This is a genomic window from Enterobacter cloacae complex sp. SYL003 (genome assembly GCF_049236925.1).
Lineage (GTDB): Bacteria > Pseudomonadota > Gammaproteobacteria > Enterobacterales > Enterobacteriaceae > Enterobacter > Enterobacter intestinihominis.
The window spans coordinates 1-230,686 of record NZ_JBMKJK010000001.1; the positions used below are offsets into that span (position 1 = coordinate 1).

Below are 230,686 nucleotides of genomic sequence, written 5' to 3' on the forward strand. Positions count from 1 at the left end.
CGGCCTACAAGATGCTCGAACCGTAGGCCGGGTAAGGCGAAGCCGCCACCCGGCACAACCCCATTAGCTAAACACCACCTGCGCCCAGCGGGCCAGTCCTGCCGTAACGGAGCCAAAGTCATCGCCGCCGGCAATCGGGATCCCCGGCAGCTGTTCCGCCAGCGCTTTCTTGATCAGCGGGGAACGGGCGCTACCGCCGGTCAGGTAAATCACGTCCGGTTTCTCTTTGCCATTCTCAAGCGCCAGCTGCACCTGCTCCAGAATACGCTGTAGCGGCTGAGCCAGCGCCATTTCCAGCCCTTCCTGGGTGATAGCCGTAGCCAGATCGTCCCTGATAAACGGTAGCGTAACCGCATGCTCAGGACGATCGGAAAGGGCGATTTTGCTCTCTTCGGCGGTGCGCACCACCCGGTAGCTCAGACGCTGACGCCACACCTTATACAGCAGCGCGACCTTCTCTGCATCCTGCGCATCACGCACCAGATCGTTAAGGAAACGCCCATTCGCGGTGCTGTAAAAATCACTCTGGGCAGGGACGTCGTTGATGGCAATCGCATTCCACCATGGCAGGATCGGCAGGGCGATGCCTTTCTCGGTTTGACCGCCCATGCCGAGCAGCGGCATCAGGCTCTTGAATGCCAGGGCGATATCCAGATCGTTACCGCCCACGCGGCAGCCGCTGTGTCCCAGCAGGCTGTTTTCACGATCGCGACGATGATGCCACTGCGGACCCATCAGCAGTAATGAACAGTCCGTCGTACCACCGCCGATGTCCACCACCAGCACCCGTTTCTCTTCCGTCAGCGTTGCTTCAAAATCCAGTCCCGCCGCAACCGGCTCATACTGGAACACCACGTCACGGAAGCCAGCCCGGTGCGCTGCACGCTCAAGGATCCCCTGCGCCTGCTGGTTGGCTTCGTCGCCGCCCAGCCCCTGGAAGTTGATCGGACGGCCAATCACCGCCTGGGTGATGGCATCCGGCACCTGGGATTGCGCCTGATTGCGGATGTGCAGCATCATCGCGCAGACCAGATCTTCAAACATCGCCACCTGCTGTGGCTTCAGGCCGCTGGCGCCAAGGAAGGATTTCGGCGATTTAACGAAGTAGACCTCTTCCGGGTCTTCAATGTACTGCCCGAGGGAAGAGAGGCCGAACTGCACGCTGGAAGGGGTAACGTCGATATCTTCCTCGCGGTTAAAGCTGACCGCACGGCGCAGCAGCGCCTGGGTTTCCGCCGCCGTGGCCGGAACCTGATGATGGCGGAACAGCCACTCGCTCACCGCTTCACGCGTGGGCGCACTGAGCATTGACGGCAACAGCGTACTGCCGTTTTCCATTTTCAGGAGCTGCGGTTGTCCGTTTTGCATTATCGCAACCGAGCAGTTTGCGGTGCCGTAGTCGAATCCAATAAACACAATAAATCCCCATGCCGGTGAGAAGGGGCGAGACTTTAGCGAAATGTCTGCCAGGCGACAACAGGAATATGAAAGCAAGGCGCAACGCGATCTTTCGGTTTATGCTGAGGTAAATACAAAAGGAGAGACGATGTACACCCTGAACTGGCAACCGCCCTACGACTGGCAGTGGATGTTTGGCTTTCTTGCCGCGCGTGCGGTCACAGGGGTTGAGACCGTTACGGAGGATTACTACGAACGCAGTTTTGGCTATGCGGGGCACCAGGGCGTTTTACGGGTTACGCCAGACAGCGCAACCCATACGCTGGCGGTGTCGCTCAGCCCTGGCCTGATCCCGGTGGCGGATATTTGCCTGAACCGCATTGCCCGCCTGTTCGATCTTGATTGCGACCCGCTAAGAATTGCGCAGACCCTGGGCGATCTCGGCGCGGCGCGGCCGGGGTTACGTTTGCCGGGCGCGATGGATGCCTACGAGCAGGGCGTGCGCGCCATTCTCGGGCAACTGGTGAGCGTTGCGATGGCGGCAAAACTGGCGTCAAGAGTGGTGGCGCTGTGCGGTGAACCCATCCAGGACGCGCCGGGCTACCTCTGTTTTCCTCCGCCAGAGGTACTGGCCGCGGTGGATCCGCTGGCGTTGAAAGCCCTTGGGATGCCGCTCAAGCGTGCGGAGTCGTTGATTCATCTGGCGCAGTCGGTGGTGGACGGTGAATTCCCGCTGTTCCCGCCTGCGAACGTCGAGGCCGGGATGAAGGCGCTACAGCAGCGCCCCGGCATCGGGCGCTGGACCGCAAATTATCTGGCCTTGCGCGGCTGGCAGGCGAAGGATGTTTTCCTGCCGGATGATTATCTCATTAAACAGCGCTTTGCCGGTATGACGCCCGCGCAGATCCGTCGCTATGCCGAGCGCTGGCAGCCGTGGCGCTCGTATGCGCTGTTACATATCTGGTACACCGACGGCTGGTCGCCGTCAGTTGATGGCGAAATAGCTGGTATTCAGCAGTAGATCGAGCGGCTGCGCTTCTCCGATGGTGTCGCCGTAAATAAAGTCAATGCCGATGCCCGACAGCGTATTCATCATGATCGACTGATGGCATGGCCCGGCAATGGTTTTTATGCCCAGACGCTGGGCGTGGCCCTGAATGATGGTCACCATCATCTCATCCATCAGATTGCCGTGGACGTTGGTTACCACGTCTGCATCCAGCAGCAAATAATCAGCGGTGTTGGCGCTGAGCTGGCTGAAGACGTTCATATCGCGTCCAACCCGGGTCAGCACCACGCGACAGCCAGCCTGACGAAGCTTTTGCAGACCCTGCTGCACGTTTTCATCCGTATTGCTCAGCACATCAACGGCGATCGCCAGATGCAGCAGCCGCGCCGGCAGCGGACCTCTGGTGATCAGGTCGAGCAGCTCATCCACCAGCGTGACGCTGGCTAAACCCGCTTCTGAGAGCGGCAGCGCGACGCCCATCCCTTTGGCCTCCACCTGTGCGGCATAGGTACGGAAAAATTCGCTGAATATACGTCGGTCAAGGGCGTGCAGCAGCTCCGGCTCCGCCAGCCCGGCGCGGAAGGCATGCTCTTCCAGCACTTCCCCCTGGCTGGTCCACAACCGCAGGGAAATCAGCCAGAAGCTACTGCTCTCGGGAATGCGCGGTGAGGCGACGCTGCGGGCGATCATCAGCAGATGATTATCTTTGATCATGTGCCACTGCTCATCCAGCGACATCATGCTGCGCGTGCTGTGGATCCGCTCCTGCTGGGGTTCATAGACGGTGACCACACCGCGCCCGCTGTTTTTCGAGGCGTAACAGGCGATATCGGCCTGAGACATCACTTCCGCTGTCTGATGATTAGCGTCGTCAATCAATGTGATCCCCGCGCTGGCGCCGATGCGGTGCAGGCGTCCTTCCCAGGAAAAATGATAGTTGTTAATGGCGTCGATCAACCGGCCCGCAATATAGCGTGCGCTTTCGACGTTGCAGTCCGGCAGCAGCAGGCCAAACTCGTCGCCGCCCAGACGCGCCAGCACGTCGCTGGAGCGCAGCATGGTCAGCATCAGCGAAGAGAGTTCGCGCAGGAGCGCGTCGCCCGCCGCGTGGCCTGCGGTATCGTTCACCGCTTTAAAACGGTCAAGATCGATAAAGACCAGCGCGTGACGCTGATGGGTCTCCTGTACCGTCTGCAACAGGCGCTTAAGATGGTTTTCAAAACTGACGCGGTTCGCCAGGTGGGTAAGGGCGTCATGGGAAGCGCTGTAGCTCAGCTGGCGCAGCATTTTGCGCGACTCGGTGACATCCTGAATCACCAGCACCGAGCCGATAGCGTGCCCCTCCAGGGTGCTGAGCGGGGTAATGCTGTAATGAATGTCGAAACTGCCGCCATTCCGGCAGTTAAGCACCACATCCTGTTCGATATCGGTACGGGACATATCGCCGCTGTGGATGTTTTCCATTAACGGGCCGTTCTCGCCGAAGGTAATGTGCAGCACCTTCAGAACGGGCTGACCCAGCGCTTCGCTTTGCGACCAGCCGCTCATCTTCTCGGCGACCGGGTTCATAAAGGTGATGTTCATGTCGATATCGGTGCACAGCACCGCTTCGCCGATGGAGTCGAGGGTGATATGCAGGCGCTCTTTTTCCTGGAACAGCGCCTCGTTCAGCTGCTTCACCTCGGTCATATCCATGTTGATCCCTAACAGCCGCTCCACTTCGCCCTGTTTGTTCAGCACCCGGTTCGCCAGCGAACGAATGTGACGAATGCCATCCTTGACGCGAATGCGAAATTCCAGCTTGAAAGGCACCCTGGCCTGGAGTGACTCACGCAGTACCTGTTCGGCGTGCGCACGATCTTCAGGCACCATGGCCGCATGCCAGAGCTGCCAGGTGGGTTTAATGTGCGGGGGGATCTCGTACAGCTCAAACATCCGTTTATCCCAGCTGATCACGTCCGGCTCGAGATCCCACTCCCAGATCCCGATGCCGCCGGCTTCGTTCGCGAGGGTGATACGCTCCATCAGACGCTTATTCACCCACTCGGTCTGTTTCAGGTCGTTGATGTCTTCAATCTGGGCAATAAAGTAGAGCGGCGTACCGTCGGCATGGCGCACAACGGAAACGGCCAGCAGCGCCCACACCACCTCGCCGCTGCGGGTGTAGTAGCGTTTTTCGAGGCTGTAGCTGTTGATCTCCCCGTTAATCAGCTGTTGCAACTGCTCCAGGTCGGTATTTAAATCTTCCGGCCAGGTTAACTGCTGGAACGTGAGCGACTGAAGCTCAGACTGACTGTAACCGAGGAAATTGCACAGCGCCTTGTTGGCCTGAAGCCACTGGCCCTCAATGCCCACCAGCGCCATACCAATCGCGGAATATTCCATCGCATTACGAAAACGTTCTTCGCTTTCCGTAATATGTTTACGTTCGGCCCGGAAGGCATACATCACCATCGTCATAATGTTGGCGGGGAGCAGCATCATCAGGAAGGGAAGCCATGGCGCGTTGAAGGTCACCATCATGTTTGAAGGTGTCATGGAGGGCGGGTTTCGCGCCATCATCAAGGACACCATCATGATGGTGAATAAAAAAATCAGGAATGCTTCCATTCGCGGCAGGCGTACCGCGCTCCACATCAGCAAAACGATGATGCAGGTGAACGGCCACGGCAGCCAGGTGATAGCCGTCCAGCTCAGGACCAGGGTGATGACCAGGGTCACCAGCGTTTCCAGCAGCAGTCTCGGGTTGCGGTGGCGCAGCAGGTAATGCGGTTTAAACAGCAGACCTAACGGTACAAGCGCCAGCGCGCCAATGGCTTCTGAAAGTACCCAAAACAGAAAATTACGCAGCGGCTCCGCGCCTGGCACCAGAAAATGAACCAGAATGCCGCCCACCAGCGGCGGCACCAGGGCGCTGCCGAGGGCAAGGCGTATCCAGTCGTTGAGGTTTTGCAGCGGGTTATACCAGGGGAGCAGCTTACGCAGCAACACCGCACCAACACAGGCCTCAATAATATTGATTGCCGTGTAGGTTAAGTTGATTGATTCCCATGAAAAGAGCATCCACGAGGCAAAAATATTGCCAAAGGAGCAGGCGAGGGCGATGCCGGGCCACATTTTTCCCGCATGGCGGTAAAACGCCACCATCATAATGGAGGTCGGGAACCACAATGGCGCCAGCAGCGTACCGAAGCGAGTCAGCTCAAGGGAAAATAAGGTGAAGATGAACGTGACCAGACCCAGACAGACAAGCCGCAGTAAAGGATGTGGGGTAGTAACCAAAACCCGCTGGTATTGTTTATTCATTACCGCTCTATCCAGGGACGCCGTGTTGTCAGGAGCCAGCTCCGGACGCGTGAAATCATTAATTTGGTTTATGCTAGTACAAACATTTTACAATTCATATGCTGAGTGCTCAGATTTTGACTTCATAGACTTATAAAATAGTTACTCTGCGAAGAAGGGGGATGAAATGGTGAAAATCCGTGCGTAAAAATTTCGCTAAAGGCGTGAAACGGCGCTTTTCAGCCCGCCTCGCATAACCTGCGCATTCGACTGGTATCACGCCCCCGAAATCCCTATAATTGCCGCGTTTGACGCTCCGGCGTCGTCCTTCCTTACATCCAGGTTAATCAGGTCGCTAAATTTATGACTGATAAGTCTCATCAGTGCGTCATCATAGGCATCGCCGGCGCATCGGCTTCAGGTAAAAGTCTTATTGCCAGTACGCTTTATCGCGAACTGCGTGAACAAGTGGGTGATGAGCATATCGGTGTTATTCCCGAAGATAGCTATTACAAAGATCAATCCCATCTTTCGATGGAAGAGCGCGTAAAAACCAACTACGACCACCCCAGTGCGATGGATCACAGTCTGCTGTTCCAGCATCTGGAAGCGCTGAAGCGCGGCGAGGCGATTGAGCTGCCCGTCTACAGTTACGTGGAACATACCCGCACCCAGGAAACGATCCGCATTGAGCCCAAGAAGGTGATTATCCTTGAAGGGATTTTGCTGCTCACCGACGCCCGTCTGCGCGAATCAATGAACTTCTCGATTTTCGTCGATACCCCGCTGGATATCTGCCTGATGCGGCGTATTAAACGCGACGTTAACGAACGCGGTCGCTCCATGGACTCCGTGATGGCGCAGTATCAGAAAACCGTTCGCCCGATGTTCCTGCAATTTATTGAGCCTTCTAAACAATACGCCGATATTATTGTGCCTCGCGGCGGTAAAAACCGTATTGCCATTGATATCTTAAAAGCGAAAATCAGTCAGTTTTTTGAATAAGCCGTGTGAATTGTGTACCGTTCAGAGATAACCTGGTTTTGCCCTGACGCCGTAAGGATTCAGGGCGCGATGCACGAAAGGAGAAAGTGCCATGCGTCTTTGTGACCGCGATATAGAAGCCTGGCTGGATGAAGGCCGCCTGTCTATCACCCCGCGTCCGCCGGTTGAGCGTATTAACGGCGTGACCGTCGATGTACGTCTGGGGAATAAGTTCCGCACCTTCAGCGGCCACACGGCACCGTTTATCGACCTCAGCGGGCCGAAAGACGAAGTCAGTGCGGCGCTGGATCGCGTCATGAGTGACGAAATCGTCATCGAAGAAGGAGAGGCGTTTTATCTCCATCCTGGCGAACTGGCGCTGGCGGTGACCTTTGAATCGGTCACGCTGCCTGCGGATCTGGTCGGCTGGCTTGACGGACGCTCTTCTCTGGCGCGTCTGGGCCTGATGGTGCACGTCACCGCGCACCGTATCGATCCGGGCTGGTCTGGCCGTATCGTGCTGGAGTTCTTTAACGCCGGTAAACTGCCGCTGGCGCTTCGCCCGGGAATGATGATCGGTGCGTTGAGCTTCGAACCGCTGACCGGCCCGGCAGACCGTCCTTATAACCGCCGTCAGGACGCAAAATATCGCGACCAGCAGGGTGCGGTTGCCAGCCGTATCGATAAAGACTGATCTGTGAGTTCACTGAGGAAGCCATGAGAAGAGTTCTGACAACGCTGATGATTTTGCTGGTGGTGCTGGTGGCTGGCCTTTCAGCGTTGGTGCTGCTGGTTAACCCGAATGACTTCCGGGCCTATATGGTGCGGCAGGTTGAAGCGCGCAGCGGGTATGAACTCAAGCTGGACGGGCCGCTGCGCTGGCACGTCTGGCCGCAGCTCAGCATTCTCTCCGGACGTATGTCGCTCACCGCGCCGGGCGCCGCGCAGCCGCTTGTTACGGCGGATAACATGCGTCTTGATGTCGCGCTCATCCCGCTCTTATCCCATCAGCTCCAGGTTGAACAGGTGATGCTGAAAGGGGCGGTGATTCAGCTTACGCCACAAACCGAAGCCGTTCGTCAGGCGAATGCTCCGGTCGCACCGCGTGAAAATACTTTGCCTGACGTTCCGTCTGACACTGGCTGGTCTTTCGATATTGGTAATCTGAAAGTTGCTGACAGCGTGCTGGTTTTCCAGCATGAGGATGACGAACAGATCACCGTCCGCAATATCAACCTCAGGATGGAGCAGGACGCCAACCATCACGCGACCATGGAGTTCTCCGGGCGGATCAACCGTAATCAGCGCGATCTCAACCTGTCGATGAATGCGAACGTGAACGCCTCTGACTACCCGCACCAGCTGACGGCGGACGTTCAGCAGGTCAACTGGCAGCTGACCGGCGCGGATTTACCCGCGAAGGGGATCGCCGGCCAGGGCACGATGCAGGCGGTGTGGCACGAAGAGCGCAAACAGCTCGAACTGAACGCGCTCAACCTCCAGGCCAACGACAGTTCCCTGAAGGGGCAGGCGAGCGTCACGCTTGATGAGAAACCCAAGTGGGTGTTGGATCTGCAATTCGACAAGCTGAACCTTGAGAACCTGCTCGCGGCCCAAACGGTGAATGCGACCGATGAGGGTGTCGCGCAGGTAGGGCAAAGCCAGGTCACGCAGTCGCGTCCGGTGATCTCCTCCAGTCTCGATCTGCCTGACTACAATGGTCTGCGCGGATTTACCGCCGACATTCTGCTTAAAGCGAACAGCGTGCGCTGGCGTGGGATTGATTTTACTGACGTCAACAGCCAGATGTTCAACCACAACGGCCTGCTGGTCATCTCTGAGCTCAGCGGAAAAATGGGGGCAGGAAATCTCTCCCTGCCGGGCACGCTGGACGTACGTAAAGACGTTGCCAGCGCCGCGTTCCAGCCGCGTCTGGAAAACGTTGAGATTGGCACCATCCTGAAAGCCTTTAATTACCCGATTTCCCTCACGGGGCAGCTGTCGCTGGCCGGGGATTTCTCCGGCACGAAGATTGATGCGGACGCCTTCCGTCGTAGCTGGAAGGGGCAGGCGCACGTTGAGCTAAAAGATTCGCGCATGGAAGGGCTGAACTTCCAGCAACTGGTGCAGCAGGCGGTAGAGCGCAGCAGCAGCGTGAAGGCGAATGAAAACTACGATAGCGCAACCCGTCTCGACAGCTTTACCAGCGAGCTTGCCCTCGACAACGGTCAGCTCTCGCTCGACGAGATGCAGGGAATCTCGTCCCTGCTGGCGCTGACCGGAAACGGCGCGCTGGATCTGGTGAAAGAGACGGTTGACACCCGCTTCAACGTCCGCGTGAAGGCCGGCTGGGAAGGGGAAGGCCAGCTTGTCGAGTTCCTGAAACAGACGCCGATACCGCTGCGCGTGTACGGAAAATGGCAGGAACTCAATTACAGTTTGCAGGTCGATCAGATCCTGCGTAAGCACCTTCAGGATGAAGCGAAACGTCGGCTGAATGACTGGGCGGACCGCAATAAAGAGTCTCAGTCTGGTAAGGACGTGAAAAAGTTGCTCGATAAGCTCTGATGCCTGTTGTGCCGGGTGGCGGCTTCGCCTTACCCGGCCTACAAAAGCCAGACACCGTAGGCCGGGTAAGCGAAGCGCCACCCGGCTTTTTTACACCTCAAAATCCATCTCATCCTCACCGCGCAGCGGTATCAGCTGCACCTTCTGCACGCGATGGCTCTCTACCTGCAAGGTTTTGATCATGTAATTCCCCACCTGGACCTCTTCGCCCGGCTGCGGAATACGTTGCAGATATTCCATCAGCAAACCGGCGATGGTGTGGTATTCGCGCTTCTCGTCCAGCGGAAGCGGAACGAACTGCACCAGATCTTCGAGCGGCATATGGCCGTTGGCGGTCCAGCTGCCGTCTGCGTTTTTCTGAATATCGTGGCGTGCATCGATCTCATCCACCTCATTAGGCAGATTACCGGCGATGGTTTCCATCACGTCGCTGAGCGTCACCAGCCCTTCCACAGAACCAAACTCATCAACGACAAACGCGAAGTGGGTACGCGCGTTGCGGAACTGCTCCAGCGCGGAGAGCAGCGGCAGCGCTTCCGGGAAGACCAGCGGCTGGCGCACCAGCGCGCGCAGGTTGAGCGGCTCACCGTGAAGCTGCTGTTGCAGCAGGTCAATCACGTGTACCACGCCCAGCAGCTCTTCTTCCTCTTCTCCGCCGGTCACTACCACGCGGGTGTGCTGGTTTTTATCCAGCAGGGCACGGATCTGCTCTTCCGGTGCCGTCAGGTCAATATGCTCAATGTCGTGGCGGGAGGTCATGATACTGCTGACCGAGCGCTGGTTGAGGTTAAGCACGCGCTCTATCATCCGGCGTTCCTGCGGGTTGAAGATCTGCCCGTCGCTGTGGTCGGCTAGCATCGCAGCGGATTCAGCATCCAGCTCGGCATCCTCTTTTTTGCCGCTCAGCAGACGCATCACCGTATCTGCGGTGCGCTGTCGTAATGTCTGGTTCGCGGAAAGAAAACGGCGGCGGTTGAAAATGGCCAGCTGGTTAAGAAACTCAATAAGCACCGAGAAACCAATGGCAGCGTACAGATATCCTTTCGGGATATGGAAGCCAAAACCATCCGCCACCAGGCTAAAGCCAATCATCAGCAGGAAGCTCAGACAGAGAATGACGATAGTCGGGTGACTGTTCACGAAGCGCGTCAGGGCTTTACTGGCGAGCACCATCAGGGTGATGGCAATGATCACGGCGGCCATCATCACCGCCAGATGGTCAACCATCCCGACGGCAGTAATCACGGAGTCGAGAGAAAAGACGGCATCCAGCACCACTATCTGCGCGACCACCGGCCAGAATTTAGCGCCGCGCCGCTGGGTGGGGTTTTCACTGTCTTTTCCTTCCAGCCGCTCATTAAGCTCAACCGTGGCTTTGAACAGCAGGAACAATCCGCCGAAAAGCATGATCAGGTCACGGGCGCTAAAGCTCAGACCCTGCACGCTGAATAAGGGTTTGGTGAGCGTGACCAGCCATGATATTGAGGCCAGTAACAGCAGACGCATCACCATGGCGAGCAGAAGACCCGTCACGCGGGCGCGGTCGCGTTGTGAAGGGGGTAATTTATCGGCAAGGATGGCGATAAACACCAGGTTATCAATGCCGAGCACTAATTCGATGACGACCAGCGTCACCAGCCCGGCCCAGATTGATGGATCGGCAATCCATTCCATAGTAAATGCAATACCTTCTGTTATATGACTAATGTCACACTTCGATCATGGATAAAGCAGACGGAAATTGCAATGCCGGGGTGAGATTTCTCTTAATGCTACACTCAGGTAAAACCCATTTGCGGGGCTGTGTAAATAAGTTAAATGCGAAGATTTAATTACAAAAGACGATATTTAGGATATATCGCAATAAATGGTCTGGCGCTCTATTTTGTCAATATAAAGAAAATCCGAAAACCTCAAAACTTTGCTCTTAATATTAATCTTAAAAACGAATATTAGGACGGTTGTCTCCTTGCCTGCTATTAGGTTAGCTGCAACAATTCTTCCAGCATCAAATGTTAAATCTCCTTGTTGCTATTTTTGTTTCAGTCTTTGGTGAAGGTTATACATTATCAATCACCCGTTTAAGGTGGCGGATATATTTCTCAAAAGGCCTGATCCAAGAGGGTGTCTAACCATAACGCATTGTTTAGTCAGTGGATTGGTAACTGAAAGCCAAGGGCGGTAGCGTGCCTGAAAGCGTGTGAATCAGCCTCAATTATTCTGTCAATAGCCAATGGATGAATAAGCTTTTTTTAGGACTGATGCCAGTTATATTGCTAAATGATTAACTGCATTCTGATTGTCACCACGACCCGCGCTTATTTTAATTGCACAGGATAATTACTCTGCCAAAGTGATAAATAATCAATGATGAAATCCAAAATGAAATTGATGCCATTATTGGTGTCTGTGACCTTGATGAGTGGTTGCACGGTCTTTCCCGGCAGCAATATGTCAACAATGGGCAAGGATGTGATTAAACAGCAGGATGCTGATTTTGATCTCGACAAAATGGTGAATGTTTACCCATTAACCCCACGTCTGGTAGAACAATTACGCCCACGTCCGAATGTTGCTCAGCCAAATATGTCTCTGGACCAGGAAATTGCCTCTTACCAGTATCGCGTTGGTCCGGGTGACGTCATTAACGTGACCGTCTGGGATCACCCTGAACTGACCACACCTGCGGGCCAGTACCGCAGCTCAAGCGACACCGGTAACTGGGTACAGTCCGATGGCACCATGTTCTATCCCTACATTGGCAAAGTGCACGTCGCGGGCAAAACGCTTGCTGAGATCCGTAGTGATATTACCGGCCGCCTGGCGCAGTACATTGCTGACCCGCAGGTGGACGTTAATATCGCCGCGTTCCGATCCCAGAAAGCCTATATCTCAGGCCAGGTCAACAAATCCGGTCAGCAGGCTATCACCAACGTCCCGCTCACCGTGCTTGATGCGATCAATGCCGCAGGCGGCTTAACCGACGGTGCTGACTGGCGCAACGTGGTGCTGACCCACAACGGCAAAGAGCAGCGCATTTCGCTTCAGGCGCTGATGCAAAACGGTGACCTGACCCAGAACCGTCTCCTCTATCCGGGCGATATTCTTTACGTGCCGCGCAACGACGATCTGAAAGTGTTCGTGATGGGTGAAGTGAAGAAACAGAGCACCCTTAAGATGGACTTCAGCGGTATGACCCTGACCGAAGCCCTGGGCAACGCGGAAGGTATCGATCTGACCGCCTCCAACGCCAGCGGCATCTTTGTGATCCGTCCGATCAAAGGCGAAAACGCGAAAGGCAAGATTGCCAACATCTACCAGCTGGACATGTCCGACGCGACGTCGCTGGTCATGGCAACGTCGTTCCGTCTCCAGCCATACGATGTGGTCTATGTCACCACCGCGCCGGTTGCCCGCTGGAACCGTCTGATCAACCAGTTGCTGCCTACCATCAGTGGCGTTCGCTACATGACGGATACGGCGAGCGACATTCATACCTGGTAAGCCGCGATGTTTAACAAAATTCTGGTGGTGTGTGTGGGGAACATTTGCCGTTCCCCCACGGCTGAAAGGCTGTTGAAAAATTACCAGCCTGCGTTAACGGTCGACTCCGCAGGGCTGGGCGCGCTGGTCGGAAAAGGTGCCGACGAACGTGCCGCAAGCGTCGCCCTTGAGCATAACCTCTCACTCGACGGGCACGTTGCCCGTCAGGTCTCTGGCCGAATGTGCCGGGAATATGACCTGATCCTCGCGATGGAAAAACGCCACATTCACGCGCTGTGCGATATCGCACCGGAGATGCGCGGCAAGGTGATGCTGTTTGGTCACTGGGATGGTGAGCGCGAAATTCCCGATCCGTATCGCAAGAGCCGCGAGGCCTTTGAGGCGGTATACACCTTACTAGACCAGTCTGCCCGCCAGTGGGCGCAGGCACTGAAAGCTCAGCAGGGATAACAATGACAGAAAAAACAAGACCTTCTGCCGCCCCGACGTCGGGCAGTGATGAAATCGATATCGGTCGCCTGGTCGGGACCGTTATTGAAGCGAAATGGTGGGTGCTGGGTATAACCGCCATCTTTGCCGTGGCGGCGATCGTTTATACGCTGTTCGCGACGCCTATTTACAGCGCCGACGCGCTGGTGCAGATCGAACAAAATACCGGAAACTCGCTGGTTCAGGATATCGGCTCTGCGCTGGCCAACAAGCCGCCGGCATCGGAGGCTGAAATTCAGCTGATCCAGTCGCGCCTGGTATTGGGCAAAACGGTTCACGATCTGGGGCTGGATATCGCGGTCACCAAAAACACCTTCCCGGTGTTTGGCGCAGGCTGGGATCGCCTGATGGGGCGCAGTAACGATACGGTAAAAGTGACCGACTTCGTGATTCCAAAAGGGGCAGGGGACCAAACCTTTACCCTGACCGTGCTGGGACCAAAACAGTATCAGCTGACCAGCGACGCAGGCTTCAGCGCGCGCGGCGAAGTGGGGCAGATGCTGACCAAAGAGGGCGTGAGCATCAGGGTTGGTGCCATCCACGCGCAAGAGGGCGGTGAGTTTACGGTCACCAAATTCTCGACGCTCGGAATGATCAACAATCTGCAAAACAACCTGACCGTCACCGAAAACGGCAAGGACACCGGCGTCCTGAGCATGACCTTCACAGGTGAAGACAAGGATCAAATCCGCGACATCCTGAACAGCATCACCCGTAACTACCTTGAGCAGAACGTTGAGCGCAAGTCAGCGGAAGCCGCTAAAAGCCTCGCGTTCCTCAGTAAACAGCTGCCGGAGGTGCGCGCCCGTCTGGATGACGCCGAGAACAAGCTGAACGCATACCGTCAGGATAAAGACTCCGTCGACCTGCCGCTGGAGGCGAAATCGGTTCTCGACTCCATGGTCAATATTGATGCGCAGCTAAACGAGCTGACCTTTAAAGAGGCGGAAATTTCCAAGCTCTATACCAAACGTCACCCGGCGTACCGCACGCTGCTCGAGAAACGTCGTACCCTGGAAGAAGAGAAGGCGAAGCTGAATGACCGCGTGACCGCGATGCCGAAGACGCAGCAGGAAATCGTACGCCTGACGCGTGATGTGGAATCCGGCCAGCAGGTTTACATGCAACTGCTGAACAAGCAGCAGGAGCTGAAAATCACCGAAGCCAGCACCGTGGGCGACGTGCGTATCGTTGACCCGGCGATTACCCAGCCGGGCGTGCTGAAGCCGAAGAAAGCGCTGATCATCCTCGGCAGCATTATTCTCGGCCTGATGCTCTCTATCGTCGGCGTGCTGCTGCGCTCGCTGTTCAACCGCGGTATCGAAAGCCCACAGGTGCTGGAAGAGAACGGGATCAGCGTGTACGCCAGCATCCCGCTTTCGGAGTGGCAGAAGTCCCGTGACAGCGTCAAAACTGTTAAGGGCGTCAAGCGTTACAAACAGAGCCAGCTGCTGGCCGTGGGTAACCCGACCGACCTGGCGATTGAAGCGGTGCGTAGCCTGCGTACCAGCCTCCACTTCGCCATGATGCAGGCCAAAAACAACGTCCTGATGATGACCGGTGTCAGCCCGTCAATTGGTAAGACCTTCGTCTGTGCCAACCTGGCGGCGGTGGTGAGCCAGACCAACAAGCGCGTGCTGCTGATCGACTGCGACATGCGTAAGGGCTACACCCATGAGCTGCTGGGTACCAACAACGTTAATGGCCTGTCGGAAATCCTGCTGGGTAAAGGGGAGATCAGCGAGAGCGCCAAGCCGACCTCGATTCCGAAATTTGACCTGATCCCGCGTGGCCAGGTACCGCCGAACCCGTCTGAACTGCTGATGAGCGAGCGCTTCACGCAGCTGATCGAGTGGGCAAGCAAAAACTATGACCTGGTGCTGATCGATACCCCACCAATTCTGGCGGTCACCGACGCCGCCGTGGTAGGGCGTCATGCGGGCACCACGCTGATGGTTGCACGCTATGCGGTGAACACCCTGAAGGAAGTGGAAACCAGCCTGAGCCGCTTTGAGCAGAACGGTATTGAGGTGAAAGGGGTCATTCTGAACTCCATCTTCCGCCGTGCGACGGGTTATCAGGATTACGGCTACTACGAGTACGAATACAAGTCTGACTCTAAATAACAAAACACACCCCACACCCCTCACCCTAACCCTCTCCCCTGAGGGGAGAGGGGACTGCCTGGTGCGGTCTTTCACCCTCTCCCCTCCGGGGAGAGGGCCGGGGTGAGGGGCAGGAGGAATACATGAGCACACAACGCCCTTTGATTTCTATCTATATGCCGACATGGAATCGTCAGCAGCTGGCGATCCGCGCGATTAAATCGGTCCTGCGTCAGGATTACGATAACTGGGAACTGATTATCGTGGATGACTGTTCCTCCTCTTACGAACAGCTGCAAAAGTTTGTCGAAGACCTGAACGACCCGCGCGTGGTGTACACGCATAACGCCATCAACTCCGGGGCGTGCGCGGTGCGCAATCAGGCGATTATGCAGGCGAAAGGGCAGTATCTGACCGGTATCGACGATGATGACGAATGGACGCCAAACCGTCTGTCGATCTTCCTGTCGCACAAAGCGCAGCTGGTGACCCACGCGTTTCTGTATGCCAACGACTATGTCTGTCAGGGCGAGGTCTATTCGCAGCCGGCCAGCCTGCCGCTGTATCCGAAATCACCGTATTCCCGCCGCCTGTTCTACAAGCGCAACATCATTGGCAATCAGGTATTTACCTGGGCCTGGCGCTTTAAGGAGTGTCTGTTCGATACCGAGCTGAAGGCCGCACAGGATTACGACATTTTCCTGCGGATGGTGGTGGAGTACGGCGAGCCGTGGAAGGTGGAAGAGGCCACGCAGATCCTGCACATCAACCACGGGGAGATGCAGATCACCTCGTCACCGAAAAAATTCTCGGGCTACTTCCATTTTTACCGCAAGCACAAGGACAAGTTTGACCGTGCCAGTCGGAAGTATCAGCTCTTTACCCTGTATCAGATCCGTAACAAGCGCATGAACTGGCGCACGCTGCTGACGCTGCTGTCGGTGCGTAACGGCAAGCGTCTGGCTGACGGGCTTCGGGGGAAATAATGTTTCTGGAAGATTGCCGCGCTAACAGCTGGAGCCTGCGCCCGTGCTGCATGGTTCTGGCCTACCGTATTGCGCACTTTTGCTCGGTGTGGCGCAAAAAAAATGTGCTGAACAATATCTGGGCCGCGCCGGTGCTGGTGCTGTACCGCATCATCACCGAATGCTTTTTTGGCTATGAAATTCAGGCCGCTGCCACCATTGGCCGCCGCTTTACCATTCATCACGGCTATGCGGTCGTCATCAACAAGTTCGTCGTCGCGGGTGATGATTTCACCATTCGCCACGGGGTGACAATCGGCAACCGTGGGCCAGACAGCCTGGCCTGCCCGGTGATTGGCAATAACGTCGAGCTGGGCGCCAACGTGGTGATGATCGGGGAGATTACCGTGGGCAATAACGTGACGGTTGGCGCAGGTAGCGTGGTGCTGGACAGCATTCCGGACAATGCGCTGGTGGTGGGCGAGAAAGCCCGCGTGAAGGTGATTAAATGAACATTCTGCAATTTAACGTACGCCTCGCAGAGGGCGGGGCGGCAGGCGTAGCGCTGGATCTGCACCAGCGCGCGCTGCAAAAAGGATTACAGTCGCGCTTTGTTTACGGTTACGGCAAGGGCGGCAAGAAAAGCGTCAGCCATGATAACTATCCGCAGGTGTTGAAGCAGACGCCACGTCTGACCTCCATCGCCAATATTGCGCTGTTCCGCCTGTTTAACCGCGACCTGTTCGGCAACCTGAATAATCTCTACCGCACCGTCACCCGCACCCGCGGGCCGGTTGTGCTGCACTTCCACGTGCTACACAGCTACTGGCTGAATCTGGAAGAGGTGGTAGCGTTTTGTGGCAAAGTGAAGGCGCACAAGCCGGACACCCGTTTCGTCTGGACGCTACACGACCACTGGAGCGTGACCGGACGCTGCGCCTTTACCGACGGCTGCGAAGGCTGGAAAGATAACTGCCAGAAATGCCCTACGCTCAGCAACTATCCGCCGGTGAAGGTCGATCGCGCGCATCAGCTGGTTGAGGGCAAGCGTCAGCTGTTCCGCGACATGCTCTCGCTCGGCTGCACCTTTATCTCTCCAAGCCAGCACGTGGCAGATGCTTTTAATAGCCTGTACGGAGCAGGGCGCTGCCAGATTATCAACAACGGTATTGATGTGGCGACGGAAGAGATCCTGGCCGAACTGACGCCCGTAGCCATTACCACCGGCAAGCCGAAAATTGCGGTCGTCGCCCATGACCTGCGCTACGACGGCAAAACCAACCAACAGCTGGTGCGCGACATGATGGCGCTCGGCGACAAAATTGAGCTGCATACCTTCGGCAAATTCTCGCCGTTCGAAGGCGCTAACGTGGTGAATCACGGGTTTGAAACCGACAAGCGCAAACTGATGAGCGCGCTCAACGGTATGGACGCGCTGGTGTTCAGCTCTCGCGTGGACAACTACCCGCTGATCCTGTGCGAAGCGCTCTCCATTGGCGTGCCGGTCATTGCCACCCACAGCGACGCGGCGCGCGAAGTGCTGGAGAAATCGGGCGGTAAAACCTTCAGTGAGAACGAGGTGCTGCCGCTGGTGCAGCTGTCGAAGGCCGATATCGCGCAGGCTGTTTTTGGCACGGACCTGGAATCGTTCCGCAACCGCAGCCGCAAAGCGTACAGTGGACAACAGATGCTGGAGGAGTATGTCTCGTTCTATCAGAATCTGTAGTTATCTGCTGCTGCCGCTGATCTACCTGCTGGTCAACGTTAAGATTGCCCAGCTCGGTGAAAGCTTCCCGATCACTATCGTCACCTTCCTGCCGGTTCTGCTGTTGCTTTACGTTGACAAGCTTAACCTCAAAAAGCTGATGATTGCGCTGGGGATCGGGTTTGGTCTGACGGCGTTTAACTACATCTTTGGTCAGTCGCTGGACGCCAGCAAATATGTCACCTCCACCATGCTGTTTGTTTATATCGTAATCATTATTGGCATGGTGTGGAGTATTCGTTTTAAAACTATCTCTCCGCACAATTATAGGAAAATCCTCAGGTTCTTTTATATTGTCGTCGGGCTGATTGTTATGCTTGCGGCATTGGAGATGGCGCAAATTATTCTCACAGGCGGCAGTAGCCTGATGGAAATAATTTCGAAATATCTTATATACAGTAACAGCTATGTACTGAACTTCATTAAGTTTGGTGGCAAGCGTACCACTGCGCTCTATTTTGAACCGGCGTTTTTTGCTCTGGCATTAATCTCAATTTGGCTCAGCATCAAACAGTTCGGTATCAAAACCCCCAAGACCGATGCTATGATCCTTGCAGGAATCGTTCTGTCAGGGTCGTTCTCAGGGGTAATGACGTTTATTCTGTTTTACCTGCTGGAGTGGGCGTTCCAGTACCTGAACAAAGAGGCGATTAAGAAAAAACTGCCGCTGGCGATTATTTCTCTGACGGTATTTTTAGTGGGCGTAATATTCGCATTCCCGTACATTTCTGAACGTCTGGGTGATTTGGGAACGGAAGGTTCGTCGTCCTATTATCGCATCATTGGTCCACTGGTGATGGTGGGTTATTCCTTAACCCATATTGATGGCGTAGTAAGATTCGGCTCACTTTACGAATATGTTGCATCATTCGGAATCTTTAACGGTGCGGATGTCGGTAAAACCATAGACAATGGTCTGTATCTGTTAATTATCTATTTTTCCTGGTTCGCCGTACTGTTGACACTGTGGTATCTGTTTAAAGTTTTCAAAATGATGATTAACGCGTTTGGTGATAACCAGAACTTTCGCGTGCAACTTTATCTGTTCACACCGGTGTCGTTGTTTTTTACCGGGTCAATATTTAGCCCGGAATATGCATTCTTAATTGTATGTCCGTTTATTTTGCGCAAAGCGTTGAATATTACGAGCGTATGACGAAATGAGGTGATTTATGTTTCTTAGCGTCATTACTGTCGCCTTTCGTAACCACGAAGGGGTGGTAAAAACCTGGCGCTCGCTGCGCAACCTGGCGCGCGATCCGAGCCTCACCTTTGAGTGGATCGTGGTCGATGGCGGCTCGAACGACGGCACGGCGGAGTTCCTGGAAAAACTTAACGGTGAGTTCAACTTACGTTACATCAGCGAGAAAGATAAAGGCATTTACGATGCCATGAATAAAGGCATCAACATGGCGCAGGGGCGCTACGCCATCTTCCTCAATTCCGGCGACGTGTTCCATGAAGATGTGGCGCTGTTTGCACGCCAGCTGGCGCGCCAGAAAGAAGATGCCATGTTTATCGGTGATGCGCTGCTTGATTTCGGCGAGGGGAAAAAAGTCCTGCGCGGCGCGAAACCAGGTTGGTATATCTACCACAGCTTGCCGGCAAGCCATCAGGCTATTTTCTTTCCGATGAGCGGCCTGAAAAAGCAGCCTTACGATTTGCGTTATAAAGTGTCATCAGATTATGCCCTGGCCGCCAGCCTGTACAAATCTGGCTACCCGTTCCGTCGAATTAAAGGACTGGTATCCGAATTTTCAATGGGCGGCGTGTCAACCTCGAATAATCTGGAATTGTGCCAGGATGCCAAAAACGTGCAGCGTAAAATATTACGCGTGCCGGGGTTCTGGGCGGAATTATCTTATTTCTTACGTCTGAAAACGACGGGTAAAGCGAAAGCCTTATATAACAAAGCCTGAGATATAAGGAAACGTAATGCAGGAATTAAATGGATTCTCCGTGCCGAAAGGTTTTCGGGGCGGGAGCGGTATTAAAGTTCAACTGTGGTGGGCTGTACAGGCAACGTTATTTGCCTGGTCGCCGCAAATACTGTACCGCTGGCGCGCATTTTTACTGCGTCTGTTTGGCGCAAAAATAGGAAAAAACGTAGTCATTCGTCCTTCGGTGAAAATTACTTATCCCTGGAAATTAACGCTTGGGGATTACGCCTGGGTAGGGGATGACGCGGTGTTATATACCCTTGGCGAGATTACGATTGGCGCAAATTCGGTGGTTTCACAGAAGTGTTATTTGTGCACCGGCAGCCACGATTTTATGAGCCCGCATTTTGATATTACCGCTTCGCCTGTTGTGATCGGTGAAAAATGCTGGCTGGCAACAGACGTCTTTGTTGCACCCGGTGTTTCTGTTGGCGATGGCACGGTAGTCGGTGCCCGCAGCAGCGTTTTTAAATCGCTACCGGCAAATAAAATTTGCCGTGGCAACCCCGCAGTGGTGATACGCGAACGCGTTGAAACTGATTAAATTCATAAGTAGAGGAATATAAACATGTCTAAAGTCGCTCTCATCACCGGCGTTACCGGGCAGGATGGTTCTTACCTGGCAGAGTTACTGCTGGAAAAAGGGTATGAAGTACACGGTATTAAACGTCGTGCCTCTTCATTTAACACCGAACGTGTCGATCATATTTATCAGGATCCTCACGCGGCGAACCCGAAATTCCACCTGCACTACGGCGACCTGACCGATACCTCCAACCTGACCCGCATCCTGCAGGAAGTACAGCCGGATGAAGTCTACAACCTGGGCGCGATGAGCCACGTTGCGGTTTCCTTCGAATCCCCGGAATACACCGCTGACGTGGACGCCATGGGTACGCTGCGTCTGCTGGAAGCGATTCGCTTCCTGGGTCTTGAGAAGAAAACCCGTTTCTATCAGGCATCTACCTCTGAGCTGTATGGTCTGGTGCAGGAAATTCCGCAGAAAGAGACTACGCCGTTCTACCCACGTTCTCCGTACGCGGTAGCGAAACTGTACGCTTACTGGATCACTGTGAACTACCGTGAATCCTACGGCATGTACGCCTGTAACGGCATTCTGTTCAACCACGAATCCCCACGTCGTGGCGAAACCTTCGTGACCCGTAAAATCACCCGCGCGATCGCTAACATCGCTCAGGGTCTGGAGTCTTGCCTGCACCTCGGCAACATGGACTCCCTGCGTGACTGGGGCCATGCGAAAGACTACGTGAAAATGCAGTGGATGATGCTGCAGCAGGAACAGCCAGAAGACTTCGTGATCGCGACCGGCGTGCAGTACTCCGTACGTCAGTTCGTTGAGATGGCTGCGGCACAGCTGGGCATCAAGCTGCGCTTCGAAGGCACCGGCGTGGAAGAGAAGGGTATCGTTGTTTCCGTGACCGGCCACGACGCACCGGGCGTGAAGCCAGGCGACGTGATTGTTCAGGTGGATCCGCGTTACTTCCGTCCTGCTGAAGTGGAAACCCTGCTGGGCGACCCAACCAAAGCGCACGAGAAGCTGGGCTGGAAACCAGAAACCACCCTGCAAGAAATGGTATCCGAGATGGTGGCCAAAGATCTTGAAGCAGCGAAAAAACACTCCCTGCTCAAGTCCCATGGCTACGAGGTTGCCATCGCGCTGGAGTCCTGAGAATGACAAAACAACGTATTTTTGTCGCCGGTCATCGCGGAATGGTGGGTTCCGCGATTGTCCGCCAGCTTGAACAGCGCGGCGACGTTGAGGTGATTGTTCGCACCCGCGACGAGCTGAACCTGCTTGACAGCAAAGCGGTGCAGGACTTCTTCGCCAGCGAACGTATCGACCAGGTGTATCTGGCGGCGGCGAAGGTGGGCGGCATTGTCGCTAACAACACCTACCCGGCGGATTTCATCTACGAGAACATGATGATTGAGAGCAACATCATTCACGCGGCGCATCTGCACAACGTGAACAAGCTGTTGTTCCTCGGTTCATCCTGTATCTACCCAAAAATGGCGAAGCAGCCGATCGCCGAGAGCGAACTGCTGCAGGGGACGCTGGAAGCCACCAACGAGCCGTATGCGATTGCCAAAATTGCCGGGATCAAGCTGTGTGAATCGTACAACCGTCAGTATAACCGCGACTATCGCTCGGTGATGCCGACCAACCTCTACGGACCGCACGACAACTTCCACCCGAGCAATTCGCACGTGATCCCGGCGCTGCTGCGTCGTTTCCACGAGGCGACTGCCGAAAACGCCCCGGACGTGGTGGTGTGGGGCAGCGGTACGCCAATGCGCGAGTTCCTGCACGTGGACGATATGGCGGCTGCCAGCATTCACGTCATGGAGCTGGATCGCGAGGTGTGGCAGGAAAACACCGAGCCGATGCTGTCGCACATTAACGTCGGGACCGGCGTGGACTGCACCATTCGCGAGCTGGCGCAGACCATCGCGCAGGTGGTGGGCTACAAAGGACGCGTGGTGTTTGATGCCACCAAACCGGACGGCACGCCGCGCAAGCTGCTGGACGTGACCCGTCTGCATCAGCTGGGCTGGTATCACGAGGTCTCACTGGAGCAGGGGCTGGCCAGCACCTACCAGTGGTTCCTGGAAAACCAGCACCGCTTCCGGGGGTAATGATGTTTTTAAGTCAGGAAGATTTTGCCACGGTGGTGCGTTCCACTCCGCTCATCTCAATTGATTTGATCGTGGAGAACGAACGCGGCGAGTTCTTGCTGGGGAAACGAACCAATCGTCCTGCACAGGGCTTCTGGTTCGTGCCCGGCGGGCGCGTGCAGAAGGATGAGACGCTAAGCGATGCGTTTGAGCGTCTCACTCTGGCGGAACTGGGCCTGCAACTGCCGATGGCAGCGGGCCAGTTTTACGGGGTCTGGCAGCACTTCTATGACGATAACTTTTCGGGCACCGGGTTCACCACGCACTATGTCGTGCTGGGGTTCCGCCTGAAGGTGAGTGAGGCAGACCTGCGTCTGCCTGATTCTCAGCATGACGATTACCGCTGGTTAACGCCAGAGGCGCTGCTGGCAAGCGACAACGTCCATGACAACAGTCGGGCGTACTTCCTTGCGGAACGTCAGGCCGAGGTGCCAGGCCTATGAAAATCCTCGTCTACGGAATTAACTACTCGCCGGAGCTTACCGGTATCGGGAAATACACCGGCGAGATGGTCGAGTGGATGGCGAGCCAGGGACATGACGTGCGGGTGATTACCGCCCCGCCGTATTACCCGGAGTGGAAGGTAGGCGAACGCTATTCCAGCTGGCGCTACCGCCGCGAAGAGGGGGCTGCGACCGTCTGGCGCTGCCCGCTCTACGTGCCGAAACAGCCCTCGACGCTGAAACGTTTAATTCATCTGGGCAGCTTTGCCCTGAGCAGTTTTTTCCCGCTGATGGCGCAACGTCGCTGGAAGCCGGATCGCATCATCGGCGTGGTGCCGACGCTGTTCTGCACGCCAGGCATGCGCCTGCTGGGCAAACTCTCCGGCGCGCGCACCCTGCTGCACATTCAGGATTATGAAGTGGACGCCATGCTCGGACTGGGGATGGCCGGGAAAGGCAAGGGCGGCAAGGTGGCGAAGCTCGCCAGCGCCTTTGAGCGCAGCGGCCTGCACAACGTGGATTACGTCTCGACCATCTCGCGCTCGATGATGAACAAGGCGCAGGAGAAGGGTGTCCCGGCGGAGAAGGTGATCTTCTTTCCGAACTGGTCCGAAGTGGCGCGTTTCCGCGATGTGACAGACCAGGATGCGCAGGCGTTACGCGCGCAGCTCGGTTTGCCTGAAGATCAAAAAATCATTCTTTACTCAGGCAACATCGGCGAAAAACAGGGGCTGGAGAGCGTGATTGACGCCGCGCTTCAGCTGAGCGAACACCCGTGGATGTTCGTGATAGTCGGGCAGGGCGGCGGTAAAGCGCGGCTGGAAAAAATGGCCAGCGAGCGCGGACTGACCAGCATCCGCTTCTTCCCGCTTCAGTCTTATGACGCGCTGCCCGCGCTGCTGAAAATGGCAGATTGCCATCTGGTGGTGCAAAAACGCGGCGCGGCGGATGCGGTGCTGCCGTCCAAGCTGACCAACATTCTGGCAGTGGGCGGAAATGCGGTGATTACGGCAGAAGCCGCAACAGAATTAGGCCAGCTGTGCAACAGCTACCCGGGCATTGCCGTTTGCGTAGAGCCAGAATCGGTTCCTGCGCTGGTGACCGGAATTGAGCAGGCACTCGCCATGCCAAAAGAGAACACGGTGGCACGTGAATATGCCGAACGCACGCTCGAGAAAGAGAACGTGCTGAGCCAATTTATTGCAGATATACGGGGATAAATCATGAGTCAAACCACTTTGTATCCGGTCGTAATGGCGGGTGGATCCGGGAGCCGGTTGTGGCCACTGTCCCGCGTGCTTTATCCAAAACAATTTCTGTGTCTGAAGGGCGACCTCACCATGCTGCAAACGACGGTTAACCGTCTGCACGGCGTGGAGTGTGAAAGCCCGGTGGTGATCTGTAACGAGCAGCACCGCTTTATCGTTGCCGAGCAACTGCGCCAGCTGAATAAACTGACCGAAAATATCATTCTGGAGCCTGCGGGACGTAACACCGCGCCTGCTATTGCTCTTGCGGCGCTGGCAGCAAAACGCAGCAGCCCGGACTGCGACCCGCTGATGCTGGTGCTGGCGGCTGACCACGTTATTCAGCAGGAAGACGCCTTCCGCGACGCGGTTCGCGCGGCGATTCCTTACGCTGAGAACGGCAAGCTGGTGACCTTCGGCATCGTGCCGGATCTTCCGGAAACCGGCTATGGCTACATTCGCCGCGGCAGCGTTACGCCTGGTGAAGGCGACAGCGTGGCCTTTGACGTGGCGCAGTTTGTCGAAAAACCGAATCTGGAAACCGCCCAGGCCTACGTGGCCAGCGGTGAATACTACTGGAACAGCGGTATGTTCCTGTTCCGCGCCGGTCGCTACCTGGAAGAGCTGGAAAAATATCGCCCGGATATCTTAAATGCCTGCGAAAAAGCGATGGCGGTGGTGGATCCGGATCTCGATTTTATCCGCGTGGACGAAGAAGCCTTCCTCGCCTGTCCGGAAGAGTCCATTGACTATGCGGTGATGGAACGTACGGCAGATGCGGTAGTGGTGCCGATGGATGCGGGCTGGAGCGACGTTGGCTCCTGGTCGTCACTGTGGGAGATTAGCGCGCATACCCCGGAGGGTAACGTCCATCACGGTGATGTGATCAGCCACAAAACGGAAAACAGCTACGTCTACGCCGAATCTGGCCTTGTCACCACGGTAGGGGTGAAAGATCTGGTGGTCGTGCAGACCAAAGACGCGGTGCTGATTGCCGACCGTAATGCCGTGCAGGACGTTAAAAAAGTGGTGGAGCAGATCAAGGCTGATGGCCGCCACGAACACCATATTCACCGTGAAGTCTACCGTCCGTGGGGCAAATATGACTCCATTGACGCCGGCGAGCGTTACCAGGTGAAACGCATCACCGTGAAGCCGGGTGAAGGGCTGTCGGTGCAGATGCACCATCACCGCGCCGAACACTGGGTAGTGGTGGCGGGGACAGCCAAAGTGACCATCAACGGTGAAGTGAAGCTGCTCGGTGAAAACGAGTCCATTTATATTCCGCTGGGTGCCACGCACTGCCTGGAAAACCCGGGGAAAATTCCACTCGACTTAATTGAGGTGCGTTCCGGTTCGTATCTGGAAGAGGACGATATCGTGCGCTTCCAGGACCGCTACGGGCGGGTGTAGCGCCGTCTTAACGCCGGATGGCGCTTCGCTTATCCGGCCTACGAATGAATAAAAAACAATTAAGCCTGTTAACGGGCGGGCCAACTGTTGCCTGAAAAAGGGGTCATCATGGAAAAATTAACCTGTTTTAAAGCCTACGATATTCGCGGCAAGCTGGGCGAAGAGCTGAACGAAGACATTGCGTGGCGCATCGGCCGCGCGTACGGCGAATACCTGAAACCACAAACTATCGTGCTGGGCGGCGACGTGCGTCTCACCAGCGAATCCCTGAAGCTGGCGCTGGCGAAAGGGCTACAGGACGCGGGCGTCGACGTGCTGGACATTGGCCTTTCCGGTACCGAAGAGATCTATTTTGCCACCTTCCATCTGGGCGTGGACGGCGGTATCGAAGTGACGGCCAGCCATAACCCGATGGACTACAACGGCATGAAGCTGGTGCGCAAGGGCGCGCGTCCTATCAGCGGCGACACCGGCCTGCGCGACGTGCAGCGTCTGGCCGAGGCCAACGACTTCCCGCCGGTGAACGAAGCGAAGCGCGGCAGCTATAAGCAGATCAACCTGCAAAAAGAGTACATCGACCACCTGCTGGGCTACATCAACGTGGCGAACCTCAAACCGCTGAAGCTGGTGATTAACTCCGGCAACGGCGCGGCAGGCCCGGTTGTCGATGCACTTGAAGCCCGCTTTAAGGCGCTGAACGTGCCGGTGACCTTCGTCAAAGTGCACAACACGCCAGACGGCAACTTCCCGAACGGTATTCCTAACCCGCTGCTGCCGGAGTGCCGCGACGACACCCGCAACGCGGTGATTGAGCACGGCGCCGATATGGGTATCGCCTTTGACGGCGATTTCGACCGCTGCTTCCTGTTCGACGAGAAAGGGCAGTTTATCGAAGGCTACTACATCGTTGGCCTGCTGGCGGAAGCGTTCCTTGAGAAAAACCCGGGGGCGAAGATCATTCATGATCCGCGCCTCTCCTGGAACACCGTCGACGTGGTGAAGGCCGCGGGCGGCGAGCCGGTGATGTCTAAAACCGGCCACGCGTTTATCAAAGAGCGTATGCGCGAGGAAGACGCCATCTACGGCGGCGAGATGAGCGCCCACCACTATTTCCGTGATTTTGCCTACTGCGACAGCGGGATGATCCCGTGGCTGCTGGTAACCGAGCTGCTGTGCCTGAAAGGACAGAGCCTGGGCGAACTGGTGCGCGACCGCATGGCGGCGTTCCCGGCGAGCGGGGAGATCAACAGCAAACTGGCACAGCCAGCCGAGGCCATCGCCCGCGTCGAACAGCACTTTGCCATTCATGCGCTGGAAATTGACCGTACGGATGGTATCAGCATGGCGTTCCCGCAGTGGCGCTTCAACCTGCGCTCTTCCAACACCGAGCCGGTGGTGCGCCTGAACGTGGAGTCCCGCGCCGATACCGCGCTGATGGAAGCCCGAACGAAGGACATTCTGGCGCTGTTGAATCAGTAAAAAGAAAACCTTACCCCTCACCCTAACCCTCTCCCCAAAGGGGAGAGGGAACTTGAACACCCTCTCCCCTTTGGTGAGAGGACCGGGGTGAGGGGCGAGGGGAAAGGTTTAGAACTAAAGGAACAACGATGACAAATCTAAAAAAGCGCGAGCGAGCGAGAACGAATGCATCGTTAATCTCTATGGTGCAGCGTTTTTCTGATATCACCATCATGGTCGGCGGACTGTGGGCGGTGTGTTGGGTCAGCGGGCAGTCGTTCTTATACATGCACTTGCTGATGGCGTTGATTGCGCTGGTGGTGTTTCAGATGATCGGCGGCATGACCGATTTCTATCGTTCATGGCGTGGCGTCAAAATGACCACCGAACTGATGCTGCTGCTCCAGAACTGGACCTTAAGCCTGATTTTCAGCGCAGGCCTGGTGGCGTTCAGCCATGATTTTGATAATCGGCTTGTGACCTATCTCTGCTGGTATCTGTTAACCAGCGTTGGCATGGTGGTCTGCCGCTCGCTGATCCGCTTTGGCGCGGGCTGGCTGCGCAACCGTGGGTATAACCGTCGCTTTGTTGCCGTGGCGGGCGACCTGCCGGTGGGACAGGTGTTGCTCGACAGCTTCCGCAAAGAGCCGTGGTTAGGTTTTGAAGTGGTGGGGGTTTATCACGACGCGAAGCCCGGCGGCGTACCATCTGACTGGGCGGGCAGCTACGAACAGCTGATAGAAGACGCGAAAGCCGGCAAAATTCACAACGTCTACATCGCCATGCAGATGAAAGATGAATCCCGCATCAAGACACTGATGCGCGAGCTGGCCGATACAACCTGCTCGGTGATCCTCATCCCTGACGTGTTTACCTTCAATATTCTCCACTCCCGTATCGAAGAGGTGAACGGGGTACCGGTTGTTCCACTGTACGACACGCCGCTGTCGGGGATTAACCGCGTGCTGAAGCGCGTGGAGGATATCGTACTTTCGTCCCTGATCCTGCTGCTGATCTCCCCGGTGCTGTGCTGCATTGCGCTGGCGGTGAAGCTCAGCTCTCCGGGGCCGATCATCTTCCGTCAGACCCGCTACGGCATGGACGGTAAGCCGATCATGGTGTGGAAATTCCGCTCCATGAAGGTGATGGAGAACGACAAGGTGGTGACCCAGGCGACGCAGAACGATCCGCGCGTCACCCGCGTGGGTAACTTCCTGCGCCGTACCTCGCTCGATGAGCTGCCGCAGTTCATCAACGTGTTCACCGGCGGGATGTCCATCGTCGGGCCTCGTCCTCACGCCGTGGCCCATAACGAGCAGTACCGTACCCTGATTGAAGGCTACATGCTGCGCCATAAGGTGAAGCCAGGCATCACCGGCTGGGCGCAGATCAACGGGTGGCGCGGCGAGACCGACACGCTGGAAAAAATGGAAAAACGCATCGAGTTCGATCTGGAGTACATCCGCGAGTGGAGCCTCTGGTTCGATATCAAGATTGTTTTTCTGACCATTTTCAAAGGCTTCGTGAACAAAGCGGCGTACTAAGATGAGCTTACGAGAAAAAACCATCAGCGGCGCAAAATGGTCAGCCATGGCCACCATCGTCATCATTGGCCTCGGCCTGGTGCAGATGACGGTGCTGGCGCGCATTATCGATAACCACCAGTTTGGTCTGCTGACCGTCTCGCTGGTGATTATCGCCCTGGCCGATACGCTGTCGGACTTTGGTATCGCCAACTCCATTATCCAGCGCAAAGAGATCAGCCATCTTGAGCTGACCACCCTCTACTGGCTGAACGTTGGGCTGGGTATCTTCGTCTTTGTGCTGGTGTTCCTGCTGAGCGATGTGATTGCCGGCGTGCTGCATAACCCGGACCTGGCGCCGCTGATGCGCACCCTGTCGTTTGCTTTCGTGGTGATCCCGCACGGGCAGCAGTTCCGCGCGCTGATGCAGAAAGAGCTGGAGTTCAACAAAATCGGCATGATTGAAACCAGCGCCGTGCTGGCGGGCTTTACCTTCACCGTGGTCAGCGCCCATTTCTGGCCGCTGGCGATGACCGCCATTCTCGGCTACCTCGTTAACTCTGCCGTGCGCACGCTGCTGTTTGGCTTCTTTGGCCGCAAGATTTATCGCCCGGGACTGCATTTTTCGCTGGCGTCTGTTTCATCCAACCTACGCTTCGGCGCGTGGCTGACGGCAGACAGCATTATCAACTATGTGAATACTAACCTCTCTACGCTGGTGCTGGCGCGCATTCTGGGCGCGAGCGTCGCGGGCGGCTACAACCTGGCGTATAACGTCGCGGTTGTCCCGCCGATGAAGCTCAACCCAATCATTACCCGCGTGCTGTTCCCGGCGTTCGCCAAAATTCAGGACGATACCGAGAAGCTGCGCGTGAACTTTTACAAGCTGCTCTCCGTGGTGGGGATCATCAACTTCCCGGTACTGCTGGGGCTGATGGTGGTCGCCAGCAATTTCGTACCGCTGGTGTTTGGCGAGAAGTGGAACAGCATCATCCCGATCCTGCAACTGCTGTGCGTTGTGGGGCTGCTGCGCTCGGTGGGGAATCCAATTGGTTCTCTGCTGATGGCGAAGGCGCGCGTGGATATCAGCTTCAAGTTCAACGTGTTTAAAACCTTCCTGTTTATTCCGGCAATTATTATGGGCGGGCACATGGCGGGCGCCATTGGCGTGACGCTCGGCTTCCTGCTGGTGCAGATCGTCAATACCGTGCTGAGCTACTTCGTGATGATCAAACCGGTGCTGGGCTCCAGCTACCATCAGTACATTCTCAGCCTGTGGCTGCCGTTTTATCTCTCCTTACCGACTCTGGCGGTGAGCTACGGCCTGGGCGTGGTGCTCAACGGGCATCTGCCGCTGGCGGCGCTGCTTGCGGTGCAGGTCGCGGCAGGCGCGCTGGCATTCGGCGTGATGATTGTACTGTCACGCAATGCGCTGGTGGTTGAGATAAAGCGCCAGTTTTGCCGTAACGAAAAAATGAAAACGCTGCTTCGCGCAGGCTAATTTTACGAGGCCATTATGAAATTACTTATTCTTGGCAACCATACCTGCGGCAACCGTGGCGACAGCGCCATCCTGCGCGGTTTATTGGATGCAATTAACACCCTTAAGCCTGAGACAGAAGTGGATGTGATGAGCCGTTATCCGGTCAGCTCATCCTGGTTACTGAACCGCCCGGTGATGGGCGACCCGCTCTACAGCCAGATGAAACAGCACAACAACGCTGCGGGCGTGATGGGGCGCGTGAAGAAAGTGCTGCGTCGCCGCTACCAGCATCAGGTGCTGCTTTCTCGCGTAACCGACACCGGCAAGTTGCGCAACATCGCCATCGCGCAGGGCTTTACCGATTTCGTGCGTCTGCTGTCCGGCTATGACGCCATTATTCAGGTGGGCGGTTCGTTCTTCGTCGACCTGTACGGCGTGCCGCAGTTTGAGCATGCGCTCTGCACCTTTATGGCGAAAAAACCGCTGTTTATGATTGGCCACAGCGTCGGGCCGTTCCAGGATCCGCAGTTCAACCAGCTGGCGAACTATGTCTTCGGCCACTGTGACGCGCTGATCCTGCGCGAATCGGTCAGCCTCGACATGATGAAGCGCAGCGAAATCGACACCACCAAAGTGGAGCACGGCGTAGACACCGCCTGGCTGGTGGATCATCAGGATGACAGCTTCCAGGCCAGCTACGCGGTACAGCACTGGCTGGACGTGGCGGCAAAACAGAAAACCGTCGCCATTACCCTGCGTGAACTTGCGCCGTTCGATAAACGCCTCGGCACGACTCAGGCGGCGTATGAAAAAGCTTTTGCCGAGGTGGTGAACCGCGTGCTGGACAGCGGTTACCAGGTGCTGGCGCTTTCCACCTGTACCGGTATCGACAGCTACAACAAAGATGACCGCATGGTGGCGCTCAACCTGCGTAACCTGGTCAACGACCCGTCCCGCTACCACGTGGTGATGGACGAACTGAACGACCTGGAGATGGGCAAGCTGCTCTCCGCCTGCGACCTGACCGTGGGCACGCGTCTGCACTCGGCTATTATCTCGATGAACTTCGGCACGCCAGCCATCGCCATTAACTACGAACACAAGTCCGCGGGCATTATGCAGCAGCTCGGTATGCCGGAAATGGCCGTCGACATTCGTCATCTGCTGGACGGATCTCTGGGTGCGATGGTGGGCGACACGCTCGGTCAGCTGCCTGCGATCAACGAACGTCTGGCGGTGGCGGTGAAAGCCGAACGCGAAAAAGGTATTGGCATGGTGAAATCCGTCCTCGACCGCGTCCGGGAGGGGAAATGAAGGTTGGTTTCTTCTTACTGAAATTTCCGCTGTCGTCTGAAACCTTTGTGCTGAACCAAATCACCGCGTTTATCGATATGGGGTATGACGTGGAGATTATCGCCCTGCAAAAGGGCGATACGCAAAACACCCATGCGGCGTATACCCAGTATGGGCTGGAGGCGAAAACCCGCTGGTTGCAGGACGAACCCGCCGGAAGGATGAACAAACTGCGCCATCGCGCTAGCCAGACGCTGCGCGGCCTGCATCGCGCCTCGACGTGGCGGGCGCTGAATATGTCGCGCTATGGCGCGGAGGCCCGCAACCTGATCTTATCCGCCATTTGCGGGCAAACGGCCCAGCCGTACCGGGCCGATGTCTTTATCGCTCACTTTGGCCCGGCTGGCGTCACGGCGGCAAAACTGCGTGAGCTGGGGGTGATTGACGGCAAAATCGCCACCATTTTCCACGGTATCGATATCTCCAGCCGTGAAGTGCTGAACCACTACACGCCGGAATATCAGCAGCTGTTTCGCCGTGGTGACATGATGCTGCCGATAAGCGACCTGTGGGCCGGGCGCCTGAAAACCATGGGGTGCCCGAGCGAGAAAATCACCGTTTCACGCATGGGCGTGGACATGGAACGCTTCACCCAGCGACCCGTCAAGGTGCCGGGCAAGCCGCTGCAAATTATCTCTGTTGCCCGCCTGACCGAAAAGAAAGGGCTGCACGTAGCCATCGAAGCCTGTCGCCAGCTGAAGGCGCGTGGTGTGGACTTCCACTATCGCATCCTGGGTATCGGGCCGTGGGAGCGTCGCCTGCGCACGCTGATCGAACAGTATCAGCTGGAAGACGTGGTGGAGATGCCGGGCTTCAAGCCGAGCCACGAAGTGAAAGCCATGCTCGATGAGGCGGATGTGTTCCTGCTGCCTTCCGTAACCGGCGCTGACGGCGATATGGAAGGCATTCCCGTGGCGCTGATGGAGGCGATGGCCGTCGGCATTCCGGTGGTCTCGACGTTACACAGCGGCATCCCGGAGCTGATCACCTCTGAGCATTCCGGCTGGCTGGTCCCTGAAAACAATGCGCTGGCGCTGGCGGACCGTCTGGCCGCGTTCAGCGATATCGATCAGCAGACGCTGATCCCTGTGCTGCAAAATGCGCGGCAAAAAGTTGAAGCAGAATTCAATCAGCAGGTGATTAATCGCCAGTTAGCGAGCCTGCTGCAAACGCTGTAACGCTGAGGTTGTATGCTGAAAAAGATTACCCGACGCCGATTTGTCTCTTCTTTATCCGTCCTGGCTGCTATGCCGCTGCTGTCGCCCCGCGCTGTGCGGGCGGCAACCGGGAAGACGGTTTCTGTCGATCGTTACAACAATAAGGACTGGATCGCCGCCTTTAAGCAGGCATTTGCCGAGGGCGATACCGTTGTTGTTCCCGCCGGGTTAACCTGTGAAAACATCAATACCGGCATTTTCATTCCTGATGGCAAAACCCTGCTGATCCGCGGTGCGCTGAAGGGCAACGGGCGCGGGCGGTTTGTGCTTCAGGAGGGCTGCAAGGTCATTGGGGAAGGAGAAGGGCGCACGCATAACATCACGCTGGACGTGCGTGGCTCCGACTGTGTCATTAAAGGGCTGGCGATGAGCGGCTTCGGCCCCGTCACCCAGATCTACATCGGCGGTAAAAAGCGGCGAGTGATGCGCAACCTGCTCATCGATAACATCACCGTGACGCAGGCCAACTACGCAATCCTGCGTCAGGGGTTCCACAATCAGGTGGACGGTGCGCGCATTACCAATAGTAAATTCAGCCACTTGCAGGGTGACGCGATTGAGTGGAACGTGGCGATTAACGACCGCAACATCCTGATCTCTGACCACGTGATCGATAACATCAACTGCACCAACGGCAAGATCAACTGGGGCATAGGCATTGGGCTGGCCGGCAGTACGTACGACAATGATTATCCGGAACAGCAGACCGTTAAAAACTTCGTGGTGGCAAATATCACCGGCAGCAACTGTCGGCAGCTGGTGCATGTTGAAAACGGTAAACACTTTGTGATCCGTAATATCAAGGCCAGCAATATTACCCCTGACTTCAGTAAAAAGGCTGGAATTGATAACGCGACAGTAGCTATTTATGGCTGTGATAATTTCGTTATTGATAATGTCGATATGGTCAACAGCGCCGGAATGCTAATTGGTTATGGCGTGATCAAGGGCGATTATCTGTCGATACCGCAGAACTTCAAACTTAACGATATTCGCCTGGATAACCGACAGCTTGCCTATAAGCTGCGCGGGATACAGATTTCCTCCGGCAATGCCACGTCGTTTGTTGCCATCACCAACGTGGAGATGCAGCGGGCAACGCTTGAGCTGCATAACAAACCCCAACACCTTTTCTTACGTAATATCAACGTGATGCAGGAGTCAACAACGGGACCGGCCCTGAAGATGAACTTCGATTTGCGCAAAGACGTGCGCGGGAAGTTTATGGCTAAAAACGAGACGTTGCTGTCGCTTGCGAACATAAAAGCGGTTAATGAAAAGGGGCAGAGCTCGGTGGATATTGATCGCGTTGATCAACACGTGGTGAATACGGAACGGTTGAATTTTGCGCTGCCGCACAGGTAATCATCCAGACTATTTTGCGACAATTCCTGGAACGAAATCGCGATCTATTCAGATTACAACTACTGTAATTTGTGGTGGGGTGACCTAGGATTACTTCATATTTACGGCAAAACATGCTGGCGAAAACAGGTTTAAAAGCTATAATTCGTCAACCATTTTAAGGTGGAAGAAATAATGATTAATTTGAAAGCAGTCATACCGGTAGCGGGTCTGGGCATGCATATGTTGCCAGCCACGAAGGCAATTCCTAAAGAGATGCTGCCGATCGTTGACAAGCCGATGATTCAGTACATCGTCGACGAGATTGTTGCTGCAGGGATCAAAGAAATCGTTCTGGTGACGCACTCTTCGAAGAATGCGGTAGAGAACCACTTCGACACCTCTTATGAACTCGAAGCGTTGCTTGAGCAGCGCGTTAAGCGTCAGCTTCTGGCGGAAGTTCAGTCTATCTGCCCTCCTGGCGTGACCATCATGAACGTGCGTCAGGCGCAGCCGCTGGGTCTGGGCCACTCGATCCTGTGCGCGCGTCCGGTCGTAGGCGATAACCCGTTTATCGTGGTACTGCCCGATATCATCATTGATACCGCCTCTGCCGATCCGCTGCGTTACAACCTGGCGGCAATGGTTGCACGCTTCAACGAAACGGGTCGCAGCCAGGTGCTGGCGAAACGTATGAAGGGTGATCTCTCTGAGTACTCAGTTATTCAGACTAAAGAGCCGCTGGAGTCGGAAGGGCAAGTGAGCCGTATCGTTGAGTTTATCGAAAAACCCGATCAGCCGCAGACCCTGGACTCCGACCTGATGGCGGTAGGCCGTTATGTGCTAAATGCGGATATCTGGGCTGAGCTGGAAAAAACCGAGCCGGGTGCCTGGGACCGTATCCAGCTGACCGATGCGATTGCTGAGCTGGCGAAGAAGCAGTCGGTTGATGCCATGCTAATGACCGGTGACAGCTATGACTGCGGTAAGAAAATGGGGTATATGCAGGCGTTTGTGAACTATGGCCTGCGTAACCTGAAGGAAGGGGCGAAGTTCAGAAGCCGGATTGAGAAGCTGCTGGCTAACGACTAATAGTCCTTCCGCAGTCTGAAAGACTTTATGCGCGGCAGCCATCTTTTTGTTATGTTGTTACATAAACAAAATGATGGCTGCCGCTTTTTGTTATTAATTCCTGTGATAACAGAGAGTTACCTGCTTCAAATCTGGGCTGATTTGTAGCGATTTGTGCTTGTTTCTGACGCCATTTAGGACGACAATTAACGCCAGTTTTTGTCTGTAATCAGACCAGAAAATTCTTCTCTAAACTTCTCTCAGTGCACTGGTAGCTGTTAAGCCAGGGGCGGTAGCATACCTCGCATAAGTTAATGAATAAAGAACGAATGGCTCTGGATAGTACAGTGATCGCGTTCCTGCACTCCTCGCGGGGTAAAAATAACAAATTAAGCAGATAGGGGATGGCAATGAAAGTATTGGTGACGGGCGGAACCGGATTTCTTGGTACTGCTTTAGTCCAGACGTTGAAATCATCGGGGCACGAGGTGATACTAACAACGCGCAGGCAAGAGAACATTGCAGAAGGTATTTTCAACTTGGGTGATATCTCAGCCGACACCAACTGGGCTCATCTTCTCCAGGGGTGCGACACCGTCATTCATACTGCGGGAAGGGCACATATTCTCAATGATGACGCACAGGATGCATTAGCGGAATTCCGACGGGTTAATCACGATGCGACGATAAAATTAGCTAAAGATGCCGCCAGTAGCGGTGTAAAGCACTTTATTTTCATAAGCTCTATCGGTGTCAACGGTAATTCCACTTCAGGAACTCCCTTTACAGAAACATCGGCACCTCGACCGACTTCTGATTATGCCATTTCCAAGCTTGAAGCTGAGCAGAGCCTATTAAAAAATTTTGGAGGGACTGATATGGCTATCACTATTGTCCGTCCGGCTTTAATTTGTGGCGAAAATGCACCGGGTAATATTCAGCGTCTTTTGAACCTGGTATCGAAAAACCTGCCGTTGCCGTTTAAAAACGTTAAGAATAAGCGTGCTCTTGTTTCGCTGGATAATGTCGTCAGTTTTATCAATGAATGTGTCGTAAACGAGAAAGCTAAGAATCAACTCTTTTTACTCGCTGATGCAGAACGACCTTCAACGGAAGAGATGATTGAAACTTTTGCTGCTGGTATGGATATCAAAGCGAAAATTATTTATTTCCCTAAAAGCATTATGAAGTTACTGCTTTCCGCTGCTGGAAAAGGTGGTATTTACGATCAGTTATTTGGCGATCTGGAAGTCGATGCCTCCAAATCGCGGGAACATTTGCACTGGACACCCCCGATAACACTTCATGAAACTATGAAAAAAACGGCGAAATATTATACTGAAGGTAATAAATAATGTTGAATTTTGGAATTGTGATATTCGCTTTTTTAGCATCGTGTGCGCTGACTTGGGGATTGCGGGGGTATGCAATAAAGCATAATGTTATTGACCGCCCAAACCAGCGAAGTTCTCATTCTGTGCCGACCCCGCGAGGTGGTGGAGTAGCGATCGTCCTGACGCTCCTGGTCGCTTTGGTAGGATTTTATTTTAACCATACGCTTACGTTCGACAGTTTCCTGGGTTTATTTATTCCAGGTGTAATTGTCGCTATCATTGGCTTCCTTGATGATCATGGTCATATTGCGGCACGCTGGCGTCTATTGATGCATTTCATGGCAGCAGCAATTGGCATCTATTTCCTGGGTTCCTTCCCTGTAATTACGCTGTTTGGTTACGATCTTTCCTTATCCTGGATTGGTATGATTCTCGGCTGTGTGTATCTGGTCTGGATGCTGAACTTATATAATTTTATGGATGGGATTAATGGTTTAGCCAGCGCTGAAGCAATAACATTTGCCGCATGTAGTGCTATATTAATTGTTGTAAACCAGTACACGGACGCGCCTGGAAGTATTTATCCGCTGACGCTTGCCCTTATCGGTGCCGCGGCCGGTTTTATTGTCTGGAATTTCCCGAGAGCAAAAATCTTCATGGGCGATGCCGGGAGTGGTTTCCTGGGGATAACTATCGGACTGATGATTCTCCATATTGCGAAAGCAGATACACATTTCTTTATTGCAGAATTATGTTTGCTGGGCGTATTTATCGTCGATGCCACGACAACTTTATTGAGGAGGCTCGTAGCAGGTAAAAAGGTCTATGAAGCACATGCCAGCCATGGCTACCAAATTCTTGCAAGAAAATATGGCAGCCACGTTCCGGTGACATCATTGGCGATTGCCGTCAATCTTCTGTGGCTCTTCCCCATCGCCTTTTTTATTGCCTCAGGCAAAATTGATGGTGTTGTGGGGCTACTCATCGCCTGGTTCCCGCTTCTCGTTGTTGCACTGAAATGTGGTGCAGGTGTCAAAGACAAAGAGAGCAATGTCAATGCATGACTTATTGATTTTGGGAGCGGGTGGTCATGGCCGTACGCTGTACGAGACAGCGAGACTGCTGGGATATGACGATATCGTTTTTCTCGACGATAATACATCCGCCTGCCAGGAAATTAACAAACTGATTATTGGAAAAATTTCAGAACTACGGTTCCATATCGGTAAGGTAAGTCATGTTGCTATTGGCATCGGAAACAATAAAGTCAGAGAGCAACTCTATCAGCAACTGATCGGCTTAGGTATTCATCCTGTATCGCTCATACATCCCTTTGCATTTGTCAGTCCATCGGCGACCATTGCTGATGGTTCTGTTGTGTTAGCGGGCGCTGTAGTGGGCGCCAACGCAAAATTAGGTTTGGCGACGATTGTGAATAGCCACTCGACAATAGATCACGATTCCATTGTTGGTGATTTCGCTCACTTAGGTGTTGGTGTCCATCTTGCGGGCAGCGCTGTGATTGGGAAATCAGCGTTTCTCCAGGCGGGGACAGTGGGTGGTTATAATACTAAAGTAGACGATTACTCAGTGTGTCCTGCTGGTACTATTTTATAAACTGAATGCAAGCTTTAGTGAGGCGACCAGTTTTTAGTATGCTAAATTATTTAATATCTTTACCACGACCAATAAAACGTATTATCACACTCTCTATAGATGTTGTGCTTCTGCTGTGCGCATTTTGGTTTGCATTTTGGGTGCGCATTGATTCAATGACTCCAGTATATAGTACAGAGCATTGGCTTTTTATTCTTTCAATAATTTTAGTTACTTTGGCAATCTTTGTTAAATTAGGGCTGTATCGGGCCGTAATTCGTTATATTACTGCCAAAATATTACTGGTAGTAACGATGGGGATGGTCATATCGTCCATTTTGCTTATTATCGCAGCGTTCTATACCAACCTCTATTTGCCGAGAACGATTCCTTTTATCTATTTCTCATTCGGTCTACTGCTTATTGCCGGATCACGGCTTGGGATGAGAATGTTGGTGAATCGTGGGTTGAATCTGGGCACTCGGGTAGTTATTTATGGTGCAGGTGCATCCGGTCGTCAATTACTGCCTGCGCTGAGCCAGATGGACGAATATTACCCCGTTGCTTTTGTCGATGATAACCGTGCCCTGCAAGGTCAGGTGATTCACGGGGTAAGCGTTTTTGCGCCAGAAAAACTGCCCTGGCTGGTTGAGAAATACGAAGCGAAGAAAATTCTGCTGGCCATGCCAAGCGCAAGCCGGGCAAGAAAGAACGAAGTCATTAAAACACTGGAAGGTCTGCCGTGCGAAGTGCTCTCCATCCCGGGAATGGTCGATTTGGTGGAGGGGAAGGCAAGTATTGATTCCTTGCGGAAAGTCGTTATTACAGACCTGCTGGGCCGCGATCCTGTCTCACCCATTCCGGAACTGATATCCCGTAATATTAACGGGAAAACAGTGATGGTTACCGGGGCAGGGGGGTCAATAGGGTCTGAACTATGCCGACAGATAATTAAAAATAAGCCAAACCAGCTTATTCTTTTCGAACTGTCCGAATTCTCCCTCTATTCCATTGATTCCGAACTGCGTAACCTGAATCTGGGTCAGGATTTTAAGGTTAAAATCTATCCGATCCTCGGAAACGTTCAGGATAAAGAGCATCTCGAAAGGTTAATCAGAGCATTCAACGTCGACACAATTTATCATGCTGCGGCGTACAAGCATGTACCGCTTGTCGAGTTCAACGTACTTGATGGCGTGCGCAATAATATCTTTGGTACGTTGAGCTGCGCTCAGGCTGCGGCAAGTTGCGGTGTTGAAAACTTTGTTCTGATTTCGACTGATAAAGCCGTTCGCCCTACCAACACCATGGGGGCGACCAAGCGCATGGCGGAGCTGGTGCTGCAAGCGCTGGCGAAGGAATCCAGTAAAACCTGCTTCAGTATGGTTCGTTTCGGCAACGTGTTAGGCTCATCAGGCTCAGTTGTGCCGTTATTTGAAAAACAGATTGCTGCAGGTGGGCCGGTGACGCTGACACACGAAGATATCACGCGTTACTTTATGACCATTCCTGAAGCGGCTCAACTGGTGATCCAGGCGGGAGCCATGGGCACGGGCGGCGATGTTTTTGTTCTGGATATGGGGGAACCCGTCAGGATTATCGATCTTGCACACCGCATGATTACGCTGCAAGGGCTAACCGTTCGTGATGATAAAAACCCTTATGGTGATATTGCGATAAAAACGACAGGTCTGCGTCCAGGTGAGAAACTGTATGAAGAGTTGCTTATCGGCGACAATGTATCCGTTACGCAGCACCCGCGTATCAGAACAGCTAACGAAGTAATGTTGCCATGGAGTGAAATGAGCCACATTCTTCAGGATCTCGACAACGCCTGCCGTGAGTTCGACTACGAACGTGTGCGTGAAATACTCTTGCAGGCACCTGCCGCGTTCAATCCAACGGATGGTATCTGCGATTTACTATGGAATAAAAATGTGAGTTAAAAGCCTATCGTCGCCCTTCTCCTCCCTGTTTACTTATAATGAGTAAACAGGGTGGTAGGCATACCATCTTTTGTTTCAGAAAACTTTAAGAGCGAAATAAACGTGAAAATACTGGTCACGGGTGGAGCTGGTTTTATTGGGTCTGCTGTTGTACGACACATTATTAATCACACGCAGGACACTGTGATTAATGTCGATAAATTGACCTACGCCGGTAATCTCGAATCGCTAGCCACCGTCGCACAGAGCGATCGTTATTATTTTGAACATGCTGATATTTGCGATAACGCTGCTATGGAACGTATTTTGTCTTATCACCAACCTGATGCAGTGATGCATCTGGCGGCTGAGAGCCATGTCGATCGTTCGATAAGTGGTCCTGCAGCCTTTATCGAAACTAATATTATCGGCACTTATGTGCTATTAGAAGCTAGCCGTAAATACTGGTCCGAACTTAGCGCAGAGAAAAAAACTAGATTCCGTTTCCATCATATTTCTACAGATGAAGTGTATGGCGATCTTCCGCATCCGGATGAAGTTGTAAAGGGCACTGAACTGCCGCTGTTTACTGAAAAAACCGCATATGCCCCAAGCAGCCCGTATTCTGCTTCAAAAGCCTCAAGTGATCATCTAGTCCGCGCATGGCTGCGAACCTATGGCTTCCCTACCATCGTAACCAATTGTTCAAACAACTACGGCCCGTATCACTTCCCAGAAAAATTAATCCCGTTAGTAATTCTCAATGCACTAGAAGGCAAACCTCTGCCAGTGTATGGCAACGGAGATCAAATACGTGACTGGCTGTATGTAGAAGATCACGCCCGTGCTTTATATATCGTAGTAACGCAAGGTAAAATCGGTGAGACCTATAATATAGGAGGCTATAATGAACAGAGAAACCTTAATGTTGTGCATACGATCTGTGATCTGTTAGATGAAATTGTACCAAAAAAAGTTTCCTACCGAGAACAAATAACTTTCATACCAGATCGGCCCGGTCATGATCGTCGTTATGCAATTGATGCTAAAAAGATTAGCAAGGAACTGGGATGGAAACCACTGGAGACTTTTGAAAGCGGAATTCGTAAAACGGTTGAGTGGTTTCTAGCGAATAGGGAGTGGATAGCAAATGTTAATAACGGAAGTTACCACTCCTGGATAAAGCAAAATTATGAGGGCGGTTAGTAATGAAGGGTATTATTTTAGCGGGGGGGTCAGGTACACGATTATATCCAATTACAATGGGCGTATCGAAACAGTTACTTCCTGTTTATGATAAACCCATGATCTATTACCCGCTTTCAGTATTAATGTTGGCTGGCATTAAAGATATTTTAATTATTACAACACCAGATGATCAGCCAGCTTTTATACGTTTACTCGGTGATGGCCGTCAGTTTGGCATAAACATAGAATATGCAATCCAACCCAGCCCTGATGGTTTAGCTCAAGCATTTATCATCGGTGACAACTTTATTGGTAATGATTCTGTTTGTTTGGTCCTTGGGGATAATATTTTCTTTGGTCAAGGATTTACACCAAAACTTAAAACGGCAGCAAATAGAAATAAAGGTGCTACTGTATTTGGTTATCAGGTTATGAATCCTGAGAGTTTTGGTGTCGTCGAATTTGATAAAAATTACACGGCATTGAGTATAGAAGAAAAACCTGTAGCACCCAGATCAAATTGGGCAGTAACAGGTCTTTATTTTTACGATAATGAAGTTGTTGATATTGCTAAACATATAAAGCCATCACCCCGAGGTGAACTCGAAATTACAACTGTTAACCAAGTATATCTAGAAAATAATATGTTGACAGTCGAGTTGTTAGGTCGAGGATTTGCTTGGCTTGATACAGGTACTCATGACAGTTTAATTGAGGCAGGAAGCTTTGTTGAGACGGTTCAAAAACGTCAGGGGATGATGATTGCGTGCCTTGAGGAAATAGCGTGGAGAAATGGCTGGTTAAGCGATCAGGATTTATATTCAAGAGCGGGGCTATTTGTGAAAACTAACTACGGCGCATATTTACTAAAATTAATTAATAGATAACAAAACTTTATAAACATAATGTCGCCTGCATGGTTTGTGTTTATGAGCCTTATATAATATAAGAAACAGATAGGTTAGATGATGAAGAAAATTTTATTTGTAACTGCACGTTTCCCTTGGCCAATTATTACTGGAGATGCTCTGCGTGCTTATAATCAAATAAAAGAGCTTTCGAAAGAAAATTTAGTGGATGTTTTTTCGGTAGAAAAAGCAAACACCACAAGTGGTAATGTCAATAATTTTATAAATTCGTGTTCTTCTGGTAATTTATCAAAGATCGGTAAAATAAAAAACATAATTAAAAATAGGGGGCAAACTGCATTGCAATGTGCGGTGTATAATGATAAGGCCTCGTGGCAAAAATTAAAAAAACTTTTACTTGCTAATAATTATGACATGATAATTTTCCAATTGGTTAGGTTGGAGTTCCTTATCTTTAAAACTATTTCTTTAAGAAAAGAACACAGTATCAAATCATTAATATATTGTGATTTTGTTGATGCTCTTTCATTAAATATGCAGAATAGAGCTGCAACAGAAAACTTTCTCATGAAGAAAATATGTGGCTTCGAAAGTAAAAAGCTGTCCGCGATTGAGAGGGAAATATACGAAGTAATCGATGCGGGATTTATAATTTCAGAAAGAGATGCTAAACATATAGGTAAAGAAGGTTTTAAGATTATACCTAATGGCGTGAACATTCCCGGAGTAAAAAAAACCTTAAAAAAAGACGACGGCGTTATAAATTTAGCTTTTTGGGGGAATATGAGTTATTACCCCAATGTTAAAGCTGCAATCTTTTTAACTGATTTGTTTAATAGTCTACCAAAAGAAAAATATAAACTTCATATCATCGGTGCTCAGCCATGTAAACAAGTTTTGGCTTTGAATAAACTAAATGAAGTTATCGTTCATGGTTATGTTGATGATTTGAAGAATCTTCTGGCAAATATGGATATAGCAGTATTCCCTATTTTCGACGGTTCTGGTCTTCAGAATAAAGTATTAGAAGCGTTTGCATTAGGCCTGCCAGTCATAACTACAAATATAGTTCTGGATTCAATGCCAAAACTTAGTGAATACGCTATCGTTGCCAATAGTAAAAATGATTTTATCCGTTCTATCGAGCTTTTTGAGTCTAGAGAAGAGATTGCTAATAAAAATTCTCTTTGTGCGATAGAAGTATTGAAGAAACATTACAACTGGAATCTTATCAACTGTGTGACAGGAATGAAATGAAAAAAGTATTGTTGTTCAATTTCTATAAGGGAATATTGTACAGAGGTATTCCGATCTATTCATCCAACTTAATTACAGCACTTGAAAAGAATGGATGTATAGTCAATGAGTGGAGTTGTCCAAAATTTGCACAAAAATTACCTAGGGCAATTATAGACTTACTCTTTGTTCTTTGTGAGCAAGTTATTATTCCTATGATAAGTATTATGGGAAGATATGAAAAAGTTATATATCCTTATAACTCATGTTCTGTAATATCGGCTTTTTCCAAAAAATCCATATTAATAATTCATGATTTCATCCCAAATAAAAGAATTAAGGAAAGGCTAAGTCTTTCTGCGTTATATATTGTACTAACACAGCGATTTCATGCTTTTTTGAAAAGAGATGTAGCATTTGTCTCAGCAACAACAAAAAGAATTGGAATGAATGTTAAATGGTTAAAAGATAGTAATGTTTATCTTTTCCCTAACTCATTCTATCAACTAGAAGCTAAATTATCACAAGGTAATATTCAAAAAAGTAATGCTGAATCCTATGCAGTATTAATTTCAGGTAATGGTTCTAATAAAGAATTTAATCACGCAATGCAGTTATGGAAAACATGTGCATACGCTGCTTCGCATAAGCTTAAGGTTATAGGATTAGGCTCTCACAGAGAATGGGCATTGAAAATACTTAGAGAGTTAAAGATTGAGAATGTCCAGGTGCTGCCGGTTCTTACAGATGACGAATTATTATCGGAACTAAAGAACGCTTCAATGGTCTGGGCTCATTCGACTCATGAAGGATTCGGAAGGCCAGTAATTGAAGGCAGAATATGTGGTAAAAGCGTTTTAGCGTCAAATATTTCTGCATTTAGAGAACATAGAGACGAAAGTGTTTATTTATATGACGATCATTCTTTTTGTGAGAAATATTTTTTGGCTCATGTGACTAGTGATTCATCAGGTTATAAGATTAAGTATCATATTATTTTAGAGGAAGAAATTGAAAAATGGCTACTAGCAAATTGATACCTGTTATAATGGCTGGCGGTACAGGTAGTCGTTTATGGCCACTATCCCGTGAACTTTATCCCAAACAGTTCATTCCAGTAAAGGGTGATTACACGATGTTGCAATCAACAATCAACCGTTTGGATGGACTTGATTGTAATAATCCTATAGTAATTTGTAATGAAAAACACCGTTTTATCGTGGCAGAGCAGTTACTACAATTAAACAAGCTAACTAAAAATATTGTCCTTGAACCTGCAGGGCGAAATACTGCTCCAGCCGTCGCTCTTGCTGCATTAGCCGCGAAAAAGAATAACGCCGAAAGCAATCCATTATTACTGGTACTTGCTGCCGACCATATTTTTGAGAAGGAAGAAGTTTTCAGAGATGCGATCAGACAAGCGATTCCTTGTGCAGAACAAGGCAAACTTGTAACTTTTGGGATTGTGCCTGATAGAGCTGAAACTGGTTATGGTTATATTCTCCGCGGCGATAGCATAAGTCAGAAAGGATGTAAGGAAGCATATAAAGTCTCAAGGTTTGTAGAAAAACCCGATCTGGATACTGCTAAATCTTATGTAGATAGCGGGAAATATTATTGGAATAGCGGTATGTTTCTTTTCCAGGTTGATAGCTATCTGGCCGAGTTGAGAAAGTTCAGGCCTGATATTCTTGAGGCATGCGAAAAAGCAATGAGTGCTATCAATCCTGACCTTGATTTCACCAGAGTTGATGAGAAGTCATTCTTGGCTTGTCCGGATGAGTCGATTGATTATGCTGTGATGGAGAAAACTGAGGACGCCGTTGTAGTGCCAATGGATGCCGGCTGGAGCGATGTTGGATCATGGTCATCATTGTGGGATATTAGCCCACATGACACCGATGGTAATGTCCATCGTGGTGATGTCATTAGTTTCCGAACAAAAAATAGTTACGTACATTCAGAATCAGGTCTCGTTGCCACTGTGGGCGTGAAAGACCTTATCATTGTGCAGACCAAAGATGCAGTTCTCATTGCTGATAGGCATGCCGTACAGGATGTTAAAAAGATAGTGGAGAAAATAAAGGCTGAGGGGCGTTTAGAGCATCATAAACACCGCGAAGTTTTTCGTCCCTGGGGTAAATATGATTCGATTGACGCTGGAGAACGCTACCAGGTTAAGCGTATAAGCGTAAAACCTGGGGAGGGGCTATCAGAACAAATGCATCATCACCGTTCTGAACACTGGGTTATTGTATCTGGGACTGCGAAAGTAACAATTAACGGAGAAGAAAAAATTTTGACAGAAAATCAATCCGTTTATATCCCACTTGGCGTTATTCATTCTCTTGAGAACCCAGGGAAAATCATGCTTGAACTGATTGAAGTGCGTTCTGGTTCCTATTTGGAAGAAGATGACATTATTCGCCTTTCAGATCGTTATGGGCGAATTTAGAAATTGTCACAGCAAATACGTTATATCAAGATTTAAGGTAATAATTGCCAGAGATATATGAGGAAAATAATGGATAAATTGACTTGTTTCAAGGCGTATGACATTCGCGGCCGCTTAGGTGACGAACTTAATAATAATATAGCAAAGCGAATTGGTCGAGCCTATGGTGAATATCTGAAACCTCGGACCGTTGTATTAGGTGGTGATGTGCGCCTTACAAGTGAATCTCTAAAAATGTCACTAGCCGAAGGTTTGCAGGACGCAGGTGTTGACGTACTGGATATTGGAATGTCAGGGACCGAAGAAATCTATTTCTCTACATTCCATCTCGGTGTTGACGGAGGAATTGAAGTTACAGCAAGTCATAATCCGATGGATTACAATGGGATGAAGTTGGTTCGCGAGGGAGCCCGGCCTATCAGCGGTGATACAGGGCTGCGAGATATACAACGTTTAGCTGAAGAAAATAATTTTTCTCATGTAGATATTGCGAAACGTGGAAGTTATGAAAAAATAGATACTAAAAAAGCATATATTGATCATATTCTCAGCTATATCAAACCTGAAAATATTAAACCACTTAAACTTGTTATTAACTCAGGTAACGGAGCCGCAGGCCCTGTTATTGATGAGATTGAAAAACGTTTCAAGGAAATTCAGATTCCAGTTGAATTTGTGAAAATTCACAATTTACCTGATGGAAATTTCCCTAATGGGATTCCAAACCCTCTTCTTCAAGAATGCCGTGCTGACACAAGCGAAGCCGTTATTAATCACAAGGCAGATATGGGCATTGCGTTCGATGGCGATTTTGACAGATGTTTCCTCTTCGATAATGAAGGTAATTTTATTGAAGGTTATTACATTGTCGGGTTGCTTGCAGAATCTTTCCTCGAAAAGCAACCAGGCGCGCGGATCATACATGATCCCCGCCTTTCATGGAATACTATAGATGTGGTTCAGCGAGCAAAGGGTATTCCTGTAATGTCCAAAACAGGCCATGCTTTCATCAAAGAACGCATGCGTTTGGAAGATGCTGTCTATGGTGGTGAAATGAGTGCTCATCATTATTTTCGTGACTTCGCCTACTGTGATAGCGGAATGATTCCGTGGCTACTTGTAGCCGAGTTAGTGAGTATTAAAAATAAAACGTTGGCAGAACTAGTCCATGATCGGATGAAATCTTTCCCAGCCAGCGGAGAGATTAATAGCATCGTTAATGATCAAGAAAAAGTGATTTCTGAAATACTTGAATACTATAAAAGTGATGCCTCGGTAGTAGACTATACCGATGGAATCAGTATTGAATTTTCTGACTGGCGTTTTAATCTCCGAAGCTCAAACACTGAGCCTGTTATCCGCTTGAATGTTGAGTCTCGTGGTAATACTGCGTTAATGGAAGCCAAAACAGCAGAGTTATTGAATAAAATTCGAGCATAGCTTGTCTTTTATATGGGTGCACATGTAGTAATTGTGCACCCATTAATATATGGATTAAATATTATTATTTATAATATCTGATTCCTTAATAATCTTGTATGTTGGGAAGTATACAATTCCTATGAATGAGAAGAGTTTAAAAAATAATCACTTCAAAATAAGTGCGCATTTAGCGTTTATATATTTCCTGCTTACTTCTTCTTTATTATTGATTTTTATAACGGAATCGGCAAGTGCTACACTTTATGGAACTGTAGAGGATATTTTTGCGGCTTTTTGTGCCATTATATTGTTTGGTGAGATGATTTACTTCTATATGCATAGAGTGAAGTTTATCTCGTTGCAATTAATGTTTGCTTTTGTATTTTCTTTAATTATAGGTATTCCTTCTTTTTATTTGTATTTCTTTAAAAAAGCTTCTGATGGCTTTGAATTGACTTGTATATGGGGTATGTTAATAAATATCATACTCTATCTTACAGCTATCAAAAATGTTCATAGGCAACAAGCAAAAAGTATAAATAATCTATTTAAAATTATATTTTCCATTGTTGGTGTTTGCCAGTTAATTAAAATTGTTTTTTATCTGAAATTTATTTTATCATCAGGCTTAGGGCATTTAGCTATTTATACTGATAGTGAAGAATTACTTTCAAGTATTCCTTTTGCTATCCGTGCTATTAGTGGCTTTTCTTCTATAATGGCTTTGGCAGTCTTTTATTATAAATCATCGAAAAAATATAAGATGCTAGCATTTATTTTGCTCGCATCTGACCTTGTTATTGGGATAAGAAATAAATTCTTTTTTGCTTTTATATGTATTATTATTCTCTCGTTATATTCAAATAGAAAGAAAATAATAGCAATATTCGCTAGAATATCCAAAGTACACTATTTATTAATTGGCTTCGTCGGTTTTTCAATGATTTCATATCTTCGTGAAGGATATGAAATCAATTTTATTAATTATCTTGGCGTTGTACTTGACTCTCTGTCGTCTACGCTTGCAGGTTTACAAGATTTATACTCTTTGCCCGATGAAAATGGTTGGGCGTTACTAAACCCCCTTACGATATTATCGCAAGTGTTGCCGCTCAGTGGTTTTGGCTTCATAAGCGATGCACAAATTGCTCATGAATATTCAACAATAGTGCTTGGCAGCGTGTCTAATGGGATAGCGTTGTCATCTTCTGGTCTTCTTGAAGCAAGTATAATAAGTTTGCATTTCAATTTATTTATTTATCTTGCCTATCTGTTAATTATGATCTCGATAATTCAAAAAGGTTTGAATAGTAATTATGTTATTTTTAACTTTTTTGCCCTAGCTATGATGACTGGTTTCTTCTATTCTGTTCGTGGAGAATTAATTTTGCCATTTGCTTATGTTTTAAAATCGTTTCCAATAATAATAATTGCAAATCTATTGACTCAACAAAAAAGTAGAAATTGAAATGCTAAAAGATATTCTTAGTGATGGTATCTATGCACTCTTTAATAAGGTAAGTTATTTTGGGGCAAAAACACTCGCTATTGTTTTAATTACTCGAGAACTTGGCATAGAATCAGGAGGCGTATTTATATTTTTAATTGGTACGCTAGAAATATTAAGAGTTGTATCTGATTTTGGTGTGGATATATTTGTAATCAAGAAGTACTCTGATGTTGAAAATCCCATTCGATTGTTGAAGAGGGTGTTCTATCAAAAAATATTCGTCGGGGTAGTAGTATCAATATTGTTTTTTGTAATTTGTTATGCATTAGGATATAACAGAGATATTTATATTCCGATTTCACTGTCATTATTTTTTGCACTTCTCTTTAATTTATCTAATAGCTTTTTTCAATCACAAAATTTGAATAAAGCTTTATCTCCTTCCATAGCGTTAGCCCTGTTTTTAACTTTTGTAATTTATGGTGTTCAGTTTATTTTAAGAATGCCTTTTACTGCCTGGAATTATTTGCTTGCAGAGAGTTTATTTGTTTCGGTAGTTACAATTAATTTATTTAGAAAAGTTGGTTGGAAAAAGATTCTTGCTGCAGGGAAGATTTCTCCTAAAGATGTATTCTTGTTGTATCAGCATACTGTCAGTATAGGCCTTAATGCTATGGTGGTAATTATTTACAGTAGACTGGATAATATATATATAAAAAATATAGTTCCTGAGGGTTTAGCTGCGTATGGACAAATTTTTCGTCTGGTTGATCCACTAGTAATGGTGTCATCATTATTTTCTACTGTGGCTTATGCAAAATTTAGTCGTTTGGATTTAAGAAGCCATAGGAACATAAATAAGGTTTATCCGTTTATCTACATGATCCTTGGGTATATAATCTTAAGTTCAGTGTGTTACTTTACTGTTCTATTTTTCTTTGGTCGGTACTTAATATTGGATAATGAAAGTAATAACATAATGATACTCGGGTTTCTATTAATTGCCGGAATCAAGTGTATGAATGGTGCACTAACATCAATCATTCAATCTCAGGGACTATATCGTTTTGGCTTATATATCGCAATAATCTGTATGTGCATAGCTATTCCACTAATGTATATACTAGTTCATCAATATGGTACGATTGGTGCTATTTTTACAATAGCTTCAGTAGAGTTAACAAGCATGATATTATTAGCTGTAAGTATTGGGCTGTTAACTAAGAGAAAAATTTGAATTGCTGAATGTTCACAATACTTTAAGTGAGTATATTTAACAAAACGAAATATAATCCATTGCTATATGCTCTATTCTATTTAATATATGGCTGTTTTTTTTGTGGTTCATTTCCCCCTCCTGGAGACCAAATTTTTTATTTCGTAATTTCCAATTTGTGCTTTATTATAAAAATAATATCTCAAATGCTTTCTCTTCTCACAAACATAAGATAGTATTTATAAATTGTGCTTGCTCAATAATAATGTTACCTGACAGGAGTATGTAATGTCCAAGCAACAGATCGGCGTTGTCGGTATGGCAGTGATGGGGCGCAACCTGGCGCTCAACATCGAAAGCCGTGGTTATACCGTCTCCGTTTTCAACCGCTCCCGTGATAAAACCGAAGAAGTCATTGCCGAGAACCCAGGCAAGAAGCTGGTTCCTTTCTATACGGTGAAAGAGTTCGTTGAGTCTCTGGAAACGCCTCGTCGTATCCTGTTAATGGTGAAAGCAGGGGCGGGTACCGATGCAGCTATCGACTCCCTGAAGCCTTACCTCGAAAAAGGCGACATCATCATTGATGGCGGTAACACCTTCTTCCAGGACACCATTCGTCGTAACCGTGAGCTGTCTGCTGAAGGCTTCAACTTCATCGGTACCGGTGTTTCCGGTGGTGAAGAGGGCGCGCTGAAAGGCCCATCCATCATGCCTGGCGGCCAGAAAGATGCATACGAACTGGTTGCGCCAATCCTGACCAAAATCGCAGCCGTGGCTGAAGATGGTGAGCCTTGCGTAACCTATATCGGTGCGGACGGTGCAGGTCACTACGTGAAAATGGTGCACAACGGCATCGAATACGGCGACATGCAGCTGATTGCTGAAGCTTATTCCCTGCTGAAAGGCGGCCTGAACCTCACCAATGAAGAGTTGGCTGAAGCCTTTACCGAGTGGAACAAAGGCGAGCTGAACAGCTACCTGATCGACATCACCAAAGATATCTTCACGAAAAAAGATGAAGAGGGTAAATACCTGGTTGATGTGATTCTGGATGAAGCAGCGAACAAAGGTACCGGTAAATGGACCAGCCAGAGCTCTCTGGATCTGGGCGAACCGCTGTCTCTGATCACCGAATCCGTCTTTGCGCGTTACATCTCTTCTCTGAAAGAGCAACGCGTCGCGGCATCTAAAGTGCTGTCTGGTCCACAGGCTAAACCAGCCGGCGACAAAGCTGAGTTCGTTGAGAAAGTGCGTCGTGCACTGTACCTGGGTAAAATCGTTTCTTACGCACAGGGCTTCTCTCAGCTGCGTGCGGCGTCAGACGAGAATAACTGGGATCTTAACTACGGTGAAATCGCGAAGATCTTCCGCGCGGGTTGCATCATTCGTGCACAGTTCCTGCAGAAAATCACCGATGCCTATGCTGAAAACGCCGGTATCGCCAACCTTCTGCTGGCACCGTACTTCAAAAAGATTGCGGACGAGTACCAGCAGGCGCTGCGTGACGTGGTTGCTTACGCAGTACAGAACGGTATTTCGGTTCCAACCTTCTCCGCTGCGGTGGCATACTACGACAGCTATCGTGCTGCCGTGCTGCCTGCCAACCTGATTCAGGCGCAGCGTGACTACTTCGGTGCGCATACCTACAAGCGTACGGATAAAGAGGGTGTCTTCCATACCGAATGGATGGAATGAGTTAACTCTCTGCAATAACATCAACCCGGAGCTCGTCTCCGGGTTTTTTTATGCAAAAAATGCCGCGCAATAATCGAAGTAGTCTGAATCTCGTCCCGCTCGTAATGATTACTCCTGGTTTGCCTTGACAGTGTTGTTTGCCAGGAGGTACAAAGCCCAACAGTTATGTTTATCGCGATGGTCTGGCGGCCATCAGTACAGTTAACTAAAAGAAGTCATTAGCGAATGAAAATAACAATTTCCGGAACAGGGTATGTCGGTCTTTCAAACGGCATTTTGATTGCTCAGAACCATGAAGTGGTTGCACTTGATATCGTGCAGGCCAAAGTGGATATGCTCAATGAGAAGAAATCGCCGATCGTCGACAAAGAAATCCAGGATTATCTCAGCAACAAAACGCTGAATTTCCGCGCCACGACGGATAAAGAAGATGCATACCGCGATGCGGATTACGTCATTATTGCCACGCCTACTGACTACGATCCAAAAACCAACTATTTCAACACCTCAACCGTCGAAGCGGTTATCAAAGATGTTATCGGCATTAACCCTGATGCAGTAATGGTTATCAAGTCGACGATCCCGGTTGGTTTTACCAAATCCATCAAAGAAAAATTTGGTATTGATAATATCTTCTTCTCGCCAGAGTTCCTGCGTGAAGGAAGGGCGCTTTACGATAACCTGCACCCATCCCGTATCGTGATTGGCGAGCGTTCCGAGCGTGCGGAGCGTTTTGCTGCACTGCTTCAGGAAGGCGCAATCAAAAAAGATATTCCGGTGCTGTTCACCGATTCCACCGAGGCAGAAGCGATTAAGCTTTTCGCTAACACCTATCTGGCCATGCGCGTGGCTTACTTCAACGAGCTGGACAGCTATGCCGAGAGTTTAGGTCTGAATACCCGTCAGATCATCGAGGGCGTATGTCTCGACCCGCGTATCGGTAACCATTACAACAACCCGTCATTCGGTTACGGCGGCTACTGTCTGCCAAAAGATACCAAGCAGCTGCTGGCAAACTATCAGGCAGTGCCGAACAACCTGATTTCCGCTATTGTGGATGCCAACCGCACGCGTAAAGACTTCATCTCAGATTCTATTCTCGCGCGTCAGCCGAAAGTGGTGGGCGTGTATCGCCTGATCATGAAGAGCGGTTCCGATAACTTCCGCGCTTCTTCCATTCAGGGGATCATGAAGCGTATTAAGGCGAAGGGCGTGCAGGTCATTATTTATGAACCGGCCATGCAGGAAGACGAGTTCTTCCATTCACGTGTGATCCGCGATCTGGATGCGTTTAAGAAAGAAGCGGACGTGATTATCTCCAACCGTATGGCGGAAGAGCTGGCGGACGTGAAAGATAAAGTTTATACCCGCGATTTGTTCGGCAGTGACTGATTAAACTCGTGATAAAAAACCCGGCACTATGCCGGGTTTTTTGTTTTTAAACGTTATAGAAGTTGCGGTACCAGTCGACGAAGTTTTTCACGCCTTCTTTGACTGAGGTTTGTGGTTTAAACCCAATAACGTCATACAGCGCTTTGGTGTCCGCACTGGTCTCCAGCACGTCCCCCGGCTGGATCGGCATCATATTTTTTACCGCTTCTTTGCCCAGCGCCTCTTCAAGCGCGGTGATGTAATCCATCAGTTCGACAGGTGAACTGTTACCGATGTTATACACGCGATACGGGGCAGAGCTGGTTGCTGGCGAACCGGTTTCGACCGTCCAGTCGGCATCGGCCTGAGGAATAACGTCCTGTAGGCGAATAATCGCCTCCGCAATATCATCGATATAGGTGAAGTCGCGCTTCATCTTGCCGTAGTTGTATACGTCGATGCTGTTGCCTTCAATCATGGCCTTGGTGAATTTGAACAGCGCCATGTCCGGTCGGCCCCACGGGCCATAGACGGTAAAAAAGCGCAGGCCAGTGGTCGGCAGGTTATACAGATGCGAATAGGTATGCGACATCAGCTCATTGGCTTTTTTGGTTGCCGCATACAGGGATACCGGGTGGTCCACGGAGTCGTCAGTAGAAAACGGCATCTTACGGTTGAGGCCGTAGACAGAGCTGGATGACGCATAAAGGAGATGCTGAACCTTGTTGTGGCGACAGCCTTCCAGCACGTTAAGGTGACCTACCAGGTTAGCATCTGCGTAGGCATGCGGCTTTTCCAGCGAGTAACGCACGCCCGCCTGTGCGGCAAGATGGATCACGCGGTCAAATTTTTCATTGGCGAAGAGCGCAGCCATGCTCTCGCGGTCCGCTAAGTCCAGCTTGTGGAAGGTGAAACTCCCGGATTTGAGCAGTTCGAGGCGAGCGAGCTTGAGGTTAGGGTCATAGTAATCATTCAGATTATCAATCCCAACAACTTCATGCCCTGCATCAAGCAGGCGCTTGCTGACATGAGAACCGATAAAGCCCGCCGCGCCCGTTACCAGAAATTTCATAGCTTCCCTCATTCACAGTGTTCTTGTTGATGTCCCAGGACATCAGATTCCGACTATGATAGCGCGTTGCTCTTCACATACATAACCCATCTTTCCGATATAACTCATCGTATTCTTATAGAATTTTCTACAACAAGAGATACACTATGGAAACAAGATTATTTTTGCCCTTTTTCATCTGTTAGGGATTGTATGACGCAGAACAACGATAGCCTGGTCAATCGCAGCAATGACCCGGAGCAAATTGATTTACTTGATGTAATGCTACAGCTGTGGCGTGGTAAGTGGGTAATAGGGGCTTTTATTGCTGCTTTTATCGTTCTTGCTGGCGTTTACATCACTGTAGCCAAAGAGAAATGGACGTCATCAGCCATCATAGCCCAGCCTGATGCGGCACAAATCGCCACCTATTCCAATGCATTGAATATCCTCTATGGCGGGGCAGCTCCCTCCATGTTAGACATTCAGAATCGTGCTATTGGACGTTTCAATTCCTCCTTCTCGGCATTAGCTCAGGCGCTGGAGAATCAGGAAGATCCGGAAAAACTGACTATTGAGCCTACGGTTAAAGGACAAAGTTTGCCTTTAACCGTAAGCTATCAGGGCGAATCCGCTGAAGCAGCTCAAAAGCAATTAGCTCAGTACATTCAGCAGGTTGACGAGCAGACGGCAAAAGAACTGACGCTTGATCTCAGAGATAACCTCAAGCAGCAGATCACAACCCTGAACGACTCCCTCCAGAATCAGGAGAAAGTTGCTCAGGAGCAGAAAGATCTACGCATCAAGCAGATTACTGAGGCGCTGAAGAACGCAGAAGCCGCTAAGATCACCACTCCGCAGCTTCAACAGACTCAGGATGTTACTCAGGAAACCATGTTCCTGTTGGGTACCGTAGCGCTCAAATCAATGGTTGATAACGAAGCGTCTCGCCCGCTGGTCTTCTCAGGCGCTTACTACCAAACCAAACAAAATTTACTGGATATTCAGAACCTCAACGTTAACCCAGACACTATTCACGTCTATCGTTACGTCATGAAGCCGAACCTGCCTATCCGACGCGACAGCCCGAAAAGTGCTATTACCCTTATCCTTGCCGTACTGCTCGGCGGAATTATCGGTTCTGGTGTCGTCCTCGGCCGTAACGCGCTGAGAAACTACAAGCCACGAGCCTGATTTACACACAAAAAAAGACCGGGTCTCCCCTAATGCCGATCGTTTAAGGATCGGTTGACCGATCCAGCGGCTGGTGTAAAAAGGGTTCTGTGTTCATCATGGAGCCCTTTTTAAATGGAACTGTCCCAGGCCCTCGGCATTATTAATCTTACCGCCCCCGAAGAGGTCCAGAGCCTTGCCGACCTTCTTCCCCACGACCTCATTCAGCAGGCTTTTTCCCTGACTGATACAGTGACTCTGCGTAAACGTAAACTCCCGCTCGAATCCATGGTCTGGCTGGTTATCGGCATGGCGATTTTCAACAACAAACCTCTCTCTCATATCGTCAACCTGATGGATATCGTTGACCGCACCGGAAGGTCATTTACTGCCCCCAGCTCCGTTATCGCCCGCCGTAAAACACTGGGCGAGGATGCTATCCGGGAGTTGTTTAACCTTACGCAACAGCACTGGCACAAGGAAGCCCGGCATCCGCTCTGGCATGGACTGACGCTGAATGCCGTTGATGGTGTGGTCTGGCGAACGCCGGACACACCGGAAAACGCTGCTGCCTTCGCAAAAGCGGAAAACCAGCATGGCGAAAAGGGCTTCCCGCAGGTTCGTATGGTGTGTCTGATGGAACTGAGCAGCCATCTGCTGCGTGCCAGTGTAATGGGCCGGTATGACGTTAATGAAATGCGCCTGGCAGCAGGGCTGACTGAACAGGTACCGGATAACAGCGTGACGCTGTTCGACCGGGGGTTCTGGTCAGCCGGTCTGCTGGATAACTGGCACCGGGCCGGAGAAAACCGTCACTGGCTGCTGCCGCTGAAAAAAGGCACGCAGTATGAAGTGGTTCGCAGGCTGGGTAAACAGGATGCGCTGATAACCCTGAAGACTTCCCCGCAGGCCAGAAAGCAGTGGGAAGGACTGCCGGATACGCTCACAGTCCGGCTGGTGAGCCGTAAGGTAAACGGCGTGGAGCGACAGGTTGTCACGTCAATGACAGATGCCATGCGTTACCCGGCGGCAGACATAGCGGAACTGTATAAACACCGGTGGGAAATAGAGCTGGGGTACCGTGAAGCAAAACAGTATCTGTGCGGCAACCGCTGGACACTGAGAAGTAAGTTACCGGAGATGGTAAGGCAGGAGTTGTGGGGAATACTGCTGACCTACAATCTGGTGCGGTATCAGATGGTAAAAATGGCGTTCAGCCTGAAAGGTGACTATCTGCCGTATCAGCTGAGCTTCAGCGGCTCACTGGCAGAGATAATGCGGTTGTTAATCGGGCTGCCATGGTCATCACCGGGCGCAGTACCGGGGCATCTGAAGCACTTCTACAGTAATGCGGCAATGCTGAAACTGCCACTGAGGAGGGAGCGGGAATATGAAAGGGAAATCAGGCAGAAAAATCAAAATATCCCTTTAAAAACAATGCTGGTCACCTTAAGTGACCAGCATTAGGGTTTCCCCGGTCTTTTTTTATTTATGCCGTTTCCGCAAATTCTCAATCACCGTCGTTAAATCCAGCTCCTGATCCTGAAGCAGAACCAGCAGGTGATACATCAAATCCGACGCTTCGTTCGTCAGCTCCTCCCGATCATGCACGGTGGCCGCCAGCGCCGTTTCAACGCCTTCCTCACCCACTTTCTGCGCAATACGTTTGGTGCCGCTGGCGTACAGCTTCGCCGTGTATGAGCTCTCGGGATCCGCTGATTTACGCTCTGCCAGCAGCTGTTCCAGCTGATAGAGGAACAGCCACTGGTGGCTCGCCTCGCCGAAGCAGCTGCTGGTGCCTTTGTGGCAGGTCGGCCCAATCGGGTTGACCAGCACCAGCAGGGTGTCGTTGTCGCAATCTGGCGTAATGCTGACCACATTCAGGAAGTGACCCGAGGTTTCCCCTTTCGTCCACAGGCGCTGCTTGGTGCGCGAGAAAAACGTCACCTTGCCGCTGTCGAGTGTTTTTGCCAGTGCCTCCTGGTTCATGTATCCCAGCATAAGCACTTCGCCTGAAACGGCATGCTGTACAACCACCGGCAGTAATCCGTCAGTTTTTTCCCAGTCCAGCTGCGCCTGTTGTTGCTCTGTTAACATACCCTGATCTCCACGCCCTGGTCGGCCAGGTACGTTTTTAACTCACCAATATTGATAATCTGTTTGTGGAACACGGAAGCGGCCAGCGCGCCGTCCACGTTCGCATCGCGGAAGGCTTCAAGAAAGTGTTCAATGGTGCCCGCGCCGCCGGAGGCAATCAGCGGAACCTGGCACACCGAGCGCACTTTTTTCAGCTGCTCGAGGTCGTAACCGTTACGAACGCCGTCCTGGTTCATCATGTTCAGAACGATTTCACCCGCACCGCGTTTTTGCACTTCCTGCACCCAGTCCAGCGTCTCCCATTGGGTGACGCGCGTGCGGCTTTCATCGCCGGTGTACTGGTTAACGTGATATTTGCCCGTTGCGGCATCAAACCAGGTATCGATCCCGACGACAATGCACTGCACGCCAAAGCGCTCCGCCAGACGCGTAATCAGCTCCGGCTCTGCCAGGGCAGGGGAGTTAATCGAAATTTTATCCGCTCCGAAAGAGAGAATCTTCGCCGCATCGTCAGCAGATTTAATCCCGCCCGCCACGCAGAAGGGTATATCAATCACCTCTGCCACGCGCGCCACCCAGCTTTTGTCCACCACACGGCCATCGCTGGAGGCGGTGATATCGTAAAATACCAGTTCGTCTGCGCCTTCTTCGGCATAGCGTTTTGCCAGCGGAACGATGTCGCCAATGATCTCGTGGTTGCGGAACTGCACGCCTTTTACAACCTGACCATCACGCACGTCCAGGCAGGGAATTATCCGTTTTGCCAGCATTGAATCGCCTCCTTCACCGTAAATTTGCCTTCCAGCAGCGCGCGACCCACGATCACGCCGCGTACACCGGTTCCGCGCAGAGCGGCGATATCCGCCAGGTCGCCGATACCGCCAGAGGACTGGAACGCCACCTGCGGATAACGCGCGCAAACCTCTTCATACAGCGAGACGTTAGAGCCTGCGAGCGTACCATCGCGTGAAATATCCGTGCACAGCACATGCTTTAGCCCCACGGGGAGATACATCTCAACCAGCTCTTCCAGCGTCACGCCGGAGTTTTCCTGCCAGCCGCTGACCGCGACCTGCTTGTTACCCTGTTCGTCAATGCGCACATCCAGCGCCAGCACCAGCGCATCCGCGCCGAAGCGGCGGAACCAGCCCTTGACCGTCTCAGGATCTTTCACAGCGGTCGAACCGACTACCACGCGCGTCACGCCCGCGTCCAGTAAGGCGGCAACATCGGCTTCCGTACGCACGCCGCCGCCCACCTGCACCGGGACGTCCATGCCAGCCACCAGTGTTTTAAGCAGTGGGATCTGGCGTTTGGCCGGATCTTTCGCGCCGGTCAGATCGACCAGGTGCAACACCTCAGCGCCCTCGTCGGCGTAAGCCTGTAATCGCGGCAGCGGATCGTTGCCGTAGTCGCGCTGCTGTCCGTAATCGCCCTGGTGGAGACGAACAACCGTGCCGTCAATTAAATCTAAAGCGGGAATTATCATCACATCTCCAGGAAATTTTTCAGCAGCTGCGCGCCGGCGGCGCCGGAGCGTTCCGGGTGAAACTGCACGCCGTAAAAGTTATCTTTCTGCACTGCAGCGGTGAACGCCTCGCCGTAATTGCACTGGGCGATGGTGTAGGTGTTCACGGGCATGGCGTAGCTGTGGACGAAGTAGAAGTACGCGCCGTCTTCGATTCCCTGGAACAGCCTGTTGCCCGCCTTCGGATAAACGCGGTTCCAGCCCATGTGCGGCAGCGGCAGGCCGTGGTCGGTCATTTTCGGCACGTCTTCTTCTATAATGCCCAGCAGATCGACGCCGTTGCTCTCTTCGCTGCGGCGGCCAAGCAGCTGCATGCCGAGGCAAATGCCCAGCACCGGTTGAGTACAGGCTTTGATGAGATCAACCAGCTCGCGCTCGTGGATCTGATCCATCGCCGCCTGGGCGGTGCCTACGCCCGGCAGAAAGAGTTTATCCGCGTGCAGCACCACGTCCGGATCGCGGCTCACCACCGGCTCGTAGCCGTGGCGCATAATCGCCGACTGTACGGAGTTCAGGTTGGCGCATCCGGTGTCCAGAATCACCACGTTCATTACAGCACTCCTTTCGACGAGGGAAGGGCGTCACCTTCCACGCGGATCGCCTGGCGCAGGGTACGGCCAAAGGCTTTGAACAGGCTCTCGACGCGGTGGTGATCGTTTTTGCCTTTGGTTTTCAGGTGCAGCGTCAGGCCCATGGTGTAAGAAAGCGAGCGGAAGAAGTGCTCCACCATCTCGGTGCTGAGATCGCCCACGCGCTGGTAGGTGAAGTCGGCTTTATATTCCAGGTGCGGACGCCCGGAGATATCCATCGCGCAGCGCGCCAGGCACTCGTCCATCGGCAGAACAAAGCCGAAGCGGTTGATGCCGCGCTTGTCGCCGAGCGCCAGCTTCAGGGCTTCGCCCAACGCCAGGCCGGTATCTTCCACGGTGTGGTGATCGTCGATATACAGGTCGCCCTTAACGGCGATCTCCATGCGGAAGCCGCCGTGAGTGGCGATTTGATCCAGCATGTGGTCGAAGAAACCGACGCCGGTGTGGATCTTGCTGCCGCCTTCGCGATCGAGCCAGACCTTCACGTCGATCTGCGTCTCTTTGGTGTTGCGTTCTACGTGAGAATAGCGGTCGCGTCTGGTGAGCTGCTCGCTAATCATCGCCCAGTTTAGCGTGTCGCGGTTATAGCGCAGGCCTGCAATGCCCATATTTTCGGCCAGCGTGATGTCCGTGACGCGATCGCCAATCACATAGCTGTTCGCTTTATCCAGCGCCTCTTCCGCCAGATAACGTTCAACAAGCTTCACTTTTGGCTTGCGGCAGTCGCACTCGTCGGCAGGCATGTGCGGGCAGATCAGCACCTCGTCGAAGGCGATGCCCTGCGAGGTCAGCACCTGCATCATCAGGTTGTGCGGGCCGTCAAAGTCCACCTGCGGGAAGCTGTCTGTGCCCAGACCGTCCTGGTTGGTGATCATCACCAGCTTATAGCCTGCTTTCTGAAGCTTCAGCAGCACCGGGATCACGTCGGGTTCAAACGCCAGCTTGTCGAAACGATCGACCTGAAAATCGCTGGGTGGCTCCGAGATGATGGTGCCGTCACGATCGATAAAGAGATACTTCTGACTCATACTTTCTCCGCTTTCAGGGCGTCAATCACGCGCTGGCTCTCCGCGCGGGTGCCGACGGTAATACGCAGGCAGCCGCTCAGGGTAGGTTGTTTATTCTGGTCTCGTAAGATAATGCCCTGATCCCACAACGATTTAAATATCGCGCTTGAGGCGGTGAAGCGCACCAGGATGTAGTTGGTCTCCGAGTCGAACACCTGCTCCACGCACGGAATCGTTTTCAGGGCATCGACTAGATACTGACGCTCCTCCAGGATCTGCGCCACACGCTCGCGCATCGCGCTGATGCCCTGCGGGGCCAGCGCCTGTGCCGCAATATCGGCAACCGGCGTTGAGAGCGGATACGGGGCGATCACTTTCAGCAGCAGGTCGATAACCGCTTTATTTGCCAGCGTAAAACCGCAGCGAAGACCGGCGAGAGCGAAGGCTTTCGACAGGGTACGCAGCACGACGAGATGCGGATACTCTTCAAGCCAGCCTGCCAGTGTCGCCTGCGGGCAGAACTCAATATAGGCTTCGTCGGCCACAACCAGCGCTTTGCCGCGCGTCATTTCCAGCAGGGAACGGATATCCTGCGGATTGATAATCTGCCCGGTCGGGTTGTTCGGGCTACAGACAAACACCACCTTCACCCCGTCGAGGTTATCGGCGATGCCCTGCAAATCCAGTTGCCAGTTGTCGAGCGCCTGCACGTTGCGGCAGACCACGCCAAAGGTTTCGGCGCTGACGCTGTACATCCCGTAGGTGGGCTGGCAGTACATCACCGCGTCTTTACCCGGCTCGCAGAAGGCGCGGATCAGCAGCTCAATCCCTTCATCCGCCCCACGGCTGACCAGTACCTGCTCAGGCTTCACGCCTGCATACTGCGCATAGTTCTCGATCACCGCTTTCGGCTGACACTCCGGGTAGCGGTTCAGCGTCTGCTGCGAGAGCTCAAAGGCCACCGCCGTGGGATATTCGTTGGCATTCAGCCAGACGTCGCCGTTTCCGCCCAGACGACGCGCAGACTGATAGGGCGTCAGACGACGGACATTTTCGCGGGCTAATTCTTCGATGTTCATGCTTGCTCCTTCAGGGCGGCAACGCGCAGCGTCACGGCATTTTTGTGGGCAGTCAGGCGCTCGGCGGCGGCCAGGGTTTCAATGGTCGACGCCAGCGAGGCAAATCCCTCGCGGGAGAGTTCCTGCACGGTCATGCGCTTCTGGAAATCCGCCAGCCCCAGGCTGGAGCAGGTTGAGGTATAGCCATACGTGGGCAGCACGTGGTTGGTGCCGGAGGCGTAATCCCCGGCGGATTCCGGTGACCAGTCCCCGAGGAACACCGAGCCTGCGCTGGTTATGCTGTCGACCAGATCGCGCGCGTTGCGGGTCTGAATGATCAGGTGCTCCGGCCCGTACTGATTGGAGATGGCGATGCACTGGTCGATATCGCGAGCCACAATCAGTCGGCTGGCCGATAGCGCCTGACGCGCCGTTTCCGCACGCGGCAGGTCGGCAAGCTGGCGCTCAACGGCCTCGCCCACGCGTTTTGCCATGTCGGCATCTGGCGTCAGTAAAATCACCTGCGAGTCAGGGCCGTGCTCGGCCTGCGAGAGCAGGTCAGAGGCCACGAAATCCGGTGTAGCGCCGCTGTCGGCAATCACCAGCACTTCAGACGGACCGGCAGGCATATCAATCGCCGCGCCGTCCAGACGCTGACTGACCTGGCGCTTCGCTTCGGTAACGTATGCGTTACCCGGGCCAAAGATTTTGTCGACTTTGGGAACAGACTCCGTCCCGAACGCCAGGGCGGAAATCGCCTGCGCGCCGCCCACTTTATAGATCGCCTGCACGCCGCACAGCTTCGCCGCATACAGGATCTCATCGGCGATCGGTGGCGGAGAGCAGAGCACCACCTTCTGACAACCGGCAATACGTGCCGGAGTGGCCAGCATCAGGACGGTCGAAAACAGCGGGGCAGAGCCGCCAGGAATATAGAGGCCAACGGACGCCACCGGGCGCGTCACCTGCTGGCAGCGCACGCCGGGCAGGGTTTCCACATCCACCGCCTGCAATTTCTGCGCGGTGTGGAAGGTATCAATATTTTTCACCGCGACGGCCATCGCCTGTTTGATCTCATCCCCAAGGCGGCTTTCCGCCCCGGCGATCTCCTGCGCGGTGACCTGTAACGCGTCGACCTCAGTTTTATCAAACTTCGCGCTGTACTCGCGCAGCGCGTCGTCTCCGCGGGCTTTGACGTTATCGAGGATCTCCGCCACGGTGCGGGTGATGCTCTCTGAGGCTGAAATTGCCGGGCGCATCAGCAGCTCGCGCTGTTGCGCGTCGCTACAGGTATTCCAGTCGATGATTGTGTTAAAGCTCATGGTCGTTACTCCATCATCTTCTCAATTGGCAGCACCAGAATAGAACTCGCGCCCAGCGCTTTCAGCTTTTCCATCGTTTCCCAGAACAGGGTTTCGCTGCTCACCATGTGCATCGCCACGCGCTGCTGGTCGCCCGCCAGCGGCAGAATGGTTGGGCGTTCAGCGCCCGGCAGCAGGGCTATCACTTCGTCCAGGCGCTCGGTAGGCGCGTGCATCATGATGTATTTGGATTCACGCGCCTGAATCACGCCCTGAATACGGGTCAGCAGCTTGTCGATGAGCTGCTGTTTAGCCTCCGCCATCTCGCCGTCGCGCTGGATAAGGCAAGCTTTTGAGCGGTAGATCACCTCCACTTCGCGCAGGCCGTTGGCTTCCAGCGTGGCGCCGGTGGAGACGAGGTCACAGATGGCATCGGCCAGGCCCGCACGCGGCGCCACTTCAACAGAGCCGTTCAGCAGACAAGATTTAAACTGCACGCCTTTTTGATCGAGGTAACGCTTCAGCAGGTGAGGGTAAGAGGTGGCGATACGTTTGCCGTTCAGCGCGGCCGGGCCATCCCAGGCTTCATCAACCGGCGTGGCCAGCGACAGGCGGCAGCCGCCGAAGTCCAGACGACGCAGGGTAAAGTAGCGCGGATCTTCGCCCTGCGCGCGGCGGGTTAATAACTCTTCTTCCAGTACGTTTTCGCCGATGATGCCGAGGTCAACGACGCCATCCATCACCAGGCCCGGAATATCGTCATCACGTACGCGCAGAATGTCGATCGGCATATTTTCAGCCAGGGCGATCAGGCGCTGGGTGTGCAGGTTGATTTTAATCCCGCAGCGGGCCAGCAGTTCGCGTGAATCATCGCTTAAACGGCCTGATTTTTGAATAGCTATGCGTAAACGTGAGTTATCTAACATTCTGTGTTCCTCGTTAACCTGTTTTAACCTGTCTGAATGCGGTCCAAAAAAAAGCCCCCGGAAGAAGATCTTCCGGGGGCTTTTTCATGCGTTCATGCACCACTGGAAGATCCAAACGTCTTCCAGCACACATCGCCTGAAAGACTAGTCAGGATGATGGTGATGATGGTGGTTTTTAAAAGGAACGCGTGTCATATAAATTCTCGTTGAATGCTTATGCATTTGATGTCTTTTAACCTAAACCAGTTGTACGCCATAAAGCAAGGGCTTTTTTTGATCATTAATTCATTTCATATTGATGGTATGAATTGTGCGTTCCATAAGGCTGGCGTAGCCTTATAACAGGCGTCGTTATGCGGAGAATGTCATGAAAAAGGTCGCGATTGTCGGATTAGGGTGGTTAGGAATGCCACTGGCGATGTCATTAGCCGCGAAAGGCTGGCAGGTGACAGGGAGTAAGACCACGCGGGACGGGGTTGAGGCGGCGCGCATGTGCGGCATTGATGGTGTCGAGCTGCGTCTCGAACCCGAGCTTATCTGCGATACCGACGAGCTGGATGAACTGATGAATGTGGACGCGCTGGTCATTACCTTACCGGCGCGGCGCAGCGGGCCGGGCGAGACGTTTTACCTGCAGGCGGTGCAGGAGATTGTCGACAGCGCCCTGGCGCACCATATTCCGCGTATCATTTTCACCAGCTCGACCTCCGTCTATGGCGATATCGACGGTACGGCGAAAGAAAACACCGAGCGCCGTCCGGTAACCGCCAGCGGACGGGTACTGAAAGAGCTGGAAGACTGGCTGCACAATCTGCCTGGCACGCAGGTGGATATTTTACGCCTCGCCGGGCTGGTGGGGCCGGGGCGTCATCCGGGACGCTTCTTTGCCGGTAAATCCGCGCCGGATGGTCAGCACGGCGTTAACCTTGTACACCTTGAAGATGTTATCGGTGCGATAGAGCTGCTTTTACAGGCTCCGAAAGGGGGGCACATCTATAATATATGTGCGCCTTCGCATCCGCCACGCAGCACCTTTTATCCGCTGATGGCGCGCCAGCTGGGTCTGGCGCCGCCGGTGTTCAGTGAGGCGCAGGGGGAGCGCAAAGGCAAAATTATTGATGGCAATCGTATTTGCCATGAACTGGGATTTGAATATCAGTATCCCGATCCGCTGGTTATGCCTATGGAATAATTGCGCCGGCGGAGGCCATCGCACACCGCAAGGGGGCGAAGATGAAACCGCTGCTGGATGTTCTTGTTATTCTGGATGCGCTGGAAAAAGAGGGGAGCTTTGCCGCCGCCTCGGCGAAGCTCTATAAAACCCCTTCGGCTCTGAGCTACACCGTGCAAAAGCTCGAGAGCGATCTTAATATTCAAATTCTTGACCGCACTGGCCATCGCGCGCGTTTCACCCGTACTGGGCAGATGCTGCTGGAAAAAGGGCGTGACGTGCTGCATACGGTTCGCGAGCTGGAAAAACAGGCCGTCAAACTTCATCAGGGCTGGGAAAATGAGCTGGTGATTGGGGTTGATGATACTTTCCCTTTTTCGCTGCTTACCCCGCTTATTGAGGCGTTCTATCAGCGCCATAGCGTCACGCGGCTGGTTTTTATCAACGGCGTGCTGGGCGGCTCGTGGGACGCCTTAACGCAGGGCAGGGCGGATATCATCGTTGGAGCGCTGCATGAGCCTCCTCAACTGAGTGAATTTGGTTTCGCCCGGCTGGGCGTTCTGGAGCAGATCTTTGCCGTTGCGCCTCACCACCCGCTGGCGAATGAACCGGAGCCTGTTTCAAGACGCGTCATTAAAAACCATCGCGCCATTGTGGTGGGAGACAGCTCCCGCCCCGAGTGCGGCATTTCATCGCAGCTTCTGGATGAGCAGGAGGCCATCACCGTTTTTGATTTTAAAACCAAGCTGGAACTGCAAATAAGCGGCCTGGGGTGCGGCTACCTTCCCCGTTATTTAGCACAGCGCTTTATTGAAAGCGGCGCGCTGGTGGAAAAACAGGTTTTAGCGCAGAGCAGTAACGAATCGGTATGGGTGGGCTGGAATGAACAGACCGCCGGGCTTGCCAGCGCCTGGTGGCGAGACGAAATTTTAGCAAATAGTGCTATCGCGACAGTTTACACTCAGGCAGATGATGGGAAATCAACCAGTTAGTAAAATTAATTTATGGGCAGGTTTCTCAATGTATTGCCTTTTGTATCTGGAATAGGGCAAAATGCCGCCGCTGCAAACAAATGAATAATCGACGATATAAAAGGCGTCGGTTATTTTTTTTTGCATGTACGAAACGAAACTAAAAACCAAGAGGCCGGGCTTCGTACCGGATAGATATTTACTAAAATCCGACAGTTGTTGTCGCTGAGGAAGAAAGAAATGGGGCAATTTTTCGCTTACGTGGCGGTTATCACCGTAAAGGAGAATAACTATGTCGCATAACGCAACTCCAAACACCTCTCGCGTGGAATTACGTAAAACGCTTACGTTGATTCCGGTTGTTATGATGGGCCTTGCCTATATGCAACCGATGACGCTGTTCGATACATTCGGTATCGTATCAGGCCTTACTGACGGTCACGTTGCAACGGCGTACGCCTTTGCGCTGGTCGCCATCCTCTTTACAGCGCTGAGCTACGGTAAACTGGTTCGCCGTTTCCCGTCCGCAGGCTCTGCGTACACCTATGCTCAGAAATCCATTAGCCCGGCGGTTGGCTTTATGGTGGGCTGGTCATCACTGCTGGACTACCTGTTCATGCCGATGATCAACATTCTGCTGGCAAAAATTTACTTCGAAGCGCTGGTGCCTTCCGTGCCGTCGTGGATCTTCGTTGTGGCGCTGGTGGCCTTTATGACCATCTCTAACCTGCGCAGCATCAAGACCGTGGCTAACTTCAACACCCTGATCGTGATCCTTCAGATGGGGATTGTTGCGGTTATCGTTGGGCTGATCATCTACGGCGTTTCCCACGGTGAAGGCGCAGGTACGCTGACCAGCACCCGTCCGTTCTGGTCTGAAGGTGCGCACGTTGTGCCGATGATCACCGGGGCGACTATCCTGTGCTTCTCGTTCCTGGGCTTCGACGGTATCTCTTCTCTGTCTGAAGAGACCAAAGATGCCGAGCGCGTGATCCCGAAAGCGATTTTCCTGACCGCGCTGATTGGCGGCCTGATCTTCATCGGTGCGTCTTATTTCTTACAGCTGTACTTCCCGGATATCTCTCGCTTTAAAGATCCGGATGCATCGCAGCCTGAAATCATGCTGTACGTGGCGGGTAAAACCTTCCAGTGGGGCGTGCTCATCTTCTCCAGCGTCACCGTACTGGCATCCGGTATGGCAGCGCACGCGGGCGTTTCTCGTCTGATGTACGTGATGGGCCGTGACGGTGTGTTCCCAACTCGCTTCTTTGGTTACGTGCATCCGAAATGGCGTACCCCGGCGTGGAACGTGCTGCTGGTGGGCGCGATTGCCCTGCTGGCGATCAAGTTCGACCTGGTAACGGCCACTGCGCTGATTAACTTTGGTGCGCTGGTGGCGTTCACCTTCGTTAACCTCTCCGTGATTTCGCAGTTCTGGATCCGTGAGAAGCGCAACAAGACGCTGAAGGACCACATCAACTATCTGGTGCTGCCAGTGTGTGGTGCCCTGACGGTGGGCGCCCTGTGGATCAACCTGGAAGAGAGCTCAATGGTTCTGGGTCTGATCTGGGGTGCAATCGGTCTGATTTACCTGGCTTGCGTAACGAAGAGCTTCCGCAACCCGGTTCCTCAGTACGAAGACGTCGCGTAAGACTGTGTCGGGTGGCGGCTTCGCCTTACCCGACCTACGGACTTCTACACCGTAGGCCCGCGTAAGCGAAGCGCCACCGGGCAAAAAAAAAGCCGGAGACATCGCCTCCGGCTTTTTTGTACCCGCTACTCAGACAATCTCTTGCGCGTACTGGAACAGCGCTTTCAGCAGCGCCTGTTTCTCAGCATTCCCTTCATACTGGCCGTAAAGCATCTCCAGCTCCTGGGCATAGCTATTAAGAAACTCCGGTGTAAACACGTTGCGCCGATGCTGTAACCAGCGCTCCTGCTCTGCTTCATCCAGCGAGCCGGGATAGTTACGCGCGCGATAATTGAACATCAGCTTCTCAATGCGCTTATCTGCGAAGGTGATATCCAGCGCGGGCAGGTTACGCGGGTCGGTTTGCAGCACGATGTTCATCGCCGCGCGATCGGCATCGCTGAAGAAGCCGTTATAAAGCTGCGCATCCACATTATCAGACGGCATGAACGGCTCTGCTTCGGCAAAAATGGCGACGACTTTCTCGCGCACCTGCGGGTTGTCGCGCAGCACTTTCAGGTTATCGAGGCAGTGCTGACGGTTAATCCCCAGCCGGTCGGCGTCTTCCGGGCGCAGCGTGTTGGCCTGCGCAAGCACCGGGCATTTATTGATGTGCACCAGTTTTACCGGTACGGCTGGCAGGTCACCCAGCGCCTCTTTCGGCGTATAGAGCCGTTCACGTAAGGTGTCGCTGTCGAGCTCAAGCAGCGGCGAGATATCCCCGGCAAGATCCACCATGATGACGGCGTTACGGTTGTCCGGATGCCAGGCAAGCGGCGCCACCCAGCTTGTGTTCCCGCGCCACGCACCGAACATCCCTGAAATATGCACCAGCGGTTTCATCTGCGGCACGTCAATCAGCGTCATCAGCTTTTGCTTGCTGCGATGGCTCAGCAGATACTCAAACAGGCGCGGCTGCGCGGTTTTTACGAGCTTCGCCATAGCGATGGTCGCGTAGACGTCTGCCATCGCGTCGTGGGCGTTGCTGTGCTCAATGCCGTTGGCCCGCGTCAGGTGCTCGAGCCTGAAGCTCGGCAAGCCGTCGTCGTTCTCCGGCCAGTTAATTCCCTCCGGGCGCAGCGCATAGCAGGCGCGCATAATATCCAGCAAATCCCAGCGCGAATTGCGGTTCTGCCAGCTCCAGGCATAGGGATCGTAGAAGTTGCGGTAGAAGATATTGCGCGTCACTTCATCGTCAAAACGGATGTTGTTGTAACCCACCACGCAGGTATTGGGCACCGTGAACAGGTCGTGGATGCGACGGGCAAATTCTGCTTCGCTAACGCCTTTATCCCGCGCTTCCTGAGGGGTGATGCCCGTCACCATCACCGCGCCCGGCTGCGGCAGGTAGTCATCGGCGGGTTTACAGTAAAACACCTCGGGTTCGCCGATAACGTTAAATTCGTCATCGGTTCGGATAGCCGCAAACTGCGCCGGTCGGTCCAGCGCCGGATGGGTACCAAAGGTTTCGTAATCGTGGAACAAAAAAGTCGGGCGCGCGGCAGAGTCAGACACCAGTAATCTCATCCTGTTAAAAATTGACGTCTCTATGGTAAACGATTGGGGTGAGCAGTCCGAATAAAAAGCACCTTCAGGCAAGAAATTTGCGAGATTTGTTCCGAAAAAATCTGCGTGCTGTCACATTTTTTTGCAATTAAGGCAGGTAACGACATCAGAACTCCCGTAAAAAGGTCATCGATTTTTACTGACCTGAGGATATACCGTTGAAACGCCGTCTGTTTATTGCTGTTTCTTTACTCGCTTCGAGTATTTCATCCGCGCTGGCTGCCGAGCCGCTGGATTTTTCACCTCAGCCGCCTGCCATCCAGGCAGGATCCTGGGTATTGATGGATTACACCACGGGTCAAATCTTAACGGCGGGCAACGAACATCAGCAGCGTAATCCGGCGAGCCTGACCAAACTGATGACGGGGTACGTTGTCGATCGTGCCATTGATAGCCACCGCATCAGCCCCGATGACATTGTGACGGTCGGACGTGACGCCTGGGCAAAAGGCAATCCGGTCTTTGACGGTTCGTCTCTGATGTTTCTGAAGCAGGGCGATCGGGTTTCTGTGCGCGATCTCAGCCGCGGCCTGATTGTTGATTCCGGCAATGACGCCTGCGTGGCGCTGGCGGATCACGTGGCGGGCGGTCAGCCGCAGTTCGTCAGGATGATGAATGACTACGTTGAAAAGCTGAACCTGCGCGATACCCACTTCGAAACCGTACACGGGCTGGATGCACCGGGTCAGCACAGCTCCGCTTACGATCTCGCCGTACTTTCCCGGGCCATCATCCACGGCGAGCCTGAGTTCTACCACATGTACAGCGAGAAGAGTCTGACCTGGAACGGCATCACTCAGCAGAACCGCAACGGCCTGCTGTGGGATAAGACCATGAACGTGGATGGTCTGAAAACGGGACACACCTCGGGCGCGGGCTTTAACCTGATCGCCTCCGCGGTGGATGGTCAGCGTCGACTGATTGCGGTGGTGATGGGGGCAGACAGCCCGAAAGGACGTGAAGATCAGGCGCGCAAGCTGCTCCACTGGGGACAGCAAAATTTCGATACGGTGCAGATCCTGCATAACGGCAAAAAAGTGGGAACCGAACGCATCTGGTATGGCGATAAAGAGCAGATCGCGCTGGGCACGGATCAGGATTTCTGGCTGGCATTACCCAAAACGGAAGTGCCGAACATCAAGGCGAAATATGTAATGGATAAAAAAGAGCTGGAAGCGCCGATCGCCGCGCATCAGCGGGTAGGGGAGATCCAGCTGTACGATCGTGACAAGGTGGTAGCGCACTGGCCATTGGTTACGCTGGAGCGCGTTGAAAAGGGCGGCCTTTTCTCCCGCCTCGGCGATTATCTGCATCATAAACTCTAACCTTTTCGGGCAGACTGGCAGTGTTGCGAGTCTGCTCACATAATAAACACTCCTGGTTTGCCGATAATCTCGATTCTGCTTTATAGTGTATATATATACAGTAATAAACGGAGGCAGCATGGACTACAGCATCAGGCAGCAACAGAAACGTACGATCGCTGGCTTTCATCTCGTGGGGCCGTGGGAAAAGACGGTCAAGCAGGGATTTGAACAGCTGGTTATGTGGGTAGATGGACGTCATATTCAGCCGCAGGAGTGGGTGGCCGTTTATTATGACAATCCGGATGACGTGCCGGCAGAAAAGCTTCGCTGCGTTACCGCCGTAACGGTAGCGGACGATTTCACTATCCCTGATAACAGCGAAGGGGTAATGCTGACCGAAATTGCTGCCGGAGAGTATGCTATTGCTGCCGCGCGCGTCGAAAATCATGATTTCGCCACCCCGTGGTATCAGTTCTTCAACTCCCTGCTGGAAGACAGCAAATTCCAGATTGCGCCAAAACCCTGCTTCGAACGCTATCTGAACGATGGCAATGCTGACGGCTACTGGGATATTGAGATGTTTGTACCGGTAGAGCACAAAGTGGGATAATCCTGCGAAACGCAGGGTTTTTCAGCCGGGCGCGATCCACCCGGCTGAAAACACAGTACAATTGTGGTTTGCCGTAGAGCTGGAGACGGGTGTGCGCCCCGACAAGTCATTAACCCCTTTTGAAATTCGGTTATACAAACATTATCGCGTGGTGCACGGTTGCCGCATTGCGCTGGCGTTTGTGCTGACCTTCGTACTGGTTCGTTTGCTGGATATCCCGGAAGGAACGTGGCCGCTGATCACGCTGGTGGTGGTGATGGGGCCGATCTCATTCTGGGGGAACGTGGTCCCTCGCGCTTTCGAACGCATAGGCGGTACCGTTTTAGGCTCGGCGCTTGGGCTTATCGCCCTGAAGCTGGAGCTAATTTCATTTCCGTTCATGTTGCTGTGGTGCGCGGTGGCGATGTTTCTTTGCGGATGGCTGGCCCTCGGCAAGAAACCGTATCAGGCGCTGCTGATTGGCATTACGCTCGCGGTAGTGGTCGGCGCACCGGCGGGCGATATGACCACCGCATTGTGGCGAAGCGGGGACGTGATCCTCGGCTCGTTGCTCGCCATGATGTTTACCGGCATCTGGCCGCAGCGCGCCTTCCTGCACTGGCGCATTCAGATGGCAAACTACGTCACGGCATTTAACCGGGTTTACCAGGCCGGGTTTTCGCCGAATCTGATTGAGCGTCCGCGGCTGGAAAAGCACCTGCAAAAAATCCTTAATGATGTGGTCAAAATGCGCGGGTTAATTACCCCGGCAAGCAAAGAGACGCATATCCAGAAAGCCATTTTTGAAGCCATTCAAACGGTCAGCCGTAATCTGGTCTGTATGCTTGAACTGCAAATCAATGCCCACTGGGCCTCACGCCCCAGCCATCTTCTGATGCTCAACGCGCATACGCTGAAAGAGACGCAGCAGATGACGCAACAAACCCTGCTGACCATCGCTCATGCACTTTACGAAGGTAACCCACAGCCGATACGGGCGAACAGCGAGCGGCTGAATGACATCGTCATCGAGCTCAAACAGCTGATGAATGAGCGTCAGGGCGACAATGTGTCGGAAACGCCCATCCACGGCTATGTCTGGCTGAGTATGGAGCTGGCGCGACAGCTGGAGTTGTTATCGCAGCTGATTTGCCGGGCACTGCGCAAATAAAAAGCGTATGTGATGCCTGCTGCTTCGATTCAGCAACAATTAGGGTTATGATGGTTTTAAACGATATACTCATTGTCATTCGCAGCCGCTGTCTGTTAAAACGGTTGCTTTAACGAATCCGAATCTCACATTATCAGGGGTGTAAAAATGGAAACTACCAAGCCTTCGTTCCAGGATGTTCTGGAGTTCGTCCGCCTGTTCCGCCGCAAAAACAAGCTACAGCGCGAAATCCAGGACGTAGAGAAGAAGATCCGTGACAACCAGAAACGTGTCCTGCTGCTGGACAACCTGAGCGACTACATCAAGCCAGGTATGAGCGTTGAAGCCATTCAGGGCATCATCGCCAGCATGAAGAGCGATTATGAAGATCGCGTTGATGACTACATCATCAAAAACGCTGAGCTGTCCAAAGAGCGTCGCGACATCTCCAAAAAGCTGAAAGTGATGGGCGAAATCAAAAACGTCGACGCTAAAGGCGAGTAATCGCACACTCTGTTGCCCGGTGGCGCTGCGCTTACCGGGCCTACAGTACTGTTATCACGTAGGTCGGGTAAGGTGAAGCCGCCACCCGACAATTTCACGAACGCAAAAAAGCAAAAAGCCTGCTCTAAAAGCAGGCTTTTTAAATTTGGCTCCTCTGACTGGACTCGAACCAGTGACATACGGATTAACAGTCCGCCGTTCTACCGACTGAACTACAGAGGAATCGTTGTGGAGGCTTATCTTAGCGGCGAAAAAACTTTTGTCAAACCTGATCTCAGGCAAAAGTGATTGTTTGATGATTCTGTCGTCATTTTGTTGTAAATCCAAACATAATTTTATGGAAAATACTTTGCAGGATACGCATTTCTGCCCCATCATTTGAAATGGAGTTTCAACTTTCTCGTTAAGGCCCATTTTGAACGTCACCGCACCCCTGCGCCAGGCGATTATGCGCACGCCCTGGTATGCAAAACGTAAGAGTTATCGAGTTCTGTTCTGGCGTGAAATCACCCCCCTTGCTGTGCCTATTTTCCTGGAGAATACCTGCGTCCTGTTGATGGGGGTGTTAAGCACCTTCCTGGTGAGCTGGCTCGGTAAAGAAGCCATGGCCGGGGTAGGGCTGGCGGACAGTTTCAACATGGTTGTGATGTCCTTCTTTGCCGCTATCGATCTCGGTACAACGGTAGTGGTGGCGTTTAGTCTTGGGAAACTTGATCCAAAACGCGCCCGGGAGGCGGCCAGACAGTCGCTGATGATCATGACCCTCTTTTCGATCATCCTTGCGGCGGTTATCCATTATTACGGCAAAGAAATTATCGACATCGTCGCGGGTGAAGCGACAGGTGAAGTGAAGGATCTGGCGCTCACCTATCTGGAAATGACGGTGCTGAGCTATCCGGCGGCTGCCATCGCGCTGATTGGTAGCGGTGCGCTTCGTGGCGCAGGGAATACCAAAATTCCGCTGCTAATAAATGGCGGCATGAACATCCTGAACATCATTATCAGCAGTGTTTTGATTTACGGCGTCTTTTCCTGGGAGGGGCTGGGCTTTGTCGGCGCGGGATTAGGGCTGACCATTTCCCGCTATATTGGTGCGGCGGCGATAATCGGCGTACTGATGGCAGGGATCACGCCATCGCTGCGCCTGACGCTGAAAAGCTATTTCCGTCCGCTTAACTTCGCCATTATCTGGGAAGTGATGGGGATCGGTATTCCGGCCAGCATCGAATCCGTGTTGTTTAACGGTGGGAAACTGCTGACGCAGATGTTTGTTGCCGGGATGGGAACAGACGTCATCGCCGGCAACTTTATTGCCTTCTCCATCGCCTCGCTCATTAACCTGCCCGGAAACGCACTGGGATCGGCGTCGACGATCATCACCGGCAGACGCCTCGGAAAGGGGCAGATAGGGCAGGCGGAACGGCAGCTTCGGCATGTCTTCTGGCTTTCAACCATTGGACTGACGGCGATTGCGTGGGGAACTGCGCCTTTAGCCGGGCTGATGGCCTCGTTCTATACGCACGAAAATGACGTGAAAGAGGTCGTGAAGGTGCTGATTTGGCTCAACGCGGCGTTTATGCCAATTTGGGCCGCGTCCTGGGTACTTCCTGCCGGGCTGAAAGGGGCGCGCGATGCCCGGTTTGCGATGTGGGTCTCCATGCTCGGCATGTGGGGCTGCCGCGTCGTGGCGGGCTACACGCTGGGGGTAATGTTAGGTATGGGCGTTGTCGGCGTCTGGCTGGGGATGTTCCTTGACTGGGCCGTGCGCGGGGCGCTGTTCTACTGGCGCATGGTGAGCGGACGCTGGCTGTGGAAATATCCGCGAAAAAAACCGGAGCAGGAGGTTTCGGAAACGGCAAGTGCCTGACAAATGTGCGAAGTGGAGAATAAATCGGCAAACGATTGAAAATCTGCATTCACCCTTTGACATCCTCAGGGCGCATCGATAATATGCGCCCCGTTCACACGATTCCTCTGTAGTTCAGTCGGTAGAACGGCGGACTGTTAATCCGTATGTCACTGGTTCGAGTCCAGTCAGAGGAGCCAAATTTGAAAAGCCTGCTTTTAAAGCAGGCTTTTTGCTTTTCAGCGTTCAGTAAAATTGTCGGGTGGCGCTCCGCTTACCCGACCTACAAAAACATCGAATCGTAGGCCGGGTAAGGCGAAGCCACCACCCGGCAAAAGCCGCACTACCGGTTCACACGTATTGGCGCCGTTGCCTCCACCAGCCACGGCCGCGCATCGCTGTCCACCCGGGGTGAAAGCGCCTCTCGTACCTGCTGGTGGTACTCATCCAGCCACTGTTTTTCTGACTCGCTCAACAGATGCAGCTCCACCTGGCTTAAATCGATTGGGATCAGCGTCAGCGAGGCAAACTTACAAAATCCCGGACGGCTTTCGACAATCTCCACCTGGTTTTCAATGCGAATACCGTGGCTATCGCCCAGGTAGTAACCCGGCTCAATGGTCATAATATTGCCCGCCACTAGCGGCCACGGGTTGACCTTTTGCGCAAAACGGTGCGGGTTCTCGTGGATCAGAAGCTGATGCCCTACGCCATGCCCGGTGCCGTGGTCGTAATCCAGTCCCAACTCCCACAGCGGACGGCGCGCAAAGGCATCCAGCTGGTGCCCCTGAGTGCCGGACGGGAACTGAAGGGTAATCAGCGAGAGGAAGCCTTTAAGCACTGCGGTGTAGTGCAAACGCTGCTGTGGATCGACCTTTCCCCAGGCCAGGGTACGCGTCGCGTCCGTGGTGCCGTTGCGGTACTGCCCCCCGGAATCATTCAGGTAAAAGTGGTCGTGGCCGATGGGCTTGTTGCTGGCCTCGCTTGAGTGGTAATGGCACATCGCCGCGTTACTCGCGGAAGCGGAAATGGTGGCGAAACTCGGCTCGACAAAGCCAGGCTGTTGCAGGCGGAACGCAAGCTGTTTCGCCTGCACGTCAAGCTCGGTCAGCGGCATTCCCGACGCGGCCCGCTGAGGAACTTCCCGGCTCAGCCAGGCCAGGAAATTCACCCATGCCGCACCGTCCTGGTGATGACATTCACGATAGCCCGCCAGCTCCACCGGGTTTTTCGTAGCTTTCATCAGGGTGATCGGGTCGGTCTGCCAGATAATTTCCCCCTGAGGTTCAACCGCAAAGCGTAACGCCACCGGTGCGGAATCGGGATCGATCATGACCCGCTTACCCTGCGCAAGCTGCCTACAGCGCGGGATAAAGGCTTCCTGAGGCGCAATCGTGAAGGCGTTCCGCATGGCATCCGGCAGCGCATTCAGCTTGCTGTCATCCACAAACCATTCCACCGCACCCTCGCGGCTCAGCAGGGCAAACGACAGAGGCACCGGGCAAAAGGGGATATCTGAGCCCCGCACGTTCAGCAGCCAGGCGATATTGTCCGGCAGGGTAACGGCCAGATAATCCGCGCGGTGCTCTGCCAGCACGGCGGCGGCGCGCTGGCGTTTGGCGGCGCTGCTTTCGCCGCTGATGTCTACAGGCATCTCGCGGATAAGCCCTGCGGGGGCGGCAGGGCGGTCAACCCAGAGGGTATCGAACGGAGAGCGCGCGAGCGGTACCAGTTCGCACGGCGTGGCCGAGAGCCGCGTAAACTCTGCATTGGTCATCAGCAGCGTATCAAAGCCGATGCGCGTGCCGGCCGCAACGTTTTTCGCCAGCCACTCGGCCAGCGGCTCGTTGTGCAGATGGTGGATCTCCACCTCGTGGAGATTGACCTGTACGCGGGCCTGAACCTGATAGCGTCCGTCAACAAACAGCAGCGCTCTGTCTTTCAGTACCAGCGCCAGCCCCGCCGAGCCGTCAAAGCCCGTCAGCCAGGCCAGCTTTGCATCATACGGTGCGCAAGATTCGCTCTGCCAGGCATCGGCGCGCGGCACAATCATCCCGTCGAGCTGATTGTCCTGTAGCCACTGGCGCAGGGCCGTAAGCGGTGATGTGGTGTGCATATTGTGTCCTTAGTATCACCTAAACGGTGGCTCATTGAAGGTGCGCAGCTTACGGGAATGTAGTTTGTCGCCCTCTGCACGCAGTAAATCGATGGCGCGAATACCAATCTGAAGGTGCTCTGAGATCGCCCCTTCGTAGAAACGGTTCGCCTGACCCGGCAGTTTGATCTCGCCGTGCAGCGGTTTATCGGACACGCACAGCAGCGTGCCGTACGGGACGCGGAAGCGGTAGCCCTGCGCAGCAATGGTGGCGCTTTCCATATCGATCGCGACCGCACGGCTGAGATTGAAACGCAGGGCGGAGGCGGAATAGCGAAGCTCCCAGTTACGATCGTCGGTGGTGACGACCGTACCGGTACGCAGGCGCTGCTTCACCTCTTCACCCGGCATGCCGCTCACCTCTTTGGTGGCGTCGTACAGGGCGCGCTGCACTTCAGCGATACTCGGGATAGGAATGTCCGGCGGCAGAACCGCGTCAAGAACATGGTCGTCACGCAGATAAGCGTGGGCGAGGACATAATCACCAATCAGCTGGCTTTCACGCAGGCCGCCGCAGTGGCCGATCATCAGCCAGACGTCCGGGCGCAGAACCGCCAGATGGTCGCAGATGGTTTTTGCATTCGACGGGCCAACGCCGATGTTAATCAACGTAATGCCCTGACCGTCGGCGGTGACCAGGTGCCAGGCGGGCATTTGGTGCTTTTTCCACGCCAGGTCGGAGATGGCCTCTTCCGGTGCTTCGGTTTCGGCGGTGATCCAGATCCCGCCCGCGCAGGAGAGAGCGATGTAAGGGCTGTCCGGGTCAAGGATCTGGCTACAGCCCCAGCGGACAAATTCGTCTACATAGCGGGTGTAGTTGGTAAACAGTACGAACGGCTGGAAATGTTCGGCTGGGGTGCCGGTGTAGTGGCGCAGGCGTGCCAGCGAAAAATCGACACGGCGGGCATCAAAGTGCGACAGCGGTGAAAACTCTGCCGGGTGATAGATCCCGTCCGCCGTCTCATCGCCAATCTGCGACAGCTCAGTGGTCGGGAAATGGCGGGTCAGTCCCGCGCTCATGGAGCGATCCAGCGTCAGCGCTGAGCCGTCTATCACGTACGGGTAAGGGATCTCGTGCAGGGACGGTTCAACGCTGATATGCGCGCCGTAATCCTGATACAGCAGGGTAAGCTGCTCTTCCAGATAGGGGCGGAACAGCGCAGGTCGCGTGATGGTCGTGCTGTAACAGCCAGAGTGGGTGAAACGCGCATAGGCGCGGGTTTTCGGATTGCTGCTGGCGCTGCCGTCCCAGGTGACAGAGAGCGATGGATAAACAAAAAGGCCCTGGGTTCTGGCCTTTTCATCGGGAAGTTTCCCTGTTTCGATATAGTCACTGATGGCGCTGCGCAGTGCATTGACGGACTGTTCATACAGCGCGTCGAGTTTTTCCAGCGCCTGAGCCGGGGTCAGGCTGGAGCCCTTATTATTCATGTCTGTCTCCTTGTTCCACAGGTGTGCGGCTATAACCGATAGTATGTCACACGCCTGTGAAACAAAAGTGAGGAGATCAGCTGTGCGCGGTTTCCTTCATCAACAGGGCGGTGGCAGCAGAAAGCAGGCAACCTGCCAGCAGATAAATCGCCACGCTATGCCAGTTCCCGCCGGAGAACGTCACCAGCGCGGCGGCGATAAACGGCGTAAACCCGCCGCCGACCACGCTCGCCACCTGATATCCCACGCCCGCGCCGCTGTAGCGGTAGCTTGCGCCAAACAGCTCGGTAAACATCGGCTGCTGCACGCAGACCACCATATCGTGAGCGATGTTCGCGAGCATGATCGCGAAGAAGACAATCCAGAAGACCGACTGGGCCTCCAGCGCCATAAAGAACGGCCAGGCGCTGAGTGTGCCGATAAGCGCCCCGGTGATATACACCCGTCGACGGCCAAAGCGATCCGCCAGCCAGGCGAAGCAGGGGATGGTCAGGCAGCTGATCCCGCCCACCACCAGGCCAATGTTCAGGAACAATTCCCGCGGCAGGCCGAGGTTTTGAGTGGAGTAGTTGAGGGCGAAGGCGGTGACGATATACATCGTCAGCAGTTCGCACAGGCGCAGGGCGATAATTTTCAGAAAAGCGCCAGGGTGCTGCACCAGCGCTTCCATCACCGGCAGCCGTTTTTTCGCGACCGGTTTTTCGCGTTGCTGCTGCTCAAACTCAGCCGACTCTTCCATGCCGTTACGGATCCACAGGGCCACCACGACCAGCACAATGCTGAAGATAAACGGAATACGCCAGCCCCAGCTCAGGAACTGCTCGTCTGTCGTGAGCTGGCTTATGAGCGACACCAGGCCCGTGGAGAGCAGCAGACCCACGCCATAACCTACCTGCACGCCGCTGCTGTAGAACGCTTTCTTGTTCTTCGGCGCGCTTTCCACGGACAGCAGTGCCGCGCCGCCCCATTCGCCGCCGACGGCAAAGCCCTGAATGGCGCGCAGCGTCACCAGCAACACCGGGGCCCACCAGCCAATCGATGCAAAGGAGGGCAAAATACCGATCAGCGCGGTGGCAATGCCCATCATCCACACGGTGAGCATCAGCATGCGCTTACGGCCAAGGCGATCGCCGAAGTGGCCGAAAATTATCCCGCCCAGCGGACGAAACAGAAAACCGACGCCGAAGGTGGCAAACGCAGCAAGCGTGCCCATGGCGGGGCTGATCTGAGGAAAGAATTCACGGTTAAATACCAGCGCAGCGGTAATACCGTAGAGCAGAAAGTCATACCAGTCGACGACGGCGCCTGCGAAGCTACCTAAAGCGGCGCGGCGGGCGCGGTTAAGCGAAGGTGTCTCCTCGTTGCGGCGAGCGGAGATGAGGGTGGAGTCCATAGTTGTCCTGTCTGTACTGATTTTTAATTATTGGTATAAGAAAAGGTCACTCACGTTGCAGCCGTCATATTGACGGAACGTATGAGACTACCGCGACAGACGGCCTGAGAAAACGTTTTTATCTTTCCTGAAAGCGCAGAATCAATAAATTTCATCTTATCGGGTCCCAATATAAATCAGCCTGTTTGGCTCCGGTTAGGGCTGAATGGTTTACAGTAATAATGATCGCTGTGTGACGTAAGCTGAGGGAATAACGATGCAACGCCTCTTTCCTGCACTCTGGGTAGTCCTGTTTTTGGTGGCTTCGCCGCTGCATGCGGAGCCAAAAGTCTACGGCGAACAGCGCATCCACCGCTGGTGGGATGCGGTAACAGACGATATTTCCCAGACATGGGAACAGCCGGATCGTTACGATCTCTACCTGCCGTTTCTGAGCTGGCATGCCCGCTTTATGTATGACAAAGAGAAAACGGATAACTACAACGAAATGCCGTGGGGCGGCGGACTGGGCGTTTCTCGCTACAACGACGAGGGCAACTGGAGCGCACTCTTTGCCATGATGTTTAAAGATTCACATAACGAGTGGCAGCCCGCGATGGGCTACGGCTGGGAAAAGGGCTGGTATCTGGATAACGCAAAAGATTTCCGTCTGGGGCTGGGGGCCGCCGCGGGGATCACCGCGCGCGACGACTTTGCCAACTATGTCCCGCTGCCGTTTATCTTCCCGCTTTTCTCTGCCGGATATAAGCGCGTCACCGTCCAGTTCACCTATATTCCCGGAACCTACAACAACGGCAACGTGCTGTTTGCCTGGCTGCGCCTGGGCTTTTAAAGGGTAATCACTTTTTTGGCCACTGCGTTGGACAGGATCAGCAGCGAAAACAGGACGGACGTAACAAAGGTGAGCACAATCAGAGCAAGTTTGGTGCTCAGGGACGTTACCGGAATGAGCGCCGTCAGCAGGTGAAACACCGAGTAGTGCATGATATAGACCCCGGTCATCGTTTTGCTAATGGCGGCCAGCACGGACTCTTTAAACTCCGCATTGCGGCGAAAACGTACGCCGTTGGCCGCAATCACCAGGGCAATAATCAGGATGTAGATTTGCGATCCGGTGAGGATAAAGGCGTTTCTGTCCGCTTTAAATAGCGCAAAAAAGAAATGCCGTTCGTAAAACCACGTGAAGAGATAGATAAACGGTATGGCAATCACCGCTGCCCTGACCACATTTTTGCGGCCGATCCACGCCGCAATCTGCGGATCGCAAAAGAGCTGCCCCGTCAGATAAAACAGCAGCCACGTCCACAGGCGATACTGCGGCGACAATGAAAGCACGTGGACATCAGGATAGAGGGCTGACAGCAAATCGTACCCGTATGAGAAAAGCAGCAGGGTGGCAATCACCCCGCAAAACAGCGTTCGCCGCTGGCTGAGCCACTCCACCGCCGGATGAAAAGTGTAAATCACGACAAACGCGAACACGAACCAGGGCTGGATCAGATATCCGCGCTGATAGGGCTCCCACAGGTAGTAAATGGTTACCCAGAACAGAAAGACGATCACCAGGCTTTTGATCTTATCCAGCTGCCAGCGCGTGCCGTGTCGGGATTGCCCATCCAGATACCCTGCAACCACAAAAAACAACGGCGTGGCGATGGTCGAAATGAAGGTTAAAAAACCGAGGATCCAGTGATAGTCATAATCGTAATGGTCCCAGGTGTTGTAGATGGTGAAGAAGGTGACCGCCGTCATACAGCCCAGCGTCTTGATGATGTTCAGCCCTGTCGCATTCATTGTTGTTCAGCTTCGTCCTTACGATGAAAACACGCGTAAATTACGGGGAGTACCAGCAGCGTCAGGATTGTAGCAAACCCAAGCCCAAACATAATCACAACGGCCATGCTCTGGAAGAACACATCCAGCAGCAGGGGGGCGAGGCCAAGCACGGTCGTAAAGGCGGTGAGCAGGATGGGACGCAGGCGCGACGTGGCGGCGTAAACGATCGCACTGTGCTGATCCTGCTGCGCTTTCTGCTGCTCTATCTCTTCCACCAGCACAATGCCGTTGCGGATCAGCATCCCGCTCAGGCTCAGCAGGCCAATCAGTGCCATAAAGCCAAAGGGGATCCCGGTAAGTAAAAAACCGGGCGTAACGCCGATCAGCGCCAGCGGCACGGTCAGCCAGATAGCGACGGCGTTTTTCACCGAACTGAACATCAGCACCGTGATCACAAACATCACCAGATACCCGAGCGGCAGCGTGGTAAATAGCCCCTGCTGCGCTTCGCTGGAGTTCTCCGCGTCCCCGCCCCATTCGATGCTGTAGCCGTGGGGCAGAGGCAGGGCATCTATTTGCGGCTTCACGCGGGCGAGAATATCGCCGGACGTTTGCTGGCTTAGCGGGTCAGGGTCGGTCTGCACGGTCAGCACGCGCGAGCGGTCGCGACGCAGGATCAGCGGATCTTCCCACTCCAGCGCGAAGCCGCTGACGACGTTGCTCAGCGGAATATACTGCTGACGGGTCTGGCTCCATACCAGGACGTTATTCAGGTGATTGGCGTCCAGCCGTTCACTTTCCGGCGGGCGCACCACCACGGGTAACAGGTCGCTTCCTTCTCTGTACAGTCCCGCCCGGCTGCCGGAGAAATTCATCTCCAGGGCGTTATCGACGTCTTGCTTATCCACGCCAAGCTCACGTCCCAGCGCGGTGACGTACTGCGGGCGGATCACTTTGCTGCGGTTTTGCCAGTCGTTCCTGACGCTGTCCGTCGCCGGATCGCGCGTAAGAATACTGTCTACCTGGCTGGCGATCAGACGCAGCCTGTCCGGATCGGGGCCCTTAATACGTATTTCAATGGCGCTGTCACCGGAGGGGCCAAACATCACCCGTTTCGTGCTGGCATTAACCTGCGGGTAGTTCCGTGCGATGTACTCATCAACGTGGCGGGTCAGGGCGGGGATGTTACGCTGGTCGTCCATTCTCACCATGATTTGTGCATAGTTGCTGTACTGCCGCTGTCCGCTGTAGGTCAAAATAAATCGCATACTTCCCTGACCAATCGTCGAGACCGTAGTTTCCACGCCAGGCTGACCGTTAATGGTTTTCTCGATATCACCGGTCATCTTCTCGGTCCAGTTAATGTCGGTCCCGTAAGGAAGCCAGAGGTCGACAAAGAAAATTGGCGTACTGGATGAGGGGAAGAAGTTCTGCCGCACCGAGCCAAAGCCCCAGATGGCGGCAGCCAGCAGTGCGGCCATCACCATCAGCGTTGGCGCTTTACGCCGTAACAGCGCGTTGAGCACCGCCTGATAGATCCGATAGATGCGTTTGTCGTAGGGATCCGTTTTGTCGGCGTCTGGCGGTGCAGCGTCATGTTCAAACAGCCACCATTTAATCAGCACCGGCGTAATGGTGAGGGCTGAGAACCAGCTCAGCATCAGTGAAATCAACAGCACCTGAAACAGCGACTTACAGTATTCGCCAGTGGAATCCTGCGACAGCCCGACGGGCGCAAAAGCCAGGATGGCGATGACCGTCGCACCCAGCAGCGGCAGCGCAGAGCGGCGAATTATAGCGTTAATGGCGTTAAGCAGGGGCGAGCCCTGCTGCCGGGCTATCAGTACCCCTTCGACAACCACGATGGCGTTATCGACCAGCATACTGAGGGCGATGATCAGCGCCCCCAGTGAAATACGCTGTAGTTCTATGCCCCAGAGATACATGATCAGCAGCGTGCCCAGCACGTTGAGCGCGAGGGAAAAGGCGATAATGAGCCCGCTGCGTAAGCCCATAAAGATCAGCAACACACCGACGACAATCGCCAGCGCCATCAGGAAATTAATGATAAATCCGTTGACGGAATGCCCGACCTCCGCCGCCTGATCGTAAAACAGGTCGATATGGATACCTGCCGGTTTCTCGGCTGACATCTGCTCAAGCTTCGCCTCCAGGGCATGTCCCACGTCGATCACGTTAACGCCGGGGATAAAGGAGACGCCCATGGTGACGGCTTTTCTGCCGTTGGCATGGTAGATGCTGGCAGGGGACGCATCCAGCCCACGTGACAGGGTGGCAATATCCCGTAAGCGGGTAGCCGCCCCAACGCCGGGCGGGGTCACTATGAGATCGGCTAGCTCGTCAATACTTTCGAATTCTCCGGTAGGATGCAGACGAATTGACTCAGTACCGGAGGGGATCTCTCCCGCGCTGGAAACCACGTTCAGCCTGCTGAGCTGGGCAGAAAGCTGGTTAAGCGTAATCCCGCGCGCGGCCATTTTGCTCAGAGAAATGTCCACGTTAATCTGCTGGGTGAGGGCTCCGCCGATGGCCACTTTGCCCACGCCCGGCACGAGGACCAACTCCCGGCGCAGCTGCTCGGCATACCGCACCAATTCCGGATTGCTGAATTCATCGCCGGAAATGGCAAAGAAAAAGCCGAACACATCGCCAAAATCGTCATTCACAAACGGGGTCACTACCCCCGGTGGAAACTGTCGGGCGGCATCTCCCACCCGGCGACGCAGTTCATCCCAGATTTGCGGCAGCGCATTTGAGTGGTAGCGCGAGGCTATATTGACCGTGATCTGCGACAGGCCGCTGGAGGAGATGGAGCTGACGTTATCCAGGTAAGGTAACTGCTGAAGCGCGTTTTCCAGCGGCAGGGTGACCTCTTCCTCAACCTGCTGCGCCGACGCGCCCGGATAATGAGTGATTACCACCGCCGTTTTGATGGTAAACGCCGGATCTTCCAGTCTGCCGATGTTCAACAGGGCAATAATGCCACCTACGCCCAGCAGCAGAATAGTCAGCCAGACGCGAACCGGGTTGCTGATAAACTGACGAGAGATATCCATTACAGTCCCCGTTCACGCGTCCAGATACGTACCGGCTGGTTGGGATGTAACTCCCCAACGCCTGCGGCCACCACGCGTTCACCGGCCTTAAGCCCACCGACGATGACGACCCCCTCAGCGCTGACTTGCCCGACGCTGACCTTACGATCTTCCAGGTGCAACGTATCGCCTTCGCCCGTCACCACCCAGACGTGTGGCTCATTGCGCGGGCGGTTATCCGGGTTAAAGACCGCTTCAACCGGCACCACCAGCGCCTCATTGCCCACGCCCGCCGGTAGGTTGGTTAAATTGATGGTGACCGTTCCGCTGACGCCGCCCACGACGGGAAAATCATCCGGGCGGGGCATGGTTAAAATCACCTGCCAGGTCAATGTGTTGCTGTCGCTACTGCCTGAGTGCTCTTTGTACACAGCGGTAAACTCGCGACCGGGCAGGGCGTTGATCCTCACTACCGGTTTGTACTGCGCATTGCGGATATCGAAGGTGTTAAACAGGTTCTCTGGAAGGCTGAACACCACGTCCAGCAGGTCGGTACGGGTCAGGGTGACGACGGGCTGGCCGGCTGAGACGACCTGATGATTTCGCACATGTACGCTGGCCGCTGTCCCGCTAAAGGGGGCGACGAGCGTCATCTGGCTTAATTCCTCGCGAGCAATCTGTAGCGCGGCGTTTGCAGAATCGCGGTTTGCGCGCTGGACATCCATCTCGGCCTTCGACACGGCCTGGCGTCCTGCCAGGGTCTGGAAGCGGTCGAATTGCCGCTGAGCCAGGGTCGCCGCCGTTTGCCTGTCGTTCAGACGCTGCCGGGCTTCGCGATCGTTAAGACTGGCGAGCCGTTGTCCCTGTTTGACAACGGCACCCTGGCGAATGTCCAGGGTCTCAATCTGCCCGGCACGTTTGAACGCGAGATCGGTGGCGTCGCCGGATTCGATACGCGCGGGAAATACGCGCTGCTGCGCGTTGCCGGCCTTCACCACCTCTGCGACTTTTACCATTTTTGGCAGGGGCGCGGCGCGGTCGGGTTTGGGGTCGCACGCCGTCAGCAGCAATAAAACAGCAGGCAGAAGAGAGAGGTAGCGCTTCACAGTATTCCCCTGATAATAATTGTTTTATTTATTTCGTCATCAATGCTGGGGTGGCACTATTCCGCCAGGGCCGAGACGACCACATAGGTAAATAAACCGATTGCTGTGCTGGCGATAATGGCAAGCGCAATAAACAAACCAAGGCGAATCAGGCTTAAACCGTACATGCATTCCTCCATGAGGTTGAAGGTGGCGCGGGATAATGAGAATGAACGTGTTGCATGTCTGACTATGAGCATAGTCGGTGAATAAATAAATGTTAAATAACCATTATTAGTGGCGTGACATACTCAGGCGAAACAAGCGATACGATAGCGTATCCCCTTTGAATAACATCCTGATATTCCTGTGCTACGTTTAATAGCATCCATTCCTTTTTTCCGTAAAAGGCATTCACGCCTGTACCCATGGGTTTGATGCGATCTCTCCTGATTCACTCACTGTTGTGTTGGTTATAAAAAGGATGCTTGATATGTATAAAACGATTCTGGTGCCGGTGGATGTATACGAAACAGCGTTGTCTGATAAAGCGCTACAGCATGCCCAATTCCTGGCGCAAAGCGCATCGGGTAATGTCCATCTGCTGTACGTTATGCCAAAGTTCTCGGCGGAACTGACCCGCGGTTTTATTGCAGACGCGAGAAAGATGGATGAATATATGATTAATAATGCTAAAGAAAAACTGGCCGCGCTGGTAAAAAAAATCAGCCTGCCGGAAGCAAATGTCCATCTACATGTTCGCAGCGGGAATATACGTGATGAGGTAATCAAACTGGCGGATGAACTTAACGTCGGCGCGATTATTGTGGGGTCGCGCAATCCCAATATTCAAACCCATTTATTAGGGTCAGAGGCGGCGAGTATCGTTCGTTATGCACATGTTCCTGTTTTCGTTATTCGTTAATGACATGAAAGCAAGGTGATTTCTGAAAAGAACCCGAGGAAGGAACGATGATAACAGAAAAGCCTCACCATCCGTATTATCAACAGACCGTTGATGAAACCCTGACAAATATCCAATCCAGCCTGGACGGACTTACCAGTGCAGAAGCCACCGCCAGACTGGAAAAATACGGTGAAAATGCCTTACCGCAAAAACCGGGTAAACCTGGCTGGCTGCGCTTTCTGGCCCATTTCAACGATGTCCTTATTTACGTCCTTCTGGCGGCGGCGCTGCTGAAGCTGATAATGGGACACTGGGTGGATATGTTTGTCATTCTTGGGGTGGCCATCATCAACGCCCTGATTGGACATATTCAGGAGAGCAATGCGGAGAAATCGCTGCAAAGCATTCGTAATATGCTCTCCAGCGAGGCTGTGGTCATCCGGCAGGGCAACCATGAAACTATCCCGACGACAGCGCTGGTGCCGGGAGATATCGTGGTGATACGCGCCGGGGATCGCATTCCTGCCGACCTTCGCGTAATAGAGGCGCACAACCTGCGGGTGGAAGAAGCTATTCTTACCGGCGAATCCACGGTAGTGGAGAAAAGCAGCGATGCGCTCCACGGGGAGTTGCCGTTAGGCGACCGTTACAACCTGCTTTATTCTGGCACCACCGTCAGCTCCGGCGGGGGAAAAGGGCTGGTGGTGGCGACCGGGGGGGAGACCGAACTCGGCCATATCAACCAGATGATGTCGGACATTGAAAAACACCGTACCCCGCTGATGGTGCAAATGGACAAGCTCGGCAAGACCATTTTTATCACCATTCTGGTGATGATGCTGGCGCTGTTCGTTTTCAGTCTTATCTTCCGTGATATGCCCGTATCAGAGCTGGTGCTGTCGCTGATTAGCCTTGCGGTGGCGGCGGTGCCGGAAGGTTTACCGGCCATTATCTCTATCATCCTCTCGCTGGGCGTGCAGGCGATGGCGCGTCGCAAGGCGATTACTCGCAAGCTGCCTACCGTGGAAACGCTGGGGGCGATGACGGTGATCTGCTCGGATAAAACCGGCACCCTGACCATGAATGAGATGACGGTAAAAGCGGTGATTACCGCGGACACCACCTACCGCGTGGAGGGAGACAGCTACGAGCCGGTGGGCAATATTCACCCTGTTGACGATCCAACACCGGTAACCGTGACCCAGGGGTCTGTGCTGGAGCGCTATCTGCGCACCGTCGATCTCTGTAATGACAGCCAGCTGATCAAAGATGAGCAGGGGCTGTGGAAAATCACCGGCGGGCCTACCGAAGGCGCGCTGAAGGTGCTGGCGGCAAAAATCCCGCTTCCGCCAATTGACGCCGAATTGCGCAGTAAAATCCCATTCGATTCGCAATATAAATACATGTCCACCCTTTATCGCCTGGGCGACGAAGAGGTGATGTTAATCACCGGCGCGCCGGACGTCCTTTTCCGTCTTTGCCAGCACCAGCAGACTCAAAACGGGCTGGAGCCGTTCAACCTGCACTATTGGGAAGAGAAGATTGAAGAGTATGCGCGCGAAGGATTGCGCATGGTGGCTGCGGCCTGGAAACCGGCCGCCAGCGGGCAGCGCGAGCTGACGCATGCGGATCTGCAAGAGGGGGTCATACTGCTCGGCATTGCGGGCATGATGGATCCCCCGCGCCCGGAAGCCATTTCGGCCATTGCCGACTGCTTGCAGGCGGGCATTCGCGTGAAAATGATTACCGGGGATCATCCACAAACGGCGATGAGCATTGGTCAGATGCTGGGTATTGGCAACGCGGCGAGCGCCATTACCGGGCGCGAACTGGAGGCGATGGACGACCACCAGCTGAGCGAGGCGGCGCAAAAATACGATATCTTTGCCCGAACCAGCCCGGAAGATAAATTCCGTCTGGTGCAGGCGCTGCAAAGTAAGCAGGAAGTGGTCGGGATGACCGGGGACGGCGTGAACGATGCGCCTGCGTTGAAGCGGGCGGATGTCGGCATCGCGATGGGGATCAAAGGTACTGAAGTCACCAAAGAAGCCGCCGATATGGTGTTAACGGATGATAACTTTGCCACCATTGCCCGGGCGGTCCATGAAGGGCGTCGGGTCTACGACAACCTGAAAAAGACCATTCTGTTCGTTATCCCGAGCAACATCGCCCAGGCCCTGCTGATCATTATTGCCCTGCTGGCGGGGAACCTTATCCCGTTAACACCGGTACTGATCCTGTGGATGAACATGGCAACCTCGGCAACGCTGTCGTTTGGTCTGGCGTTTGAAGCGGGTGAGAAGGACATCATGAACCGGCCGCCGCGTAAGTCTAACCTGCACGTGATGGACGGTTACGCCATCTGGCGTGTGGTGTTTGTCGGCCTGATGATTGCCATCAGCGCCTTTGTGCTGGAGGCCTGGCTGCAACCGCGCGGTTACTCGGCGGAGTTCATCCGCACCGTGTTGCTGCAAACGCTGGTCACTGCCCAGTGGTTTTACATGCTCAACTGCCGCGTCACCGATGGCTTCTCCCTGAGTAAAGGTCTGCTGGCTAACAAGGGCATATGGATCGTGAGCGGCGTACTTCTGGCCCTTCAGCTTCTGATCGTCTATGCGCCATTTATGCAGATGTTGTTCGGTACCGAAGCGCTGCCGTTCCGCTACTGGATCATTACCTTCCTGATCGGGTTCGCAATGTTCATGATTGTGGAAGCGGAAAAAGTCCTTACCCGGAGATGGCGCACGACGAAAGGTTAACTGAATGAGTAGGCTAAGCCTGCCCACCGGCAGGCTTTCTCTTTGACCGAGTACAGAACACTATGATTCGATTTGCCGCGTTTGTTTTTACGCTTTGTATACTGGTTCCCGCTGCATCTGCTGTAACCTACCCACTCCCACCCGAGGGGAGCCGCCTGGTGGGAGCGCCGATAACTGTCACCGTACCTGAAGGCAATACCCTGCCGCTCGAAGCGTTTGCAGCGCAGCACGGGCAAGGGTTAAGCAATATGCTGGAAGCTAACCCGGGGGTAGATCCGTTTTTACCACGTGCCGGTACAGCGCTGGTGGTGCCGCAGCAGCTTATTCTGCCGCTAACCGTGCGTGAAGGGATTGTGGTGAACGTCGCGGAAATGCGTCTTTACTATTATCCACCCGGCAGCAACACGGTTGAGGTGCTGCCTATTGGCATCGGTCAGGCCGGGCGCGAAACGCCGCGTAACTGGGTAACCGCCATTGAACGCAAGCAGGAAGGCCCAACCTGGTCACCCACACCAAACACGCGACGCGCTTACGCGAAAGAGGGGAAAACGTTGCCCGCGTTCGTGCCCGCCGGGCCGGATAACCCGATGGGGCTGTATGCCCTTTATATCGGCAGGCTGTACGCGATCCACGGTACCAACTCAAATTTCGGCATTGGCCTGCGCGTCAGCCAGGGCTGCATTCGCCTGCGTAATAACGATATCAAATACCTGTTCGATAACGTTTCGGTGGGGACGCGGGTACAGCTTATTGATCAGCCCGTAAAAATGACCACCGAGCCGGATGGTAGCCGCTGGGTAGAGGTTCACGAGCCGCTTTCACGCAATCGCGCGGAATTTGAATCAACCCGAAAAGTGCCGCTGCCCATTTCGGCCGCGCAAAGGACGCAGCTGATAAGTGAAGGGGCGGGCGCTGAGCTGGAACGGCGGTCGGGGATGCCGGTGAGGCTTGCAATGCCCGGTGGCGTTGCGCTTACCGGGCCTACAGGACCGTAGGTCGGATAAGCGGAGCGCCACCCGACAAACTTACCAAACGCAGAAAAGCAAAAAGCCTGCTTAAAAGCAGGCTTTTCAAATTTGGCTCCTCTGACTGGACTCGAACCAGTGACATACGGATTAACAGTCCGCCGTTCTACCGACTGAACTACAGAGGAATCGTGTGAACGGGGCGCATATTATCGACCTGCGTACGCCTTGTCAAAGGATGGATCGCCGACTTTAGACTGTTTGCTGACAAAAACAGCAAACTGACGTTTTTGCCAACGGAATGCACCATTATTGTGCAGATATACCCCGAATGGGGCAGATCGGAATCCGTTGTCACTGTCTGAAAACAGGCACCAGCGATTGGCTTTCCTTATTTTCAGCCGCTTAGCAAACATATTTATTCGCTGCCAAAACCTGGCATCCATATTGCAAAACCTGTTTAACAACACAGCCGTTACCGGCACGCTATTTTCGAACAGGGGGCAACATGAACTTAAGACGACTGAAATACTTCGTAAAAATCGTCGATATCGGCAGCCTGACCCAGGCGGCTGAAGTGCTGCATATCGCGCAGCCTGCGCTGAGCCAGCAGGTCGCGACTCTGGAAGGCGAAATGGACCAGCAACTGTTGATCCGCACCAAGCGCGGCGTAACGCCTACCGAAGCGGGAAAAATTTTATATACCCATGCCCGTACGATCCTGCGTCAGTGCGAACAGGCGCAACTGGCCGTGCACAACGTAGGTCAGACCCTGAGCGGGAATGTCTCCATCGGCCTGGCGCCGGGAACGGCCGCATCGTCGGTAACCATGCCGCTGCTTCAGGCGGTGCGCGCGGAGCTACCGGAAGTGCTGGTTTATCTGCATGAGAACAGTGGTTCCGTGCTCAATGACAAACTGCTCAACGGTCAGCTGGATATGGCGGTGCTGTACGATCGCTCACCGGTTGCCGGGATCACCAGCCAGCCGCTGCTGAAGGAAGATCTTTATCTGGTCGGGACCCGTGATTGCCCCGGCCAGAGCATTGATTTAACCGCCGTGGCAGAGATGAACCTGTTCCTGCCGCGCGACTACAGCGCCGTGCGCGTTCGCGTTGACGAAGCGTTCTCGCTGCGCCGTCTGACGGCGAAGATTATCGGTGAGATTGATTCCATCTCCACGCTGACTGCCGCCATTGCCAGCGGCATGGGGGTAACGGTACTGCCCGAGTCTGCCGCACGTTCACTGTGCAGCGCGGCGAATGGCTGGATGGCCCGCATCACCACGCCATCCATGAGCTTACCGCTGTCGTTGAATATGTCCGCGCGCGGCTCCCTGTCACCGCAGGCGCAGGCGGTGAAAGAGATCCTGATGTCTCTGGTCAGTAAGCCGTCGCTGGAAAATCGCGAGCTGCAACTGGTCAGCTGATATTCCAAATAAGCATAAGATGCTGGTTTTTATTATTTGTTCTCCAGCCCGGCTGACTCTAACAATAGCCTTATGTCAGATGCGCCGGAGTGAATCGTGAATTTCCAGCAACTTAAAATTATTCGTGAGGCGGCCAGGCGGGATTACAACCTGACCGAGGTCGCCAACATGCTTTACACCTCCCAGTCAGGCGTCAGCCGACATATCCGCGAGCTTGAGGAGGAGTTAGGCATTGAGATTTTTATCCGTCGCGGCAAGCGCCTGCTGGGCATGACGGAGCCAGGCAAGGCATTGCTGACCATCGCTGAGCGCATTCTCAACGAGGCCAGCAACGTTCGTCGGCTGGCAGATCTCTTTACCAACGACGCTTCAGGTGTGCTGACAATCGCCACCACCCATACGCAGGCGCGCTACAGTCTTCCGACCGTTATCAAAGCATTTCGTGAGATCTTCCCGGACGTACGTCTGGAACTGATCCAGGGCACGCCGCAGGAAATCGAAGTGCTGCTGCATAACGGTGGGGCAGATATTGGTATCGCCAGTGAACGGCTGAGCAACGACCCGCTGCTGGTGGCGTTCCCGTGGTTCCGCTGGCATCACAGCCTGCTGTTACCCGCCGATCACCCGCTGAATCAGGTTTCGCCCTTGACGCTGGAAGAGATCGTCAAATGGCCGCTGATTACCTACCGGCAGGGCATTACCGGACGCTCGCGCATTGATGAAGCGTTCAAGCGTAAAGGGCTCACACCGGACGTGGTGCTGAGCGCGCAGGATTCCGACGTGATCAAAACCTACGTCGAGTTAGGGCTGGGGATTGGCCTGGTGGCCGAGCAGTCTGGCGGAGAATATGAAGCCGGAAATCTGGTGCGCCTGGATACGCGTCACCTGTTCGATGCGAATACCGTCTGGCTGGGGCTAAAGCGCGGGCAGCTTCAGCGCAACTACGTGTGGCGATTTATCGAGTTGTGCAATGCAGGGCTGTCCGTGGATGAGATCAAACGCCAGGTGATGGAACCGGAAGAAGTGGCGATTGATTATCAGATTTAGTCGCTAATCAGTAGGCCGGGTAAGGCGCAGCCGCCACCCGGCAAATTTACCGAACCCACAAAAGCAAAAAGCCTGCTTTAAAAGCAGGCTTTTCAAATTTGGCTCCTCTGACTGGACTCGAACCAGTGACATACGGATTAACAGTCCGCCGTTCTACCGACTGAACTACAGAGGAATCGTGTGAACGAGGCGCATATTATCGACCTGCGTGCGCCTTGTCAAAGGGGAAAACACCGTTTTTGTTCGTTTGCCGACAATTTCAGCAAACCGATGATTTAATAGCAAATTTGCTTTCAAATTGCACAGCAAATCGCGCCGCCCGCAGACAGGCGGCGCGCAGGATCAGAACAGAACGGAGTAGTTCAGACCAAACGTACGTCCACGGCCTTTATAAGTATAAAGACCCGGTGCACCGTAGGTTGGACTATACAGCCCCGGTGCGCGCTGGCCCCAGGCGGTGGTGTAGTCTTTGTCCAGCAGGTTCTCCACGCTGAAGCTGACTTTGCCCACCGGCAGGGCGTAGCTGCCCAGGAAATCAACGGTGTTATAGCCATCGATCTTCTTACCGTCGGCGTCAGACACGTCGAAGGTTTGTGTGCTCTGCACGCGCAGGGCCCAGTCGCCCGGCGCCCAGTTCACCCATGCGCTGGCTTTCGATGGGCTGGCGCTGTCGACTGTCAGCTTCTGCCATTTCCCGTTTTCACGCGTTTCGGACTTGATGGCGTTAAAGTTCGCCCCGGTGCTCCAGTCGCTGTCGGTGAAGAAATAATCCACCTGGCCTTCAATCCCGTAGATACGACGTTTGTCGTCTTCCAGGTTGATGGTCATGTCGCTCTTGTTGATGGTGATGGTTTTATCCGAGAGCGAGTAGTAGGCCGCCACCTGGGTACGCAGGTTATCGCCGGTGAAGCGCCAGCCCAGCTCGTAAGCATTGACCTTAATACCGTCCAGCGTTGAGTCGTTCACGTTCACGCTGTTTTGCAGGCGATAGTGACCATCGACCAGCTGATAGGTGCCGGAGCCGTAGTACTTCGCCAGGTCCGGAATTTCGAAGCCCTGGGAGAAGTTAAACCACAGCTGTTGCTGTTCGGTCAGACGTCCAAGGATCCCGGCGTTAAACAGGAAGTTGTTGTAGTCGGTTTTCCCGCCCGGCACCGCGTCAGCGGAGGTGGCTTTGCCCGTGGCGATTGCCTGCTGCTGGGCGTAACCGACAAAATCGTCCACCTTGTTTTCGGTGTACTGGTAGCGCACGCCGCCGCTCAGGGTGATAGCGTCAATGTCATAGCTGGCTTGCAGGAACGGCGCGAGGTTGGTAATGCTGTATCCCGGGTAACGGCCCACGTTGTAGGCGTTGTCCAGCTCCATGCCGCCGCTCGCCGCTGCTTTGCTTAAGTCGAAGAACTGCTGGTTGGCGTCGAACGTTTCGTGATCGGCATCCACACCCCAGGTGAGGGTCAGGTCATCCATCGGCTTGCTGTTCAGCGTCAGCTTGCCGCCGTAAAAATCGGTTTTCTGCTGGGACGCGCCAATGCTGGTCACCGCGCCTTTGCTCAGCGTCGGGAACGGGTAGTAGGTCAGGCTCTCATCACGGTAGTAAATCTGCGCAACCAGATCCTGCCCCCAGAAGTCGGTGTTCGAGTACTGCAGGTTGATCAGGTGACGCTCTGTGCCCGGGATACGGTCAGAGTCCAGGTTGTCTTTGTTATAGGCTTTGGCATCGCCCGTGACCGCAGCGAAATTCTCTCCGAGGAACAGGCCGTGCTTGCCGTCGGATTCGCTCTTGTAGTACTGGGTGGTTAACTGGAGCTGCTGATGATCGTCGATGTTGATGGTGCCCGTTCCCATCACGTCGATACGGTCGGAATACTGCAAGCCGGTCTGGGTGTTATCGATAATCACCTCGTCGCCGTTGCCGTCATACCAGCCGCCGTAGCGCTGATAGGAGACCGACAGACGTCCAGAGGCATTGTCGTTGCCGCCGCTCACGGCTGCTGAGACGTTCTCATCATGGTCGTTATGGCTGTTAAACCCGCTTTTTGCCCCGGTCTGGAACTCCACTTCGGTCTCCGGCTGGCCTTTTTTGGTGACGATGTTCACCAGACCGCCGGTGCTGCCGCCGCCGTACAGCGAGGTGGCGCCGGAAATGACTTCGATACGGTCAATGTTGAACGGATCGATAGAGTCGAGCTGGCGGCTGTCGCTGCGGGACGAGTTCAGACGTACGCCGTCCACCATTACCATCATGGAGCGACCGCGCAGGTTCATGCCGTAGTTGGTGCGTCCCTGGCTGCTGACGTCCATGCCGGGGATCAGCTGGGCCAGCACCTCTTTAATCTCTTTCCCGCCCTGAACCTGCTGCTCAATTTCCGCCCGCTCTATAACCCAGGTGGTTTGCGCCATCTCTGCCACGCTGCGATGTGCCCGGCTGGCAGAAACCACAATATCTTCTTCCTTTTGTTCTTCCGCCCACGCAGAGGTAGAAAGCATGGCAAGCAAGCACGGATTTAAAACCCAAAGATGAGAACGTTTCATTGTTATGTTGATCCTGAATGTGTGTGTCAGTACTCGGTGGTCTTCATTAATGATTTAAAAACCTGGCTGCTCTCCGGGCTGGTGGTGCTCCGCCAGTGGATCACGCCGGGGGTGGTTGCCAGTTCAAACGGCTCGTCATCGTGAGCGCGATTCAGAATTCGCGCCGCGCGCCAGGCCATCAGGCTGAGCTGGGGTTCGGCAATACCGAGACGGTGCATCCCGGCATTGACGGCAAACAGGCGGTTGCTCTGCGGGCCGTCCCATTCAAGGGTAAAATCGTTGTTGATGCAGAAGGCTTCATCCTCATCCAGACGCAGTCGGGAAGAGAGCGGGGCGAGAAACGCGGGCTGCACGGCGCGGTAGCCGGTGGCGAAAATCACCACATCGCTCTCCAGCTGTTCGCGCCCGCCGTCCAGGTGATGCTGGATGCTGAGGCGCTGCCCGTTCTCCTGGCGCGTCAGCGCCGTCACCGAGCGGGACGGCATCAGGTGCGCCCAGGGTTTTTCCCGCAGCACTTCGAAGCGGTGATACATGGCACGATAGATGGCCAGCAGCGACTCCGTGGTGATCCCGTCGGAGGTCATCTTCTGCTCCTGCAACATCTGGCGACGGGCGTCGTCACCGAGGGTGGAGAAGCTGTCCACATACTCCGGCGTGAAATACTCGTTAGCAAACGCGGCTTCATCCAGCGCGTTGTAGTTGTTGCGACGCGAGATCCAGTTGAGGCTCAGCGGCTGGCCCCATTCCCCACGGAAGATATTCAAAAACAGATCCGCACCGCTCTGGCCGCCGCCGACGACGGTGACGCGCTTGCCTGCTAAATCCGGCGTGCGCAGCATCATTTCGCTGGCATGGAAGCAGGTGTCGTCCTGCGCGGTGACGCAGTCTGGCAGATTGATCTGCTTCCCAATCCCCACGCAGACGTGGCGCGCCAGGAAGCGATCCCGCTGGGTCACGACCTCAAACAGACCGTTTTGCTCATCAAAGCTGACCTGCTGCACCTGCTGGCTGAAGGCCAGATTAGTCAGGTTATCCGCCGCCCAGCACAGGTAGTCGGCAAACTCCTCGCGCGAGACGGTGCGCTGCTCGGTAGTGAGGAAACGGTAGAACTTTTTGCGCTGTACCAGGTAGTTCAGGAAGCTGTGGCGGTTGGTTGGCTCCACGGCGCTGACCAGATCCTTCAGGAAGCTGGTCTGCATATGGCAGTCCGGTACCATCATTCCCGGGTGCCAGGAGAAGTGCGGCTTGCGTTCAAGAAACAGCGAGCTAAAACCGTCCAGCCCCTCTGCCAGCGCGGCAATACTGAGGTTGAACGGACCGATACCAATGCCGATGAAATCATAGGTTTTCATTGCGCTGACTCCTGGGAGACCAGAAAAAGAGGGTTATCAAGATCGCAGACGTAGTTCGGCAGCATGCGGCTGCCGCCGTCGTGTTCAGAGAAGGTCAGTTTGACCGGGTTGAGGATCACGCGAATAATCTGCGGCTTAAACAGGTCGAACTTCGCGAAGCGCGCCGCAAGATCCGGATGGGCGGCCATATAGCGACGTAATACCTGCGCCAGGATCTGATAGAAGCGGGTTTCGCTCACGCCGCATTGCAGGGTGAGACGGGAAATAAAGCGCAGCACCGTGACAAAGTTGCCGGTTTGCAGGTCGTGGATGATGTAATCCGCACTGAGGCGTGCGGTGACGGCTTTTACCTGCTCCGGCAGGCTCTGCGCCTGCGGGAAATCCTCGTCCACCAGGCGCATGTCGCCCTGGAAATCCTTCAGCAGAATGCGCTGTGGGACGTAATCTTTCATCACCAGCGTGACGTTCTGGCCGTGGGCGATGAGCGCCACCCCGTAGCGGCAGAGCAGGTGATAGAAGGGGATCACCGTCGCCTCAAACAGCTTTTCCAGCCATGCGTCAGCGGTTAACCCCGAGCGTTTGATCCATGCGTCAATCAGCGGGCGCCCGTCGTTATCGGTTTCCATCAGCGCGGCCATCAGCACCGCCTGTTCGCCATCCTGTAAATAGCAGGATGGGTTCTCGCGCCAGATCACCCCCAGCATCTCCTGATAGCGGTACGGCGCCTCAGGCAATGCGGCATAACCCGGATGCGACAGATATCCGGCTGCGGGTTCGCCAAGCACCTGCGCCCCGGAGTGAATCAGCGTGGCATCGCTGGCGAACTGCTGCTGTAGCCAGCGCGAGGCCAGCGGACCGGCGGCAATATACTTGCCCGGAATACCGCGGTAGCAGGAAGTGTTGTAGATGGTCAGCGGCAGCTTGATGTCATACGGCGCGCGACGGCTGGCATTGGTCAGCGTGCGCAGGGACTGCTGCGCCAGATACTCATCGCCGAACTCTCCCAGCTCCACCATCTCACCGCGCGCGAGCTGTGCCAGGAAATGAATGGCAATTTTTTGCTGCCACTGCCACGGATGCAGCGGCACCGGCAGCCAGCTGTCGTCCAGATCCAGCCCCTGCCAGCGGGCGTCGAATCGGGTGCGCTCGGCATCATCCATGGCGCTGGCGAGCAGGGTGTTGATATCGCAATCGGCGTCACTGCTCCAGACCAGACGATCGCGTTGCACGGCGACCCAGTGCAGACGAAAACGCCCGCGATATTCCGGCGCGTACTGGCGCAGGGCATCCAGCCCCCAGCCGCGGCGTCCCTTGTTGAAAATAAACTTCGGGTGACCGCGCATAAGGCACTGTAGTTCGTCCGGGTCGAGGTGGATCAGCGCATCGGCATCCAGCGTGTCACGCGCCTGCAACAGCTGCATGTCGCCCCGCAGCGTGGCGTAGAGATCTTCCATGTGCTCCGCCGTTTGCGCGTCGCTCATCTCCAGCACGGTGGCCAGTTGCAGCAGCGCGTTTTCCGCTTCGACCGCCGCGCCACTGGCGGTGGTCAGGGTATCAGGGTCAATATGCAGCCAGCCCCAGATCCCACGCGTGGCGCTAAACTGCCAGGTCGCGTTGCCCATACTGATGCGCCAGTAGTCCGCCGAAACCGGCTCGGCGCGCAGGGTGCGTTCATATTCCAGTTCAGCGAGGATCTTCGCCACCATCTCGCGGTTCACTTTCTGCCAGAGCGCGTTCACAGTTCCACCTCATGGAAGAAGCGGTGCCGCTCGCTCATGATGAGACGGGAGCGTTTGTGCGGGAAGTCGAACTCTTTCACCGTGTCAAAACCGGCGGGCGCCAGATGGCGGAACAGACGCTGGTTGTCGAAGCGCGGTTCCGCCACAATGCGCGCCGTACGCGGTTCATCGAGATACAGATAGTGGCTGAGGCCGCGCAGCCAGCTGCGGATATACTGCGCCCCGCGCCAGTTCTCTTCACCCACCAGCATGTGCAGTCCGCGATCATAGGGCTGCCAGCGATAGTGGCGGCCAATGCGGTCTTCCGCCGCCCAGTAAAGTTCAAAATAGCCGAACGGCTGGTCGTCAAAGCAGCCGATCACCGGGTAGCAATAGGTCGAGTCGAGCTGACGGCGCAGGTAGTTCTCCTGCTCGGCCTGCGGGCCCGCCATCTCCCAGAAGGCGTTCACGCGTGGGGTGTTCATCCAGCGGGTAAAACGCTCGCCGTCCAGCGCCACGTCCGCCACGCGGAAGCTCAGGGTGCGCTTAATCTGCGGATCGTAACGGCGATACACTTCGCCCTGCGGACGATGAGGGCGCAGCGGGAAGTACAGCTGACGGCTTTCATCAAACTGCATTCCGCCGCTCGCCTGCGGACGTTCGCCTTTCAGCCACAGCGGCAGCTGCCAGAATATTTCGCGCGCCAGATAATCCCCGTTTGCGAGGCTAAACAGCGCCTGCGCCTGAGGTTCATCCTGCCAGGCGGCCCACGGCAGGGTAATGCCGGTCAGGGCGGGTGCGGCAACAAACAGCTGGTCGAGGGCGTCCACCAGCCAGCCGTCCGGGAGCCCGGCCAGACGCGCAAGGACCGCGCTGCCGTCAAGACCCAGCGTCAGCGGCAGGTTTTGTTCCGTGGCCCTACAGCGAAAGCCGTAGCCGGAATGGACGATATTCGCGTTTGCCATCACGCCTTCTCCTTATAAAACGGGTTGCTAAAGTCGAAATAGATCACCGCCGGATCGACGATGGTGTTTTCGTTGCGATCGTGCAGGTAGCAGAAGAAGTTGCCTTTGCAGTTCCAGGTCGGGCTGTCGAGCACATAATCAAGGCAGCGGGTCTGCTTCGCCGTCGTGCGCAGTTTGGCCAGCGCGTCACGCACGCGGGGCATCAGGTTCTCTTCGCTGTCGAAGCCGGCAGCGGCGAGCGCGGCGGTGACGGCAAGGGTAGAGTTCAGCAGCAAGTAATAAGGGAAGTAGCGCAGCAGCTGGCTCTCACCGAAGCGGTTTTCCACCTCGGTTTCGCCTGCCTCTTTCAGCCACGCGTCGGCCCCTTCGGTCCAGGCGCTGCCCTGACAATCGCGGTAGATCAGCCCAACGGGGAAATCCTGCTGCATCTCAACGAGGATATTTTGCTGGTGCGCCAGCAGGACCAGACCGTAGTCCGCCTCGGCGCTGAACAGCGGAAGCAATACGCGGTCGCAGTAGGCGTCCAGCCAGCAGCGGGCGGCCTGGGCGAGCGGGAGATCCAGACGCTGGCTCAGACGGCGCACCGCCGCCGCCAGCAGGCTGTCGCCGCCGTCCGGTGCCGCCTGGGTCAGGCTCACCAGCACGTTGGTTTGGGTATCTGGCGTATCAAATAGCAGGTTCACGCGCAGGGCCATCAGGCTCTCTTCCTGAATGACGCCGCTTTCATCGCGCAGCCCGGCCCAGCCGTCTTCCTGCATCACGCGCATAGTCGGGTAGCGCGCCTGGAGTTCCTGCCAGCGTGCCGTTTTCGCCAGCCGCGCCAGGCGCATGCCGCGCTTAACTTCTTTGACCGACAGCGTGCGCACGGAGTTGGTCAGCCGCACGCTGAGGGAAAACTTAATCATGTCGCTATTGGTTTCGCTGTACAGCGAGCGGGAAGAGCTGGTAGGCAGCCACTGTGCGCCCGCCTCGCCAAGATCCCGCAGGGCGCCTTTTTCAACCAGACGCTGGCACCACGGCTGCTCCAGCAAATAGGCAGCCTGCCACGGATGCATCGGCAGTAGCCAGCGGGTGTCGGTGAAGTGGCCGAGAAGATCCGGCGCACTCTGGGCCGCGAAGCGCAGCAGACGTTCACGCAGGGAGACGTTCAGACTGTCCCCGGCAATCAGTTCATGCTCAACCGCAAACCAGCGCAGCGGGAAGCGCGAGGCGAAATCCGGCAGATAGCGGCGCGCCTCGGCCTCGTTAAACGGCTCGTGCGATTTTGGGGCAGGATGAAAAGCATGGCCGACCAGCAGCGCCTGTTCCGCTTCGGCAAAGGTCAGCGGCTTATCGCGCAGGTTTGCCCAGTTGTGGCGTAAATCAATGGCCTGCCAGGTGTGCGTATGGCTCTCCAGGACGCGCTGCTTAAAGCGGGCCAGCGTATCGGCGTCCAGAGCGCCTTTTACTGTCTCTTTTTCAAGAATGAAATCAATCAGTTGATGGAATGTGACCGTGTCACCGCCGTCGCTGTCAGCCTGAATCAGCGTGGCCGGGAAACAATACTGGTGATGCTGCGTGGGGGAGAAATAGCGTACCGGAACCCGGATGGCCTGGGTTGGGGAGAGCGGGATATGTATCTGCGATAACTCATCCGCACGGGTTGCGGGAAGATAGTGCCAGTCCTTCGTTTCGCGCAGCAGCGCGTTCAAAAAACACTGGGCCGCAACATCTGTACCGGCGGAGCGGGGCAGAGCACGCATAGATGTACCTCATTCCATGACTGATAATAATTCTCGTTATGATATTCATTCTGTTTACAGCCGCAACTATTTTTGCAATATTTGTTTTCATAAACTTCATAATTTCCACACATTTATTGACATTATCTTCACAATTCTATGCGCACCTGTACTGAGAACATCACTGACAATATGGCCCCGAAGGCAAACTGGCCCCTTGCACTGGGCGCCGGTTTATTGGGTATCGGACAAAACGGTTTGCTGGTCATGCTGCCGCAGCTGGTCTCCCTGACCGGGCTGTCGCTCTCCGTCTGGGCCGGGCTGCTGATGTTCGGCTCGATGCTCTTTTTACCCGCATCGCCCTGGTGGGGACGCCAGAGCGAGCGGCACGGCTGTAAGGTCGTGATGCTGGCCTCGTTAGGCGGCTATCTGGCGAGCTTCGTCCTGATGGCGCTGGTGGTCTGGGCGATGGCCAACGGCGCGCTGAATGCCCTCTGGGGAATGGCGGGCCTGGTTCTGTCGCGCATGCTGTACGGCCTGACGGTATCGGGGCTGGTGCCTGCGGCCCAGACGTGGGCCATTCAACGCGCGGGGCTGGATAAAAGGATGGCGGCGCTGGCAACGATAAGCTCTGGCCTTAGCTGCGGGCGTCTGCTGGGACCGCCTCTGGCCGCGCTGATGCTCAGCGTCAGCCCGGTCGCACCGCTCTGGCTGATGGCGCTGGCGCCGTTTATCGCGCTGCTTCTGGTGCTGCGCGAAGCCGCCGATCCCCCGCTGCCGCCGGTGGCGCACCAGTCGACGCGGTTACAGGACTCTATGATGCCTTTCCTGCTGCTGGCGCTGCTGCTGGCGGCGCTGGTCAGCCTGATGCAGCTTGGTTTATCGCCGCATCTTCATCCGTTATTTAATGGCGATGCCGTGCAAATCAGCCATCATGTCGCCCTGCTGCTGAGCCTGGCCGCGCTGGCGACCCTGGCGGCGCAGTTTCTGGTGGTACGCCCGCAGCATTTTAGCCCGAGGGTTTTACTCTTAATTGCCGCGGTCTTGATGGTGGCGGGGCTTGGGCTGATGTGTCTCGCCAGTTTAGCCCTGTTCTACGTGGGCATTGTCATCACCTCGCTGGGTGCCGCCATGGCCACGCCGGGATACCAGCTTTTGCTCAACGATCGGCTGACGACGGGCAAAGGGGCAGGGGTGATCGCCACCAGCCATACGCTGGGGTACGGGGCCAGTGCGCTGCTGGTACCCGTGGTGACGCGCTTTTACGGTGAGCAGTTTTTGATTACTGCCGCATGGGGAATGGCGCTGCTGTTTCTCGCGGTGAGCGTGTGGGTACGATCGACCGATCGTACCCCTGCTGAACATTAGTGGAACGGATGAGAGGAGGTGCTGGCTGCGTCCTCACTTTGCCGCAGACGCTGGAGCGGATCCTGCTGGTAAAACTGGCAGAAACGCTGCCACAGCGCCGGGAAGCGTGGGGCGAAAAGCTCAGGTGCGCTAAAGAAATACTCGGACAGCACCGCGAAGCACTCGGCGGGATCGGTCGCGGCATAGGCATCAATGCTGGCCGCGCTTTCACCCACCAGGTCTATCTCATCCTGAATGTTTTCCATCGCCGCGTGCAGGTCGTGCTCCCATCCCGCGACTTCACGCAGCGGGATCAGCGGCACGCCGCTGGCGCGATCGCCGTTGCGGGTATCCAGCTTATGCGCTACTTCGTGAATGATCAGGTTGAAGCCCGAGGCATCGAAGGAGTCCTGAATATCCAGCCAGTTGAGGATGATCGGCCCTTGCTGCCAGCTCTGCCCGGACTGCACCATACGCTGGTTGTGCACCAGCCCGATGTCATCCTCCCACTCATCATCGACGATAAACGGCGCCGGGTAGATCAGCACTTCGTGGAAGCCATCCAGCCATTCGATACCCAGCTCCAGTACCGGTAAGCAGAAGAGCAGGGCGATGCGCGAATTTTTAAGCGGATCCAGTTCGAAGCCCTGTAGCGGCACCAGCCGTTTTTGCTGTAAAAAACGCTCGGCCAGCTGAATCAGCTTTGATTGCTCTTCAGGCAAGAGATTCGCCAGCACGGGGATCGCCAGAGCCTCATCCCAGGGCAGCGCCATATTTCGACCAGCTTCGTTCGTTTTCCAGGGCCACTTAATCATCGCTTTGCTCGTTACTCGCACGTGAACAAAATGGAAAGGTCAGGGGCTGTTAGCATGCCAACATACTCTGTTAAGCAGTATGACACTCCTCTTCGGCGGCATGCAGACTGGCAGCCTGTTTAAGAGGAATCCAGCCCGCATAAACTATCACTATGTGCCGTCAGGTTGATAGCGCTTTAGGGGTATCCCCTTCATTTTGTGAAGTATGTCGTACGCGGCTATGATAAATCTCTTCTTACCCTACCGTGCTTAAGGATCCCGTCAGTATGCCCGTCAATTTTGACCTCAACGATCTCTACGCCTTCCGCGCTTTACTGGAATACGGCAATTTCCGTCTTGCGGCAGAATCTATTTGCCTTTCCCAGTCGGCGTTGAGTCGCAGAATTGAAAAGCTGGAGGCGGCACTGGGGACAAAACTGTTCGACAGAACCACCCGGCGCGTCACGCTGACTCTGTATGGACAGACCTTTGCCGACCGGTGCGGGCAACTGCTTGTCGACGTGGAGTCCATGCTTTCGGATATCGATAAGGCCAGCGAGGAGCGCACGGGATTAATCACCGTGGCGACGGTGCCGTCTGCCGCCTGTTACTTTATGCCGGATGTGATCCGCCGCTTTCAGTCCCGTTACCCCCGCGTGCGCATTAAACTTATCGACAGCAGCGCCGGAAATGTTATCGAGGCCGTCACCCGCGGACAGGCGGATTTTGGTATCTGCTTTGCCCGGAGTTTACAGCCCGACATCGAGTTTGTCCCGCTGGTGGAAGACGTCTACGTGGCCGCCTGCCGACGAGACAGCCCGCTTGCAAAAAGAAAAAGCCTGACGTGGCAGGCTTTTTATCAGCAGGATTATATCGGTCTGGATAAGACCTCCGGCAACCGCAATCTTCTCGACCAGCGGGTCGGACATATTCGGCCTGAGCGCCCCAGCATCTGCGAAACGCGGCACGTGACGACTATGCTCGGGATGGTTGAAGCCGGGATCGGCATTGCGGCCGTTCCCGCCATGTCAATGCCCCGCGCAGAGCATTCGCTGCTGACGTCGGTGCCTTTAACCGAGCCAGAGGTCAGGCGAACCGTGGGGTTGATTCGCCGCCGCGGGCGGATCCAGTCCTACATTGCTGCCGAACTCGAAACGCTGATCACCGAGCAGTATCGCGAGGTGCACTGACGGGCGTTAAGCCCGTTGCCGTAATGACGCTGGCCGCCTGTGGCGAGGAGAGAAAGGCCAGCAGCGCTTTTCCCTGCTCAGGATGGTCGGCCTTCTGCGTTACGGCTCCGGCGAAACGGGTAATGTACTGTATGTCGTCAGGCAACTTACCCACAAACGTCACGCCCGGGACCGGCAGAAGCTCGCTCACCTGCTGAAAGCCGAGATCGTATTTCCCTTTTGCCACTTCAGAAGCCACCGGGATGCGCTCAACCCGGTGCGCTTTATTTTGGACCTGGCCGTCGATGCCCAGCTTACGGAACAACTGGCTCTCAACATACCGGCCGCTGGCGCTGTCGGAATAAGCCATGGAATGCGCCTTCAGCAGCGTTTGCCGCAGGGCGGGTACCGTACTGATATCCGGCACCGGCGCGCCCGCTTTGACGACCATCCCGACGGGCGAATCCGCCAGCTCCACGCGGGAGCCCGCCGCCGTCCTGCGATCCTGTTCCAGTTTCGCCAGCGCATCGCCCACCATAATCACCACGTCCGCTTTTTCGCCCCGGGCGAGCCGGGCCGGAATGGCCTGCGGTGTTTTGCCCATCGACGGGCCGGAGACCACAATGAGCCTGTCGCCGCTTTGCGCTTCGTACTGCGGCGCCAGCTTCTCCAGCGCCGCTTTGAAGCCGCCAGAAATCATCACCGTTACATCCTGCGCAAGCGCGCCCGCGCTGAGGGTGGCGAAGGTCAGGGCGGCAATCACCGTTCTGAATGTAAGCATGAGGGATCACTCCTTAACGGCGGTTTGTAGAATTAACGTGCGACGACGATAGAGATAAAGCGTTGCCAGCAGGGCGCAAACGGCGGCAAAGCTCATCCAGTACCCCGGTGAGGCTTTATCGCCGGTGTACTCAATTAAGGCGGTAGAAATCACCGGCGTGAAACCGCCAAAGACCGCCGTTGCGAGGCTATAAGCCAGCGAGAAGCCCGCCACACGCACCTCTGCTGGCATGATCTCCGTCAGGGCCGGGATCATCGCGCCGTTATACAGGCCGTAGAGGAAAGAGAGCCACAGCAGCACGGTCAGCATCATGGAGAAACTCGGGGCTGCCGCCAGCATCGTCAGTGCCGGATAGCTGGTCGCCAGCGCCAGCAGCGTCATGGCGATCAGCACCGGTTTGCGTCCGAAGCGGTCCGACAACGCACCGCCTATCGGTAGCCAGATGAAGTTAGAAATGGCTACCAGTAGCGTGACCAAAAGACTGTCCGAGGCGCTGAGCATCAGGACTTTTTTACCGAAGGTCGGCGCGTAAACGGTGATCAGGTAAAACGCGGTGGTGGTCATCGCCACCATCAGCATGCCCGCGATGACTACTGGCCAGTTGGCGAGCAGCGTTGTGAAGACCTGACGCATCGCCAGATGGTGGCGACGGGCGCTGAATTCCTCGGTCTCTTCGAGCTTGCGGCGCAGGAAAAAGATGAACGGCACAATCAGACAGCCAAACAGGAACGGAATACGCCACCCCCATTCGCGAATGGCACTCTCTTCCAGCACCATATTCAGCGCAAAGCCCATCGCCGCCGCGATCATAATGGCGACCTGCTGGCTACCCGACTGCCAGCTGGTGTAGAAACCCTTGCGGCCCGGCGTTGCGATCTCCGCCAGATAAACCGAAACCCCGCCCAGCTCGGCGCCTGCCGAAAAGCCCTGCAACAGGCGGCCGGTCAGCACCAGCAGCGGCGCCCACAGGCCAATGCTCTGATAAGAAGGGATCAGCACAATCAGAAAGGTTCCGGCGGCCATAATCGACAGGGTGACGATCAGCCCTTTACGGCGACCCACTTTATCAATGTAAGCCCCCAGCACAATGGCCCCGATCGGACGCATCAGAAAGCCCGCGCCAAAGACGGCGAAGGTCATCATCAGCGACGCAAATTCACTGCTTGCCGGGAAGAACGTGTGGGCGATGTAGGTGGCATAAAAGCCGAACAGAAAGAAGTCGAATTGCTCAAGAAAGTTGCCCGACGTGACGCGGAAAATCGCGCCCGCTTTCGAACGAACCGTTGCAGGTGAGGTTGAGGAAACCATGATTATCTCCAGTTTTATAGTGACGTTATGCTCGTCTGTTTCTGAAAACTGGATCAGGAAGTGGAAATTGATAAGCGCAAATCGCGCATGGACTGATGCGTGTGGTGCATTAATGACAAAGCGTTGACCAGTATTTACATATTCAACAATAACTTAACATTTCGGTGATCTTTTATTTACCACATTTCGCTAAGTTGCTGATATATCAGTTTTGTGACACCGCGCAGGTGAGAAGCCAGGCGGGGCCTGGCTTGGGATTATCAGCGCAGCGCGTTCGCAATCGCGCTAAACATCAGCGACGCTTCCAGCGGCTGGGCGCTGAATGACGGCTCTGCCTGCGGCCAGGTGGACCACTGGACGATAACCAGATTTTCTTTCTGATTAACCACGATCATCTGACCAAAAATACCCAGCGCCCACAGGGAATCCTTCAGCGAATTTTCGACTTTCGGCTCCACGTTTGTGGCGGTGGCCGGCACTTCGTTGTTCCACCACTGGTAGCCGTACAACCCCTTCGGATGCGCCTCGGACACCGATCCTTTGGCCTGTGTCCAGGCTGAGGACTGTTTCACCCAGCCCTCGGGGAGGATCTGCTTTCCGTCCGGCAGTGTACCGTTATGCAGGATAAACTCCCCGAAACGCCCCCAGTCTTCCAGCGTGGCGTTGAACCCATGCGCACCCACGTCGTGCTGGCCTTTGCTGTAAGCATGCCACACGCCGTCGCTCGCCATGCCGTACGGTTGCCAGATGCTTTTCTCCAGATACGCCGCGAGCGTCATGCCGGTGGCGCGCTCAAGCACATCGCCTAACAGCCAGGCGCCACCCGAGGAATAGGACCAGTTTTCACCCGCCGGGTGTTCACGGTGTAATCCTTTCACCAGGGTGCGCACGCAGTCGTAGGTGCCCGGTTTCGCTTCGCATTCGGTAAGCCGGGCGAAGTCTGACTGCGGGTTAGTGTAATCTTCGTTCCACGCCACGCCCGAGGTGTGGGTGATGAGCTGTTTTAGCGTTACGCCCTCCCAGGCGGTGCCTTTTAAATCCGGTTCGTACAGGGTGATGAGGTCGTCCAGGGAGTGGATTTTACCCTCTTTTATCGCAACGCCCACCAGCGCGGAAACCACCGATTTGCCCACGGAACGCGACGTCCAGAGCGTTGAGTTGGTATTGCCTTCTCCCAGGTATTTATAGGCCACTTTGCCATTTTTCAGCACCAGCATGCCGCTGACGTTCTGGCGTTTCAGGTAATCCTGAAGATTGTAAATCTTACCCTTCACCTGATAGCGGGCATCGGTGAGCGGTTTTTCTGCGGGCAGCAGCGGCGTTGCGTTGCCGTGGCGGAACACATCGCCCGCGTAGTTGCGGTAGTCATTGCGAAAGCCCACCACGCGATCGGCCTGGCTCCAGGTGAGCATGGTATGTGCGTCCGGGAGTCTGGCATCGAAAGGCGCCGGACAGGTCGTGAGGTCGGTACCGTTGCAGGCCGCCATGACGGCGGGCGAGAGCAGGCTACTGACAACCAGCGCCGCGAGCAGCGTGCGGTTTGTTTTGATTTTCATATTTATCTCGTTTGGCTCAGGAAGGACTTCAGTTTAAGAACCTGCGGCCTATAATAAAAAACGCGTTATGGGGGAAAATCCCCCGGAAAATCGCGTGGAGAATGACGTGGCATCCCTGATCTATTCCTTTGCCCAACTTGAGGCGTTCACCGCCGTCGCTGAGCACGGCAGCCTGATGAAGGCGGCCAGTAAACTCGGCAAAGATCGTACAACCTTGCGGGATCTGATCGATTTTCTTGAGGATGGGCTGGGCTACGCTCTGTTCCTGCGGGAGGGGCGCAGCCTGCGCCTGACGCCGGAGGGGGAGCAGCTTCAGCGGCAGGCGCACCTGCTGATGCGGCAGGTCAAAGCATTTGAGGCGTTTGCCCGATCGGTGCCCGACAGCGCCACGCAGGACATTGCCCTCGTTTACGATCCGTTCACCCCCAGAGCTTTTTTACAGGCGCTGATTGCCACACTGGCGGCGAAAAAGATCCGCCTGAGCCTGACCAGCGCATCGCGCGATGAGGCGGAAGCCATGCTGGCGGACGGTCAGGCCGATCTGGGGATCTGCCAGGCGCGCAACCGCAGCGTGGGCAATGAGATGGAGTGGCGGGCGCTGGGGGCGATCGAAATGGATTTTTACGCCGCAACGGCGCTTTTTGCGGAGGTTGCGTCGCCGGTGTCGCTGCTCGATCTCTCTCTGGTTCCGCAGGTGATTATGCATGCCGCGTCAGACGAGCCGGTTGCCCGTCGCCTGCAAATTTCAGGGCACACGCTTTTCACTAACGAACTGGAGATGCTGCGCGGCCTGCTGGAGAAAGGGTGCGGCTGGGGGTTTTTGCCGACGCATCTTCAGGCGGCGCGATGGCAAAACGTAAAAAGGCTGCACACCGAAGTGGGCAGCCAGGGGATCGGTCAAACGATGGTGACGATCTGGAAACCGGGCAGCGACAAGCGCGGGTTAATTAATGAAACGCTGTCGCTGCTGCCGTCATTGTGGAAAGACTCAGCGCTGTGAACAGCCTTTGCACTGCTTGTTCTGGATCTGCTGGAAGAAATCGTTGCCTTTGTCATCCACCAGGATAAAGGCCGGGAAGTTCTCCACTTCAATTTTCCAGATCGCTTCCATTCCCAGTTCCGGATACGCCACGCACTCCAGACTCTTGATGCTGTTTTGCGCCAGCACCGCCGCCGGGCCGCCAATGCTGCCGAGGTAGAAGCCGCCGTGTTTATGGCAGGCGTCCGTCACCTGCTGGCTGCGGTTACCTTTCGCCAGCATGATCATGCTCGCACCGTGGGATTGCAATAAGTCCACATAGGAGTCCATACGTCCCGCAGTGGTCGGGCCGAGTGAGCCAGACGCGTAGCCTTCTGGCGTTTTGGCCGGGCCTGCATAGTAAATCGGGTGATCTTTGACGTACTGCGGCAGGGCTTCGCCGTTATCGAGCAGTTCTTTCAGCTTCGCATGGGCGATGTCGCGCGCCACAATAATGGTGCCATTCAGCGACAGGCGGGTGGAGACCGGGTGCGCGGAAAGCTGCGCCAGAATATCGGGCATCGGCTTGTTCAGATCAATGCTTACTACGTCGCCTTCTCCCTGCTGGCGCAGGGATTCAGGAATATACTGGCCCGGATTGTGCTCCAGCTTCTCAATCCAGATCCCGTTGCGGTTGATTTTCGCCTTGATGTTGCGGTCGGCGGAGCACGAAACACCCATGCCGATCGGGCAGGAGGCACCGTGGCGCGGCAGACGGATCACGCGAATATCGTGCGCGAAGTATTTCCCGCCAAACTGCGCGCCAAGGCCGAGGTTTTGCGCTTCCTGAAGCAGTTCCTGCTCGAGCTGGACGTCGCGGAACGCCTGGCCGTGCGCGTTGCCTTCGGTTGGCAGGCTATCGTAGTAGCGCGCAGAGGCGAGCTTGACGGTTTTCAGCGTGGCTTCCGCTGAGGTGCCGCCGATAACGAAGGCGATATGGTAAGGCGGGCAGGCCGCGGTGCCGAGGGTCCGCATCTTCTCAACCAGATAATTTTTCAGCTTCGCCGGGGTGATCAACGCTTTGGTTTCCTGATACAGATAGGTTTTGTTGGCGGAACCGCCGCCTTTCGCCATGCAGAGGAATTTGTACTCGTCACCATCCACGCTGTAGAGGTCGATCTGCGCGGGCAGGTTGGTGCCAGTATTCACCTCTTTATACATATCCAGCGCCGCATTCTGCGAGTAGCGCAGGTTGTCTTCAATATAGGTGTTATACACGCCCTGGCTCAGCGCTGCTTCGTCACCGCCGCCGGTCCAGACGCGTTGGCCTTTCTTACCCATAATGATTGCCGTGCCGGTATCCTGACAGGTGGGCAGCACGCCTTTCGCCGCAATCTCGGAGTTGCGCAGGAATTGCAGGGCGACGTACTTATCGTTCTCGCTGGCTTCCGGGTCGCTCAGAATAGCCGCAACCTGCTTCTGGTGAGAGGTGCGCAGCATAAACGCGGCGTCGTGGAAGGCCTGCTGTGCCAGCAGGGTCAGCGCTTCGGGCTCCACCTTCAGCACTTCCTGACCGTCAAACTCGGCAACGGAGACGTGCTCTTTGGTCAGCAGATAGTATTCGGTGTCGTCATGCGCGAGCGGGAAGGGGTTCTGGTAGAAAAACGGTTTGTTTGACATAGCGTATTGCTCCACAAAAATAAAACCGCCGGAGGAGAAGTCCGGCGGTCAGAAATCAGAACATCATGGACATCCACGGGTAACCAATCAGCAGCAGAGCTGCCAGGAAGATGGCGCCGAAGATAGTGCCGAGGCGCCAGTAGTCTTTGGTTGGCAGGTAGCCGCTACCGTAGTAAATCGGGCTTGGGCCAGTACCGTACGGGGTGATGATCCCCATCACGCCCAGCGAGGTCACCATCAGCAGGACGAACACTTCCATATTCATGCCCGGAATGGTGGAGGCGATGGTCAGCATCGCAGGCAGCAGCGCCGTGGTGTGCGCGGTGGTGCTGGCGAACAGGTAGTGCAGCAGGTAGAACGCCAGCAGCAGGACGATGGTGGCGACACCCGGCGAGATACCGCTCATTAGCAGGCCGCCTTCTTTACCCAGCCAGCTGATAAAGCCGGTGGAGGAGAGACCATCCGCCAGTGCCACCAGGGTGGCGAACCAGACGAAGGTATTCCACGCGGCTTTGTTGCCGGTGATGTCGTTCCACTCCAGCACGCCGGTCCACAGCATCAGGCCAACGATCAGCAGGGCAGCCATGGCCGGTTCAATCCACGCCGCGGCGAAGATCCACATCAGAAGCGCGCAGCACACGAACACCAGCAGCAGGATCTCATTGCGCGACAGTTTGCCCAGTTTTTCCAGTTCGCGGGTCGCCCACAGTGGTACTTCATTGTTTACCTTCACTTCTGGCGGGTAGAACCAGTAGGCCAGTAGCGGCATGGTCAGGATCAGCAGGATACCCAGCGGCAGGAAGGCGAGGAACCAGGTCCCCCAGGAGATATCAATTCCAACGGTGCTTTTCACCAGCGCCAGTGCCAGCAGGTTAGGTGCCAGAGCGGAAAGGAACATCGAGCTGGTGATACAAGCCGCGGTGATTGCCACCCACATCAGATAGGAACCGATTTTGCGCGCGCTTGGGTCGTTGGGTTTTGAACCGTACAACGGCGGCAGGTTAGCGATAATCGGGTAGATGGTCCCGCCGCTGCGCGCGGTGTTGGACGGGGTGAACGGGGCCAGCAGCAGGTCCGCAAACGTAATGGCGTAACCGAGCGTCAGGCTGCGACGGCCCAGGTACTTCACCAGAATCAGTGCCAGACGGCGGCCGAAGCGGGTTTTGTCGTAGCCTGCGGCAAACATAAAGGCACCGAAAATCAGCCAGACGGTGGAGTTACCAAACCCGCTCACCGCCCATTTAAAGGAGGCGCCCGCCAGCTTGAATTTCGGGTCAGCCAGCTGTTCCGGGCTAAAGAGCACCCACTGGCTGCACAGCGCAATCGCCACGACGCCGGTAAGACCGATCACGGCGCCCGGCAGCGGTTCGAAAATCAACCCGACGATGACGCCGACAAAGATGGCGAAGTAGTGCCACGCATATGGCGGCAGCCCTTCCGGAACGGGGACAAACAACAGCAGGACGGCGACAATGACGGGCAGGGCCATCATCAGCAGGCGTTTTGCTGTTCCATTTGATGCCAGATTCGCCGCAGGAGGCGTTACAGCAGTTTTTGTTTTCATAGTTTCACGTCTTAAGTTGTCAAAAATTCGTCGTACAGCGAAAACACAAATTCGATTGCTTTATTCGTTTTGCTTTTTTTAGTTATTTAAGGTGCGTTTTTGTGTTTTCAGTAATAGCGATTTAACGCATTTTTGTTTGCGCTAAATAAAAAATGATGATGTTTTTATATTGCGCCTTTGGATGCCATTACTATTGATCGCGATCAAAAAAACAGAATTGAGGACGTAATTTTATACTTTTTATAATAACCACTCTGAGTAGTGTGGTTATTCGCTATTTTTAAGCATTTTATTTATCAATTTTATAACATTATTAATTTGGGCTGTGTTTTAGATTTTGATTTTAAAGGATTTTTGATGTGCATGGTGTATTGGCTTTACCATTGTTGATTTAACTTTTTTTAAATTAATGTGAACGTATAAAACATTCACGCTAACACCAATGTGTTATTAATGTTATCGCAGGGATTAAATAGTTTATTAACTAACGTAATGGCTTTAGAAACTAAAAAAAGCTTTATATTAATGTCATGACATCGGCGAAAACACGAAATAAAAAATCCATACCGATAACGAATTCTTAATTTTTAAAGTTTGGAGTTTCTATTATGAGCACTAACGAACGTATTTTAAGCCCCTTCACATTACCGAATGGTACTGAACTGAAAAACCGTTTGTTAATGGCCCCGATGACAACCTGTACGGGGTATTACGATGGCACCGTGACCAGCGAGCTGGTGGAGTACTACCGCGCCCGCGCTGGCAGCATCGGCACCATTATCGTTGAATGCTGTTTTGTTGACGATCTCGGCCTTGCGTTCCCGGGCGCAATTGGTATTGATAACGACGAAAAAATCGCCGGACTGGCAAAAATCGCTGACGCCATTAAGTCCAAAGGTTCCAAAGCCCTTCTGCAAATTTACCACGGCGGCCGTATGGTCGACCCAAAACTGATCGGCGGCCGCACGCCGGTTGGCCCAAGCGCGGTTGCCGCGCCGCGAGACGGTGCCGCGACGCCGGTTGCTCTGACTTCAGAAGAAGTGGAAGGCATGATCGGCAAGTTCGGCGAAGCCGTACGCCGCGCAATTCAGGCCGGCTTCGATGGCGTCGAAATCCACGGGGCGAATACCTATCTGATCCAGCAGTTCTACTCCCCGAACTCTAATCAGCGCGACGACGAGTGGGGTGGCAGCCGCGATAACCGCGCGAAATTCCCGCTGGCGGTGCTGGACATTACCCACAAGATGGTGCGCCAGTATGCGGACGACGCGTTTATCATTGGCTACCGTTTCTCACCGGAAGAGCTGGAAGTCCCCGGCATTCGCTTCGAAGACACCCTGTATCTGCTGGAAAAACTGGCCGCTCGTGGGGTGGATTATCTGCACTTCTCCCTTGGCGCCGCCCTGCGTCCTTCTATCGTCGATACTCAGGACCCGACGCCACTTATCGAAAAATACTGCGCCATGCGCTCTGACACGCTGGCGCAGGTACCGGTGATGGGCGTTGGCGGCGTGGTGAATGCCACGGATGTGAATGAAGCGCTGGATCACGGTTACGACCTGATAGCCGTTGGCCGCGCCACCATCGCCTATCCAGACTGGACCGATCGCATCGCGGCGGGCGAAAGCCTGGAGCTGTTTATGGACAGTACCCGACGCGAAGAACTGAGCATCCCGGAACCGCTGTGGCGCTTCTCGCTGGTGGAAGCGATGATCCGCGACATGAGCATGGGCGAATCTAAATTCAAACCGGGCACCTTTATTGAAAAAGTGCAGGACGATGCTAACGAACTGGTGATTAACGTCAGCCTCGAAACCGACCGCATCGCCGATATCGAACTGGCCTCCGGCCCGAGTGAAGACGTCGAGTTTGTCACCAGCTTCGAAGAGATCCGCACCCGAATTCTGGATGCCAATACCCCGCACGTGGATGCTATCACCGGCGCGACCAGCCAGAGCGAGGCGGTGAAAAAAGCGGTCTCGAAGGCGATGCTGAAATCCAGCAAAGCGCTGGCGGCAGAAGAGGGCGCTGACCCGAATGAGACTAAAAGCGTGGACGTGGTGGTGGTCGGCAGCGGCGGCGCCGGTCTGGCGGCGGCGATTCAGGCGCACGACGAAGGCGCGAGCGTGCTGATCGTTGAGAAAATGCCGACTATTGGCGGGAACACCATTAAAGCCTCTGCCGGTATGAACGCGGCGGAGACCCGCTTCCAGCGCGTGAAGGGCATTCAGGACAGCAAAGAGCTGTTCTACCAGGAAAGCCTGAAAGGCGGTGGCAATAAGAACAACCCTGAACTGCTGCGTCGCTTTGTCGAGAACGCGCCGCAGGCCATCGAATGGCTGGCAACGCGCGGCATTATGCTCAACGACATCACCACCACCGGCGGGATGAGCATCGACCGTACGCACCGTCCGAAAGATGGTTCCGCGGTGGGCGGATATCTGATTAGCGGCCTGGTGCGCAATGTCAACAAACGCAACATCGAGGTGATGCTGGATACCTCCGTGAGCGACATCATCTTCGAAAACGGCGAAGTGACCGGCGTGCGTCTGACCACCGAAGAGAACGAAACCCTCACCGTGGCAACTAAAAGCGTAATTGTCGCGACGGGCGGCTTCAGCGCCAACAGCCAGATGGTGGTGAAATACCGTCCGGACCTGGAAGGGTTCGTGACGACTAACCACAAAGGCGCAACCGGCGGCGGTATCGCACTGCTGGAGCGTATTGGCGCAGGCACCGTCGATATGGGCGAAATCCAGATCCACCCAACCGTTGAGCAGAAAACGTCGTACCTGATTTCCGAATCCATCCGCGGCGGCGGGGCGATTCTGGTAAACCAGCAGGGCAACCGCTTCTATAACGAAATGTCGACCCGCGACAAAGTCTCGGCGCAAATCATCGCGCTGCCGGAGAAATACGCTTACATCGTCTTTGACGAGCATGTTCGCGCCAAAAACAAAGCCGCGGATGAGTACATCGCGAAAGGGTTTGTCACCAGCGCCAGCTCGCCAAAAGCCCTGGCGGAAGCGCTGGGGATGGATCACCACCAGTTCCTGGCAACGCTGGAACGCTACAACGGCTTTGTGGAAAAACAGCATGACGATGATTTTGGCCGCACCACCGCGCTGCGTGCGCCTATCAACGAAGGGCCGTTCTATGCCATTCAGATTGCGCCGGGCGTGCACCACACCATGGGCGGTGTGACCATCAATACAGAAACCTGCGTGCTGGACAGCAACCACAACGTATTGCCGGGAGCCTTTGCTGCGGGTGAGGTTGTCGGGGGTATCCACGGCGGTAACCGCATCGGTGGTAATGCGGTGGCAGATATCATTATTTTTGGTACGCTTGCCGGACATCAGGCGGCTATGCGTTCGAAAACACGGTAAGGCTCCTGTTTCCCCGGCGGCGCGGTGCTTGCCGGGGCTACATCTGAGGACTTATGTAATGCCTGATAGCCATCGCGTTTACAGCTACAACGCCGTTCTGATGGGCTCGCCCATCCTCCTGAAACTCTTCTCCCATGACGAAGCCCTCGCGTCCCGCGTGTTTCGCCTGATCAAACAGTACGAAGATCTCCTCACCGTCAACCGTGCGGATTCGCAGGTGATGGATGTCAACCATGCTGCCGGTCAGCATCCGGTTGTCGTCAGTCGCCCGGTGTTTGACCTGATCCGCTGCGCGAAAGCGGCCAGCCTGCCTACAGACAGTGCGTTCAACCTGGCGATAGGTCCGCTGGTCAAACGCTGGAAAATTGGCTTTAAGGGGGACGCTGTACCGCCCGCGGACGAGATCGCCGCCTTGCTGAGTATCACGGATCCTGCGAACGTGGTACTGGATGACGCCAACAGCAGCGTGTTTCTTACACGCCAGGGAATGGAGATCGATCTGGGGGCTATCGCCAAAGGTTATATCGCCGACAGGGTGCGGGATTACTTGCATAAAGAGGGCGCCGAACTCGGGTTGATCAACCTTGGCGGCAACGTCCAGACGTTAGGCTCGCCGGAGGACGGCTGGCACGTCGGCCTGAAAAAACCGTTCGCCGGTGATGCGCTGATTGGCGCCATAACGGTAGAAAACCGGTCGGTTGTGACGTCAGGCACCTATGAGCGCTACTTCGAGCAGAACGGCAAACGTTATCATCACTTACTTGACCCGCGTACCGGCTACCCGCTGGATAACGAACTGGACAGCGTGACGATTATTTCGCAAGACTCCCTCGACGGCGATATCTGGACCACGCTGATTTACGGCATGGGCGTGGAGCAGGGCTGCGCCGCGCTGCGTTCGCGCCCCGATATTGAAGCCATTTTTGTCACCAAAACAAAAGAAGTGGTGATCTCCTCGATGCACCACTTCCGTTTTACCCTTCTGGACGACAGCTACCGAATTACTGGCAGAACTGTTTGAGCAGGCCGACCTGTTCCGGCTGCAAACGATAGCGATATACCGGTCGACCGGTGGCGCCGTAGTGAATGCTGGTGAACAGGATATTGATTTGCGCCAGCCAGATCAGGTATTTGCGGCAGGACACGCGGGAAATGTTGACCGCATTCGCTAGATCGTCGGTGGAAAATTCTATCTCCGGATGGCTGTCGATCCACTGGCAAATGGTGCGCAGCGTCTGCGGCGTTAAGCCTTTCGGTAATTTTTTGCTGTCGGCCAGCTCCGGCGCGCCGCCGTGGATCAGCCTGTCGACGTCGGCCTGTTCATAATACTGATGCGAGCCCATCAGACTGCGCTTTGCCTTCCAGCCGTTCAGCGCCTCTTCAAAACGCGGGAACTGGAACGGTTTAATCAGGTAATCCACCACGCCATAGTGCATCGACGTCTGGATCGTTGCGGCGTCGGAGGCTGACGAAATCATGATAACGTCAATCGGGCGGCCCGATGCGCGGATGATGGGCAATAGATCCAGCCCGTTATCCTGCTGCATATAGACATCCAGCAGCACCAGATCGATCGGCTGGCCTGGGTTTGCGATCAATGCTTCGGCCTGGTTGAGCGTGGAAGCGACGCCGCAGCAGTTAAAACCCTCAACGCGGTTAACATACAGACGGTTGAGGTCGGCTACCATGGCGTCATCATCGACAATTAATACATTTATCACGCGATATTCCTCTCGCTATCCCAGGGGATCTGAACAAAAAATTGGGTAAATACGCCAGGCTCCGACTCGACGGTAATATCTCCGCCCAGGTTCTGGATCTGCTGACGTGCAAGGAACAGCCCAACGCCACGGTTTTCACCTTTTGTTGAGTAGCCCTTTGTAAAAATAGCCTCCAGCCGCTCGGGATCAATGCCGGGACCGTCATCGCTGACCTCACCGCTCAGCCAGCCGTTCTGATAATGCAGCAGCAGGCCGATCTCGCCTTCCGGCTGACCTTCCATCGCATCCAGGGCATTTTCGATTAAATTGCCCAGCACGGTGATCAGAACCGCAACCTGCTCTTCATTGCTGGTGTCAGGAAGCTGACTCTCCTCGGCCAGCGTCAGGGTCACTCCCGCCTCTTTGGCGCGGTTGATTTTACCCAGCAGGAAACCCGCAATGACCGGCGATTTAACCTTGCGCTGTATCGCGCCGATATCCGTCTGATAATTCTGTGCGGTCTGGATGATGTACTCTTCCAGCTTATCGTAGCGCTTCATGTGCAGCAGGCCGAGGATCACGTGTAGCTTGTTCATAAACTCATGCGTATGTGAGCGCAGGGCATCAACATAGTTGACCATACCATCGATACGCTGCATTAACTGGCTGATTTCGGTCTTATCGCGGAAGGTGCTGATTGCCCCGATGACCTGATTCTGGCTTTTCACGGGGACCATGTTGCACAGCAGTAGCCGTCCGTTACAGCCGATCTCCTGATCCTGGCGAGCAATGCCGGTTTTCGCCACTTCCCGCAGGCTAGCCAGCAGTGGTTCGCCGCTGCTCTCGGAGTGCTCACCCGAGCTCAGGAGCAAAATTTCTCTGGCGGTGTGGTTAATCATCGTCACGCGCCCGTGCATATCAACAGCCATCACGCCTTCGCGCAGGGACTGCAACATGGCTTGGCGCTGCTCAAAGAGGGCAGAGATCTCGTAAGGCTCAAGCCCGAAGAGAATACGTTTCAGAACCCGGACCAGACCCCATATCGCCACTGAGCTCATCAGAACGCTGAATAAGATGGTCCACACGGCATTGAGCCGACCGCGGGCAATCTGATCTTCAACTTTATTCAGCGAAATACCCACCACGACCACGCCGATCTGGTCGTGCCGATCGTCATAAACGGGCGTAAAGACGCGCAGTGCTTCCGCGAGTGCGCCGCGGTTCACGGAGACATTCTCTTTCCCTTCGAGGGCGGGCGTCAGATCGTCGCCAATAAAATGCAAACCTAACAGCGCTTCGTTTGGATGGGAATAGCGGATCCCACGCAGGTCGGTAACTACGGTAAACAGCAGGTCGTTGCGCTTCGTCACCGCCTGGGCAATCGGCTGGATGATGCCGGCCTGCGGCGATTCCATCAGGCCACGCTTGATCTCCGGGCTGTCGGCCAGCGTTCGGGCGATACCCAGCGCGGTATCTTTCACGTCATCGCGCGTGGCACGGGTGATCTGCACAGAGTACAGCGCGAAGACCACCAGCAGCACAGAACCGATAATGGCGCACACCATCAGCGTAACCAGCGTATTCAGCTTCATAGGGCGCTTGCGCGTCGGGGGGAAGGGCTGCAAATCGCTCATTAACACTCCGCGATGAAAAAGAAAGGGCTAATTATCGCTGATGACGGGCATTTCATAAAGCCATGTAAAGAGAGGCGTTTCGTGAGCCTTCTCTCATGTGACCTGTATAAAACACTTTATAGTGTGGGGGTACTCATAATAAGGAGGCAGTTTATGAGCATTATGCTTACCGGTACGGCCAGGGAAAGACGGCACGCCAGCACGATGAACATCGACAGATTATCTACGCTGGATATGCTTAATGTCATACACCAGGATGACGCACAAATCTCTTCTGCACTTACCCCTCACTTAAGTATGCTGGCTCGCGTGGTGGATAACGCGGCGGCGACGCTTAGTCACGGCGGACGTCTGGTGCTGATCAGCGCAGGCGCGTCCGGAGGCGTGGCGAAGCAGGCGGCAGAAGCGTTCGCGCCGGGAAAACATCCGGTCATTGCGATGACAGCAGGCGATAACGCCGGAAGCTACGCGCGCGGCGTTGCCGACCTTCAGACGATAAAATTCGGCGAGCATGACATGATGCTGGCGCTGTCCGTCAGCGGCAAAACGCCATGGGTTTGGGGCGCGATGCGTCATGCGTGGTCTCTGGGCTCAACGGTCGCGCTCATTACGGAGGATGCGCAAAGTGAAGCGGCGCAGCTGGCGAGCATGGTTATTGCCCCCGATCTGGGCGCGGATGTGGTTGCCGGGTATACCAACGCCAAAGCGGGCATTGCGCAAAGCATGATAATGCATATGGTCACCACCGGTCTGGCGATACGGACAGGACGGGTGTACAGCAACCTGCGTGTTGATCTGGAGGCAAGCAATACCAGATGGGCCGAGCGACAAATTGCCATTGTAATGGAAGCGGGGGGATGCTCCCGGGCGCAGGCGAAGGCGGCGCTGGAAAGCTGTAACCATCAGTGTAAAACGGCGGTGCTAATGGTGCTGACGGGTATGGATGCCTGGAAAGCACATGAATTACTGGCGCAGAATAACGGGTTTGTTCGCCTGGCCTTGCAGGAAGCGCCGTAATATTTCAGCGTCAAATAAAAAAAGCCCGCGTTGCGGGCTTTGCTATTTATGGGGATCAGAACTGGTAGATCATACCGATGCCAACGATGTCATCGGTTGCAATACCGTTGTCATTGTAGAAGGCATCATCTTCGTCCAGCAGGTTGATTTTATAATCAACGTAGGTGGAGAAGTTCTTGTTGAAGCTGTAGGTCATGCCCACGTCGATGTAGTTAACCAGATCCTGGTCTACATAGTCATAACCATTGCCTGGATGATAATCGTTACCACCCAAATCGATGCCTTTTGAATAGACCCACGCCAGGGATGGACGCAGACCGAAGTCAAACTGGTACTGCGCTACGGCTTCAAAGTTCTGAGTTTTGTTGGCGATGCCATCGTTGCCGTACGGAGTCATGTTGCGGGTTTCCGCATACATCATTGCCAGGTAGACATCATTCGCATCGTATTTTGCACCGATTGTCCACGCTTCCGCACGTTCACCGCCAGCATATTTGCTGAAGCGATTATAGGTACCTGCGCCGTAAGCAACCTGGTCGTTGGTACGGTCAGACGATGAATAAGCGGCACCCAGCGACAGACCGAAATCGAAGTCATAGGTAGTTGACATACCGAAGCCGTCGCCGTTCTGGAAACGAACATCATCATGGCCGTTTTTGGTGCCTTCCTGATTTTCGTTTGCGTTAGCACCTTCATTAGCACCCTGATATTGCAGTGCAAAGTTCAGGCCGTTAACCAGACCGAAGAAGTCATTATTACGATAGGTCGCCACACCGTTAGTACGGCCAACCATATAGTTGTCGGTCCAGGTATAGGAGTCGCCACCAAATACTGGCAGCATATCGGTCCAGGCTTCAACGTCATACACGACGCCGTAATTACGGCCATAATCGAATGAGCCATATTCGCCGTATTTCAGGCCAGCAAAGGCCAGACGGTTAAAAGAGGTGTCGCCTGCGCCTTCGGTATCGTTAGCGTAGGTTTTATATTCCCACTGGCCGTAACCAATAAGATCGTTATTAATTTGTGTTTCGCCTTTGAAACCAATCTGGACATAGGTTTCATCGCCGTCGTCGCCAGGGTTGTCGGAGAAGGTATGACGTGCATCAACTTTACCGTACAGGTCAACTTTGTTGCCGTCTTTGTTATACATTTCCGCCGCATTTGCTGCGCCAGCCATTAATAACGCGGGTACGAGAATTGCCAGAACTTTTCTTTTCATTATATATTCCCTTTAAATATAAATTGTCTGAATATATGTAATTACCCTCCGTAACTACATGGCTGATACTATTCTATGGATTATTATTTAGGTTCAAAAATAAATGTAATTAAACTGGTAAAAATATTACAAAATATTTCTTTTTATCTCTTTATTTTTCGCGTGAATTAATTCATTGAAAATATAGCGGGTAATTATTATTAAGTATTTCGAAATTCTATTTATTAAGGATTTTGATTCGGGTGTATTATAATTCACTCTCTTTTGAGCAACAGGATGGAATGATGGAACTTGCGCAGTGGCAGCACCGTTTTGAGCGCTGGCTCGACGAAAATCATTTTACTGATGATGCGGCGCACGATATCGCCCATTTTCGCCGCGTCTGGATGACGGCGCAGGCCATTATGGCTGACGGGGATTGCGATCCGCTGGTTGTGCTGACCGCATGCTACTTCCATGACATTGTCAGCCTGCCGAAAAATCACCCGCAGCGTAGTCACTCCTCGCGGCTGGCAGCGCGAGAAACGCGCCAGATCCTGAGCCGCGATTTTCCTGATTTTCCGCCCGATCGGTATGCGGCCGTTGAGCATGCCATTGAAGCGCACAGCTTCAGTGCCGGTATCGCGCCGCAAAGCCCGGAGGCCAAAACGGTCCAGGATGCCGACCGGCTGGAGGCGTTAGGCGCCATCGGCCTTGCGCGCGTCTTTGCCGTGTCCGGTGCGCTGGGCACCGCGTTGTTTGATGCCGACGACCCGTTTGCCGGGGCGCGTGCGCTGGATGATAAAGCTTTCGCGCTCGATCACTTTCAGACCAAACTCCTGCGCCTGCCGGACACCATGCAAACCGCACGGGGACGCGAACTTGCGCGTCACAATGCCGATTTTCTGATCCAGTTTATGGCGAAGCTGAGTGCTGAATTACAGGGCGATTACCTCGGAACCGACAGCCAGATATTGACCCATTTCCGTCGCAGTGTGCGATCCTGAACTGTGGTACTCTGTTTTCTGTCTTTATTGTCCGGTTAAGAGAATGCAGGAAAATCGATCAGTGACTGTGCCCGCGCCTGAGCGGGTTGAGAAATCAACGGCAGCCGTGCAGGCACTCCTGCGTCAGCTGCTGGAAATGTATGATGCTAAAACGCTGGCAAACCAGCTGGTGGCACATGGCGAGAGCCACTGGAGCCCGGCAATACTCAAGCGGCTGCTGATAAGCGACAGGGCAGGGCACCGCCTGAGCGACGGCGAGTTCTGTTATCTGCGTAACCTGCTGCCGCACCCGCCTGCTGCGCATCCGAATTATGCCTTTCGCTTTATCGATCTCTTTGCCGGTATTGGCGGCATTCGCCATGGATTTGAAGCTATTGGCGGGCAGTGCGTGTTCACCAGTGAATGGAACAAACATGCCGTCCGCACCTATAAGGCGAACTGGTACTGCGACCCCGACGAGCACCAGTTTAATGCCGACATCCGCGACGTCACCCTGAGCCACAAAACCGGCGTCAGCGACGAAGAAGCCGCTGAGCACATTCGCAACACCCTTCCGGCGCACGATGTGCTGCTGGCAGGCTTTCCGTGTCAGCCGTTCTCACTGGCTGGCGTGTCGAAAAAGAACGCGCTGGGACGTGCGCACGGCTTTGCCTGTGATACGCAGGGCACACTGTTCTTTGATGTTGCCCGGATTATTGATGCCCGCCGCCCGGCAATTTTTGTGCTGGAGAACGTCAAGAATTTAAAGAGCCATGACGGCGGCAAAACCTTCCGCATTATCATGCAAACGCTGGATGAACTGGGTTACGACGTGGCGGATGCAGAGGACATGGGGCCGGACGATCCGAAAATTATCGACGGCAAACACTTCCTGCCACAGCACCGCGAACGCATCGTGCTGGTGGGATTCCGCCGCGATCTCAATCTGAAAGGCGATTTTACGCTGCGCGATTTGCCCTCGCTGTATCCGGCGCGCCGTCCGACAGTGGCCGATCTGCTGGAGCCCGCCGTCGATGCGAAATTCATTCTGACGCCAGTGCTGTGGAAATACCTCTATCGCTATGCCAAAAAGCATCAGGCCAAAGGCAATGGCTTTGGGTTTGGCATGGTCAATCCGCTTAATCCTGACAGCGTGACGCGTACGCTGTCGGCGCGCTATTACAAAGATGGCGCGGAAATTCTTATCGATCGGGGTTGGGATAAGGCGCTGGGCGAAAAAGATTTCGACGACCCTCAGAATCAACAGCACCGACCGCGGCGCTTAACGCCGCGCGAGTGCGCCCGCTTAATGGGCTTTGAGGCGCCGCAGGGCTACAGTTTTCGCATTCCGGTGTCGGATACACAAGCCTATCGTCAGTTTGGCAACTCGGTGGTGGTGCCAGCCTTTGCCGCCGTCGCAAAACTGCTGGCCTCACGCATCAGCAAGGCCGTTCAGCTTCGTCAGAGTGAGGCCGTCAATGGCGGACGTTCACAATAAGGCCACGCGCAGTAAAAACATGCGTGCCATCGGCACGCGTGATACCGCGATCGAAAAACGGATCGCTGGCCTCCTGACCTCCATCGGGTTTGAATTCAGGGTTCAGGATGCCACGCTTGCCGGGCGTCCTGATTTCGTGATCGATGCGTATCAATGCATCATCTTTACCCACGGCTGTTTCTGGCATCATCACGACTGCTATCTGTTTAAAGTCCCGGCGACACGCACCGACTTCTGGCTGGAGAAGATTGGCAGGAACGTCGAGCGTGATAAACGCGATGTTTCGCAGCTTTACGCCCAGGGCTGGCGGGTGCTGATTGTCTGGGAGTGCGCACTGCGCGGAAGAATGAAGCTGAATGACGTGGAACTGACGGAGCGGCTGGAAGAGTGGATCTGCGGCGGCGGTCAGGCCGCGCAGATCGATACCCAGGGCATTCACCCGATCACGGTTTCTCCACCTCACACGCCGTGACAATGGGTTTCGCGGGCAGTAAATATTTACCCAACGTGACCAGCACCACGGCAAAGACAATCACGCCCAGCGCCAGCCATTCAATCGTCGACAGCACTTCGCCCGCAAAACCGGTACCCAGCAGCACGGCAACCACCGGGTTAACGTAGGCGTAGCTGGTGGCAACCGCCGGTGAGACGTTGCGGATCAGGTACATATAGGCGTTGATGGCAATAATCGAGCCAAACAGGGCCAGATACCCGACGGCCAGGAAACCTGAGAGATCTGGCATTGCCGTCAGTTTTTCACCCGTCAACGCCGAGGCAATCAGCAGCACGATGCCTGCCGCGAGCATTTCAATGGCACCCGCCATCATCCCGGAGGGCAGCTCAATGCGGGAGCCGTAGACCGAGCCGAAGGCCCAGCTCATCGAGCCGATCATGATCATAACGGCAGCCCAGGGGTTTCCGCTCAGGTTTCCGCCGCTGTTCAGCATGATAATACCTACAAGCCCAATCGCGATGCCCAGCCATTCGAGCTTACGGGTGCGGATCCCGAACAGACGACTAAAGCAGAGCGTAAACAGCGGCACGGTCGCGACGACCACGGCGGCGATGCCCGACGGCACGTTCTGGTGTTCGGCGACGGTTACTGCGCCATTGCCCACCGCCAGCAGCAGCAGGCCAATCAGGGCGGCGTTAAGCAGGGGACGCAGCGGCGGTAGCCTGTGGCCGCGCAGCAATAAAAACGCCATCAGCAGCACGCCAGCCGTAAGGAAACGAATACCGGCCATCATCAGCGGGGGCCAGCTTTCCACGCCAATACGAATGACAAAGTAGGTGGATCCCCAGATGATATACAGGGAAAAAAGTGCTCCAATGAGCGGTAATAAATGCCGAAAACGCATAGTCCCTCACGACGAAATAAAAAGTTCGCTCATAGTTAACGCCAAAACTATCGGGCTGGCGAGTGCTTTAATTGTGTTGTTAATGTGAAATTTTTGTTGACGTGAGGTGCCTGTTTCCGGGCGCTGAGTTTTGTTCCATACTATTCACTTAATTAGCAAAAAAAGAAGGATAGAGATTTTGGCAGGAAGTAGCTTATTAACATTACTGGACGATATCGCCACCTTGCTGGATGACATTTCAGTCATGGGGAAACTGGCGGCGAAAAAAACCGCCGGGGTACTGGGGGATGACTTGTCGCTTAACGCGCAGCAGGTCAGCGGCGTGCGGGCGAACCGTGAGCTGCCGGTGGTGTGGGGCGTAGCGAAAGGGTCCTTTATTAACAAGGTGATCCTTGTTCCGCTGGCGCTTCTCATTAGCGCCTTTATACCCTGGGCCATTACGCCATTGCTGATGATTGGCGGGGCGTTCCTGTGCTTCGAGGGTGCCGAAAAAGTGTTGCATATGTTTGCCGCACGCAAAGAGAAAGACACCCCGGAAATGCGCCAGCAGCGTCTGGAAGCGCTGGCCGCGCAGGATCCAAAAACGTTCGAGCGCGATAAGGTCAAAGGTGCGATCCGTACTGACTTCATCCTTTCGGCCGAGATTGTGGCGATTACGCTTGGGATCGTATCCGAAGCACCGCTGATGAATCAGGTCATGGTGCTTTCGTTGATTGCCATTCTTGTAACGGTTGGGGTGTATGGGCTGGTCGGTCTGATCGTCAAGCTGGATGATATCGGCTTCTGGCTGGAAAAAAAATCCAGCGCCATTGCCCGCGTTATCGGCAAAAGCCTGCTGGTGCTGGCACCGTGGCTGATGAAAAGTTTGTCGATAGTGGGAACTCTGGCGATGTTCCTGGTCGGCGGCGGTATTATCGTGCACGGCGTTGCTTCGCTGCATCATGCAATTGAACATCTGGCGTCGGGACATGGTTCGGTGATCGCCGCCATTCTGCCGACGCTGCTTAACCTTGTGTTGGGCTTTATCGTAGGTGTCATTGTGGTGGCAGTGGTCAAGCTGGTAGAAAAAGTACGCGGAAAATCGCATTAATTTTTGCTGACCCCGGATGCAAAAAGACCATTCCTCGTCTAAATTGAAAACGTTTCACCCTGATACAGGAGGCAGGTATGGTCTTTTTGGTCAGTGATGAAGTTAAGCCAAAGAATGGTGGTCCATGCATGATTGTCACCGGTTATTCCAGTGGAATGGTGGAGTGCCGGTGGCATGACGGATACGGCATTAAGCGGGAGGCTTTTCGTGAAGATGAGCTTCAGCCTGGTGATAAAAGGCAAAAACGCGATAAGGCTTAATCACACAACGCCCGGCCTTGCCGGGCGTTTTTACTGGCAGAAGACTTATCATATCGGATGGTGAGCGACACTCAGGGAGTGCGTGTGCAGCACAATACCTTTGTTGTAAAACAATCTTTTTTGCAGTGGCTGCATAAGCGTAGCAATCCCCGTTTGGTTGTTAACCTCTGTTTTATCGTTGTCCTGATCTTTTCCACCCTCCTGACCTGGCGCGAAGTTGTGGTACTGGAAGATGCCTATATCTCCAGTCAGCGTAACCATCTGGAAACGGTTGCCAGTGCGCTGGACAGACAACTCCAGTTCAGCGTCGATAAAATGCTGTTTTTTCGCCACAGCATGCGTGATGCGCTGGAAACGCCGCTGGCGTTTGGCGTGCTACATGATGCGGTAAAGCGTTTTGCCCGTTTGCGCGCATCCCCCACCTGGCAAATTGAGGTTGATAAACAGCGCACATTGCCGATCAACGGTGTGTCTGATGCCTTCGTTGAAAAGACCACCCTTCTGAATCGCGATGATGAGTTTCTTGATAATGAACTGTCCGCCGCGCTTGAAGTGGGGTATTTATTGCGTCTGGCATCCAGTTCTTCCGGCAACGAAGAGCGCGTGATTTATGTCTCTCGCGCCGGATTCTTTCTGGAAACGGATACGCCGGAAAATGCCAGCGATATCGTGCAGCGTTACTACTATCTGGTCACTCAGCCCTGGTTTACCCAACAGTCCGAGCGTGGGAACCGTGCGCGTGCCGTGCGCTGGTTTATCTCGCCTCCTTCCTCCTTTGTGGGCAAGAAGCCGCTGATCACCGCCAGTGTGCCTGTTTATTACAATCACGTCTGGTATGGCGTGGTGGCGATGGATTTCACCTTTGCCACCCTGCGTCGTCTGCTGGTGGAGGCCGTAGGCGATAACCCGGAAGGGGAATACCAGCTGTATGACAGTCGTCTCACCCTGCTTGCGACGTCTGGATCATCTGCTGCGGACGTTAATCATTTTGACGCGCCCGAACTAGCGCAGATAGCGCACGCAATAGAATCGGATTCCGAAGGCGGCATTCGCCTGGGGAGTCGTTTTGTCAGCTGGGAGCGTCTCGACCACTTTGATGGCATCGTCCTGCGCGTGCACACCCTGGAAGAAGGGGTGCGCGGCGATTTCGGCAGCATCAGTATTGTGCTGGCATTGCTTTGGGCGCTGTTCACCGCGATGCTGCTCATCTCATGGCTGGTGATCCGGCGCATGGTCAGTAATATGTATTCGTTGCAGAATTCGCTGCAATGGCAGGCCTGGCACGACCCTCTGACCCGGTTGAATAATCGTGGGTCGCTGTTTGAGCGGGCGAAAATACTGGCGAAGCAGTGTGAACAGCAGGCGCTGCCTTTCTCTGTCATCCAGATCGATCTTGACTGCTTTAAGAGCATTAATGACCGGTTCGGGCACCAGGCGGGTGATAAGGTGTTGTCCCATGCTGCGGGGCTGATTGCCAGTACCCTGCGCACTAAAGATATTGCCGGGCGCGTCGGCGGCGAAGAGTTCTGTGTGGTGCTGCCCGGCATGACGCTTGAAGAGGCGGCGGAAGTTGCAGAGCAGATCCGTGAGCGTATCGACAGCAAAGAGATCCTGATTAAGAAAAGTACTACCCTGCGCGTGAGCGCGTCGTTTGGCGTCTCTGGCGCGCAGGAGAAGGGCAATTATCACTTCGAAAATCTGCAATCCACCGCCGATGCGCGTCTGTATGAGGCGAAACAACGCGGGCGTAACCGGGTCATCTGGCAGGATCACGTTAAAAAGTAATCAAGCCCCTCGCGCCAGCCGGCCGCTCCGGTGTGCTGAGTGCGATAAACCCGTGTGGGATCGTTGTTCTTAAGGCTGACCCCCTCCCGGTTGAAGCCTTTCACCACCACGGCGAAGGCTACGCTGTCCAGCAGAGGGGCATCATTGGGGCCGTCGCCCAGGCCCAGCGTTGTCGGGTCAATTCCGTCGTGCAGGCGATACTGTTCCACAAGCCAGTGCACCGCCACGTCTTTGCCACAGCTCGTGTCCAGAATATGCCAGAAGCGAGCACCCGGGACGATCTTCAGCCCCTGCCGGGCCAGTTCGGCTGCGAAGCGTTTCATTTGTTCATCACTGTCACGCCAGATCAGCGTCACGGAAGCCTCGTGTTTACGTGCAAGCGCCGCACGGGGACGGCTTAGCCCGGTCCATTCGGCGACCACGCGCTCATCCACATCGTCGAAGGTGGTGAATTTCAGATGCATCTCCTGGCGTACCCGGGCAATAAACTGCCAGATATCGTCATGCTTCTTTTCTGAGATGAACCGTGCGGCGTTTTCCCACCGTACGTCAGGCTGGATCACCGCGCCGTTTTCCGCAATGTAGGGCAGCCCGCCAAGGCCAAGTTCCTGCTGGATGTCACGCATTTCGGACGCGGTTTTGCTGCTGCACAGAATGACTGGTACCTGTTCATCCTGTAATCTCTTCAGCCAGGAAGCGGCAGGCTGCCAGTCGAGAGTGTGAAAATCCAGCAGCGTACCGTCGAGATCGGTAAAGACGAGCAGAGTCTCCTTTAGCGAAGGCATAACGTCTCCTGAATAATGATGTTCATCTAAGAAAAGTCTTAAAAAAACTCAGCATTGATATCCCGTTGAAGTGGAAACGATCCCGATAAACCCACACGCAGCGCATGTTTATACTCATAACCAAAATTCACATGTATAAAATATAATATTCGCTAAGAGAATATATGCTTGTAAGACAAATCTGTTGGGGATAATGTCTTACCTGCATCAGATTTCCTGGTGTAACGAATTTACAAGTGCTTCTTGCATAAGCAAGTTTGATCCCGGTCATCCCCATGACCGGGATTTTTTTCGCCTTAGCGGTTCGTTTCCGAGACACTAAAGTCATGGATATCCAGCTCGAATGCTTCAGCCAGTTCACGGTAGGTATGGTAATCACGACCATTGACCACGACACGGTCTGAATTATCCTCCGCGCGATGAACTTCGGACTCACTGATTTCATTAATGGCGGCAAGCAGGGCATCGACATCCACTTCCACCTCACGCTTAATGGTGTCGCTGTACTCTTTGTCAGTCTTCATGGCGGGCTCCTCATTTAACCGTCTCAACAGCTAAGTATAGACCGCACACAAAAACGCCATTCGCGTCAGGCGGCGATGCCAGCCAGGGTAATTTGTTCTACACTGGCTCAAAACCACAGGAGGAATGTATGAAGGTCAATGATCGGGTAACCGTCAAAACGGACGGTGGGCCGCGCCGCCCGGGCGTGGTGCTGGCAATAGAAGAGTTTAATGAAGGCACAATGTATCTGGTGTCGCTGGAAGATTACCCGCTCGGCATCTGGTTCTTCAACGAACTGGGGCACCCGGATGGGATCTTTGTGGAAACGGCTGAATAGGTCGGCGTCGGGGGCGTCTTCTCCCCGGCCCGGCTGCTGAAAAGCAAAATCTCTGGCCAGGCCAGAGATCAAGGTAGGGTACAACATGGCCGTGCAAATTAGCGCATATTAACGAAAATCCCATTCGTCACATTATCTGTCAGGCGTACGACATGGTATATCACTTGCTTATTATGCGTTTTAATTTTCCTTTTAATATTTCCTTTGTGTGACGATACTGTTTTTGCCTTGATATTCATCTGGTCTGAGATCTGAATTGTCCCTTGTCCAGCCATCCACATTCTTAGCATACTTGATTCAGTTCTGCTTAATGATAGAGTGGGTAAGTTAACCGCCCCTACATTCTTAACTTCTTTATTCAAATAATCGCCCAGAATGTCATCAAGCGACTCTGGTTTAATCGATTTCGAACTGATTAATAAGTTTTTACGCACCAACAAATACTCATCGAAATGAATATTGGCGATCGCCATAAAAACAATAAACAGGGTTCTGGGATGCTGATTAATGATCTGCTTAATGTGCTGACTGTTAGCGGGGTCGTGAATGAAACAGTCCTCATTAATAAACACCACGCCGGGCTTGTGAGTCTCACAAGCGGCTGCGAGTTCTTCAACGGTGTGTGCATCGTTGATGTCTCTCTTTCTTACCCCTCTGCTTGCTAAGTACCCGGTTAACCCTAGCCGGGTGTAGCTGCATAAATCCATAATGATCGTTGACATGGCATACCCTCACTCAATGCGTAACGATAATTCACCACCTGCCTGAGAGCTCATAAACAGCCATACGGGATGGAAAAAATCTAATAAAACCTGTGAGCATGACAAAGACTTTCAGGCGAACTCACTATCCCGTAAAGTTACGTATAATTTGCCAGGAATCATCTTAAAGTAAAGTAAATATTAAGTATTGTGAGGTGGTTAGAAACATTTAAACCGCGTCAGATATATCCTGGTAGATGTTTTTCAAGATTATTTTTAGGAATATCCTCAGAAAGACATTGCAAACACTGCGGGTTATTATTTGCGTGGAAGTTCGCTGACAATATCCGCTAAGAGATTGAATATCTCGCTGAATAAATGCTCGCAGAAAGGGGCGATAAGTGGCATCAATAATGACATTAATAAAAGGCCAACCGTCAACGTCACCGGAAAGCCGATGACGAATACCGACAGCTGCGGGGCCATTCGGTTGAGTAAACCCAATGCGAGGTTAACGGTGAGCAACAGGGTTATGACAGGCAGCGCCAGCATCAGCCCGTTGAGGAAGATCAGCCCGGCAGCCCGCACCAGCGCCAGAAAAGCGTTACTGTTCACCGGGTTGTCGCCAATCGGCAGCGTGTGGAAGGTGTCCACCAGCATAGAGATGAGCCACAGGTGGCCGTTGAACGAGAGAAACAACAGCATCGCCAGCAGGTCGATAATACGCGCCAGCACGGGCATATTCAGATGGCTGCCCGGGTCAACGAACGTCGCGAAAGACAGACCCATCTGCAAACCGATCAGTTCGCCCGCCGTTCGTACCGCGGCGAAGGCGAGCTGCATCGTAAATCCGACCGCCACGCCAATCATCACCTGTTGCAGGGCAATCCAGATCGCATTCGGGGAAAAAATCGGAATATCCACCGCCGGCAGGGAAGGGGCAACGATAATGGTGATAACCATGCCCAACCCAATTTTGATGCGTTTAGGCACCGACTTTTCACTGAGTATGGGGGCGGTGGAGATCAGCGCCATGATGCGCAGCATCGGCCAGAAATAGATCCCGAGCCACTGAACAAACTGATCGCTGGTGAATTGCAGCATCGTCCGTCAGCCGATGATGTAAGGCAGATTGGTGAACAGGTTGCGCATGTAGTCCAGCAGCAAATTGAGCATCCAGGGCCCGGCAACGATAATCGCCACGAAGACGGCGATGATCTTCGGGATGAACGACAGGGTCATTTCGTTAATCTGCGTGGCGGCCTGAAGAATACTGATAATCAGACCGGTTACCAGCGCAACCAGAAGCAGGGGCGCGGCGACGGCAATCGCGACTTTCATCGCTTCCGTGCCCATCATCATGACCGACTCAGGCGTCATTGCGTGCTCCTCAACTGTAGAAACTCTGCGCCAGCGAGCTGACCAGCAGTTGCCAGCCATCGACCAGCACGAACAGCATGATCTTAAAGGGCAGGGCAATGGTTGCGGGCGGGACCATCATCATCCCGAGCGCCATCAGGACGCTGGCGATCACCAGGTCAATAATCAGGAACGGAATGAAAATGGTGAAGCCAATCTGGAACGCCGTTTTCAGCTCACTGGTCACATACGCTGGCAGCAGAATGCGCATCGGCACCGCTTCCGGTCCCTGTAACTCGCCCGTGTTAGCGAGACGGGCAAACAGGGCCAAATCCGCTTCGCGCGTCTGGCGAAGCATAAATTCACGTAATGGCTGAGCCCCCTTTTCCAGGGCAACCTGCATGGAAATTTTATCTTCGCTGAACGGCTGGTACGCCTCGGTGTAAATCTTGTCGATAACCGGCGACATAATGAAAAAGGTCAGGAACAGGGCTAAACCCAGCAGCACCTGATTGGGCGGCGCGGACGGCGTGCCGAGCGCATTTCGCAGCAGACCAAACACAATGATGATGCGGGTGAAACTGGTCATCATCAGCAGGATCGCCGGGATAAAGGTCAGTGAGGTGATGAACACCAGCGTCTGCACGGAGAGGGACCAGCTTTGTCCCCCGTTCGCCAGCGGCGTAGAAACCAGCCCCGGCAGCTGCGCATACACAGAAGGCGCGAACAGGCCCAGACCTGCCAGCGTAAGCAATAACAAACGGCGCATCAGGATCTCCCGGAACGCTTGAGCAAACTCTTCATAACGGACTGAAAATCCGCAGGGGCCGGGGCGTTAGCCTCCACCGTGACAGGCGAAGGGGGCAGCGTGTGAAGAACATTAATGCTGGAGGCAGTCACGCCCAGCACCAGTCGCGCATCTTCCACTTCCACAATGACCACGCGCTCGCGTGGGCCGAGTGTGGTGCTGGCGCTGACCTTCAGTCCGCGCGTGCCGGCCGTTTTCCCCGCCAGCCCGAAACGCTTTGCCAGCCAGGCGGCGATAAGGATAAAGGCAATAATACCGAACAGCGCGCCGCTCACCTGAAGCAGCGGGGAGCCGGGTACGGCGGAGGGCGCGGACAGTGTTGCCTGGGTTTTCATACTTAACGGCTCAGGCGACGCATACGTTCGGAAGGGGTAATGATGTCGGTGATACGTACGCCGTATTTATCGGCCACCACCACAACTTCGCCCTGTGCAATCAGGTAGCCGTTGATCAGAATATCCAGTGGCTCACCCGCTAAACCGTCCAGGGCTACAACGGAACCCTGCGTCAGGCGCAGCAGCTCTTTAATAGTCATGCGGGTGCGGCCCAGCTCAACGGTCAGCTTGACCGGAATGTCCATAATCAGGTCGATGTCCTGTAACGTCCCGCTGACGTCGCCGCCGCCTAACTGCTGGAAGACCGCGTCTGCCGCGCTTTTCGTCGGCGTCGTTTTTTGCTCGTTTAACGCGTCAGCCCACAGATCGTCCAGTGCTCCGCTGTTTTCATCGGACGGATTGTTCATGTCACTCATTTGGGCTGTTCCTCATTCAGCGAATTCAAAATCGGGTTGATCAAGTGCTCAACGCGTAACGCATACTGGCCGTTAATTGTGCCGTACTGGCTTGTCAGCACGGGTACGCCATCCACATGGGCAATAATGCGGTCGGGTTTATCTATCGGCAAAACGTCGCCGGGTTGTAATTTCAGGATCTGCGATAACCGCATGGAGATGTCGGCAAAGTTAGCCACCAGCTCCAGCTGCGAGTGCTGAACCTGGCGCACCAGGTTCTCACGCCAGTTCTGATCTTCATGGCGTGAGTTCTCCAGCGGCGGGTTCACCAGCAGTTCGCGCAGCGGTTCAATCATGCTGAACGGCAGGCAGATGTTGAACTCGCCCGTCAGGTTGCCGATCTCGACGTGGAACGGGGTGTTCACCACGATGTCATTCGGTGAGGTGGTGATGTTGGTAAACTTCACCTGCATCTCGGAACGCACGTACTCCACTTCCAGCGGGTTAATCGCTTTCCACGCGTCGCTGTAGGATTCCAGCGCCAGCTTCAGCATGCGGTTAATCACGCGCTGTTCGGTATGGGTAAACTCGCGGCCTTCCACTTTGGTCGGGAAACGGCCATCGCCACCGAACAGGTTATCCACCGCGATGAACACCAGGCTTGGCGAGAACACCACCAGGCCGGTACCGCGCAGCGGTTTCAGATGGATCAGGTTAAGGTTGGTTGGCACCGGCAGATTGCGGGCAAACTCATGATACGGCTGAATGCGGATCACACCGACGGTGATATCCGGGCTACGACGCAGCAGGTTAAACAGCCCCATTCGGAACTGACGTGCGAAACGTTCGTTGATGATCTCCAGCGCCTGTAAACGCTCGCGCACCACGCGACGCTGGGTATTGGGATCGTAGGGACGAATATTATCGTCGCCGGTCAGACCCGGCTTCGGATCGTCACTCTTATCGCTGTCGCCATTGAGCAGCGCATCGATTTCTGCCTGAGAAAGAATACTGTCGCCCATGTCGTTACCGCAGAATGAAGGCTGTATACAGAACGTCAGTGACTTCCTGCTTAGGTTGGCCGTTGACCAGCGGGGTCGCCAGCGTCTGTTTGATCGCATCGACCAGCTTTTGCTTGCCCACATCGGTGGCGAGCGCGGAGGCATCCTGACGAGAAAACAGCAGCAGCAGACGGCTACGCACTTCTGGCAGGTAGTCGTTCAGACGTGCACGGGTCGCTTCATCTTTCAGACGCAGCGTAATGCCCACGTAAAGCACGCGATCCGCATCGCCGAGGTTCACGGTGAATGTATCCAGCGGGTAGAAGACCGGCGCCGGTGGAGGCGGCGCTTCAGCTTTGGCGGCTGCGCTGGAGGGTTCCTGCTGCATACGCCAGTAACTGTAGCCTGCGGTGGCGCAGGCCGCGAGGGTAATCAACACCAGCAGCGGGATCCAGATGGAACGCTTGCTTTTTTTGGTGATAGCGGAGTCTGTCATCTGATACGAGCTTCCTGTTTCGGTACAGCTTAATACGGTGATTATCCCGTGTCCGGCTTAGGTCAAAGCGTGGAAAAGACGGGGATAATCACGTTACCTCTGGCGTTTAGGCAAAGATGTCTACGGCACGGCTGCCGCGCGCGGCGGATTGCAGGGCGGCAGGGGTTGGCAATAACTCTTCGCTCTCCTCGTTAAACCCGCCATGCTGGCCTGAACGCGAAGCATGCTGTTGTTGCCCGGATGAAGATTGCTGCTGCCCGGCAAAGCCTTCGCTGCTGACGCTGCTTTGGGAAAGCTGTATGCCGTTTTCCGCAAGCTGCGTGCGCAGGATCGGCAGGGCCGCTTCCAGCGCCGCACGAACGTGGCTGTGGGGCGAAACCATCTGCAACTGCGCCTGGTTGTCATCCAGCTTAAGCGAAATTTGCACCTGACCCAGATCTTCCGGGTGCAGGCGTAGCTCTGCGGTCTGTTGGCCCTGTCTGGTGAACAGGGTGATGTGCTGGCTTAGATTCTGCTGCCATTCGTGCGTGCCCAGCGGCTGGCTTAACACCGGCGCGGTCGCAACGGTAGCGGCAGACTGGGGAGTTGCCAGGTGACTAACGATCGGGGCCAGCGTCGCGGTTGGGCTGGCGGCAGACGACGCCGTGCTCACTACGTCCTGCTTCTCCGCGAGGGCGGCAACAGCTGGCGTAACGGCTGCCGTGGCGGGCAGCGACGTGTCGCTGTCCTGAACCGACGTTTTTTCCTGAACCGTTAACGCATGGCTAAGCGGCTGATGCTGGCCGTTGTCCGTCTGGGCTAGCGCAGAGGGGAGGGCGGCACGGGGGGCGACCTCCCCGGTGCTTGCTGGCTGCGTCGCCATTGGGGTGGTAGTCTGCTGGTGCGGTAACATCGCCATCAGCGCGCTTAACCCGGCCAGCTCCTCTTCTTCAGTCGTGGTCTCGCTGTTTGCTTTCGCGTCCGTCCGGGTCAGCGCCTTCAGCGCATCCGTATTCGCTGCGGGTTTCAGGCCGGGGACGAGGCTTTGCAGGGAGACGGCGGTATCTTCATCAGTCAGGGTCTCCTGGCGGGAGAGCAGCTCGGCGATTTTGGCCTGGAGCGTGGTATCACCGTTTTTTTCCTGTGCCGCTGTCGACAGCTTGCTTCCCGCCGCTTTCAGATCGCCCAGCGTCAGCGGAGCATCTTTGCCTTTGCCGGTGGTCTCGGTCAGCGCGCCCGCCAGCAGAGAGAGAAAATCTTGCGCGCCCTCAGCGCCTTTTCCGGTCAGCGTGCCGCCGGACGGGTCGCTGTCGGTCATCAGCAGTTGTTGCAGTGTGATCATTCTGGTTTCCTCATTGATGCGCGCTGGGCAAACTCATCCATTTTTTTCTGATCCAGACGGTTTTCCGCCAGGGTCGAGGCTGCAATCTGCCGGTCCTGTAAGGTTTGCCAGGCCTGCAACCGCTGTTTTTTCTCGCGCCAGAAATTCAGCGCGGTATCGACTTTTTGCGTCCACTGGTTAAGCTGCTGGCGATGCTGCTCAATCGCCTTTTCCAGCGTCTGGATAAACTGCTGATAGTTAATCCAGCGCTGGCTACCAATGCCCTGCGTCATGTCGGTGTTAAGGTTGGTGCGATATTCATGCTGATAGTCGATTAACATCTTCAACTGTTCTTCAGCCTGCTGGCACCCGCGTCGCATTGCGCCAAGTTGCAATGCGGCATCATCAACTTCTTTTTCAGCCAGATCTTTCAGCGTTGATAACGCGCTGTTCTGCGCCATGACCTTCGCCCTCCACCTGTGTTACACCTGCGGGAAAATCAGCTCCAGTGCCTGGAGGGAATCTTCCCAGTCGGCGCGTTCAAAAATACCCTGTTGCAGAAATGCCTCCAGCTGCGGCCACAGGGCAATCGCTTTATCGAGCATCGGATCGCTGCCTTTGGCGTACGCCCCGACGCTTACCAGATCGCGGTTGCGCTGGAAGCTGGAGAGCAGTTGTTTGAAGTTACGCACGCGGGCGTAGTGTTGCTCAGTGATCAGGGCCGTCATCGCACGGCTGATCGAGGCTTCAATATCAATCGCCGGGTAGTGCCCGGCTTCGGCCAGACGGCGCGACAGCACGATATGGCCGTCGAGGATCGCGCGCGCAGAATCGGCAATCGGGTCCTGCTGGTCATCGCCTTCGGTCAGTACCGTATAGAACGCGGTGATGGAACCTCCGCCGCTGATGCCATTCCCCGCACGCTCAACCAACGCCGGGAGCTTGGCGAAGACCGACGGCGGGTAACCTTTGGTGGCGGGCGGCTCGCCGATGGCCAGCGCAATCTCACGCTGCGCCATCGCGTAGCGGGTCAGGGAGTCCATAATCAGCAGCACGTGTTGGCCCCGGTCGCGGAAATCTTCCGCGATTCGCGTGGCGTAGGCGGCACCCTGCATACGCAGCAGCGGCGATACGTCCGCCGGGGCGGCGATCACCACCGAGCGGGCGCGACCCTCCGCACCAAGAATGTTTTCGATGAAATCTTTGACTTCGCGACCACGCTCACCAATCAGGCCGACGACGATAACGTCCGCCTGGGTATAACGCGCCATCATGCCGAGCAGGACCGATTTACCCACGCCGGAGCCGGCAAACAGCCCCATACGCTGGCCGCGTCCCACGGTGAGCAGGGCGTTAATCGGCCGCACGCCGGTATCCAGTACGTGCTCGATTGGCGTGCGTTGCAGCGGGTTAAAGGGTTGGGTGATCAGCGCGCCGGTTTCGGTGGTATCAGGGGAGGGCAGGCCATCGAGCGGTTTGCCGCTCCCGTCCAGCACGCGGCCCAGCAGCGCCGGACCGAGCGGGAGCTGTTTGCCGCTTTGCAGGCCGTCACCGCTGATGTTTTTTGCGTAGACGCGGGCGCCGGGCAAAATCCCTTCCACTTCCTCAAGGGGCATGAGGAACAGTCGCTGGCCGTTAAACCCGACCACTTCACTTTCCACTTCACGCGTCTCACTCCCGTCCTGACGCTCAATCACGCAGGTGGCGCCGAGCGGAAGTTGCAGACCCGTGGCTTCCAGGACCAGACCGGTGGCACGCGTCAGGCGTCCATAACGACGAACGGATGGCAGCTGCGCCATCTTCGTTTCAAAATTATCGAGCGTGTTAAGCCAGCGCGTAAGGCGAGCGGTCATCAGACGACTCCCGGTGCCGCCAGGCGGCACAGTTCCTGCCAGCGGGTCGCGACGCTGGCATCCAGATCGCCCTCATCCGCCGAGACCTTACAGCCTCCGTGATGGAGCGACGGATCGCCGCGCAGCCGCCAGCCGTGCAGGCTCAGCGTCGCGCCGAGGCTCTCTTCCACGCGCTGCAAATCATCAGGATGCACGCGCAGCTGCGGTTTGCCGCTGAACAGCGGCTCCTGCTGGAGCAGCCCCTGGATTTGCTTAATCAGCGCGGCGTTATCCACGACCGGCGTCTGGCCGATCACCTGACGGGCCGCCTCCAGCGCCATCTGCATCAGGCGCGAGGCAATCACGCTGTCGAGCGCATCCAGCGTGTGCTGAAACTCGCTCACCAGCTGCTGCATGCGGGCATGTAGCGGCGCCTGCTGCTGGCGCGCCTGCTCAATGCCCTGCTCTAAACCTTTCGCCAGCCCTTCCTGATAACCCTGTGCGTGCCCGGTCTGACGGCCTTCGTTCATCCCGGCGTTGAAGCCCTGCTCGTGCGCCTGCATTTGCATCTGGGCCAGCATCTGGGCGCGCTGTTCCTCTTCACTCAGCTCGGGCACGCCCGCCCCGGCGTCGCCCTCATCGGACGACACTATGGCAGGGGTGAACTCTGCGGTGGGAGGGGAGAGGTCGTCAGGCGTCCAGCGCTTCCACGACAGTTCATCAGACATAGGTGTCGTCTCCGCTGCCAATCACCATCTCGCCGGTTTCTGCCAGACGACGAACAATAAGCAGGATCGCTTTCTGTTCGTTCTCCACCTGAGACAAACGCACCGGGCCACGGTTGGCCAGGTCGTCGCGCAGGATATCGGCCGCACGCTGGGACATGTTGCGCAGGAACTTCTCGCGCAGCGGCTGCTCGGCGCCTTTGAGGGCGATAAGCAGGGACTCCGAATCCACTTCCTGAAGCAGGCGCTGGATGCTGCGATCGTCCACTTCGACCAGGTTTTCGAACAGGAACATCTCGTCGATAATTTTCTGTGCCAGTTCGCCGTCGAACTCGCGCACCGCCGTAATAACCGCCTCTTCCTGCTGCGTTTTCATCAGGTTGATGATTTCCGCTGCCGTTCTCACGCCGCCCATTTTGCTGCGCTTGAGGTTCTGGCCGTCAAGCAGGTTGTTCAGCACTTCGGTCAGCTCCGCCAGCGCGGCTGGCTGGACGCCGCCGAAGGTGGCGATACGCAGCATCACGTCGTGGCGCAGGCGCTCGTCGAACAGCGCCAGAATATCGGCCGCCTGGCCCCGTTTGAGGTGGACCAGAATGGTGGCGATAATCTGCGGGTGCTCGTCGCGAATAAGATCGGCGGCGCTTTGCGGTTCCATAAAGTTGAGCGTTTCGATCCCGCTGGCGGTGTCGCGCGTTTCGAGAATATCTTCCAGCAGGCTGGCGGCGCGCTCTTCGCCCAGCGCCTTAACCAGCACGGAGCGCAGGTATTCGTTGGCGTTGACGTTGAGCGCAGCAAACTGCTCGGCTTCCTGCTCAAACTCCGCCAGCACTTCGGTCAGTTGCTTGTTGGAGATCTGGCGCACGTTGGCCATCGCCGCGCTGAGGATCTGCACTTCTCGCTGAGAGAGGTGTTTAAACACCTCCGCCGCGCGATCTTCGCCAATGGTCATCAGCAGGATGACGCTCTTATCGGTGCCTGTAAGCGTATTACTCATGTTCGTTACCCATCCAACCGCGGATGACCAGCGCGACGACGCGCGGATCGTTATCTGACATTTCGCGAATGCGCTGGCTCATCACCTCTGCGCCCATACGCTGGTTAGCACGGCGCTGCTGCATCTGTTCATCTTTGCTGAGACGAACTTCAACCGCTTCTTCCTCGTCCGGACGCGCGTTCTTCTGTTCCAGCGCGGCTTTTTCAGCTTCAGCGCGACGCTGAAGCTGAGGACGGACACCCTTACGCCACAGCAGCCACGCGACAATCAGCACCAGCAGCCAGCGGCCTGCGGACATCAGCTGATCGAAGAACGCCTGCTGTTGCCAGAACGGCAGTTCGCCACCGGTCTCATCCACCGGGTTGAACGGTGAGTTCACAACGTTGAGGGTATCGCCACGTTTTTCAGAGAAGCCCATCGCTTCGCGGGTCAAATCTTCGATCTGCTTCATCTGCTCCGCCGTGAGCGGCAGCGGTTTACCGTCCGGCAGCGTTTTGTAGTTCACCACCACGGCAACAGAGAGACGCTGAATATCGCCCGTGTTCAGTTTGGTATGGCGGATAGTCCGGTCGACTTCGTAGTTGGTCGTTTCGTTACGGCTGCTGTTACGCGGGCCGGCACTGTTCGCGGTCGAGGTCGTCTGCTGATTCGTTTGCTGACCGTTCTGCGGGTTGGCCGGCGGCGTGGAGATTGGCGCGGCGTTGGCAGGTGCAGGCTGGTTAGAGAGCGCACCCGGCACACCGCCAGGATACTGGCCACCGACCTGTTCCGTCTCATTGATCTGACGCGAGCGTAACACGGCGCGAGAAGCATCCCCGTTCGGGGCGTACTGCTCTTCGGTCTGTTCTTTATTCGAGAAATCAATCTGCGCGGTGACCTGCGCATGCACGTTGCTGTTGCCCACCACCGGGCCCAGAATCGCTTCGATGCGACGCTGGAGACGGCCTTCCACGTCGGCAGCGTATTTCAGCTGGGCGTCGTTGAGATCGCGCCCGGCGGTGTTGGACTGCGTCAGCAGGTGACCGCTCTGATCCACCAGCGTAACGTTACCCGGCGGCAGACCGGCTACCGCACTGGAGACCAGGTGCGTGACGGCGCTGATCTGGCCTTCATCCAGCGCACGACCGGGTTCGAGGTTAACCGTCACAGAGGCAGAAGGGGACTTTTGTTCGCGGACAAACAGGGATGGCTTAGGCATCGCCAGGTGCACGCGGGCACTTTTCACCGGGCCTAAGGTTTCAATCGTACGGGCCAGCTCACCTTCCAGCGCGCGCTGGTAGTTAACCTGCTCGCTGAACTGACTGATGCCGAATTTTTCCTGATCCAGCAGTTCAAACCCAACCGCGCCGCCTTTCGGCAGCCCCTGCTGGGCGAGACGCAGGCGAAGCTCGTGCACTTTATCTGCCGGCACTTCAAGCGCACCGCCGTTATCGGCAAAGCGATACGGGATGTTCATCTGGGTCAGCTGGGTGACGATGGCACCGCCATCCTGGTCGGAAAGGTTGCTGTAGAGCGTGCGGTAATCCGGGCTTTTTGCCCATAAGACCATCGCGACAACGATCGCAATGGCGGCAGCGCCTGCCACAATCAACGGGATCTTAGGGTTGGCGCGAAGGCGGTTCATCCACTCGAGTGATTTATTCTGCGGCGCTGTCGATGCTGCTGTCGCACTCATTGCGCACCTCTTAAATCCTGGTGGTTTACGTTATTCGTGTAGAGAAACAAAACTGACTCCCGGGTCGGCAAACACGACAAAAGTTCCATACTGATGGCCCTGCCATTATTTGATGAATCGGGATTTTCTATGCGTCAAATAACCTGGTTTTTTAACGCTATTTACCGCCATTATCTTATTGACAAGCTGTTAGTCTTGACATCGTAAAAAACCATCCAGGGGAGAGTCATGGCTATACAGGGCATTGAAGGGGTACTCAGTCAGTTACAGGCGACGGCGATGACCGCCCGTAATCAGAGCGTAACTGACCAGCCGCAGGGCATTAGCTTCGCCGGTCAACTGCATGCGGCGCTGGACCGGATCAGCGATAAGCAAAACGCGGCCCGTACCCAGGCTGAGAGATTTACCCTCGGTGAACCCGGCGTGGCGCTCAACGATGTGATGGCCGATCTGCAAAAAGCGTCGGTGTCATTGCAGATGGGGTTGCAGGTACGTAACAAGCTGGTGTCGGCGTATCAGGACGTGATGTCGATGCAGGTGTGAAACCTTCCAATCTTACGCTGGCAGCCTGATGGCTTTAATGCCACAATATTTTTTTCTTCGCATGCAGGAAAGATGATGAAAAAAGTAGCAATTGTGGCTGCAATGCTGACGTTAGCGGGATGCGTTCAGGTCGAAAACTATCAGGAAGTGGTTAAGCATCCGGCACCTTCGCATCTGGCAGGTTACTGGCAGTCGAAAGGGCCGCAGAGCGCGATGGTGAGCCCGGAGGCGATTGCCACGCTGGTGGTGACGCCAGAGGGTGATACCCTGGACTGCCGTCAGTGGCAGCGCGTTATCGCGGTGCCGGGTAAGATCATGCTGCGTTCAGATGATTATTATAACGTGACCGAAAAACGAGACGTCTATCCGCTCGAGCGTGATGGGGCGGCGCTGGAGTATGACGGCATGGAACTGTACAAGGTTGACCGCCCAACGGTGGAATGCGCAGATTACCTGAGCAAGAATCCGCTGGAGAGTAAGCTTCCGTAACCGTTTTGGAGTTTGCGCCCTCTACCCGTGGTCTGAGGGATCTCCACAAAATAATGCCTTCACCGTCGGCCCCCTCTCCCTGGAGGGAGAGGGCTGGGGTGAGGGGGAACATACGGCTCTGGTGGTCATTCCGTTCACTTTATGTTCCTTGCTACTCTGTAGCGACATGAGCGGTGAACGTGCCAGGGTGGCTCAGTTGCCACCACCCTGGCGACCCGGGCTCCCGGCGGAAAATCGCCGCTTCGCGGTACCCTCAGCTTTTTCCTTCAGGCTATCGGGTCGGGCATGAGCCTGCATCCATGCAGGCCACGCCCTCTCGGCGCTTCCCTGCGCCTCGCCCCGGCCTTACGGAAACGCTTCGGCGATTTACAGCCGGACCAGGGCATTGCTGAAAGTCCTCAGTTATTATGAAGGCAACGTTATTGCTTCTGCTTTCAAATTACTGGAGATATCTCTCCCTGTGGGAGAGGGTCGGGGTGAGGGCATCAGGCCGCACCTTTCCCGTACTACAGCGCGTCTTCAATCACCCAGACGCTAACGCTTCCCCCGTTACAGAAGAACGTCCCTTCGCCATCCGCCGCCGTGGTCACGGTTTCCTCGCGGTTGCCTAAAAAATCACGCCAGGTCTTATTGCCGTAATTCTCGCCGAGGCAGATCGTCTTCTCACCGTCATCACCATTCGACAGCACCACCACACAGCCCGGGTGCTCCTCTGTCCCGCTGCGGCTAAACGCAATGCAGTTTGGATGATCGAAAAGGAGGGTTTGCACGCCGTGGGCAAAACGCTGCCGGGCGAGGATCAGCTCGTGGAGCTGTTCAATCACCGGCATATCAATGTGATACGTCTCACCATCCCCGCCAGTGTCGTCATAGCTGGCGCCAAAAAGATCCGGGTAGAACACGCTCGGCACGCCGTTTTCACGCAGCAGGATGAGCGCGTAAGCCAGCGGTTTGAACCAGGCTTCAACCGGGGCTTCCAGCGCCTGCAAGGGCTGGGTGTCATGGTTGGCCACCAGCGTTACGGCATGGAACGGATCGGCTTCCACCAGCGTACCGGTGAAAATCTGGCTCATATCGTAGTCGCGTCCCTGGCGTGACGCTTCGTGAAATTTCATTTGCAGCGGCGCGTCAAACAACATGGTTTTGCCGTCCACCTGATTGATGTATTGCTGCAATTTATCCACTTCGTGAGACCAGTATTCCGCCACAATAAATAGCGGCTGCGGGGCCACCTCCTGGACATGTTCAATCCACTCTTTATAGAACCAGGCTGGAATGTGTTTTACCGCGTCCAGGCGGAAGCCGTCGCAGTGGGTTTGCTCCATCACCCAGCGCGCCCAGTATTTGATCTCCTCCGTCACCGCGTGGTTGCGAAAATCAATATTTTCACCCATCAGGTAATCGAAATTGCCCATCTCGTCGTCGACCTGATCGTTCCAGCCTTCGCCGGTGTAGTCGTTAACGATTTTGAAGATACCGTCCTCACTGGGATTTTCAATGTGGTCGATACCGCTAAAGCATTTGTAATCCCAGATGAACTGCGAATACTGCCCGGCCCGAACGGGGAAGGTGTAGCGCGTCCAGGCTTCACATTCGATGATCTCATCGCTGATTTGGGTGCGATCCTGAGCATCCACGCGCTGCACGCGGACGGGTTCCTTTTCATCGGCCCCCATTTTATGGTTGACCACCACGTCCAGAAGCACCGCAATCTGGTTGCTTTTTAAGGCGTTGATGGCCTCCAGCAGTTGGGCTTTATCGCCGTATTTGGTGGCGACGCTGCCTTTCTGGTCAAACTCACCGAGGTCGAAAAGGTCATAAGAGTCATACCCGACGGAATAGCCGCCGGATGCGCCTTTGTAGGCCGGGGGTAACCAGACCATATTGATGCCGATTTCGTTCAGGTTGGGGGCTAATGCCGTGACTTCTCGCCACAATTCACCGCCGGTGGGGTAGTACCAGTGAAAACATTGTAAAAGGGTTGGGTTGCGCATGCACCATCTCCATGAGGTCGCGAAACTCAAGTATGGAGCAGGTTTGGCAGAAATGCCTGGCGAACGAAACGGTTAACGCTTGCCCGCCAGTTAAATGGCTAATTAATATCGCTATTACTTTGCGGAACCAGGACATGACCGCCCTGATTACCGTAGGTGGAGAGAACGGTTTTCTGGATGGAGGATTGCCCAACCAGCTTCGCCAGCTCATCCATTCTGGCTTGCAGCAATGTTTTTACCTGGCCTTCGTTGTCCAGGATCACCCGCAGCGTCGGGCGAAGCTGCTCCTGAATCTGCATCGAAGGTTCACTTTCCTGAGTGAGACGAGCCAGTGAGTGCACCGCATTAACATAGTCGGTTTCACAGATGATTAGATCATCCCATAGTCCCTGCCGCGCCAGTCGCAACATCAACTGGCTCTGCTCAAGGAGTTGCTGATAAAGGGCATAAAGTTGCGGTGCGTTACTCATTAGACGGCGTCCTGGACAAGAGTTGGTATACCTGCTGCCTCCTTCCAGCCATCCGCAATATTGCGCAGTAAATTCTCCACCTCTTCGATGGCACTGGCATCATTGCGAAGGTTGGCCTGAAGCAGGCGACGAACCATGTAGGCATAGAGAGCGATCAGGTTTTGTGTTAACTCGTCTTTACTCTCTTCATCTAATCCGACCTTCAGGCCATTTTCGATGATATTAATCGCTTTGGAGAGTGCTAACCCTTTTGCCGGGATATTACCGTCTTCCAGGAACAGACGCGCGCGTACCAGCGCGCTGAGGGCACCATCAAATAGCATGATAACCAACTGCTGCTGGCTGGCGCTCATCACCGCGCTTTCAACTTCTATCTTTGCGTAGGCCTGCGTGCCTTTTGCGCCGTACATGTTATCCCCCTCGGGTCTGATTATCTGTTACTACTTGTTGGAAGACGTATTTTCGAATTGTTGTGTAAGGTAGCTGCTCGTAGAGTTCAGCGAGTTCATCATGACGTCCAATTGCGTAAACTGTTCTTTATAACGCGCTACCATGGTGTCGATACGCTCGCTGGCCGCGTTGTATTGCTTAGTTAAATTGTTCAGGGTTTTACTGACGCCATCTTTTGCAGCCTGAATGATGCCGGTACTGGAGAGCCAACCTGTGAGGTTTGTTCCAACGGTGGTGGTGATACCGGATGTTTTCCCGTCACCGATCAGCAGGTCTTTGATACCAGCCGCGCTGTTTTTCATTGCCGCGCTAAGCTTGTCATCATCCACTTCCAGTTTACCGGTGCTTGGGTCGGTAGTGATGCCAGCTTGAGCCAGGGTCTTGATATTGGAACTGGTGTGAGGATTATTCAGCACGCTTCTCAACTGAGTCTGAATAGTGCGTAGCGTACTGTCGCCTAATAACGCGCCGTTGCTGGTATTCTGAGCGTCTGAACCCGCATCCACAGCAGTATATTTTGTGAGGCTGCTGAAAGTATCTTGCAGGGAGTTATACGCCGTCACCCAGTCGTTTATCGCTTTGGTCGCTTTAGTGTTATCGGTAGTGATCGTTAAGGTCTGATTACCGGTTGTCACGTCGTTCAGGTTGAGAGTGATATCTTCCAGCGCATCACTGATTGTATTGCTGCTGTTTTCAATATCAACGTTATTAACTTTCAATAGCGCATTTTGGGCCGTAACGCTTTCCATCATGCCGTTAGCGGTATCTGCGCTATTACCGTTGTAGCCCATGAAGGACTGAAGTGCCGCATCGCCGCTGACACTAATAGTCATGGCATTGTCTTTACCGGTATCTTTCGACGTAATGGACAGACGATACTCACCATTACCGACGTTAATAATACTGGCACTTACGCCAGCATCCGCTTTGTTGATCGCATCTCGGATACCAGTTAGAGAACTGTTTTCTGCACTGATATTAATGGTGACAGGTTTCTTGTCACCACCTTGCTGAATGGTGATGGTGCTGTCCGCTGTCGCAATCGCCGTTTTATTGTCACTTTGCGTTTTAGCTGTTGTCAGGGTTTGCGCCTGCGCAAGCTGCGATACGTTAATGGTGTATTTACCCGCAATCGCGCTGCCGCTGGTTGTAGCACTGAAGGATGTGCTGCTGCTGGCGGTGGTAGTCGCTGTAAAGAGATCGGCTTTGCTAAGTGCAGTATTTGCCGTCTGGAAGGATTCCAATGCACTTTTCAGCGTGCCGTAAGCACTAAGTTTTGCTGTATAGGAAGTTTGCTGCTTAGAGATCGGCGTCAGTTGTGCTTTTTGTGCAGCGGTCAGACTGTCCAGAATGTCGCCTAACTGCAAACCTGATCCGACTCCCAACGTAGAAATACTTGCCATATTTATTCCTTAATGTAACGACATGTAGAACGAATAGTGGGGTTATCGGCCTCAACTCAGGAAAGTTTACGGTTAGGTTCAAATTTTTAATGGCGAGAATAACGCTATTGGAGAAGAGTATTTCCGTGGCTAAAAAAATTAACGCGATCCTGAAAAAAAATCTAAAGGTTGGTTTGGACCAGACGATAACACCATTGACGGCGATGAAGCCGAAGGGTGGAAACCCAAATCTAACCCACAGATTTGATGAACAACAGGAAACGTAATCATGGCACAAGTCATTAATACCAACAGCCTCTCGCTGATCACTCAGAACAACATCAACAAGAACCAGTCTTCAATGTCTACCGCCATTGAGCGTCTGTCATCTGGTCTGCGTATCAACAGCGCAAAAGATGATGCTGCTGGCCAGGCGATTGCTAACCGCTTCACCTCCAACATCAAAGGTCTGACTCAGGCTGCACGTAACGCTAACGACGGCATCTCTGTTGCACAGACTACTGAAGGCGCACTGTCTGAAATCAACAACAACTTACAGCGTATTCGTGAGCTGACCGTTCAGTCTTCTACCGGTACTAACTCCCAGTCTGACCTGGACTCAATTCAGGATGAAATCAAATCCCGTCTGGACGAAATTGACCGCGTATCTGGTCAGACCCAGTTCAACGGCGTGAACGTGCTGGCAAAAGACGGCTCCATGAAAATTCAGGTTGGCGCGAACGATGGCCAGACCATCACCATCGACCTGAAACAAATAGACTCTAATACTCTGAAACTGTCCGGTTTTAACGTTAACGGTAAAGGTGGCGTAGCCAACGCAGTTGCAACTGCAGCCGATATGACCGCTGCTGGCTTTACCCTGGCTGGTAATACGTACACAGGTTCTGCAGGATTTAAAGCTGCATCTTCTGCAGATGTATTAGGTAGCCTGGCAAATGGTGACACTGTCCTCAGTGCTGGCACTGTTGCTGATGGTCTCTCAGGAGCAGCAAATACCTACACCTACGATAAAGCAAACGACAAGTTTACTTTCGGTGTAACAGGCGCGACCTCTGCACAGGTTCTGAGCTACCTGAACCCATCTGCGGGCGACACTACCTCAGCTACCGTTACTATCGGTACAACTAAACAAGACGTCATCATTGCTAAAGACGGTACTTTAACCGCTAAAGATGATGGTGCTGCTCTGTATCTGGATACTACCGGCAACCTGACCAAAAACAGCGCGGGTACCCCACCAGTTGCAACACTGGCTGGTCTGCAGGCTAACGGCGGTGGTACTGCGATTGCTTCTTCTATTACCACTGCATCTGGCGAAACCCTGACTCTGGCAGGCGGTACGGCTGGTACTATCGATGTTACTAATGCCTCTATCAGCGCTGACAAACTGCAGAGCGGTGCTGCTGCAGCAGGTTATACAACATCTACCGGCTATGCCGTTGACAACGCCGGTGCGGTTAAAAACGGTGCTGCGGATGTGTATGTTGATAACAACGCTGCATTAACCACCACAAATACAGCTACTTATTTTGTTCAGACTGATGGCTCTATCACCAATGGTTCTGGCAAGGTTGCGCACAAAGATGCGAATGGTAAGATCACCACTGACGCTCAGACTGCTACTACTGCCACTACTGACCCACTGAAAGCCTTGGACGACGCTATCAGCTCCATCGATAAATTCCGTTCTTCTCTGGGTGCGGTACAGAACCGTCTGAGCTCTGCGGTAACCAACCTGAACAACACCACCACCAACCTGTCTGAAGCGCAGTCCCGTATTCAGGACGCCGACTATGCGACCGAAGTGTCAAATATGTCTAAAGCGCAGATAATCCAGCAGGCTGGTAACTCCGTGTTGGCCAAGGCTAACCAGGTTCCTCAGCAGGTTCTGTCTCTGCTGCAAGGCTAATCGCCTGATTACGCTTAAACCCCGCTTCGGCGGGGTTTTTTCTATCCACGCACAAGCGTAACCCCCCAAATAACCCCTCATTTCACCCACTATTCACCCGATTAAAACCCCTCCAGAATCGGATAATCATGCCGATAACTCAACTAACGCAGGGCTGTTTATCGTGAATTCACTCTATACCGCTGAAGGTGTAATGGATAAACACTCGCTGTGGCAGCGTTATGTTCCGCTGGTGCGTCACGAAGCATTGCGCCTCCAGGTACGTTTGCCGGCGAGCGTGGAACTGGACGATCTGCTACAGGCGGGCGGTATCGGGTTATTGAATGCAGTTGACCGGTACGACGCTCTGCAAGGAACGGCATTTACGACTTACGCAGTGCAGCGTATTCGTGGTGCGATGCTGGACGAGCTGCGCAGCCGCGACTGGGTGCCGCGCAGCGTTCGCCGCAACGCGCGCGAAGTGGCGCATGCGATGGGGCAGCTGGAACAGGAACTGGGGCGCAACGCGACGGAAACCGAAGTGGCGGAGCGTCTGGGCATTCCTGTTGAAGAGTATCGCCAGATGTTGCTCGATACTAATAACAGCCAACTCTTCTCTTATGATGAGTGGCGCGAAGAGCATGGCGATAGCATCGAGCTGGTGACGGATGAACATCAGCAAGAAAACCCGTTACACCACTTACTGGAAGGGAATTTACGCCAGCGCGTGATGGAAGCGATTGAAGCTTTACCGGAACGTGAGCAACTGGTGTTAACCCTCTATTACCAGGAAGAGCTCAATCTCAAAGAGATTGGCGCCGTGCTGGAGGTGGGCGAGTCACGGGTGAGCCAGCTGCACAGCCAGGCCATTAAACGCCTGCGCACAAAACTGGGTAAGTTATAGGTGAGTCATTCGCCTTGGAAATGCCGCACAACGTATTGACAACCAGGAGTTATCATGACGGTGCAGCAATCTAAAAGACGGCCTTTAAGCCGCTACCTGAAAGACTTTAAACACAGCCAGACGCATTGCGCCCACTGTAAAAAATTACTCGACCGCATCACGCTGGTTCGTCGCGGTGAAATCGTGAATAAGATTGCGATTTCCCGCCTCGACACGCTGATGGATGAAGCCGCCTGGCTTGAAGAGCAAAAAGAGTGGGTAGCGCTTTGCCGTTTCTGTGGCGATCTCCACTGCAAAGAGCAAAGCGACTTCTTCGATATTATCGGCTTCAAGCAATTCCTGTTTGAACAAACGGAGATGAGTCACGGCACCGTGCGTGAATACGTGGTTCGCCTGCGCCGCCTGGGTCAGCATTTGACCATGCAAAATATCTCCCGCGATCTGCTGACGACCGGATACCTGGATGAAAATCTGGAGCCCTGGCTGCCCGCCACCAGTACCAACAATTACCGCATCGCGCTGCGAAAGTACGCGCAATATAAAGTCCAGATGCCGGGCGTCATAAAGCAGAAAGTCCACGCCGGAACAACTTCTGATATATATTAAAAAAGAATAAGATGTAGCGCAGCCGCCTTTGACGTTGCAGGCGATTTCTCTACACTACGCAAAAATTCCACTGTATCGGAGTACTTATGAAATTAGCAGTTCTGGGTCGTCAGGCGCTGATGGGGATGATGGCCGTTGCGCTGGTCGCGGGGATGAGCGTGAAAACGTTCGCGGCAGATAATCTGCTCAACAAAGTCAAAGAGCGCGGCACGCTGCTGGTTGGGCTGGAAGGAACCTATCCTCCGTTCAGCTTCCAGGGCGACGACGGTAAGCTGACCGGTTTTGAAGTGGAGTTTGCGCAAGAGCTGGCCAAGCATCTCGGCGTCAAAGCCTCCCTGAAACCGACCAAATGGGATGGTATGCTGGCGTCACTGGATTCCAAACGTATCGACGTGGTGATTAACCAGGTGACCATTTCTGACGAGCGTAAGAAGAAGTATGACTTCTCTACGCCGTACACCGTGTCCGGTATCCAGGCGCTGGTGAAGAAAGGTAACGAAGGCAGCATCAAATCCGCCGCGGATCTGAAAGGTAAGAAAGTCGGCGTCGGTCTGGGCACCAACTACGAAGAGTGGCTGCGCCAGAACGTGCAGGGCGTGGACATCCGCACCTATGATGATGACCCGACGAAATACCAGGATCTGCGCGTAGGCCGTATAGACGCCATTCTGGTTGACCGCCTGGCAGCGCTGGATCTGGTGAAGAAAACCAACAATACCCTGGCCGTCGCGGGCGATGCATTCTCCCGTCAGGAGTCCGGCGTGGCGGTGCGTAAAGGTAACGAAGATCTGCTGAAAGCCATTGATGCTGCCATTGCTGAAATGCAGAAAGACGGCAGCCTGAAGGCGCTTTCTGAGAAGTGGTTCGGCGCAGACGTGACGAAATAAGTCTCTGACCGACAAAAAAAGGCGCTTTTAAAAGCGCCTTTTTTATTTCTCGCGCGTCTGCGTGCATAATGAAATAACAATTGTTTGCGTGACCGGAGGAACCATGTCACTACAGAATTTAACGCGCTTTCCCCGTCTGGAATTTATCGGCGCACCCACGCCGCTGGAGTATCTGCCGCGATTTTCTGACTATCTGGGGCGCGATATTTTCATTAAGCGTGACGATGTGACGCCCATGGCGATGGGCGGGAATAAGCTGCGCAAGCTGGAATTTCTCGCCGCCGATGCCCTGCGCGAGGGGACGGACACGCTGATCACCGCCGGGGCAATTCAGTCTAACCACGTTCGCCAGACGGCGGCAGTGGCGGCGAAGCTGGGCCTTCACTGCGTAGCCCTGCTGGAGAACCCGATTGGCACGCAGGCAGAGAATTACCTGACTAACGGTAACCGCCTGATGCTGGATCTGTTCAACGTGCAGGTTGAAATGGTTGACGCGTTGACCGACCCGGCTGCACAGCTTGATGAACTGGCGACGCGCCTGGAAGCGCAGGGCTTTCGTCCGTACGTCATCCCGGTTGGCGGCTCGAATGCGCTGGGTGCCCTCGGCTATGTTGAGAGCGCGCTGGAAATCGCCCAGCAGTGCGAAGGCGCGGTGAGTTTGTCCTCGGTGGTAGTGGCGTCCGGCAGCGCGGGTACCCATGCCGGTTTAGCGGTCGGGCTTGAGCAACTGATGCCGGACGTAGAGTTGATTGGCGTGACGGTTTCCAGAAGCGTTGCGGATCAAAAGCCGAAAGTCGTCACCCTGCAACAGGCGGTGGCAGAACAGCTTGCGCTTCAGGCGAAGGCGGAAATATTGCTGTGGGATGACTACTTCGCGCCGGGTTATGGCACCCCCAATGATGATGGGATGGAGGCCGTTAAGCTGCTGGCCCGCCTCGAAGGTATTCTGCTTGACCCTGTCTATACCGGTAAGGCGATGGCGGGCCTTATCGACGGCATCGCCCGCAAGCGCTTTAAGGATGAAGGACCCATTTTGTTTGTTCATACTGGCGGGGCGCCTGCGCTGTTTGCCTATCATCCCCATGTCTAAAAATCAGGTAGAAAAATAATAATGCAAGAAAGTATTCAACTGGTAATTGATTCGCTGCCGTTCTTGCTTAAAGGCGCAGTGTTTACTTTACAGCTCAGTATCGGCGGGATGTTCTTCGGGCTGGTGCTCGGGTTTGTGCTGGCACTGATGCGCATGTCGAACGTCTGGCCGGTGCGGTGGCTGGCGCGGTTTTACATCTCCGTGTTTCGCGGAACGCCGCTTATCGCCCAGCTGTTTATGATTTACTACGGGCTGCCCCAGTTCGGTATCGAGCTGGATCCGATCCCGGCGGCGATGATTGGCCTGTCGCTGAATACGGCGGCGTACACCTCTGAAACGCTGCGTGCGGCGATCTCGTCCATCGATAAAGGACAGTGGGAAGCAGCGGCCAGTATCGGGATGACCCCGTGGCAGACGCTGCGCCGGGCGATCCTGCCCCAGGCGGCGCGCGTGGCGCTACCTCCGCTGAGCAACAGCTTTATCAGCCTGGTGAAAGACACCTCGCTTGCGGCGACCATTCAGGTGCCGGAGCTGTTCCGTCAGGCGCAGCTGATCACCTCGCGCACGCTGGAAGTGTTTACCATGTATCTGGCGGCCTCGCTGATTTACTGGGTGATGGCGACGGTGCTGTCCGCCCTGCAAAACTATTTTGAAAACCAGCTTAACCGCCAGGAGCGAGATCCAAAATGAGTGCAATTGACGTCAAAAACCTGGTGAAAAAATTCCACGGGCAAACGGTGCTGCACGGCATCGACCTTGAGGTTGAGCAGGGCGAAGTGGTGGCAATTATCGGTCCGAGTGGGTCAGGGAAAACCACGCTGTTGCGCAGCATTAATTTGCTTGAGCAGCCCGAAGGTGGGACGATCCGCGTGGGCGATATCACCATTGATACCGGGAAACCCATCAGCCAGCAAAAAGGGCTGATTCGCCGCCTGCGTCAGCATGTTGGCTTCGTATTCCAGAGCTTTAATCTCTTTCCGCACCGTACGGTGCTGGAAAATATTATCGAAGGTCCGGTCATCGTAAAGGGTGAACCAAAGGAAGACGCGACGGCCCGCGCCCGCGAGCTGCTGGCGAAGGTTGGCCTGGCCGGGAAGGAGACGAGCTATCCGCGTCGGTTATCTGGCGGACAGCAGCAGCGTGTCGCCATTGCGCGCGCGCTGGCGATGCGCCCGGATGTGATCCTGTTCGACGAACCCACATCCGCACTCGATCCTGAGCTGGTCGGGGAAGTGCTTAACACTATCCGACAGCTGGCGCAGGAAAAACGCACGATGGTGATTGTGACGCATGAAATGAGCTTCGCTCGCGACGTTGCCGATCGGGCAATTTTCATGGATCAGGGGCGAATAGTAGAGCAGGGGCCAGCTAAGGCGCTGTTTGCCAAACCTCAGCAGCCTCGAACCCGCCAGTTCCTTGAAAAATTCTTAATGCAGTAGCATTTTCACGCTCAATTTGCTCCAGATGTCACTTCTGGAGCAAATTATCCTCCCTTAAATTCAGTTTTGTTGATTTTTTATTCCACCCGATGTGGATAAGCCATCGCCAAATTAAAGATAATCCGTCTGTGGTCGATATTTTATATAAATGATCCTGCTTTATGTGTTAGGTTATATTCACCATAATAATGATTATCTTTATCAGAGGCTTCATTCGGCAAGTATGAGGGATATAGACTTTTTCACCTGGCGACGGGAATGCGTCCTCCGGTTTCAGGAAATGACCTGTGCTGACGAGGTATATCAGGAACTTCAGCGACAAACGCAGGCGCTTGAATTCGATTATTATGCGCTTTGTGTTCGACACCCTGTGCCATTTACCCGCCCGCGAACATCCGTCCATTCCAGTTATCCGCAACAATGGATGGCGCAATATCAATCCGAGAATTATTTCGCCATTGACCCGGTACTGAAGCCGGAGAATTTCATTCAGGGTCATTTGCCCTGGACGGATGAATTATTCACGGATGCCCAGCAATTATGGGACGGCGCGCGGGACCACGGTTTACGTAAGGGAATAACCCAGTGTCTGATGCTGCCAAATCATGCGCTCGGCTTCCTCTCCGTGTCATGTACTAGCTTACAGGCACACTCGATATCCAGTGAAGAAATTGAGCTGCGTTTACAAATGCTGGTTCAGATGGCGCTCACTACACTGTTGCGCTTTGAACATGAGACGGTGATGCCGCCGGAAATGAAATTCAGCAAGCGTGAACGGGAAATTCTGAAGTGGACCGCAGAAGGGAAGACGTCGGCAGAAATTGCCATCATTCTTTCCATCTCGGAAAATACCGTCAACTTCCATCAGAAGAATATGCAGAAGAAATTCAACGCGCCGAATAAGATCCAGATAGCGTGTTATGCCGCGGCGACTGGGCTTATTTGACTGATATCACGTTCTGCGTGTCAGACGAGGAAAAGGCTGAATGCACTGCATCCAGCCTTTTTTGTTACTGGCGGTAGGCTTGTTTAATTTGCTTAACTGTATTGGCAAAAACAGCGGATTCCGCCTGATCTTCCATCTGCGCGATCTGTTTTTCCATTTTAATGATCACACGTCCAGCATCAGCCTGGCCCATCGCCTGTAGCATAAGCGTCAGCAGCGACTTCAGGCAGTTTACTTCCTGTGCCAGTTCCTGGTTATTCTCGGCAGTGGCAAATTCAGGTGTGCTCATTTATTTTCCTCATTATAAAACAGCGCATGAGCGCGACGATGAAAGTTAAGGCGGCGGAGTATACCACAAGCTGCGGCAAAAAATGCAGTGGTTGTTTTTTATACTTTTACGCGTATTGATTATTGGCCGGTGCGGATTATGAAGGTAATCTGCCCAATATGTTAGCGACAATTAAATGTTTATCGCCGGTACGCCATCCGTTAATTGTTGTTACAAAAAAATGAGAGCATTTTTTAGTTTACGTTAACAAATGTTTTGGTGGCTTTTTGAATGCTGGTGCTAAAAAAATAGCAGTAAAGCCCAGTACACATGGGTTTTCTTTCCACTTACTGTACAGCCTAATTTCCAAAAACGAGACCCGAATCGTATAGCCGATTTTTTAGCGTTTTAATCTTGCATGGAAAACCGTTAATATAAACCCAATTAGCAGTCAGTAGCGTTATCCCTATTCTGGAGACATTTCCTTTGATCAACGTCCTTCTTGTTGATGACCACGAACTGGTGCGCGCAGGGATACGACGCATTCTTGAAGATATAAAGGGTATTAAAGTTGCCGGCGAGGCGTGCTGTGGCGAAGATGCCGTCAAATGGTGTCGCGCGAACTCCGCAGACGTGGTGCTGATGGATATGAACATGCCCGGTATTGGCGGGCTTGAAGCCACGCGCAAAATCGCGCGCATGTTCGTTGATACCAAAGTCATCATGCTGACCGTCCATACCGAAAATCCGCTGCCCGCCAGGGTCATGCAGGCGGGGGCTGCGGGGTATCTCAGTAAAGGTGCTGCACCGCAGGAAGTCGTCAATGCGATCCGCACCGTTCACGCAGGGCAGCGCTATATCGCTTCTGATATTGCTCAACAGATGGCGTTGAGTCAGATTGAACCGGAAAAAACGGAATCTCCGTTTGCCAGTTTGTCTGAGCGCGAATTGCAGATTATGCTAATGATCACTAAAGGTCAGAAGGTGAATGAGATTTCTGAGCAGTTGAATCTCAGCCCGAAAACGGTCAACAGCTATCGCTATCGGATGTTCAGTAAACTGAACATTCACGGTGATGTCGAACTGACTCACCTGGCCATTCGCCATGGTTTGTGCAATGCGGAGTCGTTAATAAGTCAGTGAGTGAAGCGTTCGATTCAAAAGCATTTCTGAAAACCGTCACGAGCCAGCCAGGCGTCTACCGGATGTACGATGCTGGCGGTACGGTTATCTATGTCGGTAAGGCGAAAGATCTGAAGAAACGCCTTTCAAGCTATTTCCGCAGCAACCTTGCCTCCCGTAAAACCGAAGCGCTGGTCGCACTTATACACAACATTGATGTCACCGTAACGCACACGGAAACGGAAGCGCTGCTCCTTGAGCACAACTACATTAAGTTGTATCAGCCGCGCTACAACGTTCTGCTGCGTGATGACAAGTCCTATCCGTTTATCTTCCTGAGCGGCGACACGCACCCGCGGCTGGCGATGCATCGTGGCGCTAAGCATGCGAAAGGTGAATATTTCGGCCCCTTCCCGAACGGTTATGCCGTGCGGGAAACGCTGGCGCTTTTGCAAAAAATCTTCCCTGTTCGCCAGTGCGAAAACAGCGTTTATCGCAACCGCTCCCGGCCATGCCTGCAATATCAGATTGGCCGCTGCCTGGGACCATGCGTTGAAGGGCTGGTGAGCGAAGAAGAGTACGCGCAGCAGGTGGAATATGTCCGCCTGTTTTTAGCCGGGAAAGACGATCAGGTGCTGACGCAACTGATTACCCGCATGGAAAAAGCCAGCGCGGCGCTGGAATTTGAGGAGGCCGCACGCATCCGCGACCAGATCCAGGCGGTGCGCAGGGTGACCGAGAAGCAGTTTGTTTCCAATACGGGCGACGACCTCGATGTCATCGGCGTTGCCTTTGACGCCGGCCTGGCCTGCGTTCACGTGCTGTTTATTCGTCAGGGCAAAGTGCTCGGCAGCCGCAGTTACTTCCCGAAAGTGCCGGGCGGGACTGAGATGGGTGAAGTGGTGGAGACCTTTGTCGGCCAGTTTTATTTGCAGGGCAGCCAGATGCGTACGCTGCCCTCGGAGATCCTGCTCGACTTCACGCTGGACGATAAAACCCTGCTGGCGGACTCACTTTCAGAGCTGGCAGGCCGCCGGGTGAATGTCCAGACGAAACCGCGCGGCGATCGTGCGCGTTATCTGAAGCTGGCGCGAACCAATGCCGCCACGGCGCTGACCACCAAACTTTCCCAGCAATCGACCGTCAGCCAACGTTTAACCGCGCTTGCTACGCTGCTCAAGCTGCCGGAAGTGAAACGCATGGAATGCTTCGACATCAGCCATACGATGGGTGAGCAGACCGTGGCGTCGTGTGTGGTCTTTGATGCGAATGGCCCCCTGCGGGCAGAGTATCGTCGCTATAACATCACCGGCATTACGCCCGGTGACGATTATGCCGCCATGAATCAGGTGCTGCGTCGTCGCTATGGTAAAGCGATTGAAGAGAGCAAAATCCCGGACGTTATCCTTATCGACGGCGGGAAAGGGCAGTTGGGGCAGGCGAAGGCGGTATTCGAATCGCTCGACGTGGAGTGGGATAAGAACCATCCGTTGCTGCTAGGGGTAGCTAAAGGGGCAGATCGTAAGGCTGGCCTGGAAACGCTGTTCTTTGAGCCGGAAGGCGAGGGCTTTAGCCTGCCGCCAGATTCCCCTGCACTGCACGTGATCCAGCACATCCGAGATGAGTCGCACGATCATGCCATTAGCGGACACCGCAAAAAACGGGCGAAAGTGAAAAATACCAGTACCCTTGAGACGATTGAAGGCGTCGGGCCAAAACGTCGCCAGATGCTGTTGAAGTATATGGGCGGATTGCAAGGATTACTCAACGCCAGTATGGAAGAAATTGCAAAAGTGCCGGGTATTTCGCAAGGGCTGGCAGAAAAGATCTACTACTCGTTGAAACATTGAGGGCTCTGTAGCAACATAGAGCTAAATTTTACTGACAACAGACAGTTACCGTCATCATGCGATTTAATATCCCTACGTTGCTTACTCTCTTTCGCGTTGTGCTCATTCCGTTCTTCGTCCTGGCATTTTACCTGCCGGTCGTCTGGGCGCCTTTTGCCTGTGCGCTTATTTTCCTGATTGCCGCCGTGACGGACTGGTTTGACGGTTATCTGGCGCGTCGCTGGAACCAGAGTACCCGCTTTGGCGCGTTCCTCGATCCGGTTGCGGATAAGGTGATGGTGGCAATTGCGATGGTGCTGGTGGCGGAACATTATCATACCTGGTGGGTGACGCTGCCTGCCGCGACCATGATTGGACGTGAGATTATTATCTCTGCCCTGCGCGAGTGGATGGCGGAGCTGGGTAAACGCAGCAGCGTGGCGGTGTCCTGGATCGGTAAAGTTAAAACCACTGCGCAGATGGCGGCGCTGGTGTGGATGCTGTGGCGTCCGAATGCCTGGGTAGAGTGGGCCGGCATTGGTCTGCTGTGGGTTGCGGCGGTGCTGACATTGTGGTCAATGTTGCAATACTTGAACGCTGCGCGCGGTGATTTGCTTGAACAGTGATCGTTTCGGCTTAATTTTCAGCAAACGATCCTGAGATGCAAAAAATAACGTTGACTCATAACGTCATATCAGTAGAATGCAACGCATCGAACGGCGGCACAGTAAGCCGGACGATAATGAAATCAAGTGCTTAGCAAGTCGTTAAATAGTTACTTGATAACATGCGGGAATAGCTCAGTTGGTAGAGCACGACCTTGCCAAGGTCGGGGTCGCGAGTTCGAGTCTCGTTTCCCGCTCCAGATTAATGCATCGGCAGTTTGCGGGTGCAGGTCGAAAGACAAAAGATTTAAGGCGCGTTAGCAAAGCGGTTATGTAGCGGATTGCAAATCCGTCTAGTCCGGTTCGACTCCGGAACGCGCCTCCACTTTCTTCCCTGGCCGGATGGTGGAATCGGTAGACACAAGGGATTTAAAATCCCTCGGCGTTCGCGCTGTGTGGGTTCAAGTCCCACTCCGGCTACCATGGGAAAAAGCAGAATAATCAAAGCAATAAGCAGTGTCGTGAAACCACCGAAAGGTGGTTTTTTTGTGCCTGCCATTCTGCTAATCAACAACCTTCATTTCTGACCCTCACGTAATAAAACAACGATCCTTTTCAACGGAATTAAACAGATACCCATTATGCTATCGTGTAGCGGGCGCGATTTGCAGTGTGAAGATTTGCAGGTTTGCGATCCTGATTCCCCATGCCATCACCTCATTTAAGGGACGCTATGTCTTTACCGCCATTGTATGCACTGCGTGCGTTTGAAGTTGCTGCGCGGTTGAACTCCTTCAGTAAAGCCGCTGAAACGCTCAATATTACGCCGGGCGCGGTCAGCAGACATGTTCGTACCCTTGAACTGTGGTTCGACTGCGAGCTTTTCAAAAGGCAAGGTCCTCGCGTGGAGGTCACTGAAGCCGGGCGAGTGCTTGCCGGACAGCTGAACGAAAGCTTCACGAGCATTGAATGGGCCTGCCGGGCATTTCGCAGTGAAAACCATCTGCTGCGGTTAAAAACACCCAGCACCCTGACCATGAGATGGCTTCTCGACGTGCTGCGATCTTTTCGCAACAACCATCCAAAACCGCAGGTGGAGATTGCCAGCGTCTGGATGGACATTGACACCGTTGATTTCAATCTTGAGCCATACGACTGCGCCATCCTTCTCGGTAATGGCCGTTTTGGTGAGACAACGGAAAGCCAGCTGCTTTTTCATGAATGGCTTATCCCGGTTTGCACCCCATCGCTTATCGAACCGGCCCGGCAGCAGCTTTCGCAATGCGATTTGATCCATCCTTCACCGGACAGACGTGACTGGCGGCGCTGGCTGCGAAGAACAGGATTGTTTCCGGGGCTCGATATGAGCAGCGGCATGGTGTTTGATACCCTTGAACAGGGAAGTATCGCCGCGATGAACGGGCACGGCATCGCTATCGCCGACCTGCATCTCACGCTTGATGCCCTGAAAAGCGGCCTACTGGGCCTGCCGTTCAGGGAAGCTATCGCGACGGGAGATGGTTACTACCTCGTCTGGCCAAAAAATTCGCTCAAAAGAGAGAGCATCCAGCACCTTCTGGGCTGGCTGCAAAACCATACCCCGGTCGTTCCGGCTCTGGATATCGATTACCTGGAATACGATGAAAGCCGGGTTTATTAATACCGTTATGAGTAAGAGATGTTGGCCATCTTTTTATAGCGTTCTGGCAAAGCGCTGTTCAGGCTGAGTACCTTATCCAGAATATAAAATGCTGGCGTGTTTTTCTGCTGCTCAGCGTCAATAATTGCACCGCGTAATATCGTGGCGGCAGACGAAATCCTGTGAAAATATTCTTCAGTCTCGGGCGTCTGTAATTCACCCGACGTGGCGTAGCGCACGTGCGGCCAGCCGGAGAAGTCGAGCAGCGGAAGGGGCTTTCCTGCTTCAGGATGACAGGCTGAAATCAGCGCAGCCGCTTGCTTAGGGTCGCGATGGGCAACGGACAGCATGTATACGCGCTGCGAAAACGGTGACAGATTCTCAGAGTGATGTTTCTTAGCCATAAGCATGGCCATAAAATCCTGTAAATCATCGGCTGAATCGGTGTCAGGTGGTAATACAGTTTTCAATAACTGATATAACGCATCAAGTGTCATATTTGCCCCGGATCCTCTTATCATTATTATTCAGTTTGCGGCTGAACGTTTTATCGACCCGCGTAAAGGCGGGTCGTGAAGATGATATTTGAATGCGGTCGCATCAGAAAAACGATTAATAATGGCAATCACTGTGAGTTTTTCTCACTATAGCCTCCAGGCTTCACACGCCGCCCAGGTACGCCTTCCTCACCTCCGGATCCTTCAGCAACGCCTCGCCGCTGCCGCTTAACCGAATCTGCCCGTTAACCATCACATAGCCGCGGTCGGACAACTTCAGCGCGTGGTGGGCATTCTGCTCGACCAGAAAAATCGTCATTCCGTTACGGGCCAGTTCGCGCAGCGTATGGAAGATCTGTTTAACCACGATGGGTGCGAGGCCGAGGCTGGGTTCATCCAGCAGCAGAAGTTTAGGACGGCTCATCAGCGCCCGGGCAATAGCCAGCATCTGCTGTTCACCGCCGGAAAGCGTCATCGCCCGCTGGTTACGCCGCTCCTTGAGGCGAGGGAAGAGGTCGAACATACTTTGCATATCTTCAGCTGCATGCTGATTGCCGACGGGGATTGTCCCCATCAGCAGGTTCTCTTCTACAGACATATCCGGGAAAATGCGTCGTCCCTCAGGTGCCTGCGCGATGCCGCCGGTGGCAACATAGTGGGTGGATTTGTGGCTGATATCCTCGCCGCAGAAGAGGATCTGCCCGTTGCGGATCCGGGGCTGACCAAAGACAGACATCAGTAATGTTGACTTCCCCGCGCCATTAGCGCCAATCAGGGCCACGGTTTCCCCTTTGTTTACCTCAAGTGAAACCTGCTTCAACGCCTGGATCACCCCGTAAAAAACGTCCACATTATGAAATTGAAGCATCGGTGCGCTCACAGATTTACCTCGGTTTCGTCGGTGCCCAGATACGCGGCAATCACTTTTTCATTGTGCTGGATCTCAGCCGGTTTACCTCTGGCAATCACATCGCCGTGATCGAGCACAATGATGTCATCTGAAATGCCCATCACCATCCCCATATCATGCTCGATCAGCAAAACCGTGATGTCGTGGTGGTCGCGCAGGAACCGGATGATCTCGCTCAGCTTGTGCGTCTCCACCGGGTTCAGGCCGGCAGCAGGTTCATCGAGACAAATCATCTCCGGGCCGGTGCACATGGCGCGGGCGATTTCGAGGCGTCGTTGCTGGCCATAGGACATTTCCCCGGCCAGACGGTTCGCGCAATCTACCAGATCCACCACCTCCAGCCAGTAAAACGCCCGGTCCAGCGCCTCGTTCTCTGCCCGACGATACGCAGGGGTGTTCAGCACCCCCGCCAGCAGATTGCGGTTGACGCGCATGTGCTGTGCCACCAGCAGGTTTTCCACAACGGACATCTCGCGGAACAGGCGGATGTTCTGAAACGTGCGCGCAAGACCCGCGCGGTTCACCAGATGCGTGCCGCCAAACATCTTATAGAACAGGCGTTGACCAAGCTGCGCCGGGCTGAGCCAGTCGCCCGGCTGGAGTTTCTGGCCGAGCACCTGAATGACATTGGTGGTTTTATTTCGTGCATTGAACAGAATGTTGCCGCCGGAGGCCCGGTAGAAACCGGTCAGGCAGTTAAAGACGGTTGTTTTTCCCGCGCCGTTAGGCCCAATGAGTGCAGTAATAGAGCCGCGCTGCACCTCAAGATTGACGTCGTTTAAGGCCTTGATCCCGCCGAAGTGCATCATCAGATGTTCTACACGCAAAATCGTTGCGTTCATGGCGCCACTCCTTTACGCACGGCAAATCCGCTGCGGTTGATGCGGATCAGACCGCGAGGACGCCAGATCATCATCACCACCATCAGCATGCCAAACAGTAGCACGCGGTATTCCGCAAAGCTGCGCAGCAGTTCCGGCGTGACGGTCAGCACAAAGGCGGCCAGTACGACGCCGACGGTGGAGCCCATCCCGCCCAGGACCACAATCGCGAGGATGAGGGCCGATTCAAAAAAGGTGAAAGAGGTGGGGTTAACAAACCCCTGCCAGGTGGCAAAAAACACCCCGGCGATACCTGCCGTCGATGCGCCCAGGGTGAAGGCCGAGAGTTTGACCAGAACGTGGTTGAGCCCCATGGAACGGCAGGCAATCTCATCCTCACGGAGCGCTTCCCACGCCCGTCCAATGGGCATTCGGGTCAGCCGGTGTTTAATGTACAGCACCAGCATGACTACCAGGAAAAGCACCGCATAGATGAAGATAAACTTCATGTTGGGGTTATAGTTCAGGCCGAAGAACTCGTGGAAGGGGACGCCGCCTTCTTTGGCGCGTCGGCCAAACTCCAGGCCAAAAAAGGTCGGGGCAGGGGCTGAAACGCCGTTAGGCCCGCCGGTGAAGGTAAGCCAGTTGTTCAGCACCAGACGGATGATCTCGCCAAACCCGAGCGTGACGATGGCGAGATAATCCCCGTGCATGCGCAACACCGGAAAGCCGAGCAGGGCGCCCGCGCCCGCAGCCATTAGCGCCGCCAGCGGCAGCATGCTCCAGAACCCAAGCCCCAGATACTGATACCCGAGCGCCAGCCCGTAAGCGCCGATGGCATAGAAGGCCACATAACCCAGATCCAGCAGCCCTGCCAGGCCAACGACAATGTTCAGCCCAAGACCGAGCAGGACGTAGATCAGTCCGAGTATAGCGACCGTCAGAATGTATTTTGTGGCCACAAACGGGAAGCAGATCGCCAGCGTGACAATCAGCGGAATGATCCAGCGCATGCGGCTTTTATACGCCGGTGGCCGGACATACACCCCCGCATTGTCGGATTCAAACCGCGCCTGTAAACGTCTTCCGGCCGCCGTAGCTGAAAAGGCGCTCAGCAAAAAGCGTCCCAGCATCACCGTGCCTACAATCCACGCCAGCCGCTGGCCGTCAAAGTTAAAGCTGTAACCATCCAGTATCACGCCCGCAATCGGGCCGAAAATAATCAGGGCGATCATTCCGGAAAAAATCGCGTCCAGAATGCAGCGCTTCAGGGAAAAGCCGTCAGAGGTCATCGCGTTGTTCCTTACACTTTAGCCACGACAGGGCGGCCCAGCAGCCCCTGAGGACGGAATATCAGGATTAATACCAGCAATCCAAACGAGAACACGTCTTTATAATCCGAGTTCACCATCCCGGAGAATTGCGCTTCTGCGACGCCCAGAATCAGCCCGCCAAGCATCGCACCGGGCAGAGAGCCGATGCCGCCCAGCACCGCCGCCGTAAAGGCCTTGATGCCGATAACGAACCCGACGTAAAAATCAAAGGTGCCGTAATTCATGGTGATCAGCACGCCCGCCAGCCCGGCCATGGCTGCGCCGATAACAAACACCAGCGAAATAATTCTGTCGGTGTTGATACCCAAAATGGAGGCCATCTTACGATCCTGCTGCACCGCACGGCACATGCGCCCTAAGCGGGTACGGTTGATAATCCAGGTCAGCACCAGCATGCCCGCGAACGAGGCGATGAGAATAAAGACTTTGGTATAGGTTATCTGGACAAACCCTTCGCCGAGGTGAAAACGCAGCACGCCATCCAGCATGGTCGGTACGCCCTGCTGCCGTGGGCCCTGGCTGAGCTGGACGTAGTTTTGCAGTATCAACGACATCCCGATGGCCGAAATCAGCGGCGCCAGACGCGTCGAATTGCGTAGCGGCTTATAGGCGATGCGCTCAATCGTCCAGCCATAAACGCCGGTGACCACGATGGTGAAAACCAGGGTTCCCAGGATTAGCAGCGGAAAGGAGTGGAGTCCAAAAAACGCCAGCAGGGCCAGGCCAATGGCCGAGAGATAGGCGGAGATCATATACACTTCGCCGTGGGCGAAATTGATCATACCGATGATGCCGTACACCATGGTGTAGCCGATGGCGATAAGACCATAGACCGAACCCAGCGTTAAGCCATTAATTAATTGTTGCAGGAAGAATGTACTCATGGTCGCGCACCTGAATAAAGGGTTACGCCGACAGTCAGACCTGCCGGCGTTGAGCAGATTCCGTCCCGTTATGGCACTTCTTTATATTTGCCTTTGTCGTCCCACTGGTAGACCACGTAGTCAGACACTTTGAGGTCACCTTTGCTGTCCCAGGCTTTTTTACCCATCACCGTGTCGACAGGGTTAGCCTTCAGCCACTCGCTGGCTTTTGCGGAATCCGTCCCTTTCGTGGCCTTGAATGCCGCTGCGATAGCCTGCACAGACGCATAGGCGTAGAGGGTGTATCCTTCTGGTTCAAATTTACCGGCGCGGAATTTCTCGATGACGGCTTTTCCGTCCGGGATCAGGCGCGGGTCTTTACCGAAGGTCATGTAAATACCGTTGGTGTACTGCGCCCCACCGGCGGCGGTGACCATCTCTTCATTGACGATACAGTCTCCCGAGAAGAACTTCGCCTGCACGCCCTGTTCACGCATCTGGCGAACCAGCGGGCCCGCTTCCGGGTGACAGCCCCCGAAGAACACCACGTCTGGTTTTTGTGCGCCAATTTTGGTCACCAGCGCGTTAAAGTCTTTCTCCCCGCGGGACAACCCTTCGTACATCACTTCCTTAACGCCGCGTTTCGCCAGCGCCGCTTTAGTGGCGTCCGCCAGCCCCTGACCGTAGGTGTCTTTATCGTGGATGATGACGACCCGTTTGGCTTTAAGCTTATCAAGAATAAAATCGCTGGCGACCTGGCCCTGCTGGTCGTCACGTCCGCACATGCGGAACATATCGCTCATGCCCCGCTCGGTAATAAGCGGGTTCGTTGAGCCGGGGGTGATGGAGAGGATCCCGGCATCGCTATAGACCTCGGAGGCGGGCATGGTCGACGAGGAGCAGAAGTGGCCGACGACCGCTTTCACTTTATCCTGATCGACTAAGCGGTTGGCGACGGCAACGGCTTGTTTGGGTTCGCAGGCGTCATCGCCCTGAACCAGTTTGATTTTCTCACCGTTGATCCCGCCAGCGGCGTTAATGTCTTCCGCCGCCTGCGTAGCGCCATGCCAGTATTGATCGCCATAGGTTGCGTTCGGGCCTGTGAACGGCCCGGCCACGCCGATCACGATATCGGCCTGTGCAGAAAAGGCCGTCACCAGACAACCGGCCAGCAACAGGGAGAGGGGAGTTTTGGTAAATTTCAGCGACATTATTATGTTCCTTAGCAAAGAGGTTTTTGCACCAGGTATAAACCCGAACGCCTGATGGCATCGTAAATCCAAAAACAAGAGCGAGAACAAAATGCACTTTAGAAGCAATCTCGTGCTTAATACGGCGAGGATCCCACGCACCGCGAAGCGCGCAGAACATTAAGCAAAAAGGTTGCCAGAATGGTTAATCCCTTGACCGGGTCACAACACGTTGAGTATAGAGCGCCGTTTTATGCGCCTTTGCGGGATGAGATGAATTTACAGCGGAGATCACATCTCCTTAACAACAAAGCCCATAAGTTGTGCAACGGTCACGATTTGCACGTTTTTGCAGCAATAAAGACCTAAACTTCAGATAGGCATGCGCGGCGATATATGTCAGGATCGTTTTTTTTATCAGGAGTATCAGCAATGGCTGAAGGCCCATTAAATGAAAGCGAGATGGCGTGGCTGGAAGAGACATTAATCTCTTACGGACACGACGATGCATCCGTGATTGACGTGTCCGAACTGGACGGCATGCTTACCGCAGTACTTTCCGGTCCCGTTGTGGTGGAGCCCGACACCTGGCTGGTGGCGGTATGGGGTGGCGAGAAGTATATTCCGCGCTGGAAAAACGATCGTGAGATGAACCGTTTTATCGATCTCTGCTTTAAGCACATGAACGATATTGCCGAGCGCCTGAGCGAATACCCGGATCAGTTTGAACCGCTGTTTGGCTATAACGACGTTGACGGTCAGAGCTATACCGTAGTGGAAGAGTGGTGCTATGGCTACATGCGCGGCGTGGCGCTGACGGACTGGTCATCCCTGCCGGAAGCGCTGGAAGCGGATCTGGCGGTTATTGCCCTGCACGGAACGGAAGAGAACAGCGAGAAGCTGGAAGCGCTGACCGAAGAGGAGTATATGGCCAGCATCGAGAGCATTCAGCCTGCGGCGCTGCGTTTGTACAACTACTGGGTGGCTAACCCGCAGCAGCCGGAAGCGAAAAAGCCGATCGTGAACGGGTCGAAGGTGGGACGTAACGATCCGTGTCCGTGCGGGAGCGGGAAGAAGTTTAAAAGCTGCTGCCTGCACTGAAAAAAGGGGCTATTCATAGCCCCTTTTTTTACCCCACTTCCGGCAGCATTCCCGCTGCAATCAGCACCTGTACCAGAATAATCACTACCCCACAACCAAACACCGCGCACAGCATTGGCGTACCGCCCGCTACGCGATACCCCTGCTGCGGATGTTGCTTGCGGCTCTTCCACGTCAGCAGGGAAGGTAACATCAGGGCCAGAATCGATAACGCCACGCCAGCATACCCCAGCGCCATTACAAACCCGCGCGGGTAAAAGAGCGCGAAGGCCAGCGGCGGCAGGAAGGTCATCGCCCCCGTCTGTAAGCGTCCGGCAGCGGTATTGCGACGCTGGAACAGATCCGCCATATAGTCAAACAAGCCAAGCGCCACGCCGAGGAAGGACGTTGCCAGCGCCAGGTCTGCAAACAGATGTACCGCCAGCTCCACGTGTGAAGAGGCCACCACGTTACGCAGGGCAACCAGGAATCCATTCAGACCAGAATGCTCTGCCATCAGGCCGATAAAGGTGGTGGAATCAATACTGCCCAGCGTCACCAGCTGCCAGAACAGGTAAGCAATCAACGGAATGGCGCTGCCGATCACAAAGACGCGGCGCAGCTTGCGAATATCACCGTTCATATAACTCACGATGCTCGGCACGCTGCCGTGAAAACCGAAAGAGGTGAAAATCACCGGGATGGCCGAAAGCGCCAGACCTTTCTCAAGCGGGAGGGAGAGCAGGTTAACCTTGTGCACATGCGGTGCCAGCAGCACCAGCATCACAACAAGGAAGAGAATTTTGGCGCTGAACAAAAAACGGTTAAACAGATCGACCAGCGACGTGCCCGCACAAACCACACCGCCACCGATCAGCGTAAAGACAATGGCGCCTGTTTCCGGTGAAAGCGACGCACCGAAGCCGTCATTGATACTTGACGCAATTAGCTCCCCGGCGCCGCTGATGTAGGCGGCGGTCAGCGCGTACATCAGGAACATCATGCTGAAACCGGTGATCCACTGCCCGTAGCGTCCAAGATAGCGTGCAGCCAGGGAGCCTAAGCCGGTATCGGCAGGGACATGTTGATAAACCTCCAGCAATAATAGCGCGGTGTAACACATCAGGGCCCAAAGACCGCCCAGCAGCACTACGGTAACCCCAAACCCGACGCCGGCGGCAGCCAACGGCATGGCCAACATTCCTGCGCCAATTGTCGTTCCGGCGACGATAAAAATACTTCCCAGAGTTCTGTTCTTCACGCTTTCCTCTACAACGCTTCCATACCGCGACTCATTCTGCGGCGCAGAGTAAGGGAAAAGCACCATCTCGTCAAATCACCGTTACATAGTGTGTAATGATTAATTTACAAAAAGAAAGGGGGAACCTGCGCCAGCGCAAAGCGTGCCGTGGAGGGAGCATTTAGTCTGCTTTTTATTTGCGAGAGGTAATGATGTCAATTCACGGACACGACGTGCTGAATATGATGATTGAGTCAGGTGAGCGTTATACGAAGGAGAGTCTGGTTGAGGCGATACATGCCCGCTTTGGCGAAGCGGCGCGTTTTCATACCTGTTCAGCTTCGGAAATGACAGCCGCGGAGCTGGTGGCGTTTCTGGCGGCGCGCGGAAAATTCATTCCGGCAGCAGACGGATTTTCCACGCACGAAAGTAAAATTTGCCGTCATTGAATAAAGCGGTGCTGAAAACTCAGCACCGCTTTTCTATTAATTCTGCGTGTCGAGCGTCGACAGCTCTTTATCAATGAAGTACAGACCTTCCCCGGATTTACCTGCCAGAGATAATTTATCCAGCACGGATTTAAACAGCTTCTCTTCTTCGTGCTGTTCAGCCACATACCACTGAAGGAAATTAAAGGTTGGATAATCCTGACTGGTCATGGCGGCATGAGCCAATTCATTTATTTTCTGGGTGATCAGCTGTTCGTGCTTATAGGTGGCACGGAACAGTTCATCAAGAGAGCCGTACTCGGCGAAAGGCGATACCACGTTATCAATGCGCGGCAGGCTGCCGGTGTCCGTCAGGTAATCAAACAGACGCTGCATGTGCGTCATCTCTTCCTGGGCATGACGACGCAGGAAGGCGGCAGCCCCTTCAAAGCTGTGATAGCTGCACCAGGCGCTCATCTGCTGATAAAGCAGGGAAGAAAATAGCTCAAGATTCATTTGCGCATTGAGCTTGTCGATCATTTCAGTTTTTAACATGGTGCAGCTCCGGTTTATTAATTCTGGTTCACGATGAGCGACACTATAATTTGTTATTTAATTATTTGCAAAAAGTAAAATAAATATTTATTTATTAAAAATACGAATGGGAATAAAACGCATTGCCGCCATTTGTATTTATTAATGAGAATTGTTTTTGTTCTTATTAAATAAACTGCCAGCGTGACTGGCAGTCGCGGTTAATACCACGGATTCTGGCTGGAAGAGGTAACGGCATATCCCTGACATTTATACTGAATGGTCACACTTTCGTTCAGACAGAGTGAACCGCTGATCAGGGTGCAGGTTTTAATCGGCTGCCCGTAGGCTGACGCGGAGGCGTAGCCCATGCGTTGGCAGGCCTTTGTTGCCGTACCGTTATTAACATAGTCATCAGACCAGGCGTTTTGGAGCATGGTCTGGCCATAGTCGAGGCGCACAATTCCGTTTGGGGCATCCGTACTACTGACTTCTGCCTGACGGTTGATGCTGCACCCGGCGAGCAACAGGATCGTTCCGGCTATAATTACACGTTTCATGTTTCACTCTGCGTGACGGGAAATACGCCATTGTAACCAACGCGACGGGACGCAATGGCCGGAATAGCCGGAGGATCTGCCCTTTCACTGTACAACGAGCCGGGCCACCGCGCGAAATTGTGAGCGCATCTTTGTTTTTTAAAACAAGTTTTCACTTAATTTGAAAGTGCGTTTGTTTGATAGTAAGGTTAAGTTGAAAAGGTATCCACAGCGGGATCGCCCGCCATGCATTCAGGAGAGACAAGATGAAAATTGCACTGATGATGGAAAACAGCCAGGCCGCTAAGAATCCCATCATCCTTAATGAGCTGAAAGCCGTTGCTGATGAGAAAGGTTTCCCGGTCTATAACGTCGGTATGAGTGATGAGAACGATCATCATCTCACTTATATTCACCTGGGCATCATGGCGAGCATTCTGCTTAACGCTAAAGCCGTTGATTTTGTTGTCACCGGCTGCGGTACCGGGCAGGGCGCGTTAATGTCCCTGAACATCCATCCGGGTGTGATTTGCGGTTACTGCATCGATCCTGCGGATGCTTTCCTGTTTGCGCAAATCAACAACGGTAACGCGCTTTCTCTGCCGTTTGCGAAGGGCTTCGGCTGGGGAGCAGAACTGAACGTACGCTTTATCTTTGAGAAAGCGTTTACCGGACGCAATGGCGAAGGCTATCCACCAGAGCGTAAGGAGCCGCAGGTGCGTAACGCCGGTATTCTGAACCAGGTGAAAGCGGCGGTGGTAAAAGAAAACTATCTGGATACCCTGCGTGCAATCGATCCTGAGCTGGTTAAAACCGCCGTCTCAGGCCAGCGCTTCCAGCAGTGCTTCTTCGAGAACTGCCAGGACAAAGAGATCGAAGCCTTCGTGCGCGGTATTGTTGGCTGATTTCCTTTGCCGGGCGGTGCGTTGCCCGCCCGGCACAGAGTCTTACTTTTTCGATGATACCGCGCTGCCTGCATTTTTGGTCAGACGCAGCGTGTCAACCATTCCCACCAGGCAGATCAGCGCGATCGCCACAAATGCCAGCCGGAAGCTCATTCCCGGCATGCCGGCAATCCCCATCGTCTCACTGACTTTTTCCCCGATACGAATACCAATGGCCCCGAGCGTGATCCCAAGTCCCACGGCAAGCTGCGTTGCGGTTGAAAACAGCGTATTGGCATAGCTCATCTGCGCCGAGGGTACATCCGCAAAGGCCAGCGTACTGATGGCTGTAAACTGGATCGAACGAAAAACGCCACCCAGATAGAGGATCAGCATGACGAGCCACACAGGAGTCTGCGGCGTAAGAAAGGCGCAGGCCAGCAGCGCCAGGACATTCAGTGAACCGTTAATCAGCAACAGCCGCTTAAACCCCAGGCTGCGGATCAGGGGCGTCGTCGCCGGTTTAATGGTGAGATTGCCTACGAAAACGGCCAGCACCAGCAGGCCAGAATGGAACGCGTCCATGCCAAAGCCGACCTGGAACATCAGCGGTAACAGGAACGGAACCGCGCTGATGGAGGCGCGAAACAGCGATCCGCCGTACAGGGTGACGCGAAACGTCGGCACTTGCATCGCATCGAGCCTGATCATCGGCCAGGTTGCCCGCTTAAAGTGGCGCAGCGCCAGGCTCAACGCGGCGACACCGACGATAAACAGCGTGGCGGTTAATCCTGTCCGCAGAGGCTCTGCGCCCATCAACTCCATCGCATAAACCAGGCTCACCATGGCAAGGGTGGTGACCACAAAACCCGGTAAATCAAACGGTCGGCGCGTATCTTCATGCAGGTCTGGAATGATTCGCAGTGCCAGCAAAATGGCGATTATCCCCAGCGGCACGTTAATAAAGAAGATCCAGCGCCAGTCGGCATAGCTTGTAATGAACCCGCCCAGCGGCGGGCCGATGATCGGCGCGACCAGCGCAGGCCACGTCAGGGTGGCGATTGCCGTGATGAGCTGATGCTTTGGCGTTGTACGTAACACGGCCAGGCGACCCACAGGCACCATCAGCGCGCCACCCATGCCCTGGAAGACGCGCATTGCGACAAACTCCTCGAGCGTGGTGGACAGGCCGCAAAATACCGAGGCCAGCGTGAAGATCGCCAGCGCGAGGGCAAATACTTTTCGCGCGCCGAAGCGGTCGGCGATCCAGCCGCTGGCGGGGATCAGCACGGCAAGGGTGATCAGGTAGGCGCTGATGCCGATATTCAGATCCACGGCCTGTACGCCGAAGCTTTTTGACATATCCGGCAATGCGGTGGCGATCACCGTCCCGTCCAGAAACTCCATAAAGAAAGCACCGGCCACCAGCAGTGCCGCAGGCGATAATCCACGGCTCTCTTTGCCGGATACGTTTTCACTCATTCTCTTCCTGCCCGCTCAAAAAATTTTATAAAAATTTACTGGAATTTATAAGTCTGTAACGTGCGGATTTATCGTGCCTTTTTTTAACAAACCGGCAGCACTGAGGGTTTGTTAACCGTGATGCAGGTCACAAAATGGTTGATTTTTGTGATGACGGTCATATTATAAGCGTATTGATAATAACACCTGCATAACACGTTACTGGAGCAACATAATGAAACTGCGCAAAATCCTGAAAAGCATGTGGGCTAACTACTGCACAACGTTTAAAGACGTCCCACCGGGTGCGATGTTCTGATAAAAAAACCTGCTTCGGCAGGTTTTTTTATGTCTGCGGACGACGAGAGGGAGATGGAAGGGCGTCTGTTTTGCTACTATGGCGGCCTTTGAATAAGGAGAACCCCATGTCACAAAACCTGAGCGCCGATCAGGAACTGGTATCTGACGTCGTCGCCTGCCAGCTGGTTATCAAACAAATCCTTGATGTGATTGACGTTATCGCGCCGGTTGAGGTACGCGAAAAGATGTCGACCCAGCTAAAAAACATCGATTTCACCAATCATCCTGCTGCGGCGGACCCGGTTACGCTCCGCGCGATCCAGAAAGCGATCGCGCTGATTGAACTGCGCTTCACGCCGCAGGGTGAGTCACACTAAAATAAACCGATGTTTTAAAATTAGAAACCGTTTTCTGATTTTACGTCGAAGGGCGACAGAGTCTGTCGCCCGCAGAAGGTTCAAAAGAACGTCTGCACCAGCAGATAGCTCACCACGCAGGCACAGCTGACGCCAATCAGACCCGGCAGAATAAAGCTGTGGTTGATGATGAATTTACCGATGCGGGTGGTGCCGGAGCGATCGAATCCAATACAGGCCAGATCGCTCGGATAGGTGGGCAGCACAAAGTAGCCGTAGGAGGCCGGGAAGAAGGCCACCAGCATTTTCGGATCGATGCCTAACATCAACCCCATCGGGGCGACTGCGGTTAAGGCCGCGGCCTGGCTGTTGACCAGTTTCGACACCAGAAACAACACGATGGCATACGTCCAGGGATGACTCTTCACTACCCCCTCCAGTGCCATTTTCAGTTCGTCGAGATGCGCCTGGAAAAAGGTATCGCTCATCCATGCCACGCCAAACACCGAGAAGATGGCGACCATCCCCGCCTTAAATACCGCTCCGTTTGAAATGGCCGACGCATTAACCTTACAGGTCATCAGCATGATGGCCCCGGCAATAAGCATCATCATTTGAATAACAAGGTTCATCGACAGGGCCGTCATTTTGCCTTTGATCTCAAACGCCGGACGCAACTCGGGCAACGCACCCAGCAGGACCACAACGGCAATCCCGGCGAAGAAGATCCACGTTGACAAGTAGGCCTGTTTAGGGAAACGCTGATCCATCAACGTCTCCGTTCCCCCATAGATAAACTCCCGCTGTTTCGGATCTTTCAGCTTTTCCTGAAATTCAGGATCGTCTGCGAGGTTTTTTCCCCGGCGCAGGCTCCACAGTGCCGCAATGGCGACGCCAGACAGTGAGGCCGGTACGGAAACGGCGAGGATTTCGAGGATCCCCCACGCGTGGCCGATACCGTTCTGCGCACCCAGAATTGAGACCAGCGAAACGACGGCCACGGAAACGGGGGAGGCGGTGATCGCCATCTGTGAGGCCACCGAGGCCACCGCCATCGGCCGTTCCGGGCGAATGCCTTTTTTCAGGGCGATATCCGCGATAATGGGAAACATAGTGTAGACGACGTGGCCGGTCCCGCAGAGAAAGGTCAACATCCAGGTGGTAAACGGCGCGAGAAGGGTGATGTGCTGGGGATGTTTTCGCAGCAGGCGCTCTGCGAATTGCATCATCACGTTCAGGCCACCGGCGGTCTGTAGTGTTGCCGCGCAGCCGATGACGGCGAGGATCGTGAGCATCACGTCAACCGGCGGTTTACCGGGTTGCAGACCAAAGACAAAACTCAAAATAAACAGGCCGATGCCGCTTATCAGCCCCAGGCCCATCCCGCCGAAGCGGGTACCTACCAGCAGGCAGAGGATAATGACAATAAACTCAATGGTGATCATGATGCTCCCTCGTTAATGAATGTAATTAAACAAATCATTACACGATGTGTGGTTATTCATTGGGAGCAAGATCTGATTTGTTAAATGTCAGCAAAAGCAGGGAGTTGGCACCCACTCCCTGACGGGCTGAGGGATCCCCAGTAATTTGAAAGCAAAAGCGATAACGTTGCCTTCAGAATAACTGAAGGCTTTCAGCGATGCCTCGGTCCGGCTGTAAATCGCTGAGGCGTTTCCTGTAGGCCGGGGCGAGGCGCAGGGATGCGCCGAGAGGGCGGGCTTTACAGGGATGTTACCTCCGCCCGTCCCCGATAAGCCGGAAGGAATAAGCCGAAGGTACAGCGAAGCGGCGATTTTCCGCCGGAAGCCCGGGTCGCCAGGGTGGTGGCGACTGAGCCACCCTGGCACGTTCACCGGTTATGCCGTGACAGAGTAGCAAGGAACATAAAGTGAACGGAATGACCACCAGAGCCGTATGTTCCCCCTCACCCCAGCCCTCTCCCTCAAGGGAGAGGGGGCCGTCTGTGCAGGCATTATTTTGTGGGGAACTCTCAGCTCTGACGGGAGCGGGTGAAGGACTTAGTGGTGTTGCACGGTAGCTATGTCGAGAAGATGGCGGTCCGTCTGCTCCAGACAGATCCCCGCGCGTTTCGCGTTGCGGATTTCGTCTGCGAGCGTTTTCAGCAGCATGCCATCCTGCTGCTGCTCTCTGTCCATATCACGTAAAAACTTGAGGGTAATGATGTCCTGTTGCGCTTTGGCTTCATCGGCCAGCTTGTTCAGCTTTGTACAGCGTTGCTCATACTCTTCAAGCGTTTTCTGGAACAGTTCCTCCAGAGAAGAGTAATTATCTTCAATCGTTTCAAGCTCTTTGACTGTGGGATTGGCGCCGATGGCTTTCAAAAAGTTAAAGACACGCATCATGTGCGTGACGTTACTTTGCGCCTGAGTACGAAAGAAGGTGGCAGTGCCGTTGAGGCTTTTTCTGGAACACCAGGCGCTCAAATGCAGATGCAGATTTGAAGCATAAAACTCCAGGTTCATCTGGGCATTCAGTTTTTGCATCATCGTTTGGGTAGTCATACTCATATCCTTATTGACTGTGGGACTTGATGTCCGCTACGAAACCTGACCCGGCAGGTACTGACGATTGAATAACAGAAAAAGATTTCTGCAAGGTAAACAAACTCGAAAATTCACGTCCTGTGTTCGATTTAAATAAGCATACGCTTCTCTTGGAATTAAGAAAACTCTTAGTTGGGCTGTGTTTACCATACATTACAAATTTAAATATAGCGCAGAACAGAAAACAGGTGACGAGATATAATATTTTTTATCTATATGATTTTAATGATATTAAAATCAGTTCTTCCCATTTTTATCGTTTCAGGAAACCTTCTGTGGCGGGAAATTCTGTGAAAGTGTTAAATCAGAAATAATAACTGCAAATATATCCTGTAGTAGCAAATTTGAGCTAAATCAATTTTCACATAATATACGATTCTGTGATCGCGTCGTAAGATTGTTATCTAACAGATCTGGAAAATGAAACGATGTTTTATATCTTTTCACCCGTAGAGGTTTATGATGACAAAAGTTGCGGTGCTGCTGGCACCTGGTTTTGAAGAAGCAGAAGCGATTATCACAGTTGATATCCTGCGTCGCTTGCAGATTGAGGTAGAAACGCTGGCCTGCGCGGAGTCCCGTGCGGTAGTGAGTTACCACAATATCCCCATGGTGGCTGACAGTACCTTAACGGAACGTATTAATAGGCTGTATGACGCGGTCGTGTTACCCGGTGGGCCGCAGGGGAGTATCAATCTGGCGGCTAACCAGGAGGTGATCCGCTTTGTTTCCGCGCATGACGAGCACGGCAAACTCATCTGCCCGATCTGCTCTGCGGCTGCGCGGGTGCTGGGCGCAAACGGGCTACTGAAGGGGCGGCGCTACGTCTGTTCCGGCGATCTGTGGCAGACCGTTGATGATGGAGTATATGTGGATGCGCCGGTCGTGGAGGATAACAACCTCATCAGCGGCAAGGGGCTGGGGCACGCTTTTGACTTTGCGCTGACGCTCTCTGCGCGTCTGTTGGGCGACGATGCCCCCGTGCGCGATCATGCTGAACACATCTATTACCGCTGGTAAATTTTCTGCCGGACGCTAAGGCGTCCGGGTTACAGGGATTACTTAGCTGACCTTATGGATAATCCTGCTTAACTCCTTTCCATTTGTAGGACAATTACGTCCTTTTTTATGTCATTTTTCGCTGAATTTATGTACGCAATTACTGTAATTCTGCGGTGTGATGTCGCTCTCTTATGGATGATTAATTTCCCGCTAAAACTATCACCAGCAATAACGCTTATGACGAGGTAAGCGCTAATGCCTTGTTTTAAGTCCGATTAAATAAGTTGTTCGCCATTATTCCCTACAGATAAGAATGCTAAAGCTGGAGTTTACCATGCACAAATTTACTAAAGCGCTGGCGGCCATCGGCCTGGCTGCCGTTATGTCACAATCCGCTATCGCTGAAAATTTAAAGCTCGGTTTTCTGGTTAAACAGCCGGAAGAACCGTGGTTCCAGACCGAATGGAAATTTGCTGATAAAGCCGGAAAAGATTTGGGATTTGAGGTAATTAAAATCGCCGTACCTGACGGCGAGAAAACGCTGAACGCCATTGATAGCCTGGCGGCGAGCGGCGCGAAAGGTTTCGTTATCTGTACGCCGGATCCAAAGCTGGGTTCAGCGATTGCCGCGAAAGCGCGCGGTTACGACATGAAAGTGATTGCGGTGGACGATCAGTTCGTGAATGCCAAAGGCAAACCGATGGATACCGTTCCGCTGGTGATGATGGCGGCCACCAAAATCGGCGAGCGTCAGGGCCAGGAGCTCTATAAAGAGATGCAAAAACGCGGCTGGGATGTAAAAGAGACCGCCGTGATGGCGATTACCGCTGACGAGCTGGATACCGCCCGCCGTCGTACCACGGGCTCCATGGACGCCCTAAAAGCGGCTGGCTTCCCGGAAAAACAAATCTACAAAGTCCCGACCAAATCCAACGATATCCCGGGCGCCTTTGATGCGGCGAACTCCATGCTCGTCCAGCATCCGGAAGTGAAGCACTGGCTGGTGGTGGGGATGAACGATAACACCGTGCTGGGCGGCGTGCGTGCAACGGAAGGCCAGGGCTTTAAAGCACCGGACGTGATCGGGATCGGCATCAACGGCGTGGACGCCGTGAGCGAACTGTCTAAAGCGCAGGCGACCGGTTTCTACGGCTCTCTGCTGCCAAGCCCGGATGTCCACGGCTATAAATCCAGCGAAATGCTTTACAACTGGGTGACCAAGGGGGTTGAGCCGCCGAAATTCACCGAAGTGACCGATGTGGTGCTGATCACCCGCGATAATTTCAAAGAGGAGCTGGCGAAAAAAGGACTGGGCGGTAAGTAATACGCTGTGATTGCGCCCCTCACACGCCGTGAGGGGCCTGACGTACACACTACAGGAATCACGGAGTCGTTATGCAACAGTCTGATCCGTATCTCTCTTTCCGCGGCATCGGTAAAACATTCCCCGGCGTAAACGCGCTGACCGATATCAGCTTCGACTGCTATGCCGGTCAGGTTCATGCCCTGATGGGGGAGAACGGCGCGGGAAAATCCACGCTGCTAAAAATTCTCAGCGGCAACTACACGCCCACCACCGGCACGCTGGCCATTCGCGGCGAAGAGGTGGCCTTTGCCGATACCACGGCAGCGTTAAACGGGGGCGTCGCCATCATCTATCAGGAGCTGCATCTCATTCCTGAAATGACCGTGGCGGAGAACATCTACCTGGGCCAGCTTCCGCATAAAAGCGGCGTGGTCAACCGCTCGCTGCTCAACTATGAAGCGGGCTTGCAGCTCAGGCACCTTGGGCTGGATGTCGATCCGCAAACGCCCCTTAAGTATCTCTCCATCGGCCAGTGGCAGATGGTGGAAATTGCCAAAGCGCTGGCGCGTAACGCCAAGATCATCGCTTTTGACGAGCCAACCAGCTCGCTCTCGGCGCGTGAAATTGAAAACCTCTTTCGCGTAATCCGCGAGCTGCGCAAAGAGGGCCGCATCATTCTGTACGTCTCCCACCGTATGGAAGAGATTTTTGCCTTAAGCGATGCCATCACCGTGTTTAAGGATGGCCGCTACGTGCGCACCTTCACCGATATGCAGCAGGTCAATCATGACCAGCTGGTGCAGGCGATGGTTGGGCGCGATCTCGGGGATATTTACCACTGGAAGCCGCGCGAGTACGGCCCTGAGCGTCTGCGTCTGGATAGCGTTAAAGCCCCAGGCGTGCGCACACCTATTTCACTCTCGGTGCGCAGCGGCGAAATCGTCGGGCTGTTTGGCCTTGTCGGGGCAGGGCGCAGCGAGCTGATGAAAGGGCTGTTTGGCGGTACGCGCATTACCCAGGGCCAGGTCTTCGTCGACGGGAAAAAGGTCGATATACAGAAGCCTGCGCAGGCGATTAACGCGGGCATCATGCTCTGTCCGGAGGATCGAAAGGCCGAAGGCATTATTCCAGTGCACTCGGTGCGCGACAACATCAACATCTCTGCCCGGCGCAAGTTCATCCGCGCGGGATGTCTGATTAACGACGGCTGGGAGGCGCGCAACGCTGATCACCATATCCGTTCGCTGAACATCAAAACTCCCGGGGCTGAACAGCTGATCATGAATTTGTCCGGCGGCAACCAGCAAAAAGCCATTCTGGGGCGCTGGCTGTCGGAAGACATGAAGGTCATTTTATTGGATGAACCAACGCGCGGTATCGACGTGGGGGCGAAACACGAAATCTATAACGTCATCTATGAGCTGGCAAAACGCGGCGTGGCGGTGCTGTTCGCCTCCAGCGATCTGCCCGAGGTGCTGGGCGTCGCCGACCGCATTGTAGTGATGCGTGAAGGCGAAATTGCCGGTGAATTGCTGCATGAACAGGCGAATGAACAACAGGCGTTGAGTCTCGCCATGCCTAAAGTTAGCCAGGCTGTCGCCTGAGTAAGGAGTCAATGATGTCCTCTGTTACTACATCCGGAGCGCCGAAGTCGGCTTTCAGTTTTGGCCGCATCTGGGACCAGTACGGCATGCTGGTGGTTTTTGCCGCCCTGTTCGTTGCGTGCGCGATTTTTGTGCCAAACTTCGCGACCTTCATCAACATGAAGGGGCTGGGGCTGGCCATCTCCATGTCCGGCATGGTGGCCTGCGGAATGCTATTCTGCCTGGCCTCCGGCGATTTTGACCTGTCGGTCGCCTCGGTGATTGCCTGTGCCGGGGTCACCACTGCCGTGGTGATCAATATGACCGAAAGCCTGTGGATCGGCGTGCTGGCGGGGCTGATGCTCGGCGTGCTGAGCGGTCTGGTGAACGGCTTTGTGATTGCGCGCCTGAAGATTAACGCCCTGATCACGACGCTTGCGACCATGCAAATCGTGCGCGGTCTGGCCTATATCATCTCCGACGGTAAGGCGGTGGGGATTGAAGACGAGCGCTTCTTTACGCTGGGCTATGCCAACTGGCTGGGCTTGCCTGCGCCTATCTGGCTGACGGTAGCCTGTCTGATCCTGTTTGGTTTCCTGCTTAACCGCACCACCTTTGGTCGTAATACCCTGGCGATTGGCGGGAACGAGGAAGCGGCGCGTCTGGCGGGTGTCCCGGTCGTACGGACCAAGATCATTATCTTCGTGCTTTCCGGGCTGGTGTCGGCAGCGGCGGGGATTATTCTGGCGTCGCGTATGACCAGCGGCCAGCCAATGACCTCTATCGGTTATGAGCTGATTGTCATTTCAGCCTGCGTATTGGGGGGCGTATCCCTCAAGGGCGGCATCGGAAAAATCTCATATGTGGTGGCGGGGATCCTGATTCTGGGGACCGTGGAGAACGCCATGAACCTGCTTAATATTTCTCCGTTCTCTCAGTACGTCGTACGCGGCCTGATCCTGCTGGCAGCAGTGATCTTCGACCGTTACAAGCAAAAAGCGAAGCGTACCATCTGATTTATTTTTAGCCACTTATCTGCTCAACTATTAACCATAGTTGACTCCCTGACCGGCCCGCCAGTTATGCTGACGGGCCGGTTGCTAAATGGCGAGCGCCGTCACACTGTCTATACTTACATGGCTGTTTTGTTCACTGTAAGGAGGATTAGGGTGGCTGACTTGTTAACCGCACCGCCTGTACTGCCCGGAAAATTTGCTTTCTTTTTTGACCTCGACGGGACGCTCGCCGGAATTGAACCGCATCCTGACGACGTCGTTGTACCGGATCTGGTGTTAGAGAATTTGCAGCAGCTCTCCCGACAGAACGAGGGGGCACTGGCATTGATTTCAGGGCGCTCAATGGCCGAGCTGGATGTGCTCGCCAGTCCTTATCACTTTCCGCTGGCCGGTGTGCACGGAGCGGAGCGCCGCGATATCCATGATCAACTGCATATAGTTTCACTCCCCGATACGCTGGTTCAGGCGCTGCATGCGCAACTCTCTTCTGCTCTGGAACTGCTTCCCGGTACGGAACTGGAAGCCAAAGGCATGGCCTTTGCGCTGCACTACCGTCAGGCGCCTCACCATGAGGCGGCGATCTTTTCGGTAGCAAGAAGCGTGGCGGAAGCCCATCCGGAGCTGGCGTTACAGCCGGGTAAATGTGTGGTCGAGATTAAACCAGCAGGAATTAATAAAGGCGCTGCCATTGCAGCGTTTATGGCGGAAGCGCCGTTTAAAGGGCGTACGCCAGTATTTTTTGGGGATGACCTGACCGACGAGGCCGGGTTCAGCGTGGTAAACCAGGCCAGTGGCATGTCTGTCAAGGTAGGGCCGGGTGAAACCGTTGCCGGATGGCGGCTGGAAAATGTCGCCAGCGTCTGGCAGTGGATATCTGATGTCGCTAACCAGCAACAACAACAAATAGCGCAAAACAACGGGAGAAATCATTATGGGTCGCTTAGTCGTCGTCTCTAATCGCATCGCACCGCCGGATGATAAAAAAGCCAGTGCTGGTGGCCTGGCGGTCGGGGTATTAGGTGCCCTCAAAGCCGCGGGTGGTCTCTGGTTTGGCTGGAGCGGGGAAATCAGTAATGATGAGAAACCGCTTAAAAAGGTGTCACGGGGCAATATCACGTGGGCTTCCTTCGCACTCAGTGAGAAGGACTATGATGAATATTATTCCGAGTTCTCAAACGCCGTGCTGTGGCCAGCGTTTCACTATCGTCTGGACCTGGTGAAATTCCAGCGTGAATCCTATGAAGGCTATATGCGCGTTAATGCGCTGCTGGCAGATAAACTGCTGCCGCTGATCGAAGAAGACGATATTTTATGGATCCACGATTACCATCTGCTGCCTTTCGCCAGAGAGCTGCGAAAACGTGGTGTGAATAACCGAATCGGTTTTTTCCTGCACATCCCTTTCCCGACGCCGGAGATTTTCACGGCACTGCCGCAGCATGAAGAGATCCTTGAGGCGCTGTCCGATTACGACCTGCTCGGTTTCCAGACGGAAAACGACAGGCTGGCCTTCCTCGACAGCGTGTCCGGTAAAACCCGACTGGTCACTCACGGCGGCAAATCTCACACCGCGTGGGGACGTAATTTCCATACCGAGGTCTACCCGATTGGTATTGAGCCAGACGAAATTGCCGAGCAGGCCTCCGGTCCATTGCCTCCGAAGCTTGCCCAGCTTAAGGATGAACTCAAGCACGTTAAGAATATCTTTTCGGTTGAACGACTTGATTATTCCAAAGGGTTGCCGGAGCGATTCCTCGCGTATGAAACCCTGCTGGAAAAATTCCCGCAGCATCACGGCAAGATTCGTTATACCCAGATAGCGCCGACCTCACGCGGTGAGGTTCAGGCCTATCAGGATATCCGTCACCAGCTTGAGACCGAAGCAGGGCGCATCAACGGGCGCTACGGGCAGCTTGGCTGGACACCACTTTTCTATTTGAATCAGCACTTTGAGCGCAAAATTCTGATGAAAGTGTTCCGCTATGCGGACGTCGGGCTGGTCACGCCCCTGCGCGACGGGATGAATCTGGTGGCAAAAGAGTATGTTGCAGCACAAGATCCTGCTGACCCGGGTGTGCTGGTGCTGTCTCAATTTGCCGGTGCGGCAAACGAGTTAACCTCAGCGCTGATTGTAAACCCTTACGATCGCGATGACGTGGCAAATGCCCTGAACCGTGCGTTAACTATGCCGCTTGCGGAACGTATTTCACGCCATTCGGAAATGATGGAGACCATCATAAAGAATGATATTAACCGCTGGCAGGCGCGTTTTATTGACGATTTGCGCGCGATCCAGCCGCAAAGTCAGGAAGGTGATCTGCAAAAAAAAATCGCGACCTTCCCTAAACTCGCCTGATTTTCTCCGGGGGCATTAATTGCCCCCAAGAGGCACCAGCAGGACATCAACCTGGCTTGACGAAACGATAGATTTTGCCGAGCATGCCGCACGAGTAAAAAAACTCTGGTTATGATTTCCGCAAATAACCAGGTCAATATTCTCTTTCTGACAGATGTCGAGTATATGCGCGCTTAATTCACCGGTCGCGATAACGGTCTGATGAATCGGATAGTCTGCCCTCTCCACCAACTCTTGCAGGAATTGGTGCGTTTCCTCCTGCAATACCTCACGTATATCTTCCAGCATCGGCGCAGCCAGCTGATTATACATTTCGGGTTCCGCGGCCAGCGTGATCAGGCTGATGCGGGCATTGGCGGGGCGGGCGATGGATACGGCTCGGGCGACAAGCTGGTGGCTTTCGGGAGAAACAGCAACTGAAACAAGCAGATGGGAGTAACTCATCACGCACTCCTTTGATGTCAGAATGACAAGTTTTCCCAGCTTTACCGCGAAAATGTCATTACTGCAAGAGGTGAATGCGTCATTAGTGTGAAGCTTATCATAATTATTCATTAATTATTCTTATAAGAAGAATAACTGAAAAGATGGCCTAAATGAAAAAAATTAACAGCTTAACGTAAATTACACATTTTCCCTTCCGGGTGGTTAACTCGCCTTAACTCATCATCAACCCGGCGTAGATCGTTACGCAACGAAACTGATTTTTGTGTTGCCAGCGTTAACCTCCTGTTTTTACTTTATTAATTAATGGTAGTTTCAAAGTGAAGTTTTCCCCATAGCAGATCAATGCGGATTTGCCCTGTCTTTACATTTCCCAGACCCAATTCCCCCGTCCGGATGCATGAGTATTCGTTCCTGAAGAATATAAACAAGCTTGGGTTGGATAAAAAACACCCAAATTACAAGTCACGCTGATGGATTTATGGGTTACATTCGCGTAAATTATGTGACGCAGATCACATTTTTTTTAAATTCCAGGGGGGGCTGCATTGTATGTGTCAAAACTGACGAGTAGAGTTTGCGTCGAATTAGGAAAAATCTTAGTTATTTGTAAGAAAAGATAAAATGTGTAACCGACATTTTGGCCATGTTAACCGGTCACGCGCTTTACGACGTACAAACCTAAATTCAACTATGCATTTGGCCTTTTCTTTTTATACCGGGTGATTTCCCGGCGACATCACGGGGTGCGGTCTTTCCGCATAAAAATAATAGTTGGTTATTCGGGATGGGAAAAATGCATACATCCGAGTTGCTAAAACATATTTACGACATCAATTTGTCGTATTTATTGCTCGCGCAGCGTTTGATTAGTCAGGACAAACCGTCAGCGATGTTTCGTCTGGGTGTTAACGAAGAGATGGCAACCATGCTGGGGGGATTAACACTTCCGCAGATGGTCAAGCTGGCTGAAACCAATCAGCTTGTCTGCCAGTTCCGTTTCGATAACCCGCAGACCATTACGCGTCTGACTCAGGAATCCCGCGTGGACGATCTGCAACAGATCCACACCGGTATTCTTCTCTCCACCCGCCTGCTCAACGAAATCAGCCAGCCTGACGACGTAGCCCGGAAGAAAAGGGCTTAACAATGAGCGAAAAAAGCATTGTTCAGGAAGCCCGTGATATCCAGCTGGCAATGGAACTCATCACGCTGGGTGCGCGTTTACAAATGCTGGAAAGCGAGACGCAACTGAGCCGTGGTCGTTTGATCAAGCTGTACAAAGAATTGCGTGGTAGCCCACCGCCAAAAGGCATGCTGCCGTTTTCGACTGACTGGTTCATGACCTGGGAGCAGAACATCCATGCTTCCATGTTCTGTAACGCCTGGCAGTACCTGCTTAAAACGGGCTTATGCAGCGGCGTGGATGCCGTGATTAAAGCCTACAAACTTTACCTTGAGCAATGCCCGCAGCAGGAACAGGGACCCCTGCTGGCGCTGACCCGCGCCTGGACGCTGGTGCGTTTTGTTGAAAGCGGAATGCTTGAATTGTCGCGCTGCAACTGCTGTGACGGCAATTTTATTACCCACGCGCACCAGCCTGCGGGCAGCTTCGCCTGTAGTTTATGCCAGCCTCCATCCCGAGCCGTAAAAAGACGTAAACTTTCCCGGGATGCTGCCGATATTATTCCACAACTGCTGGATGAACAGATCGAACACGCTGTTTAACCCGAACCTGTGGGCAAGATTCCAGCAGCGGTAAGCGATTACCGCTGCTTTTTTTTACCCTGCGTTCAGGTCACGCGCTCGAAATGAACGTCCTGCCATAGTCACTAGCGGAAGGATGATGTCGTGCTTATCTTATTAGGTTACCTGGTAGTTCTCGGTACAGTTTTCGGCGGTTACATGATGACCGGCGGGCACCTTGGAGCACTCTATCAACCGGCTGAACTTGTCATCATCGGCGGTGCAGGGGTAGGGGCTTTTATCGTTGGTAACAACGGTAAATCGATCAAGGGCACGCTGAAGGCGATTCCGCTGCTGTTTCGTCGCTCGAAATACACCAAAAGCATGTATATGGATCTTCTGGCGCTGCTCTATCGCCTGATGGCGAAGTCACGTCAGCAAGGAATGTTCTCGCTGGAGCGGGACATTGAAAACCCGAAAGAGAGCGAAATTTTCGCCAGCTACCCGCGTATTCTGGCTGACGCGATGATGCTCGATTTTATCGTCGATTACCTGCGACTGATCATCAGCGGCAACATGAACACCTTCGAAATTGAAGCCCTGATGGACGAAGAGATCGAAACCCACGAGAGCGAATCCGAAGTGCCGGCCAACAGCCTGGCGCTGGTGGGCGACTCGCTTCCGGCGTTCGGTATCGTGGCGGCGGTCATGGGCGTCGTTCATGCCCTGGCCTCGGCGGATCGCCCGGCGGCTGAACTGGGCGCCCTGATTGCCCACGCAATGGTGGGGACGTTCCTCGGTATTTTACTGGCATACGGCTTTATCTCCCCGCTGGCGAGCGTGCTGCGCCAGAAGAGCGCTGAAACCACCAAAATGATGCAGTGCGTGAAAATTACGCTGCTCTCAAACCTCAACGGTTATGCGCCACCGATCGCCGTCGAATTTGGCCGTAAGACGCTCTACTCCAGCGAACGTCCGTCGTTTATCGAACTGGAAGAGCACGTGCGCGCGGTGAAAAACCCCAACCAACAGACGACAACTGAGGACGCATGAAAAACCAGTCCCATCCGATCGTCATCGTAAAAAAACGCAAGCATAAGGGGCACGGGCACGGTTCTCACGGCTCATGGAAGATCGCGTACGCCGATTTTATGACCGCCATGATGGCCTTCTTTCTGGTGATGTGGCTGATCTCCATCTCCAGCCCGAAAGAGCTTATTCAGATTGCGGAATATTTCAGAACGCCGCTGGCGACGGCGGTCACCGGCGGGCCGCGCATTTCGAACAGCGACAGCCCGATCCCCGGCGGCGGTGACGATTACACCCAGCAGCAGGGCGAAGTGAAAAAACAGCCTAACATCGACGAGCTGAAAAAACGGATGGAGCAGGCGCGCCTGAAAAAACTGCGCGGTGACCTGGATCAGCTGATTGAGGCGGACCCTAAATTGCGCGCGCTGCGTCCGCATCTGAAAATTGACCTGGTGCAGGAAGGGCTGCGTATTCAGATCATCGACAGCCAGAACCGACCGATGTTCAAAACCGGCAGTGCCGACGTGGAGCCCTACATGCGCGATATTCTGCGTGCGATTGCACCGGTGCTGAACGGCATTCCGAACCGCGTTAGCCTCTCCGGTCACACGGATGATTTCCCGTACGCCACGGGAGAGAAGGGATACAGCAACTGGGAGCTTTCTGCCGATCGCGCCAACGCCTCGCGTCGCGAGCTGGTGGCGGGTGGGCTTGATGATGGCAAGGTCCTGCGCGTCGTCGGCATGGCTGCAACCATGCGCCTGACCGACCGCGGACCGGATGACGCCATCAACCGTCGTATCAGTCTTTTAGTGCTGAACCAGCAGGCGGAGCAGGCCATCCTGCATGAAAACGCCGAAAGTCAGAATGAGTCACTGGACGATTTAAAACAGCCTGGGGCCGTCCCTTCGGCTGCCGTTCCAACATCGCCACCAGCCAATCCGAGGTGATAGCGTGAGCATGGATATTACCGATTTTTACCAGACATTTTTTGATGAAGCCGACGAATTGTTGGCCGATATGGAGCAACATTTGCTGGATCTGGTGCCCGAGGCACCGGACTCAGAACAGCTCAACGCCATCTTCCGTGCGGCGCATTCCATTAAAGGCGGAGCCGGAACGTTTGGATTTACCATTTTGCAGGAAACGACCCATTTAATGGAAAACCTGCTGGATGAAGCACGACGCGGTGAGATGCAGCTCAATACCGACATTATCAACCTGTTTTTGGAAACGAAAGATATTATGCAGGAACAGCTCGACGCCTATAAAAGTTCGGCAGAGCCTGATGCCGCCAGCTTTGAATACATCTGCAACGCGCTGCGTCAGTTAGCGCTGGAAGCCAAAGGTGAGGCGTCTGCGCCCGTTGTCCCTGCGGCAAAACTGAGCGTTGTTGACGCCGCGGCCAAACCAGACAGTGCGCCTGATGCGCCCGCAGGAAAATTGCGCGTAGTGCTGTCACGGCTGAAAGAGAACGAGGTCAACCTGCTGGAAGAGGAGCTGGGTAACCTGGCGACGCTCAGCAACGTGGTGAAGGGTAAAGACAGCCTGGCCGCGACGCTCGACGGCGGGATCGGTCAGGATGACATTGTGGCGGTGCTGTGCTTCGTGATTGAAGCGGATCAAATTGCGTTTGAAACCGAGGCGGCGGCCGTTGAAGTGCCCGCGCCGGCAGAAATTGCCCCTGCGGTAGTTGCCGCTGCCCCTGCACTGAAAGCCGTGCCCAAAGAGACGGCCGCCCCGGCCCGCGGTGAAAAACCGGCGGCGCGTTCCAGCGAGTCCACAAGCATTCGCGTGGCGGTGGAGAAAGTGGATCAGCTGATCAACCTGGTGGGTGAACTGGTGATCACCCAGTCGATGCTGGCCCAGCGCTCCAACGAGCTGGACCCGGTGACCCACGGCGATCTCATCACCAGCATGGGCCAGTTACAACGTAACGCCCGCGATTTGCAGGAATCGGTGATGTCCATCCGTATGATGCCGATGGAATATGTCTTCAGCCGCTTCCCGCGCCTGGTGCGCGACCTGGCCAGCAAGCTCAACAAACAGATCGAACTCACGCTGATGGGCAGCTCCACCGAGCTGGATAAGAGCCTGATTGAACGCATTATCGACCCGTTAACGCACCTGGTGCGTAACAGCCTCGACCACGGCATTGAGCTGCCGGAAAACCGCGTGGCAGCCGGAAAATCGCCAGTGGGCAACCTGGTCCTGTCAGCAGAACATCAGGGCGGCAACATCTGCATCGAAGTGACCGATGACGGCGCGGGCCTGAACCGCGAGCGCATTCTGGCGAAGGCGATTTCGCAGGGCATGGCGGTCAACGAAAACATGACTGACGAAGAAGTGGGCATGTTGATTTTTGCCCCGGGCTTCTCAACCGCAGAGCAGGTCACCGACGTTTCCGGCCGCGGCGTGGGCATGGACGTGGTGAAACGTAACATTCAGGAGATGGGCGGTCACGTTGAGATCCAGTCTAAGCAGGGCGCGGGCACCACGATCCGTATCCTGCTGCCGCTGACGCTGGCCATTCTTGACGGCATGTCCGTTAAAGTGGCGGATGAAGTCTTTATTCTGCCGCTGAACGCGGTGATGGAATCCCTCCAGCCGCGCGAAGAAGATCTGCATCCGCTGGCGGGCGGCGAGCGCGTGCTCGAAGTGCGCGGCGAGTACCTGCCGCTGGTGGAACTGTGGAAAGTGTTCGAAGTGGACGGGGCAAAAACCGAGGCCACGCAGGGTATCGTTGTGATCCTGCAAAGCGCCGGACGCCGCTACGCGCTGCTGGTCGATCAGCTGATTGGTCAGCATCAGGTGGTGGTTAAGAACCTGGAAAGTAACTACCGCAAAGTGCCGGGGATCTCTGCTGCCACCATACTGGGTGATGGTAGCGTCGCGCTGATCGTCGATGTATCGGCACTTCAGGGATTAAATCGTGAACAACGTGTGGCGAACACAGCCGCCTGATTAAGTAAAAGGTAATAACATGACCGGTATGAGTAACGTAACGAAACTGGCGGGCGAGCCATCTGGGCAGGAATTCCTGGTTTTCACTTTAGGTGATGAAGAGTACGGTATCGACATCCTGAAAGTGCAGGAAATTCGCGGGTACGATCAGGTAACGCGCATCGCGAACACGCCAGCGTTTATCAAGGGTGTGACCAACCTGCGCGGTGTGATTGTGCCTATCGTGGATCTGCGCGTGAAGTTCAGCCAGGGTGATGTGGAGTACAACGATAACACGGTGGTGATTGTTCTGAATCTGGGGCAGCGCGTGGTGGGGATTGTGGTGGACGGCGTGTCAGATGTGCTGTCGCTGACCGCCGATCAAATCCGTCCTGCGCCGGAGTTTGCGGTCACGCTGTCGACGGAATACCTGACGGGGCTGGGTGCGCTCGGCGAGCGTATGCTGATTCTGGTGAATATTGAGAAGCTGCTGAACAGCGAAGAGATGGCGCTGCTGGATATTGCGGCGAATCACGTGGCATAAAATAATGCCGGGTGGCGGCTTCGCCTTACCCGGCCTACAAATGGCTCGAACACGTAGGCCGGGTACGCGCCAGCGCCACCCGGCTCTTTTGTATCTTTACGCCTCCTGCTCCACCAGCTCTGCCTCCGCTTCCCGCGCCCCTTCATTCTGCGACAGCATCGCCGTCGCAATCCCGTTCCCCAGCACGTTAATGGCCGATCTCCCCATATCCAGGAAATGGTCAATCCCCATCAGCAGCAGGATCCCGGCTACCGGAATGTTAAAGCTCGGAATGGTTGCCGCCAGCACCACCAGTGACGAGCGCGGTACGCCCGCAATGCCCTTCGAGGCCAGCATCAGCGTTAACATCAGCACCGTCACCTCGGTAAAACTCAGGTGAATGTTGTACGCCTGGGCAATAAACATTGAGGCGAACGAGCAGTACACCATGGAGCCGACCAGGTTAAACGAGTAGCCGATCGGCAGGACGAAAGAGGCGATATTCCGTGAACAACCAAAGCGCGCTAACTGCTCCAGCGTTTTTGGGTATGCCGCTTCAGAGCTGCTGGTGGTAAACGCCACCAGCACCGGATCTTTCAGCATCGCCACCAGACGGAAAATCTCTTTCTTCAGTACCATGTAACCCACGGCCAGCAATACAAGACAGGTCAGGAGGATCGCCACATAATAACCGCCAATAAACGAGGCATAGTTCAGCAAAATGCCCAGCCCCTGGGTGGCAATGACGGACGAAATCGCCGCGAAAATGGCCAGCGGCGCAACGTACATCACGTAGCCCGTCACCTTCAGCATAATGTGGGATACCACATCCAGCGCCGCGACCAGCGGGGCGTTGAATTTTTGGCCCAGTGACGCGCCGCCAATGCCGAAGAACATCGAGAAGACCACAATTTGCAGGATCTCATTGTTGGCCATCGCGCCGGCAATGCTGGTTGGAATGGTGTGTGACAGGAAGGCTTTCAGCGACATCCCGCTCACGGCCAGGCCGGTATCAACCGTCTCTGTCGGAATGCTCAGGTTCAGACCGCTGCCGGGTTGTTCAAGGGTAACAATAAACAGCCCCACCAGAATGGAAAGTACGGATGAGCTGATAAACCACACCATCGCTTTACCCCCGACGCGCCCAATCGTCGACGTTTCACCCAGCCTCATAATGCCCACCGTCAGGGTGCTGAACACCAGCGGGGCTATCACCATCTTGATCAGCCGCAGGAAAATATCGGTCAGCAGCGTGATGTTCTCCGACCAGGCCTGTATCGCGTCGGACGAAGCATACTCATGGATCGCCGCACCGGAAAGAATGCCCGCCAGCATGAAAATCACGATGAAGAGCGTGAGTTTGTTTGCACTTGCCACAAAAAGATCCTCTATGCGCTAAAAGAGTTTCCTGCGTCAATGCATACAAAATTTTTATTTAAGCGCAGGAAAATATTCGGGGCATAAATTGAAGTAAAGCTGCGTGAGTTACAACTTGTTTTTAATTTTTATGAAATTTGTTGTTTTTATCATGACGATATATTGTGACTCAGATCACACTGCAGGCGATATATCCTCAAGTTAAGCAAGAATAATGCCCATTTTTTTTTGCTAACCCTTTGTAATGTTTGTTAATAACCTGTTAATTCGCGCGGGGTTGCCCTCTTTTTGATGAAAGTGGTTGAAGTGCTAACCATAAACTAAATTCTCTGTAACCGCGCCGGGGAATGTTTAAGCGGGGCTAACATACTGAACAGTATGAATAAAATATGGCAAGCGAACCTATATTTCTTCTGGAGGGTGGTAAATGAAAAGAAAACTTCTTTTTATCTGCGCGGGCACGCTGCTGACGGCGGCAACGGTCGGTCAGGCTCTCGCGGTCACCAGTAGCGGCACTATCGGCGCGACGTTGACGCTGACCAACGGCTGCTTGATCAACGGCTCGCCAACGCAAAACGGCATTAACTTCGGGACGCTCGATTTCGGCACTCATCCTGCAACATTCTCCACCCTGACAACCCAGTTAACCGGTGCCAGCGGAGGAAACACCTTTACCATTCAATGTACCACTGCCAGTTACACGGTGGCGATCACCGGCAACACCAACGCTACCGCACCCGGAACCGTTGTCGGCACCCCAGGTACGCCGGGCCGCTATCTGGTCAACACCGCCAATGCGGCGCAGGGCGTTGCCTACAGCCTGTTCAGCGATAGCGGTTACAACAACGTGGTTGCGAACAATGCCGCGTTGCCGGTCGCCTCTACTGCGGGTGGGGTGGATAGCTACACCCTCTACGCACGCATTACGGGCGGCGGCAATAGCGTAACGGTCGTACCGGGAACCTATACCGACACGATTAACGTCAGCGTCACCTACTGATTCAGCCATGAAAGCATTGTTATGTCTGCGCGACAGCGCAGAGGGCGTCGTGCACCCTTTTTTAACCCTGTTGGTCGGGCTGATGTTGATCCCAGACGCCGGGGCGGTGACGTCTCAGTCATTCAGGGTGAGCGCGACGGTTGTGCCTGGATGCTCGGTGAGCACCGGCACCGGCGGGCGTTTCGGTACGCTGAATTTCGGGACCCGCAGCGGCGTGGAGAGCGCACCGGTCAGCACCAGCTTTGTTGCCGACGGCGCGTTGTCCATCGCCTGCACACCGGGTGTGGCGCTAAGTATGAGCATTAATGGCGGTCAGAATTATAGCTCTGTGCGGCGGATGACGCGTTCAGGCGGGACAGAGGTGGTCGGTTACCGGCTCTACAGCAGCAGCTCTCTGGCCGCAAACAGTGAAATTGGGGTTAACCAGGCAATACCGATTACCTATACCAACAGCAATAACATCGCGCTGCCTCTTTTTGGCGTCGCGCTTTTGACCGGGTTTAGCCCGTCAGGAACGTATTCAGATCAACTCACCGTGACCTTGTCATGGTAGGAAAGGGAGAGCATTGATGAAGCCATTTTTCAGGCGGTCAGGCCTGTTGAGTCTGTTGGGGATAACGGCCCTTACAGCGGTTAAGGCGCAAGCAGCCGCAACCATTCTTCTTTGGCCTATCGATCCGTGGCTTTCGGCAGACGCCAGAGCAACTGAATTGTGGATCCAGAATCAGGGCAACAGCGCCACGACAATGCAGATACGCATTGTGCGCTGGAAACAGGAGGGCGGATATGAGCGTTACACCGCCCAGCAGGATGTGGTCGCCAGCCCGCCGATCGTGACTATCGCTAAGGGCAGTAAACAGCTTATTCGCCTGATTAAGCAGGGGACGATCCCGTCCGGCGTCGAGCAAGCCTACCGCATCATTGTGGATGAGATTCCCCAGCCGGATGCCAAAGCGGAACCGTCTATGGGCCTCAAACTGCAAATGCGCTATTCCATTCCCTTATTTGTTTATGGACAGGGGATCCCCACCCTCAACGAAGGAGAGCATCACGCGCTGGCGAACACTCAGCAGCTCAACTGGCGGGTCATTCAGGAGGAGGGGAAACCCGCGCTTGAGGTCCGCAATCAGGGGAACGTTCACGTCAGGCTCAGCCAGGTTGCGGTTGAGCAGGGCGGGCAAAAACGCACGGTTGCCGAGGGGCTGCTGGGTTATGTGCTGCCAGGCAGCACCCGAAGCTGGCCGCTTCCGGCAGGGATTTATCAGCCGAATCGGATGAGCGCGCAAATTAATGCCAGGGATACGCAATGGCAATCGACGCCCGTCAACTGAAACCGGCGATGATGATCCTGCTTTGCGTCAGTACCAGCGCATTTGCCGAAACCGGCGACGACAGTTTACCGCCGCCGCCGGACGCGCGGACGATGAACGGCGAAGCTGTATTCCAACTCGCCCTGGTGCTGAACCACTATGACACGGGTCTGGTGGTGCCGGTGACGCAGCGCGAGGGCGCCTGGTTTATTTCAGGAGCGGATTTGCTTCGCGCCGGACTGCCGCAGGAGCATGTGCCTGCCGGAGAGGTGAACCTTTCAACGCTCTCATCGGTACGCGTAGAGTATGACAGCAGCGCCCAGCGGCTCATGCTGACGGTCCCCCGGGACTGGGTTGCGGCGCGGATCACGTCGTTTAGCGGTCAGAGCGCGCAAAGCAAGCCGCATTATGGCCGGGGCGCGCTGCTCAACTACGACGTTTATACCAACCATACCGAACACACGGGCGGCCAGGCGTCGGTGTGGCATGAGTTCCGCTATTTCAACGAAGACTATTCGTTTTCTTCGACAGGGTACGCCCGACAGAATTTCGCCGGAAGCAGCGGGCAGCAGGAAGGATACGTGCGCTATGACTCAACCCTGCTGATCACCAACGAGGAGGATGCCACCACCTGGACCGTTGGGGACGTCATCAGCGATGCGCTGAGCTGGAGCACCAGCGTGCGGATGGGCGGGATCAGCTATGGGCGCGACTTCTCCCTGCGTCCGGATCTGGTGACCTGGCCGCTGCCGGCGTTTTCCGGTGAGGCGGCCGTCCCGACCTCGGTCGATCTCTTTATTAATGGCTACCGTTCCGGCTCCACCCGCCTTCAGCCGGGGCCGTTTACCCTCACTAATCTGCCGTACATCAACGGCGCAGGGGATGCGGTACTGGTCACCACCGACGCGCTGGGACGTCAGGTGAGCACCACGCTGCCGTTTTATGTCAGCAGCGATCTGCTGAAGCAGGGGTTAAGCGACGGCGCCGTAACGCTGGGCAGCCTGCGGCGCAACTACGGTATAGAGAATTTTGACTATGGCCCGGCGGCGGGCAGCGGATCGTATCGCTACGGGGTGACCGACTGGCTGACGCTGGAGGGGCATGCGGAAGGGGCGGAGTCGCTGGCGCTCGGCGGCGCGGGCACGGTGCTGAAGCTCGGGCGTTTTGGCGTGGTGAACACGTCTTATACCCAAAGCCGGATGCGCGGCGACGAAGGGGGCCAGATGAACTGGGGCTATCAGTACAGCACCAGCGAGTTTAGCGTAGCGACCCAGCATACCCGACGCGACCGCGGCTTCGGCAACCTCGCCCTGTACGATCAGCCCACCGTTTATGATGAATATGATAACCCCGTTGCCAGCCTGAGCCGCAATACCGACCAGTACTCCTTAACCTTTAACCTCGGTGATTACGGCAATATCGGTGCGGCGTGGATCGGCGTGGAGAGTTTTGACAGCCGGAAAACCGAGCTGCTCAACCTCTCCTGGAGCCGAAATCTGTGGCGCTCAAGCAGTATTTACCTGGCGGCCAGCCGTGACCAGCAGCGGGACGACTGGACGGTTGCGCTGTCGTTGCAGGTCCCTCTGGGCGAACGTGACAGCGCCGCCGTTACCTTTGAAAACACGCCTGACGCAGGCAGCACTCAACGCATTAACTACAACCACTCGATGCCGTCTGACGGCGGCTTTAGCTGGAACATGGCCTGGGCCAACCAGTCGCGGTCGAGTAACTATCAACAGGCCACGCTCGGCTGGCGGAATAACAATGTTGAGCTTCAGGGCGGCGGCTACGGTGAGAAGGGGATGATGACCTGGTGGGGCGAGGCGATGGGCTCTGTCGTCCTGATGGACGGTGAGCTGTTTGCGGCGAATAAAATCAACGATGCGTTTGTGGTGATCAGCACCGACGGACATCCGGACGTACCCGTCAGCTACGAGAACCAGCCGGTTGGTAAAACCAATAACAAAGGTTATCTGCTGGTCAGCGGCGTTTCCGCCTATTACCCGGCGAGCTACCGCATTGATACCCTGAACTTACCTGCGGATACCCGGCTGAAAGAGACCGAGCGTCGGGTGGCGATTCGTCGGCATAACGGTTATCTGGTGGATTTCCCGATGGAGCAGGAGCGGGTTGCCAGCGTGATCCTGCATGACGCGCAGGGCAATGCGATCCCGGTGGGAAGCCAGGTCAAACGCGCGTCCCGCAGTAGCGCGGTTGTTGGCTACGACGGCCTCGCCTGGCTGGAAAACCTCAACGATGTGAATCCTCTGGAGGTCATCACCCCGGACGGTAAACGCTGTATCGCAACGTTGAACGTGGGCGCAAATCCCGAGCATAAGCTGCAAACCTACGGTCCGCTGACCTGCCGGGAGGCGCCGTGAAACGCCTGTTGATAGCCATACTGCTGCTGTTCTCGGGCAGCGGCTGGGCGGCCTGCACCGTCAGTACGGTGAACGCCTCGTTTGGCAGCGTCACCTCATTCGCCCTGAGCAGTACGGGGGAGGTGCAAACCACCGGCACGCTGGTGGTGTCCTGCGATACGGTCCTCAACCTGCTAACCAACGACTCGGTGACGCTGACCTACACCTCGGCGTCGATAGCCGCCAACAGCCGCGCCACCATGAAACGTACCGATAATGCGGCCATCGCGGACGTTATCCCCACGCGCCTGTGCGGTGCCACTGGCTGCGGCGGAAACAGTGAAGTACAAATCAGCAAAACCTATACCTGGAATGGCAACACCCTGCTCGGGCTGCTGGGGTCAAGGCGCTACAACATTCCGCTTTATTTCCGTACTGTGCCGGGGCAGAACGTCACGGCCGGGCCGTACCAGGTGTTGTTAACGTTCAGCATCAACTACAACGTGTGCGCCGTTGGCGCGGGCGGGCTATGCCTGACCCCGCAAACCGGCACGGCAACTACCTCCATTCTCCTCAACATGACCGTCACCAACGATTGCAGCACGATGACCACGCCGGACGTGAATTTTAACAGCGCGCCGCTGGTGCAAAATTTTCCCACCGTTTCGCAGTCGATCGCCGTCACCTGCACTAAGGGCAGCACCTACACCATAGGCATTAATAATGGAGCAAACGCCCTGAACAACGTTCGTCGTATGGTTAGCGGCAGCAATTTTATGAGTTACGACATCTATAAAGAGGCGACCAGCAACCGCTGGGGCGGCAGTGGCAGCGAGCGCTGGGCCAGCGCCAGCTCATCCCAGGTCAGTACCGACGGGCTTTTACGCACCTATAACTACAGCGCTAAGGTCCTGACCAGCCAGGCCACGCCGCCTGCCGGAACCTACACCGACACGCTGATCGTTGACGTCGCGTTCTGACTCCCCGCGCTTTTCCCTTTCGCAAATGTAAAGTTCCCGTGGCCCCTGCCGATAACACCGTTAATCAATCGATGAGAAGGTGTTGTATGTTGAACCGTATCCGCGTTGTCACAATGCTTATGATGGTGCTGGTCATTTTCGCACTTCTTCAGCTTATTTCTGGCGGCCTCTTTTTCTCCTCGTTAAAACAGAACCAGGACAGCTTCGCGGCCTCGAACGATTTGCGGATGCAGCAAAGCGAACTGACCACGACCTGGGATCTGATGTTGCAGACGCGTATCAATCTGAGCCGCTCGTCTGCCCGCATGATGATGGATCCGAACAACCAGCAGAGCAGCGCAAAAACGGAACTGCTGAAGAATGCGCGCGCCACGCTGGCAGACGCGGCGAAACATTACGAGGCCTTCAAAAAAATCGCCCCTCAGCCCGCAATGGCGCAGGCGAGCGCGAACATAGATGAAAAATATCAGGCCTACTTCGCCGGCCTCACGGAGCTGGTGCAGTTCCTGGAGAAGGGCAATATGGATGCCTATTTCGCGCAGCCGACCCAGGGCATGCAGAACGCACTCGGCGCGGCGCTCGGCGAGTACGCCAAAGCCAGCGGCGAGCTTTATCACTCCGCCTTTACGCAAAGCCAGAACGACTACCGTTTCGCGAAATGGCAGATGGCGGTGCTCGCCCTCGCGCTGGTCATCGTGCTGGTGGCCGTGTGGTACGGCATTCGTCATATCCTTCTTAATCCGCTTGGCCGCGTCATTGCCCATATCCGCGATATTGGCCGGGGCGATCTCACGAAAACGCTGACCGTTTCTGGTCGCAACGAGATCACCGAGCTGGCGACCAGCGTCGACCATATGCAGCGTTCGCTGATTGATACCGTCGCCAACGTGCGCGAGGGGGCGGATGCCATCTATACCGGCACGAGTGAAATCGCGATGGGCAACAACGATCTCTCGTCCCGTACCGAACAGCAGGCGTCCGCTCTGGAAGAGACGGCGGCAAGCATGGAGCAGCTCACCGCGACCGTGAAGCAGAATGCCGACAACGCCCGTCAGGCGTCGCAGCTTGCAGAAAGCGCGTCCGACACCGCCCAGCGCGGCGGTCGGGTGGTCGACGGCGTGGTGAAAACCATGCATGACATTGCCGACAGCTCGAAGAAAATCGCCGATATCATCAGCGTTATCGACGGCATCGCCTTCCAGACCAACATTCTCGCGCTGAACGCGGCCGTTGAAGCGGCGCGTGCGGGCGAGCAGGGACGTGGGTTTGCCGTGGTCGCTGGCGAAGTACGTAACCTCGCCAGCCGCAGCGCCAATGCGGCGAAAGAGATCAAAGCCCTGATTGAAGACTCTGTTTCACGCGTGGATACCGGCTCGGTGCTGGTGGAAAGTGCGGGTGAAACCATGAATGACATCGTGAATGCCGTGACGCGCGTGACGGACATCATGGGTGAAATCGCCTCTGCATCGGATGAGCAGAGTCGTGGTATTGACCAGGTCGCTCTGGCGGTATCGGAAATGGATCGTGTGACGCAGCAAAACGCCGCCCTGGTGCAGGAGTCCGCTGCCGCGGCCGCTGCGCTTGAGGATCAGGCGAGCCGCCTGAAAATGGCCGTCTCGGCGTTCCGTCTTACTTCAAAAACAACAAATACGGTCAGCTCGCGGTCGGCGTACAGCGAAGCAACCCCGGCGCCCGTGACAACACCTACGCGCGCAGCGGTGACCGGACAAGATGAAAACTGGGAAACATTTTGACTGACAATTAAACCGCGGCTGCTTGCCGCTTGATGGGAGCGTGGATGTTAAATCGTATTCGTATCTCGACCACACTGTTTTTGATTCTGATCCTGTGTGGGGTTTTGCAGGTTGGCAGTAACGGGTTGTCTTTCTGGGCGTTTCGCGATGGCTATCAGAATTTGCAGGAAGTTGAGACGAGTAATCAGCAGCGCTCCGCACTGGCACAAACGCGTGCCGTGCTGTTGCAGGCAAGCACTGCGCTGAACAAAGCAGGGACGTTAACCGCGCTGAGCTATCCGCCGGATGATATTAAGGCGCTGATGGTCGTGGCCCGCAGCAGCCTGAAGCAGGCCGACGCGCAGTTTAAGACGTTTACGGCGCAGGAGGCGGTGAGTGAGAAAGAGAAAACGCTGAAGGTCGCCATGAAAAAGACCTTTGATGTGTGGTACGGCGATCTCGACCATCAGGCGACGTGGCTGGAGAACAACCAGCTCTCTGACTTCCTGACCGCGCCGGTGCAGGCGTCTCAGGAGGCATTTGACGACAGCTTTAACGCATGGCAGCAGGATATTAACCAGTTTGTGGCGCGTGCCGGTGCGGACAGCCGTACCAGCTACCGCATGTCAGGGGTGATTTTCCTGACCATGGTGATCCTGGCCGCCCTGCTGACCGGCGGCTCGCTGTGGTGGTCGCGCAAAATGATCGTCCAGCCGCTGGCGATCGTCAGCAGCCACTTCGACAGTATGGCGAAGGGCGACCTGGCGCGTCCGGTGGCCGTGTATGGCAGGAATGAAATATCAGCGATTTTCGCCAGCCTGAAGGCGATGCAGAGTTCGCTGCGGGAAACGGTAAGCAACGTTCGTCAGGGCAGTTACGCCATGCATACCGGGATCTCCGAGATTGCGGCAGGCAATAACGACCTCTCATCCCGCACCGAACAGCAGGCGGCATCGCTGGCGCAGACGGCGGCCAGCATGGAGCAACTGACCGCGACGGTAAGCCAGAACGCCGATAACGCGCGTCAGGCGTCCGACTTGTCAAAACAGGCGGCGATGACGGCGAAACGTGGGGGCGACCAGGCTTCTCACGTCGCCAGCACGATGCAGCAGATTGCCGCCAGCTCGCAGAAAATTGGCGACATTATCAGCGTCATCGACGGTATCGCGTTCCAGACCAATATTCTGGCGCTGAACGCGGCCGTTGAAGCGGCGCGTGCCGGAGAGCAGGGGCGCGGGTTCGCGGTGGTTGCCGGTGAAGTCCGAAACCTCGCCAGTCGCAGCGCCAACGCGGCGAAAGAGATCAAAGGGCTGATAGAAGAGTCGGTCTCCCGCGTTCAGCAGGGCTCCGCGCTGGTGGATACCGCCGCGCAGACCATGCACGAGATTGTCACCTCCGTGACGCGGGTTAACGACATTATGGGCGAGATTGCCTCGGCGTCTGATGAACAACGCCGTGGTATTGAGCAGGTGGCGCAGGCCGTTACACAGATGGATCAGGTTACGCAGCAGAACGCCTCACTGGTGGAAGAGGCGGCGGCGGCTACCGATCAGCTGGCAAACCAGGCGGATCACCTTACCGGGTTGGTCGCCGTATTTAATGTGAAAGAGCACGTTGAAGCAGTAACAGAAGTCGGACGGTCACAGGCCGTACCCGTTGTATCCTGAATGTGATTGAGAAGGCGCTATGACATCACCCATGCCCTCAGGGCAAACGTCATTATTGTTGCAGATGACACAGCGCCTCGCGCTGTCCGACGCGCATTTTCGTCGGATATGTCAGTTAATCTACCAGCGTGCGGGGATCGTGCTTGCGGACCATAAGCGAGACATGGTCTACAACCGGCTGGTGCGGCGCTTGCGCACGCTGGGGCTGGATGATTTTGGCCGCTATCTGAGCATGCTCGAAGCGAACCAGAACAGCGCCGAATGGCAGGCATTTATCAACTCATTAACCACCAACCTGACCGCGTTTTTCCGCGAGGCGCATCACTTCCCGGTGCTGGCGGAACACGCCCGTCGCCGTAGCGGAGAGTATCGCGTCTGGAGCGCGGCAGCCTCTACCGGGGAAGAGCCGTACTCGCTGGCCATCACCCTTGCAGACACCCTGGGAATGGCGCCGGGCCGCTGGAAAGTGTACGCCAGCGACATCGACACCGAAGTGCTGGAAAAAGCCCGTAACGGCGTTTATCGCCAGGATGAACTAAAAACGCTGTCTCCTCAGCAGCTACAGCGTTACTTCATGCGCGGTACCGGCCCGCATGAAGGACTGGTGCGCGTACGCCAGGAGCTGGCGAACTGCGTGGAATTTGCTCCCGTTAATTTACTGGATAAGCAGTACAACGTGCCGGGGCCTTTCGACGCCATTTTTTGCCGTAACGTGATGATCTATTTTGATAAAACGACGCAACAGGACATTCTGCGTCGCTTTGTTCCGTTGCTCAAGCCTGACGGTTTACTGTTTGCCGGGCACTCGGAAAACTTCAGCAACCTCGTGCGTGAGTTTAGCCTGCGTGGGCAAACGGTTTATGCGCTGAGTAAGGAAAAAGCATGAGTAAAATCAGGGTATTGTCTGTCGATGATTCTGCGCTGATGCGTCAGATCATGACCGAAATCATCAATAGCCACAGCGATATGGAGATGGTGGCAACAGCGCCCGATCCGCTGGTCGCGCGGGATTTAATCAAAAAATATAACCCCGACGTGCTGACGCTGGATGTCGAAATGCCACGCATGGATGGCATCGATTTCCTGGAAAAATTAATGCGCCTGCGCCCGATGCCGGTGGTGATGGTGTCATCTCTGACAGGTAAAGGTTCAGAAATCACCCTGCGCGCGCTGGAGCTGGGGGCGGTGGATTTTGTCACCAAGCCGCAGCTCGGCATTCGCGAGGGGATGCTGGCGTACAGTGAGATGATCGCCGAGAAAATCCGTACCGCGTCGCGCGCAAAACTGGCGGCCCACAAGCCGATGGCCGCGCCGGCAACCCTGAAGGCCGGACCGTTACTCAGCTCGGAAAAACTGCTGGTCATTGGGGCGTCAACCGGAGGAACAGAGGCAATTCGCCATGTACTCCAGCCATTGCCGCTCTCAAGCCCGGGTATCCTGATTACGCAACATATGCCGCCGGGGTTTACCCGCTCATTCGCGGAGCGCCTGAATAAGCTGTGCCAGATCAGCGTGAAAGAGGCGGAAGACGGCGAGCGCGTGCTGCCAGGTCACGCGTATATCGCCCCGGGTGACAAACATATGGAGCTGGCGCGCAGCGGGGCGAACTATCAAATCAAAATTCATGACGGGCCGCCGGTTAACCGGCACCGTCCGTCGGTGGATGTGCTGTTTCATTCGGTGGCGAAACATGCGGGGCGCAACGCCGTGGGGGTGATCCTGACGGGGATGGGCAACGACGGCGCCGCCGGAATGCTCGCGATGCACCAGGCTGGCGCCTGGACGATTGCGCAGAATGAAGCAAGTTGTGTGGTGTTCGGCATGCCGCGCGAGGCCATCAATATGGGTGGCGTAAGCGAAGTGGTCGATCTTAGCCAGGTAAGCCAGCAGATGCTGGCGAAAATCAGTGCCGGACAGGCAATACGTATTTGACTCAGGAGTATTATTTTATGGCGGATAAAGAGCTTAAGTTTTTGGTTGTGGATGACTTTTCCACCATGCGTCGCATTGTGCGCAACCTGCTAAAAGAGCTAGGCTTCAACAACGTTGAAGAAGCAGAAGACGGGGTGGATGCGCTGAACAAACTCCAGGCTGGCGGGTTTGGTTTTGTGATTTCCGACTGGAACATGCCGAACATGGACGGTCTCGAACTGCTGAAAACCATCCGCGCGGATGCAGGCATGGCCTCTCTGCCGGTGCTGATGGTGACCGCAGAAGCGAAGAAAGAGAACATTATTGCCGCTGCACAGGCGGGCGCAAGCGGCTACGTGGTGAAGCCATTCACCGCGGCGACTCTGGAAGAGAAGCTCGGGAAGATCTTCGAGAAACTCGGCATGTGAGGTGATGGAAATGTTGCAACCTGCTATGAAACCCGTTGAAGAACATTCGCCGAGCGACATTATTGCCCGTATTGGTAGCCTGACCCGCATGCTGCGCGACAGCCTCCGTGAGCTGGGGCTGGACCAGGCTATCGCCGAAGCGGCGGAAGCCATCCCCGACGCGCGCGACCGTCTGGACTACGTGGTGCAGATGACCGCGCAGGCGGCCGAGCGAGCGCTGAACAGCGTTGAGGCGTCACAGCCGCACCAGGATGCGATGGAGAAGGGGGCGAAAGCGCTGACCCAACGCTGGGATGAGTGGTTTGAGAACCCCATTGAGCTGGCGGATGCCCGCGAACTGGTAACGGACACCCGTCAGTTCCTGGGCGATGTGCCAGGGCACACCAGCTTCACCAATGCGCAACTGCTGGACATCATGATGGCGCAGGATTTCCAGGACCTCACCGGCCAGGTGATCAAGCGCATGATGGATGTGATTCAGGAGATTGAACGTCAGCTGTTGATGGTGCTGCTGGAAAATATTCCGGAACCGGCTGCCCGTCCGAAACGCGAGAACGAAAGCCTGCTCAATGGTCCACAGCTTGACACCAGTAAAGCGGGCGTGGTGGCAAGCCAGGATCAGGTGGACGATCTGCTGGACAGTCTTGGTTTCTGATTGCCCTTCTGCCTCAGGCTGTGAACGCGGCCTGAGGTTGTTCAGAACAAAAACAGCGAAAAGAGCCCGAATAAACGGGCTTTTCCCGCCATTGGATTTTCTCTGCGCTGGCATGATACCCGTGAATTAATGGGCTGCGAGCAGGCACAGTGGCAGAAGAGAACGACGACAAAACAGAAGCCCCCACACCCCACCGACTTGAAAAAGCCCGTGAGGATGGGCAGATCCCCCGATCCCGAGAGCTGACCTCCCTGCTGATCCTGGTGGTGGGCGTCTGCATAATCTGGTGGGGCGGGGAGATGCTTGCCCGCAGACTGGCGGGAATGCTCTCTGCTGGCTTACGTTTTGATCACAGCATGGTCAATGACCCCAATCTGATCCTCATTCAGATCATCAACCTGGTAAAAAGCGCCATGATCGCTCTGCTGCCGTTGATTGCCGGGGTGGTCATCGTGGCTCTTGTTTCGCCGGTCATGCTCGGTGGCCTGGTGTTCAGCGGTAAATCGCTGCAACCAAAATTCTCCAAGCTCAACCCGCTACCCGGTATTGCGAAAATGTTTTCAGCTCAAACCGGGGCTGAGCTTCTTAAAGCGATCCTGAAATCGCTTCTTATGGGCAGTGCTGCCGGGTTTTTTCTGTGGCACCACTGGCCGGAGATGATGCGTCTGATCAGTGAATCCCCCATGACGGCGATGAAGAATGCCCTGAACCTGGTCGGATTAGGCTCGCTGCTGGTGGTTCTCAGCATTATTCCGATGGTGGCGTTCGACGTTATCTTCCAGATCTTTTCCCATATCAAGAAGCTGCGAATGTCGCGTCAGGATATTCGCGATGAATATAAACAGATGGAAGGCGACCCGCACGTCAAGGGCCGTATCCGCCAGATGCAACGTGCTGCCGCGCGTCGTCGCATGATGGAAGATGTGCCGAAAGCCGATGTGATTGTCACTAACCCGACCCACTACTCCGTGGCGCTTCAGTACGACGAAAACAAAATGAGCGCACCGAAAGTGGTGGCGAAAGGGGCCGGGCTAATTGCGCTGCGCATTCGTGAGATCGCGACGGAAAACCGCGTACCGATCCTTGAAGCACCGCCATTAGCCCGTGCGCTGTATCGCCACGCGGAAATTGGACAACAGATCCCGGGCCAGCTCTACGCCGCTGTCGCAGAGGTGCTGGCCTGGGTGTGGCAACTGAAACGCTGGCGTTTAGCGGGCGGTCAACGACCTGTAAAACCTGAGAACCTTCCGGTGCCTGAAGCACTGGATTTTTTGAACGAGAAGGACACTGATGGCTAATCTGGTGGCAATGTTGCGCCTGCCCGGCAACCTGAAATCGACGCAATGGCAGATCCTTGCCGGACCGATTCTGATCCTGCTAATTCTGTCGATGATGGTGCTGCCGTTACCGGCATTTATCCTCGACCTGCTTTTCACCTTCAACATTGCGTTGTCCATCATGGTGCTGCTGGTGGCGATGTTCACCCAGCGCACGCTGGAGTTCGCCGCGTTTCCAACGATCCTGCTGTTCACCACGCTGCTGCGCCTCGCGCTGAACGTTGCCTCCACGCGTATCATCCTGATGGAAGGGCACACCGGCGCGGCGGCGGCGGGCAAGGTGGTCGAAGCCTTCGGTCACTTCCTGGTGGGCGGCAACTTCGCCATCGGTATCGTGGTGTTCGTCATTCTGGTGATTATCAACTTCATGGTTATCACTAAAGGGGCGGGGCGTATCGCAGAAGTGGGCGCGCGCTTCGTGCTCGACGGGATGCCGGGCAAGCAGATGGCAATCGACGCCGACCTGAATGCCGGGCTGATTGCGGAAGATGAAGCAAAAAAACGCCGTGCCGAAGTGACCCAGGAGGCAGATTTCTACGGCTCCATGGACGGTGCGAGTAAGTTTGTGCGCGGTGACGCCATCGCGGGCATTCTGATCATGGTGATTAACGTCGTCGGCGGCCTGCTGGTCGGCGTGCTGCAACACGGCATGGACATGGGCCACGCAGCGGAAAGCTATACGCTGCTGACCATTGGTGATGGTCTGGTGGCGCAGATCCCGGCACTGGTGATCTCCACCGCGGCGGGGGTGATTGTGACCCGCGTCAGCACCGATCAGGATGTAGGCGAGCAGATGGTGGGGCAGTTGTTCAGCAACCCGCGCGTTATGCTGCTCTCCGCGGCGGTACTGGGCCTGCTTGGTATGGTGCCGGGCATGCCAAACCTGGTATTCCTGCTGTTCACTGCCGCGCTGCTGGGCCTTGCCTGGTGGATGCGTGGCCGCGAAACTCAGCCTAAGGCAGAGCCAGCGCCGGTCAAAATGCCTGAGAACACCCAGGCGGTGGAAGCCACCTGGAACGACGTTCAGCTCGAAGATTCGCTGGGGATGGAAGTGGGGTACCGCCTTATCCCGATGGTGGATTTCCAGCAGGATGGCGAACTGCTTGGCCGTATCCGCAGCATTCGTAAAAAATTCGCCCAGGACATGGGCTTCCTGCCGCCGGTGGTGCATATCCGGGACAATATGGATCTCCCGCCCGCACGCTATCGCATCCTGATGAAAGGGGTGGAAATCGGCAGCGGTGATGCGTACCCCGGCCGCTGGCTGGCGATTAACCCTGGCACTGCCGCAGGCACGTTGCCGGGTGAGCAGACGACCGACCCGGCCTTTGGTCTGGCGGCCATCTGGATTGAGAGCGCCCTGAAAGAGCAGGCGCAGATCCAGGGTTACACGGTTGTTGAGGCCAGTACCGTGGTCGCGACGCACCTCAACCATCTGATTGGCCAGTTCTCCGCGGAACTGTTTGGACGTCAGGAGGCGCAGCAGCTGCTTGACCGCGTAACGCAGGAGATGCCGAAGCTAACCGAAGATTTGGTGCCGGGCGTGCTGACCTTAACCACCCTGCACAAAGTGCTGCAAAATCTGCTCGATGAGAAGGTGCCGATCCGCGATATGCGCACCATTCTGGAAACACTGGCCGAGCATGCGCCGCTCCAGAGCGATCCACATGAGCTGACGGCGGTGGTGCGCGTGGCGCTCGGGCGCGCCATAACCCAGCAATGGTTCCCGGGAACCGGCGAAGTGCAGGTGATTGGCCTGGACACGCCGCTGGAACGTCTGCTGCTTCAGGCCCTACAGGGCGGTGGCGGGCTGGAGCCGGGTCTGGCGGACAGATTGCTGGCGCAAACCCAGGAGGCGCTGGCGCGTCAGGAGATGCTGGGCGCGCCGCCGGTGCTGCTGGTGAATCATGCGCTGCGTCCGCTGCTGTCGCGCTTCCTGCGCCGGAGCCTGAACCAGCTGGTGGTGCTGTCGAATATGGAGCTGTCCGATAACCGCAATATTCGCATGACGGCGACCATAGGAGGGAAATAATGCGTAAGTGGCTGTGGATCTTATTTTTCCCGCTGGCGGTGCAGGCCGCAGGCGAGGGGGCATGGCAGGCCAGCAGTATCGGCTTAACGCTCAACCATCGGGGGGAGTCGATCTCCTCCCGTCCGCTGTCAGCCTCTGAGACCATCTCCGGGCAGATGACGCTGGTGGCCTGGAATTACACCCTGACGGGACCCACACCGGCCGGGTTGCGGGTGCGGCTGTGCTCGCTGACCCGCTGCGCGGAAATCGAGGGCCAAAGTGGCATCACCCAGGCCTTCAACGGGGTGTCTGCTCAGGAACCTTTACGCTTTATCTGGGAAGTGCCAGGCGGCGGACGCCTGATCCCGGCGCTGAAGGTTCAGCGCAACGAGGTGCTCGTCAACTACCGCTAACTGCCCGCCTTTTCGCCAGTCTTCAGGCATTTCTGAAGGCTGGCTCGCAAAATTGACCTTCCCTTTTGATACAAAAGAAACGCTGTTTTATAAATCAGTGACACGCGTATTGACACTCTTTGCATTTTTGCCATTCACCACCCTGTGATGGCAGAAACAGAAAGGTTTCACCAGGTCGATACTTTTACTGTAGCCGTGTAAAAACTCCCGGACGAGGTTTGCTTACAGGGAGTCTCCCAAAACTGATTAGGGTTGACGGCAATGAAAACACGTAAAATTGGACTCGCAAATTATCTTGCTTACGGTTCAGGGGACTTCCTCGGAGCGGGTACTACCGCCCTGACGGCCGCCTGGCTTTTGTATTTTTATACGACCTTCTGTGGACTCACACCGATTGAAGCAACCTTTATCTTCGCCGCCGCAAGGGTGCTGGATGCGGTTGTCAGTCCGTTAATGGGCTTCTTAACCGATAATTTTGGTACCACCTGGCTGGGTAAGCGTTTTGGCCGGCGTAAGTTCTTCATCCTGCTCGGTATTCCCTGCGTTTTCAGCTACTCGCTGATGTGGGTAGGGGACATGAGTTTCTGGTATTACCTGCTGACGTATCTGATCTTTGATATTGTTTACACCATGATTCTGGTGCCGTATGAAACGCTGGTGCCGGAAATGACTGACGATTTCAAACAAAAAACCAAATTCTCCGGGGCGCGTATCTCCATGGCCCAGATGTCAGCCATTCTGGCCTCCTTTCTGCCGGGGATCCTGCTCACGCATTTCGGCAAAGACAACGCGATCTCCTTCTTCTATGCAAGCCTGGTCTTCTCCGTACTCTGCGCGCTGATGCTTACTTTCGTCTGGTTCTTCACCTGGGAGCGTCCGCGGGAAGAGTGGTCTGAAGCAGCCCTGCGCGCTGAAGAAGAGAAGAAAAAGCTGACCCTGGGACAGAGCCTGAACCGTCTTTTTGTCGAATTAAGTTCGACGCTGCGTATCAAGATTTTCCGCCAGCATCTGGGCATGTATCTCGGCGGCTATATTGCCCAGGATGTGTTCAACGCCGTATTCACCTATTACGTGGTGTTTGTGCTGATGCAGGAAGCATCCATGGCGTCCAACCTGCTGGGCACGATGGCCATCTTCCAGTTCCTCGCCGTGATTGGCATGATCCCGCTGTGCATTCGCTTCGGACCTGCGCCGTCTTACCGCATGGTGGTCGTGCTGTTTGGCCTGGCCTCGCTCTCTTACGCGGTGCTTTATTACGCGGGCCTGAGCGACGTTTACGCTCTGCTGCTGCTGATCTCTGCGGTTGCCGGTCTTGGCCGCGGGGGTATTAACTACGTACCGTGGAATACCTACACCTACATTGCTGACGTGGACGAAGTGATCACCGGTCAGCGTCGCGAAGGGATCTTCGCGGGCATCATGACGCTGACCCGTAAAGCGTCCCAGGCCGGTGCGGTAATGCTGGTGGGGATCGTGATGCAGATGTCTGGCTTTGTCAGCGGACAAAAAGTGCAGCCTGCGGAAGTGAGCCACACTATCCTGATGATCCTGAGCGTCGGCACCATTCTGGTACTGTTCTGCGGCTTCCTGGTCTCCCTGCGCTTCAAACTCAATTTGCAGACCCACAGCACCCTGCGTGAAGAGACCGCGAAAATGCGCGAGTCCGGCCATGCGATGCCGGAGGCGGCGACCCCGCAGGCCCGCGCCACCGTGGAGATGCTGGCCGGTATGCCGTATGAATCCCTGTGGGGCAACAACAATATCGGTTACCTGAATCGCAACAAGCCGGCGGCCCCTTCACTGAAGGATCGTGCGGTACTGAATTCGACATACAACAGAGGTTAAGATGATGAAAGTTTGGCCTGTCATACATAGCCCGTTACTGCGTCAGCCTGAGCGCTTCATCGCCAGGGATGAACTGAAATCGCTGATTCAAAAGGTGACGCATAATCTGGTCAATATCCACGACAAAACGGGCGAGTTTTTGCTGCGGCTGGACGACGGGCGCGTGATCGACACCAAAGGCTGGGCCGGATGGGAATGGACGCACGGCGTTGGTTTGTACGGTATCTGGCAGTATTACTGCCAGACCGGTGACGCAGGCATGCGCGAGATTATCGACAGCTGGTTTAATGACCGTTTCGCAGAAGGCGCAACCACCAAAAACGTGAATACCATGTCGCCGTTCCTGACACTGGCGTATCGCTACGAAGAGACCAAAAACCCGGCCTGGTTGCCGTGGCTGGAAAGCTGGGCGGAATGGGCGATGAATGAGATGCCGCGCACCGAACATGGCGGCATGCAGCACATCACACTGGCGGAAGAGAACCATCAGCAGATGTGGGATGACACGCTGATGATGACGGTGCTGCCGCTGGCGAAAATCGGCAAGCTGCTTAATAAGCCGGAGTACGTCGAGGAGGCGATCTATCAGTTCCTGCTCCACGTACAGAACCTGATGGATCGTGAGACGGGGCTGTGGTTCCACGGCTGGAATTACGACGGCAATCACAACTTTGCCCGGGCCCGCTGGGCGCGCGGCAACAGCTGGTTGACCATCGTGATCCCGGATTTCCTCGAACTGGTGGATCTGCCAGAAAACAACGCCGTTCGTCGCTATCTGGTGCAGGTGCTAAATGCGCAGATCGCCGCACTGGCAAAATGTCAGGATGAGAGTGGATTGTGGCATACGCTGCTGGACGATCCTGATTCTTATCTGGAGGCGTCGGCCACGGCAGGGTTTGCCTACGGCATTCTGAAAGCCGTGCGCAAGCGGTATGTCGGTGCAGAGTATGCAGAGGTGGCGGAGAAAGCGATCCGCGGTATCGTGCAAAACATCTCGCCGGAAGGGGAACTGCTGCAAACGTCCTTCGGGACGGGGATGGGCAGCGATCTGGCGTTTTACCGCCAGATACCGCTGACCTCGATGCCGTATGGCCAGGCAATGGCGATTCTGTGTCTGACGGAATATTTACGGAAATATTTTTAATACCTGAATAATAATCTCATTACTGCAAAGCCTCTTTTAGAAGAGGCTTTTTTTTAAAATGGCACCGGGAAAATACCTTACGCTATCAATATCAGGCGTGTTATATATTGATGTGGTGAATACTAGGCTGGAAATACATTACGCTTAATATTAAATCGTGATTTTCTTCACAAAACACAATTCGTATTTATCCTGTTTTTTATCTGCGTTAAGATTCTTCTAATATTCATACAAGGAGTGATGCAATGGAAAATACAATGGGCGGTATTATCGTTAACCCTGCTGTAAATATGCATGCCGATAAAATGTCTGATGAACATATCAATATGTTCGACACGGTTTTCAAGGATATTGATGGTGCGGGTTATTTCCCACTACTGTATGTCGGAAGCCAGCTTGTGGCTGGCCAGTTCCATACCTTTATTGCGCTTCGCCGTTTTATCCATGCGGAAGGCCCGGAAAAATCACTGGTTAAGGTGATTATTTTTCAAAGCCTGAATAATGACTTTGCCATTCATTCAATTTCTGAGTTTTAATGATTTTAACTACGGATAATTATTTAGACTGAAAAGGACATCATTATGTGGAAATCAGCGAAAAGAGATGAGTTTATCCCATTGGACGCGCCTGTAGCAGGTTATGAAATAGGTGTTCCTGGTATCAAAGGACCATCTCCATTGTTTATTATTCGCGCAAAAGTGAATGGTGGGATTCATCCGGGGAAATGGGTGTTCGGCAATACGGCATGGGTCCCATGGGGAGGAAGAGAGCACTTTTGTAATGAATTTGAAGTTTACGTGGGCGCTTTAAAATGGGTAGACGTTAAGGATAAACATTTCCCACCGAATATGGTTGAGGCGGGACATGAAGCCAATGGCACTAAGCTCTACGTTGCCCGCGCAAAATTCGATAACGGTCTCTTTGTGGGTAAAGCTGGAAGTCACCTCAGCAGAGGTTGCTGCATCGGCTATAACGGCAGAGAGTATGAATTAGATACCTTCCAGGTACTCGTTCACGACTGATGGCGTTCATTTATAAAAAAACCCGGCAACCGCCGGGTTTCTTTTTTACATACGTTCTATGGTTTCGATACCCAGAGTATCCAGACCCAGTTTCAGGGTCTTCGCCGTCAGCTGCGCCAGCTTCAGGCGGCTGTTACGCACCGCTTCGCTCTCGGCGGTCAGGATAGGGCAGTGTTCGTAGAAGCCAGAGAACAGACCGGCCAGATCGTAAAGGTAAGCACACATAACGTGCGGCGTACCGTCGCGCGCGACCACAGAGAGCGTCTCTTCGAACTGAAGCAGGCGGGCAGCCAGCTGTGCTTCACGGTCTTCGGTAAGGGTCACCGTGGCGTTCGCCAGCACGCTTTCGTCAATACTGGCTTTACGGAAGACGGAGAGTACGCGGGTGTAAGCGTACTGCATGTATGGCGCCGTGTTGCCTTCAAACGCCAGCATGTTGTCCCAGTCGAAGATATAGTCGGTGGTACGGTTCTTGGAGAGATCCGCGTATTTTACCGCACCGATCCCAACCGCGTTAGCCAGTTTCTCCAGCTCGTCAGCAGGCATGTCCGGGTTCTTCTCGGCCACCAGGCGACGGGCGCGCTCCAGCGCTTCATCCAGCAGATCGGAGAGCTTCACGGTGCCCCCCGCACGGGTTTTGAACGGCTTACCGTCTTTACCCAGCATCATGCCGAACATGTGGTGTTCCAGCGGCACGGATTCAGGTACATAACCCGCTTTACGCACGATAGTCCACGCCTGCATCAGGTGCTGGTGCTGACGGGAGTCGATGTAATACAGCACGCGGTCTGCATGCAGGGTTTCGTAACGGTATTTCGCACAGGCGATATCGGTGGTGGTGTAGAGATAGCCGCCATCCTTTTTCTGGACGATCACGCCCATCGGTTCGCCTTCCTTGTTTTTATACTCATCAAGGAATACTACCGTTGCGCCTTCGCTTTCCACCGCCAGGTTTTTGGCTTTCAGGTCCGCCACAATGCCCGGCAGCATCGGGTTATACAGGCTTTCACCCATTACGTCGTCGCGGGTCAGGGTCACGTTCAGACGGTTATAGGTAAGCTGGTTCTGGGACATGGTGATGTCCACCAGCTTGCGCCACATCTCGAGGAAGTACGGATCGCCGCCTTGAAGTTTCACCACGTAGCTGCGCGCGCGCTCGGCAAAGGCTTCGTCTTCGTCGTAGTGTTTTTTGGCTTCACGGTAGAAACCTTCAAGGTCTGCCAGCGCCATTTCGCCTGCGTTTTCCTGCTGCTGTTTTTCCAGATATGCGATCAGCATACCGAACTGCGTGCCCCAGTCGCCTACGTGGTTAGCGCGGATCACCTTGTGACCGAGGAACTCCAGGGTACGCACGGCCGCATCACCGATAATGGTGGAGCGCAGGTGACCGACGTGCATCTCCTTCGCCACGTTTGGCGCGGAGTAGTCAACCACCACAGTCTGCGCTTCTGGCTGAGCCACGCCAAGACGGTCAGATTTCAGCGCCGCGTCAACTTGGCTTGCCAGGAACGCAGGCTCAAGGAAAATGTTGATAAAGCCCGGACCGGCGATTTCGGTTTTGCTGGCGATGCCGTTGAGGTCCAGATGCGTCAGTACCTGCTCAGCGAGCTGTCGCGGCGGCATGCCCAGTTTTTTAGCCACTGCCATCACGCCATTAGCCTGATAGTCGCCAAACTGTACTTTCGCTGACTGACGAACCTGTGGTTCGCAATCCGCAGGCGCACCTGCGGCAATCAGTGCCTGACTGACTTTTTCTGAGAGAAGAGCCTGAATATTCACCTGGATACCTTACGTTTTTGATGCGGGTAAAAAACACCCACGCCAGTTTAAGAATTTAGGGCGGGAGTATACTGCAAATGCCCTCGGGCGTCAGCCCTGCGGGGGGCGAAGATCGCTCAGAATCCAGGCGAAGACGGTATGCATAATCATGCAGTCGAAAAAACCGTGATTATGCGGTTGGTCGACAGAGGGCAACAGAGTAAATTAGCGGCTTTGCGACACGAAACGAGACTGACCTATGGCGAACTGGCACACCATTGACGAACTGCATGATATTTCCGCAGATTTACCGCGCTTCACCCAGGCGTTCACAGAACTTGCCACCCGTCTCGGGCTGGATATCGCGCCGCTTGAGGCCGATCACATCTCTTTGCGCTGCCACCAGAATGCCACCGCAGAACGCTGGCGGCGTGGCTTTGAACAGTGCGGAGAACTGCTGTCAGAGAATATCATTAACGGTCGCCCGATTTGCCTGTTCAAACTTCACACGCCGGTTACGGTGGCGCACTGGCAATTCACCGTTGTGGAACTGCCCTGGCCAGGAGAGAAGCGTTATCCGCACGAAGGCTGGGAGCATATCGAAATTGTTCTGCCTGGGGAGCCCGAGACGCTGAACGCCCGTGCGCTGGCGCTGCTTTCCGACGAGGGGTTAAGCCAGCCGGGTATTTTCGTCAAAACCAGCTCGCCAAAAGGTGAGCGCGAACGCTTACCGAACCCTACGCTTGCCGTAACGGACGGCAACGTGACGGTGAAATTCCATCCCTGGACTATTGAGCAGATCGTCGCCAGCGAAGCGTAAGCACTGTGAGCGTCGATCCAGACACGAATCGGGCAACGTGCCACGATGGTACGTTGAGTGAAATTTAAGGAGGATGACATGGCGCTGCTGGAAATTTGTTGTTACAGCGTGGAGTGTGCCGTCACTGCGCAACGGCAGGGGGCCGATCGCATCGAGCTTTGCGCGGCACCGAAAGAAGGGGGATTAACCCCGTCCTTTGGCGTGCTGAAATCAGCCCGTCAGGCCATCACCATTCCGGTGCACCCGATTATTCGCCCGCGCGGCGGTGATTTTTGTTATACGGCGGGTGAGTTCAGTGCCATGCTTGAGGATATCGCCCTCGTCCGTGATTCCGGTTTTCCGGGCCTGGTGATCGGTGTGCTGGACGAAGACGGAAACATCGATCTTTCGCGTATGCGCCAGGTCATGCGTGCAGCCCAGGGAATGGCGGTCACTTTTCATCGTGCGTTCGATATGTGTCAGGATCCGATACAAGCCTTTGATACGCTGGCAGAACTGGGCGTGGCGCGCGTTCTGACGTCGGGCCAGCAGCCCTCGGCTGAAAAAGGACTGAAATTAATTACGGAACTAAAAGTACATTCCGGTGTTCCAATAATCATGGCGGGCGCAGGAGTACGCGCCAGCAATCTGGAACTGTTTTTAAACGCAGGGGTGGAAGAGCTACACAGCTCGGCGGGTAAATGGATACCTTCACCCATGCGTTATCGCAATACAGGGTTGTCAATGTCGACGGATGCTGAAGCGGATGAGTACTCGCGCTACGGTGTGGATGGAGAGTCGGTTGCGGAAATGAAATCGCTGATTGAACGTCATCACGTGTAGCAACGTACCGATTTTTACCGCGCATCATGTCGCCCAATATGATGCTTGCTTGTACCAGGCCCCTGCAATTTCAACAGGGGCCTTTTTTTATTCTTGCCCCTCACCCTAACCCTCTCCCCACAGGGGAGAGGGGACTGCACGGTGCGGTCTTTTCACCCTCGCCCCTTTGGGGAGAGGGCCGGGGTGAGGGGATAAATACTACGGCTTCGTTGCAATCAGCACCGCACGCATCGGGGCCGGATAGCCTTCGATGGTTTTACTGTGATCGTCCGGGTCGAGGAACTGCTCCAGCGATTCGGTGATCATCCAGTCGGTGCGGCGCTGTTCCTCAACCGACGTCACGCACACATCGGCGATGCGTACATCGACAAACCCACATTTCTCCAGCCAGTTCTTCAGCGCCAGCGCGGAAGGGATGAAGTAAACGTTGCGCATCTGCGCATAGCGATCGCCTGGCACCAGAACGGCATGTTCATCCCCTTCGATGACCAGCGTTTCCAGCACCAGCTCACCGCCGCTGACCAGCTGATCTTTCAGTTGCCAGAGATGCTCCAGCGGGGAACGACGGTGGTACAGCACGCCCATCGAGAACACGGTATCAAACGCTTTCAGGGCAGGGAGTTGCTCGATACCCAGCGGCAGCAGGTGCGCGCGCTGGTCGTTACCCAGCAGCTTTCGCACCGCTTCAAACTGGCACAGGAACAGCTGCATCGGATCGATACCGACGGCCAGATGCGCGCCTGCGCCGATCATGCGCCACATGTGATAGCCGCTACCGCAGCCCACGTCCAGAATGGTGCGCCCGGTCAGGTCGGATAAATGCGGCAGAACGCGATCCCACTTCCAGTCTGAGCGCCATTCGGTATTGATGTTCACGCCGTACAGCGAGAACGGCCCTTTGCGCCACGGCATCAGGTTACGCATCAGCGTTTCAATGCGGTTGATCTGCCCGGCCGGGAGCGGCTCTTCGCTCTCCGCCGTCACGCTGTGCAGTAAATCCAGACGATGAGGCGTCAGTTCAGGCAGAAACTCCACGGCGTTGGACCACTGCTTCAACAGACCATGCTGCTGATCGCGCTGCCAGGTGGCAATTTGCGCAGGCAGGGTTTCCAGCCAGTGGGATAGGTGGTTTTTGGCAATCAGCTGATAGAAATTACCGAACTCGATCATGCTGCGTCTCCGGCTTTCAGCGCCACCAGAGAACCAAAATTAAAGCACTGGAACCACAGTTCGCTGTGTTCGAATCCGGCTTTGCGCAGGCGCGCTTTGTGGGTTTCAACGGAATCCGTCAGCATGACGTTTTCAAGCATGCTGCGCTTCTGGCTGATCTCCAGCTCGCTGTAGCCGTTTGCACGCTTGAAATCATGGTGCATATTGAACAGCAATTCGCCCACGCTGGCGTCTTCAAAGCTGAATTTCTCAGACAACACCAGCGCGCCGCCCGGGTTCAGACCCTGATAAATTTTATCCAGCAACCGCTGACGATCGTCCGGCACCAGGAACTGAAGGGTAAAGTTCAGTACCACCATCGAGGCGTTCTGGATGTCGATATCGCGGATATCGCCTTCCACCACCTCCACAGGCGTAGGGGCTTTATACGCGTCAATGTGGCGACGGCAGCGTTCAACCATGGCCGGTGAGTTATCGACAGCCACAATCTTGCAGCCTTCGTGATGAACGTTACGACGAATGGACAGCGTTGCCGCTCCCAGCGAACAGCCCAGGTCATAGACCTGCGTGCCGGGTTGAACAAAACGCTCCGCCAGCATGCCGATCATGGAGATGATATTGGAATAACCGGGAACAGAGCGCTGGATCATATCCGGGAAGACTTCGGCTACCCGTTCATCAAAGGTCCAGTCGCCCAGGCTGGCGATAGGCGCGGAAAAAAGCGTGTCGCGATCTGACATAACGTAAAAATCCGGGAAAAATAAAGGGGCATATTGTGCGCTAATGGAAGGAGAAAACCAACTCCCACGGCATATACCAAAGGTTAGCCAGCACCATCAGCAAAAGCGAGCACCAGGTCGCGCTCATGCCGGAACGACGCCAGCGGATCAGGCGGTGGTGAAAACCATAATAATGCATCAAACGCCCTGCAATCAGCAGCAGCCCACAGACGTGCACCATCCAGGTTTCAGCGCCATCCATCTCCATTAACAGCAGTAAAATTAACGCGACGGGAATGTACTCGACCGCGTTGCCGTGGATCCGGATTGCGCTTTGCAGCTCAGAAAAGCCCCCGTCACCGTAGGAGACGCGGTACTGCATTCTCAGGCGCACAACATCAAATGAAAATTTAATCAGCAGTAATGCACCTAACACCGCATACAGCGCGCTGACCATACTAACTCCCTGTTTTTGGCAGATGGCACGTCTCTATGATAGGGGGTGATTTCAGAAAAGAGAAGATTGTTGTGGGATGGACGGCGCGGGGCCAACCGACGGAACCGCCTGCTGCAAGGCCTGCCAGAGAGCATCGACCAGTTCAGGTGCCTGGGCAATATCCGGCGTATGTAAAAACAGGTACGGAGAGGTGGTTTGCTCCCATTTCGCGAGCGTTTGCAGCCAGACGGCGAACATCTCTTCATTCTGTTGCATGTTATCGCTGCCGATAAACCGCACCATCGGGTTCTGCGCGGTAACAATGGCGTGAACCGGTACTTTCGGTTTTTTGCGCTGGGCATCAACAACGGCTTCGCTGTGCGGGATTGCGCTGTGCACGGGGCGGCTGTCGAGGATCACGCGGTTGACCGATCGTTCATGCAGGCCGCGATTCAGCGCTTTCTCCGCGTCACCTTTGGCAAAGAAATCTGGATGCCTCACCTCCACACCGTACGTGAAATCGTGGGGCAGGGCGTCGAGAAACTGCCAGAGGGCTTGTAGATCGCGCGGGCCGAACGTGGCGGGAAGCTGGAGCCAGTACTGGCCAATACGGTTTGCCAGGGGCGACATCCGGGTGAAAAACTCGTGGGTTAAATCATCGCAGTTTCGCAGTGCGGCGTTGTGGGAGATGGTTGCCGGAAATTTGAAGCAAAAGCGGAAATCGTCGGTGGTTTGCTCGCGCCAGCGCTCGACGATCTCCGTGCGTGGCAGAGCGTACAGCGTGGTATTGCCCTCCACGCAGTTAAAGTGTCGGGCATACTCTTCAAGGCCAGTAATACCCAGGCGCACCCATTTCGGGTGCGACCACTGGGGCAAACCCACGTACATCATAGCGCGCTGAGGATCTCATCCGTGCTGCGCACGCGACCAATACGCGGGAAGATATGGGTCATGCTGCCCTGATGCTGATCCGCAGAGGCTGCGCTGCACGCATCTTCCGCTATCACCAGGTTAAAGCCCAGCTCCCAGGCGTTACGGGCGGTGGATTCCACACCGATGTTGGTGGAGATCCCGCACAGAATAATAGTGTCTATCCCGCGACGGCGCAGCTGGAGCTCCAGGTCAGTGCCATAGAATGCGCCCCACTGGCGTTTGGTGACTTCTACATCGCTGTCGCGTTTACCGAGTGAGACCGGGTATGTCCACCAGTTGTCCGGCAGCGCATGCGCCGGGGCCTGAGCATCAACTGGCTGCTTTAGCGCTTCGGCGAAATCAGTGGACCAGCCGACGCGCACCATGACGACAGGCGCACCGCTGGCCCGGCATTTTTCCGCCAGACGCGCAGCGCGGCTTACAACATCGTCAGCGGTGTGTGGACCACCGGCAAAAGGCAGGATCCCTTCCTGTAAATCAATGACCACAAGGGCGGTTTTGGTGGCATCAAGCGTTAACATTGTCACTCCAGTAAAATTAATTGCTTTTTTACACCTTACGACGGGATGGCCTGTTATCGGTCGGATAATTTTGTTAATTTTTGTGAGAATAGACAATAAGAGCACAGCAAACACGCGTCAGGCCGTGCTTCGCTCTTATCGTGCGGCAGAATTTCCAGTATAATAGCCGCCTTTTTTCATCCAGTTGTGACATACAGAAAGCTGCGACATCGTAGCCTGTAAGACAGGCGACAATCAGCCTGCGGCTAATTAAGGGATATCTCATGCGTACAGAATATTGCGGGCAGCTGCGTCAGTCCCACGTCGGGCAGCAGGTCACCCTGTGTGGTTGGGTCAATCGTCGTCGCGATCTTGGTAGCCTTATCTTTATTGATATGCGTGACCGCGAAGGTATCGTTCAGGTGTTCTTCGATCCGGATCGCGCTGATGCGTTGAAGCTGGCCTCTGAGCTGCGTAATGAGTTCTGCATTCAGGTGACGGGCACCGTGCGTGCGCGTGACGAGAAAAACATCAACGCCGACATGGCGACCGGTGCTATCGAAGTGCTGGCGTCCGATCTGGTGATTATCAATCGCGCAGAAGCGTTGCCGCTGGACTCCAACCACGTCAACACCGAAGAAGCGCGGCTTAAATACCGCTACCTGGATCTGCGTCGCCCGGAGATGGCTCAGCGCCTGAAAACCCGTGCGAAAATCACCAGCCTGGTGCGTCGCTTTATGGATGACCACGGTTTCCTCGATATCGAAACCCCGATGCTGACCAAAGCCACGCCGGAAGGCGCGCGCGACTACCTGGTGCCATCCCGCGTCCATAAAGGCAAATTCTATGCGCTGCCGCAGTCACCACAGCTGTTCAAACAGCTGCTGATGATGTCAGGCTTCGACCGCTACTATCAGATCGTGAAATGCTTCCGCGATGAAGATCTGCGTGCAGATCGTCAGCCAGAATTTACCCAGATCGATGTGGAAACCTCCTTCATGACCGCCGAGCAGGTGCGTGAGGTGATGGAAGCCCTGGTGCGTAGCCTGTGGAACGACGTGAAAGGCGTTGAGCTGGGTGATTTCCCAATCATGACCTTCGCGGAAGCCGAGCGTCGCTACGGCTCCGACAAACCAGACCTGCGTAACCCGATGGAGCTGGTGGACGTGGCAGACCTGGTGAAAGCCGTTGAGTTTGCGGTCTTTGCTGGTCCGGCTAACGATCCGAAAGGCCGCGTGGCTGCCCTGCGCGTACCGGGCGGTGCTGCGCTGAGCCGTAAGCAGATTGACGACTACGGCAACTTCATCAAGATCTACGGTGCGAAAGGTCTGGCCTATATTAAAGTAACCGAGCGTGCTAAAGGTCTGGAAGGCATTACCAGCCCTGTTGCGAAATTCCTGAATGCGGACATCGTGGAAGCTATTCTGGAGCGCACCGGCGCGCAGGACGGCGACATGATCTTCTTCGGCGCAGACAACAAGAAAGTCGTTGCGGATGCGATGGGCGCGCTGCGTCTGAAGCTCGGCAAAGACCTCAACCTGACCGATGAAAGCAAATGGGCGCCGCTGTGGGTGATCGACTTCCCGATGTTTGAAGACGACGGTGAAGGCGGCCTGACCGCGATGCACCACCCGTTCACCTCGCCAAAAGACATGACGGCGGCGGAACTGAAGGCTGCACCGGAAGATGCGGTAGCGAATGCCTACGATATGGTTATCAACGGCTACGAAGTGGGCGGCGGCTCCGTGCGTATTCACAGCGGTGAAATGCAGCAGACCGTGTTCGGCATTCTGGGCATTAACGAGCAGGAGCAGCGCGAGAAGTTTGGCTTCCTGCTGGACGCCCTGAAATACGGTACGCCTCCGCACGCGGGTCTGGCCTTTGGTCTTGACCGTCTGACCATGCTGCTGACCGGCACCGACAACATCCGTGATGTTATCGCCTTCCCGAAAACCACCGCAGCGGCGTGTCTGATGACTGAAGCGCCAAGCTTTGCCAACCCGGCCGCGCTGGCTGAGCTGGGCATTGAGGTGGTGAAGAAGGAAGAGAAAAACTGATATGGCATATAAGCGTCCCGTTTCGGTTCTGGTGGTCATTTATGCAGAAGACTCGAAGCGGGTGCTGATGTTGCAGCGGCGCGACGATCCTGATTTCTGGCAGTCGGTTACCGGCAGTCTGGAAGAGGGAGAGTCCGCGCCGCAGGCCGCCGCGCGTGAAGTAAAGGAAGAGGTCGCCATTGACGTTGCTCGCGAGCAACTGACCCTGAAGGACTGTCAGCGCACGGTGGAGTTTGAAATTTTTAGCCATTTACGTCATCGCTATGCACCGGGAATTGAGCGCAATACGGAATCGTGGTTCTGCCTTGCGCTTCCCCATGAGCGGGAGATCGTGTTCACGGAACACCTGACCTACCGCTGGGTGGATGCGGCGGATGCCGCCGCACTGACCAAGTCATGGAGCAACCGGCAGGCGATAGAAGAATTTGTAATTAACGCTGCCTGAGAAGGCGCGATTTTTGGAGAACTTTTTATGGCAGGTCATAGTAAGTGGGCCAACACCAAACACCGTAAAGCGGCACAGGATGCCAAACGCGGTAAAATCTTTACCAAAATCATTCGTGAGCTGGTAACAGCGGCGCGTCTGGGTGGCGGCGATCCGGCCTCTAACCCACGTCTGCGCGCGGCGGTGGATAAAGCCCTGTCCAACAACATGACGCGAGACACCCTGAACCGTGCAATCGCACGTGGCGTGGGCGGTGATGAAGACGCGAACATGGAAACCATCATTTATGAAGGTTACGGTCCTGGCGGTACGGCGGTGATGGTAGAGTGCCTGTCCGACAACCGTAACCGTACCGTTGCGGAAGTGCGCCACGCGTTCACCAAAACCGGTGGTAATCTGGGCACTGACGGTTCCGTTGCTTACCTGTTCAGCAAAAAAGGCGTCATCTCCTTCGAGAAAGGCGACGAAGATGCGATCATGGAAGCGGCGCTGGAAGCCGGTGCGGAAGACGTAGTGACCTACGACGACGGCGCTATCGATGTCTACACCGCATGGGAAGAGATGGGTGCCGTGCGCGATGCGCTGGAAGCGGCAGGTCTGAAAGCGGATAACGCTGAAGTGTCCATGATCCCTTCCACAAAAGCGGACATGGATGCAGAAACCGCACCGAAACTGCTGCGTCTGATCGACATGCTCGAAGACTGCGACGACGTGCAGGAAGTGTATCACAACGGTGAAATCTCTGATGAGGTTGCAGCGACTCTCTGATGAGAGCCTGTAAACCGTTTACGGGAGACGCGTGATGTCGATTATCCTCGGGATTGACCCCGGCTCACGCGTCACCGGGTATGGCGTTATCCGTCAGGTGGGACGCCAGCTAACCTACCTCGGCAGCGGCTGTATTCGTACCAAAGTGGACGATCTGCCGTCGCGCCTGAAGCTCATTTATGCGGGCGTGTCGGAGATCATCACCCAGTTTCAGCCGGACTTTTTCGCCATCGAGCAGGTCTTTATGGCGAAGAACGCTGACTCGGCGTTAAAGCTCGGGCAGGCGCGCGGCGTGGCGATAGTTGCCGCCGTGAACCAGGACCTGCCAGTGTTTGAATACGCGGCCCGTCAGGTTAAGCAGACGGTGGTGGGCATAGGTAGCGCGGAGAAAAGCCAGGTGCAGCACATGGTGCGTACCCTGCTGAAGCTCCCGGCGAACCCGCAGGCCGACGCCGCCGATGCGCTGGCCATTGCGATTACCCACTGCCACGTCAGCCAGAACGCGATGCAAATGAGTGAGTCGCGGCTCAATCTGGCGCGAGGCAGATTACGATAATGACAAATCAGGCTGGATGTTTATCCAGCCTTTTTTTATTATGTCGGCAGTTAATTTCATCCAGAACGCAGGAGCGTCACGTGATAGGCAGACTCAGAGGCATCATCATTGAAAAACAACCCCCGTTAGTGCTGCTGGAAGTGGGTGGCGTGGGCTATGAAGTCCATATGCCGATGACCTGCTTCTACGAGTTGCCGGAGGCGGGCAAAGAGGCGGTTGTCTTTACCCAGTTTGTGGTGCGTGAAGACGCTCAGCTGCTGTACGGATTCAATAACAAACAGGAACGCACCCTGTTCCGCGAATTAATCAAAACCAACGGCGTCGGGCCCAAGCTGGCGCTGGCGATTCTGTCCGGTATGTCAGCGCCACAGTTTGTGAATGCCGTTGAGCGCGAAGATCCGGCTGCGTTAATTAAACTTCCGGGCATCGGCAAGAAAACCGCCGAGCGCCTGATTGTCGAGATGAAGGACCGCTTTAAAGGTCTGCATGGCGATCTGTTCACTCCGGCAGCCGATCTGGTGCTGACTTCACCGGGCGGGCCAGCGACGGATGATGATGCCGAGCAGGAAGCGGTTGCCGCGCTGGTGGCGCTGGGCTATAAACCTCAGGAGGCCAGCCGTATGGTGAGTAAAGTTGCCAAACCGGATGCCAGCAGTGAAACTCTGATTCGTGAAGCGCTGCGCGCTGCATTGTGAGGTAAAGGATGATTGAAGCAGACCGCCTGGTATCGGCAGGCACCATTCAGCCAGATGACGTGGTGGATCGCGCGATCCGTCCCAAACTGCTGGATGAGTACATTGGCCAGCCGCAGGTTCGTTCTCAGATGGAGATTTTCATCCAGGCGGCAAAGCTGCGCGGCGATGCGCTCGATCACCTGCTGATTTTTGGTCCGCCGGGGTTAGGTAAAACCACCCTGGCGAATATCGTCGCCAACGAAATGGGCGTTAACCTGCGTACCACCTCCGGCCCGGTGCTGGAGAAAGCAGGGGACCTGGCGGCGATGCTGACCAACCTCGAACCGCATGACGTGCTGTTTATCGATGAAATCCACCGCCTGTCCCCGGTGGTGGAGGAAGTGCTCTATCCGGCGATGGAGGATTACCAGCTGGATATCATGATCGGCGAAGGCCCGGCCGCGCGCTCGATCAAAATCGATCTGCCACCGTTTACCCTGATTGGCGCCACGACCCGCGCCGGCTCGCTGACCTCACCGCTACGCGACCGTTTTGGTATCGTGCAGCGTCTGGAGTTTTATCAGGTGCCCGATCTTCAGCATATTGTGGGGCGCAGCGCGCGCTACATGGGGCTGGATATGAGCGAAGAGGGAGCGTTTGAAGTGGCAAAACGTTCCCGCGGTACGCCGCGTATCGCCAACCGCCTGCTGCGTCGCGTGCGTGATTTTGCCGAGGTGAAACACGATGGCACCATTTCGGCTGACATTGCTGCGCAGGCGCTGGATATGCTGAACGTTGATGCCGAAGGCTTTGACTATATGGACCGTAAGCTGCTGCTGGCGGTGCTGGATAAGTTCTTTGGCGGGCCGGTGGGGTTGGATAACCTGGCGGCGGCAATTGGCGAAGAGCGTGAGACTATCGAGGATGTGCTGGAGCCGTATCTGATCCAGCAGGGCTTTTTACAGCGTACCCCGCGTGGTCGTATGGCGACGGTGCGGGCGTGGAATCATTTCGGCATTACGCCGCCCGCGATGCCGTAAGTAGCGATTAATGGTAGCCCCGGTAAGCGAAGCGCCACCGGGGACATGCTGACTACTGCGCGGTCTTCTTCATCATACTGAAAATAAACAACACCGCCGCGCACAATACCACCGACGGCCCTGCTGGCGTGTCATAGAACGCCGAGAAGGTTAAGCCGCCCGTCACCGCGATCATTCCGATAATCACCGCGATACCGGCCATTTGCTCCGGCGTACGCGCAAAACGACGCGCCGTGGCGGCAGGGATTATCAACAGCGACGTGATGATCAGCGCGCCAACAAATTTCATCGCCACCCCGATGGTTAACGCCGTCACCAGCATCAAGAGCAGCTTCACGCGCTGAAGCTTCACGCCGTCGACAAAGGCCAGATCGGGGCTGACGGTCATTGCCAGTAAATTCCGCCACTGCCACAGCAGGATCCCGAGCACCACCACCACGCCAATGGCAATCGAAATCAGATCTTCGGGCGTGACGGCCAGCAGATCGCCGAACAGATAGGCCATCAGGTCCACGCGGATGTTGGACATCAGGCTCACCACCACCAGGCCCAGCGACAGGGCGCTGTGCGCCATAATGCCGAGCAGGGTATCAATGGCCAGGTGAGGGCGTTTTTCCAGCCAGACCAGACCGGCGGCCAGCAGCAGCGTGACGACAATCACCGCATAAAAAGGGTTCACGTCCAGCAACAAACCAAACGCGACACCCAGCAATGACGCATGGGCCAGCGTATCGCCGAAATAGGACATTCTGCGCCAGACGACAAACGAGCCGAGTGGACCCGCGGCGCAGGCAAGCATAATCCCGGCCAGCCAGCCGGGCAATAACAGTTCAATCATGAGTGTCCATTTCCCCGACGCAGGACAATTCGTCCCTGTAAATCATGGCGGTGATTGTGATTATGGCGATAGATGCCCAGCTGTTCGGCGCCACGATGGCCAAACATGGAGATAAATTCGGGGTGCATTGACACCACTTCCGGCGTGCCGGAACAACAGATGTGATGGTTCAGGCACAGCACTTCGTCGGTTTTGGCCATTACCAGATGCAGATCATGGGAGACCATCAGCACCGCGCAGTTAAGCTCCCGACGGAGCTGGTCGATAAGATCGTACAGCGCAACCTGACCGTTGACGTCGACACCCTGCGTCGGCTCGTCCAGGACCAGCAGCTGAGGGCTGCTGAGCAGGGCGCGGGCAAGCAATACGCGCTGGGTTTCACCGCCCGACAGCTTTTGCAAAGGCGCCTCAACAAGATGTCCCGCCTGAACGCGTTTTAGCGCCGGTAGGATATCCGCTTTACGCGTACCGGGACGGAGACGCAGGAAGCGGCTCACCGTCAGGGGCAGGGTGGCATCAAGATGTAATTTTTGCGGCACATAGCCGATACGCAATTTGTCCTCGCGGACGATAACACCTGCGTCAGGGGCTACCAGGCCTAATACGACGCGCACCAGCGTCGATTTGCCTGCACCGTTAGGGCCGAGCAGCGTGAGTATTTTGCCGGGCTTCAGATTCAGCGACACGTCAGAAAGGACGCGGCGCTGGCCGAATGAGACCGAAACATTTTCAAGAGAAACTAAAGTCGTCATGTCAATTTAAGCTTGCAGAAGTCATCGAATGTTATAATATCACATTCCACGCATTCATTACGATGATTAGTCGCATTATGTTACAGAAAAATACGCTTCTTTTCGCAGCTTTATCCGCTGCTCTTTGGGGGACAACAGCACAAGATGTTAACGCTGCCGTTGTCGCTTCGCTTAAACCACTTGGCTTTATCGCCGCTGCCATCGCCGACGGTGTGACGGACACAGAGGTTCTTCTGCCTGACGGGGCCTCCGAGCATGATTATTCTCTGCGTCCGTCTGATGTAAAACGCTTACAGAACGCGGACTTAGTCGTCTGGATTGGTCCTGAGATGGAAGCGTTCATGCAGAAATCCGCTAAACAGGTCCCTGCGGAGAAACAGGTGACGATTGGTGAGCTGTCCGCTGTGAAACCGTTGCTGATGAAAGGGGCTGAGGACGAGGGCGACGAACACGACCACGACCATGCTCATGGCGAAAAAGGTGACGACCATCACCATCACGGTGAATACAACATGCATCTCTGGCTCTCCCCAGAGATAGCGCGGCTTACAGCGGTTGCAATCCACGACAAATTAGTGGAACTTATGCCGCAAAGTCGAATCAAACTCGACGCCAACCTGAAGGATTTTGAGGCTCAATTAGCCGCAACCGACAAACAGGTAGGTAACGAGCTCGCACCGCTTAAAGGAAAAGGGTACTTCGTTTTTCATGATGCCTACGGGTATTACGAGAAACATTACGGTCTGACCCCATTGGGGCATTTTACCGTCAACCCTGAAATTCAGCCTGGTGCGCAGCGTTTACATGAAATCAGAACACAGTTGGTTGAGCAAAAAGCGACATGCGTTTTTGCTGAGCCACAGTTCAGGCCAGCGGTCGTAGAAGCCGTGGCCAGGGGAACATCCGTGCGCATGGGAACCCTTGACCCGCTAGGTACGAACATCCAGTTGAGCAAAGCGAGCTATTCGCAGTTCCTCAGCCAACTGGCGAATCAGTATGCGAGCTGCCTGAAAGGAGATTAACGAGGAAGTGAATACGTGCAACAGATAGCCCGCTCTGTCGCCCTGGCATTTAACAATCTGCCTCGACCCCACCGCGTTATGCTGGGGTCGCTTACAGTTCTCACGTTAGCGGTCGCCGTCTGGCGGCCCTATGTTTACCACCCGAGTTCTGCCCCTATTATTAAAACCATCGAACTGGAGAAGAGCGAGATCCGCTCTCTGCTGCCTGAGGCCAGCGAGCCTATCGATCAGGCCGCACAGGAAGATGAAGCTATTCCCCAGGATGAGCTGGATGACAAGATCCAGAATGAAACCGGCATTCATGAATATGTTGTTTCTACTGGCGATACGCTGAGCAGCGTCCTGAACCAGTACGGTATCGACATGGGCAACATTAGCCAGCTTGCCGCATCCGATAAAGAGCTGCGTAACCTGAAAATTGGTCAGCAGCTTTCCTGGACCTTAACGCCCGACGGCGATCTGCAACGTCTGACCTGGGAGATGTCCCGTCGCGAAACCCGCACCTACGATCGCACCGCAAACGGTTTCAAAATGACCAGTGAAATGCAGCAGGGCGACTGGGTTAACAGCGTGATGAAAGGGACCGTCGGCGGCAGCTTTGTTTCCAGTGCCCGCGATGCTGGCCTGACCAGCGCTGAAATCAGCTCGGTGATCAAAGCCATGCAGTGGCAGATGGATTTCCGCAAACTGAAAAAAGGCGATCAGTTCTCTGTCCTGATGTCCCGCGAAATGCTGGACGGTAAGCGCGAGCAGAGCCAGCTGGTGGGTGTTCGTCTGCGTTCAGACGGCAAAGACTACTACGCCATTCGCGCGGAAGACGGTAAGTTCTATGACCGCAGCGGTACGGGCCTGGCAAAAGGCTTCCTGCGTTTCCCAACGGCGAAACAGTTCCGCGTCTCCTCCAACTTTAACCCGCGTCGTCTGAACCCGGTAACGGGCCGCGTAGCGCCGCACCGTGGCGTTGACTTCGCCATGCCGCAGGGCACGCCAGTGCTGGCGGTAGGGGATGGTGAAGTGGTCATGGCGAAACGCAGCGGTGCTGCTGGCTATTACGTTGCTATTCGTCACGGTCGCACGTACACCACCCGCTACATGCACCTGCGTAAACTGCTGGTCAAACCGGGCCAGAAGGTGAAACGTGGCGATCGCATCGCGCTGTCTGGTAACACCGGCCGGTCGACGGGCCCGCACCTGCACTACGAAGTGTGGATCAACCAGCAGGCGGTTAACCCGCTGACGGCGAAACTGCCGCGCACCGAAGGGCTGACCGGGAAAGATCGCAAAGATTACCTGGCGCAGGTGAAAGAGGTGATGCCACAGCTGCGATTCGACTAAGCTAACACCCTCAAAAATAAGCCGGCGTCAGTGTGCGCCGGCTTTTTCTTTTGTACGCGGACGGCTGCCTCGCTACACTATCTGAATATATTTTTGCGTCACCAGACCCTGGAACCCGCATGGAAACCAAAAAAAACAATATTGAGTACATTCCCGAGTTTGAAAAATCCTTTCGCCACCCGCGTAACTGGGGCGCCTGGCTTGGCGTATACGTGTTTGCTGGCATGGCGTTGCTACCTGCTTCCCTCCGCGATCCGGTGCTCGGCAATGTGGGGCGCCTGGCAGGGCGCTTAGGTAAAAGCGCACGCCGCCGCGCGCAAATAAACCTTCTGTACTGTTTTCCGGATAAAAGCGACGCTGAACGCGAAGCAATCATTGATGACATGTATACCACCGCGCCACAGGCCATGGCGATGATGGCGGAACTGGCGCTAAAAGGGCCGGAAAAGATCGTCGACCGCGTTGACTGGAAAGGGCTGGAAATCATCGACGAGATGCGTCGCAATGATGAAAAAGTGATTTTCCTGGTGCCGCACGGTTGGGGGGTCGACATTCCGGCAATGTTAATGGCGTCGCAGGGCCAGAAAATGGCGGCGATGTTCCATAATCAGGGAAACAAAATCTACGATTTCGTCTGGAATACCGTGCGCCGTCGCTTTGGCGGACGTCTGCACGCCCGAAACGATGGCATTAAGCCTTTCATTCAGTCCGTACGTCAGGGTTACTGGGGCTACTACCTGCCCGATCAGGATCACGGTCCTGAGCACAGCGAGTTTGTCGATTTCTTCGCGACCTATAAAGCTACGCTACCCGCGATTGGTCGCCTGATGAAAGTCTGCCGCGCCCGCGTGATCCCGCTGTTCCCGGTTTATGACGGTAAAACGCATCGCCTGAGCATTGAGGTACGTCCGCCGATGGACGATCTGCTGACCGCGGACGATCGCACCATTGCACGCCGCATGAATGAAGAGGTGGAAGTGCTGGTGGGGCCACATAAGGAGCAATATACGTGGATCCTGAAGTTGCTCAAAACGCGTAAACCTGGCGAAACAGAGCCGTACAAGCGTAAAGAGCTTTTCCCGAAGAAATAGAAAACCTTCACCCCTCTCCCCTTAGGGGAGAGGGGATCGGAGCTTACTCTACGGTCAGTACGCGGGTGGTATTGGTTGAGCCGATGGTGCTCATCACGTCACCCTGCGTCACGATAACGATATCACCGGATACCAAATAACCTTTGTCGCGCAGCAGGTTCACAGCATCGTGCGCGGCGGCCACACCGTCATTGGTGCTGTCGAAGTAGACTGGCGTCACGCCGCGATACAGCGCCGTCAGGTTCAGCGTACGCTCGTGACGGGACATGGCGAAGATCGGCAGACCGGAGCTGATGCGAGACGTCATTAGCGCGGTACGGCCAGATTCGGTCATGGTGATGATCGCCGTGACCCCTTTCAGGTGGTTGGCTGCGTACATCGCGGACATCGCAATCGCTTCTTCCACATTGTCGAACTGGATATCCAGGCGGTGCTTGGAGACGTTAATGCTTGGGATCTTCTCCGCACCCAGGCAGACGCGCGCCATGGCGGCCACGGTTTCCGCCGGATACTGACCCGCAGCGGTTTCGGCTGACAGCATCACCGCGTCAGTACCATCCAGCACGGCGTTCGCCACGTCCATGACTTCCGCACGGGTTGGCATTGGGTTGGTGATCATGGATTCCATCATCTGGGTGGCGGTGATCACCGCGCGGTTCAGCTGACGCGCGCGACGGATCAGCGCTTTCTGGATACCGACCAGTTCAGGGTCGCCAATTTCCACGCCCAGATCACCACGGGCAACCATCACCACGTCAGACGCCAGGATCACGTCGTCCATCGCGTCCTGATCGCAGACCGCTTCAGCGCGTTCCACTTTCGCAACGATTTTCGCATCGCAGCCTGCATCACGCGCCAGGCGGCGAGCATAGTTCAGATCTTCGCCGCAGCGGGGGAAGGAGACGGCCAGATAATCCACGCCGATCTGCGCTGCGGTCACGATATCCGCTTTGTCTTTATCGGTCAGCGCTTCGGCAGACAGGCCACCGCCGAGTTTGTTGATGCCTTTGTTGTTGGAGAGCGGGCCGCCGACGGTCACTTCGGTGAACACCTTCATACCCTGAACTTCCAGCACTTTCAGCTGTACGCGTCCGTCGTCCAGCAGCAGGATGTCGCCAGGCACAACGTCAGCAGGCAGACCTTTGTAGTCGATACCCACTTTTTCCTTATCGCCTTCGCCTTTGCTCAGGTTGGCATCCAGCAGGAATTTATCGCCGATGTTGAGGAAGACTTTGCCTTCTTTAAAGGTCGATACGCGGATTTTTGGACCTTGCAGGTCACCGAGGATAGCAACATGGCGGCCCAGTTTAGCTGCGATTTCACGCACTTTGTCGGCACGTAATTTATGGTCTTCTGGCGTACCGTGAGAGAAGTTCATGCGCACCACGTTGGCACCCGCGGCGATAATCTTTTCGAGGTTATTATCGCGGTCGGTGGCCGGGCCTAGGGTGGTGACGATCTTGGTTCTGCGAAGCCTTCTGGACATGTAATACTCCGTTGACTGAAACAACTTTGGTGTTGCGTGAACATAGAATCGGCCTTCATCTATCGCAAGGCAGTAGCGAGGGGACCGAATGCCGTAAATCGTACATCGTCGTTATTAGGGAACATCGCTCTTTATAAGCAATTCTTTATCAAAACGCGATTCTTTCAGGGCTTCCTTGACCCGCTTCAAGTTATCCCGGAATTTTGCGCCCCGGCGTAAAGTAAAACCGGTCGCCAGCACGTCGATGACCGTCAGTTGCGCCAGGCGGGAGACCATCGGCATGTACATGTCGGTGTCTTCCGGTACGTCCAGGGTGATGGCGAGCGTTGCTTCCCGGGCCAGCGGCGTACCTGCCGTCGTCAGGGCGATGACCATCGCATCGTTGTCACGCGCGAGTTGCGCCAGCTCCACCTGGCTCTTGGTGCGGCCCGTATGGGAGATGAGTACCACGACATCATCTTCGCTACAATTCATACAGCTCATGCGTTGCAGCACAATGTCATCGGAGTAAATCACCGGCACGTTAAAGCGAAAGAACTTATTCATGGCGTCATGCGCCACGGCGGCGGACGAGCCAAGGCCAAAGAAAGCAATCCGTTTGGCCTGCGTAAGAAGATCGACCGCGCGATTCACTGAACTCATGTCCAGAGACTGGCGAACATGGTCGAGCGTGGCCATTGCCGATTCAAATATTTTTGCGGTGTAAGCATCAACGCTGTCGTCTTCATCTACATTGCGATTAACATACGGGGTACCGTTTGCCAGACTTTGTGCCAGATGCAGTTTAAAATCAGGAAAGCCGCGGGTGTCCAGACTACGACAGAATCGATTGACCGTCGGTTCGCTGACGCCCGATTCCTGTGCCAGAGCGGCGATGCTTGAATGAATCGCCTGAGCGGGCGCGGCGAGAATAACTTCGGCCACTTTGCGCTCGGATTTGCTAAGGTGTTCCAGTTGAAACTGGATTTTTTCCAGCATGTTCATTGTTAACAAGACGCTCATGAGGGCATAAACGATTTCATAGAGATGAAACCTTGATTCGATTTAGCCGATATTACCCCCGGGACACCCGAAAGGGTAATCGTCGACAAGAAATGTTGTTGTTTTTTTTCATTACTTGATCGACGTCGGGTTTTGCTCTGACCCTGTTGCGCAAAGAATCGACGTTTGTTGCGTCACCAGACGGGCGTAATGGCCCGCGCGACGAAAAATCACCGTATCGCACGCGTCGTTAAGCGCTAATGGTTTCAGGAAACGCGTAAAAGCAGTACAGTGCATTGTAATAAAATTACAACGATACCTGGCAGAGTACCAGGAGATCTAACTGAGGAGAATGACATGGCGGTAACGCAAACAGCCCAGGCATGTGACCTGGTCATTTTCGGCGCGAAAGGCGATCTTGCACGCCGAAAATTGCTGCCTTCCCTGTATCAGCTCGAAAAAGCGGGCCAGATCCATCCCGATACCCGAATTCTTGGGGTAGGGCGCGCCGACTGGGATAAGGAGGCTTATACCAAAGTCGTGCGCGAGGCGCTCGAAACCTTCATGAAAGAGAAAATCGATGAAAGCCTTTGGGATAAGCTGAGCGGGCGTCTCGATTTCTGTAATCTGGACGTCAACGATGTAAGCGCCTTTACCCGTCTGGGTGAAATGC

209 protein-coding genes, 7 tRNA genes, 2 pseudogenes and 1 other annotated feature (1 of these 219 cut by a window edge) are annotated in these 230,686 nt (G+C 54.5%); of the genes and pseudogenes, 134 read left to right on the forward strand and 84 right to left on the reverse strand.

The window, feature by feature from the left end; all coding sequences use genetic code 11:
• Positions 1-63: 63 nt before the first annotated feature.
• The gene (gene yegD / locus ACOT1A_RS00005; RefSeq protein WP_276169854.1) at positions 64-1,416 is read right to left on the reverse strand and encodes a molecular chaperone; all 1,353 of its coding nucleotides are present in this window, start codon (positions 1,414-1,416) and stop codon (positions 64-66) included.
• A gap of 130 nt (positions 1,417-1,546) precedes the next feature.
• On the opposite strand from yegD, the gene alkA reads away from it, so the two are divergent.
• Positions 1,547-2,419, forward strand: coding sequence for a DNA-3-methyladenine glycosylase 2 (alkA, locus tag ACOT1A_RS00010; protein ID WP_063151858.1), 873 nt, complete (start codon positions 1,547-1,549; stop codon positions 2,417-2,419).
• Here alkA and ACOT1A_RS00015 read toward each other — a convergent pair.
• Positions 2,384-5,713 carry a diguanylate cyclase gene (locus ACOT1A_RS00015; protein ID WP_276169853.1) on the reverse strand — a complete coding sequence of 1,110 codons (3,330 nt, stop codon included), beginning with the start codon at positions 5,711-5,713 and terminating at the stop codon, positions 2,384-2,386. The two genes, alkA and ACOT1A_RS00015, sit on opposite strands and share 36 nt — an antisense overlap.
• Before the next feature lie 342 nt (positions 5,714-6,055).
• On the opposite strand from ACOT1A_RS00015, the gene udk reads away from it, so the two are divergent.
• The 3 genes from udk to asmA all read left to right on the forward strand — a co-directional run bounded on the left by udk (position 6,056) and on the right by asmA (position 9,244).
• Positions 6,056-6,697 (forward strand): uridine kinase, encoded by a 642-nt coding sequence (gene udk, locus ACOT1A_RS00020; protein ID WP_000130320.1) that lies wholly within the window; start codon positions 6,056-6,058, stop codon positions 6,695-6,697.
• 91 nt (positions 6,698-6,788) lie between these two features.
• On the forward strand, positions 6,789-7,370 hold the full coding sequence (gene dcd / locus ACOT1A_RS00025; RefSeq protein WP_006811250.1) for a dCTP deaminase: 582 nt from the start codon (positions 6,789-6,791) through the stop codon (positions 7,368-7,370).
• Positions 7,371-7,393: 23 nt separating this feature from the next.
• A complete protein-coding gene (gene asmA, locus ACOT1A_RS00030) occupies positions 7,394-9,244 on the forward strand; it encodes an outer membrane assembly protein AsmA (RefSeq protein WP_063150026.1) in 1,851 nt (616 codons plus the stop codon).
• 90 nt (positions 9,245-9,334) lie between these two features.
• On the opposite strand, the gene ACOT1A_RS00035 is transcribed toward asmA, so the two are convergent.
• Positions 9,335-10,918, reverse strand: a complete 1,584-nt coding sequence (locus ACOT1A_RS00035) for a TerC family protein (protein WP_023306574.1) — start codon at positions 10,916-10,918, stop codon at positions 9,335-9,337.
• Between the two features lie 693 nt (positions 10,919-11,611).
• On the opposite strand from ACOT1A_RS00035, the gene ACOT1A_RS00040 reads away from it, so the two are divergent.
• The 35 genes from ACOT1A_RS00040 (at position 11,612) to ugd (ending at position 53,039) form a co-directional block, all read left to right on the forward strand.
• On the forward strand, positions 11,612-12,748 hold the full coding sequence (locus ACOT1A_RS00040) for a polysaccharide export protein (RefSeq protein ID WP_022648641.1): 1,137 nt from the start codon (positions 11,612-11,614) through the stop codon (positions 12,746-12,748).
• 6 nt (positions 12,749-12,754) lie between these two features.
• Entirely contained in the window at positions 12,755-13,198 is a 444-nt protein-coding gene (gene wzb / locus ACOT1A_RS00045; protein WP_003862078.1) for a low molecular weight protein-tyrosine-phosphatase Wzb, read from the forward strand.
• Between the two features lie 2 nt (positions 13,199-13,200).
• Positions 13,201-15,363 (forward strand): tyrosine-protein kinase Wzc, encoded by a 2,163-nt coding sequence (gene wzc / locus ACOT1A_RS00050; protein WP_276169851.1) that lies wholly within the window; start codon positions 13,201-13,203, stop codon positions 15,361-15,363.
• A gap of 122 nt (positions 15,364-15,485) precedes the next feature.
• Positions 15,486-16,328, forward strand: a complete 843-nt coding sequence (gene wcaA / locus ACOT1A_RS00055; protein ID WP_006811246.1) for a colanic acid biosynthesis glycosyltransferase WcaA — start codon at positions 15,486-15,488, stop codon at positions 16,326-16,328.
• The gene (gene wcaB / locus ACOT1A_RS00060) at positions 16,328-16,819 is read left to right on the forward strand and encodes a colanic acid biosynthesis acetyltransferase WcaB (RefSeq protein WP_023300548.1); all 492 of its coding nucleotides are present in this window, start codon (positions 16,328-16,330) and stop codon (positions 16,817-16,819) included. The genes wcaA and wcaB overlap by 1 nt, the downstream gene beginning before the upstream one ends.
• On the forward strand, positions 16,816-18,033 hold the full coding sequence (wcaC, locus tag ACOT1A_RS00065; protein ID WP_023300547.1) for a colanic acid biosynthesis glycosyltransferase WcaC: 1,218 nt from the start codon (positions 16,816-16,818) through the stop codon (positions 18,031-18,033). The genes wcaB and wcaC overlap by 4 nt, the downstream gene beginning before the upstream one ends.
• Positions 18,008-19,228 (forward strand): colanic acid polymerase WcaD, encoded by a 1,221-nt coding sequence (gene wcaD / locus ACOT1A_RS00070; RefSeq protein ID WP_022648637.1) that lies wholly within the window; start codon positions 18,008-18,010, stop codon positions 19,226-19,228. The genes wcaC and wcaD overlap by 26 nt, the downstream gene beginning before the upstream one ends.
• Positions 19,229-19,244: 16 nt before the next feature.
• Positions 19,245-19,991: a colanic acid biosynthesis glycosyltransferase WcaE gene (gene wcaE, locus ACOT1A_RS00075; protein ID WP_022648636.1), complete on the forward strand. Its 747-nt coding sequence runs from the start codon at positions 19,245-19,247 to the stop codon at positions 19,989-19,991.
• 16 nt (positions 19,992-20,007) lie between these two features.
• Entirely contained in the window at positions 20,008-20,556 is a 549-nt protein-coding gene (wcaF, locus tag ACOT1A_RS00080) for a colanic acid biosynthesis acetyltransferase WcaF (RefSeq protein ID WP_003863512.1), read from the forward strand.
• Positions 20,557-20,580: 24 nt separating this feature from the next.
• Entirely contained in the window at positions 20,581-21,702 is a 1,122-nt protein-coding gene (gene gmd, locus ACOT1A_RS00085) for a GDP-mannose 4,6-dehydratase (RefSeq protein ID WP_003863514.1), read from the forward strand.
• A 2-nt stretch (positions 21,703-21,704) separates the two neighbouring features.
• The gene (gene fcl, locus ACOT1A_RS00090; RefSeq protein WP_015572377.1) at positions 21,705-22,670 is read left to right on the forward strand and encodes a GDP-L-fucose synthase; all 966 of its coding nucleotides are present in this window, start codon (positions 21,705-21,707) and stop codon (positions 22,668-22,670) included.
• Positions 22,671-22,672: 2 nt separating this feature from the next.
• Positions 22,673-23,152: a GDP-mannose mannosyl hydrolase gene (locus ACOT1A_RS00095; RefSeq protein ID WP_072201098.1), complete on the forward strand. Its 480-nt coding sequence runs from the start codon at positions 22,673-22,675 to the stop codon at positions 23,150-23,152.
• Entirely contained in the window at positions 23,149-24,372 is a 1,224-nt protein-coding gene (gene wcaI / locus ACOT1A_RS00100; RefSeq protein WP_276169850.1) for a colanic acid biosynthesis fucosyltransferase WcaI, read from the forward strand. The genes ACOT1A_RS00095 and wcaI overlap by 4 nt, the downstream gene beginning before the upstream one ends.
• A 3-nt stretch (positions 24,373-24,375) precedes the next feature.
• Positions 24,376-25,812, forward strand: coding sequence for a mannose-1-phosphate guanyltransferase (gene cpsB, locus ACOT1A_RS00105; protein WP_022648632.1), 1,437 nt, complete (start codon positions 24,376-24,378; stop codon positions 25,810-25,812).
• Between the two features lie 108 nt (positions 25,813-25,920).
• Complete coding sequence (gene cpsG, locus ACOT1A_RS00110) at positions 25,921-27,291, forward strand: colanic acid biosynthesis phosphomannomutase CpsG (protein WP_022648631.1); 1,371 nt, start codon at positions 25,921-25,923, stop codon at positions 27,289-27,291.
• A 128-nt stretch (positions 27,292-27,419) separates the two neighbouring features.
• Entirely contained in the window at positions 27,420-28,814 is a 1,395-nt protein-coding gene (gene wcaJ, locus ACOT1A_RS00115) for an undecaprenyl-phosphate glucose phosphotransferase (protein ID WP_038416372.1), read from the forward strand.
• A gap of 1 nt (position 28,815) precedes the next feature.
• Positions 28,816-30,294 carry a colanic acid undecaprenyl disphosphate flippase WzxC gene (wzxC, locus tag ACOT1A_RS00120; protein WP_063148524.1) on the forward strand — a complete coding sequence of 493 codons (1,479 nt, stop codon included), beginning with the start codon at positions 28,816-28,818 and terminating at the stop codon, positions 30,292-30,294.
• Between the two features lie 15 nt (positions 30,295-30,309).
• Positions 30,310-31,590 carry a colanic acid biosynthesis pyruvyl transferase WcaK gene (gene wcaK, locus ACOT1A_RS00125; protein ID WP_022648628.1) on the forward strand — a complete coding sequence of 427 codons (1,281 nt, stop codon included), beginning with the start codon at positions 30,310-30,312 and terminating at the stop codon, positions 31,588-31,590.
• Positions 31,587-32,807 (forward strand): colanic acid biosynthesis glycosyltransferase WcaL, encoded by a 1,221-nt coding sequence (wcaL, locus tag ACOT1A_RS00130; RefSeq protein WP_276169849.1) that lies wholly within the window; start codon positions 31,587-31,589, stop codon positions 32,805-32,807. The genes wcaK and wcaL overlap by 4 nt, the downstream gene beginning before the upstream one ends.
• A 12-nt stretch (positions 32,808-32,819) precedes the next feature.
• The gene (gene wcaM / locus ACOT1A_RS00135; RefSeq protein WP_063199122.1) at positions 32,820-34,211 is read left to right on the forward strand and encodes a colanic acid biosynthesis protein WcaM; all 1,392 of its coding nucleotides are present in this window, start codon (positions 32,820-32,822) and stop codon (positions 34,209-34,211) included.
• A gap of 174 nt (positions 34,212-34,385) precedes the next feature.
• Positions 34,386-35,282 carry a GalU regulator GalF gene (galF, locus tag ACOT1A_RS00140; protein ID WP_023306567.1) on the forward strand — a complete coding sequence of 299 codons (897 nt, stop codon included), beginning with the start codon at positions 34,386-34,388 and terminating at the stop codon, positions 35,280-35,282.
• A gap of 383 nt (positions 35,283-35,665) precedes the next feature.
• Positions 35,666-36,616, forward strand: a complete 951-nt coding sequence (locus ACOT1A_RS00145; protein WP_080686342.1) for an NAD-dependent epimerase/dehydratase family protein — start codon at positions 35,666-35,668, stop codon at positions 36,614-36,616.
• Positions 36,616-37,659, forward strand: coding sequence for an MraY family glycosyltransferase (locus tag ACOT1A_RS00150; protein WP_032623957.1), 1,044 nt, complete (start codon positions 36,616-36,618; stop codon positions 37,657-37,659). The genes ACOT1A_RS00145 and ACOT1A_RS00150 overlap by 1 nt, the downstream gene beginning before the upstream one ends.
• Positions 37,646-38,212, forward strand: a complete 567-nt coding sequence (locus ACOT1A_RS00155) for a sugar O-acyltransferase (RefSeq protein ID WP_232934152.1) — start codon at positions 37,646-37,648, stop codon at positions 38,210-38,212. Before ACOT1A_RS00150 ends, ACOT1A_RS00155 begins: the two co-directional genes overlap by 14 nt.
• Positions 38,213-38,367: 155 nt before the next feature.
• Entirely contained in the window at positions 38,368-40,137 is a 1,770-nt protein-coding gene (locus tag ACOT1A_RS00160; protein ID WP_400174335.1) for a polysaccharide biosynthesis protein, read from the forward strand.
• A 102-nt stretch (positions 40,138-40,239) separates the two neighbouring features.
• On the forward strand, positions 40,240-41,322 hold the full coding sequence (gene rfbB, locus ACOT1A_RS00165; protein ID WP_022648621.1) for a dTDP-glucose 4,6-dehydratase: 1,083 nt from the start codon (positions 40,240-40,242) through the stop codon (positions 41,320-41,322).
• Between the two features lie 2 nt (positions 41,323-41,324).
• Positions 41,325-42,191, forward strand: coding sequence for a glucose-1-phosphate thymidylyltransferase RfbA (gene rfbA / locus ACOT1A_RS00170; protein WP_022648620.1), 867 nt, complete (start codon positions 41,325-41,327; stop codon positions 42,189-42,191).
• 78 nt (positions 42,192-42,269) lie between these two features.
• Positions 42,270-43,430 carry a glycosyltransferase gene (locus ACOT1A_RS00175; protein WP_232934146.1) on the forward strand — a complete coding sequence of 387 codons (1,161 nt, stop codon included), beginning with the start codon at positions 42,270-42,272 and terminating at the stop codon, positions 43,428-43,430.
• On the forward strand, positions 43,427-44,446 hold the full coding sequence (locus ACOT1A_RS00180) for a glycosyltransferase (RefSeq protein WP_232934144.1): 1,020 nt from the start codon (positions 43,427-43,429) through the stop codon (positions 44,444-44,446). The genes ACOT1A_RS00175 and ACOT1A_RS00180 overlap by 4 nt, the downstream gene beginning before the upstream one ends.
• Positions 44,428-45,864, forward strand: coding sequence for a mannose-1-phosphate guanyltransferase (gene cpsB / locus ACOT1A_RS00185; RefSeq protein WP_022648617.1), 1,437 nt, complete (start codon positions 44,428-44,430; stop codon positions 45,862-45,864). The genes ACOT1A_RS00180 and cpsB (ACOT1A_RS00185) overlap by 19 nt, the downstream gene beginning before the upstream one ends.
• A gap of 69 nt (positions 45,865-45,933) precedes the next feature.
• A complete protein-coding gene (gene cpsG, locus ACOT1A_RS00190; RefSeq protein ID WP_023306561.1) occupies positions 45,934-47,304 on the forward strand; it encodes a phosphomannomutase CpsG in 1,371 nt (456 codons plus the stop codon).
• 121 nt (positions 47,305-47,425) lie between these two features.
• Positions 47,426-48,754 carry an oligosaccharide repeat unit polymerase gene (locus tag ACOT1A_RS00195; RefSeq protein WP_232934142.1) on the forward strand — a complete coding sequence of 443 codons (1,329 nt, stop codon included), beginning with the start codon at positions 47,426-47,428 and terminating at the stop codon, positions 48,752-48,754.
• Position 48,755: 1 nt separating this feature from the next.
• The gene (locus tag ACOT1A_RS00200; RefSeq protein WP_232934140.1) at positions 48,756-49,973 is read left to right on the forward strand and encodes an O17/O44/O106 family O-antigen flippase; all 1,218 of its coding nucleotides are present in this window, start codon (positions 48,756-48,758) and stop codon (positions 49,971-49,973) included.
• Positions 49,974-50,240: 267 nt separating this feature from the next.
• Positions 50,241-51,647, forward strand: coding sequence for an NADP-dependent phosphogluconate dehydrogenase (gene gndA, locus ACOT1A_RS00205; protein ID WP_368958406.1), 1,407 nt, complete (start codon positions 50,241-50,243; stop codon positions 51,645-51,647).
• 225 nt (positions 51,648-51,872) lie between these two features.
• On the forward strand, positions 51,873-53,039 hold the full coding sequence (ugd, locus tag ACOT1A_RS00210) for a UDP-glucose 6-dehydrogenase (protein ID WP_022648612.1): 1,167 nt from the start codon (positions 51,873-51,875) through the stop codon (positions 53,037-53,039).
• A gap of 46 nt (positions 53,040-53,085) precedes the next feature.
• Here the strand turns inward: ugd and ACOT1A_RS00215 are convergent, their stop codons facing one another.
• Positions 53,086-54,090 (reverse strand): NAD-dependent epimerase, encoded by a 1,005-nt coding sequence (locus ACOT1A_RS00215; RefSeq protein WP_022648611.1) that lies wholly within the window; start codon positions 54,088-54,090, stop codon positions 53,086-53,088.
• Between the two features lie 192 nt (positions 54,091-54,282).
• Between ACOT1A_RS00215 and wzzB the strand changes: the two genes are divergently transcribed.
• Positions 54,283-55,263, forward strand: coding sequence for an LPS O-antigen chain length determinant protein WzzB (gene wzzB, locus ACOT1A_RS00220; RefSeq protein WP_022648610.1), 981 nt, complete (start codon positions 54,283-54,285; stop codon positions 55,261-55,263).
• Positions 55,264-55,377: 114 nt separating this feature from the next.
• Positions 55,378-56,709, forward strand: coding sequence for an IS4 family transposase (locus tag ACOT1A_RS00225; RefSeq protein WP_023306559.1), 1,332 nt, complete (start codon positions 55,378-55,380; stop codon positions 56,707-56,709).
• Positions 56,710-56,727: 18 nt separating this feature from the next.
• On the opposite strand, the gene hisIE is transcribed toward ACOT1A_RS00225, so the two are convergent.
• From hisIE to hisL, 9 genes are all read right to left on the reverse strand, one after another.
• The gene (hisIE, locus tag ACOT1A_RS00230; RefSeq protein WP_023306558.1) at positions 56,728-57,339 is read right to left on the reverse strand and encodes a bifunctional phosphoribosyl-AMP cyclohydrolase/phosphoribosyl-ATP diphosphatase HisIE; all 612 of its coding nucleotides are present in this window, start codon (positions 57,337-57,339) and stop codon (positions 56,728-56,730) included.
• Positions 57,333-58,109 carry an imidazole glycerol phosphate synthase subunit HisF gene (hisF, locus tag ACOT1A_RS00235; protein WP_276169848.1) on the reverse strand — a complete coding sequence of 259 codons (777 nt, stop codon included), beginning with the start codon at positions 58,107-58,109 and terminating at the stop codon, positions 57,333-57,335. Before hisF ends, hisIE begins: the two co-directional genes overlap by 7 nt.
• Positions 58,091-58,828 carry a 1-(5-phosphoribosyl)-5-[(5-phosphoribosylamino)methylideneamino]imidazole-4-carboxamide isomerase gene (hisA, locus tag ACOT1A_RS00240; protein ID WP_276169847.1) on the reverse strand — a complete coding sequence of 246 codons (738 nt, stop codon included), beginning with the start codon at positions 58,826-58,828 and terminating at the stop codon, positions 58,091-58,093. Before hisA ends, hisF begins: the two co-directional genes overlap by 19 nt.
• Positions 58,828-59,418: an imidazole glycerol phosphate synthase subunit HisH gene (gene hisH / locus ACOT1A_RS00245; RefSeq protein ID WP_276169846.1), complete on the reverse strand. Its 591-nt coding sequence runs from the start codon at positions 59,416-59,418 to the stop codon at positions 58,828-58,830. Before hisH ends, hisA begins: the two co-directional genes overlap by 1 nt.
• Positions 59,418-60,485 carry a bifunctional histidinol-phosphatase/imidazoleglycerol-phosphate dehydratase HisB gene (gene hisB / locus ACOT1A_RS00250; protein ID WP_058646954.1) on the reverse strand — a complete coding sequence of 356 codons (1,068 nt, stop codon included), beginning with the start codon at positions 60,483-60,485 and terminating at the stop codon, positions 59,418-59,420. Before hisB ends, hisH begins: the two co-directional genes overlap by 1 nt.
• Entirely contained in the window at positions 60,482-61,543 is a 1,062-nt protein-coding gene (gene hisC, locus ACOT1A_RS00255) for a histidinol-phosphate transaminase (protein ID WP_228338556.1), read from the reverse strand. Before hisC ends, hisB begins: the two co-directional genes overlap by 4 nt.
• Positions 61,540-62,844: a histidinol dehydrogenase gene (gene hisD / locus ACOT1A_RS00260; RefSeq protein WP_023300525.1), complete on the reverse strand. Its 1,305-nt coding sequence runs from the start codon at positions 62,842-62,844 to the stop codon at positions 61,540-61,542. The genes hisC and hisD overlap by 4 nt, the downstream gene beginning before the upstream one ends.
• Before the next feature lie 5 nt (positions 62,845-62,849).
• Positions 62,850-63,749, reverse strand: coding sequence for an ATP phosphoribosyltransferase (gene hisG / locus ACOT1A_RS00265; protein WP_032623983.1), 900 nt, complete (start codon positions 63,747-63,749; stop codon positions 62,850-62,852).
• Between the two features lie 45 nt (positions 63,750-63,794).
• Positions 63,795-63,918, reverse strand: a sequence feature (His leader region).
• Complete coding sequence (gene hisL, locus ACOT1A_RS00270) at positions 63,894-63,944, reverse strand: his operon leader peptide (protein WP_099516347.1); 51 nt, start codon at positions 63,942-63,944, stop codon at positions 63,894-63,896. (Overlaps the previous feature by 25 nt.)
• Positions 63,945-64,116: 172 nt before the next feature.
• Here hisL and ACOT1A_RS00275 point away from each other — a divergent pair, with 172 nt between their 5' ends.
• From ACOT1A_RS00275 to ACOT1A_RS00290, 4 genes are all read left to right on the forward strand, one after another.
• Positions 64,117-64,941: an SDR family oxidoreductase gene (locus ACOT1A_RS00275; protein ID WP_006811206.1), complete on the forward strand. Its 825-nt coding sequence runs from the start codon at positions 64,117-64,119 to the stop codon at positions 64,939-64,941.
• Between the two features lie 41 nt (positions 64,942-64,982).
• Complete coding sequence (locus ACOT1A_RS00280) at positions 64,983-65,912, forward strand: LysR substrate-binding domain-containing protein (RefSeq protein WP_022648603.1); 930 nt, start codon at positions 64,983-64,985, stop codon at positions 65,910-65,912.
• Positions 65,913-66,131: 219 nt separating this feature from the next.
• Positions 66,132-66,194, forward strand: a complete 63-nt coding sequence (gene yoeI / locus ACOT1A_RS00285) for a membrane protein YoeI (protein WP_099458931.1) — start codon at positions 66,132-66,134, stop codon at positions 66,192-66,194.
• On the forward strand, positions 66,184-67,542 hold the full coding sequence (locus ACOT1A_RS00290; RefSeq protein WP_022648602.1) for an APC family permease: 1,359 nt from the start codon (positions 66,184-66,186) through the stop codon (positions 67,540-67,542). The genes yoeI and ACOT1A_RS00290 overlap by 11 nt, the downstream gene beginning before the upstream one ends.
• Before the next feature lie 129 nt (positions 67,543-67,671).
• On the opposite strand, the gene sbcB is transcribed toward ACOT1A_RS00290, so the two are convergent.
• On the reverse strand, positions 67,672-69,108 hold the full coding sequence (gene sbcB, locus ACOT1A_RS00295) for an exodeoxyribonuclease I (RefSeq protein WP_400174334.1): 1,437 nt from the start codon (positions 69,106-69,108) through the stop codon (positions 67,672-67,674).
• Between the two features lie 191 nt (positions 69,109-69,299).
• Here sbcB and dacD point away from each other — a divergent pair, with 191 nt between their 5' ends.
• From dacD to ACOT1A_RS00315, 4 genes are all read left to right on the forward strand, one after another.
• The gene (gene dacD / locus ACOT1A_RS00300; RefSeq protein ID WP_139153368.1) at positions 69,300-70,472 is read left to right on the forward strand and encodes a serine-type D-Ala-D-Ala carboxypeptidase DacD; all 1,173 of its coding nucleotides are present in this window, start codon (positions 69,300-69,302) and stop codon (positions 70,470-70,472) included.
• Between the two features lie 118 nt (positions 70,473-70,590).
• A complete protein-coding gene (gene sbmC / locus ACOT1A_RS00305; RefSeq protein ID WP_022648599.1) occupies positions 70,591-71,064 on the forward strand; it encodes a DNA gyrase inhibitor SbmC in 474 nt (157 codons plus the stop codon).
• 91 nt (positions 71,065-71,155) lie between these two features.
• Positions 71,156-72,214 (forward strand): FUSC family protein, encoded by a 1,059-nt coding sequence (locus ACOT1A_RS00310; RefSeq protein ID WP_155019333.1) that lies wholly within the window; start codon positions 71,156-71,158, stop codon positions 72,212-72,214.
• Positions 72,215-72,361: 147 nt separating this feature from the next.
• Complete coding sequence (locus tag ACOT1A_RS00315; protein WP_000450410.1) at positions 72,362-72,697, forward strand: DUF496 family protein; 336 nt, start codon at positions 72,362-72,364, stop codon at positions 72,695-72,697.
• 146 nt (positions 72,698-72,843) lie between these two features.
• Here ACOT1A_RS00315 and ACOT1A_RS00320 read toward each other — a convergent pair.
• Positions 72,844-72,919 (reverse strand) — tRNA-Asn (locus ACOT1A_RS00320).
• 161 nt (positions 72,920-73,080) lie between these two features.
• Here ACOT1A_RS00320 and emmdR point away from each other — a divergent pair.
• Both emmdR and ACOT1A_RS00330 read left to right on the forward strand, forming a co-directional pair.
• Positions 73,081-74,564: pseudogene (emmdR, locus tag ACOT1A_RS00325) on the forward strand (multidrug efflux MATE transporter EmmdR).
• Positions 74,565-74,667: 103 nt separating this feature from the next.
• A tRNA-Asn gene (locus ACOT1A_RS00330) sits at positions 74,668-74,743 on the forward strand.
• Between the two features lie 143 nt (positions 74,744-74,886).
• On the opposite strand, the gene ACOT1A_RS00335 is transcribed toward ACOT1A_RS00330, so the two are convergent.
• The 3 genes from ACOT1A_RS00335 to shiA form a co-directional block, all read right to left on the reverse strand.
• A complete protein-coding gene (locus tag ACOT1A_RS00335; RefSeq protein WP_276169845.1) occupies positions 74,887-76,659 on the reverse strand; it encodes an aminopeptidase P family protein in 1,773 nt (590 codons plus the stop codon).
• A gap of 15 nt (positions 76,660-76,674) precedes the next feature.
• On the reverse strand, positions 76,675-78,129 hold the full coding sequence (locus ACOT1A_RS00340) for an AMP nucleosidase (RefSeq protein WP_022648595.1): 1,455 nt from the start codon (positions 78,127-78,129) through the stop codon (positions 76,675-76,677).
• A gap of 76 nt (positions 78,130-78,205) precedes the next feature.
• A complete protein-coding gene (gene shiA, locus ACOT1A_RS00345) occupies positions 78,206-79,522 on the reverse strand; it encodes a shikimate transporter (protein ID WP_022648594.1) in 1,317 nt (438 codons plus the stop codon).
• A 256-nt stretch (positions 79,523-79,778) separates the two neighbouring features.
• On the opposite strand from shiA, the gene pagP reads away from it, so the two are divergent.
• On the forward strand, positions 79,779-80,354 hold the full coding sequence (gene pagP, locus ACOT1A_RS00350) for a lipid IV(A) palmitoyltransferase PagP (protein WP_023300518.1): 576 nt from the start codon (positions 79,779-79,781) through the stop codon (positions 80,352-80,354).
• On the opposite strand, the gene ACOT1A_RS00355 is transcribed toward pagP, so the two are convergent.
• The 3 genes from ACOT1A_RS00355 to ACOT1A_RS00365 are packed head-to-tail and all read right to left on the reverse strand — an operon-like array spanning position 80,351 to position 85,460.
• On the reverse strand, positions 80,351-81,274 hold the full coding sequence (locus tag ACOT1A_RS00355) for an acyltransferase (protein WP_161956935.1): 924 nt from the start codon (positions 81,272-81,274) through the stop codon (positions 80,351-80,353). The genes pagP and ACOT1A_RS00355 overlap by 4 nt on opposite strands.
• A 38-nt stretch (positions 81,275-81,312) precedes the next feature.
• Positions 81,313-84,375: an efflux RND transporter permease subunit gene (locus ACOT1A_RS00360; protein WP_276169844.1), complete on the reverse strand. Its 3,063-nt coding sequence runs from the start codon at positions 84,373-84,375 to the stop codon at positions 81,313-81,315.
• A complete protein-coding gene (locus ACOT1A_RS00365) occupies positions 84,375-85,460 on the reverse strand; it encodes an efflux RND transporter periplasmic adaptor subunit (protein WP_063147750.1) in 1,086 nt (361 codons plus the stop codon). The genes ACOT1A_RS00360 and ACOT1A_RS00365 overlap by 1 nt, the downstream gene beginning before the upstream one ends.
• A gap of 472 nt (positions 85,461-85,932) precedes the next feature.
• Between ACOT1A_RS00365 and ACOT1A_RS00370 the strand changes: the two genes are divergently transcribed.
• The 3 genes from ACOT1A_RS00370 to ldtA all read left to right on the forward strand — a co-directional run bounded on the left by ACOT1A_RS00370 (position 85,933) and on the right by ldtA (position 90,100).
• On the forward strand, positions 85,933-86,364 hold the full coding sequence (locus ACOT1A_RS00370) for a universal stress protein (protein WP_023300514.1): 432 nt from the start codon (positions 85,933-85,935) through the stop codon (positions 86,362-86,364).
• 47 nt (positions 86,365-86,411) lie between these two features.
• A complete protein-coding gene (locus ACOT1A_RS00375; protein ID WP_276169843.1) occupies positions 86,412-89,105 on the forward strand; it encodes a cation-transporting P-type ATPase in 2,694 nt (897 codons plus the stop codon).
• A 62-nt stretch (positions 89,106-89,167) separates the two neighbouring features.
• Positions 89,168-90,100: a L,D-transpeptidase gene (ldtA, locus tag ACOT1A_RS00380; protein WP_171936611.1), complete on the forward strand. Its 933-nt coding sequence runs from the start codon at positions 89,168-89,170 to the stop codon at positions 90,098-90,100.
• Between the two features lie 82 nt (positions 90,101-90,182).
• Here ldtA and ACOT1A_RS00385 read toward each other — a convergent pair.
• Positions 90,183-90,258: transfer RNA gene (locus ACOT1A_RS00385), tRNA-Asn, on the reverse strand.
• Positions 90,259-90,578: 320 nt separating this feature from the next.
• Here ACOT1A_RS00385 and nac point away from each other — a divergent pair.
• Together nac and cbl are read left to right on the forward strand one after the other, a co-directional pair.
• A complete protein-coding gene (gene nac, locus ACOT1A_RS00390) occupies positions 90,579-91,496 on the forward strand; it encodes a nitrogen assimilation transcriptional regulator NAC (RefSeq protein ID WP_022648585.1) in 918 nt (305 codons plus the stop codon).
• Positions 91,497-91,592: 96 nt separating this feature from the next.
• Positions 91,593-92,543: an HTH-type transcriptional regulator Cbl gene (gene cbl, locus ACOT1A_RS00395; protein WP_003859532.1), complete on the forward strand. Its 951-nt coding sequence runs from the start codon at positions 91,593-91,595 to the stop codon at positions 92,541-92,543.
• Between the two features lie 99 nt (positions 92,544-92,642).
• Here the strand turns inward: cbl and ACOT1A_RS00400 are convergent.
• The 6 genes from ACOT1A_RS00400 to ACOT1A_RS00425 all read right to left on the reverse strand — a co-directional run bounded on the left by ACOT1A_RS00400 (position 92,643) and on the right by ACOT1A_RS00425 (position 100,852).
• A tRNA-Asn gene (locus ACOT1A_RS00400) sits at positions 92,643-92,718 on the reverse strand.
• A gap of 167 nt (positions 92,719-92,885) precedes the next feature.
• Positions 92,886-95,075, reverse strand: a complete 2,190-nt coding sequence (locus ACOT1A_RS00405) for a TonB-dependent siderophore receptor (RefSeq protein ID WP_023300511.1) — start codon at positions 95,073-95,075, stop codon at positions 92,886-92,888.
• Between the two features lie 26 nt (positions 95,076-95,101).
• Positions 95,102-96,427: a lysine N(6)-hydroxylase/L-ornithine N(5)-oxygenase family protein gene (locus ACOT1A_RS00410; RefSeq protein WP_023306541.1), complete on the reverse strand. Its 1,326-nt coding sequence runs from the start codon at positions 96,425-96,427 to the stop codon at positions 95,102-95,104.
• A complete protein-coding gene (iucC, locus tag ACOT1A_RS00415; RefSeq protein ID WP_276169842.1) occupies positions 96,424-98,166 on the reverse strand; it encodes an aerobactin synthase IucC in 1,743 nt (580 codons plus the stop codon). The genes ACOT1A_RS00410 and iucC overlap by 4 nt, the downstream gene beginning before the upstream one ends.
• A complete protein-coding gene (locus ACOT1A_RS00420; RefSeq protein WP_276169841.1) occupies positions 98,163-99,110 on the reverse strand; it encodes a GNAT family N-acetyltransferase in 948 nt (315 codons plus the stop codon). The genes iucC and ACOT1A_RS00420 overlap by 4 nt, the downstream gene beginning before the upstream one ends.
• Positions 99,110-100,852, reverse strand: a complete 1,743-nt coding sequence (locus ACOT1A_RS00425; protein WP_063151880.1) for an IucA/IucC family protein — start codon at positions 100,850-100,852, stop codon at positions 99,110-99,112. The genes ACOT1A_RS00420 and ACOT1A_RS00425 overlap by 1 nt, the downstream gene beginning before the upstream one ends.
• 138 nt (positions 100,853-100,990) lie before the next feature.
• Here ACOT1A_RS00425 and ACOT1A_RS00430 point away from each other — a divergent pair, with 138 nt between their 5' ends.
• Entirely contained in the window at positions 100,991-102,199 is a 1,209-nt protein-coding gene (locus ACOT1A_RS00430) for an MFS transporter (RefSeq protein ID WP_276169840.1), read from the forward strand.
• On the opposite strand, the gene mtfA is transcribed toward ACOT1A_RS00430, so the two are convergent.
• On the reverse strand, positions 102,196-102,993 hold the full coding sequence (mtfA, locus tag ACOT1A_RS00435) for a DgsA anti-repressor MtfA (RefSeq protein ID WP_022648578.1): 798 nt from the start codon (positions 102,991-102,993) through the stop codon (positions 102,196-102,198). The genes ACOT1A_RS00430 and mtfA overlap by 4 nt on opposite strands.
• A 266-nt stretch (positions 102,994-103,259) precedes the next feature.
• Here mtfA and ACOT1A_RS00440 point away from each other — a divergent pair, with 266 nt between their 5' ends.
• A complete protein-coding gene (locus ACOT1A_RS00440; RefSeq protein WP_023300505.1) occupies positions 103,260-104,162 on the forward strand; it encodes a LysR family transcriptional regulator in 903 nt (300 codons plus the stop codon).
• On the opposite strand, the gene ACOT1A_RS00445 is transcribed toward ACOT1A_RS00440, so the two are convergent.
• From ACOT1A_RS00445 to ACOT1A_RS00455, 3 genes are all read right to left on the reverse strand, one after another.
• Positions 104,134-104,922, reverse strand: coding sequence for a substrate-binding domain-containing protein (locus ACOT1A_RS00445; RefSeq protein ID WP_180256541.1), 789 nt, complete (start codon positions 104,920-104,922; stop codon positions 104,134-104,136). The genes ACOT1A_RS00440 and ACOT1A_RS00445 overlap by 29 nt on opposite strands.
• A gap of 6 nt (positions 104,923-104,928) precedes the next feature.
• Positions 104,929-106,230, reverse strand: coding sequence for an MFS transporter (locus tag ACOT1A_RS00450; RefSeq protein WP_023300503.1), 1,302 nt, complete (start codon positions 106,228-106,230; stop codon positions 104,929-104,931).
• A 260-nt stretch (positions 106,231-106,490) separates the two neighbouring features.
• A complete protein-coding gene (locus tag ACOT1A_RS00455; protein WP_276169839.1) occupies positions 106,491-107,786 on the reverse strand; it encodes a serine hydrolase domain-containing protein in 1,296 nt (431 codons plus the stop codon).
• A 67-nt stretch (positions 107,787-107,853) separates the two neighbouring features.
• Between ACOT1A_RS00455 and ACOT1A_RS00460 the strand changes: the two genes are divergently transcribed.
• Positions 107,854-108,786 carry a LysR family transcriptional regulator gene (locus tag ACOT1A_RS00460; RefSeq protein WP_368958404.1) on the forward strand — a complete coding sequence of 311 codons (933 nt, stop codon included), beginning with the start codon at positions 107,854-107,856 and terminating at the stop codon, positions 108,784-108,786.
• On the opposite strand, the gene fumA is transcribed toward ACOT1A_RS00460, so the two are convergent.
• Together fumA and ACOT1A_RS00470 are read right to left on the reverse strand one after the other, a co-directional pair.
• Positions 108,775-110,424 (reverse strand): class I fumarate hydratase FumA, encoded by a 1,650-nt coding sequence (fumA, locus tag ACOT1A_RS00465; protein WP_276169838.1) that lies wholly within the window; start codon positions 110,422-110,424, stop codon positions 108,775-108,777. The genes ACOT1A_RS00460 and fumA overlap by 12 nt on opposite strands.
• Before the next feature lie 55 nt (positions 110,425-110,479).
• Positions 110,480-111,988, reverse strand: a complete 1,509-nt coding sequence (locus ACOT1A_RS00470; RefSeq protein ID WP_022648571.1) for an anion permease — start codon at positions 111,986-111,988, stop codon at positions 110,480-110,482.
• 608 nt (positions 111,989-112,596) lie between these two features.
• On the opposite strand from ACOT1A_RS00470, the gene ACOT1A_RS00475 reads away from it, so the two are divergent.
• A complete protein-coding gene (locus ACOT1A_RS00475; protein WP_063199201.1) occupies positions 112,597-115,377 on the forward strand; it encodes a flavocytochrome c in 2,781 nt (926 codons plus the stop codon).
• A gap of 58 nt (positions 115,378-115,435) precedes the next feature.
• Positions 115,436-116,398: an FAD:protein FMN transferase gene (locus ACOT1A_RS00480; RefSeq protein ID WP_276169837.1), complete on the forward strand. Its 963-nt coding sequence runs from the start codon at positions 115,436-115,438 to the stop codon at positions 116,396-116,398.
• Here the strand turns inward: ACOT1A_RS00480 and dcuR are convergent.
• Both dcuR and ACOT1A_RS00490 read right to left on the reverse strand, forming a co-directional pair.
• Complete coding sequence (gene dcuR, locus ACOT1A_RS00485; RefSeq protein ID WP_276169836.1) at positions 116,379-117,098, reverse strand: two-component system response regulator DcuR; 720 nt, start codon at positions 117,096-117,098, stop codon at positions 116,379-116,381. The genes ACOT1A_RS00480 and dcuR overlap by 20 nt on opposite strands.
• A complete protein-coding gene (locus tag ACOT1A_RS00490; RefSeq protein ID WP_045308599.1) occupies positions 117,095-118,711 on the reverse strand; it encodes a sensor histidine kinase in 1,617 nt (538 codons plus the stop codon). Before ACOT1A_RS00490 ends, dcuR begins: the two co-directional genes overlap by 4 nt.
• Before the next feature lie 153 nt (positions 118,712-118,864).
• On the opposite strand from ACOT1A_RS00490, the gene ACOT1A_RS00495 reads away from it, so the two are divergent.
• Positions 118,865-119,728, forward strand: coding sequence for an N-acetylmuramic acid 6-phosphate etherase (locus ACOT1A_RS00495; RefSeq protein ID WP_276169835.1), 864 nt, complete (start codon positions 118,865-118,867; stop codon positions 119,726-119,728).
• Positions 119,729-119,783: 55 nt separating this feature from the next.
• On the opposite strand, the gene ompC is transcribed toward ACOT1A_RS00495, so the two are convergent.
• Entirely contained in the window at positions 119,784-120,950 is a 1,167-nt protein-coding gene (gene ompC, locus ACOT1A_RS00500; RefSeq protein WP_022648565.1) for a porin OmpC, read from the reverse strand.
• Between the two features lie 284 nt (positions 120,951-121,234).
• On the opposite strand from ompC, the gene ACOT1A_RS00505 reads away from it, so the two are divergent.
• Genes ACOT1A_RS00505 through ACOT1A_RS00515 form a run of 3 tightly spaced genes read left to right on the forward strand, consistent with a single transcriptional unit; the run spans position 121,235 to position 123,885 of the window.
• Complete coding sequence (locus ACOT1A_RS00505; protein WP_022648564.1) at positions 121,235-121,936, forward strand: phosphohydrolase; 702 nt, start codon at positions 121,235-121,237, stop codon at positions 121,934-121,936.
• A 43-nt stretch (positions 121,937-121,979) separates the two neighbouring features.
• Positions 121,980-123,413, forward strand: coding sequence for a DNA cytosine methyltransferase (locus tag ACOT1A_RS00510; RefSeq protein WP_108367109.1), 1,434 nt, complete (start codon positions 121,980-121,982; stop codon positions 123,411-123,413).
• Positions 123,394-123,885: a very short patch repair endonuclease gene (locus ACOT1A_RS00515; RefSeq protein WP_022648562.1), complete on the forward strand. Its 492-nt coding sequence runs from the start codon at positions 123,394-123,396 to the stop codon at positions 123,883-123,885. Before ACOT1A_RS00510 ends, ACOT1A_RS00515 begins: the two co-directional genes overlap by 20 nt.
• Here the strand turns inward: ACOT1A_RS00515 and yedA are convergent.
• On the reverse strand, positions 123,857-124,771 hold the full coding sequence (yedA, locus tag ACOT1A_RS00520; RefSeq protein ID WP_023300492.1) for a drug/metabolite exporter YedA: 915 nt from the start codon (positions 124,769-124,771) through the stop codon (positions 123,857-123,859). The two genes, ACOT1A_RS00515 and yedA, sit on opposite strands and share 29 nt — an antisense overlap.
• 175 nt (positions 124,772-124,946) lie before the next feature.
• Between yedA and ACOT1A_RS00525 the strand changes: the two genes are divergently transcribed.
• From ACOT1A_RS00525 to dgcQ, 3 genes are all read left to right on the forward strand, one after another.
• The gene (locus ACOT1A_RS00525; protein ID WP_169441341.1) at positions 124,947-125,861 is read left to right on the forward strand and encodes a DUF808 family protein; all 915 of its coding nucleotides are present in this window, start codon (positions 124,947-124,949) and stop codon (positions 125,859-125,861) included.
• A 77-nt stretch (positions 125,862-125,938) separates the two neighbouring features.
• Positions 125,939-126,121 carry a YodC family protein gene (locus tag ACOT1A_RS00530; protein WP_022648559.1) on the forward strand — a complete coding sequence of 61 codons (183 nt, stop codon included), beginning with the start codon at positions 125,939-125,941 and terminating at the stop codon, positions 126,119-126,121.
• Between the two features lie 84 nt (positions 126,122-126,205).
• Entirely contained in the window at positions 126,206-127,906 is a 1,701-nt protein-coding gene (dgcQ, locus tag ACOT1A_RS00535; protein WP_032677290.1) for a cellulose biosynthesis regulator diguanylate cyclase DgcQ, read from the forward strand.
• On the opposite strand, the gene ACOT1A_RS00540 is transcribed toward dgcQ, so the two are convergent.
• Both ACOT1A_RS00540 and yodD read right to left on the reverse strand, forming a co-directional pair.
• A complete protein-coding gene (locus ACOT1A_RS00540) occupies positions 127,891-128,691 on the reverse strand; it encodes a mannosyl-3-phosphoglycerate phosphatase-related protein (protein ID WP_276169834.1) in 801 nt (266 codons plus the stop codon). The two genes, dgcQ and ACOT1A_RS00540, sit on opposite strands and share 16 nt — an antisense overlap.
• Positions 128,692-128,987: 296 nt before the next feature.
• A complete protein-coding gene (gene yodD, locus ACOT1A_RS00545) occupies positions 128,988-129,215 on the reverse strand; it encodes a YodD family peroxide/acid resistance protein (protein WP_017383339.1) in 228 nt (75 codons plus the stop codon).
• Positions 129,216-129,343: 128 nt separating this feature from the next.
• Between yodD and dsrB the strand changes: the two genes are divergently transcribed.
• Positions 129,344-129,532, forward strand: a complete 189-nt coding sequence (gene dsrB / locus ACOT1A_RS00550) for a protein DsrB (protein ID WP_003859583.1) — start codon at positions 129,344-129,346, stop codon at positions 129,530-129,532.
• 98 nt (positions 129,533-129,630) lie between these two features.
• Here the strand turns inward: dsrB and rcsA are convergent, their stop codons facing one another.
• From rcsA to fliF, 14 genes and pseudogenes are all read right to left on the reverse strand, one after another.
• Positions 129,631-130,254, reverse strand: coding sequence for a transcriptional regulator RcsA (rcsA, locus tag ACOT1A_RS00555; RefSeq protein ID WP_022648556.1), 624 nt, complete (start codon positions 130,252-130,254; stop codon positions 129,631-129,633).
• A gap of 290 nt (positions 130,255-130,544) precedes the next feature.
• A pseudogene (gene fliR / locus ACOT1A_RS00560) lies at positions 130,545-131,337 on the reverse strand (flagellar biosynthetic protein FliR); the annotation flags it as partial.
• A gap of 6 nt (positions 131,338-131,343) precedes the next feature.
• A complete protein-coding gene (gene fliQ / locus ACOT1A_RS00565) occupies positions 131,344-131,613 on the reverse strand; it encodes a flagellar biosynthesis protein FliQ (RefSeq protein WP_003859587.1) in 270 nt (89 codons plus the stop codon).
• A gap of 10 nt (positions 131,614-131,623) precedes the next feature.
• Positions 131,624-132,361 carry a flagellar type III secretion system pore protein FliP gene (gene fliP / locus ACOT1A_RS00570; RefSeq protein WP_022648554.1) on the reverse strand — a complete coding sequence of 246 codons (738 nt, stop codon included), beginning with the start codon at positions 132,359-132,361 and terminating at the stop codon, positions 131,624-131,626.
• Positions 132,361-132,735 (reverse strand): flagellar biosynthetic protein FliO, encoded by a 375-nt coding sequence (fliO, locus tag ACOT1A_RS00575; protein WP_058646934.1) that lies wholly within the window; start codon positions 132,733-132,735, stop codon positions 132,361-132,363. Before fliO ends, fliP begins: the two co-directional genes overlap by 1 nt.
• A 2-nt stretch (positions 132,736-132,737) precedes the next feature.
• Positions 132,738-133,151 carry a flagellar motor switch protein FliN gene (gene fliN / locus ACOT1A_RS00580; RefSeq protein ID WP_003859592.1) on the reverse strand — a complete coding sequence of 138 codons (414 nt, stop codon included), beginning with the start codon at positions 133,149-133,151 and terminating at the stop codon, positions 132,738-132,740.
• Positions 133,148-134,152, reverse strand: a complete 1,005-nt coding sequence (gene fliM / locus ACOT1A_RS00585; RefSeq protein WP_276169833.1) for a flagellar motor switch protein FliM — start codon at positions 134,150-134,152, stop codon at positions 133,148-133,150. The genes fliN and fliM overlap by 4 nt, the downstream gene beginning before the upstream one ends.
• Before the next feature lie 4 nt (positions 134,153-134,156).
• Positions 134,157-134,627, reverse strand: coding sequence for a flagellar basal body-associated protein FliL (gene fliL / locus ACOT1A_RS00590; RefSeq protein ID WP_003859598.1), 471 nt, complete (start codon positions 134,625-134,627; stop codon positions 134,157-134,159).
• A 106-nt stretch (positions 134,628-134,733) separates the two neighbouring features.
• Positions 134,734-135,948 (reverse strand): flagellar hook length control protein FliK, encoded by a 1,215-nt coding sequence (gene fliK, locus ACOT1A_RS00595; protein WP_276169832.1) that lies wholly within the window; start codon positions 135,946-135,948, stop codon positions 134,734-134,736.
• Entirely contained in the window at positions 135,945-136,388 is a 444-nt protein-coding gene (gene fliJ / locus ACOT1A_RS00600; protein ID WP_006811155.1) for a flagellar export protein FliJ, read from the reverse strand. Before fliJ ends, fliK begins: the two co-directional genes overlap by 4 nt.
• 21 nt (positions 136,389-136,409) lie before the next feature.
• The gene (gene fliI, locus ACOT1A_RS00605) at positions 136,410-137,780 is read right to left on the reverse strand and encodes a flagellar protein export ATPase FliI (RefSeq protein ID WP_032624018.1); all 1,371 of its coding nucleotides are present in this window, start codon (positions 137,778-137,780) and stop codon (positions 136,410-136,412) included.
• Complete coding sequence (fliH, locus tag ACOT1A_RS00610) at positions 137,780-138,487, reverse strand: flagellar assembly protein FliH (RefSeq protein WP_022648550.1); 708 nt, start codon at positions 138,485-138,487, stop codon at positions 137,780-137,782. The genes fliI and fliH overlap by 1 nt, the downstream gene beginning before the upstream one ends.
• Entirely contained in the window at positions 138,480-139,478 is a 999-nt protein-coding gene (fliG, locus tag ACOT1A_RS00615; protein WP_003859608.1) for a flagellar motor switch protein FliG, read from the reverse strand. Before fliG ends, fliH begins: the two co-directional genes overlap by 8 nt.
• Positions 139,471-141,153 carry a flagellar basal-body MS-ring/collar protein FliF gene (gene fliF / locus ACOT1A_RS00620; RefSeq protein ID WP_022648549.1) on the reverse strand — a complete coding sequence of 561 codons (1,683 nt, stop codon included), beginning with the start codon at positions 141,151-141,153 and terminating at the stop codon, positions 139,471-139,473. The genes fliG and fliF overlap by 8 nt, the downstream gene beginning before the upstream one ends.
• 228 nt (positions 141,154-141,381) lie before the next feature.
• Between fliF and fliE the strand changes: the two genes are divergently transcribed.
• Positions 141,382-141,696 (forward strand): flagellar hook-basal body complex protein FliE, encoded by a 315-nt coding sequence (gene fliE / locus ACOT1A_RS00625; protein WP_022648548.1) that lies wholly within the window; start codon positions 141,382-141,384, stop codon positions 141,694-141,696.
• Positions 141,697-141,771: 75 nt separating this feature from the next.
• Positions 141,772-142,185: a lipoprotein YedD gene (yedD, locus tag ACOT1A_RS00630; protein ID WP_063853255.1), complete on the forward strand. Its 414-nt coding sequence runs from the start codon at positions 141,772-141,774 to the stop codon at positions 142,183-142,185.
• Between the two features lie 506 nt (positions 142,186-142,691).
• Here the strand turns inward: yedD and amyA are convergent.
• From amyA to fliD, 4 genes are all read right to left on the reverse strand, one after another.
• On the reverse strand, positions 142,692-144,179 hold the full coding sequence (amyA, locus tag ACOT1A_RS00635) for an alpha-amylase (protein ID WP_276169831.1): 1,488 nt from the start codon (positions 144,177-144,179) through the stop codon (positions 142,692-142,694).
• Positions 144,180-144,277: 98 nt separating this feature from the next.
• Entirely contained in the window at positions 144,278-144,649 is a 372-nt protein-coding gene (fliT, locus tag ACOT1A_RS00640; protein ID WP_006811148.1) for a flagella biosynthesis regulatory protein FliT, read from the reverse strand.
• Positions 144,649-145,059: a flagellar export chaperone FliS gene (gene fliS / locus ACOT1A_RS00645; RefSeq protein ID WP_023306516.1), complete on the reverse strand. Its 411-nt coding sequence runs from the start codon at positions 145,057-145,059 to the stop codon at positions 144,649-144,651. The genes fliT and fliS overlap by 1 nt, the downstream gene beginning before the upstream one ends.
• A gap of 30 nt (positions 145,060-145,089) precedes the next feature.
• A complete protein-coding gene (gene fliD, locus ACOT1A_RS00650; RefSeq protein WP_023306515.1) occupies positions 145,090-146,502 on the reverse strand; it encodes a flagellar filament capping protein FliD in 1,413 nt (470 codons plus the stop codon).
• A gap of 268 nt (positions 146,503-146,770) precedes the next feature.
• Between fliD and ACOT1A_RS00655 the strand changes: the two genes are divergently transcribed.
• The 8 genes from ACOT1A_RS00655 to sdiA all read left to right on the forward strand — a co-directional run bounded on the left by ACOT1A_RS00655 (position 146,771) and on the right by sdiA (position 154,262).
• Positions 146,771-148,411, forward strand: a complete 1,641-nt coding sequence (locus ACOT1A_RS00655) for a FliC/FljB family flagellin (RefSeq protein ID WP_022648544.1) — start codon at positions 146,771-146,773, stop codon at positions 148,409-148,411.
• Positions 148,412-148,574: 163 nt separating this feature from the next.
• Complete coding sequence (locus tag ACOT1A_RS00660; protein ID WP_003859623.1) at positions 148,575-149,294, forward strand: RNA polymerase sigma factor FliA; 720 nt, start codon at positions 148,575-148,577, stop codon at positions 149,292-149,294.
• Positions 149,295-149,348: 54 nt separating this feature from the next.
• A complete protein-coding gene (gene fliZ / locus ACOT1A_RS00665; protein ID WP_023300482.1) occupies positions 149,349-149,900 on the forward strand; it encodes a flagella biosynthesis regulatory protein FliZ in 552 nt (183 codons plus the stop codon).
• 86 nt (positions 149,901-149,986) lie between these two features.
• Complete coding sequence (tcyJ, locus tag ACOT1A_RS00670; RefSeq protein WP_023300481.1) at positions 149,987-150,787, forward strand: cystine ABC transporter substrate-binding protein; 801 nt, start codon at positions 149,987-149,989, stop codon at positions 150,785-150,787.
• Positions 150,788-150,890: 103 nt separating this feature from the next.
• Positions 150,891-151,877: a D-cysteine desulfhydrase gene (dcyD, locus tag ACOT1A_RS00675; RefSeq protein WP_276169830.1), complete on the forward strand. Its 987-nt coding sequence runs from the start codon at positions 150,891-150,893 to the stop codon at positions 151,875-151,877.
• 21 nt (positions 151,878-151,898) lie between these two features.
• On the forward strand, positions 151,899-152,567 hold the full coding sequence (tcyL, locus tag ACOT1A_RS00680; protein ID WP_022648540.1) for a cystine ABC transporter permease: 669 nt from the start codon (positions 151,899-151,901) through the stop codon (positions 152,565-152,567).
• On the forward strand, positions 152,564-153,316 hold the full coding sequence (gene tcyN, locus ACOT1A_RS00685; protein WP_023300479.1) for an L-cystine ABC transporter ATP-binding protein TcyN: 753 nt from the start codon (positions 152,564-152,566) through the stop codon (positions 153,314-153,316). The genes tcyL and tcyN overlap by 4 nt, the downstream gene beginning before the upstream one ends.
• A gap of 223 nt (positions 153,317-153,539) precedes the next feature.
• Positions 153,540-154,262: a transcriptional regulator SdiA gene (sdiA, locus tag ACOT1A_RS00690; RefSeq protein ID WP_032622448.1), complete on the forward strand. Its 723-nt coding sequence runs from the start codon at positions 153,540-153,542 to the stop codon at positions 154,260-154,262.
• Positions 154,263-154,326: 64 nt separating this feature from the next.
• Here sdiA and ACOT1A_RS00695 read toward each other — a convergent pair whose 3' ends face one another.
• Positions 154,327-154,551, reverse strand: coding sequence for a DUF2594 family protein (locus tag ACOT1A_RS00695; protein WP_003859644.1), 225 nt, complete (start codon positions 154,549-154,551; stop codon positions 154,327-154,329).
• A complete protein-coding gene (locus tag ACOT1A_RS00700; RefSeq protein WP_418235935.1) occupies positions 154,538-154,618 on the reverse strand; it encodes a hypothetical protein in 81 nt (26 codons plus the stop codon). The genes ACOT1A_RS00695 and ACOT1A_RS00700 overlap by 14 nt, the downstream gene beginning before the upstream one ends.
• Before the next feature lie 398 nt (positions 154,619-155,016).
• Here ACOT1A_RS00700 and uvrY point away from each other — a divergent pair, with 398 nt between their 5' ends.
• The 7 genes from uvrY to ACOT1A_RS00735 all read left to right on the forward strand — a co-directional run bounded on the left by uvrY (position 155,017) and on the right by ACOT1A_RS00735 (position 159,746).
• Positions 155,017-155,673 carry a UvrY/SirA/GacA family response regulator transcription factor gene (gene uvrY, locus ACOT1A_RS00705; protein ID WP_017384478.1) on the forward strand — a complete coding sequence of 219 codons (657 nt, stop codon included), beginning with the start codon at positions 155,017-155,019 and terminating at the stop codon, positions 155,671-155,673.
• Positions 155,670-157,502: an excinuclease ABC subunit UvrC gene (uvrC, locus tag ACOT1A_RS00710; protein WP_023300478.1), complete on the forward strand. Its 1,833-nt coding sequence runs from the start codon at positions 155,670-155,672 to the stop codon at positions 157,500-157,502. The genes uvrY and uvrC overlap by 4 nt, the downstream gene beginning before the upstream one ends.
• Before the next feature lie 56 nt (positions 157,503-157,558).
• Positions 157,559-158,107 carry a CDP-diacylglycerol--glycerol-3-phosphate 3-phosphatidyltransferase gene (gene pgsA / locus ACOT1A_RS00715; RefSeq protein WP_003859652.1) on the forward strand — a complete coding sequence of 183 codons (549 nt, stop codon included), beginning with the start codon at positions 157,559-157,561 and terminating at the stop codon, positions 158,105-158,107.
• Between the two features lie 163 nt (positions 158,108-158,270).
• A tRNA-Gly gene (locus tag ACOT1A_RS00720) sits at positions 158,271-158,346 on the forward strand.
• A 51-nt stretch (positions 158,347-158,397) separates the two neighbouring features.
• Positions 158,398-158,471: transfer RNA gene (locus tag ACOT1A_RS00725), tRNA-Cys, on the forward strand.
• 11 nt (positions 158,472-158,482) lie between these two features.
• Positions 158,483-158,569 (forward strand) — tRNA-Leu (locus tag ACOT1A_RS00730).
• A 250-nt stretch (positions 158,570-158,819) separates the two neighbouring features.
• Positions 158,820-159,746 carry a LysR substrate-binding domain-containing protein gene (locus tag ACOT1A_RS00735; RefSeq protein ID WP_032624025.1) on the forward strand — a complete coding sequence of 309 codons (927 nt, stop codon included), beginning with the start codon at positions 158,820-158,822 and terminating at the stop codon, positions 159,744-159,746.
• 5 nt (positions 159,747-159,751) lie between these two features.
• On the opposite strand, the gene ACOT1A_RS00740 is transcribed toward ACOT1A_RS00735, so the two are convergent.
• The 6 genes from ACOT1A_RS00740 to ACOT1A_RS00765 all read right to left on the reverse strand — a co-directional run bounded on the left by ACOT1A_RS00740 (position 159,752) and on the right by ACOT1A_RS00765 (position 165,361).
• Positions 159,752-160,222, reverse strand: a complete 471-nt coding sequence (locus tag ACOT1A_RS00740) for a hypothetical protein (protein WP_276169829.1) — start codon at positions 160,220-160,222, stop codon at positions 159,752-159,754.
• 163 nt (positions 160,223-160,385) lie between these two features.
• Complete coding sequence (locus ACOT1A_RS00745) at positions 160,386-161,102, reverse strand: ABC transporter ATP-binding protein (protein WP_032671299.1); 717 nt, start codon at positions 161,100-161,102, stop codon at positions 160,386-160,388.
• Positions 161,099-161,974 (reverse strand): ATP-binding cassette domain-containing protein, encoded by an 876-nt coding sequence (locus tag ACOT1A_RS00750; RefSeq protein WP_023300474.1) that lies wholly within the window; start codon positions 161,972-161,974, stop codon positions 161,099-161,101. The genes ACOT1A_RS00745 and ACOT1A_RS00750 overlap by 4 nt, the downstream gene beginning before the upstream one ends.
• Positions 161,971-163,245, reverse strand: coding sequence for a high-affinity branched-chain amino acid ABC transporter permease LivM (livM, locus tag ACOT1A_RS00755; RefSeq protein WP_276169828.1), 1,275 nt, complete (start codon positions 163,243-163,245; stop codon positions 161,971-161,973). Before livM ends, ACOT1A_RS00750 begins: the two co-directional genes overlap by 4 nt.
• A gap of 11 nt (positions 163,246-163,256) precedes the next feature.
• Positions 163,257-164,171: an ABC transporter permease subunit gene (locus ACOT1A_RS00760; protein WP_003859667.1), complete on the reverse strand. Its 915-nt coding sequence runs from the start codon at positions 164,169-164,171 to the stop codon at positions 163,257-163,259.
• A gap of 68 nt (positions 164,172-164,239) precedes the next feature.
• Positions 164,240-165,361 (reverse strand): branched-chain amino acid ABC transporter substrate-binding protein, encoded by a 1,122-nt coding sequence (locus tag ACOT1A_RS00765; protein ID WP_023300472.1) that lies wholly within the window; start codon positions 165,359-165,361, stop codon positions 164,240-164,242.
• Positions 165,362-165,772: 411 nt separating this feature from the next.
• Between ACOT1A_RS00765 and ACOT1A_RS00770 the strand changes: the two genes are divergently transcribed.
• On the forward strand, positions 165,773-166,441 hold the full coding sequence (locus ACOT1A_RS00770) for a YecA family protein (protein WP_023306505.1): 669 nt from the start codon (positions 165,773-165,775) through the stop codon (positions 166,439-166,441).
• 28 nt (positions 166,442-166,469) lie between these two features.
• Here ACOT1A_RS00770 and tyrP read toward each other — a convergent pair whose 3' ends face one another.
• Positions 166,470-167,681 (reverse strand): tyrosine transporter TyrP, encoded by a 1,212-nt coding sequence (tyrP, locus tag ACOT1A_RS00775; protein ID WP_276169827.1) that lies wholly within the window; start codon positions 167,679-167,681, stop codon positions 166,470-166,472.
• Between the two features lie 188 nt (positions 167,682-167,869).
• Between tyrP and ACOT1A_RS00780 the strand changes: the two genes are divergently transcribed.
• A complete protein-coding gene (locus ACOT1A_RS00780) occupies positions 167,870-168,109 on the forward strand; it encodes a YecH family metal-binding protein (RefSeq protein ID WP_032622412.1) in 240 nt (79 codons plus the stop codon).
• 36 nt (positions 168,110-168,145) lie between these two features.
• Here the strand turns inward: ACOT1A_RS00780 and ftnA are convergent, their stop codons facing one another.
• Together ftnA and yecR are read right to left on the reverse strand one after the other, a co-directional pair.
• Complete coding sequence (ftnA, locus tag ACOT1A_RS00785; RefSeq protein ID WP_276169826.1) at positions 168,146-168,643, reverse strand: non-heme ferritin; 498 nt, start codon at positions 168,641-168,643, stop codon at positions 168,146-168,148.
• Positions 168,644-168,843: 200 nt separating this feature from the next.
• Positions 168,844-169,182, reverse strand: a complete 339-nt coding sequence (yecR, locus tag ACOT1A_RS00790) for a YecR family lipoprotein (protein WP_022648524.1) — start codon at positions 169,180-169,182, stop codon at positions 168,844-168,846.
• A gap of 245 nt (positions 169,183-169,427) precedes the next feature.
• Between yecR and ACOT1A_RS00795 the strand changes: the two genes are divergently transcribed.
• Positions 169,428-170,066 carry an RpiB/LacA/LacB family sugar-phosphate isomerase gene (locus ACOT1A_RS00795; protein ID WP_003859680.1) on the forward strand — a complete coding sequence of 213 codons (639 nt, stop codon included), beginning with the start codon at positions 169,428-169,430 and terminating at the stop codon, positions 170,064-170,066.
• A gap of 42 nt (positions 170,067-170,108) precedes the next feature.
• On the opposite strand, the gene ACOT1A_RS00800 is transcribed toward ACOT1A_RS00795, so the two are convergent.
• Entirely contained in the window at positions 170,109-171,527 is a 1,419-nt protein-coding gene (locus ACOT1A_RS00800) for an MFS transporter (protein WP_058646925.1), read from the reverse strand.
• 214 nt (positions 171,528-171,741) lie between these two features.
• Here ACOT1A_RS00800 and azuC point away from each other — a divergent pair, with 214 nt between their 5' ends.
• On the forward strand, positions 171,742-171,825 hold the full coding sequence (gene azuC, locus ACOT1A_RS00805) for a stress response protein AzuC (protein WP_003859682.1): 84 nt from the start codon (positions 171,742-171,744) through the stop codon (positions 171,823-171,825).
• A gap of 106 nt (positions 171,826-171,931) precedes the next feature.
• Positions 171,932-172,183 (forward strand): DUF2766 family protein, encoded by a 252-nt coding sequence (locus ACOT1A_RS00810; protein ID WP_003859683.1) that lies wholly within the window; start codon positions 171,932-171,934, stop codon positions 172,181-172,183.
• An 80-nt stretch (positions 172,184-172,263) separates the two neighbouring features.
• On the opposite strand, the gene ACOT1A_RS00815 is transcribed toward ACOT1A_RS00810, so the two are convergent.
• Together ACOT1A_RS00815 and ACOT1A_RS00820 are read right to left on the reverse strand one after the other, a co-directional pair.
• Entirely contained in the window at positions 172,264-173,607 is a 1,344-nt protein-coding gene (locus ACOT1A_RS00815; protein WP_023306499.1) for an anaerobic C4-dicarboxylate transporter, read from the reverse strand.
• A gap of 576 nt (positions 173,608-174,183) precedes the next feature.
• Positions 174,184-174,687: a non-heme ferritin-like protein gene (locus tag ACOT1A_RS00820; RefSeq protein WP_022648520.1), complete on the reverse strand. Its 504-nt coding sequence runs from the start codon at positions 174,685-174,687 to the stop codon at positions 174,184-174,186.
• Between the two features lie 504 nt (positions 174,688-175,191).
• Between ACOT1A_RS00820 and ACOT1A_RS00825 the strand changes: the two genes are divergently transcribed.
• The 6 genes from ACOT1A_RS00825 to otsA all read left to right on the forward strand — a co-directional run bounded on the left by ACOT1A_RS00825 (position 175,192) and on the right by otsA (position 181,992).
• Positions 175,192-175,749, forward strand: a complete 558-nt coding sequence (locus tag ACOT1A_RS00825; RefSeq protein WP_048966695.1) for a DJ-1/PfpI family protein — start codon at positions 175,192-175,194, stop codon at positions 175,747-175,749.
• Between the two features lie 316 nt (positions 175,750-176,065).
• Entirely contained in the window at positions 176,066-177,055 is a 990-nt protein-coding gene (araF, locus tag ACOT1A_RS00830) for an arabinose ABC transporter substrate-binding protein AraF (RefSeq protein ID WP_017384422.1), read from the forward strand.
• 71 nt (positions 177,056-177,126) lie between these two features.
• Positions 177,127-178,641 carry an L-arabinose ABC transporter ATP-binding protein AraG gene (araG, locus tag ACOT1A_RS00835; protein WP_276169824.1) on the forward strand — a complete coding sequence of 505 codons (1,515 nt, stop codon included), beginning with the start codon at positions 177,127-177,129 and terminating at the stop codon, positions 178,639-178,641.
• Positions 178,642-178,655: 14 nt separating this feature from the next.
• A complete protein-coding gene (araH, locus tag ACOT1A_RS00840) occupies positions 178,656-179,636 on the forward strand; it encodes an L-arabinose ABC transporter permease AraH (RefSeq protein ID WP_023300464.1) in 981 nt (326 codons plus the stop codon).
• 153 nt (positions 179,637-179,789) lie between these two features.
• Positions 179,790-180,593 (forward strand): trehalose-phosphatase, encoded by an 804-nt coding sequence (gene otsB, locus ACOT1A_RS00845; protein ID WP_022648515.1) that lies wholly within the window; start codon positions 179,790-179,792, stop codon positions 180,591-180,593.
• A complete protein-coding gene (otsA, locus tag ACOT1A_RS00850; RefSeq protein WP_276169823.1) occupies positions 180,568-181,992 on the forward strand; it encodes an alpha,alpha-trehalose-phosphate synthase in 1,425 nt (474 codons plus the stop codon). The genes otsB and otsA overlap by 26 nt, the downstream gene beginning before the upstream one ends.
• Before the next feature lie 15 nt (positions 181,993-182,007).
• Here the strand turns inward: otsA and uspC are convergent, their stop codons facing one another.
• Entirely contained in the window at positions 182,008-182,436 is a 429-nt protein-coding gene (gene uspC, locus ACOT1A_RS00855) for a universal stress protein UspC (protein ID WP_276169903.1), read from the reverse strand.
• A 796-nt stretch (positions 182,437-183,232) separates the two neighbouring features.
• On the opposite strand from uspC, the gene flhD reads away from it, so the two are divergent.
• The 6 genes from flhD (at position 183,233) to cheW (ending at position 188,638) form a co-directional block, all read left to right on the forward strand.
• Entirely contained in the window at positions 183,233-183,583 is a 351-nt protein-coding gene (flhD, locus tag ACOT1A_RS00860; protein WP_003859693.1) for a flagellar transcriptional regulator FlhD, read from the forward strand.
• Between the two features lie 2 nt (positions 183,584-183,585).
• Entirely contained in the window at positions 183,586-184,164 is a 579-nt protein-coding gene (gene flhC, locus ACOT1A_RS00865) for a flagellar transcriptional regulator FlhC (RefSeq protein WP_022648512.1), read from the forward strand.
• Positions 184,165-184,287: 123 nt separating this feature from the next.
• Positions 184,288-185,175 (forward strand): flagellar motor stator protein MotA, encoded by an 888-nt coding sequence (motA, locus tag ACOT1A_RS00870; protein ID WP_003859696.1) that lies wholly within the window; start codon positions 184,288-184,290, stop codon positions 185,173-185,175.
• Positions 185,172-186,101 (forward strand): flagellar motor protein MotB, encoded by a 930-nt coding sequence (motB, locus tag ACOT1A_RS00875; protein WP_022648511.1) that lies wholly within the window; start codon positions 185,172-185,174, stop codon positions 186,099-186,101. The genes motA and motB overlap by 4 nt, the downstream gene beginning before the upstream one ends.
• Positions 186,102-186,105: 4 nt before the next feature.
• On the forward strand, positions 186,106-188,115 hold the full coding sequence (gene cheA / locus ACOT1A_RS00880; RefSeq protein ID WP_023300462.1) for a chemotaxis protein CheA: 2,010 nt from the start codon (positions 186,106-186,108) through the stop codon (positions 188,113-188,115).
• A gap of 19 nt (positions 188,116-188,134) precedes the next feature.
• Positions 188,135-188,638, forward strand: coding sequence for a chemotaxis protein CheW (gene cheW, locus ACOT1A_RS00885; protein ID WP_003859699.1), 504 nt, complete (start codon positions 188,135-188,137; stop codon positions 188,636-188,638).
• A gap of 96 nt (positions 188,639-188,734) precedes the next feature.
• On the opposite strand, the gene ACOT1A_RS00890 is transcribed toward cheW, so the two are convergent.
• Positions 188,735-189,994, reverse strand: a complete 1,260-nt coding sequence (locus tag ACOT1A_RS00890; protein WP_032624032.1) for a dicarboxylate/amino acid:cation symporter — start codon at positions 189,992-189,994, stop codon at positions 188,735-188,737.
• A 427-nt stretch (positions 189,995-190,421) separates the two neighbouring features.
• Between ACOT1A_RS00890 and ACOT1A_RS00895 the strand changes: the two genes are divergently transcribed.
• The 18 genes from ACOT1A_RS00895 to ACOT1A_RS00980 all read left to right on the forward strand — a co-directional run bounded on the left by ACOT1A_RS00895 (position 190,422) and on the right by ACOT1A_RS00980 (position 209,810).
• Positions 190,422-190,994, forward strand: coding sequence for a spore coat protein U domain-containing protein (locus ACOT1A_RS00895; RefSeq protein ID WP_022648508.1), 573 nt, complete (start codon positions 190,422-190,424; stop codon positions 190,992-190,994).
• Between the two features lie 7 nt (positions 190,995-191,001).
• Positions 191,002-191,547 (forward strand): Csu type fimbrial protein, encoded by a 546-nt coding sequence (locus ACOT1A_RS00900; protein ID WP_022648507.1) that lies wholly within the window; start codon positions 191,002-191,004, stop codon positions 191,545-191,547.
• A gap of 16 nt (positions 191,548-191,563) precedes the next feature.
• Positions 191,564-192,325, forward strand: coding sequence for a fimbrial biogenesis chaperone (locus tag ACOT1A_RS00905; RefSeq protein WP_023300459.1), 762 nt, complete (start codon positions 191,564-191,566; stop codon positions 192,323-192,325).
• On the forward strand, positions 192,301-194,685 hold the full coding sequence (locus tag ACOT1A_RS00910) for a fimbria/pilus outer membrane usher protein (protein ID WP_023300458.1): 2,385 nt from the start codon (positions 192,301-192,303) through the stop codon (positions 194,683-194,685). Before ACOT1A_RS00905 ends, ACOT1A_RS00910 begins: the two co-directional genes overlap by 25 nt.
• A complete protein-coding gene (locus tag ACOT1A_RS00915) occupies positions 194,682-195,644 on the forward strand; it encodes a Csu type fimbrial protein (RefSeq protein WP_023300457.1) in 963 nt (320 codons plus the stop codon). The genes ACOT1A_RS00910 and ACOT1A_RS00915 overlap by 4 nt, the downstream gene beginning before the upstream one ends.
• Positions 195,645-195,730: 86 nt before the next feature.
• The gene (tar, locus tag ACOT1A_RS00920) at positions 195,731-197,398 is read left to right on the forward strand and encodes a methyl-accepting chemotaxis protein II (protein ID WP_022648503.1); all 1,668 of its coding nucleotides are present in this window, start codon (positions 195,731-195,733) and stop codon (positions 197,396-197,398) included.
• Positions 197,399-197,442: 44 nt separating this feature from the next.
• Positions 197,443-199,044, forward strand: coding sequence for a methyl-accepting chemotaxis protein IV (gene tap, locus ACOT1A_RS00925; RefSeq protein WP_276169822.1), 1,602 nt, complete (start codon positions 197,443-197,445; stop codon positions 199,042-199,044).
• Between the two features lie 19 nt (positions 199,045-199,063).
• Positions 199,064-199,930, forward strand: coding sequence for a protein-glutamate O-methyltransferase CheR (cheR, locus tag ACOT1A_RS00930; RefSeq protein ID WP_017384409.1), 867 nt, complete (start codon positions 199,064-199,066; stop codon positions 199,928-199,930).
• Positions 199,927-200,976: a protein-glutamate methylesterase/protein-glutamine glutaminase gene (locus tag ACOT1A_RS00935; RefSeq protein ID WP_014884341.1), complete on the forward strand. Its 1,050-nt coding sequence runs from the start codon at positions 199,927-199,929 to the stop codon at positions 200,974-200,976. Before cheR ends, ACOT1A_RS00935 begins: the two co-directional genes overlap by 4 nt.
• A gap of 17 nt (positions 200,977-200,993) precedes the next feature.
• Positions 200,994-201,383, forward strand: a complete 390-nt coding sequence (gene cheY / locus ACOT1A_RS00940; RefSeq protein WP_000763862.1) for a chemotaxis response regulator CheY — start codon at positions 200,994-200,996, stop codon at positions 201,381-201,383.
• Between the two features lie 10 nt (positions 201,384-201,393).
• Positions 201,394-202,038, forward strand: coding sequence for a protein phosphatase CheZ (gene cheZ, locus ACOT1A_RS00945; RefSeq protein ID WP_022648501.1), 645 nt, complete (start codon positions 201,394-201,396; stop codon positions 202,036-202,038).
• 149 nt (positions 202,039-202,187) lie between these two features.
• Positions 202,188-203,336, forward strand: a complete 1,149-nt coding sequence (flhB, locus tag ACOT1A_RS00950; RefSeq protein ID WP_022648500.1) for a flagellar biosynthesis protein FlhB — start codon at positions 202,188-202,190, stop codon at positions 203,334-203,336.
• On the forward strand, positions 203,329-205,407 hold the full coding sequence (gene flhA / locus ACOT1A_RS00955; RefSeq protein WP_003859723.1) for a flagellar biosynthesis protein FlhA: 2,079 nt from the start codon (positions 203,329-203,331) through the stop codon (positions 205,405-205,407). The genes flhB and flhA overlap by 8 nt, the downstream gene beginning before the upstream one ends.
• The gene (gene flhE / locus ACOT1A_RS00960; RefSeq protein ID WP_023306489.1) at positions 205,407-205,799 is read left to right on the forward strand and encodes a flagellar protein FlhE; all 393 of its coding nucleotides are present in this window, start codon (positions 205,407-205,409) and stop codon (positions 205,797-205,799) included. The genes flhA and flhE overlap by 1 nt, the downstream gene beginning before the upstream one ends.
• 261 nt (positions 205,800-206,060) lie before the next feature.
• On the forward strand, positions 206,061-207,644 hold the full coding sequence (locus ACOT1A_RS00965) for an MFS transporter (protein WP_022648498.1): 1,584 nt from the start codon (positions 206,061-206,063) through the stop codon (positions 207,642-207,644).
• Between the two features lie 4 nt (positions 207,645-207,648).
• Positions 207,649-208,788, forward strand: coding sequence for a glycoside hydrolase family 88/105 protein (locus tag ACOT1A_RS00970; protein ID WP_421625504.1), 1,140 nt, complete (start codon positions 207,649-207,651; stop codon positions 208,786-208,788).
• A 245-nt stretch (positions 208,789-209,033) separates the two neighbouring features.
• Positions 209,034-209,324: a hypothetical protein gene (locus ACOT1A_RS00975; RefSeq protein WP_022648496.1), complete on the forward strand. Its 291-nt coding sequence runs from the start codon at positions 209,034-209,036 to the stop codon at positions 209,322-209,324.
• A gap of 45 nt (positions 209,325-209,369) precedes the next feature.
• Positions 209,370-209,810: a DUF3421 domain-containing protein gene (locus tag ACOT1A_RS00980; RefSeq protein ID WP_022648495.1), complete on the forward strand. Its 441-nt coding sequence runs from the start codon at positions 209,370-209,372 to the stop codon at positions 209,808-209,810.
• A gap of 45 nt (positions 209,811-209,855) precedes the next feature.
• Here ACOT1A_RS00980 and argS read toward each other — a convergent pair whose 3' ends face one another.
• On the reverse strand, positions 209,856-211,589 hold the full coding sequence (gene argS, locus ACOT1A_RS00985; protein ID WP_180251217.1) for an arginine--tRNA ligase: 1,734 nt from the start codon (positions 211,587-211,589) through the stop codon (positions 209,856-209,858).
• Positions 211,590-211,827: 238 nt separating this feature from the next.
• On the opposite strand from argS, the gene ACOT1A_RS00990 reads away from it, so the two are divergent.
• Positions 211,828-212,388, forward strand: a complete 561-nt coding sequence (locus ACOT1A_RS00990) for a VOC family protein (RefSeq protein ID WP_063841091.1) — start codon at positions 211,828-211,830, stop codon at positions 212,386-212,388.
• Between the two features lie 78 nt (positions 212,389-212,466).
• A complete protein-coding gene (cutC, locus tag ACOT1A_RS00995; RefSeq protein ID WP_032622415.1) occupies positions 212,467-213,210 on the forward strand; it encodes a copper homeostasis protein CutC in 744 nt (247 codons plus the stop codon).
• Between the two features lie 198 nt (positions 213,211-213,408).
• Here cutC and cmoB read toward each other — a convergent pair whose 3' ends face one another.
• Genes cmoB through ACOT1A_RS01020 form a run of 5 tightly spaced genes read right to left on the reverse strand, consistent with a single transcriptional unit; the run spans position 213,409 to position 216,989 of the window.
• Positions 213,409-214,380 carry a tRNA 5-methoxyuridine(34)/uridine 5-oxyacetic acid(34) synthase CmoB gene (cmoB, locus tag ACOT1A_RS01000; protein WP_015570275.1) on the reverse strand — a complete coding sequence of 324 codons (972 nt, stop codon included), beginning with the start codon at positions 214,378-214,380 and terminating at the stop codon, positions 213,409-213,411.
• On the reverse strand, positions 214,377-215,120 hold the full coding sequence (cmoA, locus tag ACOT1A_RS01005; protein ID WP_003859735.1) for a carboxy-S-adenosyl-L-methionine synthase CmoA: 744 nt from the start codon (positions 215,118-215,120) through the stop codon (positions 214,377-214,379). The genes cmoB and cmoA overlap by 4 nt, the downstream gene beginning before the upstream one ends.
• A gap of 40 nt (positions 215,121-215,160) precedes the next feature.
• On the reverse strand, positions 215,161-215,556 hold the full coding sequence (locus ACOT1A_RS01010; RefSeq protein WP_003859737.1) for an MAPEG family protein: 396 nt from the start codon (positions 215,554-215,556) through the stop codon (positions 215,161-215,163).
• A gap of 51 nt (positions 215,557-215,607) precedes the next feature.
• Positions 215,608-216,426, reverse strand: coding sequence for a DUF72 domain-containing protein (locus ACOT1A_RS01015; protein WP_276169821.1), 819 nt, complete (start codon positions 216,424-216,426; stop codon positions 215,608-215,610).
• On the reverse strand, positions 216,423-216,989 hold the full coding sequence (locus ACOT1A_RS01020) for a hydrolase (RefSeq protein ID WP_023300447.1): 567 nt from the start codon (positions 216,987-216,989) through the stop codon (positions 216,423-216,425). The genes ACOT1A_RS01015 and ACOT1A_RS01020 overlap by 4 nt, the downstream gene beginning before the upstream one ends.
• A gap of 263 nt (positions 216,990-217,252) precedes the next feature.
• Here ACOT1A_RS01020 and aspS point away from each other — a divergent pair, with 263 nt between their 5' ends.
• The 6 genes from aspS (at position 217,253) to ruvB (ending at position 222,508) form a co-directional block, all read left to right on the forward strand.
• Positions 217,253-219,025: an aspartate--tRNA ligase gene (aspS, locus tag ACOT1A_RS01025; protein WP_023300446.1), complete on the forward strand. Its 1,773-nt coding sequence runs from the start codon at positions 217,253-217,255 to the stop codon at positions 219,023-219,025.
• A 1-nt stretch (position 219,026) separates the two neighbouring features.
• A complete protein-coding gene (gene nudB, locus ACOT1A_RS01030; protein ID WP_023300445.1) occupies positions 219,027-219,470 on the forward strand; it encodes a dihydroneopterin triphosphate diphosphatase in 444 nt (147 codons plus the stop codon).
• A 27-nt stretch (positions 219,471-219,497) separates the two neighbouring features.
• Positions 219,498-220,238 (forward strand): YebC/PmpR family DNA-binding transcriptional regulator, encoded by a 741-nt coding sequence (locus ACOT1A_RS01035; protein ID WP_003859747.1) that lies wholly within the window; start codon positions 219,498-219,500, stop codon positions 220,236-220,238.
• Between the two features lie 34 nt (positions 220,239-220,272).
• Entirely contained in the window at positions 220,273-220,794 is a 522-nt protein-coding gene (gene ruvC, locus ACOT1A_RS01040) for a crossover junction endodeoxyribonuclease RuvC (protein ID WP_014884319.1), read from the forward strand.
• Between the two features lie 80 nt (positions 220,795-220,874).
• On the forward strand, positions 220,875-221,489 hold the full coding sequence (ruvA, locus tag ACOT1A_RS01045) for a Holliday junction branch migration protein RuvA (RefSeq protein ID WP_022648487.1): 615 nt from the start codon (positions 220,875-220,877) through the stop codon (positions 221,487-221,489).
• An 8-nt stretch (positions 221,490-221,497) separates the two neighbouring features.
• The gene (gene ruvB / locus ACOT1A_RS01050) at positions 221,498-222,508 is read left to right on the forward strand and encodes a Holliday junction branch migration DNA helicase RuvB (RefSeq protein ID WP_006811035.1); all 1,011 of its coding nucleotides are present in this window, start codon (positions 221,498-221,500) and stop codon (positions 222,506-222,508) included.
• Positions 222,509-222,560: 52 nt separating this feature from the next.
• On the opposite strand, the gene znuB is transcribed toward ruvB, so the two are convergent.
• Together znuB and znuC are read right to left on the reverse strand one after the other, a co-directional pair.
• Positions 222,561-223,346 carry a zinc ABC transporter permease subunit ZnuB gene (gene znuB, locus ACOT1A_RS01055; protein ID WP_022648485.1) on the reverse strand — a complete coding sequence of 262 codons (786 nt, stop codon included), beginning with the start codon at positions 223,344-223,346 and terminating at the stop codon, positions 222,561-222,563.
• Entirely contained in the window at positions 223,343-224,098 is a 756-nt protein-coding gene (gene znuC, locus ACOT1A_RS01060) for a zinc ABC transporter ATP-binding protein ZnuC (protein ID WP_003859757.1), read from the reverse strand. The genes znuB and znuC overlap by 4 nt, the downstream gene beginning before the upstream one ends.
• Before the next feature lie 77 nt (positions 224,099-224,175).
• On the opposite strand from znuC, the gene znuA reads away from it, so the two are divergent.
• From znuA to lpxM, 3 genes are all read left to right on the forward strand, one after another.
• Entirely contained in the window at positions 224,176-225,120 is a 945-nt protein-coding gene (gene znuA, locus ACOT1A_RS01065; protein WP_032622452.1) for a zinc ABC transporter substrate-binding protein ZnuA, read from the forward strand.
• 15 nt (positions 225,121-225,135) lie between these two features.
• On the forward strand, positions 225,136-226,455 hold the full coding sequence (mepM, locus tag ACOT1A_RS01070) for a murein DD-endopeptidase MepM (RefSeq protein WP_022648483.1): 1,320 nt from the start codon (positions 225,136-225,138) through the stop codon (positions 226,453-226,455).
• Positions 226,456-226,574: 119 nt separating this feature from the next.
• Complete coding sequence (gene lpxM / locus ACOT1A_RS01075; RefSeq protein WP_063150084.1) at positions 226,575-227,546, forward strand: lauroyl-Kdo(2)-lipid IV(A) myristoyltransferase; 972 nt, start codon at positions 226,575-226,577, stop codon at positions 227,544-227,546.
• 43 nt (positions 227,547-227,589) lie between these two features.
• Here the strand turns inward: lpxM and pyk are convergent, their stop codons facing one another.
• Positions 227,590-229,032 carry a pyruvate kinase gene (gene pyk / locus ACOT1A_RS01080; protein WP_003859767.1) on the reverse strand — a complete coding sequence of 481 codons (1,443 nt, stop codon included), beginning with the start codon at positions 229,030-229,032 and terminating at the stop codon, positions 227,590-227,592.
• Positions 229,033-229,146: 114 nt separating this feature from the next.
• Complete coding sequence (locus tag ACOT1A_RS01085; protein WP_003859769.1) at positions 229,147-230,016, reverse strand: MurR/RpiR family transcriptional regulator; 870 nt, start codon at positions 230,014-230,016, stop codon at positions 229,147-229,149.
• A 354-nt stretch (positions 230,017-230,370) separates the two neighbouring features.
• Here ACOT1A_RS01085 and zwf point away from each other — a divergent pair, with 354 nt between their 5' ends.
• Positions 230,371-230,686, forward strand: the 5' end (the start) of a protein-coding gene (gene zwf, locus ACOT1A_RS01090) for a glucose-6-phosphate dehydrogenase (protein ID WP_022648481.1). The gene runs 1,160 nt beyond the window's last position; only the first 316 of its 1,476 coding nucleotides appear in the window; it begins with the start codon at positions 230,371-230,373; its stop codon lies beyond the right edge, outside the window.

Coding starts and splice junctions, on each gene's coding strand:
- fliG (WP_003859608.1), bottom strand. CDS start 139,478: ATGAGTAATACGCTTACAGGCACCGATAAGAGCGTCATCCTGCTGATG.
- ftnA (WP_276169826.1), bottom strand. CDS start 168,643: ATGTTAAAAACTGAAATGATCGACAAGCTCAATGCGCAAATGAATCTT.
- ACOT1A_RS00770 (WP_023306505.1), top strand. CDS start 165,773: ATGGCTGAAGGCCCATTAAATGAAAGCGAGATGGCGTGGCTGGAAGAG.
- ACOT1A_RS00965 (WP_022648498.1), top strand. CDS start 206,061: ATGAAAACACGTAAAATTGGACTCGCAAATTATCTTGCTTACGGTTCA.
- tar (WP_022648503.1), top strand. CDS start 195,731: ATGTTGAACCGTATCCGCGTTGTCACAATGCTTATGATGGTGCTGGTC.
- wcaE (WP_022648636.1), top strand. CDS start 19,245: ATGTTTCTTAGCGTCATTACTGTCGCCTTTCGTAACCACGAAGGGGTG.
- znuC (WP_003859757.1), bottom strand. CDS start 224,098: ATGACGACTTTAGTTTCTCTTGAAAATGTTTCGGTCTCATTCGGCCAG.
- ompC (WP_022648565.1), bottom strand. CDS start 120,950: ATGAAAAGAAAAGTTCTGGCAATTCTCGTACCCGCGTTATTAATGGCT.
- ACOT1A_RS00290 (WP_022648602.1), top strand. CDS start 66,184: ATGTCGCATAACGCAACTCCAAACACCTCTCGCGTGGAATTACGTAAA.
- ACOT1A_RS00455 (WP_276169839.1), bottom strand. CDS start 107,786: ATGAAAATCAAAACAAACCGCACGCTGCTCGCGGCGCTGGTTGTCAGT.
- ACOT1A_RS00815 (WP_023306499.1), bottom strand. CDS start 173,607: ATGATCACCATTGAGTTTATTGTCATTATCCTCTGCCTGCTGGTAGGT.
- yedA (WP_023300492.1), bottom strand. CDS start 124,771: ATGCGTTTTCGGCATTTATTACCGCTCATTGGAGCACTTTTTTCCCTG.
- ACOT1A_RS00405 (WP_023300511.1), bottom strand. CDS start 95,075: ATGAAACGTTCTCATCTTTGGGTTTTAAATCCGTGCTTGCTTGCCATG.
- ACOT1A_RS00215 (WP_022648611.1), bottom strand. CDS start 54,090: ATGAAATTTCTGGTAACGGGCGCGGCGGGCTTTATCGGTTCTCATGTC.
- ACOT1A_RS01015 (WP_276169821.1), bottom strand. CDS start 216,426: ATGATGTACGTGGGTTTGCCCCAGTGGTCGCACCCGAAATGGGTGCGC.
- fliD (WP_023306515.1), bottom strand. CDS start 146,502: ATGGCAAGTATTTCTACGTTGGGAGTCGGATCAGGTTTGCAGTTAGGC.
- hisC (WP_228338556.1), bottom strand. CDS start 61,543: ATGAACATCGAAGAATTAGCCCGCGAAAATGTCCGTCGTCTGACGCCC.
- ACOT1A_RS00505 (WP_022648564.1), top strand. CDS start 121,235: ATGGAACTTGCGCAGTGGCAGCACCGTTTTGAGCGCTGGCTCGACGAA.
- wcaJ (WP_038416372.1), top strand. CDS start 27,420: ATGACAAATCTAAAAAAGCGCGAGCGAGCGAGAACGAATGCATCGTTA.
- fliK (WP_276169832.1), bottom strand. CDS start 135,948: ATGATCACACTGCAACAACTGCTGATGACCGACAGCGACCCGTCCGGC.
- tcyJ (WP_023300481.1), top strand. CDS start 149,987: ATGAAATTAGCAGTTCTGGGTCGTCAGGCGCTGATGGGGATGATGGCC.
- amyA (WP_276169831.1), bottom strand. CDS start 144,179: ATGCGCAACCCAACCCTTTTACAATGTTTTCACTGGTACTACCCCACC.
- fliL (WP_003859598.1), bottom strand. CDS start 134,627: ATGACAGACTCCGCTATCACCAAAAAAAGCAAGCGTTCCATCTGGATC.
- shiA (WP_022648594.1), bottom strand. CDS start 79,522: ATGGACTCCACCCTCATCTCCGCTCGCCGCAACGAGGAGACACCTTCG.
- ACOT1A_RS00905 (WP_023300459.1), top strand. CDS start 191,564: ATGAAGCCATTTTTCAGGCGGTCAGGCCTGTTGAGTCTGTTGGGGATA.
- pagP (WP_023300518.1), top strand. CDS start 79,779: ATGCAACGCCTCTTTCCTGCACTCTGGGTAGTCCTGTTTTTGGTGGCT.
- hisD (WP_023300525.1), bottom strand. CDS start 62,844: ATGAGCTTTAACACAATCATCGACTGGAATACCTGTAGCGACGCGCAA.
- galF (WP_023306567.1), top strand. CDS start 34,386: ATGATTAATTTGAAAGCAGTCATACCGGTAGCGGGTCTGGGCATGCAT.
- araF (WP_017384422.1), top strand. CDS start 176,066: ATGCACAAATTTACTAAAGCGCTGGCGGCCATCGGCCTGGCTGCCGTT.
- cmoA (WP_003859735.1), bottom strand. CDS start 215,120: ATGTCAGATCGCGACACGCTTTTTTCCGCGCCTATCGCCAGCCTGGGC.
- araH (WP_023300464.1), top strand. CDS start 178,656: ATGTCCTCTGTTACTACATCCGGAGCGCCGAAGTCGGCTTTCAGTTTT.
- ACOT1A_RS01010 (WP_003859737.1), bottom strand. CDS start 215,556: ATGGTCAGCGCGCTGTATGCGGTGTTAGGTGCATTACTGCTGATTAAA.
- ACOT1A_RS00360 (WP_276169844.1), bottom strand. CDS start 84,375: ATGGATATCTCTCGTCAGTTTATCAGCAACCCGGTTCGCGTCTGGCTG.
- ACOT1A_RS00440 (WP_023300505.1), top strand. CDS start 103,260: ATGCCCGTCAATTTTGACCTCAACGATCTCTACGCCTTCCGCGCTTTA.
- wzb (WP_003862078.1), top strand. CDS start 12,755: ATGTTTAACAAAATTCTGGTGGTGTGTGTGGGGAACATTTGCCGTTCC.
- wzzB (WP_022648610.1), top strand. CDS start 54,283: ATGACGCAGAACAACGATAGCCTGGTCAATCGCAGCAATGACCCGGAG.
- ACOT1A_RS00095 (WP_072201098.1), top strand. CDS start 22,673: ATGTTTTTAAGTCAGGAAGATTTTGCCACGGTGGTGCGTTCCACTCCG.
- gndA (WP_368958406.1), top strand. CDS start 50,241: ATGTCCAAGCAACAGATCGGCGTTGTCGGTATGGCAGTGATGGGGCGC.
- ACOT1A_RS00760 (WP_003859667.1), bottom strand. CDS start 164,171: ATGAGTACATTCTTCCTGCAACAATTAATTAATGGCTTAACGCTGGGT.
- ldtA (WP_171936611.1), top strand. CDS start 89,168: ATGATTCGATTTGCCGCGTTTGTTTTTACGCTTTGTATACTGGTTCCC.
- ACOT1A_RS00475 (WP_063199201.1), top strand. CDS start 112,597: ATGAGCACTAACGAACGTATTTTAAGCCCCTTCACATTACCGAATGGT.
- ACOT1A_RS00040 (WP_022648641.1), top strand. CDS start 11,612: ATGATGAAATCCAAAATGAAATTGATGCCATTATTGGTGTCTGTGACC.
- ACOT1A_RS00900 (WP_022648507.1), top strand. CDS start 191,002: ATGAAAGCATTGTTATGTCTGCGCGACAGCGCAGAGGGCGTCGTGCAC.
- ACOT1A_RS00155 (WP_232934152.1), top strand. CDS start 37,646: ATGTCAATGCATGACTTATTGATTTTGGGAGCGGGTGGTCATGGCCGT.
- ACOT1A_RS00180 (WP_232934144.1), top strand. CDS start 43,427: ATGAAAAAAGTATTGTTGTTCAATTTCTATAAGGGAATATTGTACAGA.
- ACOT1A_RS00825 (WP_048966695.1), top strand. CDS start 175,192: ATGACAAAAGTTGCGGTGCTGCTGGCACCTGGTTTTGAAGAAGCAGAA.
- ACOT1A_RS00980 (WP_022648495.1), top strand. CDS start 209,370: ATGTGGAAATCAGCGAAAAGAGATGAGTTTATCCCATTGGACGCGCCT.
- ACOT1A_RS00175 (WP_232934146.1), top strand. CDS start 42,270: ATGATGAAGAAAATTTTATTTGTAACTGCACGTTTCCCTTGGCCAATT.
- fliZ (WP_023300482.1), top strand. CDS start 149,349: ATGACGGTGCAGCAATCTAAAAGACGGCCTTTAAGCCGCTACCTGAAA.
- alkA (WP_063151858.1), top strand. CDS start 1,547: ATGTACACCCTGAACTGGCAACCGCCCTACGACTGGCAGTGGATGTTT.
- znuA (WP_032622452.1), top strand. CDS start 224,176: ATGTTACAGAAAAATACGCTTCTTTTCGCAGCTTTATCCGCTGCTCTT.
- udk (WP_000130320.1), top strand. CDS start 6,056: ATGACTGATAAGTCTCATCAGTGCGTCATCATAGGCATCGCCGGCGCA.
- flhC (WP_022648512.1), top strand. CDS start 183,586: ATGAGCGAAAAAAGCATTGTTCAGGAAGCCCGTGATATCCAGCTGGCA.
- azuC (WP_003859682.1), top strand. CDS start 171,742: ATGAAACTGCGCAAAATCCTGAAAAGCATGTGGGCTAACTACTGCACA.
- znuB (WP_022648485.1), bottom strand. CDS start 223,346: ATGATTGAACTGTTATTGCCCGGCTGGCTGGCCGGGATTATGCTTGCC.
- sbmC (WP_022648599.1), top strand. CDS start 70,591: ATGGACTACAGCATCAGGCAGCAACAGAAACGTACGATCGCTGGCTTT.
- fliT (WP_006811148.1), bottom strand. CDS start 144,649: ATGAGTAACGCACCGCAACTTTATGCCCTTTATCAGCAACTCCTTGAG.
- wcaA (WP_006811246.1), top strand. CDS start 15,486: ATGAGCACACAACGCCCTTTGATTTCTATCTATATGCCGACATGGAAT.
- ACOT1A_RS00370 (WP_023300514.1), top strand. CDS start 85,933: ATGTATAAAACGATTCTGGTGCCGGTGGATGTATACGAAACAGCGTTG.
- ACOT1A_RS00460 (WP_368958404.1), top strand. CDS start 107,854: ATGGGGGAAAATCCCCCGGAAAATCGCGTGGAGAATGACGTGGCATCC.
- yedD (WP_063853255.1), top strand. CDS start 141,772: ATGAAAAAAGTAGCAATTGTGGCTGCAATGCTGACGTTAGCGGGATGC.
- ACOT1A_RS00275 (WP_006811206.1), top strand. CDS start 64,117: ATGAAAAAGGTCGCGATTGTCGGATTAGGGTGGTTAGGAATGCCACTG.
- ACOT1A_RS00895 (WP_022648508.1), top strand. CDS start 190,422: ATGAAAAGAAAACTTCTTTTTATCTGCGCGGGCACGCTGCTGACGGCG.
- yecR (WP_022648524.1), bottom strand. CDS start 169,182: ATGAAACGTGTAATTATAGCCGGAACGATCCTGTTGCTCGCCGGGTGC.
- ACOT1A_RS00150 (WP_032623957.1), top strand. CDS start 36,616: ATGTTGAATTTTGGAATTGTGATATTCGCTTTTTTAGCATCGTGTGCG.
- cmoB (WP_015570275.1), bottom strand. CDS start 214,380: ATGATCGAGTTCGGTAATTTCTATCAGCTGATTGCCAAAAACCACCTA.
- ruvC (WP_014884319.1), top strand. CDS start 220,273: ATGTCGATTATCCTCGGGATTGACCCCGGCTCACGCGTCACCGGGTAT.
- ACOT1A_RS00410 (WP_023306541.1), bottom strand. CDS start 96,427: ATGAAAACCTATGATTTCATCGGCATTGGTATCGGTCCGTTCAACCTC.
- ACOT1A_RS00795 (WP_003859680.1), top strand. CDS start 169,428: ATGAAAATTGCACTGATGATGGAAAACAGCCAGGCCGCTAAGAATCCC.
- cpsB (WP_022648632.1), top strand. CDS start 24,376: ATGAGTCAAACCACTTTGTATCCGGTCGTAATGGCGGGTGGATCCGGG.
- ACOT1A_RS00540 (WP_276169834.1), bottom strand. CDS start 128,691: ATGCCTTCGCTAAAGGAGACTCTGCTCGTCTTTACCGATCTCGACGGT.
- dsrB (WP_003859583.1), top strand. CDS start 129,344: ATGAAGGTCAATGATCGGGTAACCGTCAAAACGGACGGTGGGCCGCGC.
- cutC (WP_032622415.1), top strand. CDS start 212,467: ATGGCGCTGCTGGAAATTTGTTGTTACAGCGTGGAGTGTGCCGTCACT.
- ACOT1A_RS00810 (WP_003859683.1), top strand. CDS start 171,932: ATGTCACAAAACCTGAGCGCCGATCAGGAACTGGTATCTGACGTCGTC.
- fliJ (WP_006811155.1), bottom strand. CDS start 136,388: ATGGCGCAGAACAGCGCGTTATCAACGCTGAAAGATCTGGCTGAAAAA.
- wcaM (WP_063199122.1), top strand. CDS start 32,820: ATGCTGAAAAAGATTACCCGACGCCGATTTGTCTCTTCTTTATCCGTC.
- rfbA (WP_022648620.1), top strand. CDS start 41,325: ATGAAGGGTATTATTTTAGCGGGGGGGTCAGGTACACGATTATATCCA.
- asmA (WP_063150026.1), top strand. CDS start 7,394: ATGAGAAGAGTTCTGACAACGCTGATGATTTTGCTGGTGGTGCTGGTG.
- fliS (WP_023306516.1), bottom strand. CDS start 145,059: ATGTACGGCGCAAAAGGCACGCAGGCCTACGCAAAGATAGAAGTTGAA.
- fliI (WP_032624018.1), bottom strand. CDS start 137,780: ATGACCGCTCGCCTTACGCGCTGGCTTAACACGCTCGATAATTTTGAA.
- nudB (WP_023300445.1), top strand. CDS start 219,027: ATGGCATATAAGCGTCCCGTTTCGGTTCTGGTGGTCATTTATGCAGAA.
- ACOT1A_RS00510 (WP_108367109.1), top strand. CDS start 121,980: ATGCAGGAAAATCGATCAGTGACTGTGCCCGCGCCTGAGCGGGTTGAG.
- tap (WP_276169822.1), top strand. CDS start 197,443: ATGTTAAATCGTATTCGTATCTCGACCACACTGTTTTTGATTCTGATC.
- ACOT1A_RS00990 (WP_063841091.1), top strand. CDS start 211,828: ATGGCGAACTGGCACACCATTGACGAACTGCATGATATTTCCGCAGAT.
- ACOT1A_RS00820 (WP_022648520.1), bottom strand. CDS start 174,687: ATGACTACCCAAACGATGATGCAAAAACTGAATGCCCAGATGAACCTG.
- ACOT1A_RS00145 (WP_080686342.1), top strand. CDS start 35,666: ATGGCAATGAAAGTATTGGTGACGGGCGGAACCGGATTTCTTGGTACT.
- ACOT1A_RS00975 (WP_022648496.1), top strand. CDS start 209,034: ATGGAAAATACAATGGGCGGTATTATCGTTAACCCTGCTGTAAATATG.
- flhA (WP_003859723.1), top strand. CDS start 203,329: ATGGCTAATCTGGTGGCAATGTTGCGCCTGCCCGGCAACCTGAAATCG.
- flhD (WP_003859693.1), top strand. CDS start 183,233: ATGCATACATCCGAGTTGCTAAAACATATTTACGACATCAATTTGTCG.
- wzxC (WP_063148524.1), top strand. CDS start 28,816: ATGAGCTTACGAGAAAAAACCATCAGCGGCGCAAAATGGTCAGCCATG.
- rcsA (WP_022648556.1), bottom strand. CDS start 130,254: ATGTCAACGATCATTATGGATTTATGCAGCTACACCCGGCTAGGGTTA.
- fumA (WP_276169838.1), bottom strand. CDS start 110,424: ATGTCAAACAAACCGTTTTTCTACCAGAACCCCTTCCCGCTCGCGCAT.
- hisH (WP_276169846.1), bottom strand. CDS start 59,418: ATGAACGTGGTGATTCTGGACACCGGATGCGCCAACCTGAACTCCGTA.
- hisA (WP_276169847.1), bottom strand. CDS start 58,828: ATGATAATTCCCGCTTTAGATTTAATTGACGGCACGGTTGTTCGTCTC.
- ACOT1A_RS01035 (WP_003859747.1), top strand. CDS start 219,498: ATGGCAGGTCATAGTAAGTGGGCCAACACCAAACACCGTAAAGCGGCA.
- ACOT1A_RS00735 (WP_032624025.1), top strand. CDS start 158,820: ATGTCTTTACCGCCATTGTATGCACTGCGTGCGTTTGAAGTTGCTGCG.
- ACOT1A_RS00315 (WP_000450410.1), top strand. CDS start 72,362: ATGGAAACTACCAAGCCTTCGTTCCAGGATGTTCTGGAGTTCGTCCGC.
- dcd (WP_006811250.1), top strand. CDS start 6,789: ATGCGTCTTTGTGACCGCGATATAGAAGCCTGGCTGGATGAAGGCCGC.
- wcaB (WP_023300548.1), top strand. CDS start 16,328: ATGTTTCTGGAAGATTGCCGCGCTAACAGCTGGAGCCTGCGCCCGTGC.
- fliE (WP_022648548.1), top strand. CDS start 141,382: ATGGCTATACAGGGCATTGAAGGGGTACTCAGTCAGTTACAGGCGACG.
- fliP (WP_022648554.1), bottom strand. CDS start 132,361: ATGCGCCGTTTGTTATTGCTTACGCTGGCAGGTCTGGGCCTGTTCGCG.
- aspS (WP_023300446.1), top strand. CDS start 217,253: ATGCGTACAGAATATTGCGGGCAGCTGCGTCAGTCCCACGTCGGGCAG.
- ACOT1A_RS00225 (WP_023306559.1), top strand. CDS start 55,378: ATGGAACTGTCCCAGGCCCTCGGCATTATTAATCTTACCGCCCCCGAA.
- ACOT1A_RS00160 (WP_400174335.1), top strand. CDS start 38,368: ATGACTCCAGTATATAGTACAGAGCATTGGCTTTTTATTCTTTCAATA.
- ACOT1A_RS00910 (WP_023300458.1), top strand. CDS start 192,301: ATGGCAATCGACGCCCGTCAACTGAAACCGGCGATGATGATCCTGCTT.
- yodD (WP_017383339.1), bottom strand. CDS start 129,215: ATGAAGACTGACAAAGAGTACAGCGACACCATTAAGCGTGAGGTGGAA.
- ACOT1A_RS00200 (WP_232934140.1), top strand. CDS start 48,756: ATGCTAAAAGATATTCTTAGTGATGGTATCTATGCACTCTTTAATAAG.
- ACOT1A_RS00340 (WP_022648595.1), bottom strand. CDS start 78,129: ATGAATAATAAGGGCTCCAGCCTGACCCCGGCTCAGGCGCTGGAAAAA.
- hisB (WP_058646954.1), bottom strand. CDS start 60,485: ATGAGTCAGAAGTATCTCTTTATCGATCGTGACGGCACCATCATCTCG.
- ACOT1A_RS00530 (WP_022648559.1), top strand. CDS start 125,939: ATGGTCTTTTTGGTCAGTGATGAAGTTAAGCCAAAGAATGGTGGTCCA.
- ACOT1A_RS00655 (WP_022648544.1), top strand. CDS start 146,771: ATGGCACAAGTCATTAATACCAACAGCCTCTCGCTGATCACTCAGAAC.
- fliF (WP_022648549.1), bottom strand. CDS start 141,153: ATGAGTGCGACAGCAGCATCGACAGCGCCGCAGAATAAATCACTCGAG.
- sbcB (WP_400174334.1), bottom strand. CDS start 69,108: ATGAGATTACTGGTGTCTGACTCTGCCGCGCGCCCGACTTTTTTGTTC.
- ACOT1A_RS01020 (WP_023300447.1), bottom strand. CDS start 216,989: ATGTTAACGCTTGATGCCACCAAAACCGCCCTTGTGGTCATTGATTTA.
- hisIE (WP_023306558.1), bottom strand. CDS start 57,339: ATGTTAACAGAGCAACAACAGGCGCAGCTGGACTGGGAAAAAACTGAC.
- ACOT1A_RS00495 (WP_276169835.1), top strand. CDS start 118,865: ATGAGCATTATGCTTACCGGTACGGCCAGGGAAAGACGGCACGCCAGC.
- sdiA (WP_032622448.1), top strand. CDS start 153,540: ATGAGGGATATAGACTTTTTCACCTGGCGACGGGAATGCGTCCTCCGG.
- nac (WP_022648585.1), top strand. CDS start 90,579: ATGAACTTAAGACGACTGAAATACTTCGTAAAAATCGTCGATATCGGC.
- wcaC (WP_023300547.1), top strand. CDS start 16,816: ATGAACATTCTGCAATTTAACGTACGCCTCGCAGAGGGCGGGGCGGCA.
- pyk (WP_003859767.1), bottom strand. CDS start 229,032: ATGTCCAGAAGGCTTCGCAGAACCAAGATCGTCACCACCCTAGGCCCG.
- wcaK (WP_022648628.1), top strand. CDS start 30,310: ATGAAATTACTTATTCTTGGCAACCATACCTGCGGCAACCGTGGCGAC.
- ACOT1A_RS00765 (WP_023300472.1), bottom strand. CDS start 165,361: ATGTCGCTGAAATTTACCAAAACTCCCCTCTCCCTGTTGCTGGCCGGT.
- ACOT1A_RS00335 (WP_276169845.1), bottom strand. CDS start 76,659: ATGCACACCACATCACCGCTTACGGCCCTGCGCCAGTGGCTACAGGAC.
- ACOT1A_RS00740 (WP_276169829.1), bottom strand. CDS start 160,222: ATGACACTTGATGCGTTATATCAGTTATTGAAAACTGTATTACCACCT.
- ACOT1A_RS00935 (WP_014884341.1), top strand. CDS start 199,927: ATGAGTAAAATCAGGGTATTGTCTGTCGATGATTCTGCGCTGATGCGT.
- otsA (WP_276169823.1), top strand. CDS start 180,568: ATGGGTCGCTTAGTCGTCGTCTCTAATCGCATCGCACCGCCGGATGAT.
- ACOT1A_RS00420 (WP_276169841.1), bottom strand. CDS start 99,110: ATGGCAAACGCGAATATCGTCCATTCCGGCTACGGCTTTCGCTGTAGG.
- ACOT1A_RS00015 (WP_276169853.1), bottom strand. CDS start 5,713: ATGAATAAACAATACCAGCGGGTTTTGGTTACTACCCCACATCCTTTA.
- wcaF (WP_003863512.1), top strand. CDS start 20,008: ATGCAGGAATTAAATGGATTCTCCGTGCCGAAAGGTTTTCGGGGCGGG.
- ACOT1A_RS00970 (WP_421625504.1), top strand. CDS start 207,649: ATGAAAGTTTGGCCTGTCATACATAGCCCGTTACTGCGTCAGCCTGAG.
- tcyL (WP_022648540.1), top strand. CDS start 151,899: ATGCAAGAAAGTATTCAACTGGTAATTGATTCGCTGCCGTTCTTGCTT.
- wcaL (WP_276169849.1), top strand. CDS start 31,587: ATGAAGGTTGGTTTCTTCTTACTGAAATTTCCGCTGTCGTCTGAAACC.
- fliN (WP_003859592.1), bottom strand. CDS start 133,151: ATGAGTGACATGAACAATCCGTCCGATGAAAACAGCGGAGCACTGGAC.
- lpxM (WP_063150084.1), top strand. CDS start 226,575: ATGGAAACCAAAAAAAACAATATTGAGTACATTCCCGAGTTTGAAAAA.
- pgsA (WP_003859652.1), top strand. CDS start 157,559: ATGCGATTTAATATCCCTACGTTGCTTACTCTCTTTCGCGTTGTGCTC.
- ACOT1A_RS00450 (WP_023300503.1), bottom strand. CDS start 106,230: ATGGTTTCCTCAACCTCACCTGCAACGGTTCGTTCGAAAGCGGGCGCG.
- tcyN (WP_023300479.1), top strand. CDS start 152,564: ATGAGTGCAATTGACGTCAAAAACCTGGTGAAAAAATTCCACGGGCAA.
- ruvB (WP_006811035.1), top strand. CDS start 221,498: ATGATTGAAGCAGACCGCCTGGTATCGGCAGGCACCATTCAGCCAGAT.
- ACOT1A_RS00355 (WP_161956935.1), bottom strand. CDS start 81,274: ATGACGGCGGTCACCTTCTTCACCATCTACAACACCTGGGACCATTAC.
- cheZ (WP_022648501.1), top strand. CDS start 201,394: ATGTTGCAACCTGCTATGAAACCCGTTGAAGAACATTCGCCGAGCGAC.
- cheW (WP_003859699.1), top strand. CDS start 188,135: ATGACCGGTATGAGTAACGTAACGAAACTGGCGGGCGAGCCATCTGGG.
- fliO (WP_058646934.1), bottom strand. CDS start 132,735: ATGAAAACCCAGGCAACACTGTCCGCGCCCTCCGCCGTACCCGGCTCC.
- ugd (WP_022648612.1), top strand. CDS start 51,873: ATGAAAATAACAATTTCCGGAACAGGGTATGTCGGTCTTTCAAACGGC.
- fliQ (WP_003859587.1), bottom strand. CDS start 131,613: ATGACGCCTGAGTCGGTCATGATGATGGGCACGGAAGCGATGAAAGTC.
- mtfA (WP_022648578.1), bottom strand. CDS start 102,993: ATGATTAAGTGGCCCTGGAAAACGAACGAAGCTGGTCGAAATATGGCG.
- ACOT1A_RS00470 (WP_022648571.1), bottom strand. CDS start 111,988: ATGAAAACAAAAACTGCTGTAACGCCTCCTGCGGCGAATCTGGCATCA.
- cpsG (WP_023306561.1), top strand. CDS start 45,934: ATGGATAAATTGACTTGTTTCAAGGCGTATGACATTCGCGGCCGCTTA.
- cpsB (WP_022648617.1), top strand. CDS start 44,428: ATGGCTACTAGCAAATTGATACCTGTTATAATGGCTGGCGGTACAGGT.
- ACOT1A_RS00490 (WP_045308599.1), bottom strand. CDS start 118,711: ATGAGCGATTTGCAGCCCTTCCCCCCGACGCGCAAGCGCCCTATGAAG.
- wzc (WP_276169851.1), top strand. CDS start 13,201: ATGACAGAAAAAACAAGACCTTCTGCCGCCCCGACGTCGGGCAGTGAT.
- ACOT1A_RS00430 (WP_276169840.1), top strand. CDS start 100,991: ATGCGCACCTGTACTGAGAACATCACTGACAATATGGCCCCGAAGGCA.
- ACOT1A_RS00800 (WP_058646925.1), bottom strand. CDS start 171,527: ATGAGTGAAAACGTATCCGGCAAAGAGAGCCGTGGATTATCGCCTGCG.
- cpsG (WP_022648631.1), top strand. CDS start 25,921: ATGGAAAAATTAACCTGTTTTAAAGCCTACGATATTCGCGGCAAGCTG.
- ACOT1A_RS00480 (WP_276169837.1), top strand. CDS start 115,436: ATGCCTGATAGCCATCGCGTTTACAGCTACAACGCCGTTCTGATGGGC.
- fliH (WP_022648550.1), bottom strand. CDS start 138,487: ATGTCTGATGAACTGTCGTGGAAGCGCTGGACGCCTGACGACCTCTCC.
- ACOT1A_RS00035 (WP_023306574.1), bottom strand. CDS start 10,918: ATGGAATGGATTGCCGATCCATCAATCTGGGCCGGGCTGGTGACGCTG.
- ACOT1A_RS00750 (WP_023300474.1), bottom strand. CDS start 161,974: ATGAACGCAACGATTTTGCGTGTAGAACATCTGATGATGCACTTCGGC.
- cheY (WP_000763862.1), top strand. CDS start 200,994: ATGGCGGATAAAGAGCTTAAGTTTTTGGTTGTGGATGACTTTTCCACC.
- dcyD (WP_276169830.1), top strand. CDS start 150,891: ATGTCACTACAGAATTTAACGCGCTTTCCCCGTCTGGAATTTATCGGC.
- flhE (WP_023306489.1), top strand. CDS start 205,407: ATGCGTAAGTGGCTGTGGATCTTATTTTTCCCGCTGGCGGTGCAGGCC.
- hisF (WP_276169848.1), bottom strand. CDS start 58,109: ATGCTGGCAAAACGGATAATTCCCTGCCTGGACGTGCGTGATGGTCAG.
- ACOT1A_RS00280 (WP_022648603.1), top strand. CDS start 64,983: ATGAAACCGCTGCTGGATGTTCTTGTTATTCTGGATGCGCTGGAAAAA.
- ACOT1A_RS00425 (WP_063151880.1), bottom strand. CDS start 100,852: ATGCGTGCTCTGCCCCGCTCCGCCGGTACAGATGTTGCGGCCCAGTGT.
- gmd (WP_003863514.1), top strand. CDS start 20,581: ATGTCTAAAGTCGCTCTCATCACCGGCGTTACCGGGCAGGATGGTTCT.
- wcaD (WP_022648637.1), top strand. CDS start 18,008: ATGTCTCGTTCTATCAGAATCTGTAGTTATCTGCTGCTGCCGCTGATC.
- uspC (WP_276169903.1), bottom strand. CDS start 182,436: ATGAGTTACTCCCATCTGCTTGTTTCAGTTGCTGTTTCTCCCGAAAGC.
- fliM (WP_276169833.1), bottom strand. CDS start 134,152: ATGGGCGACAGTATTCTTTCTCAGGCAGAAATCGATGCGCTGCTCAAT.
- ACOT1A_RS01085 (WP_003859769.1), bottom strand. CDS start 230,016: ATGAACATGCTGGAAAAAATCCAGTTTCAACTGGAACACCTTAGCAAA.
- hisG (WP_032623983.1), bottom strand. CDS start 63,749: ATGTTAGATAACTCACGTTTACGCATAGCTATTCAAAAATCAGGCCGT.
- cheR (WP_017384409.1), top strand. CDS start 199,064: ATGACATCACCCATGCCCTCAGGGCAAACGTCATTATTGTTGCAGATG.
- livM (WP_276169828.1), bottom strand. CDS start 163,245: ATGACCTCTGACGGCTTTTCCCTGAAGCGCTGCATTCTGGACGCGATT.
- wcaI (WP_276169850.1), top strand. CDS start 23,149: ATGAAAATCCTCGTCTACGGAATTAACTACTCGCCGGAGCTTACCGGT.
- ACOT1A_RS00780 (WP_032622412.1), top strand. CDS start 167,870: ATGATGTCAATTCACGGACACGACGTGCTGAATATGATGATTGAGTCA.
- ACOT1A_RS00195 (WP_232934142.1), top strand. CDS start 47,426: ATGAATGAGAAGAGTTTAAAAAATAATCACTTCAAAATAAGTGCGCAT.
- ACOT1A_RS00375 (WP_276169843.1), top strand. CDS start 86,412: ATGATAACAGAAAAGCCTCACCATCCGTATTATCAACAGACCGTTGAT.
- ACOT1A_RS00445 (WP_180256541.1), bottom strand. CDS start 104,922: ATGCTTACATTCAGAACGGTGATTGCCGCCCTGACCTTCGCCACCCTC.
- araG (WP_276169824.1), top strand. CDS start 177,127: ATGCAACAGTCTGATCCGTATCTCTCTTTCCGCGGCATCGGTAAAACA.
- motB (WP_022648511.1), top strand. CDS start 185,172: ATGAAAAACCAGTCCCATCCGATCGTCATCGTAAAAAAACGCAAGCAT.
- fcl (WP_015572377.1), top strand. CDS start 21,705: ATGACAAAACAACGTATTTTTGTCGCCGGTCATCGCGGAATGGTGGGT.
- ACOT1A_RS00515 (WP_022648562.1), top strand. CDS start 123,394: ATGGCGGACGTTCACAATAAGGCCACGCGCAGTAAAAACATGCGTGCC.
- ACOT1A_RS00695 (WP_003859644.1), bottom strand. CDS start 154,551: ATGAGCACACCTGAATTTGCCACTGCCGAGAATAACCAGGAACTGGCA.